The organism is Niallia sp. FSL R7-0271 (genome assembly GCF_038005785.1).
GTDB lineage: Bacteria > Bacillota > Bacilli > Bacillales > Cytobacillaceae > Niallia.
The window spans coordinates 115,343-346,028 of the sequence record NZ_JBBOTZ010000002.1; the positions used below are offsets into that span (position 1 = coordinate 115,343).

The 230,686-nt window shown below is 36.9% G+C and carries 216 protein-coding genes, 8 pseudogenes, 2 riboswitches and 2 other annotated features (2 of these 228 cut by a window edge); of the genes and pseudogenes, 122 read left to right on the forward strand and 102 right to left on the reverse strand.

Annotated elements, in window-relative coordinates:
* The 5 genes from MKX82_RS20610 to MKX82_RS20630 all read right to left on the reverse strand — a co-directional run.
* Positions 1-558, reverse strand: the start of a protein-coding gene (locus tag MKX82_RS20610) for a hypothetical protein (protein ID WP_341079776.1). Its footprint begins 702 nt before the window's first position; the window shows 558 of its 1,260 coding nt (coding positions 1-558); it begins with the start codon at positions 556-558; its stop codon lies off the left edge, out of view.
* A gap of 326 nt (positions 559-884) precedes the next feature.
* Positions 885-3,176 (reverse strand): 5-methyltetrahydropteroyltriglutamate--homocysteine S-methyltransferase, encoded by a 2,292-nt coding sequence (gene metE, locus MKX82_RS20615; RefSeq protein ID WP_341079778.1) that lies wholly within the window; start codon positions 3,174-3,176, stop codon positions 885-887.
* Between the two features lie 88 nt (positions 3,177-3,264).
* Positions 3,265-5,109, reverse strand: coding sequence for a bifunctional homocysteine S-methyltransferase/methylenetetrahydrofolate reductase (locus tag MKX82_RS20620; RefSeq protein ID WP_251648092.1), 1,845 nt, complete (start codon positions 5,107-5,109; stop codon positions 3,265-3,267).
* A 351-nt stretch (positions 5,110-5,460) separates the two neighbouring features.
* Complete coding sequence (locus MKX82_RS20625) at positions 5,461-7,506, reverse strand: methyl-accepting chemotaxis protein (RefSeq protein WP_341079781.1); 2,046 nt, start codon at positions 7,504-7,506, stop codon at positions 5,461-5,463.
* Between the two features lie 200 nt (positions 7,507-7,706).
* Positions 7,707-8,681, reverse strand: a complete 975-nt coding sequence (locus tag MKX82_RS20630; RefSeq protein WP_341079783.1) for an alpha/beta hydrolase — start codon at positions 8,679-8,681, stop codon at positions 7,707-7,709.
* A gap of 170 nt (positions 8,682-8,851) precedes the next feature.
* Here MKX82_RS20630 and MKX82_RS20635 point away from each other — a divergent pair, with 170 nt between their 5' ends.
* Complete coding sequence (locus MKX82_RS20635; RefSeq protein ID WP_233318134.1) at positions 8,852-9,670, forward strand: mechanosensitive ion channel family protein; 819 nt, start codon at positions 8,852-8,854, stop codon at positions 9,668-9,670.
* Positions 9,671-9,708: 38 nt separating this feature from the next.
* Here the strand turns inward: MKX82_RS20635 and MKX82_RS20640 are convergent, their stop codons facing one another.
* Positions 9,709-10,395, reverse strand: a complete 687-nt coding sequence (locus tag MKX82_RS20640; RefSeq protein WP_341079786.1) for a DUF421 domain-containing protein — start codon at positions 10,393-10,395, stop codon at positions 9,709-9,711.
* 308 nt (positions 10,396-10,703) lie between these two features.
* Between MKX82_RS20640 and nhaC the strand changes: the two genes are divergently transcribed.
* Together nhaC and MKX82_RS20650 are read left to right on the forward strand one after the other, a co-directional pair.
* Positions 10,704-12,092 (forward strand): Na+/H+ antiporter NhaC, encoded by a 1,389-nt coding sequence (nhaC, locus tag MKX82_RS20645; RefSeq protein ID WP_233318138.1) that lies wholly within the window; start codon positions 10,704-10,706, stop codon positions 12,090-12,092.
* Between the two features lie 111 nt (positions 12,093-12,203).
* On the forward strand, positions 12,204-12,680 hold the full coding sequence (locus MKX82_RS20650) for a hypothetical protein (protein ID WP_233318140.1): 477 nt from the start codon (positions 12,204-12,206) through the stop codon (positions 12,678-12,680).
* Positions 12,681-12,764: 84 nt separating this feature from the next.
* On the opposite strand, the gene MKX82_RS20655 is transcribed toward MKX82_RS20650, so the two are convergent.
* Positions 12,765-13,787: an ROK family transcriptional regulator gene (locus MKX82_RS20655; protein ID WP_233318142.1), complete on the reverse strand. Its 1,023-nt coding sequence runs from the start codon at positions 13,785-13,787 to the stop codon at positions 12,765-12,767.
* A gap of 269 nt (positions 13,788-14,056) precedes the next feature.
* On the opposite strand from MKX82_RS20655, the gene MKX82_RS20660 reads away from it, so the two are divergent.
* Positions 14,057-14,818 carry a CPBP family intramembrane glutamic endopeptidase gene (locus MKX82_RS20660; protein WP_341079793.1) on the forward strand — a complete coding sequence of 254 codons (762 nt, stop codon included), beginning with the start codon at positions 14,057-14,059 and terminating at the stop codon, positions 14,816-14,818.
* Between the two features lie 18 nt (positions 14,819-14,836).
* Here the strand turns inward: MKX82_RS20660 and MKX82_RS20665 are convergent, their stop codons facing one another.
* From MKX82_RS20665 to garR, 5 genes are all read right to left on the reverse strand, one after another.
* Positions 14,837-15,376, reverse strand: a complete 540-nt coding sequence (locus MKX82_RS20665) for a cysteine hydrolase family protein (protein WP_233318255.1) — start codon at positions 15,374-15,376, stop codon at positions 14,837-14,839.
* Between the two features lie 239 nt (positions 15,377-15,615).
* A complete protein-coding gene (locus MKX82_RS20670; RefSeq protein ID WP_233318145.1) occupies positions 15,616-16,266 on the reverse strand; it encodes an HD-GYP domain-containing protein in 651 nt (216 codons plus the stop codon).
* Positions 16,267-16,476: 210 nt separating this feature from the next.
* Complete coding sequence (locus tag MKX82_RS20675) at positions 16,477-17,799, reverse strand: gluconate:H+ symporter (RefSeq protein WP_233318148.1); 1,323 nt, start codon at positions 17,797-17,799, stop codon at positions 16,477-16,479.
* A gap of 65 nt (positions 17,800-17,864) precedes the next feature.
* Positions 17,865-19,292, reverse strand: coding sequence for a four-carbon acid sugar kinase family protein (locus MKX82_RS20680; protein WP_445738861.1), 1,428 nt, complete (start codon positions 19,290-19,292; stop codon positions 17,865-17,867).
* An 8-nt stretch (positions 19,293-19,300) separates the two neighbouring features.
* Positions 19,301-20,200 (reverse strand): 2-hydroxy-3-oxopropionate reductase, encoded by a 900-nt coding sequence (gene garR, locus MKX82_RS20685; RefSeq protein WP_341079797.1) that lies wholly within the window; start codon positions 20,198-20,200, stop codon positions 19,301-19,303.
* Between the two features lie 231 nt (positions 20,201-20,431).
* On the opposite strand from garR, the gene MKX82_RS20690 reads away from it, so the two are divergent.
* Entirely contained in the window at positions 20,432-21,049 is a 618-nt protein-coding gene (locus MKX82_RS20690) for a GntR family transcriptional regulator (RefSeq protein ID WP_233318154.1), read from the forward strand.
* On the opposite strand, the gene MKX82_RS20695 is transcribed toward MKX82_RS20690, so the two are convergent.
* The 10 genes from MKX82_RS20695 to MKX82_RS20740 form a co-directional block, all read right to left on the reverse strand.
* A complete protein-coding gene (locus MKX82_RS20695) occupies positions 21,034-21,363 on the reverse strand; it encodes a hypothetical protein (RefSeq protein WP_341079799.1) in 330 nt (109 codons plus the stop codon). The genes MKX82_RS20690 and MKX82_RS20695 overlap by 16 nt on opposite strands.
* Positions 21,360-21,512 carry a hypothetical protein gene (locus tag MKX82_RS20700; protein WP_341079801.1) on the reverse strand — a complete coding sequence of 51 codons (153 nt, stop codon included), beginning with the start codon at positions 21,510-21,512 and terminating at the stop codon, positions 21,360-21,362. Before MKX82_RS20700 ends, MKX82_RS20695 begins: the two co-directional genes overlap by 4 nt.
* 803 nt (positions 21,513-22,315) lie before the next feature.
* The gene (locus MKX82_RS20705; protein WP_341079803.1) at positions 22,316-23,746 is read right to left on the reverse strand and encodes a DHA2 family efflux MFS transporter permease subunit; all 1,431 of its coding nucleotides are present in this window, start codon (positions 23,744-23,746) and stop codon (positions 22,316-22,318) included.
* Positions 23,747-23,748: 2 nt separating this feature from the next.
* The gene (locus tag MKX82_RS20710) at positions 23,749-24,309 is read right to left on the reverse strand and encodes a TetR/AcrR family transcriptional regulator (RefSeq protein ID WP_233318161.1); all 561 of its coding nucleotides are present in this window, start codon (positions 24,307-24,309) and stop codon (positions 23,749-23,751) included.
* Positions 24,310-24,557: 248 nt separating this feature from the next.
* The gene (locus MKX82_RS20715; RefSeq protein WP_341079804.1) at positions 24,558-25,181 is read right to left on the reverse strand and encodes a class I SAM-dependent methyltransferase; all 624 of its coding nucleotides are present in this window, start codon (positions 25,179-25,181) and stop codon (positions 24,558-24,560) included.
* A gap of 277 nt (positions 25,182-25,458) precedes the next feature.
* Positions 25,459-27,888 carry an EAL domain-containing protein gene (locus tag MKX82_RS20720; RefSeq protein WP_341079805.1) on the reverse strand — a complete coding sequence of 810 codons (2,430 nt, stop codon included), beginning with the start codon at positions 27,886-27,888 and terminating at the stop codon, positions 25,459-25,461.
* Positions 27,889-28,120: 232 nt separating this feature from the next.
* The gene (locus MKX82_RS20725; RefSeq protein WP_251646541.1) at positions 28,121-28,504 is read right to left on the reverse strand and encodes a VOC family protein; all 384 of its coding nucleotides are present in this window, start codon (positions 28,502-28,504) and stop codon (positions 28,121-28,123) included.
* 99 nt (positions 28,505-28,603) lie between these two features.
* Positions 28,604-29,728, reverse strand: a complete 1,125-nt coding sequence (locus MKX82_RS20730) for a GerAB/ArcD/ProY family transporter (RefSeq protein WP_341079806.1) — start codon at positions 29,726-29,728, stop codon at positions 28,604-28,606.
* 25 nt (positions 29,729-29,753) lie between these two features.
* Positions 29,754-30,938, reverse strand: coding sequence for a Ger(x)C family spore germination protein (locus MKX82_RS20735; protein WP_341079808.1), 1,185 nt, complete (start codon positions 30,936-30,938; stop codon positions 29,754-29,756).
* A 15-nt stretch (positions 30,939-30,953) separates the two neighbouring features.
* Positions 30,954-32,411 carry a spore germination protein gene (locus tag MKX82_RS20740; protein WP_341079809.1) on the reverse strand — a complete coding sequence of 486 codons (1,458 nt, stop codon included), beginning with the start codon at positions 32,409-32,411 and terminating at the stop codon, positions 30,954-30,956.
* 589 nt (positions 32,412-33,000) lie between these two features.
* Here MKX82_RS20740 and MKX82_RS20745 point away from each other — a divergent pair.
* The 5 genes from MKX82_RS20745 (at position 33,001) to MKX82_RS20765 (ending at position 38,249) form a co-directional block, all read left to right on the forward strand.
* Complete coding sequence (locus MKX82_RS20745; protein ID WP_233318172.1) at positions 33,001-33,546, forward strand: TetR/AcrR family transcriptional regulator; 546 nt, start codon at positions 33,001-33,003, stop codon at positions 33,544-33,546.
* Between the two features lie 288 nt (positions 33,547-33,834).
* Complete coding sequence (locus MKX82_RS20750; RefSeq protein WP_237943297.1) at positions 33,835-34,689, forward strand: Cof-type HAD-IIB family hydrolase; 855 nt, start codon at positions 33,835-33,837, stop codon at positions 34,687-34,689.
* Between the two features lie 44 nt (positions 34,690-34,733).
* On the forward strand, positions 34,734-35,960 hold the full coding sequence (locus MKX82_RS20755; protein WP_341079812.1) for a sugar efflux transporter: 1,227 nt from the start codon (positions 34,734-34,736) through the stop codon (positions 35,958-35,960).
* A gap of 114 nt (positions 35,961-36,074) precedes the next feature.
* Complete coding sequence (locus tag MKX82_RS20760) at positions 36,075-37,529, forward strand: ABC transporter permease (protein WP_341079814.1); 1,455 nt, start codon at positions 36,075-36,077, stop codon at positions 37,527-37,529.
* Between the two features lie 24 nt (positions 37,530-37,553).
* Entirely contained in the window at positions 37,554-38,249 is a 696-nt protein-coding gene (locus MKX82_RS20765; protein ID WP_233318179.1) for an ABC transporter ATP-binding protein, read from the forward strand.
* A gap of 56 nt (positions 38,250-38,305) precedes the next feature.
* Here MKX82_RS20765 and MKX82_RS20770 read toward each other — a convergent pair whose 3' ends face one another.
* A complete protein-coding gene (locus MKX82_RS20770) occupies positions 38,306-39,013 on the reverse strand; it encodes a GntR family transcriptional regulator (protein ID WP_341079816.1) in 708 nt (235 codons plus the stop codon).
* A 151-nt stretch (positions 39,014-39,164) separates the two neighbouring features.
* A complete protein-coding gene (locus MKX82_RS20775) occupies positions 39,165-40,574 on the reverse strand; it encodes a GH1 family beta-glucosidase (protein ID WP_251646512.1) in 1,410 nt (469 codons plus the stop codon).
* 283 nt (positions 40,575-40,857) lie between these two features.
* Here MKX82_RS20775 and MKX82_RS20780 point away from each other — a divergent pair, with 283 nt between their 5' ends.
* Positions 40,858-42,246 (forward strand): catalase, encoded by a 1,389-nt coding sequence (locus MKX82_RS20780; protein WP_396953813.1) that lies wholly within the window; start codon positions 40,858-40,860, stop codon positions 42,244-42,246.
* Between the two features lie 39 nt (positions 42,247-42,285).
* Here MKX82_RS20780 and MKX82_RS20785 read toward each other — a convergent pair.
* Positions 42,286-43,514: pseudogene (locus tag MKX82_RS20785) on the reverse strand (MFS transporter).
* A gap of 122 nt (positions 43,515-43,636) precedes the next feature.
* Here MKX82_RS20785 and MKX82_RS20790 point away from each other — a divergent pair.
* A complete protein-coding gene (locus MKX82_RS20790) occupies positions 43,637-44,515 on the forward strand; it encodes a LysR family transcriptional regulator (RefSeq protein ID WP_233318187.1) in 879 nt (292 codons plus the stop codon).
* Positions 44,516-44,720: 205 nt separating this feature from the next.
* Here the strand turns inward: MKX82_RS20790 and MKX82_RS20795 are convergent, their stop codons facing one another.
* The 4 genes from MKX82_RS20795 to MKX82_RS20810 are packed head-to-tail and all read right to left on the reverse strand — an operon-like array spanning position 44,721 to position 48,493.
* Complete coding sequence (locus tag MKX82_RS20795; RefSeq protein WP_341079819.1) at positions 44,721-45,920, reverse strand: M20 family metallopeptidase; 1,200 nt, start codon at positions 45,918-45,920, stop codon at positions 44,721-44,723.
* 11 nt (positions 45,921-45,931) lie between these two features.
* The gene (locus MKX82_RS20800) at positions 45,932-46,789 is read right to left on the reverse strand and encodes a MetQ/NlpA family ABC transporter substrate-binding protein (protein ID WP_341079821.1); all 858 of its coding nucleotides are present in this window, start codon (positions 46,787-46,789) and stop codon (positions 45,932-45,934) included.
* A gap of 25 nt (positions 46,790-46,814) precedes the next feature.
* Positions 46,815-47,477 carry a methionine ABC transporter permease gene (locus MKX82_RS20805; protein ID WP_237943309.1) on the reverse strand — a complete coding sequence of 221 codons (663 nt, stop codon included), beginning with the start codon at positions 47,475-47,477 and terminating at the stop codon, positions 46,815-46,817.
* Positions 47,474-48,493, reverse strand: a complete 1,020-nt coding sequence (locus MKX82_RS20810) for a methionine ABC transporter ATP-binding protein (protein ID WP_233318194.1) — start codon at positions 48,491-48,493, stop codon at positions 47,474-47,476. The genes MKX82_RS20805 and MKX82_RS20810 overlap by 4 nt, the downstream gene beginning before the upstream one ends.
* Positions 48,494-48,586: 93 nt before the next feature.
* Positions 48,587-48,697, reverse strand: a riboswitch (SAM riboswitch).
* Between the two features lie 332 nt (positions 48,698-49,029).
* On the opposite strand from MKX82_RS20810, the gene MKX82_RS20815 reads away from it, so the two are divergent.
* A complete protein-coding gene (locus MKX82_RS20815) occupies positions 49,030-49,221 on the forward strand; it encodes a hypothetical protein (protein ID WP_233318195.1) in 192 nt (63 codons plus the stop codon).
* Positions 49,222-49,277: 56 nt separating this feature from the next.
* Here the strand turns inward: MKX82_RS20815 and MKX82_RS20820 are convergent, their stop codons facing one another.
* From MKX82_RS20820 to MKX82_RS20835, 4 genes are all read right to left on the reverse strand, one after another.
* Positions 49,278-50,705, reverse strand: a complete 1,428-nt coding sequence (locus tag MKX82_RS20820; protein WP_341079829.1) for a sugar porter family MFS transporter — start codon at positions 50,703-50,705, stop codon at positions 49,278-49,280.
* Positions 50,706-50,854: 149 nt separating this feature from the next.
* A complete protein-coding gene (locus MKX82_RS20825; RefSeq protein ID WP_341079831.1) occupies positions 50,855-52,060 on the reverse strand; it encodes a Gfo/Idh/MocA family protein in 1,206 nt (401 codons plus the stop codon).
* A 50-nt stretch (positions 52,061-52,110) separates the two neighbouring features.
* A complete protein-coding gene (locus MKX82_RS20830; protein ID WP_233318200.1) occupies positions 52,111-53,052 on the reverse strand; it encodes a sugar phosphate isomerase/epimerase family protein in 942 nt (313 codons plus the stop codon).
* 200 nt (positions 53,053-53,252) lie between these two features.
* Entirely contained in the window at positions 53,253-54,158 is a 906-nt protein-coding gene (locus MKX82_RS20835; RefSeq protein WP_233318203.1) for an AraC family transcriptional regulator, read from the reverse strand.
* A 296-nt stretch (positions 54,159-54,454) separates the two neighbouring features.
* Here MKX82_RS20835 and MKX82_RS20840 point away from each other — a divergent pair, with 296 nt between their 5' ends.
* Positions 54,455-55,690 carry a cytochrome P450 gene (locus MKX82_RS20840; protein WP_341079833.1) on the forward strand — a complete coding sequence of 412 codons (1,236 nt, stop codon included), beginning with the start codon at positions 54,455-54,457 and terminating at the stop codon, positions 55,688-55,690.
* Between the two features lie 147 nt (positions 55,691-55,837).
* Positions 55,838-56,818, forward strand: a complete 981-nt coding sequence (locus MKX82_RS20845; protein WP_341079834.1) for an aldo/keto reductase — start codon at positions 55,838-55,840, stop codon at positions 56,816-56,818.
* A 60-nt stretch (positions 56,819-56,878) separates the two neighbouring features.
* On the opposite strand, the gene MKX82_RS20850 is transcribed toward MKX82_RS20845, so the two are convergent.
* Together MKX82_RS20850 and MKX82_RS20855 are read right to left on the reverse strand one after the other, a co-directional pair.
* Positions 56,879-58,096: an MFS transporter gene (locus MKX82_RS20850; protein ID WP_233318208.1), complete on the reverse strand. Its 1,218-nt coding sequence runs from the start codon at positions 58,094-58,096 to the stop codon at positions 56,879-56,881.
* Positions 58,097-58,319: 223 nt separating this feature from the next.
* The gene (locus MKX82_RS20855) at positions 58,320-58,898 is read right to left on the reverse strand and encodes a CBO0543 family protein (protein WP_237943313.1); all 579 of its coding nucleotides are present in this window, start codon (positions 58,896-58,898) and stop codon (positions 58,320-58,322) included.
* Positions 58,899-59,110: 212 nt separating this feature from the next.
* Here MKX82_RS20855 and MKX82_RS20860 point away from each other — a divergent pair, with 212 nt between their 5' ends.
* Positions 59,111-59,317, forward strand: coding sequence for a hypothetical protein (locus tag MKX82_RS20860; RefSeq protein WP_233318212.1), 207 nt, complete (start codon positions 59,111-59,113; stop codon positions 59,315-59,317).
* A 216-nt stretch (positions 59,318-59,533) separates the two neighbouring features.
* Here the strand turns inward: MKX82_RS20860 and MKX82_RS20865 are convergent, their stop codons facing one another.
* From MKX82_RS20865 to MKX82_RS20880, 4 genes are all read right to left on the reverse strand, one after another.
* Complete coding sequence (locus MKX82_RS20865; RefSeq protein ID WP_341079839.1) at positions 59,534-60,331, reverse strand: DUF817 domain-containing protein; 798 nt, start codon at positions 60,329-60,331, stop codon at positions 59,534-59,536.
* A 27-nt stretch (positions 60,332-60,358) separates the two neighbouring features.
* Positions 60,359-60,577 carry a helix-turn-helix domain-containing protein gene (locus MKX82_RS20870; RefSeq protein ID WP_233318218.1) on the reverse strand — a complete coding sequence of 73 codons (219 nt, stop codon included), beginning with the start codon at positions 60,575-60,577 and terminating at the stop codon, positions 60,359-60,361.
* A 10-nt stretch (positions 60,578-60,587) separates the two neighbouring features.
* A complete protein-coding gene (locus MKX82_RS20875; RefSeq protein WP_233318220.1) occupies positions 60,588-61,070 on the reverse strand; it encodes a DUF2975 domain-containing protein in 483 nt (160 codons plus the stop codon).
* Between the two features lie 156 nt (positions 61,071-61,226).
* A complete protein-coding gene (locus MKX82_RS20880) occupies positions 61,227-63,452 on the reverse strand; it encodes an RNA degradosome polyphosphate kinase (protein WP_341079843.1) in 2,226 nt (741 codons plus the stop codon).
* Between the two features lie 252 nt (positions 63,453-63,704).
* Between MKX82_RS20880 and MKX82_RS20885 the strand changes: the two genes are divergently transcribed.
* The 5 genes from MKX82_RS20885 to MKX82_RS20905 all read left to right on the forward strand — a co-directional run bounded on the left by MKX82_RS20885 (position 63,705) and on the right by MKX82_RS20905 (position 69,391).
* A complete protein-coding gene (locus MKX82_RS20885) occupies positions 63,705-64,625 on the forward strand; it encodes a Ppx/GppA phosphatase family protein (RefSeq protein ID WP_251646498.1) in 921 nt (306 codons plus the stop codon).
* Positions 64,626-64,866: 241 nt separating this feature from the next.
* Positions 64,867-66,246, forward strand: a complete 1,380-nt coding sequence (locus MKX82_RS20890) for a PepSY-associated TM helix domain-containing protein (RefSeq protein ID WP_341079845.1) — start codon at positions 64,867-64,869, stop codon at positions 66,244-66,246.
* A 187-nt stretch (positions 66,247-66,433) separates the two neighbouring features.
* The gene (locus MKX82_RS20895; RefSeq protein WP_341079847.1) at positions 66,434-67,456 is read left to right on the forward strand and encodes a FecCD family ABC transporter permease; all 1,023 of its coding nucleotides are present in this window, start codon (positions 66,434-66,436) and stop codon (positions 67,454-67,456) included.
* On the forward strand, positions 67,457-68,467 hold the full coding sequence (locus MKX82_RS20900; RefSeq protein WP_341079848.1) for a FecCD family ABC transporter permease: 1,011 nt from the start codon (positions 67,457-67,459) through the stop codon (positions 68,465-68,467).
* Between the two features lie 21 nt (positions 68,468-68,488).
* Positions 68,489-69,391, forward strand: a complete 903-nt coding sequence (locus MKX82_RS20905; protein ID WP_341079851.1) for an ABC transporter substrate-binding protein — start codon at positions 68,489-68,491, stop codon at positions 69,389-69,391.
* A gap of 53 nt (positions 69,392-69,444) precedes the next feature.
* Here MKX82_RS20905 and MKX82_RS20910 read toward each other — a convergent pair whose 3' ends face one another.
* The 7 genes from MKX82_RS20910 to pdxR (MKX82_RS20940) all read right to left on the reverse strand — a co-directional run bounded on the left by MKX82_RS20910 (position 69,445) and on the right by pdxR (MKX82_RS20940) (position 75,759).
* On the reverse strand, positions 69,445-70,743 hold the full coding sequence (locus tag MKX82_RS20910) for a PTS sugar transporter subunit IIC (RefSeq protein WP_237943324.1): 1,299 nt from the start codon (positions 70,741-70,743) through the stop codon (positions 69,445-69,447).
* Positions 70,733-71,479 (reverse strand): MurR/RpiR family transcriptional regulator, encoded by a 747-nt coding sequence (locus tag MKX82_RS20915; RefSeq protein ID WP_233318234.1) that lies wholly within the window; start codon positions 71,477-71,479, stop codon positions 70,733-70,735. The genes MKX82_RS20910 and MKX82_RS20915 overlap by 11 nt, the downstream gene beginning before the upstream one ends.
* Positions 71,480-71,516: 37 nt before the next feature.
* Positions 71,517-72,905 (reverse strand): glycoside hydrolase family 1 protein, encoded by a 1,389-nt coding sequence (locus tag MKX82_RS20920; RefSeq protein WP_233318235.1) that lies wholly within the window; start codon positions 72,903-72,905, stop codon positions 71,517-71,519.
* 288 nt (positions 72,906-73,193) lie between these two features.
* Complete coding sequence (locus MKX82_RS20925) at positions 73,194-73,652, reverse strand: DinB family protein (protein ID WP_341079855.1); 459 nt, start codon at positions 73,650-73,652, stop codon at positions 73,194-73,196.
* A gap of 138 nt (positions 73,653-73,790) precedes the next feature.
* Positions 73,791-74,126, reverse strand: a complete 336-nt coding sequence (locus tag MKX82_RS20930) for a hypothetical protein (protein WP_341079857.1) — start codon at positions 74,124-74,126, stop codon at positions 73,791-73,793.
* A 22-nt stretch (positions 74,127-74,148) separates the two neighbouring features.
* Positions 74,149-74,304 (reverse strand): hypothetical protein, encoded by a 156-nt coding sequence (locus tag MKX82_RS20935; protein WP_251646492.1) that lies wholly within the window; start codon positions 74,302-74,304, stop codon positions 74,149-74,151.
* A gap of 51 nt (positions 74,305-74,355) precedes the next feature.
* On the reverse strand, positions 74,356-75,759 hold the full coding sequence (gene pdxR / locus MKX82_RS20940; RefSeq protein ID WP_341079859.1) for a MocR-like pyridoxine biosynthesis transcription factor PdxR: 1,404 nt from the start codon (positions 75,757-75,759) through the stop codon (positions 74,356-74,358).
* A 108-nt stretch (positions 75,760-75,867) separates the two neighbouring features.
* Between pdxR (MKX82_RS20940) and MKX82_RS20945 the strand changes: the two genes are divergently transcribed.
* Positions 75,868-76,308 (forward strand): GNAT family N-acetyltransferase, encoded by a 441-nt coding sequence (locus MKX82_RS20945; RefSeq protein WP_341079860.1) that lies wholly within the window; start codon positions 75,868-75,870, stop codon positions 76,306-76,308.
* 53 nt (positions 76,309-76,361) lie between these two features.
* Here MKX82_RS20945 and MKX82_RS20950 read toward each other — a convergent pair whose 3' ends face one another.
* Together MKX82_RS20950 and MKX82_RS20955 are read right to left on the reverse strand one after the other, a co-directional pair.
* Entirely contained in the window at positions 76,362-76,490 is a 129-nt protein-coding gene (locus MKX82_RS20950; protein WP_341079864.1) for a hypothetical protein, read from the reverse strand.
* 184 nt (positions 76,491-76,674) lie between these two features.
* Positions 76,675-77,208 (reverse strand): hypothetical protein, encoded by a 534-nt coding sequence (locus tag MKX82_RS20955; protein WP_341079867.1) that lies wholly within the window; start codon positions 77,206-77,208, stop codon positions 76,675-76,677.
* 329 nt (positions 77,209-77,537) lie between these two features.
* Here MKX82_RS20955 and MKX82_RS30430 point away from each other — a divergent pair, with 329 nt between their 5' ends.
* Both MKX82_RS30430 and MKX82_RS20960 read left to right on the forward strand, forming a co-directional pair.
* Positions 77,538-77,834 (forward strand): TIGR04104 family putative zinc finger protein, encoded by a 297-nt coding sequence (locus tag MKX82_RS30430; RefSeq protein ID WP_396953812.1) that lies wholly within the window; start codon positions 77,538-77,540, stop codon positions 77,832-77,834.
* A 130-nt stretch (positions 77,835-77,964) separates the two neighbouring features.
* A complete protein-coding gene (locus tag MKX82_RS20960; RefSeq protein WP_233318249.1) occupies positions 77,965-78,441 on the forward strand; it encodes a GNAT family N-acetyltransferase in 477 nt (158 codons plus the stop codon).
* 171 nt (positions 78,442-78,612) lie between these two features.
* On the opposite strand, the gene MKX82_RS20965 is transcribed toward MKX82_RS20960, so the two are convergent.
* Together MKX82_RS20965 and MKX82_RS20970 are read right to left on the reverse strand one after the other, a co-directional pair.
* Positions 78,613-79,998: an amino acid permease gene (locus MKX82_RS20965; RefSeq protein ID WP_251646486.1), complete on the reverse strand. Its 1,386-nt coding sequence runs from the start codon at positions 79,996-79,998 to the stop codon at positions 78,613-78,615.
* A gap of 477 nt (positions 79,999-80,475) precedes the next feature.
* Complete coding sequence (locus MKX82_RS20970) at positions 80,476-81,330, reverse strand: YitT family protein (RefSeq protein WP_233318253.1); 855 nt, start codon at positions 81,328-81,330, stop codon at positions 80,476-80,478.
* 190 nt (positions 81,331-81,520) lie between these two features.
* Positions 81,521-81,741 (forward strand) — a binding site (T-box leader).
* 73 nt (positions 81,742-81,814) lie between these two features.
* Here MKX82_RS20970 and MKX82_RS20975 point away from each other — a divergent pair.
* Both MKX82_RS20975 and MKX82_RS20980 read left to right on the forward strand, forming a co-directional pair.
* On the forward strand, positions 81,815-83,518 hold the full coding sequence (locus MKX82_RS20975) for a 2-isopropylmalate synthase (protein WP_341079870.1): 1,704 nt from the start codon (positions 81,815-81,817) through the stop codon (positions 83,516-83,518).
* A 142-nt stretch (positions 83,519-83,660) separates the two neighbouring features.
* Positions 83,661-84,314, forward strand: coding sequence for an HAD family hydrolase (locus MKX82_RS20980; RefSeq protein ID WP_233316945.1), 654 nt, complete (start codon positions 83,661-83,663; stop codon positions 84,312-84,314).
* 58 nt (positions 84,315-84,372) lie between these two features.
* On the opposite strand, the gene MKX82_RS20985 is transcribed toward MKX82_RS20980, so the two are convergent.
* Both MKX82_RS20985 and MKX82_RS20990 read right to left on the reverse strand, forming a co-directional pair.
* The gene (locus tag MKX82_RS20985) at positions 84,373-85,287 is read right to left on the reverse strand and encodes an ROK family protein (protein ID WP_233316946.1); all 915 of its coding nucleotides are present in this window, start codon (positions 85,285-85,287) and stop codon (positions 84,373-84,375) included.
* Positions 85,288-85,867: 580 nt separating this feature from the next.
* Positions 85,868-86,059: a hypothetical protein gene (locus tag MKX82_RS20990; protein WP_341079873.1), complete on the reverse strand. Its 192-nt coding sequence runs from the start codon at positions 86,057-86,059 to the stop codon at positions 85,868-85,870.
* A gap of 314 nt (positions 86,060-86,373) precedes the next feature.
* Between MKX82_RS20990 and MKX82_RS20995 the strand changes: the two genes are divergently transcribed.
* Positions 86,374-87,369 carry a hypothetical protein gene (locus tag MKX82_RS20995; RefSeq protein ID WP_341079875.1) on the forward strand — a complete coding sequence of 332 codons (996 nt, stop codon included), beginning with the start codon at positions 86,374-86,376 and terminating at the stop codon, positions 87,367-87,369.
* A gap of 60 nt (positions 87,370-87,429) precedes the next feature.
* On the opposite strand, the gene MKX82_RS21000 is transcribed toward MKX82_RS20995, so the two are convergent.
* From MKX82_RS21000 to MKX82_RS21015, 4 genes are all read right to left on the reverse strand, one after another.
* Positions 87,430-88,299 carry a methyl-accepting chemotaxis protein gene (locus MKX82_RS21000; protein ID WP_233316949.1) on the reverse strand — a complete coding sequence of 290 codons (870 nt, stop codon included), beginning with the start codon at positions 88,297-88,299 and terminating at the stop codon, positions 87,430-87,432.
* A gap of 20 nt (positions 88,300-88,319) precedes the next feature.
* Entirely contained in the window at positions 88,320-89,777 is a 1,458-nt protein-coding gene (locus MKX82_RS21005) for an aldehyde dehydrogenase family protein (protein ID WP_341079876.1), read from the reverse strand.
* A gap of 462 nt (positions 89,778-90,239) precedes the next feature.
* Positions 90,240-91,679, reverse strand: coding sequence for a MocR-like pyridoxine biosynthesis transcription factor PdxR (gene pdxR / locus MKX82_RS21010; protein WP_341079877.1), 1,440 nt, complete (start codon positions 91,677-91,679; stop codon positions 90,240-90,242).
* 241 nt (positions 91,680-91,920) lie between these two features.
* A complete protein-coding gene (locus tag MKX82_RS21015; protein ID WP_341079878.1) occupies positions 91,921-93,507 on the reverse strand; it encodes a catalase in 1,587 nt (528 codons plus the stop codon).
* Positions 93,508-93,755: 248 nt separating this feature from the next.
* Between MKX82_RS21015 and MKX82_RS21020 the strand changes: the two genes are divergently transcribed.
* A complete protein-coding gene (locus MKX82_RS21020) occupies positions 93,756-94,469 on the forward strand; it encodes a CPBP family intramembrane glutamic endopeptidase (protein ID WP_341079881.1) in 714 nt (237 codons plus the stop codon).
* Positions 94,470-94,526: 57 nt separating this feature from the next.
* Here the strand turns inward: MKX82_RS21020 and MKX82_RS21025 are convergent, their stop codons facing one another.
* The 14 genes from MKX82_RS21025 to ssuE form a co-directional block, all read right to left on the reverse strand.
* On the reverse strand, positions 94,527-95,267 hold the full coding sequence (locus tag MKX82_RS21025; RefSeq protein WP_233316954.1) for an amino acid ABC transporter ATP-binding protein: 741 nt from the start codon (positions 95,265-95,267) through the stop codon (positions 94,527-94,529).
* Positions 95,264-95,974 (reverse strand): ABC transporter permease subunit, encoded by a 711-nt coding sequence (locus tag MKX82_RS21030; protein ID WP_233316955.1) that lies wholly within the window; start codon positions 95,972-95,974, stop codon positions 95,264-95,266. The genes MKX82_RS21025 and MKX82_RS21030 overlap by 4 nt, the downstream gene beginning before the upstream one ends.
* A 17-nt stretch (positions 95,975-95,991) precedes the next feature.
* The gene (locus tag MKX82_RS21035; protein ID WP_237943355.1) at positions 95,992-96,825 is read right to left on the reverse strand and encodes a transporter substrate-binding domain-containing protein; all 834 of its coding nucleotides are present in this window, start codon (positions 96,823-96,825) and stop codon (positions 95,992-95,994) included.
* A 25-nt stretch (positions 96,826-96,850) separates the two neighbouring features.
* Positions 96,851-97,618, reverse strand: a complete 768-nt coding sequence (locus MKX82_RS21040; protein ID WP_233316957.1) for an amino acid ABC transporter permease — start codon at positions 97,616-97,618, stop codon at positions 96,851-96,853.
* A gap of 18 nt (positions 97,619-97,636) precedes the next feature.
* Positions 97,637-98,200: a GNAT family N-acetyltransferase gene (locus MKX82_RS21045; protein ID WP_233316958.1), complete on the reverse strand. Its 564-nt coding sequence runs from the start codon at positions 98,198-98,200 to the stop codon at positions 97,637-97,639.
* A 241-nt stretch (positions 98,201-98,441) separates the two neighbouring features.
* Positions 98,442-99,506, reverse strand: coding sequence for an LLM class flavin-dependent oxidoreductase (locus tag MKX82_RS21050; protein WP_233316959.1), 1,065 nt, complete (start codon positions 99,504-99,506; stop codon positions 98,442-98,444).
* A gap of 32 nt (positions 99,507-99,538) precedes the next feature.
* A complete protein-coding gene (locus tag MKX82_RS21055; protein ID WP_341079885.1) occupies positions 99,539-101,173 on the reverse strand; it encodes an ABC transporter substrate-binding protein in 1,635 nt (544 codons plus the stop codon).
* Positions 101,174-101,205: 32 nt separating this feature from the next.
* A complete protein-coding gene (locus MKX82_RS21060) occupies positions 101,206-103,212 on the reverse strand; it encodes an ABC transporter ATP-binding protein (protein ID WP_341079887.1) in 2,007 nt (668 codons plus the stop codon).
* Complete coding sequence (locus MKX82_RS21065; RefSeq protein WP_245400082.1) at positions 103,212-104,105, reverse strand: ABC transporter permease; 894 nt, start codon at positions 104,103-104,105, stop codon at positions 103,212-103,214. Before MKX82_RS21065 ends, MKX82_RS21060 begins: the two co-directional genes overlap by 1 nt.
* Before the next feature lie 14 nt (positions 104,106-104,119).
* A complete protein-coding gene (locus tag MKX82_RS21070; protein ID WP_233316961.1) occupies positions 104,120-105,046 on the reverse strand; it encodes an ABC transporter permease in 927 nt (308 codons plus the stop codon).
* A 14-nt stretch (positions 105,047-105,060) separates the two neighbouring features.
* Complete coding sequence (locus MKX82_RS21075; RefSeq protein ID WP_341079890.1) at positions 105,061-106,392, reverse strand: LLM class flavin-dependent oxidoreductase; 1,332 nt, start codon at positions 106,390-106,392, stop codon at positions 105,061-105,063.
* A gap of 64 nt (positions 106,393-106,456) precedes the next feature.
* Entirely contained in the window at positions 106,457-106,714 is a 258-nt protein-coding gene (locus MKX82_RS21080; RefSeq protein ID WP_233316963.1) for a glutaredoxin family protein, read from the reverse strand.
* Positions 106,714-107,748: an LLM class flavin-dependent oxidoreductase gene (locus tag MKX82_RS21085; RefSeq protein WP_341079892.1), complete on the reverse strand. Its 1,035-nt coding sequence runs from the start codon at positions 107,746-107,748 to the stop codon at positions 106,714-106,716. The genes MKX82_RS21080 and MKX82_RS21085 overlap by 1 nt, the downstream gene beginning before the upstream one ends.
* A 5-nt stretch (positions 107,749-107,753) precedes the next feature.
* A complete protein-coding gene (gene ssuE, locus MKX82_RS21090; RefSeq protein ID WP_341079894.1) occupies positions 107,754-108,284 on the reverse strand; it encodes an NADPH-dependent FMN reductase in 531 nt (176 codons plus the stop codon).
* Between the two features lie 149 nt (positions 108,285-108,433).
* Here ssuE and MKX82_RS21095 point away from each other — a divergent pair, with 149 nt between their 5' ends.
* Entirely contained in the window at positions 108,434-109,336 is a 903-nt protein-coding gene (locus MKX82_RS21095) for a LysR family transcriptional regulator (protein ID WP_341079895.1), read from the forward strand.
* 36 nt (positions 109,337-109,372) lie between these two features.
* Here MKX82_RS21095 and MKX82_RS21100 read toward each other — a convergent pair whose 3' ends face one another.
* The 6 genes from MKX82_RS21100 to MKX82_RS21125 form a co-directional block, all read right to left on the reverse strand.
* Positions 109,373-109,849: a DMT family transporter gene (locus tag MKX82_RS21100; protein WP_341081581.1), complete on the reverse strand. Its 477-nt coding sequence runs from the start codon at positions 109,847-109,849 to the stop codon at positions 109,373-109,375.
* An 8-nt stretch (positions 109,850-109,857) separates the two neighbouring features.
* The gene (locus MKX82_RS21105) at positions 109,858-110,559 is read right to left on the reverse strand and encodes a Crp/Fnr family transcriptional regulator (RefSeq protein WP_341079898.1); all 702 of its coding nucleotides are present in this window, start codon (positions 110,557-110,559) and stop codon (positions 109,858-109,860) included.
* Positions 110,560-110,574: 15 nt separating this feature from the next.
* A complete protein-coding gene (locus MKX82_RS21110) occupies positions 110,575-111,000 on the reverse strand; it encodes a DMT family transporter (protein WP_341079900.1) in 426 nt (141 codons plus the stop codon).
* A gap of 208 nt (positions 111,001-111,208) precedes the next feature.
* Complete coding sequence (locus MKX82_RS21115; RefSeq protein ID WP_233316969.1) at positions 111,209-112,159, reverse strand: hypothetical protein; 951 nt, start codon at positions 112,157-112,159, stop codon at positions 111,209-111,211.
* Positions 112,160-113,301: 1,142 nt separating this feature from the next.
* Positions 113,302-114,738, reverse strand: coding sequence for a cell division protein FtsZ (locus MKX82_RS21120; protein WP_233316970.1), 1,437 nt, complete (start codon positions 114,736-114,738; stop codon positions 113,302-113,304).
* Complete coding sequence (locus MKX82_RS21125) at positions 114,738-115,154, reverse strand: hypothetical protein (RefSeq protein WP_233316971.1); 417 nt, start codon at positions 115,152-115,154, stop codon at positions 114,738-114,740. The genes MKX82_RS21120 and MKX82_RS21125 overlap by 1 nt, the downstream gene beginning before the upstream one ends.
* Before the next feature lie 1,126 nt (positions 115,155-116,280).
* Here MKX82_RS21125 and MKX82_RS21130 point away from each other — a divergent pair.
* A complete protein-coding gene (locus MKX82_RS21130) occupies positions 116,281-116,706 on the forward strand; it encodes a hypothetical protein (protein ID WP_233316972.1) in 426 nt (141 codons plus the stop codon).
* Positions 116,703-117,290 (forward strand): hypothetical protein, encoded by a 588-nt coding sequence (locus tag MKX82_RS21135; RefSeq protein ID WP_341079903.1) that lies wholly within the window; start codon positions 116,703-116,705, stop codon positions 117,288-117,290. The genes MKX82_RS21130 and MKX82_RS21135 overlap by 4 nt, the downstream gene beginning before the upstream one ends.
* Before the next feature lie 278 nt (positions 117,291-117,568).
* On the opposite strand, the gene MKX82_RS21140 is transcribed toward MKX82_RS21135, so the two are convergent.
* The 4 genes from MKX82_RS21140 to MKX82_RS21155 all read right to left on the reverse strand — a co-directional run bounded on the left by MKX82_RS21140 (position 117,569) and on the right by MKX82_RS21155 (position 123,123).
* Positions 117,569-117,877, reverse strand: coding sequence for a hypothetical protein (locus MKX82_RS21140; protein WP_233316974.1), 309 nt, complete (start codon positions 117,875-117,877; stop codon positions 117,569-117,571).
* A 62-nt stretch (positions 117,878-117,939) separates the two neighbouring features.
* The gene (locus MKX82_RS21145) at positions 117,940-118,284 is read right to left on the reverse strand and encodes a hypothetical protein (protein WP_237943371.1); all 345 of its coding nucleotides are present in this window, start codon (positions 118,282-118,284) and stop codon (positions 117,940-117,942) included.
* Positions 118,285-119,034: 750 nt separating this feature from the next.
* A complete protein-coding gene (locus MKX82_RS21150; protein WP_233316976.1) occupies positions 119,035-120,474 on the reverse strand; it encodes a hypothetical protein in 1,440 nt (479 codons plus the stop codon).
* A 1,233-nt stretch (positions 120,475-121,707) separates the two neighbouring features.
* Positions 121,708-123,123, reverse strand: a complete 1,416-nt coding sequence (locus MKX82_RS21155) for a hypothetical protein (RefSeq protein WP_233316977.1) — start codon at positions 123,121-123,123, stop codon at positions 121,708-121,710.
* Between the two features lie 316 nt (positions 123,124-123,439).
* Here MKX82_RS21155 and MKX82_RS21160 point away from each other — a divergent pair, with 316 nt between their 5' ends.
* Positions 123,440-124,204 carry a MerR family transcriptional regulator gene (locus tag MKX82_RS21160; protein WP_233316978.1) on the forward strand — a complete coding sequence of 255 codons (765 nt, stop codon included), beginning with the start codon at positions 123,440-123,442 and terminating at the stop codon, positions 124,202-124,204.
* A gap of 50 nt (positions 124,205-124,254) precedes the next feature.
* Here the strand turns inward: MKX82_RS21160 and MKX82_RS21165 are convergent, their stop codons facing one another.
* On the reverse strand, positions 124,255-124,575 hold the full coding sequence (locus MKX82_RS21165; RefSeq protein ID WP_233316979.1) for a HesB/IscA family protein: 321 nt from the start codon (positions 124,573-124,575) through the stop codon (positions 124,255-124,257).
* A 202-nt stretch (positions 124,576-124,777) separates the two neighbouring features.
* Between MKX82_RS21165 and MKX82_RS21170 the strand changes: the two genes are divergently transcribed.
* Complete coding sequence (locus tag MKX82_RS21170; RefSeq protein WP_233316980.1) at positions 124,778-125,743, forward strand: NAD(P)H-dependent flavin oxidoreductase; 966 nt, start codon at positions 124,778-124,780, stop codon at positions 125,741-125,743.
* Positions 125,744-125,800: 57 nt separating this feature from the next.
* Here the strand turns inward: MKX82_RS21170 and MKX82_RS21175 are convergent, their stop codons facing one another.
* The gene (locus MKX82_RS21175; RefSeq protein ID WP_233316981.1) at positions 125,801-126,571 is read right to left on the reverse strand and encodes an SDR family NAD(P)-dependent oxidoreductase; all 771 of its coding nucleotides are present in this window, start codon (positions 126,569-126,571) and stop codon (positions 125,801-125,803) included.
* 214 nt (positions 126,572-126,785) lie between these two features.
* On the opposite strand from MKX82_RS21175, the gene MKX82_RS21180 reads away from it, so the two are divergent.
* The 4 genes from MKX82_RS21180 to MKX82_RS21195 all read left to right on the forward strand — a co-directional run bounded on the left by MKX82_RS21180 (position 126,786) and on the right by MKX82_RS21195 (position 130,394).
* A complete protein-coding gene (locus MKX82_RS21180; RefSeq protein ID WP_267913446.1) occupies positions 126,786-127,271 on the forward strand; it encodes a MarR family transcriptional regulator in 486 nt (161 codons plus the stop codon).
* A 4-nt stretch (positions 127,272-127,275) separates the two neighbouring features.
* Positions 127,276-127,488: a binding site (T-box leader), on the forward strand.
* Between the two features lie 43 nt (positions 127,489-127,531).
* Positions 127,532-128,782 (forward strand): tyrosine--tRNA ligase, encoded by a 1,251-nt coding sequence (tyrS, locus tag MKX82_RS21185; RefSeq protein WP_341081583.1) that lies wholly within the window; start codon positions 127,532-127,534, stop codon positions 128,780-128,782.
* Between the two features lie 105 nt (positions 128,783-128,887).
* Positions 128,888-129,289 (forward strand): hypothetical protein, encoded by a 402-nt coding sequence (locus MKX82_RS21190; RefSeq protein WP_341079907.1) that lies wholly within the window; start codon positions 128,888-128,890, stop codon positions 129,287-129,289.
* Positions 129,290-129,446: 157 nt separating this feature from the next.
* Positions 129,447-130,394 (forward strand): cation diffusion facilitator family transporter, encoded by a 948-nt coding sequence (locus MKX82_RS21195; protein WP_233316983.1) that lies wholly within the window; start codon positions 129,447-129,449, stop codon positions 130,392-130,394.
* 50 nt (positions 130,395-130,444) lie between these two features.
* Here MKX82_RS21195 and MKX82_RS21200 read toward each other — a convergent pair whose 3' ends face one another.
* Positions 130,445-131,866: an NAD-dependent malic enzyme gene (locus tag MKX82_RS21200; protein ID WP_233316984.1), complete on the reverse strand. Its 1,422-nt coding sequence runs from the start codon at positions 131,864-131,866 to the stop codon at positions 130,445-130,447.
* Positions 131,867-132,305: 439 nt separating this feature from the next.
* Complete coding sequence (locus MKX82_RS21205; protein WP_233316985.1) at positions 132,306-132,797, reverse strand: hypothetical protein; 492 nt, start codon at positions 132,795-132,797, stop codon at positions 132,306-132,308.
* Between the two features lie 363 nt (positions 132,798-133,160).
* On the opposite strand from MKX82_RS21205, the gene MKX82_RS21210 reads away from it, so the two are divergent.
* The 18 genes from MKX82_RS21210 (at position 133,161) to MKX82_RS21295 (ending at position 150,714) form a co-directional block, all read left to right on the forward strand.
* Positions 133,161-133,355, forward strand: coding sequence for a hypothetical protein (locus MKX82_RS21210; protein ID WP_341079910.1), 195 nt, complete (start codon positions 133,161-133,163; stop codon positions 133,353-133,355).
* Positions 133,356-133,427: 72 nt separating this feature from the next.
* A complete protein-coding gene (locus MKX82_RS21215; RefSeq protein ID WP_341079911.1) occupies positions 133,428-134,846 on the forward strand; it encodes a right-handed parallel beta-helix repeat-containing protein in 1,419 nt (472 codons plus the stop codon).
* A gap of 179 nt (positions 134,847-135,025) precedes the next feature.
* Positions 135,026-135,478, forward strand: coding sequence for a helix-turn-helix domain-containing protein (locus MKX82_RS21220; RefSeq protein WP_233316988.1), 453 nt, complete (start codon positions 135,026-135,028; stop codon positions 135,476-135,478).
* Between the two features lie 204 nt (positions 135,479-135,682).
* On the forward strand, positions 135,683-136,054 hold the full coding sequence (locus MKX82_RS21225; protein WP_237943384.1) for a MerR family transcriptional regulator: 372 nt from the start codon (positions 135,683-135,685) through the stop codon (positions 136,052-136,054).
* A gap of 42 nt (positions 136,055-136,096) precedes the next feature.
* Positions 136,097-137,428 carry a hemolysin family protein gene (locus MKX82_RS21230; protein ID WP_233316990.1) on the forward strand — a complete coding sequence of 444 codons (1,332 nt, stop codon included), beginning with the start codon at positions 136,097-136,099 and terminating at the stop codon, positions 137,426-137,428.
* A 44-nt stretch (positions 137,429-137,472) separates the two neighbouring features.
* Entirely contained in the window at positions 137,473-138,525 is a 1,053-nt protein-coding gene (locus MKX82_RS21235) for a hemolysin family protein (protein WP_233316991.1), read from the forward strand.
* Positions 138,526-138,546: 21 nt separating this feature from the next.
* Entirely contained in the window at positions 138,547-139,224 is a 678-nt protein-coding gene (locus tag MKX82_RS21240; RefSeq protein ID WP_233316992.1) for a zinc metallopeptidase, read from the forward strand.
* A 205-nt stretch (positions 139,225-139,429) separates the two neighbouring features.
* Entirely contained in the window at positions 139,430-140,611 is a 1,182-nt protein-coding gene (locus MKX82_RS21245; protein WP_233316993.1) for a pyridoxal phosphate-dependent aminotransferase, read from the forward strand.
* 83 nt (positions 140,612-140,694) lie between these two features.
* The gene (locus tag MKX82_RS21250; RefSeq protein WP_341079915.1) at positions 140,695-141,369 is read left to right on the forward strand and encodes an SOS response-associated peptidase; all 675 of its coding nucleotides are present in this window, start codon (positions 140,695-140,697) and stop codon (positions 141,367-141,369) included.
* A gap of 829 nt (positions 141,370-142,198) precedes the next feature.
* Positions 142,199-142,564 (forward strand): hypothetical protein, encoded by a 366-nt coding sequence (locus MKX82_RS21255; RefSeq protein WP_233316995.1) that lies wholly within the window; start codon positions 142,199-142,201, stop codon positions 142,562-142,564.
* 33 nt (positions 142,565-142,597) lie between these two features.
* Complete coding sequence (locus MKX82_RS21260; RefSeq protein WP_251646459.1) at positions 142,598-144,325, forward strand: ABC transporter ATP-binding protein; 1,728 nt, start codon at positions 142,598-142,600, stop codon at positions 144,323-144,325.
* Positions 144,318-146,144: an ABC transporter ATP-binding protein gene (locus tag MKX82_RS21265; protein ID WP_237943398.1), complete on the forward strand. Its 1,827-nt coding sequence runs from the start codon at positions 144,318-144,320 to the stop codon at positions 146,142-146,144. Before MKX82_RS21260 ends, MKX82_RS21265 begins: the two co-directional genes overlap by 8 nt.
* A gap of 166 nt (positions 146,145-146,310) precedes the next feature.
* Complete coding sequence (locus MKX82_RS21270; RefSeq protein ID WP_233316998.1) at positions 146,311-146,739, forward strand: hypothetical protein; 429 nt, start codon at positions 146,311-146,313, stop codon at positions 146,737-146,739.
* The gene (locus tag MKX82_RS21275; RefSeq protein WP_341079921.1) at positions 146,740-147,408 is read left to right on the forward strand and encodes a PspA/IM30 family protein; all 669 of its coding nucleotides are present in this window, start codon (positions 146,740-146,742) and stop codon (positions 147,406-147,408) included.
* A gap of 80 nt (positions 147,409-147,488) precedes the next feature.
* Complete coding sequence (locus MKX82_RS21280; protein WP_237943404.1) at positions 147,489-148,184, forward strand: M50 family metallopeptidase; 696 nt, start codon at positions 147,489-147,491, stop codon at positions 148,182-148,184.
* Positions 148,185-148,279: 95 nt separating this feature from the next.
* The gene (locus tag MKX82_RS21285) at positions 148,280-148,954 is read left to right on the forward strand and encodes a response regulator transcription factor (protein WP_233317001.1); all 675 of its coding nucleotides are present in this window, start codon (positions 148,280-148,282) and stop codon (positions 148,952-148,954) included.
* Positions 148,944-150,371, forward strand: a complete 1,428-nt coding sequence (locus tag MKX82_RS21290; protein WP_341079924.1) for a sensor histidine kinase — start codon at positions 148,944-148,946, stop codon at positions 150,369-150,371. Before MKX82_RS21285 ends, MKX82_RS21290 begins: the two co-directional genes overlap by 11 nt.
* 126 nt (positions 150,372-150,497) lie before the next feature.
* Positions 150,498-150,579, forward strand: a riboswitch (cyclic di-GMP riboswitch).
* A gap of 15 nt (positions 150,580-150,594) precedes the next feature.
* Positions 150,595-150,714 carry an anti-repressor SinI family protein gene (locus MKX82_RS21295; RefSeq protein WP_233317003.1) on the forward strand — a complete coding sequence of 40 codons (120 nt, stop codon included), beginning with the start codon at positions 150,595-150,597 and terminating at the stop codon, positions 150,712-150,714.
* 70 nt (positions 150,715-150,784) lie between these two features.
* Here the strand turns inward: MKX82_RS21295 and MKX82_RS21300 are convergent, their stop codons facing one another.
* Positions 150,785-152,350 (reverse strand): histidine kinase N-terminal 7TM domain-containing diguanylate cyclase, encoded by a 1,566-nt coding sequence (locus tag MKX82_RS21300; RefSeq protein WP_233317079.1) that lies wholly within the window; start codon positions 152,348-152,350, stop codon positions 150,785-150,787.
* A gap of 245 nt (positions 152,351-152,595) precedes the next feature.
* On the opposite strand from MKX82_RS21300, the gene MKX82_RS21305 reads away from it, so the two are divergent.
* The 4 genes from MKX82_RS21305 (at position 152,596) to ahpF (ending at position 156,808) form a co-directional block, all read left to right on the forward strand.
* Complete coding sequence (locus MKX82_RS21305; protein WP_237943410.1) at positions 152,596-153,786, forward strand: Ger(x)C family spore germination protein; 1,191 nt, start codon at positions 152,596-152,598, stop codon at positions 153,784-153,786.
* 154 nt (positions 153,787-153,940) lie between these two features.
* On the forward strand, positions 153,941-154,243 hold the full coding sequence (locus MKX82_RS21310) for a hypothetical protein (protein WP_341079927.1): 303 nt from the start codon (positions 153,941-153,943) through the stop codon (positions 154,241-154,243).
* A 459-nt stretch (positions 154,244-154,702) separates the two neighbouring features.
* Complete coding sequence (ahpC, locus tag MKX82_RS21315) at positions 154,703-155,266, forward strand: alkyl hydroperoxide reductase subunit C (protein ID WP_233317006.1); 564 nt, start codon at positions 154,703-154,705, stop codon at positions 155,264-155,266.
* Positions 155,267-155,278: 12 nt separating this feature from the next.
* The gene (gene ahpF / locus MKX82_RS21320; RefSeq protein WP_233317007.1) at positions 155,279-156,808 is read left to right on the forward strand and encodes an alkyl hydroperoxide reductase subunit F; all 1,530 of its coding nucleotides are present in this window, start codon (positions 155,279-155,281) and stop codon (positions 156,806-156,808) included.
* A gap of 69 nt (positions 156,809-156,877) precedes the next feature.
* Here ahpF and MKX82_RS21325 read toward each other — a convergent pair whose 3' ends face one another.
* The gene (locus MKX82_RS21325; RefSeq protein ID WP_233317008.1) at positions 156,878-157,354 is read right to left on the reverse strand and encodes a hypothetical protein; all 477 of its coding nucleotides are present in this window, start codon (positions 157,352-157,354) and stop codon (positions 156,878-156,880) included.
* Positions 157,355-157,651: 297 nt separating this feature from the next.
* Positions 157,652-158,623, reverse strand: a complete 972-nt coding sequence (locus MKX82_RS21330) for an AraC family transcriptional regulator (protein WP_233317009.1) — start codon at positions 158,621-158,623, stop codon at positions 157,652-157,654.
* A gap of 141 nt (positions 158,624-158,764) precedes the next feature.
* Between MKX82_RS21330 and MKX82_RS21335 the strand changes: the two genes are divergently transcribed.
* From MKX82_RS21335 to MKX82_RS21370, 7 genes and pseudogenes are all read left to right on the forward strand, one after another.
* A complete protein-coding gene (locus tag MKX82_RS21335) occupies positions 158,765-160,780 on the forward strand; it encodes an alpha-L-rhamnosidase-related protein (protein WP_341079931.1) in 2,016 nt (671 codons plus the stop codon).
* Positions 160,781-160,798: 18 nt separating this feature from the next.
* The gene (locus tag MKX82_RS21340; RefSeq protein WP_341079932.1) at positions 160,799-162,109 is read left to right on the forward strand and encodes an MFS transporter; all 1,311 of its coding nucleotides are present in this window, start codon (positions 160,799-160,801) and stop codon (positions 162,107-162,109) included.
* A 200-nt stretch (positions 162,110-162,309) separates the two neighbouring features.
* The gene (locus tag MKX82_RS21345; RefSeq protein ID WP_341079934.1) at positions 162,310-163,521 is read left to right on the forward strand and encodes a sensor histidine kinase; all 1,212 of its coding nucleotides are present in this window, start codon (positions 162,310-162,312) and stop codon (positions 163,519-163,521) included.
* Positions 163,518-164,159, forward strand: coding sequence for a response regulator (locus tag MKX82_RS21350; RefSeq protein WP_233317013.1), 642 nt, complete (start codon positions 163,518-163,520; stop codon positions 164,157-164,159). Before MKX82_RS21345 ends, MKX82_RS21350 begins: the two co-directional genes overlap by 4 nt.
* Before the next feature lie 122 nt (positions 164,160-164,281).
* Positions 164,282-166,452, forward strand: a pseudogene (locus tag MKX82_RS30435) (MMPL family transporter).
* 80 nt (positions 166,453-166,532) lie between these two features.
* Positions 166,533-167,048: an RNA polymerase sigma factor gene (locus MKX82_RS21365; RefSeq protein WP_341079937.1), complete on the forward strand. Its 516-nt coding sequence runs from the start codon at positions 166,533-166,535 to the stop codon at positions 167,046-167,048.
* A gap of 156 nt (positions 167,049-167,204) precedes the next feature.
* Positions 167,205-167,327 carry a hypothetical protein gene (locus tag MKX82_RS21370; RefSeq protein ID WP_267913447.1) on the forward strand — a complete coding sequence of 41 codons (123 nt, stop codon included), beginning with the start codon at positions 167,205-167,207 and terminating at the stop codon, positions 167,325-167,327.
* A gap of 69 nt (positions 167,328-167,396) precedes the next feature.
* Here the strand turns inward: MKX82_RS21370 and MKX82_RS21375 are convergent, their stop codons facing one another.
* Positions 167,397-167,843 carry an Rrf2 family transcriptional regulator gene (locus tag MKX82_RS21375; RefSeq protein WP_233317016.1) on the reverse strand — a complete coding sequence of 149 codons (447 nt, stop codon included), beginning with the start codon at positions 167,841-167,843 and terminating at the stop codon, positions 167,397-167,399.
* 226 nt (positions 167,844-168,069) lie between these two features.
* Between MKX82_RS21375 and MKX82_RS21380 the strand changes: the two genes are divergently transcribed.
* Entirely contained in the window at positions 168,070-168,639 is a 570-nt protein-coding gene (locus tag MKX82_RS21380) for an NAD(P)H-dependent oxidoreductase (RefSeq protein WP_341079939.1), read from the forward strand.
* Between the two features lie 67 nt (positions 168,640-168,706).
* The gene (locus tag MKX82_RS21385; protein WP_233317018.1) at positions 168,707-169,348 is read left to right on the forward strand and encodes an NAD(P)-dependent oxidoreductase; all 642 of its coding nucleotides are present in this window, start codon (positions 168,707-168,709) and stop codon (positions 169,346-169,348) included.
* A gap of 159 nt (positions 169,349-169,507) precedes the next feature.
* Here the strand turns inward: MKX82_RS21385 and MKX82_RS21390 are convergent, their stop codons facing one another.
* Positions 169,508-170,653, reverse strand: a complete 1,146-nt coding sequence (locus tag MKX82_RS21390) for a cation:proton antiporter (protein WP_341079941.1) — start codon at positions 170,651-170,653, stop codon at positions 169,508-169,510.
* Between the two features lie 400 nt (positions 170,654-171,053).
* Between MKX82_RS21390 and MKX82_RS21395 the strand changes: the two genes are divergently transcribed.
* The 6 genes from MKX82_RS21395 (at position 171,054) to MKX82_RS21420 (ending at position 176,238) form a co-directional block, all read left to right on the forward strand.
* A complete protein-coding gene (locus tag MKX82_RS21395) occupies positions 171,054-171,986 on the forward strand; it encodes a metal ABC transporter solute-binding protein, Zn/Mn family (RefSeq protein WP_341079944.1) in 933 nt (310 codons plus the stop codon).
* Positions 171,987-172,008: 22 nt separating this feature from the next.
* Entirely contained in the window at positions 172,009-172,761 is a 753-nt protein-coding gene (locus tag MKX82_RS21400; RefSeq protein WP_233317021.1) for a metal ABC transporter ATP-binding protein, read from the forward strand.
* 12 nt (positions 172,762-172,773) lie between these two features.
* Positions 172,774-173,700, forward strand: a complete 927-nt coding sequence (locus tag MKX82_RS21405; RefSeq protein WP_341079946.1) for a metal ABC transporter permease — start codon at positions 172,774-172,776, stop codon at positions 173,698-173,700.
* Complete coding sequence (locus tag MKX82_RS21410) at positions 173,697-174,575, forward strand: metal ABC transporter permease (protein ID WP_233317023.1); 879 nt, start codon at positions 173,697-173,699, stop codon at positions 174,573-174,575. The genes MKX82_RS21405 and MKX82_RS21410 overlap by 4 nt, the downstream gene beginning before the upstream one ends.
* Before the next feature lie 107 nt (positions 174,576-174,682).
* The gene (locus MKX82_RS21415; RefSeq protein WP_233317024.1) at positions 174,683-174,973 is read left to right on the forward strand and encodes a hypothetical protein; all 291 of its coding nucleotides are present in this window, start codon (positions 174,683-174,685) and stop codon (positions 174,971-174,973) included.
* 215 nt (positions 174,974-175,188) lie between these two features.
* Positions 175,189-176,238, forward strand: coding sequence for a bifunctional transcriptional activator/DNA repair enzyme AdaA (locus MKX82_RS21420; RefSeq protein ID WP_341079949.1), 1,050 nt, complete (start codon positions 175,189-175,191; stop codon positions 176,236-176,238).
* Between the two features lie 43 nt (positions 176,239-176,281).
* On the opposite strand, the pseudogene MKX82_RS21425 reads toward MKX82_RS21420, so the two are convergent.
* Positions 176,282-176,413: pseudogene (locus tag MKX82_RS21425) on the reverse strand (VOC family protein); the annotation flags it as partial.
* Positions 176,414-176,671: 258 nt separating this feature from the next.
* Here MKX82_RS21425 and MKX82_RS21430 point away from each other — a divergent pair.
* The 4 genes from MKX82_RS21430 (at position 176,672) to MKX82_RS21445 (ending at position 178,248) form a co-directional block, all read left to right on the forward strand.
* On the forward strand, positions 176,672-177,169 hold the full coding sequence (locus MKX82_RS21430; protein WP_341079951.1) for a GNAT family N-acetyltransferase: 498 nt from the start codon (positions 176,672-176,674) through the stop codon (positions 177,167-177,169).
* Positions 177,170-177,252: 83 nt separating this feature from the next.
* Positions 177,253-177,456 (forward strand): zinc ribbon domain-containing protein, encoded by a 204-nt coding sequence (locus MKX82_RS21435; RefSeq protein WP_233317027.1) that lies wholly within the window; start codon positions 177,253-177,255, stop codon positions 177,454-177,456.
* A gap of 103 nt (positions 177,457-177,559) precedes the next feature.
* Positions 177,560-177,928 carry a hypothetical protein gene (locus MKX82_RS21440; protein ID WP_341079953.1) on the forward strand — a complete coding sequence of 123 codons (369 nt, stop codon included), beginning with the start codon at positions 177,560-177,562 and terminating at the stop codon, positions 177,926-177,928.
* Between the two features lie 38 nt (positions 177,929-177,966).
* Positions 177,967-178,248 (forward strand): hypothetical protein, encoded by a 282-nt coding sequence (locus MKX82_RS21445; RefSeq protein ID WP_341079954.1) that lies wholly within the window; start codon positions 177,967-177,969, stop codon positions 178,246-178,248.
* A 110-nt stretch (positions 178,249-178,358) separates the two neighbouring features.
* Here MKX82_RS21445 and MKX82_RS21450 read toward each other — a convergent pair whose 3' ends face one another.
* From MKX82_RS21450 to MKX82_RS21465, 4 genes are all read right to left on the reverse strand, one after another.
* A complete protein-coding gene (locus MKX82_RS21450) occupies positions 178,359-179,252 on the reverse strand; it encodes a glycine betaine ABC transporter substrate-binding protein (RefSeq protein ID WP_233317028.1) in 894 nt (297 codons plus the stop codon).
* Positions 179,253-179,868: 616 nt separating this feature from the next.
* Positions 179,869-180,030, reverse strand: coding sequence for a hypothetical protein (locus MKX82_RS21455; protein ID WP_233317029.1), 162 nt, complete (start codon positions 180,028-180,030; stop codon positions 179,869-179,871).
* Between the two features lie 116 nt (positions 180,031-180,146).
* Positions 180,147-180,395 (reverse strand): hypothetical protein, encoded by a 249-nt coding sequence (locus MKX82_RS21460; RefSeq protein WP_233317030.1) that lies wholly within the window; start codon positions 180,393-180,395, stop codon positions 180,147-180,149.
* A 567-nt stretch (positions 180,396-180,962) separates the two neighbouring features.
* On the reverse strand, positions 180,963-181,610 hold the full coding sequence (locus MKX82_RS21465; RefSeq protein ID WP_341079957.1) for a DUF1232 domain-containing protein: 648 nt from the start codon (positions 181,608-181,610) through the stop codon (positions 180,963-180,965).
* 161 nt (positions 181,611-181,771) lie between these two features.
* Here MKX82_RS21465 and MKX82_RS21470 point away from each other — a divergent pair, with 161 nt between their 5' ends.
* The 11 genes from MKX82_RS21470 (at position 181,772) to MKX82_RS21520 (ending at position 193,410) form a co-directional block, all read left to right on the forward strand.
* Complete coding sequence (locus MKX82_RS21470; RefSeq protein WP_341079959.1) at positions 181,772-182,449, forward strand: zinc metallopeptidase; 678 nt, start codon at positions 181,772-181,774, stop codon at positions 182,447-182,449.
* Between the two features lie 52 nt (positions 182,450-182,501).
* Entirely contained in the window at positions 182,502-183,425 is a 924-nt protein-coding gene (locus MKX82_RS21475) for an LCP family protein (protein WP_233317033.1), read from the forward strand.
* 111 nt (positions 183,426-183,536) lie between these two features.
* Positions 183,537-184,343 carry an undecaprenyl-diphosphate phosphatase gene (locus MKX82_RS21480; RefSeq protein WP_341079962.1) on the forward strand — a complete coding sequence of 269 codons (807 nt, stop codon included), beginning with the start codon at positions 183,537-183,539 and terminating at the stop codon, positions 184,341-184,343.
* Positions 184,344-184,381: 38 nt separating this feature from the next.
* A complete protein-coding gene (locus tag MKX82_RS21485) occupies positions 184,382-185,551 on the forward strand; it encodes an FtsW/RodA/SpoVE family cell cycle protein (protein ID WP_341079964.1) in 1,170 nt (389 codons plus the stop codon).
* A 303-nt stretch (positions 185,552-185,854) separates the two neighbouring features.
* The gene (locus tag MKX82_RS21490; RefSeq protein WP_341079965.1) at positions 185,855-186,292 is read left to right on the forward strand and encodes a hypothetical protein; all 438 of its coding nucleotides are present in this window, start codon (positions 185,855-185,857) and stop codon (positions 186,290-186,292) included.
* Between the two features lie 423 nt (positions 186,293-186,715).
* Positions 186,716-187,048: a metal-sensitive transcriptional regulator gene (locus MKX82_RS21495; RefSeq protein ID WP_233317037.1), complete on the forward strand. Its 333-nt coding sequence runs from the start codon at positions 186,716-186,718 to the stop codon at positions 187,046-187,048.
* Positions 187,049-187,119: 71 nt separating this feature from the next.
* Positions 187,120-187,326: a copper chaperone CopZ gene (gene copZ, locus MKX82_RS21500; protein ID WP_233317038.1), complete on the forward strand. Its 207-nt coding sequence runs from the start codon at positions 187,120-187,122 to the stop codon at positions 187,324-187,326.
* A gap of 73 nt (positions 187,327-187,399) precedes the next feature.
* The gene (locus MKX82_RS21505) at positions 187,400-189,832 is read left to right on the forward strand and encodes a heavy metal translocating P-type ATPase (RefSeq protein WP_341079968.1); all 2,433 of its coding nucleotides are present in this window, start codon (positions 187,400-187,402) and stop codon (positions 189,830-189,832) included.
* Between the two features lie 138 nt (positions 189,833-189,970).
* Positions 189,971-191,359, forward strand: coding sequence for an aminotransferase-like domain-containing protein (locus tag MKX82_RS21510; protein WP_341079969.1), 1,389 nt, complete (start codon positions 189,971-189,973; stop codon positions 191,357-191,359).
* 82 nt (positions 191,360-191,441) lie between these two features.
* Positions 191,442-192,731, forward strand: coding sequence for an MFS transporter (locus MKX82_RS21515; RefSeq protein WP_341079971.1), 1,290 nt, complete (start codon positions 191,442-191,444; stop codon positions 192,729-192,731).
* 76 nt (positions 192,732-192,807) lie between these two features.
* Positions 192,808-193,410 (forward strand): CBO0543 family protein, encoded by a 603-nt coding sequence (locus MKX82_RS21520; RefSeq protein WP_341079973.1) that lies wholly within the window; start codon positions 192,808-192,810, stop codon positions 193,408-193,410.
* A 479-nt stretch (positions 193,411-193,889) separates the two neighbouring features.
* Here MKX82_RS21520 and MKX82_RS21525 read toward each other — a convergent pair whose 3' ends face one another.
* Complete coding sequence (locus tag MKX82_RS21525; RefSeq protein ID WP_341079974.1) at positions 193,890-195,299, reverse strand: phospholipase D-like domain-containing protein; 1,410 nt, start codon at positions 195,297-195,299, stop codon at positions 193,890-193,892.
* A 1,181-nt stretch (positions 195,300-196,480) separates the two neighbouring features.
* Between MKX82_RS21525 and MKX82_RS21530 the strand changes: the two genes are divergently transcribed.
* From MKX82_RS21530 to MKX82_RS21545, 4 genes and pseudogenes are all read left to right on the forward strand, one after another.
* On the forward strand, positions 196,481-197,044 hold the full coding sequence (locus tag MKX82_RS21530; protein ID WP_341079975.1) for a CBO0543 family protein: 564 nt from the start codon (positions 196,481-196,483) through the stop codon (positions 197,042-197,044).
* A gap of 630 nt (positions 197,045-197,674) precedes the next feature.
* Positions 197,675-197,992 (forward strand): annotated as a pseudogene (locus MKX82_RS30440) (methyl-accepting chemotaxis protein); the annotation flags it as partial.
* 329 nt (positions 197,993-198,321) lie between these two features.
* The gene (locus MKX82_RS21540) at positions 198,322-198,543 is read left to right on the forward strand and encodes a hypothetical protein (RefSeq protein WP_233317045.1); all 222 of its coding nucleotides are present in this window, start codon (positions 198,322-198,324) and stop codon (positions 198,541-198,543) included.
* A 238-nt stretch (positions 198,544-198,781) separates the two neighbouring features.
* On the forward strand, positions 198,782-200,227 hold the full coding sequence (locus tag MKX82_RS21545; protein ID WP_341079976.1) for a DEAD/DEAH box helicase: 1,446 nt from the start codon (positions 198,782-198,784) through the stop codon (positions 200,225-200,227).
* Between the two features lie 109 nt (positions 200,228-200,336).
* Here the strand turns inward: MKX82_RS21545 and MKX82_RS21550 are convergent.
* Positions 200,337-200,475, reverse strand: a pseudogene (locus tag MKX82_RS21550) (GNAT family N-acetyltransferase); the annotation flags it as partial.
* A 298-nt stretch (positions 200,476-200,773) separates the two neighbouring features.
* Here MKX82_RS21550 and MKX82_RS21555 point away from each other — a divergent pair.
* The gene (locus MKX82_RS21555) at positions 200,774-202,033 is read left to right on the forward strand and encodes a sensor domain-containing protein (protein WP_341079978.1); all 1,260 of its coding nucleotides are present in this window, start codon (positions 200,774-200,776) and stop codon (positions 202,031-202,033) included.
* Between the two features lie 212 nt (positions 202,034-202,245).
* Here MKX82_RS21555 and MKX82_RS21560 read toward each other — a convergent pair whose 3' ends face one another.
* On the reverse strand, positions 202,246-202,617 hold the full coding sequence (locus tag MKX82_RS21560) for a VOC family protein (RefSeq protein WP_233317047.1): 372 nt from the start codon (positions 202,615-202,617) through the stop codon (positions 202,246-202,248).
* 113 nt (positions 202,618-202,730) lie between these two features.
* Here MKX82_RS21560 and MKX82_RS21565 point away from each other — a divergent pair, with 113 nt between their 5' ends.
* Together MKX82_RS21565 and MKX82_RS21570 are read left to right on the forward strand one after the other, a co-directional pair.
* Positions 202,731-203,318 (forward strand): hypothetical protein, encoded by a 588-nt coding sequence (locus tag MKX82_RS21565; RefSeq protein ID WP_237943458.1) that lies wholly within the window; start codon positions 202,731-202,733, stop codon positions 203,316-203,318.
* A 195-nt stretch (positions 203,319-203,513) separates the two neighbouring features.
* On the forward strand, positions 203,514-203,903 hold the full coding sequence (locus MKX82_RS21570; protein WP_341079980.1) for a hypothetical protein: 390 nt from the start codon (positions 203,514-203,516) through the stop codon (positions 203,901-203,903).
* An 84-nt stretch (positions 203,904-203,987) separates the two neighbouring features.
* Here MKX82_RS21570 and MKX82_RS21575 read toward each other — a convergent pair whose 3' ends face one another.
* Both MKX82_RS21575 and MKX82_RS21580 read right to left on the reverse strand, forming a co-directional pair.
* The gene (locus MKX82_RS21575) at positions 203,988-204,818 is read right to left on the reverse strand and encodes a YitT family protein (protein ID WP_233317050.1); all 831 of its coding nucleotides are present in this window, start codon (positions 204,816-204,818) and stop codon (positions 203,988-203,990) included.
* Between the two features lie 412 nt (positions 204,819-205,230).
* A complete protein-coding gene (locus tag MKX82_RS21580) occupies positions 205,231-205,989 on the reverse strand; it encodes a tautomerase family protein (RefSeq protein WP_341079981.1) in 759 nt (252 codons plus the stop codon).
* 109 nt (positions 205,990-206,098) lie between these two features.
* Here MKX82_RS21580 and MKX82_RS21585 point away from each other — a divergent pair, with 109 nt between their 5' ends.
* The 12 genes and pseudogenes from MKX82_RS21585 to MKX82_RS21640 all read left to right on the forward strand — a co-directional run bounded on the left by MKX82_RS21585 (position 206,099) and on the right by MKX82_RS21640 (position 217,418).
* Positions 206,099-206,992 carry a LysR family transcriptional regulator gene (locus MKX82_RS21585; RefSeq protein WP_341079983.1) on the forward strand — a complete coding sequence of 298 codons (894 nt, stop codon included), beginning with the start codon at positions 206,099-206,101 and terminating at the stop codon, positions 206,990-206,992.
* Between the two features lie 559 nt (positions 206,993-207,551).
* Positions 207,552-208,140 (forward strand): annotated as a pseudogene (locus tag MKX82_RS21590) (TetR/AcrR family transcriptional regulator).
* Positions 208,141-208,332: 192 nt separating this feature from the next.
* Positions 208,333-209,121, forward strand: a pseudogene (locus MKX82_RS21595) (NAD(P)-dependent alcohol dehydrogenase).
* Between the two features lie 358 nt (positions 209,122-209,479).
* Positions 209,480-209,959 (forward strand): hypothetical protein, encoded by a 480-nt coding sequence (locus MKX82_RS21600; protein WP_341079984.1) that lies wholly within the window; start codon positions 209,480-209,482, stop codon positions 209,957-209,959.
* Between the two features lie 468 nt (positions 209,960-210,427).
* Positions 210,428-210,907, forward strand: coding sequence for a hypothetical protein (locus MKX82_RS21605; protein ID WP_341079986.1), 480 nt, complete (start codon positions 210,428-210,430; stop codon positions 210,905-210,907).
* A gap of 251 nt (positions 210,908-211,158) precedes the next feature.
* A complete protein-coding gene (locus MKX82_RS21610; RefSeq protein WP_341081586.1) occupies positions 211,159-211,542 on the forward strand; it encodes a hypothetical protein in 384 nt (127 codons plus the stop codon).
* A 267-nt stretch (positions 211,543-211,809) separates the two neighbouring features.
* Entirely contained in the window at positions 211,810-212,235 is a 426-nt protein-coding gene (locus MKX82_RS21615) for a MarR family winged helix-turn-helix transcriptional regulator (RefSeq protein WP_341079988.1), read from the forward strand.
* Between the two features lie 639 nt (positions 212,236-212,874).
* Positions 212,875-213,843, forward strand: a complete 969-nt coding sequence (locus tag MKX82_RS21620) for an NAD(P)H-dependent flavin oxidoreductase (RefSeq protein ID WP_341079990.1) — start codon at positions 212,875-212,877, stop codon at positions 213,841-213,843.
* 499 nt (positions 213,844-214,342) lie between these two features.
* The gene (locus MKX82_RS21625; protein WP_341079991.1) at positions 214,343-214,648 is read left to right on the forward strand and encodes an ArsR/SmtB family transcription factor; all 306 of its coding nucleotides are present in this window, start codon (positions 214,343-214,345) and stop codon (positions 214,646-214,648) included.
* Positions 214,649-214,846: 198 nt separating this feature from the next.
* Entirely contained in the window at positions 214,847-215,974 is a 1,128-nt protein-coding gene (locus tag MKX82_RS21630; RefSeq protein ID WP_341079992.1) for an NtaA/DmoA family FMN-dependent monooxygenase, read from the forward strand.
* Between the two features lie 58 nt (positions 215,975-216,032).
* Positions 216,033-216,227, forward strand: a complete 195-nt coding sequence (locus MKX82_RS21635; RefSeq protein WP_341079993.1) for a hypothetical protein — start codon at positions 216,033-216,035, stop codon at positions 216,225-216,227.
* A gap of 852 nt (positions 216,228-217,079) precedes the next feature.
* Positions 217,080-217,418 carry a hypothetical protein gene (locus MKX82_RS21640; RefSeq protein ID WP_233317058.1) on the forward strand — a complete coding sequence of 113 codons (339 nt, stop codon included), beginning with the start codon at positions 217,080-217,082 and terminating at the stop codon, positions 217,416-217,418.
* Positions 217,419-217,622: 204 nt separating this feature from the next.
* Here the strand turns inward: MKX82_RS21640 and MKX82_RS21645 are convergent, their stop codons facing one another.
* Both MKX82_RS21645 and MKX82_RS21650 read right to left on the reverse strand, forming a co-directional pair.
* Positions 217,623-217,910, reverse strand: coding sequence for a hypothetical protein (locus MKX82_RS21645; protein WP_341079995.1), 288 nt, complete (start codon positions 217,908-217,910; stop codon positions 217,623-217,625).
* Positions 217,911-217,936: 26 nt separating this feature from the next.
* Entirely contained in the window at positions 217,937-218,128 is a 192-nt protein-coding gene (locus MKX82_RS21650) for a hypothetical protein (RefSeq protein WP_341079996.1), read from the reverse strand.
* Positions 218,129-218,130: 2 nt separating this feature from the next.
* Between MKX82_RS21650 and MKX82_RS21655 the strand changes: the two genes are divergently transcribed.
* The 12 genes from MKX82_RS21655 to alsE all read left to right on the forward strand — a co-directional run bounded on the left by MKX82_RS21655 (position 218,131) and on the right by alsE (position 228,503).
* A complete protein-coding gene (locus MKX82_RS21655; RefSeq protein ID WP_341079998.1) occupies positions 218,131-218,343 on the forward strand; it encodes a hypothetical protein in 213 nt (70 codons plus the stop codon).
* A 343-nt stretch (positions 218,344-218,686) separates the two neighbouring features.
* Positions 218,687-219,178 (forward strand): hypothetical protein, encoded by a 492-nt coding sequence (locus MKX82_RS21660; protein WP_341080000.1) that lies wholly within the window; start codon positions 218,687-218,689, stop codon positions 219,176-219,178.
* 158 nt (positions 219,179-219,336) lie between these two features.
* The gene (locus MKX82_RS21665; RefSeq protein WP_341080002.1) at positions 219,337-220,065 is read left to right on the forward strand and encodes a Ger(x)C family spore germination protein; all 729 of its coding nucleotides are present in this window, start codon (positions 219,337-219,339) and stop codon (positions 220,063-220,065) included.
* The gene (locus MKX82_RS21670; RefSeq protein ID WP_341080003.1) at positions 220,035-220,481 is read left to right on the forward strand and encodes a Ger(x)C family spore germination C-terminal domain-containing protein; all 447 of its coding nucleotides are present in this window, start codon (positions 220,035-220,037) and stop codon (positions 220,479-220,481) included. Before MKX82_RS21665 ends, MKX82_RS21670 begins: the two co-directional genes overlap by 31 nt.
* Before the next feature lie 504 nt (positions 220,482-220,985).
* Complete coding sequence (locus MKX82_RS21675; RefSeq protein ID WP_341080004.1) at positions 220,986-221,156, forward strand: hypothetical protein; 171 nt, start codon at positions 220,986-220,988, stop codon at positions 221,154-221,156.
* Positions 221,150-221,335, forward strand: a complete 186-nt coding sequence (locus MKX82_RS21680) for a hypothetical protein (RefSeq protein ID WP_341080005.1) — start codon at positions 221,150-221,152, stop codon at positions 221,333-221,335. The genes MKX82_RS21675 and MKX82_RS21680 overlap by 7 nt, the downstream gene beginning before the upstream one ends.
* A gap of 2,488 nt (positions 221,336-223,823) precedes the next feature.
* Entirely contained in the window at positions 223,824-225,320 is a 1,497-nt protein-coding gene (locus MKX82_RS21685; protein ID WP_341080007.1) for a BglG family transcription antiterminator, read from the forward strand.
* Positions 225,310-225,747: a PTS sugar transporter subunit IIA gene (locus tag MKX82_RS21690; RefSeq protein ID WP_237943470.1), complete on the forward strand. Its 438-nt coding sequence runs from the start codon at positions 225,310-225,312 to the stop codon at positions 225,745-225,747. Before MKX82_RS21685 ends, MKX82_RS21690 begins: the two co-directional genes overlap by 11 nt.
* Positions 225,748-225,758: 11 nt before the next feature.
* Entirely contained in the window at positions 225,759-226,076 is a 318-nt protein-coding gene (locus tag MKX82_RS21695; protein ID WP_233317068.1) for a PTS fructose transporter subunit IIB, read from the forward strand.
* Entirely contained in the window at positions 226,076-226,546 is a 471-nt protein-coding gene (locus MKX82_RS21700) for a PTS sugar transporter subunit IIA (protein ID WP_341080009.1), read from the forward strand. The genes MKX82_RS21695 and MKX82_RS21700 overlap by 1 nt, the downstream gene beginning before the upstream one ends.
* A 57-nt stretch (positions 226,547-226,603) precedes the next feature.
* Complete coding sequence (locus tag MKX82_RS21705; RefSeq protein ID WP_237943474.1) at positions 226,604-227,695, forward strand: PTS fructose transporter subunit IIC; 1,092 nt, start codon at positions 226,604-226,606, stop codon at positions 227,693-227,695.
* A gap of 118 nt (positions 227,696-227,813) precedes the next feature.
* Positions 227,814-228,503 (forward strand): D-allulose 6-phosphate 3-epimerase, encoded by a 690-nt coding sequence (gene alsE, locus MKX82_RS21710; RefSeq protein WP_233317071.1) that lies wholly within the window; start codon positions 227,814-227,816, stop codon positions 228,501-228,503.
* Between the two features lie 92 nt (positions 228,504-228,595).
* On the opposite strand, the gene MKX82_RS21715 is transcribed toward alsE, so the two are convergent.
* Complete coding sequence (locus MKX82_RS21715) at positions 228,596-229,585, reverse strand: LacI family DNA-binding transcriptional regulator (protein ID WP_341080011.1); 990 nt, start codon at positions 229,583-229,585, stop codon at positions 228,596-228,598.
* A 307-nt stretch (positions 229,586-229,892) separates the two neighbouring features.
* Here MKX82_RS21715 and MKX82_RS21720 point away from each other — a divergent pair.
* Positions 229,893-230,054, forward strand: a pseudogene (locus MKX82_RS21720) (3-oxo-glucose-6-phosphate--glutamate aminotransferase); the annotation flags it as partial.
* Positions 230,026-230,686, forward strand: partial view of an HAD-IIB family hydrolase gene (locus MKX82_RS21725; protein ID WP_237943478.1) — the 5' portion only. 185 nt of this gene lie beyond the right edge of the window; only the first 661 of its 846 coding nucleotides appear in the window; its start codon is at positions 230,026-230,028; its stop codon lies off the right edge, out of view. The pseudogene MKX82_RS21720 and the gene MKX82_RS21725, both read left to right, overlap by 29 nt.

Genomic DNA, 230,686 nt, shown 5'->3' on the forward strand with positions numbered 1-230,686 from the left:
ATAAGCAACATATATCCACCAAGCTAAAACTAAGGTGCCAACGATTGTACTGCCGGCATATAGTTGACCTAAGCCAGGCGATAATAACGACCAGAAAAATCCTACCCAGGGATTTTTCTTATCAAGTATGACAACATCGAAAAAGGTTACAGCAGATGGAGAGATAGGAGCGTCTTCCACTTCTGCAAGTACATGGCTTTTTGCAATTTCTACGGCACAGCGGTAACTGTCCCATATACTATATACATACACTGCCATATAAAGCAGGAACCAATTTTCGTTAATTTCTGCCTTTGCTTCCTCGAATCTTCCTAGCATGGATAAGATAATCCCCATGTTTACATTGGCCTGACTGTTTACAACAAGCTCCCAAATAATCAGCATAAAACCATGGAGGTACTTACCGAGAAACATATGCCCAAACCCTGGAAAGGCAGCAGACCACCAAGCAGCAACCCATGGAGTGCGAGGATATGCAGAATTTACTCCCCATGCTGATATTGTGCCTTTTGCATAACGAGGTCTTATGTTAGCTGACTGGAATTTTTGATGCGGCATATGTTAGTCCCCCTCGACTCTGTTTCTTTATTAATATTACCAGCAATTGCCTGTATCATTCGGAAACTTCTTTTTTACTGTTTCTTTCTTATCACAGGATTACAAACTCATTACTTTATATTTACTTTTAATGGTCCTCTCTAGATTTCCGCCTTTTATCGGATATAATGAAGTTCTGATAAAAAAAGTTTTAGCAAAAAAATACCCAAAAAAACAAAAGGTCTTCTATCTGTTGGTACATAGAAGACCTTTTGTCTATTTAGCAATCATTTTTTAGACTAATAAATATTGTGGAGCAGGACCTGTATGTGCTGCCCCATTTATTGTTATACCGTTTGTTTAACCTGCTCACGCAATTTCTGTGTTGCCGCTACCATGTTTTTAAGGGATTGTACTGTTTCTTCCTCGCGTCGTGTTTTCAAGCCGCAGTCAGGATTCACCCAGAACTGTTCTTTTGCAATAACTTCTAGGCTGTCGTTTAAGATTGTTTCAATTTCTTGAATACTTGGAACACGCGGACTGTGAATATCATACACACCTAATCCAATGCCTAGCTCATATGCGTTTTGCTTAAGTGAATGAATCAGCTCTCCGTGACTTCTCGACGTTTCAATTGAAATGACGTCTGCGTCTAAGGCGCGAATAGTGTCTAAAAAGTCATTGAACTCACAATAGCACATATGTGTATGAATTTGTGTTTCATTCTTTACACTTGATGTGGCAAGCTTAAATGCATTCACTGCCCACTCTAAATATTCCCCCCATTTTTCCTTACGTAACGGCAGGCCTTCACGCAGTGCCGGTTCATCTACTTGAATAATCGCAATGCCCGCTTCCTCTAACACGCTAATTTCCTCTCTCAATGCTAACGCTATTTGATTTGCTACTTGTTCTCGGGATATATCATCACGGACGAAAGACCAGTTTAGAATGGTAATTGGCCCTGTTAACATGCCTTTCACATATTTTTCCGTTAACTCTTGTGCTTCTATGACTTCTTTCACTGTCATCGGAGCGATCCATTCTACATCGCCATATATAATTGGCGGCTTCACACACCGTGAACCATATGAAACGACCCATGCTTGCTTTGTAAAGGCGATTCCTCTAAGCTTTTCACCAAAGTATTCGACCATATCTGTCCGCTCGAATTCTCCAGTTACTAACACATCAAGTCCGATGTCTTCCTGGATTTCTATCCAGCGTGCTGTTTCATTTTTGACAAACTGTGCATATTCAGCATCGGTAATTTCCTTTTTACGCCATGCTGTTCGTGTCCGCTTCACCTGATCAGACTGCGGGAAGCTGCCGATTGTTGTTGTTGGAAAATCCGGTAATTGCAGTTCTTCTTGCTGTAATGCTTGTCGTTCCTTAAAGACAGCAGGTCGTGAAAAATGCTGAGGCTGCACGCTAGAAACTAGCTGACCAACATTGTGATTATTTCTTGCTTCATGCCTTGCCAGTGCATCAATTTTCAGTTTACTCTGTGTAAGGGCAATTTCATTTGTCAACGTTTCGTTTCGTACATAAGACGTTACTTGAATCAACTCTGCTATTTTCTCATCTGCGAACGACAGAGCATCCTGTAAAGCAGCATCTAGTGCTTTTTCAGAAACAGTTGTAACAGGTACATGCTGCAGACTGCAGGATGATTGAATCCAAGCCTCCTTAACACCGCTTAATGCTAAACAAGACTGTGTTGTTGCCGCTTTTTCTACTAAATCTGCCTTCCAAATATCTCGTCCATTTACTAGTCCAATCCCTAATACTTTCTCTTTAGGGAAACCATATTTTTGGATAGAGCGGATATTTCCCTCTCCTCCATGAACAAAATCAAGACCAATCCCAGCAACAGGCAGTTGTGTCAGCTCCTGATATTCGGAAAGTGCCTCAAAGTACGTTTGCAGCATGATTTTTGCGGCTGGCACTTCTATTGATAATTGCTTGTAAATTTCTTTAACAAGCTTAATATCTTCTTCGCTTAGTGTCAGTACTAATGCAGGCTCCTCGACCTGAATCCACTCTGCTCCTGCATCAATAAGCTGTTGAAACACTTGTGTATACAGCGGTAAAAGCTTTAATACAAACGATTCTTTTGCTTTTTTATCATAACCTTTCGCTAGCTGTACGAACGTAAACGGTCCAATAATTGTAGGCTTCGTTAAAAGTCCTAATTCTTCCTTTGCCTCTATAAAATAATCTAAAATATAGTTATTTGTCAGCGACAATTGCTTATTTTCATATTCAGGAACAATATAGTGATAGTTTGTGTTAAACCATTTTGTCATTTCACAAGCTACAGCATCTTTCCCGCCGCGTGCCATTGTGTAGTATGTTGTCAAATCTACTTCTTTTCCAGACCACTCATAACGGCTTGGCACTAAACCGAACATTGCAGCTAAATCAAGCATACGGTCATAAAAAGTAAAGTCTCCGACAGTGAGTAAATCCAGGCCAAATGCTTGCTGGCGTTTCAAGTTATTCAGTCTAATTGCTTTCATATCAGCAATAAATTGCTCTTTTGAAATTTTCTGATTCCAAAAAGATTCGACACAACGCTTCCATTCCCGATTTTCACCAATGTAAGGGTAGCCAATAACAGTACTAATTAATTTCATTATTATATTCCTCCTGCATCTTAATATTAGGTTTTCTTATAGAATTAATTGGTATTAAAACAGTAAAAACATGATCCTATGTCATTACTCAGGTAGCAGTCACTTCAACAAAGCGCTCACTGTCCAGTTCTCTAATATACTTTGTTAGCTCCTCCGTCATTTCAAATCGTAAGAAAGGCGTGATTAAATAAATTCCTTTAAATTTTTCTGCAGCGGCAGCTACTAGTTCCTTAGCAATTGCAATTCCCTCAAGCCGGGCCTTTAATGGGTCATTGCCGCATGAGGCCATCGCCTGCCTGACATCATCGGGCAGCTTTATGCCTGGCACTTCGTTATGGATAAATTCAGCATTTCGAGCGCTTGTTAGCGGCATAATACCAGTAAAAATAGGTGTTTCAAGATGTTTAGTAGCTTCATATACCTCTTCCAACTGGTTTACAGAAAAAATTGGCTGGGTCAAAAAAGATTGAGCGCCGCATGCTATTTTCTTCTCTAGTCGTTGGACTGCTTTATCCAGATGGCGGACATTCGGATTAAAGGCTGCTGCTATTTTGAAATTGGTGCGCTGCCCTAGACTTTGTCCCGAATACGACAACCCTTCGTTAAACTGTTTGACAAGACTAATTAAATCAAATGATGACAAATCATAAACACTTGTTGCCCCTGGAAAATCACCAAGCTTGGAAGGGTCGCCAGTCACAATTAATAGTTCACTTAATCCAAGAGTTTGCAAGCCCATCAGGTGGGACTGCAAGCCGATCATATTTCTGTCACGGCAAGTAATATGAATAAGAGGCTCTGAGCCAATCTCGTTCTTCAGCTTCGTTCCGAGAGCGACATTGCTTATGCGCGGGCTGGCTAAAGAATTATCTGCTAGTGTGATGGAGTCGACACCTGCTTGATGCAGTGTTTTCGCACCTCTCATAAATTCTTTAATCCCAAGTTTTTTGGGCGGGTCCAGTTCAACAAGAATCGTTCGTTCGGACTTCGCTTTTTCATGCAGCCCTTTTTTACTTTCACTTTTAGCAACTTCTATTACTTCGATTTTACGCACTTTAATCTGTTTTTCCGTAATTGGTGTAAGATTTCCAAGTGCTTTTTTTACTGCTGCAATATGTTTTGGTGTTGTTCCGCAACAGCCCCCAATAATCCGTGCTCCTTGTTCACGCAAACTTACGGCACTTGAGCCGAAATAGTCAGGGACCGCTTCGTAAACGAAACGTCCGTCTATATATTCTGGAAGGCTGGCATTCGGATAGACGGAAAGAAAGGCGCTGTTAGGGAGCGGCACTTCTTCGAGAGAGCGAATCATATGATGTGGTCCTAAATGACAATTGATTCCAACAGCGTCTGCGCCTAATGCCTCTAATTGGAGAAAGGCATCATTTAAATGGACACCATCCTGTAAATAGCTGTTTTCATGCAAAGAAACATTAGCAATAATTGGAAGTTCCGTTTCATTGCGAGCAATCTTTAATACTGTCTCTAATTCTTCTAAGTCATAATACGTTTCTAAAAGCAGGCCATCAGGATTCTCCATCAGCTGGCTGTATAATTGCTCACGAAAGCTTCTTTTAATTTCATCCAACTCGAGATCAGACTTACGAAAGCTTCTTGACGCACCGATAGTTCCAAATACAAATGCTTTTCCTTTGGCTGCTTTTCTGGCAATGGATATGCCTTTTCTGTTGATGCTGCTAACATCTTCCTCCAAGCCATATCGTTTTAATTTAAAGTAGTTCGCACCGTATGTATTGGATTGGAGTATATCTGCTCCTGCTTCCAAGTAAGCAGTATGAATAGTTTCAATCCGATCAGGATGGGTAATATTGAGCTCTTCATAGCAATTATCAATTCCGTTTGAATAGAGAAGGGTACCCATGGCTCCATCACCAATCAAAATTCGCTTTTTCAACTCATCCCGAAAATTCATTCTATCCCTCCTCCTTTAGTCAGCCTATTACTTTAGTAAGCAAAATCTAAAACTAATATATAATTGAATATTCAAAACACTCGCAATGCACTTTCGAATTCCTAATTGTTTTTCTAGAAATCGGTAGGGAATGCCACCTCCTTTTCTGTGTCTCTCTAACGTTGTATGTAGCTTATCATGATTAAATGGCTATAGTGTAACGGATAAAAGTAATCAGCTGTTATAATTAAGAGCTATACCCTTTTTTTGTCAAAGTCACTATATAATGAGGGGATGGCAGTCATATTTATTGCCCGTAAAAAGTAAAAAAGGCATGAGTTTCACGCTTGAACTCATGCCTTTAACAATGCTTTATATTTTAAATTGTGAAATTTGTTCCTGTAATTTCTGTGACATGCTTTGTAAATGGCTGCTTGCGTTCTTTAAGTCTGTCATTGTTGCAAGCTGTTCCTCTGTACTAGCAACAACATTTTGGGTATTGTCAGATGCATTCTGTGCAATATCTGACAATTGTTCTACAGAAGCTGTAATTTCCTCAGATGCTGCTGACATCTGTTGAGACGATGAGGAAACTTCCTGGATTAGACTGTCAACGGATTGAATAGATTCTAAGATTGTTAAAAATGCAGCATTAGCCTCATGAACTACGTCCATCCCTGCTTGCACTTCCTTCGTTCCGTTTTCCATCACATCGACTGCAAGCGTTGTATCCTTCTGGATGGTAGAAATAATTTCTACTATTTCCTTACCAGATGCGTCAGATTCTTCTGCTAGCTTACGAACCTCTTCAGCTACTACAGCAAATCCTTTGCCAGCCTCCCCTGCGCGTGCTGCTTCAATTGCGGCATTAAGTGCTAAAAGATTCGTTTGATTAGCTATATCTGATATTACCTTCACTATATCTCCTATTCTTTGCGAATGTTCTCCTAATCTCTTCACAACCTCAGCAGACTGCGACACACTTGCATGAATAGATTGCATTTGTGTCGACGTCTTTTCTAGTGAATGACGGCCATCTTTTGCTTTTTCTATGACGTCAGACGAATTCTCCAACATATCGACTGAAGAAGAGGCAATTCTTTGAATACCTGAACTCATTTCTTCCATTGCTGCAACTATTTGTTGCGAGCTGTCTGTTTGGACCTTGGAACCTTCCGCAACCTCTTGTATTGCTGCAGCAATATGTTCTGTTGCCTTCGTCGTTTCAGATGCCCCTTCGCTTAATTCATAAGAAGTTTTAGAAACTGATTCAGAATTCCCGGCAACTTCTCTAATCATGTTCCGAAGGTTTCCGATCATTTTGTTAAAATTAGCAGCCATTACACCAAATTCGTCAGAGCTGTTAATATGGAGTTCATTCGTTAAGTCACCATTTGACATATCTACAGAAAGATCATTCACTTTCTTAACATTTCGTGACAAATAAGAAGAGTAGAAAATTATACCTGCTGCAATAATAAGGACACCAACAATTCCAATAGCCAGCGAATAATACAATATTGATTGAGATGCTTCTGTTAATTCTGCTTTCGGTATTACCATTCCTAATACCCAATTTGTACCGTTTATGGGAGTGTATTGCACAAAGTACTCTTCCCCGTCTTCCGTGAAGTAGCTTTCCCCTTCTTTACCGGAAAGCATGGAAGCAGACAGTGCTGCTAAATCTTTATTTTGTTCATTTTTAATGTTTAACTTCATAACTTTATCTTCGTCTTTTGCTGCGATATATTCGCCTTCATTATCTAGAAGAAAGGCCCAACCCTGTTCTCCAACTTGTGTTTCAGAAATAAGTGTTTGAATTTCTCCTAAATTAATATCACTAGTTACAATTGCCTGCAATTCATCTTTGCCGTTGTATATTGGCATTGCTGCAGTGATTAGTGTCGCATTCGTACTTTCATCAAACAGCGGTTTTGTATAAGCTATCCCTGCTTCCTTCCCAAGTTCGCTACCAACCTTGTACCAAATCTGATTAGGATAATCATAATCAGGATTATTATAGATTTCCGTCGAGGTTGTCTTGTCCCCTTCTCTGTAGCTGTACGTACTGAAATACTTGGTGCCTTCTTTATATTGGTACGGTTCAAAATAAATTCCCATTCCGTAAACATCTTGATTTCCCGCTAGTTGTCCTTCAAAAATAGCGTGCAGATCTTGAAGCGTGTAGCTAGTTGCATTCTGCTCTAAGACATCAGCAACTCCTTTTGAAAAGGCAGTATGCCTGTCTATCGTTCCTTGAATGTCACCCGTCACAGACTCTAACTGAAAATGTAATTTCTGATCAATTTCATTAGATATATAATCGTGAGAGGTATTGTAAGATACAACAGTCATCACTAACAGTGTTAAAAATACTAATGGCATTAAAAACACCAATGTTTTAGCTTTTATGGACATTCGTTTCACCTGTTTTCCTGCTTCCTATCAAAATTTAATGTTGCGGCCTACAGAATATATCGGTGTATTATTATTAGAATCAATGAGTAAGAACAATTTAGCAGGAACATGGGAAACATTACCTAAGTCTTATTCTGTTTAAAAAAAGACTGCCCTAAAAAAAGGCAATCTTTTATATTTACTATTATTTTCTTAATATATTAATCTTCCTTATTAAAGATCTTTAGAACTTGCTCTTGAATAAAGGAAATAGTATCTTTTGCTATTCTCTTTTTATTTAAGACAATTCCTGAGTGGCCGCAATTATAAACATGTCTTGCCGGTTTGCCCCAGCTTTGCCACAAGTGATCAGCGTCTTCTAGTGAGATATATTGATCGTGTTTTCCTGAAATTAATAAGATGTTCTCTTTCTTTATTTTAGGTAGCGACCCGCTTGGATCAGTAATTCCCCAGTGCTCAATCAGCTCTTTAAAGCCTATTCCATTGTTCAGGAAATCAGCCTTAATGTATTTCCCAGGAATTGTATTCCAGATAGAATGAGATAGTCTATTGGCATAAAAGACGGAAATAACTCCATCAATTTCAGCCTCCAGTGTTGCTGCAAGATTCGCTATCCATCCTCCTAAGCTAACACCAACTAACACAATCGGCCCCTCTTGTGTTTGTTTAATCCAGTGAATCAATGTTCTTAAATCAACAATCGATTGTTTAGTTGCATGCACCGTTCTGTCCAAGTTTGCACTTATCATAAATTCCCCGCTATACAGAGATGGAGGAGGAGTTCTTTCCATGTGATAGGCTAATGGAAAATAGTACAGGTTCCAACCTAAGCTTGACATCTTATCATGGTAAATACTTTTTAATTTATTGTATGAGTTCATTCTCCAGCCATGAATCAAGATTATATTTGGTGTTACTCCCTTATTATTTTGCAAAAACATTTCCCCTTTTATAAAATCATTATTAGGGTATTCTGTGGCAATGAAGGAGGTAAAGCTATATGTATTAGATTGATAATCTGCAGTTACTTCTGTCTGAAAACTAGGATTGTCTGGTTGATAGAAATCCTCTCTGTTTATTTCAGTTGGTAAGACTGGTATGGCAAATTGTGTGGTTGAGCTTTTCTTTTTATGTAATGCAGATAATGCATAATGATCAATAAACTTTGAAAACACGGAACAATCCCCTTCTATTAGCAGCTTTTATCTTCCTATCCCTTTCATTATAATTAACTTAACACCATTAATGAATATCGCTTCTATTTTTTATGAAAACATGCTATCGTTAATTTTTGTTAGGAAAGAATTTTTCTCTCCTTTATTAGTTTAAGCAAAAGGGTGAGTTTATGTTTATCTTAGAACTATTCGAGAAATTTCCAGTTAGACTGACAGCAGTAGCACTGCTCATTATACTTACAGTTTTTTTAATTAGAAAGTTCATAAAAATATTTTTTGACAAAACAAGCTTTTTAGATGAAAAGCGGGAAGAAACTTTGATGCATTTCACCAATCAGGTGACAAAGGTTATAGGACTGGTATTCTTCCTTATTTACTTGCTCAGCCATTTCTTTGAACTGGATAGACTGATAACCGGGTCAGTTGTATTAGCGAGTGCCTTGGCATTGATTCTACAGCATATTATTCGCGATTATATTATGGGACTGACATATTTATTTGAACGTCAGCTGCATCACGGGGACTATGTTATTATCAATGGAGATAAACAAGGGAAAATTGAAGAAATTAGCATTCGCCACCTGAAAATCCGCCAGTATGACGGTTACCTCTATACCGTTTCCTACAGCAACATTACCGAGCTGCAGAATGGAACGAGGGGAAGGCGGAGGGTTAACGAAAGCCTCATCCTCAACTATAGACAAAACCCAGATGCTGCCTTTAAAGTGATGGAGGATTTAGCAAAAACCTGCAATGATAAATATCGTCACTATTTATTGAAGGATGAATTCGGCATTCCTGTCGAACCATTTCAATTCAATGAAATTACGGAGCTGAATGTTGGTTTCATGGGGCATAAATATTCTATATCTGGCCTTGTAAATGAAACAGATTTCGTGGAAGCCAGCAAAAAAATCAGATATGAATTGGCTCTAACTGCCTATCAAAACGATTTAGCGATGGCAGAGAGCCCTAATACAAGCCATTAAACAGTAAAAAGCAAGAGTTCGAATGGAACTCTTGCTTTTTACTGTTTAGAATCCTTATTGCTTAATATATACACCTTCCCATTAGAACCTAATACTGCATAATCAACTTCATTCAAGAGTAGTTTCTGTTTGTCCAGCTCGAGTTGCAGCAAGGAAAGATTGTGTTGCATAAGATTTGCTTCCAACACTGCTCCTCCGACAATTAACTCAACTGGGCGATTTGTCTGCTCTGCTTCAGCAATCTTTATATCCTGTTTTGTAACTTCCCTATATAGAGGCTTTTTTAAGACAGACAATTTTCCACTTGCCTCTACTATTGCATCCTGAACTTCCTCGATATTGAAAATGTCTTTCTCTCGCAGCAGCTGATTTACATAGTCTATTGTAAAATGGAGGTTTATCATGTTCTCTTCTAAAACTTGCCCATCCTTTATAACAGGTGTGGGACACCCGCCAAAAAACTTCCGTGCCTCTTTGCTTCTTGCAGACATTGTAACCCCTGCTAAAGCAATCATAACGATAATAACAAATGCCAGAATAAAATTAGCGACTTTAATAGGAGTATTGAACGTTAAATTTGCTGCAATCGTACCCATGGAGATAGAAGCAATAAAATGGATATTTGTCATTTGTGAAATCAGCTGTTTCCCTAAGATCCTTGTGCCTATATACAATAGAAAAAAACAGCCTATTGTTCTAGCTGTTACCTCCAAATACTCAGACATGTATTCTTCCACCATTCTGCTCTATTTCCAGTTAGTTTTTCCCTTTTTCATGAAATCATTCTACTAATTATTCTGATTTGAGACTGCATTTTATGCATATTGCGTAGAGACTTAGCGTTCGCACTTCTCACACTATCATCCTCAAACAACGAAAAAATTATTTTGACATAGCGACAAATATGGTGTATCGTAATGCATGTTCGCTTTAACGCTTAAAAGCGTTTAAATAAGAAAGTTACTATTTTACTAGATAGCTGACTTTAATAAATCATAAGCAGCAAGTTTTAAAGAGTTTTGGAGGAATAGGTATGGATTTTGAGAAAAACACACTGTTGATCCGTCCGTTGGAGGCAGTGTTTATTACGATATTACTAATGGGGGCCCTTGGTTACCTGATAATTGGGGTAGAGGTTGTCCCACATATTGCTATCATGACAGGTATCGCTTTATTGTTAGTTTATGGAGCGATTAAAAAAGTTAGCTTTCGCGATTTGGAACAGGCAATGGTAGAAGGTGTTAAACCTGGTCTCGGTGCTATTATGATTTTCTTCTTTATAGGAATGCTAATCAGCAGCTGGATGGCAAGCGGAACAATTCCGACATTTATTTTTCTAGCAGTTGAATTAGTTTCAGGTAAATTCTATTTTGCGATTGTTTTCGTTGTTACAGCTATTATCGGTATTTGTATCGGCAGTTCCCTTACTACAGCGGCTACAATTGGAGTAGGCTTTATCGGAGCAAGCACGGCTTTAGATATATCGCCTGCCATCACTGCTGGCGCTGTAATTTCCGGAGCATTTTTCGGTGATAAGATGTCACCTTTATCTGATACAACAACACTTGCAGCAAGCGTTGCAGATACAGACTTATTTGAACATATTAAAGATATGGCATGGACAACAGTTCCTGCATTTATTATTTCGTTCCTTGTATATTTATTGATTTCACCAGGTAAAACTGGAGACAGCATTCAAAAGATAGATGAAATTAAAGATACTTTATTGAATCTAAACCTTGTGCATTGGTACTCACTTATTCCGCTAATTTTACTAGCTATTCTGGCACTCAAAAAAGTATCTGTAATTGCCACATTGTTCGCTGGAACAATTTCTGCGTTAATTATTTCTTTTTGGGTCAATAATGGCTTAGGTTTTCATGCAATACTTGATTTACTATACTCTGGCTACAAGTCAACAAGCGGCATTGCAGAAGTAGATTCTATGCTGTCAAGAGGCGGAATTGAAAGTATGATGTTCAGCATATCCATCATTTTGCTTGCTTTAAGTATGGGCGGATTGTTATTCAGACTTGGAATTGTACCTGCCTTATTATCTGTAGTCCAAAATATGCTGCACCGTGTTTCCTTGCTAGTATGCTCTGCAGCAGGAACAGCAATTGCCGTTAACTTTATTCTTGGAGAGCAATACTTATCTATCCTGCTGCCTGGTAATGCCTTTAAAGAAAACTTCAAAAAAGCCGGCTTGCAGCCTAAGCATCTTTCAAGGGTGCTTGAGGATGCGGGAACAGTCGTTAATCCCCTCGTTCCATGGGGTGTCTGTGGCGTATTTTTGTCTTCTGTACTTGGCGTTTCTGTTGCAGACTATGCTCTATTTGCACTGTTTTGTCTATTATGTCCGCTCATTACGATTTTTTATGGATTCACAGGGATTTCATTATCAAATTCTAAAAAACAATAAAAAAGCAGCACAGTTATCAATTGATAACTGTGCTTTTCCTTTTCCATAAAAATTGTATATTCCTAAAACCATCTGCAGAAAATAAAGGCAAATCTTAAGGGTGGTTACAGCATGCATGAAATTATTGATAATCTAGATTTAAGTTCAAAGGGCTTATGGTTCCCAGTTACTGTAAGCATCGTATTGGTTCTTTCTGTACTTATTATACCTAAGAAGATTTCATGGAGAGATATTTATATTACATTCGGGGTAGTTGGATTTGCTACTTGGCTCAGTGACGGGATTCTCGCAAGGGCATTCGACTTATTTGATATAGGCAATCCTAAAAAAGCAGGTCTCGGTGATATTTTGAGCTATACGTTAATTCCAACCTCCCTTTCGATTCTTTTTTTGAATTTCCTCCATTCGAAAAACAAATGGATGTTAACTTCCTGGTTTACTCTGGCTGCCTTTTTAATTCAATTTGGAATGGTTCAGCTTGGCTATATGACATTTAAAGGCTGGAACGGATATATCTCCATTATTGTCTATGTATTTGCATTCGGTTTTCTATTGCCTTGGCACTTGAAATTTATTACAAACGAATAAGTTTTTGCCCCAACTGAAAGAAGGTGCTGTCTATAAAACCTGCTCCTATTAAAGAGTGAGTTTAATTGACAACACCGTTTATTGTTAGTCTTTCATAAGTTGATCCAATGCAAGACTTTGGAGCCCATATAAATAATCTTTTTTCCAATCACTAACTGTAAGTTCCGGCAGATGTTCGGAAGGAACATATTTTGCGCTGCATGTTGCTATGTGTTCTAAGCTCTCTTTATCCACTTCATCATTATAAAATATAATTGTATGCGGATTAAGAATTGATACAAACGAGGCAATTAGTCTGCTTGTTGCATCGATTTGATGGTCCTCCACTATCATTACCTTGCTTCGAGCTTCACTTTCTATCGCCTGCTGAAAATTCTTATCATTATATTGGGGAACAAACGAAATTTCACCTGAAAAAAAGGTGTTTCCTCTAACTACATCGCCATTTATCATAATACCTGCTCCTGGTCCGTTTTGACCAAAATACAAATATACTAAGGAATGCTTGTCTGTCATCCCCATATTTGCGTGATAACCAAGAACAGCAGCATTCATATCATTTTCCACTACAACAGGAATGTCAAACCGTTCTTCATAATAACCTTTTAAATCAAAGTTTTGAAAGGATTCATAGCCTGGTATATAAAAAATCCGTCCATTATCAACAGAACCTGGCACCCCGACAGCAAGCGATCTTATTTTCGGATGCTTCTCCATCATGCTTTCAATATATATATTTAGAGAGGTGAGTCCATCCTCTTTTAGCACACTTGGAGTAGTTCCATTTTCCTTTATTTCTCCAATACAATTAAAAATCGTGTAATTGGTTTCTGATCCTTCTAGAAAGATCGCCAAGCCTAACATATATTCTGGGTTATACGAATAGCGTTTAGCTCTTCTTCCCCCACTTGAATCATCTAATCCGACTAAGTTTATTTCCCCGTCCTTTTCCATTTGCGCTAGGAATTTACTGATAGTCGGAAAACTGATACCTAATGTATTACTAAGTTCCACTTTCGTTGCACTTCCTGCTTCAAGAAGGGCTTTGCGAATTCCAGTTAGGATCATTTTTTTCATCGATTTTGGAGTTGCTGATAATTCATTCATTCCATTCACCACCATAAACCTTTTTAAAGCAGTTAAAAAAGCATGGTGATACTATAGCATAAATAAATATCTATCACAATACAAGCATCACTCTACATCTTACTTAAAGGTCTTTAATCTTAATTCAATGCTTATCTAAAAAACTGGTCTTAATCAGCACAGTTTGCTGAATTTCAATACTTTAAAATAATACAGCTGTATGAAAAGCAGGAATATCACATTCCTTCTTGAATAAAAATAAAGTGGAAAACAAAAATTAGGAGGTTTACATGGAAATATTCCTTTGGATAATGATTGTTTTTTTGTTTGTGTATGAGCCTATTTTTGGATATTTTGATTTTCAGAAATTCAAGGTAAATGTCACAACCATTGCACATGCCAGAGAGAAGTATTATATTCATACTATTGTTGGCTTGTGGGTCCCTACTCTTTATATTATCCTCTTAGTCCTTTTCACCGAAGTTACCTTTAATCAAATCGGATTTACCTTACCTTCTATTAACACAGATGTTTTTGGTCCTGTTATTACCTATATCGTCTTTGCCTTAACTGGCGTCTATATTATGGCTATTCTCTATTATATGATTGGATACCATGTCAGTAGTAATATTCGGACAAATCTAACCGAAGCAAAAAACAAACAAAAGGAGAAGTCCGAGTTTCTTGCAATAATGCCTGTAAGTAAGAAGGAGAAAAAGCTTTGGAATTACGTTTCTATTACGGCAGGTGTTACCGAAGAGATAATATACCGCGGCTTTTTACTCTTTGCTTTTTCTTACTTATTTCCAAACCTGTCCATTTGGTTTGTTGCCATCTTTGCATCTCTTTTATTCGGACTTGCTCATACGTATCAGGGGCTATTGTCAGGTGTATTGCGGACAGCAATTGTTGGCTTAGTTTTTTCGATCTTATATGCTGGCCTTGGCTCGATTATTCCCCTTATTATCCTCCATTTCTTAATAGATTACATGGCTAAGCTGGGCGAAGATAAGCAAACCATACAGGATTCGCGCATAACAAAAATCCCATAACTATTTATGGGATTTTTGTTAACTATTCCATTCACTCAAAATCTCCTCTGTCGTAAGAATTGTCGCAAATTCGTTCTGGAGCATGGCAAGCTCATAATTATGGATAGAGTCTGCATCATAATAATTACCTTTTTGATCGGTCGTTTCGAATGCTGCTGTGGCATCAGACACTAAGAAAGTTTGATATCCTAAATTTCCACTCATTCGTGTTGTCGTAGAAATACAATGCTGTGTGGACAGTCCAGTGATAACTACAGATTTTATTTGCTGATCTTTAAGATATGTTTCTAAACCTGTACCGATAAAGGCACTGTTTACATTTTTTTGAAAGATAGTTTCCAGTTGCAGTGGCTGTATACTGTCTTTAAACTGTGTTCCCACCTTATTTTTATAATGAAGGGGAGAATCCGGCTGCACAGACATATGCTGCGAATAAATAATATGCCCTTTTCTGTTTCTCCATTCAGTTAGAAGGCGTGCTATATTTTTTTCAGCTTGCTGATTGTTCCGCTTTCCCCAGTACGGGTCGTCAAAGCCTTTCTGTACATCCAATATCATAAGTGCTGGCAGTTCTTCTCTTAAGTTCGCCAATAGTATCCTCCTAATATTTAAAATCATTAGAAGTTATTATTCCAATGAACCCTCTATTTATGTAAAATTGGCTGCAAAAATAAGGCTGGTTCTTTACCAGCCTCTCATTCATGGATTAATATTTATCAGAGTTTTTTTCTGCAGAATAATAATGATGTAAGCTGCGCGTTAAACTGGAGTTTACAGCGGGGAACTTATAGCTACTATTAAATGACTTCCAAAAATACTTCTGTAATGTCTGGATCAAATTGCTTCCCTTTTTGTTCATATATATATTGTAGTGTCTTTTCCTTTGACCAAGCTTTCTTATAGGATCTTTCATTCGTTAATGCATCATAGCTATCTGCAATAGCTACTATCCTAGCCTCCAACGGTATTTCATAACCCTTCAAATTATATGGGTACCCTGTGCCATCCCATCTTTCATGATGATATAGTATGATGTTCTCCGCTACCTTTAATACTAGATTGTCACAATACAGCACTCTAAAGGTCTTTTCTTTAAACATGGCTGCGCCAATTATCGGATGCATATTCATCATATTTCTTTCCGAATGATCTAATTCACCTGTTTTATACAGTATTTCCACCGGAATTCGCGCCTTTCCTATGTCATGTAGGATGCTTGAGTCAGCAATGCTATTATAATAATCCTTATTAAGTACTTCTCTGTTTCTGTTATAAGCCTTTATGAGCATCTTAGTCAATTCCTGCACTCTGCTTAGATGGCCCATAATTTTTTGATCACGAATATCACATGCTGATGCCACATGGCTAATTAATTCTCTGGAAGATTTCCGCCTGTAATGGAAGGTCTCTTCATCATGGTACGTTATAGCAGTATTTCTATTTCCCAATTTAATCATCCCTCCTCTTAGGTATATTAGCCTATCTACCAAGAATTATAATAAGGATTATGGAGGATTTATATAGGAATAGAATCCTAATTAGACAGCTTTTGCTAATAGGACCTGTATTTTGCAACAAAAAGAACTGCAATTTAGAAATTCCTAAATAGCAGCTCTATCAATTTATAAGCTTATCAACTTTTAAATAGTAGAAACACGTTAACTAATAAACATGTTGATAATTAACACACCTGCAAGCCCAACTAAGGATGCAATGGTAACCATAACAGACCATGTACGGATGGTTTTTCCGATTGAAAGGTTGAAATACTCCTTATAAATCCAAAAGCCTGCATCGTTCACATGGGAGAATGTCATACTACCAGCTCCAGTCGCCAGTACCATTAGCTCTGGACTAACATGGGCAGCACCAACTAAAGGTGCGGCAATACCTGCAGCTGTTAGTCCTGCAACTGTTGCTGAACCAAGGACAACACGAAGAATCGCAGCAATCAGCCAAGCTAAAATTAACGGAGACATCGTTGAGCCTTCCATCAGGTTTGCCACATACTGATCGACATGTGTGTCAATCAGCACTTGTTTAAATGCTCCGCCCCCTGCGATTACCAATAGAATCATAGCAATGCTGCTTACTGATTCAGAAATCGAGTTCATGATTTCCGGCATCTTCTTTCCACGGTTTAAGCCAAAAGTAAAGATAGCCACAATAACTGCAATTAATAAGGCAAAACCAGGATCTCCTAAAAACTGGGCGACTGGCAGTAAGGAGGAATTCGGCATAGCAATTTCCACCACTGCTTGGAAAGCAATAAGTATTACTGGAATTAATGCTGTAAACACACTGATACCGAAGCTCGGCAGTTCACTTTCTTTATAATGCTTCGGAGTAAATAATCCTTTTGGGATTTCTACTTCTAAATCTGCTTTCTTAAATGTCTTCACATAAAGTGGACCACTTAAATAAATCGCTGGTATTGCAATTAGCACACCATATAATAATGTCTTTCCGATATTTGCATCATATACTGCTGCAACAGCTGTTGGCCCAGGGTGTGGCGGTACAAAGCCGTGCATCGTAATCAGTGCAGATATGACCGGCATTCCGATATAAAGAATTGGGACACCTGCTTGTGCAGCAATCGTAAACACTAGCGGAATTAACACCACTACACCTGTTTCAAAGAACAGTGCGATACCGACTATACCTGCAGTTAAAACTGCTGCGAGCTGAACCCGCTTTTTCCCAAACGAATTTATCAAGGTTGTGGCAATTCGCTGAGCACCGCCTGAATCAGCCATCAGTTTACCTAGCATACCTCCGAAACAGATAACTAAAACAAGATGCCCTAAGGTGCTTCCAAGACCATTTGTAATAGATTCCATTGCTTCGATTGGCGCCATGCCTTCCATAACCCCTACAAGCAGCGAAACAATCACCAGCGATATGAAAGCGTTTAACTTAAAGACAACCATTAATAAGAGCAAAAGCGCTACCCCTATACATATATATACGATCGGCATATTTCTCCCTCGATTCCCTCTGTAATTTGGAATGCCGTAATCGGCATTCCATGATTATATGTGATTTATGCTTGTGTGCCTAATATTTGGACAACAGTCTTTAGATCATCGACTGTACCGACATTCCCTGGGAATATTACATAAGACATCCCCGGATATTTACTTTCTTCTCCAGTAATCCATACTGGAATTCCCGGTCTGATTTGTCCGGCAACTGTTGCTCTTTTCACCCCGAGACCCTTTGTTCCTACATCACTGGAGGTAATGCCGCCTTTGGCAACAAGGAAATTAGGTCTTACCTTCAGCTTTGTGACAATGGACGTCACTGCATCTGAAATAGACACAGAAAGCTTCAATTCTTCTTCTTTTTTGTTTTCCCCAAGGTCCAGCCTTTTCCTGCTCGTATAAACTGCTACCGTTTTACCTGCAGTAATCAAGCTTTCGACTGTTTCAATCACACGCTCACACTCTGCTTGAAACTTATCTGGCTCAAGCACTAAGTTTGTTTGAAATTCAATAAATTCAATCGATGTTAGCTCTTTTAATTTATCCAATTGCTCTGTCGTTTTCTTTACATGAGAGCCGACTATTATTAAACCGCCATTAGTTGTTTCTTCCTTGACTAGTTCGCCTCTTGTCAAAAGGCCCCTGTCTTGCACACCGCCGATTACTTTAGGCAGAGCAGCTGCACTTCTAAACAGAAAATTCTTTCCTGCCTGAATTGCTTTAACGAGTGCTGCAGTAAATATCTTTACATCTGCTTCGTCAGCTGCATTGACAACTATCTTGTTGAAATCAGTCACAGCAGTTAACTGTTCCGCAATATTATCAACTTCCTGTGCGCGAAGCTGCTCAATGGAAATATATAATGTGTTCTTTGCTGGAAACTCCCCATTTGACTTTTCCTCTACCCATTCTCCAAGATGAGAACTGGAATAGCCAAATGTACGGTCTTTAGCGAATTCCGTTTCACCAGCAGGAATCAGCTCTGTTCCTGTTTGCACATAATGAATATTATTTATCGTAAAGCGTCCGCCTTCTTTAAAATAGGGAAGGATTACTTCTCCGTCTATCTTTAAGCTGGAGCCTGCTTCAAGTGTCTTGCGGATAACAGCTGTTTCAAGGGGATAATGACCGCGTAATGTCGAATCCCCTCTGCTGATAATTATAAATTCCTTATTCAGTTTGGATGCAACCGAAAGGATATTTTCAGCAATTTCACGATGAACTTCTTCTGTTTCTTTTTCTGTCAATCCGCGTGAGTTTGTTAGAATAAAAAACATGGATGAATCTTCTTGAAACCCTGCCTCTATCGCTTCTTTAGACCAATCAGTAAAAACAGAAATATTATTTACTGTTTGGACACCTGTCGGATCATCATCGAGAACAATGATTTTTTTGTTTAGTTCCTTTAATGCCGCTGCTGCTAATTGGTCTGCCGCCTTTTTGTCTACTGCTGGAAGTTGGTTAAGGTATTCTGCATTCAAGCGCAAGCTCTCCATTATTTCTCAACCTTCTTTACTTCAGTATTAGCTAGCTTTTCATAATAGCGGACAATGCTGGCATGGTCATCATTCACTTTTCCGTCTGTTTTTAATGCATGGAATATTTCCAGCAATTGACTAGAAAGAGGCAGTGGCACACCAATTTCATGGGCTGTATCCATAACATTTGTAATATCTTTCATATTGATTGCAATGCTGCCGCCTGGTGCAAAATTCCTTTCAAGAATCATAGGCACCTTAGCATCAAGAACCGTACTTCCTGCAAGTCCTCCGCGAATTGCTTCATACATCTTCTCAATATCAATACCTGCTTTTGCAGCCAGTACTAAAGCCTCGGACATTGCTGCAATGTTAAGGTTTACAATTATTTGATTAGCAAGCTTGGCTGTTACACCACAGCCATTGTCTCCCACTAAGACAATATCCTTTCCCATACCATTCAAGATAGATTTAACGCTTTCAAATACATCTGACTTACCGCCAACCATAATGGACAATGTTCCATCAATCGCCTTTGGCTCACCGCCGCTAACAGGCGCATCCAGCATTTCCACCCCAAGTTTGGCAGCTTCTGCTGCAAGTTCACGTGAGACATTTGGTGTGATAGAGCTCATATCAACGATGACAGAACCGGGTTTTGCACCTTCCAAAATACCATTTTCTCCAAGTATTACTTCTTTTACATGTTTAGACGCAGGAAGCATTGTAATAATAACATCTGACTTTTCAGCAACCTCTTTAGCGGTAGTTGCGGCATATGCACCGGCTGCTTGCAATTGTGCAACAGCATCCTGATTAAGATCAAAAACCGTAAGCGTATGACCTTTCTCTATAAGATTCAACGACATTGGTTTCCCCATTATTCCTAATCCAATAAAACCAACTTTTCGTTCCATATTTATTCCTCCTCTATACTGTAAGCATTTGCATTTTTTATTATGAATGCAGTGTGAATTTTACAACTACTGCAATCGTTTTCAGTTATTCACAACCCCATTGTACACGATTACATAAAAAATGTATACAATTTTTATATTTTTGTATACAAAAATATTATCTAAGTATTAATTTTTTCTATTGTTTGGTAAGATACTTGTAAATAGTAGTTGTTCTTGGAGGGTGAAGCTATGTTTGGAAATAACCGTTCACGGCCTGCTTATCATCAATCATATGAGATACTGCGGGACAAGATATTAAACGGTGAATTATCTGGTGGCACAAAAATTGTGGAAGAAAAGATTGCCGCCGAATTAGGAGTTAGCAGAACACCAATCAGGGAGTCTATCCGTAAATTAGAGCATGAAGGATTAATCGTCAATAAACGTGTCGTGAAGCCGACTGAAAAGGACCTGCGCAACATGTTTCAAGTCCGCATTTTGCTTGAAGGCTATTCTGCCCAGTGTGCTGCATCGTACATAAAAGAAAAAGAGCTGGAAGAATTATTAGAATGTGTCGAGATTGGAAGAAACGGAACAGTGGACGAAATCATGAAAGCAAATGAGCGTTTTCATGAAATCATCGTTCAATCAAGCAATAATCCTGTCATGATTGATATTATCGATCGTATGCAGTCTACCATCTATCTTTTTAGAAAAACGGTTGTGTTTTATAACCGGCCTCATCTCATCGATGAGCATGAACAGATATTTGAAGCAATAAAGCTTAGAGATGGGCAAAAAGCAGAACAACTGATGAAAGATCATTTGCAGGCTGACTTGGAGTTTTGCCTTCACTTGATAGGGTAACAAAAAAAAGCAAGGGTGCACTCATAAGAGTACACCCTTGCTTTTTGCATATATTCTTCTTCTTCTTCTACTTCTGGAACACCAGCAAAGTTCATTGCTAGTTGATCAGCAACAGATAATTCTTCTGTTTCATTGAAATAAGGATAGTATGGCAATTCTACTACTCCATTAATTTCACAAAGTGAAATAGTTACAGGATAATAGAAAGGAGCAGGACCTAAAATCAATTTATCACAGTCTACATTGCCAACTAAACCTATGAAATACCCACCATCTACTATTACTTTAACAAGGCGGCCTCGAAGTCTTTTCAATTCTTCTTTAATACCTTCTGCACATTTGTAGTCACATTTGTGATCATGCTTATGCTTGCATTTACAATCATCATGATGATGATGTTTTTTCTCTCCGTCCTTTTTTTCTTATGCTTTTCAAATAAAACAAAATCTAAATGAAGATGCATAATGTTGTCCCCTTCTGTTACCGCTCATTTACCTATTTATAAGACCTGACAAGAAAATGATGAAAATGCATGAAGGACATTAATACAGCTGTTTGCAAGAATATTTAAAACAAGAAAAAGAGGTGCACTTATAAAATAGTGCACCTTTCAAAGTAAGTGAAAAGGGAGGTTTTAATGGTATGCTAGGGGAATTATACTAAGAATCTCTTAAAGGTTTTTGAGTGCAAATGTTTTGTCAGAAGAATAATTACTTAATAAGAAACGAGCATTAGTCTTTGAAGACACTGCACATTATGAGAGTTTACATCATTTATTTGGGCAGCTTATTTCTCTAAAGCCTGATACTTAACTTAGTAAAACTGTGCAATACCTAAGGAAACAAAAGGTTTATTTCTTTATTTTTTTCATCGTCCTGCTTATAACATACTTAATGAACAACAAAATTCTTTACTTAGCTACATCATCATATGTTTATTTCTATTGAACATTCATATTGCTCTGCCAAAAGACTAATTCCACCATCTATGTTCCCGAATACTTAGTGTATAATGCTTTTTCCTCCCAAGTAATATTGCTTCCAAAAAAAATGCTTGTCCCTCACTTCCTTAAGAAATTTCTTAATACCATATAATATATTAATGCGAGCTGTTGTCAGAAACCGCTTCTCCCCATTGGTCATACCTATTTTTAAGAAAATAAGAAAATAACATAGCAAAGCGTTAAAGGTGATAATTACATAAAATAAACTTCGCAAAAGTAAACTTTTACGAAGTTATTAAATGGACTGGGTTTTTAAAAATTGGTTAGCTTGGCTTTTTCATAAATAGGGACAGTACAAAATTAACGAATGCCAACACTAAACTAATCGTAAAGACAAAGGATGAACCAGATGCTGCTGCCTCTGCAGGAGCATTAGCAACGCCTTCAAGATAGCTTGTCTGATTCGCTGATAATAAGGATACCATCACTGCAATTCCTATGGCGCCAGATACTTGCTGAATCGTTTGCGTCAAAGCAATACCGTCTGGATAGTACTGTTTTGGCAAGGAGTTCAGTGTATTTGTTTGGACAGATGCAAGCACTGCTCCAATTCCAAGCATCATAATAATATGCGTTAAGGCAATCATCCATAGTGCTGTATCAGTGCCAAATTGTGAATAAATAATATACCCGATAGCTACAAGTAAAGTACCTGGTGTTATGACCGCTCTAGGTCCATATTTATCAAACAGCTTGCCAATAATCGGTGCTAACACACAGTTTAGCAAGCTTCCTGGCAGCAAAATAAGTCCTGATGTAAAGGCAGCAAGCATAAGTGCCATCTGCATATACATCGGCAAGATGATAAGCATAGAAAGCATGTTAAAGAAAGTAATAAAGCTCATGAATACGCCAAGAACAAACAGCGGATACGAAAATGCTTTTAAATTCAGCATAGGATGTTCCATCTTCGTTTGCCGGACTGCAAACAGCACAAGTGCGATTAAACCGATGATGATTGATATAATGACAGTCGGACTCGTCCAGCCATCATGCTCACCGCCCACACTTACTCCGTAAACAATCCCACCGAAGCCAATTGTCGACAGGGTGACAGACAGTGCGTCTATTGAAACTTTACGCAGCTCATTGACATTCGGCAAATAAATAAATCCGAAAATCAGGGAGAACAATAAGAACGGTATTGTAACCCAAAATATCCAATTCCATGATAACGTGTCCAAAATCAGACCAGCTATCGTCGGACCAAGCGCTGGTCCTGCAAGCATCACAAGCCCCATAATCCCCATGGCACCACCTCGTTTATTAGGAGGAAAAATCGTAAAGATGACATTTTGTGTTAAAGGCAAATTAATCGCAAGCCCTGCGGCTTGAATAACACGCCCTGCCAGCAAGACTCCAAATACAGGCGCAGAGGCTGCTAAAATCGTTCCAGCCAATGTCAAAAAGATAGATGTTAGAAACATTTGCCTTGTTGTAAACTTTTGCATCATTATCCCTGTAACAGGAACTAATATTCCTAATGTTAGAAAATAACCTGTTGCCAGCCATTGAATCGTTGTCGCATTTGTTTGGAAAAGGCTGCTTAATTCTCCTAAAGCAATATTTAACGCTGTTTCACTAAAAAGCCCGACAAAGCCTGCGACTAAAAGCGCAGCCATTATCGGTCCGGTTTTGATCTGTTGCTCTGCTGCAGAGCCTACATTAGGCCCTGCATTTATTTGTTGATCCATTACTAAGTCTCCTTTAATATATTCGGCAACACACTTGAGATTGTTTTTAGTGGTTCGCTTGCCTTTTCTGTTAGGCAAAGCATCATCCCACCTTCAATTGATGCCGTCATCATTAGTGCAATCGACTTAGCCTTTACGTCTGAAAAGCCATCATCTATCAGCTTGGCTGCGTAAATGCCTTGAATCTTTGTATATAAAGAAGAACAAGCATTGCGGACAGGCTCACTTAATGATGCCATTTCACTGACAATACTGTTGAACGTATAGCCGGCAATCGTGCCCTCTTGATCAAATACAGCAATCAATTTACTAATCATCGCTTGTGTTGCTTCAATTGTTGTTGGATATTGATTAAATATTACTTCAATATCCTCTGTTATCGCCTTGTTCATCGATTGCAGACAAGCAATAAGCAGCTCTTCCTTTCCGCCAGGGAAATGGTGATAAAGACCACCCTTTGTAAGATTGCATTCCTTCAGTATTTCGTTAACTCCTACCCCCTTATAGCCTTTCTGTTGAAAAAGATTAGTCGCGATCTCGATTATCAGCGATTTAGTATCCATTTCCGTAGCACACCTCCACATACCAACCGGTCTGTTTTTAACTATATCAAAAATTTTTTCAGAATTTCAAGCATTTTTTTTATAATTTTTTTGATGAGAATAAACTATTATATAGATTTTTAGTTGATATTCTTCATAGTTTAAAATAGAAATGGGTTATAGTTAGAAGTAGAAAAAAAAGAGAAGCACCAAATTGGTGCCTCCCTCACTTTTTTGACTAGCGAGCTGCAAGAAATACCTACAACACATCATTTTTTCTGACATTTTACCACGAGAAAATTTATAGATGATTTATTTTCACTATGTTTATTTGGTTCATCCACTTCTATCGCCTCTACCAATCCAAAGTTTTTAAAGTCTTCATCTATTGAAGCAGAATCATAAAAAAACATTTTCACATCTTCCATAATTTCGAAATAGTCTTCCGCTAACTGTTTACCCTTACCAAACATTGGGGCTTTTTTGGAAACAGTGGTAAAGACCATGTATCCATTCGGTTTTAACTGGTTGTAGCAATCACTAATAAACTTCTTTCTCTCTTCGCTATTTAACAAGTGAAGCAGAGCATGAGAAAATATACCGTCGTATTGCTTATTATCATAAGGCATGTCACTAACAGATCCATGAAAAATTTTGCAATTAACTCCATTTTGCTTCGCCAAGTCAATGGCTGTTTGGGAAATCTCAATACCTGTAACATTGATTTCATTTTCAAGGAAAACCTTCGCATTCCTACCATAGCCAATCCCTGGTATAAGTACATCCTTTACATTCTTTTCAAGGAAAAAATCCTTTGTTAAAATCGCTGAATCTGTCGGTTCGTATCCCCACATCATTTGTTTTTCAATAAAGCTGGATTCCCAGAATTCCATTATATTTCGCGCTCCTTTTTTCATATACTATGCTCATAATATTAATTAAAGACATAAAGACTCTTTAATAACTATAATAGTTATTAGCATTTTTGTAAAATAAAAAATCTCTACTGTCTAGGGAGTAAAGCATGAGGTTGTTACTTTACATTTTCTAACACCTCTAGAAAATCTCACACCATAGAATAAACTTGCTAAAAACGAGCTAACAATTTCAATATAATGTAAAAACCACACCCTAATATTATGATGAATGTTGGTGTGGTTTTATTTGCTTCTATTTTATTTTGTTTTCATATTTATCCCAATAATCGCTAAATACTCGTGAATGTAATGGTTTACTGTAAAAATACCCTTGAATCTCATCACAATCCCAATCTTGCAAGACTTGTAATTGTTGCTTTGTTTCTACACCTTCTGCTGTTACTTTGATATCAAGATTTTTAGCAACCGACACTAAAGATTGAACAATGGCAGCATGGTTCTTATTGCTGGGAATATCCTTAATAAAGGATTGATCTATCTTAATTCTATCTAAAGGAAATTTAGATAGATAAGTTAATGACGTATATCCAGTACCAAAATCATCCATGGTAATTTTAAAGCCAATGCCTTTTAGTAGATTAATTTTATCTCTCGTTAATTCTGTATTTTCTATCGCTAAGCTCTCCGTAATTTCTAAATCTATTTGTTCTGGAGGCACGGAAAACTCTTCTATACTATCCAATAAGACTGGGATAAAATTCTCAGCAATGAACTGCTTTGGTGAAATATTTATTGATAATTGAAAGTCCATCGGAAACCTTATCCCCCATTCTCTAAATTGCGATAATGCTCTTCTAATAATCCAATTCCCTAGCGGAATAATTAAATTTGTTTCCTCTGCTAACGGAATAAAGTCTCCAGGGCTGACAAAGCCTTGCTGAGGGTGATGCCAGCGTATAAGCGCTTCGACACCTACTATTTTTTCATCTTTAATACTATGTTTAGGTTGGTAATAGAGTTCAAATTGTTGTTCCTCAATAGCATTTTTTAATTCTTCATACATCGTAATTTTAGAAAGCATGTCTTTTTCCAAGCTTGCTTCATATTCGGAATAATTATTACGTCCAGCTTTTTTGGCAGCATACATTGCCATATCCGCATGTTTGATTAATGTATCACAATTATTCCCATCATTTGGATAGTAGGAGATACCGATACTCAACGTAATGTCTTTTTGTCCACCTTCTATTTGAAAAGGCTGCTTCATTTCTGTTTGAATGTCTTTTATTAATCTTTTAACTTCTGCTGAGTTCTTAATTTCAGTTAAGCAGATAAGAAATTCATCTCCACCAAGTCTGCCAATTACCCCTTTCCCTTTGATGGTTTTCTGCAATCTCATTGTAATAAGCTTAAGTAATGAGTCTCCAGCTGCATGACCGAGATGATCATTAATATCCTTGAACATATCCACATCAATTAAAATAGTCGCAAAACTAGTGCCCTGATTAATTTGCTCATCTACTTGTTTATAAATACCGCGCCGATTTAGCAGTCCAGTAAGCTCATCATGATAAGCTAAGAAGTTTACCTTTTCTTGGACTTGATTTTGCTCTGTTATATCCTGGGCAATAACATAAATACCTGTTAAAGAATTATCTATTTTGATTTGAGATGCTGTTATATTCAGATTTACTACTTGCTTATTTTTAGTAAGAATAAAGGTTTCAACACTAATACTGTTCCCTTTAATTACCTCATTAAAAAATGCTTTTAATCTCTCAGTTTCTTCTTTCAACACTAGGTCGGTTATTTTCGACTGAAGAATTTCACTTAATGTGTACCCCGTTAATGGTAAAACGGACGGATTAACTTCTTTAAAATTCCCTTTTAAATCTAATATAAAAATTGCATTTGGATTATATTGAAATAAAGATCTATATTGCTGTTCATTTATTTTAAGTTTCATATTCTGATTCTCTACCATTCCATTCTGGTAGATCAATTGATTTTCAATATAATTAATCGTGATGATAAATAAGATAAGCACGCTGAGAATAGAAATCATAACGATAGAAAAATCTGCAACTTGGAAGAGACTTTGGATAAACATATAAATGATTGAACCAAAGGAAATACTAAATACCGTATAAAAGGTAGTACTCTTCGTATAAGTTATACTTCTGTTAATCATTAATTGGTCAATATGAAGATGCTCAATAATTCTCGCAATATTATAAATAGATGTAGTTAATAGTGCAGCTGTATAAAGAACATTTACATTATTTAAGTACAAAGGAATAGAATAAACTCTTTCTAATAAATAAACTATGTAAATTACGATAAAAGCAGCAACTACAACACTTAATACTAGATAAGGAATGACTCCTTTCTTTTTATTTGTGTTAAATCTAGATGGTTTAATGGCAATTTTTCCGATTAAACTCATGAGCCAAAAACTCACAAAGCAGAATAAAAAGGTATATAAAGTATTTTTCAATGTTAGCTTTAAACTTTCAGGTGATAATTCAATTACGCTTATACTTAACAGACATATGTATGGAATAATAGAAATAATAAAGCCGCATAAAATGGCTAAAAACAAAGTATATATTGCTTCATGCATTTTCTTCCCGGTAACTGTTGTTGTTACATACATATTTAAAGTCAACAAAGTAACACAAATAATACAGCATACGATTAAATACAATATTAAATTAACCATCACCACACTCCTACTATAGTCCTAAAAACATTACTTTAGACTCATTATAAATGGTAACAAAGGAAGATAGAAAGATATTTGTATCTGTTAATGTTTGCCAATTAAATCTCAAAGTCACTGAAACATAATCGGGAGTCTCCCATTTAAGGAAGACTCCCGATTAAATATTTCTATTTATCGATGCTGTTTATTTCACCAACTCCTGTTTAGAACAGGGCTAAGTAAATGGCAGTTACTTCTCTATTATCTGAATAAGGTTACCGCATGTATCATTAAAAACAGCTATTGTGAATTCCCCCATTACTGTTGGTTCCATAGTAAATTCTATGCCACCGCCAAGTAATCGCTGATACTCTTTATGTATATCCGGAACGCCGAACATTGTGGCAGGAATGCCTTCTGCGTATATTTTCTGTTGATACTCTTTTGCCGCTGGATGGTTATTGGGTTCGAGTAACAACTCTGTACCATCTTGGTCTTCAGGTGACACAAGGGTGATCCACCTGAACTCTCCGACCGGCACATCCTCCTTTTTTACAAAACCAAGCTTTTCTGTATAAAACGTTAATGCCTTGTCTTGATCCTGGACAAAGATACTATTTACAATGATTCTCATCATGTATTCCTCCTTGATTAAAGTTTCTGATTTGTTTAGATTCTGCAAAGCCAGTATATTTCCTTCACACTGACGGTAATGTTTTTGAAAAACTTCATCCTAACTGTGAGTCTGCCTCAGTCTTTTTCTCTTTCTCCAAAGTAATTTTATTACTAAAAGGAATAAACATAAAATTGGCATAAACAGCTGAAAAAAAAGATGAATATATAACGGAACAATCTTTAAGCCAATAAAAAGATGAATACTGAAGTTTTTCATAAATACAACACTAATGATATAAACAGTCAGTAAGAATGGAATAATCATCTTCTGGTCTTTTTTTATTTTAAATATCCCTGCAAGCCCCTGTATTCCCGCAAATGAAAAAATACTGATTTTTATAAGGCCGCCGATTGTAAAAATTAACACAGCTAATAATTCCAAATGCCTAATAAAATTCAAAAAATTAATATGCTCTATTGTTTTCATAAAAGGAAAGATAAAGAATTTAGCTAATTCTGCCGTTAAGAAGCCGATATTTAAAATAGATATGACCATAAGAATGAATCCAGAAATAAGGACCGCCAGCCAGCCGTGCTTTTGGAAGGAAGGAAAGGACTTTACATACTGATAATAACAAAGGAAAACGATTACTTCACCAAATGGAAAAGTGATTAAGGTCGGAAATACAGCTTTTATGATTGGGCTATAACCATTTTCTAAGATGGGCCTTAAATTGTTTAAGTCGAATTCTTCAAGGAAAAACATGGAGACGATAACCAACAGTAGAAAAGAAATCATCATTAAAGTTAAAGCTTCCGAAGATCTCCCCAATGTCTCTATTCCTAAATAGCAAACATATGCCACTAACAAAAGGATGGATAATTTAATAACCCAAGCTCTAACACTCCACAAAAGCACTTCATTAATAAAAAAAGCAAAATCAGCTGTCACCCTAGCAGCTAAATATAAAAAATATAGATAGTATAATCCAGCTAAAAAAATGCCCAACGGACGACTAAAAGCTTCCTGTAAAATACTTGTGAAGTTTTTGCTTGCACCGCCTGCTCTATATAAGGCTATATAACAGAAATGGATGGCTATCCCAATAAGCGTGCTTATCCCGATTGCAATCCAGGCATCTTTCCCCGCTTCCATTCCCATGCCTAATACTATAGAACTTCCCAACTGAAACAAAATAATCATGGATGCTAATTCTAATGATCCTATTCTTTTGATCTCCATATCATCCACCTCTTTTGCCCTTTAGTTAATTAGCTATATTAAGATCTCCAAAGTTCCGGACGATTACCTTTGTCTCAATAGCAAATGTTGAAGTGGCATATATTTCACTTTGCCAACTATCTTCAATTTCCTTCCAACTATCCTTATCGTCAATACGAAGTACATCCCCAAAACCGATAAAGTCGGCATTCATGGCTTGTGATTGAACAAGTAAGTCCTTTAAACCTTCTTCTATTTGTTTTTCCATCAGATCTTCCACTTTTTTTATTCCTGCTGGTTTTGAAATGTCCAGATCGCAATTTAATTCGTCTAAATCCCCTGTTACCACTACTTTTATCGTAAATTTCGGTTTTCCCTTCGTTATCTTTCCATGGATAGCTGTTTTGGAGTGAATAATGGTTAACCCAAACTCCTCCTTATTGTCATCATTAGGACAATAAGAGCTGAAATAACTATGTTTTAACCTATCTTTTATTAAGTAATACGCTCTACTTTGGTTATCATTTAACCAGCCAACCTTTTTGTCTTCATTTAAAAGCGTTAATCCTGAAAATTCTAGATATGATTTTGGTGCCGTTGATTCTAAGAGGGCTTTTTCTTCGGCTAAATGTTCCTTCCCATATAAAGAAATGGTAGGAATAACGGCCTCCTTTCCTCTTGAAAGAATGTCTGCCTTTACTTGGGTTGGATATACTCTTTGATGTGAGCCCCAGTTTTCCTCCGTATTTCTAAGAGCTTTTACAATTTCATTTCCAGGGATATCTTCCATAAATGAAACCACTTTCAATACATCATAGGCACTTATGTCTTTTGTAATTAGAATATCTAATATGGAAGTTAATCCAGGCTCACGTAATATATAATTGAGCACATTATTTATACCTTTCGTTTCAGCTAATTCTTCCCCGATTACAATTAACTGGACTTGTGCAGGACTTAACTGTCTGGAAATTTTTTTTGAAACCATTTCAATTGCTTTTCCTATGCTTTTCGCTTTAGCCTCGTATACAATGACCGGCATTTTATCTGTTTGACTAATAGGAGGCTGCGGATTGATTACTTGCAAGGAAACAGCATAATTATCTGATTCCATGTCTATTCCTACTGCATAGACGAGCGCTATTTCATTTAACTCATTACGATTTATGTTGCCAAGAGAAAGTACCGCAAACAACGAAAGGAATGTAATAATACCTAATGTTTTCATCATGCTTCCTGTCCTTTATTAGTCTCTTTTTTTTCTAACAAATTCCTCATGCTGAAATTGATGCTTGTTAGAAAGTTTATCTAATGGAAAACGATAAATAGCGTCCTTCTGATCCTTTAAGTTAAAAGGAAACAGTGGAGCAAAATAAGGTACACCAAATGAACGCAAATGATTTAAATGAAAAGTTAATGCTAAAGTAGCAAGAATGATTCCATATAAACCTAAAAAAGCAGCTATGATGATAAATCCGTACCTTAATGTCCGCACTGCAGTAGCCAATGTAATTATTGGAGCTACAAAACTAAATATATAGGACATGCTGACAACCAGTAATGTAGCTGGCTGTACTAAGCCAGCTTCAACAGCAGATTGACCAATTATTATGGTTCCAACAATTGATACAACCGAAACTAAGCCTTTCGGTAAACGCAATGCTCCTTCAATAATAATTTGAAACAGAAACATGAACAGCAGTAATTCCACCACTAAGGGCAATGGCTTACCTTCCCTTTGAGAAGCTAGACTCAATACTAAATCAAATGGCAGCAGGCCAGGATGATATGTAACAAATGCCAAGTAGTATGCTGGCAGATATATAGCCATTGCCAAGGCGAGTATTCGAAGCAGTCTTGTGACACCACCATTAACAAAATAATAATCATCAGGCGACTGCAGAAATTGCAGAAATAATGCCGGTACTACTAACGCATACGGTGACCCCTCAATCAGAATGCCAATTTTCCCATCGGTAATTTCACCTGTTACTACATCAGGCCGGTCCGTTGTCAACACTAGCGGAAACGGCGTGAGAAACTGGTCCCGTATATATTCTTCTATATAATTCGCATCCAATATCTTACTCGTTTCTATTTTTGCCAATCTATTATTTAATTCGGCCAATATCTCTTTATCGACGATATTGTCTAAATAGATAACACAGATATCAGTATTCGTTTCGCTGCCAAATGTATAATTTTCTAATCGCAGCTGTTCGTTTTTAAGAGCTTTTCTCATGATTGCTATATTTGTTGCTAAGTTTTCATTAAAGCCAATTAAAGGCCCTTTCGCAACACGTTGTCCCTCTGCTTCCGTTAAAGAACGTTCCTTCCAGCTAGAAGTGTTAACAACAAGCACATCCTCTATGTCTTCCAATAAAATCAAAGTCTTTCCATTCAGTAAGTCTTTTAGCGCGTCTTTATATAACTGGATAACCGCTACCGACTTTACCTGAATCATTTCTTTTTCCATAACTGCCATTAAGTTAATTACTTGTGTAGTTGGAGAAACCCGCTGTAAAGGTCTGATAATGAAATTTTCTATATCACTTTCATTTACAATACCTGCAATAAATACAAGAGAACAATTCAGCTTTTTATCGTTTAGATTTAATGTAATGGAGCGTATTATTAAGTCAGCTGGATCTCCTAAAGATTTCTTTATATTATTAACACTTATTTTCTTTAAGGTTTCCGCCATCCAAATATTCCTCCAAATAGTGATATATAAAGTAATTTTTACTAAATTGCTGCTTATTATGTAGAGTGTTTATTTGAAAACACAGACTTCATAGAAAAAGCGAACTTGACTCATGAATGTCAAATTCGCTTTTTCAGTATTTATTCAGGTATAGCTTTTATGTACGTATCCCAGATTTAATGGAAATCGCCTCAGAGGTATTTATATCCTTTATTTCCCACTAGGTTATACCTTTGTTAAAATAGTTGGAATAATTATAGGTGTTGGGAATTGTTCTTCTGAAGAAAAGTTTTGTATTTCTCCTATTATATCTTCAACAGAATCAACATGCGCTGCAGTAATTCTAAACTTCTAGCTATTCCATTTTACTGCAGGAAAGACAAATGACTTTTCCGTTTGTTCCATTATTCCTGTTCTAATGATTATAGTATTTTCATCTTGAGAACAGCGGCTGACTTTGCTCCATAAAAGTAAGACTGAAACAAGTGTATTTAAGGTTATTGACATTTTTAAACCTAAATAGTACTTATCCAACCATTTAATTTATCATATAATCATAGAGAGAATATTTTAGAGTGGTGAGGTAATTTTGGCTAAAATAGATAGAAGAATACTGAAATCACAAGAAGCAATAAAAAAAGCTCTTATAGAGTTAATGTCTGAAAAGAAGTTTGATGATGTTACCATCCAAGATATTTCTGACAGAGCAAATGTAAGCAGGGGGACTATTTATCTTCATTACTTAGATAAATATGATTTGCTGGAAAAGCTTATTGAAGAACATATTAATAATCTTCGGGAATTATGTGAAGCCACGGCAGATTCGGAATACAGTGAAGCTAATCTACCTTGGTTTAAATACCTCGAGAGCCATTATTTGTTTATTTCTACTATGCTTAAAAGCAAAGGTGCTCCTTATTTTCGCAGTCAATTTCATGAATTTCTTATAGAAGAATTTAAGGATGAAGTTGATACAGCTATTGCTAAAAATAAGGAATTAAATGAAGATGTTCTGCTTCAATTTATTGTGACATCGTATGCGGGTTTAGTGGAGTGGTGGGTTATAAATGACATGCCAATTTCACCGGAGGAAATGGCATTGCAAGTGGGGATCTTATTAGATAGAAATCTTTAAGAGCAAAAATGGGTAACCTGGTGGTTACCCATTTTTGCATTACTAGCATGACATGGAAGCTGCATGTAACTTAATAAAACATGTGTAAAATTGTATCAATTGTTAATTTCACTGAATTTGTTTATTATTAAACATTTTGACAGAAATTGTTCAGTAACTCGTATTGACGATTCACGGTAAAAAAATGATAATGAATTACCAAGTCATATTGGTCTATATAAATCAATATTTTAATGATAACGCTTTCTTTATTGCTATTACAATTTCACAACGCAGGGAGAGAATTATATGAAGCTTATTGCACTTGATTTGGACGGTACTACGTTGAACTCAAAAAAAGAAATTAGTAACGAAACGATACAAGCAATCAGAAAAGCACAGGAACAAGGCCATATCGTTATGGCTTTAACAGGCCGATCAGCTACACCGGTTATATCTGAACTTGCTAAATATGATTTAGATTTACATGTTGGTGGAAATAACGGCACGGAAATATATGCTAATGGCCAATTAATAGAACTAACCTCTCTTCCCCTTCTTCAATGTCAAAAAATTATGTTAGAACTAGAAAAAGAATCAATGCCATATAAAGTCTGTACAAATATTCGTACATTTGCCCATAAAGACTGGCTTGATCGATATGAAAAAGTTTTGGCATCTGGTCTTGTCCCAAATGAGTATCTTGATCACAAGGATTACAAAATGTTCACAACACCTCCACATGTTTACGGTCAGTCATTCTTTCATAATCCTGAAGAAATACTAAATAATGAATCCACGGTTATAAAGTTTCTTATCCTAGGACTTGATCCGATTCAAAAAGATCGGTTGAGATCCCAATTAGAGTTAATTGAAGAAATTTATGTAGCCTCTTCTTCGCCATTCAATCTTGAAGTTACACATATTAACGGAAATAAAGGAAATGGCTTAAAAGCAATGGCACGCTTTTTTAATATTCCAATCGAAAATACAGTAGCTATCGGAGATGAAATAAATGATATACCTATGTTTCAGGCAGCTGGGCTGGCGATTGCCATGGGAAATGCCGAAGAAGAAGTAAAAAAGCATAGTGATATTACCACACTATCAAATGATGAAAATGGGGTGGCTTATGCTTTTGAAAAGTATATTTTAAATGATTAAGTGCTGCTAATTTTTCTGTAGTTATGTAAAGGTGGGGAAAAGAAATGCTGATACGTATAAAAAAACTATTCACAATCAAAGGGTATTGTCTTTTCATGGTTTGTATGCTGCTTGTCGGTACAGGAATTTCCATTACGATGCCGTACTTATCTCTGTATTCTACTGAGGAACTAGGAATGAGCGCAGGGGCATTTGGGGTCTTTATGGCTGTAAGCTCGCTGAGTGGTGTATTAATAAACTCTTTCATTGCAAAACGGTCAGATAGCGGGGTCAACCGAAAATTGGTGATAATCATAGCTATGCTTTCATCCGCTTTAGGTTATGTGTCTTACCTACTATTTCATAACTATTTTCTGCTGTTATTAGTGGTTACTGTATTTAACGGATTAGGTGCTGCTGCGATGCCGCAAATCTTTGCTTTCGCACAGGAGTCGGCAAATTCAAGCAAGAGTGATGATAAAACATTTGCACTGTCTACTTTGCGTTCCCTTGTTTCATTAGGTTTTCTTATTGGGCCCCTAGGCGGGACAATTATTTTAGGATTGGCTGGTTATAAAGGGTTATTTCTTGGAACCTCTGTTATCTTTCTAATTATTGCATCTCTAGTATTCTTTTTTCTGAGCAATCAAAGGAACACTGTTTATACGAAAAGACATAATAAATTGCCAGTTCCCGCATCTTCTCTAAAAAACAAACAAATAAGATACCCATTTATCGCCTTCATCCTTCTTTTTGCAGTAAATGCTATAAACGTAATTAACACACCACTGTTCATTGTGAACGAGCTGCACGGAAGTCACGCAGTTGTCGGAATTGTGGTCAGTGTTTGTGCAGGTTTAGAAATTCCTATTATGATTGGCCTCGGTGCTTTAGGAAAAAAAATATCCAATCATTCGTTAATGATTATTAGCTGTTTCATAGCCGGTGTTTACTACATTATTTTAGCAACTGCGTCTCATTCGTGGATTTTAATAGCCGCACAGCTCCTCCAAGCTGTTTTTGTAGCAATTGTTATGGGAAATGGGCTAAGTTATTTCACAGAATTGCTGCCCTCTTCTCCTGGAATATCAGCAACTATTTATTCTAATGGCTCTACCATTGGGAGATTAGTCGGAAATTTAGGTGGAGGATTTATTGCTACTTATATAGGATTTCGCTTTGTTAATCTAGTTTGTCTGCTGTTAGTGTTGCTATCCTTCTTCATCTTATGGAAAGCACGATTCCATAAGCAATCGGAAGTTACATTAGAGGAAAGTAATTCTGTATCATAATCTAGCAAACTTCCCTTCTAAGACAGGTTATCGCCTGTCTTTTTCCTTTTCACCAAGTTTTCACCATTTCTATATATAGTGGTGTTTGTGAAAAACAGATAAAGGAGAGAAAACATGAATTTTTTAAAACGAGCATTTTTAAGTGTTAAAGCTAGAAAGGGGAAAAGCCTGCTGCAGATTTTTGTATTTTCGGTTATTTGTGTACTCGTACTGGCAGGTTTATCTATTCAAACGGCGGCAAAAAAATCAAGTGATCTCGCGAGAAAGCAGCTCGGTGCCGATGTAACTTTACAGGTGGACATGGAGAAATTGCGTGAGCAGATGCAGTCACAATCTTCTGAGGATGGTGAACGAGTTAGATTCCAGTCTACGCCAATTGAAGTCAAAGCAGCAGAAGAACTAACAACATATAACCAAATTAAAGGCTATAATTTCTATTCATCAACTACTGGTTTAGCTTCTAGCTTTGATCCGATTGAAAATAGTACAAGTACTGAAACGGAGGAAGAAGCAGAAACAGGAGAAGGTGTTGTCAGAATGGGCGGCGGTATGCAGGGAGATGTCAGTCTGCAAGGTGTAACCTTTACTGATTCCTATACTGATTTTATGGACAGCACGTCTGAAATTATAGATGGAGAGCATCTTACAGATGAAGATGTCGGCAAAAATGTAGCCGTAATCGAGCAGACTCTTGCGGAAGAAAATGATCTGCAGGTCGGTGATACGCTAACTGTCACAAACCCGCAAGATGATTCCATTTCTATTGAGCTAGAAATCAAAGGTATTTACGCTACCACTTCCACTGGCTCTGACCAAGCAATGGACTTTACTGCCATGATTCCTTATAACAAAATTTATGTTCCATATACAGCTGCATCTGACCTGAAAGGCGCGGATTATGAAGGTACGATTGATAATGCTGTTTATTATATTGATGATCCAGCTGACATGGAAGCATTCGTTGCTCAAGCTAAATCGGAAAGCAGCATTGATTTTGATTCATTCAAACTGGATGCAAACGATGACCTTTATCAACAAATGGTAGGTCCAATTGAAAATGTTGCAAGTTTCTCGAAAAATATTGTTTATCTAGTTTCCATTGCCGGCGCCATCATCTTAGGGTTGATTGTAATGATGTCCATTAGGGAGAGAAAATACGAAATGGGTGTGCTGCTTGCACTAGGTGAACAGCGCTGGAAGCTAGCAGGTCAATTTATCGTCGAAATTCTTTTAGTGGCCGTTCTGTCACTTGGCATTGCAACAGTAAGCGGGAATGCCGTTGCTGGCAAAGTTAGTGATCAACTGCTGAGCCAAGAAATTGCTTCAAGTGAGACAAGTACCACACCAGAATCCTTCAGAGGCGGCGGCGGTTTCGGCAAAGTCATGACATCGACTGCAGCTTCAACAGCTGGCGTTGAAACGATTGATGAGCTGGATGTCAGCGCAACAGGTCAGGACCTAGGATTATTAGCGATGATTGGTGCATTAATTGCCGTTATTTCAGCCTTGCTGCCATCCTTGTCCGTACTGAGGCTGCAGCCTAAAACTATCTTAAGCAAACAGGATTAACATTGATTGATGGGAGATGGAGTAATGAGTTCATTATTAGAATTACAGAATATCAGTTACTGGTATAAACATGAAAACAAGAAAGTCGATATTTTAAAGAATATAAATGTAGCATTTGACAGAGGGATTTTCTATACGATTATTGGCCCTTCAGGCTCAGGAAAGACTACTTTCCTTGCCCTTGCAAGCGCCCTTGATGTGCCTAAGGAAGGTGCAGTTCTGTATGAAGGAAAAGACATAAAAAAAATCGGACTCACCAAGTTTCGCAATAAGTATGTCTCAATTGTTTTCCAATCGTATAATCTTTTGCCTTATATGACAGCCTTGCAAAATGTGACAACAGCTATGGAAATTACAGGATCAAGTCATAAAAACAAAAAAGAATATGCCCTAGAAATGCTTACAAAAATGGGTATTACTGCTGAACAAGCCGGTCAAAAGGTTCTAACATTAAGCGGCGGTCAGCAGCAGCGTGTCTCTATTGCCAGAGCGCTTTGCTGCGATGCAGACCTTATTGTGGCAGACGAGCCTACAGGGAATCTGGATGAAACAACCGCTCAAGAAATTGTTGGAATCCTGAAGGATCTTGCCCATAATGAAGGAAAATGTGTGGTTGTCGTCACACATGATCAGAATATTGCCCAAAAATCAGATGTTGTTGTAAAGCTGTCTAAAGGAAGCTTCACTGTAACTTCTAACAAGGAAGCAGTCCACATTTAACCGTAAAAAAGTACATCCTGTTGTAATGGATGTACTTTTTTGCTATTTAAAGGTATTCACTTAAAACTAACCCTATCCAGGATTTTTGCTTTTTGATAATGAAAGATAGATTTAGACAACTCAAATATACTGCCGTTCGTAAGCGATACGGTATTTTCTATAATTAACCCAGGGTCTCCCGCGTTCAGGTTAAGCAAAAAGGCGGTTTCCTCATCCATTAATTCACAATTGATAACTTTGTCGGCAAACCCGATGTTCAGTCTTAAGTCATCAATTAAATAGGTATAGATAGATTGGATGGCAATATCCTTATTTAAATAAGGAACGATGTCTTTTTTAAAGTAGCTGAGTTCAATCGAGAAAGGTTCTTCATTTACTATTCGGATACGTTTTGTATAATACAATTTTGTGCCAGGTTCGCATTGCATCCTATTTGCAACCTCTTCTTCTGCTTCTATAACACGAAGCTCCAGTATTTTCGTTTCGATTGTTTTCGCTGACAAATCCTTTGTCAGTCCCCGCAGACTGCCTAGATTAATATAATCTGTTTCCGACTTTTTCCTTAAAAACATGCCGCTCCCCTGCACCTGATAAATATATCCCCGATTGACTAGCTGGGTAACAGCTTTCCTGACCGTGCTTCTGCTTACCTCAAATTGTTTTGCCAACTCTTCCTCAGTCGGCAGCTTATTAGATGCATCAAATATGCCTTCTCTAATATCCTTTTCTAAAGAATCTGCTATCTCTCTATATTTGACTGCCATATTATCTCCTTTAAAAAATATGTAATAATTGGTTATGGTTCTATTGTAAACAATAACCTCCTTGATTAAAATGAAAATGTAATAAATTGGAGTTTAAGCATGTAGAAAAAAACCTCCTAACATAATTAGGAGGTTTCGTTCGTCCTATTTCTTACAGCTCTTCTCCCCTCGTTTCAATAATATGCTTGTACCAATGAAACGAGAGCTTTTTCTTTCTGTTCAGATTGTCAGAATGGTCCACATAAATAAAGCCATACTGCTTCTTGAATCCGTTTAGCCAGCTTAATAAATCAATGACTGACCATGCATAATAGCCTTTTAAGTTAATGCCTTCGCTTATTGCAAGTTTGACAACCTTTAAATGCTCTTCGATATATTTTATTCTTGGAACATCCACTATTTCCCCATCAATAATTGGATCCTCATCACCAAGGCCATTTTCTGTGACATACATTTTTATATCGCCATAACGTCCTTTTAACATATGCAGCCCATCAAGAAAGCCTTGCGGCGAGATTTCCCAGCCCCATTTTGTATATGTTTTATCGTCCATTTTCACTGTGCGGTAATATCCGTCAAAGGAAGGATTTCCTGGTGCAAGAGTAGATGATTCCCGTGAATGTTCTACTGTTAGAGAACCTTCGGCGATTTTTTCAACACGAATTGGCTGGTAATAATTTAAGCCGATAAAGTCATTGTTTTCAGCATTACTTTTCAATGTGTTCAGCTCTTCTTCTGTCCAGGTTGGAGTCCAGCCTTTTTCCTCTAGTTGCTTAACGACATACGCAGGATATTCTCCTTTTAAAATCGGATCATAATACCAAAAAGTTTCATATTCATTCGCATGCTGAGCAGCTGCAATATTTTCTGGCTTTTCATCTACACTGTAGGCAGGTAAAAATACGTGAGTAATACCAATTTCGCCATATTGCTTTAAGCTTTTATACACTTCTACTGCTTTTGCATGGGCATAAAACACATAGTGTGTTGCTTGGAAGTATTTCTTTTCATCATTTGTAATGCCTGGCGGATGTGCACCTTTTAAGTAGCCTAATCCGGTAAACATAACTGTTTCGTTGAAGGTAATCCAGTGCTTTACACGATCACCAAATTCACGGAAGCAGATTTCAGCATATTTAACGAATGCATCCGCAGTGCGTCTGTTCGTCCAGCCGCCATCCTCTTCTAAAGTAATTGGCAAATCCCAATGATATAGTGTCACAAATGGTACAATTCCGTGTTTTAAACATTCATCAATTAGATTATTATAGAATTCCAAGCCTTTAGGATTTACCTCTCCGTCCCCGGTAGGCAAGATTCTTGCCCATGATACAGAGAAACGGTATGATTCTAGCCCCATTTCGGCCATTAATTTAATATCTTCTTTGTAGCGGTGATAATGGTCAATAGCGACGTCTCCGTTTGTTCCCTCGAAAGTCTTGCCTGGTATCTTCGAGAATACATCCCAGTTTGTCTTTCCTTTGCCATCTTCATTCCATGCTCCTTCCACCTGGTAAGAAGCAGATGCTGCACCAAATAAAAAATCATGTGGAAACTTCATTGTCGACCTCCATTTTATGCATACCTATTAAATTGTAAGCTATATATTAAATTTGTACACACAAATTTAATATATCTATTATACCATGCTTTCTTCGTTTAGCAATCAGGGAAAAGAAGTCAGCTACTTACCTATTAATTTGGTTCAAGACATGTGCGAATATCCGTTTTTTCAGTTAAGAAGACAATTTATATCAGTCATATAGACGCTTTAAATGGAATAACTTGTATCGATATCATCGATAAACGGGTAATTATCTTCACGAACAACAGGGGGGATTATATTGAAAGATAATAATCATTTGAACAAAAGAAGTACCTCAAACAAAAACGGCCGCAGCCCGGCAGATTGGCAAGGCGATTTACCTGGGGCGCTGCATTCAGAAACAGTCGGAGACAGAGGCCCTGTTCTTGAGCAGGATAATATTCTTCACGAAACTTTGGAAAACTTTATCCATGAAAAAATATTGGAGAGACCTGTACATGTGAAAGGTTACGGGGCTTTCGGCTATTTTCAAACCATCTATTCTATGAGTGAATATACAAAGCTTTGCTTTTTACAGGAGCCGGGGCAGCAGGTCCCTGTTACTGTTCGGTTTTCCCTTGCAGTCAGCACAAAAGGCACACCAGACACATCTCGGAATGTGCGAGGATTTTCGACCAAATTTTATACAGATGAAGGGGTTTTTGATCTAATTTGCAACCATATTCCTGTCTTCTCTGTCCGAGATGCCATCCGGTTCCCTGAATCAATAAAAGCCTTTCTTCCCTCTCCTGTAAATAATTTGATTGATCCGGAACGGTTTTGGAGCTTTGTGGCACGGGCGCCTGAATCCATCCATTTCGTAGTAAGGTTATATTCAGATGCAGGGACAGTTAAAAGTTTGCGCCATATTCCCGGCCACAGTGTAAGTACATATGTGTGGAAAAATGCCCAAGGTGTGCGCCGCTATGTGAAATATCATTGGCTTCCGTCTTCCGGGATAAAGTTTATCGATAACAAAGAGGCAGCACATTGGAACGGTGCAGATCCTGATATTGCCGGTAAGGATTTGTTTTCTGCTATATCAAAAGGTAAGAAGGTAGAATATATCCTTTATGTACAGCTGATGAATACAAACGATGAGCAAAGTCTTCCATATGACCCGCTTGATGATACGAAGGTTTGGGATGAACAGCAGTATCCCCTTATCCCCGTCGGCCGCATGATATTAAACCGCAATCCAGACAACTATATGGAACAAGTGGAGAAAGTGGCTTTTTCTCCTTCAAATTTATTAGAAGGAGCCGAATTGTCTGATGATAAAATGCTGCAGGGCCGTTCCAATATATACTGGGACTCACAGCGGCGCCGGCTCGGTCCAGGATTCCGCGATTTACCGATAAATCAACAAAGTGAATGGGATACTTCCTCTCTTATTACAAGCGGCAAAGGAAGACAGGTAAGCGGCAGGCTTCAACGGAGCGATATCAAAAAGCAAGATGATTTCACACAGGCTGGACACTATTTTCATACCCTTCCACCTATCCAGCAAGACCATCTAGTCCAAAATCTTGCAAATGATCTTGCAGGAGTTTCGGATGAAACTAGAAGCACTGTTCTGCAATATTTATATAATGCCTCATCAACATTAGGTGGAAGGGTGCTAAAGCAAATTGAAAGCAATCAATAAACTGACACGACTAGGGTGCAGCCAGTCTAGCACCCTTTATTAGAAAATATGCACCTGTTTCGACTTGGCTGCAGGTTTCGTGACTCCAGTGATTTTGAGAAGGGCTACTGCGAGCACAATGCCGATAAAAGTAAACGCAATAACCATGATAACGATACCGCTCCAGCCAAGGTGAGACCATAAAACTCCGCCAAGTGTTCCACCCACGCTTGAACCTGTATAGTACAGAAACAAATACAAAGAAGAAGCTTGAGCTTTGTTAGCAGCTGCTCTCTGGCTGACCCAGCCGCTCGCTATCGAATGGCCACCGAAAAAACCAAAAGTAGTCAGTGCTAAGCCCATTATCTTCCAGACCAAAAAGCCCACATGCAGTGTCAACAAAGCTCCTATTATAATTAGAAAGAGATTCGCAATTAAGATATAATGTCGTCCGTAGCGGTCCACAAGCCTGCCAATCCATATCGAACTGAACATGCCAATAATAAATAATAGAAAAATCCAGCTGACTACACCTTGCTGCAAAGAATATGGCTTACTTGTGAGCACATAGGCAATATAGTTAAACAGCGCTACATTGCTTCCAAGCAATAAAAAACCAAGACCATATAAACAAAGCAGTCCTGGATCCTTTAAGTGGTTTTTATTAGAGACCTGCCTAAAACGTTCATGTTAAGCTTACGCGCTTGAAAATTTCGAGAAGGCTGCAGAGTTAAGGCAAAAGAAAGAGTAGCAGCAATGCTTATTACCCCTATGCCGCCGATTGCAGCATGCCAGCTGAAAAATTCACTTAGAATACCTGAAATAATTCTTCCTCCCATTGCACCAACGGCGTTACCGCTAATATACAATCCCATCGCTTTTCCTAGACTTTTGGATTCCATTTCCTCACCAAGATATGCCATCGCCACTGAAGGCACTCCAGCCAAAACAATTCCCGTTAATGCCCGTAAGAAAAGCAAATAGTAATAATTGGCGCTGAACGCAGTCAGCAAACATAAAATGGAGGCAACCAGCATGGAGGAAACCATAACCGGTTTTCGCCCCCATACTTCTGATAATGATCCAAATAGGAGCATGCTTACGGCTAAGCAAATAGTTGCTACAGACAGAGCCAAACTTGCCATAGTAGCAGACAACTTAAATTCTGATGAAAATTCCTGCATTAATGGCTGTACACAATACAGAATGGCAAATGTGTTGAATCCTGCAGCAAAAAACGCAATGCTAGTTTTACGAAATAAAGGTGTTCCATTATTTATGTAAGCCATCTCTTTTGTACAACTCCCTCTATACTTTTTCCTCTTCATGTTAACACCTGCTAATAATGATGTATAATTCATAATAATCATATTTTCGATGCATATATGTAATAAGAGAAGGAGTTGTAATAATGGAATGGCAACAATTTGAATACTTCCGAACCCTCGCCCAAATGGAGCATGTCACAAAAGCTGCTGAAGCACTCTCTATTACACAGCCGGCATTAAGTCGCTCCATCGCACGATTTGAAGAAGAAATAGGGGCACCGCTATTTGAACGGCAAGGCCGTTCCATCAAGCTTAACAAATACGGCAGGCTGTTCTTAAAGCACGTTGACTCCATGATGCTGGAGTTTGAACTCGGAAAAAGAGAGATACACGAATTACTTGAACCTGGCAGAGGAACTGTTTCCTTTGGCTTTCTGCACACATTAAGCACTAATTTAATTCCTGATTTAATCGCTGCTTTTCGCAGTGAGTTTCCTGCTATTAATATAGCTTTAAAGCAAAACCCTTCGCACTCCTTATTAGAAGATATGCAAAAAGGAGAACTAGATTTTTGTCTAATAAGTCCTGTTGAAATACACACTCCTATTGCATGGTCCAAGCTTTTTAGTGAGCAGCTATTCGTTTACGTACCAAAGGCACATAATCTTGCACAGTCTAACAGTATAAGATTAGTTCAGCTAATAAATGAACCATTCATCCTGCTAAAAAAGGGGTACGCTATGCGAATCTTGACAGAGGCAATGTTTAAGGAAGCGGGAATTCAACCATTAATAGCTTTTGAGGGAGATGAACCAGACACGATTGCCGGCTTAGTCGCAGCAGGACTGGGGATATCCATCCTTCCTGATATGAAAGACACCAGCCTGAATCACTTGGTGAAAATACCGATTGATCCTCCTGATTACGAACGAATTATTGCTTTAGCCTGGGTAGATGGGCGATATCTTTCCCCTGCTTCCATCCAATTTAAAAATTTTATTTTCGATTTCTTTTCAACATAATATTTATAAAATATACAAAAAGGGTGCTCCAAAATAGGAGCACCTAAAGAAATAATAATATGATGATGGATCCAAGCGCTATTGAAAGCTTCTTGAAACGAGAATGGACGATATCCTCAATATGATTATATGAATAATAGATTTTTAAGAAACGGCAAATGCCCAGAGCTTTTGTCTTTCCTAACAAGATTACATATTGATGTTATTAATTTTTCGCTTGTTTTGCTGTGTTAAAAGCTTTATTGGCTTGATGAAGCAGCACAGAGTCCTTCAGCAAACGATAACCTGTTGCAGCAAGTGCCTTTGCTCCTTTAGTAATGGCTTCATTGCCAATACTAGAACGAGCCGCTTCTCTGAATTCATTTGTGTGTGCAATCAAATCATCTGGCCCTATTTTAATATGTCCGTGAGCAGTCGGAACTTCATAACTGATGTTTCCAGCATCGGTTGAACCTTTGCCTGTTGATTTTTCCACAGAAACAACTTCGCCAACCGCTTCTAGCTCCGTTTTAAGAATATCATCTAATACAGAATTAATGACAAAATCCTTTACCTCATTTTGGAATCTTTCCACTTTTACAGTCGCACCTGTTGCTAATGCAGCGCCATCTGCAATGGCACGAACTTTCACGGCAACCTCTTCCGTTTTTTTCCACGATTCAGCGCGGATAAAGAAGCGTGCAGATGCATATTCAGGAATAATATTAGGAGCATCGCCGCCATGTGTAATAATTCCATGTATCCGCACATCAGAAGTTAGCTGCTGCCTTAATGCGTTAATGCCAGTGAATAACTGGATGACAGCATCAAGCGCATTAATGCCTTTTTCAGGTGAGCCTGCAGCATGTGCGGCTTTTCCGTAAAAATGAAAATCTAGAGGATCAACAGCAAGTGTTTCACTCGTCAAGGAAGTTTTCCCAGCAGGATGGAGCATTAAGGCAACATCGACATCCTTTAAATAGCCATGTTTCACAAAGCTGCCTTTAGCACTTCCATTTGGACCGCCTTCTTCTGCCGGTGTTCCGAGAACAAGGACACGGCCGCCTGTTTCTGACAGTGTTTCGGCAAGTGCAATTCCTGCGGCAACACTAGTTGTTCCAATAATGTTATGACCGCAAGCATGGCCAAGACCTGGTAGTGCATCATATTCTGCAAGGAAAGCAACTGTCGGACCAGACACCCCACTGTCCTTTACTGCGTAAAAGGAAGTTTCATGGCCAGCCACTCCTGTGTCTACTGCAAAACCCGCCTCTTCCAATAAATTTACTAAGGTTTTACTTGCAAAAAACTCTTGATTGCCGATTTCCGGTCTTGAATGAATCGCTTGACTGGTTTCTACATAAAGATCCTTATTGCTGTCAACAGAATGATTAATCACGTCTAAGCCATTGTACACTTTGCCCATTTTATCTCCTCCTACAATCCTTTAAATTGTTTCACTAAGTCTTCTTTCGGTGTGTCGACTACAATGGAGCCGCCGTTTGTATCTGCTTCGACCGCTTTTATCACGTCTTCTTCATGATAAATCTCGACTATGCGCTGGAATGTTTCATTATCAGCATCTTCTGCACGTGCTGCAAACACATTTACATATGGAAGAACACTTTCGTCATCCGCATTTTCTAAATAAATTGGATCCTTGACCGGATCGAATCCAGCCTGGCCAGCTACACCGTTATTAATTACAGATGCTGCCACATCTGGTAAGACACGTGGAGTCTGTTGTGCCACAACTGGGTAAATATCAAGGTCTTTCGGATTTTCCACAATTTTAGTTGGATCACCAAACAGTCCAAAGTCATCTGAAAGTTTGATTAATCCTGCAGATTCAAGCAGCTTTAATGCACGAGCCTGATTTGATGGATCATCAGGGATCGCAATCTTATCACCTTTTTTTAGTTCACTAACATCTTTAATTTTTTCAGAGTAAATTCCCATTGGAGCGATGACTGTAGCACCAATCGGTACTAAATCAGCATTATTTTCTTTTGCGAACTGGCTTAGGAAAGCAATATGCTGAAATGAGTTGATATCAATTTCCTTGTTAGCAAGCGCCTGGTTCGGAAGCGTATAATCTGAGAACTCAACTAGTTCTATTTCTATCCCTTCCTTTTCCGCCTTTTCTTTAACTAACGGCCATACCTCACCATCTGTGCCTGTTACCCCGATTTTTACTTTTACTGTTTTCGAATCTCCTGAAGCTGACTCATTTCCGCATGCTGCAAGTGCCCACACAGCAAGTAATACAACAACAAGTTTCACTAATTTTTTCATGTTCTTTTCCCCTCTTCTTTTTTATTTATCTGCGCATAATTTTTCTAGATAATGTATTTCCAATCCATTGTGCAACCTGAACGAGCAAAATCAGGATGATAACTGTTACCAGCATGACACTGCCATCAAATCTCTGATAGCCGTACGTCATGGCAACATATCCTAATCCCCCGCCGCCAACAGTTCCTGCCATAGCGGAAAAATCTATTAAACTGATGGTCACAAAGGTTAAACCGAGAATCAGCGGTCCTAACGCTTCTGGTATTAACACAGTGAAGATGATTTGCAGCGGGCTTGCACCCATTGCCTTCGCTGCCTCAATGACACCAGGATCAATGCTGATAAGATTGTTTTCAACTACCCTAGCTATACCGAATGCAGCGGCAATCGTCATCGGGAAAATTGCTGCCCATGTACCGATTGTTGTTCCTACTATTGTCCGAGTGAGCGGGCTTATTGCTACTAGGAAAATAATGAAAGGTATCGGTCTGATAATGTTAATGAGTATATTCAGCAACTGAAATACAAGCTTATTTTCAAGAATATTTCCTTTTCTTGTTACAAATAAAAGTAAACCTATCAAAATACCCAGAATTGAACCAAAAATCAAAGTCATAATGACCATTAGAATGGTTTCGCCTGTCGAATCTACAATTCGTGGCCAAAACGTCGTCCAATCGACCTTCATTCTATAATCACCTCCTCAATTGTGACAGTCTTCTCTAATTCGGAAACGACTGTATGTATAGCTGTTGCTTCCCCTTCGAAGGAAACTAGTAAATTGCCGAAAAACTTCTCTTGCAGTTCTTGAACAGAGCCATAAACAATATTGACATCCACATTGTTCTTACGTGATATTTGTGAAAGCAATGGTGTATTCGCTAGTTCTCCTTTGAAAATAACTCGATAAAGATTATTTCCGCCACTCTGTTTCCATTGCTGAAGCAGCGAATCAGACGGACGATCTTGTTGAACGGATTGGATAAACCGTTTTGTTGTCGGATGCTGTGGATTTGTAAACGTATCAAACACATTGCCAGTTTCGATGACCTCACCGTTTTCCATAACAGCAACCTTGTCACAAATAGTTTGGATGACATTCATCTCATGTGTTATAAGTAAAATGGTGATTCCAAACTCTTTATTTACCTTTTTTAAAAGCCGTAGAATGTCTGCCGTCGTGTCAGGATCCAATGCCGAAGTAGCTTCATCACAGATTAAGATATCCGGCGAATTAGCAAGTGCCCTCGCAATGCCGACCCGCTGCTTCTGTCCACCTGAAAGCTGTTCCGGATAGTCATTCGCTTTATCTGTCAGCCCAACGAATCTTAACAGCTCATCGACTCTTTCCTTTATTTCCGCCTTTGGCTTGCCTGCCAACTTTAAAGGATAAGCAATGTTACCAGCTACTGTTCTAGAGGTAAACAAGTTAAAGTTTTGAAAAATCATGCCGATTCGTCTTCTTAGTTTGCGTATTTCTTTTGCACTGAAGCTTGATAAATCTTCCCCTTGAATTTTAATTGATCCATTAGACGGGCTTTCCAACTGATTTACAAGTCTCAGCAATGTGCTTTTGCCTGCACCGCTAAAACCAATGATTCCGAAAATTTCTCCTTTCTGAATAGTTAAGGAAACATCTTTAACTGCTTCCACTTTCCTTTTGCCTAATACAAATGTTTTCGCCACTTGACTGAATTCAATCAATCTATTCACTCTCCTTTGCATCAATCAACAACAAAAAGCCCTCTTTTTTCCTATATCCAGAAGAAAAAAGAGGGCTTTAATTATAAATCCTCATTCTCATCTTTCAAATGTGTTGTCACACATTTGCAGGAGTTAGCACGGTGTTTATTAAACCCGTTGCCGAAACGTCATAGGGCCTGATCCCTCGGTTTCTCTGGATAAGAAGTGGTATATTCGGTTTTTGTTAGTTAAGATGTGTTTTACTATATTGCTAATTTTAAATAATGTCAACCGGATTTTTATAAAAAGTTAGAGTGAACAGGCAAAACATATGTTGAGTTCTCTCCTAAATATCATTCAATAAATTTGTAAATCATCTATATTTAGCAGGTATCTTCGTCTATTAGACAGTTGTCAGAACTCCCTTGTTACCAAGGTGAAAAAGTTTTCAAAAATATTTTTTTGGGTATATAATTAGCAGCCGAGTCTTAAAAAATACCTCATACTGAAGTCTCTTTATTTGAATTAGTAAGGAGGCATTTGTGGGAGGTGATTTTTTGAGAAAGGCAGTTGGAATACAAAATCTAATTGCTTACCTGCAATCGGTGAGCTATCCCCTTTCTGAGGAAGATGTCAACGGATTAATCAAGGCCAGAACCATTCCCCATCAACGGCTTATAGGGGATACGATGCTATTTAATCTGGACCATATTGATGCTTGGATCAAACAACAAGAAGCAGACAATTAAACTATTTTTCTATATGTAATTGTGAAGAATCCCTGCTTTAGCAGGGATTCTTTATATTAACTAAATTCCTTGCTTTTAAAATTATCTTCAATTTCCTCCAAGGAAAGTCCCCTTGTCTCAGGCACAGCTTTAGCTACAAAAATCACACCTATAATGGCAAACAAGGCAAATAAGAAGAAGGTCGCAGAAAGTCCAATACCTGCAAGCAGTACAGGAAAGAACAATCCTACTAGAAAATTACAAAGCCATAAGAACAGCACTGCCAGCCCCATCCCTATTCCACGGAGCCGCATTGGGAAAATTTCCGCAAGGATAAGCCATACTAATGGGGCAATTGCACCTTGGAAAAACGCTAAATATAAGACTGTCATTGATAAAACGATGTATGGGAGCATTGCTGAACCCTCCAGGAAGTGTGCAGAAGTTCCAATGGAAATGAGAGCAACAGTAACGCCTATTAAGCCCGTAAGCAGCATGGGTCTTCTATTCACTTTGTTCAACAGCGACATGCCAACGATAACCGCAATCACAGCGATCAAGCCATTTGCGACATTGGCGATTAAAGCTGTTTTAGTGCCAAACCCAGCATTTTCAAGAATTTGGGTTCCGTAATACATGATAGAGTTGATGCCGACTAGCTGGGAAACTGATCCAAGCACAATTCCTATCCATACAATTCTTCGAATCCATGGAGTTCCTAAATCACGAAAACCCAGCTTTTTGTGCTTCTGTTCAGCAGAAAGATTTGCTTTTATCTCCTTCATTTCCTGCTCGGCAATGCTTTCTGTCCGAATTCTGTTAAGGATTTTTAGCGCTTCTGCCCATCTGCCCCTTGAAGCCAGCCACCTAGGACTTTCAGGCAGGATGAGCACACCAATCCACAAGGCAACTGCCGGTAATGTCGCAATAACTAGCATATATCGCCATACATGCCCTGTATCTCCAAATATATTTCCAATTAGAGCATTAAATATATATGCTAAAAATTGACCTGTAACGATCATTAATTCATTTTGGGTAACGAGCATTCCGCGTCTGTCAGAGGGAGCCATCTCAGCCAAGTAAGAGGGAATTACAACAGAAGACCCGCCGACTGCTAGCCCGAGCAGAAAACGGAAACCAACCATAACAGCTGTGTTTGGTGCGATAACACAGCCAGCTGCAGAAAAGAAAAACAGCACAGCAAGATATAAGATAACCCTGCGACGGCCCTTCGTATCTGCCAGGCGGCCACCAAAAATGGACCCAAAGGCTGCTCCTAATACTAATGAGCTTGCTACAAGCCCTTCTGTAAAAGGAGATAAATTTAATTGATCCTTGTCTGCCATAAAGGGGAGTGCCCCGTTTATGACCCCTGTATCATATCCAAATAAAAGTCCTCCAAATGTAGACACAATTGTTATGCGCTTCAGAAATTTTTTCGGATCTTTTTGCTTGGGAGGCTTTGCTTGAACGATTTGTTCAGACATCTCTATATTTGTCATACTGATTACTCCTTTATACAATATTGGAATTACGGTTGAGAGGTTTATCTCCAAACTATATAAAGCGCTTACATTTATAACCTGCTGCTGTTGATAGGGATTGTTGGGAAGCAGTCTGATTAACTGCTCCCCCCTGCCTAAGAACCCAATTAATGTGTGGACGAAAGCTTTTGTTGATTTTCATATTCTACCCAAACGGCACCGTTATCTGCAGAACGAACACAATTTTCAATCCAGCGAATGCCTGCAATACCAGCATCAATATCCGGATACACTAGACTATTTAATATTTCTTCATCATTGCGGTTTTTCGCATCTATGGCAATTGCGAACTTCAAGTAAATATTTGCCCAGGATTCTGATAAGCCTTCCTGATGGAGTGCACCTAATCTCTCATCAGCATTGCAAGCGTCATCCAAGTAAGGCATTGCCCGAATTAAAGTCTGAATAGGTTCTCCTTGAACTTCATATCTCAATTCATTTGGTTTGCTGTCCCACCATTCTAAGCTTGCCTTCGTCCCTACTATCCGGATTCTGTGACCATCCATACAGCCGGCATTAATGGAGGATGTCCACAGCCTGCCAACTGCTCCGTTTTCGTACTGCATGAGTACAAAAGCATTATCCTCAAGTGGAGCACGGCTTTCAATAAAGCTTTGACGATCACAAAGCAGCCTTTTTATTTTCATGTCGGGCATAATCAACTGGGACATATAATACGTATGTGTGGATAAATCTCCTAAAACGAAGCTTGGTCCTGCTACCTTAGGATCAATACGCCATTTTTGAGCAGCACTCGTTTTATCTGATTTATCATTTGAATTAAAACCATGTGTATACTGCAAATCAACAACTCGAATATCACCGATTTTTCCTTGTTCAATCATTGCTCGCATCTGCAGCAGCATTTGATTTCCAGAGAAGCCATATGTCACCCCGACAATTTTGCCAGTTTTCTCTGCAAGTCTCTTAATCTCTTCACCCTCTGCTGATGAAAAAAACAACGGCTTTTCACAAATAACATGCAACCCTGCTTCGAGCGCAGCACGGCATATTTCATAATGTGTTCCATTTGGGGTGGCAATGGAAACAGCCTCAATTCCATCCTCTCGCATGGCTTCCTCTTCAAACATAGTTTTATAATCAGGATAGCAGCGATTTCCCGCCACCCCTAAATTTATGCCGAACTCCTTCCCTCTTGCTGGCTCAATATCAAAGGCGCCAGCAACCAATTCAAATGCCGTATTGTCCCTCAATGCACCTATTCTATGCTTATAACCAACCTGTCCAAGTCGGCCTCCTCCTACCATTGCCCAACGTATCGGTCTTGCTATTTTTTTCTCCCCATTTAACATTTTTAACCACTCCTTTATTTTGAATATTCAGATATATATTGGTATGATTATTAAAAACTCAGCGTTTGCTGCAGAGCATCAATTGATGTTTTTATTCCAGCCTCTACGGACATCGTCAAATCTTCCATTTCTAAAGAAACTTCATCGTCATATCCCATCATCTTCACAACAGAGAAAAACTCTTTCCACCACTGCAAGTCTTGCCCGCAGCCGACAGCTACATAATTCCAAGCCCGATTGGCTACATCTGTTATTTCCTTTGTTTCCAAAATGCCATTAACAGCAGATAGATGTCTTTCGATTCGCACATCTTTGCCGTGAACATGATGTATCGCCACTCCTAGTTCTCGGGCAGCTAGAATCGGGTCTGCACCCATCCAGATAAGATGGCTAGGATCAAGATTTAAACCAACAATTGGACCAACTTCATTGCGGAGTTTAAATAATGTTTCAGGATTATAGACTAATTGTGAGCTGAAATTTTCAAGTGCAATTTTTTCAACACCACATGATTCTGCTTTTTTCACAAGTTCCTTCCAATAAGGAATCGCAACTTCATTCCACTGGTAATCTAGTATTTCTTTTAATACCGGCGGCCAGCTGACTGTATAGGTAATCCAATTAGGAACTTTATCTTCCGGACCTCCAGCAGGCAGGCCGCTCATCATAATGACCTTTTTAACTCCTAATAGCTCTGCCAATTCCATCGTTTTATCGGTGATTTCTCGATGCTGCTTTCCTAATTCGCCTGGATCCAAAGGGTTGCCAGAACAATTCAAGGCACATAGTTTTATATTGCGTTTCTCAAGATTATTCAAGAAGTGGTTTCTTTTTTGCTCACTTTCCAATAGTTCATTAAGATTTAAATGTGGTGCAGGAGACCAGCCCCCTGTCGTCATTTCAATAGTATCAATTCCAAGCTCAGCTACTTCATCAAGCATTGCCTCAAAGGATAAATGTGCCATACTGTCCGTTACATAAGATAATTTCATTGAATGCCTTCCTCCCTTTTTAAATTCATCCAAATTGAATACGTTTTCACTATTGTTCGCATTCATACATTAACACTGTGTTTACGTATGTAATTATAGTAAAGATTTAATGAATAGTATTTAAATTTTGAAGACATGTTTTTATACTTTTAAGACATCTTTCCACTCAGAAAAAATAATGACCTCCCTTTTCATGGAGGTCAAGTATCAGAATATGTTGTTGTATGTATATTGATAAACATTGATCTAAACCGCCCTGGTGAGGTTTGCATCATCGAGGTGAAAACTCTCGTAAAATATTGGACATTCATAAATCCTGTCTCTTCAGCAATTTCCTTTAATGATAAATTTGTCTTTTTTAACAGCATGCTCGCTTTCTTAATCCTTTCATCTTGCACATACTTCGAGAAGCTCATACCTAATTCAGAAACAAAAACCCTAGACAAGTGTCTTCCAGATATATGCAGATGCCTTGCTACTTCTGTCAGCTTTAAGCAATTAGATAAATTATCATGAATATACAGGCGTGCCTGTGTAAGAAGATCAGAATGCTGATCTGGCTCTTCTTTCTGACTGCTTTTATTCAAATCAGGAACAAAATCCTGAAGAATCGAAATGATAAGCGAACCGGCAATAGTAACTAGCATCTCTTCAAAGAATTCATGCTTATGCTTTGTAGCCTGAATAAGCAGAGATTTCCACAAATAGCCGGTCTCTGTATCACTATTATGTAAAAGCACCGGTGCGCATTTTTTAGCTGAATTCATTATATTAACCCAGCTTTCTGTCGACTCTGATTCCATTAGTTCAAAGGCTACATACAAGAGTGATAGTCCTTGCTCGCTTTTTATTTGATGTGGCACTTCTGGTCTTGATAAAAAGATGGTGTTACCTTGGAGCGGATAACTGCACTGTTCATCGATATAAAAGCCTTCTCCCTCGACAACAAAGCATACTTCGAAAAAAGAATGCTTATGCAGCTGATTATCATAATGCTTAGGCATAACTCCCCAATAATGAACATGAAAAGCAGCTCCACCCTGGTTTATACGATGAACATAATCATTTAGAGAAATTTTTCCGGATATATACTTATTTAAATCCACTAAATCACTCCTAAAAATAACCAAGTTAGTTTTTTCTAACATCTTTTCCTGATTATAAAAGAACACGCTTACAATAACAAGTTTGCTAGTTTAAGATTTCAGGATTTTTTACCTATTTTTGTTAATTTTCATCGTAATCGCTACTTTTTACTACTCAAATTAGAGTATAGTAGAAATAGGCGCACATGCTTTTCTCGCACAACAACGTGAATGACATGCTGTTAGCAGTTACAGATGCTAAACGGACATGATTATATAAAAACATTTGATCTATTTAAAGGAGGAGAAACTGCAAAATGATAAAAGAAGTAATCCCCATTAAAGAAATCACCAATTTCCAATCACGTACAGACGAATTTTTTCCGATTGCCTGGTACCAAAAAATGCTAAAGGAACATCCTATTTTTTTTCATAAGGAAACCAATACATGGAATGTGTTTCAATATGAGCATGTCAAAGAAGTGTTAAGCAACCATGAGTATTTTTCCAGCGCCGGTACTAGAACAACGATTTTTGTTGGAGCCAAGAACGAAAGTAATTCCGATAAACCATCACCAATAAACATCACCAATCTTGATCCTCCGCAGCATAGAAAAAGCAGGTCGCTGTTAGCCTCTGCTTTTACTCCTCGGAGCTTAAAAGAATGGGAACCTAGAATCAGGCAGATTGCCGCAGAACTGGTTGATGATATAAAAGCGAACGATGTTGTTAATATTGTTGAAGCTCTAGCTGCCCCTTTCCCTAGTCTTGTTATCGCTGATTTATTTGGTGTGCCAGTTAACAATCGTCATCAGTTCAAAAAATGGGTGGATATTCTCTTCCAGCCGTACGACAGACAGCGGCTAGCGGATATTGAACTCGAGAAGCAACAGGCTGCCAAGGAATACTTTCAATTCCTCTATCCGATTGTTGTTCAAAAACGGACAAATTTGACAAATGATATTATCTCCGACCTCATCCGTGCCGAAGTGGATGGAGACAGGTTTACTGATGAAGAAATTGTCCAAGCTACAATGGTGCTGTTAGGTGCAGGCGTTGAAACTACGAGTCATGCCATTGCTAATACCTTCTATTCATTGCTGTATGATGATGAAGCCTTATACGAAGAGCTGCGGAGCAATCTCGAGCTCGTCCCAAATGCAGTCGAGGAAATGCTCCGTTATCGGTTTCACTTGTCAAGAAGAGACAGGACTGTTAAACAGAATAACAATCTATTAGGTGTAGAGCTGAAAAAAGGGGATGTCGTGATTGCCTGGATGAGTGCATGCAATATGGATGAAAATATGTTCGAAAATCCCTTCACGCTAAATATTCACCGGTCAAACAACAAAAAACACCTTACCTTTGGCAATGGACCTCATTTCTGTTTAGGAGCACCGCTTGCCCGCCTGGAAATGAGAATTGTGCTAGAGACTTTTTTGCTTAAGTTTTCCCGCATAGAACCGGTTGAAGGCTTTGACTTAGAAGCAAACTTAACCGCTTCTGCAACAGGTCAATCTTTGACTAATTTGCATATGCGAATTTTAGAATAATGAAAACATGAACAGCAGAAACATTTCTGCTGTTCATTTAGTTTTATGAGAGGATTAGGCAAACACTTGATAGTATTGGGCTAAAGACCTCACCTGCTTTATGCGATAATAATCCTATATCACATAAAGACAGGGAGGAAGAAGCAAATGGAGTATGTAAAGCTTGGTAATACAGGATTAGATGTATCTAGATTATGTCTTGGATGTATGGGGTTTGGTGATGCCAGCAAGTGGCTGCATCAATGGGTCTTAAATGAGGAGAACTCCCGCCCTGTTATTAAGAAGGCCCTTGATTTAGGAATTAATTTTTTTGATACAGCCAATGTATATTCACTTGGTTCCAGTGAAGAAATTCTTGGGCGCGCTTTAAAGGATTATGCTAATCGTGATGAGGTTGTTATCGCGACGAAAGTACACGGTCAAATGCACCAAGGACCTAATGGTTCTGGGTTATCTCGAAAAGCAATTATGAGTGAATTGGATAAAAGTCTGCAAAGATTAGAAACAGATTATGTGGATCTGTATATCATTCATCGTTGGGATTATCATACCCCTATTAAAGAAACGATGGAAGCTTTGCATGATGTTGTAAAGGCAGGAAAAGCAAGATATATTGGCGCGTCTGCCATGTTTGCCTGGCAGTTCCAAAAAGCATTGCATACAGCGGAAAAACATGGCTGGACTAAATTTGTGTCCATGCAAAACCATCTAAATCTTATTTACCGTGAAGAAGAACGAGAAATGCTGCCACTATGCAAGGAAGAAAAAATAGCGATTACTCCATACAGCCCGCTCGCCTCTGGAAGATTAACCCGTGACTTGTCTGTTACAACACATCGCTCAGAGACAGACCAGATTCAGAAGTCTAAATACGATGCTACATCGAGTGCAGACCGCTTAGTTATTGAGCGTGTCGCATCGTTGGCAGAAAAATATAGTGTTCCCCGCACTCACATTGCACTTGCATGGATATTGCAAAAAGAACAAGTGGCAGCACCTATTATCGGTGCTACAAAGCTGTCCCATCTTGAGGATGCTGCTGGTGCCTTGAATGTTAAACTAACACCTGAAGACATCACCTTCCTTGAAGAGCCTTACGTTCCGCATGCAATAGTCGGCCACAGCTGATTTCTTCTCTGAAAAAATAAACAAGCCATTCTCTAATGCGGAGAATGGCTTGTTTCCATTTTAAACTGTTTTTGCTAAAGGTTTAAGTTTACTTTCACTTCCTGCTCTTTTATGCAAGCTAAGCATCGCAATGAAGGAAATGCAGTAAAGCAGGGCCAAATATCCCATTGCCGCTGTTACGTTGGCATGCTGTAGGATATAACCTACTAGTATTGGAGATAATCCCCCTAAAGCTCTTCCGAAATTAAAAATTGTGTTTGTTGCTGTACTGCGTATTTCTACTGGATAATACTTGCTGATTAATGCGCCGTACCCTGCAAACATTCCATTCGAGAAGAAGCCAACAATCGCGCCGCCTACTAATAGACCGATACTGCCTGATGCAAAGGAGTAAAGAAATACCGCAATTGCCGAAGCGAATAAGAAGATTCCGTATGAGAGCTTCATGCCAAGACGATCAATAAATTGTCCAAATGTCAGCATCCCAGCAATCATTCCAGCTGCTGTGCTGATTGTCCAAAGGGCAGAGCTTGAAACAGAAAGTCCTTGAGATTGCTGCAGCATGGATGGCAGCCATATCATCAGACCGTTATATCCGGCAATTTGCACAGTTGCCATCACAGCTAATGCAATGGTTGTTGCAGTAATTCTAGGGCTAGCAAATAATTGCTTTAGTTTCCCTTCCTTTTTCACAGCTTGCTTTTTCTGTTGTGAAGCCAGCCATTCTGGTGATTCATCCAGCTTTTTGCGAACAATAAAGGCAAAGATTACTGGTGCCAAACCAACGAAGAACAACCCTCTCCATCCCCATGCAGGAAGAATCATCGCACTAAGCAAGGCTGCTAAAATAACACCGTACTGGGCACCTACACTTACATAAGAAGAAGCGCGCCCTTGTTTATTCTTTGGCCAAGCTTCCGCCACAAGTGCCATGCCAATACCATATTCTCCGCCTGCACCAAGACCTGCAATAAACCTAAAGATATATACTTGTTCAATATTCTGCGCCAGACCTGTTAATGCTGTCCCGATTGCAAATAGAAGAATAGTGTACGTAAAGACCCTGACTCTCCCGAATTTATCAGCCAATATGCCGAAGATAACTCCTCCAGCAAGCATACCTATGTTAGTAATTGAGGAAATTAGTCCGCCTGCAGCCATATCAATATGAAAATCTGCGATAATCATTGACATTGCAAAGGAAATAAACATAATATCCATGCCCTCTAATGTCAATCCGGCTACTGATGCGACTACTGTTTTTTTGCGATAATCCAATTTTGTCGTTCTCCTTTCAAGCCTCACAGGACTTAATTAAAGTATAGTTATAAAAAATACCCTTTCATCCAAAGGACAAAAGGGTAGTCATAGACATCATGAAAGAATATGTATGAGTTCACTTTTCGCCTTTTTGGACTCTCTGGACCAGATTAAAGGGATTTAATTTCAACTAATAGTATCATGCTCTAAAAATCTTGACAATCATTTTTTATGATTTCTATTATTTAAAGACAGTTACTCCCACATATATACCTGCTAAAAATATCGTTGTGATGAATATAAAATGCAGTAAAATCCAAGCCCATGCACCATATCGCAAGGACTCAGCATTCAATGGTTTTCTTTTTTCTGGCGGTACGATCTTTCCGCCTAATAACTCAAATAACAAATAATTTATCCACCAAAGCGTATAACTGTCCCACAAATCCCATTCCGCTTCAAATTTAAAGATAACAGAGTTTTTTAAGATAACTTCCCCAACTAATCCTAAGTGGATAATTCCCCAATAAAAAGGTATTTTCCAAATCCATAGTTTTGGACTATACCTTATTGCAAATAAAGCAATCAATGGAAAAAGTGTGGAAACGAGCAGCACTGGAGTTATCGAATAATCTTCAAGCAAATAGTTAAAAAAAGTATAAAATCCTATATACGTTAAAGAAAAGCATAACAAGTTCCCTGTAACTGCACTAATTAAATAAATAAGACCGTATCGCTTCCAGTCAAATCGGATAATTGCCAAACACCCTGCAGCGGATAATAAAATAACAGCTAACAATATATATTTCTGGAAATTCATTATGAACACCATCACATTCTGACCAAGACTCTTTATATTTATATAGTGTTATTATTTCCGCTTTACTAAGATTTCATAAAGCGATAATGGAATTTTTCCAAATAATGAAATTTAATTCCACAGCCTTCAACTGATGGTAGTTTATGTATAATATAAAAAGAATGCTGATAAAAGAAGACTGCAATCGCTGCAGTCTAATAGGAGGAAGTTCCATGATAAAAAAATATGGGGAACATACAATAAAACAAAGGGAAAATACAGTTGAAATATATACAGACCCACGAATGGTACTGAGAGTTAAAAAGGCTAATAAAGATTCAAGGCAAATTACCATTGAACTTCATAGCAGTCTTAATGGACGATTAAGTTATGACTTACCGCCAGCATTACTAAAAAAAGTACTTTCTGAAATAGAATAAAATAGACTGCACTTAATCTTGATAATTGTCTTCAGCCTATTAGGCAGTAGATATCTCCTGTCCTGTTACAACAGGATGATTAGTTTTTTGATGCAGTGGTTAATGCGCCGAGCCGCTTTTTCTCTGTTCACGCACAGTCTCCCCCCTACCGCTCCAACCAATCTCATAACTTTAGCGACAAGCTGAAGGCAGCAAAATATGCTGCCTTTTCCACTTTTATTCTGTACTCTTCCCTTTAACCTGCTTGAGTGTTGCAACAATTAAAAAGCTTACTATCACTAATAACAGCCATGAGCTTACCTTGCCAAGATGAACAAGGCTCCATGCTTCTCTTTGATTTGGATATTGCCAAGCTCCAAAGAAAGTGGCAATATTTTCGGCTATCCATATAAAAAAACCAATCAGTACAAAGGACAGTGATAGTGGCATGCGGTAACGAATTCCATCCACCACGTAGACTACCCATGATTTCCAAAAAACAATTAAAACTAATCCAGATAACCACCAACGCAGATCGATCCAATAATGATGGGTGAAAAAATTTAAGTAAATCGCAAATGCGAGTGGAACCACTGCCCAAAATGGCGGCCATTTAATAAGCTCCACCTTAAGCCTTCTCCAGGCCTGACACAGAAAACTCGCTACACTTGCATACATAAAGCCGCTGTATAACGGAACTCCAAAAATCTTAGAATATCCTTCTTCAGGATAAGACCACGAGCCCATATGCACCTTAAACAGTTCAAGGGCAAGACCGATAATATGGAATAAGGTTATAACCTTTAGCTCATCCTTTGTTTCCATTCCAGACCGTACCATCATCCACTGCATAAACAGGCAGATTAACAGCAGCCAGTCATACCTTGGCAGAAAGGGAAGCGAAAAATATTGTGTAACTGCCAAGGAGGCAAAGATAACGACTGGAAACAAGCATGACAGAGCCTGCTCCCAACCAAAAAGTAGCAATTGCTTCAACGCTGATCTTTGTCTCCATTTTTCAATTGTTACATTCATGAGCAGCCTCCTGCTAAAAATTATTATCTACTCTGTATCTTCATCACTTTTGTATTCTAAAATGTCTCCAGGCTGACAATCTAATGCCTTACAAATCCCCTCTAACGTTGACAATCGAATCGCTTTCGCTTTTCCATTTTTCAATATAGACAGGTTAGCCATCGTTATTCCAACCTTCTCTGAAAGTTCGGTAACACTCATTTTCCTTTTTGCTAGCATTACATCAATATTTATAATAATCGCCATTTTTTTCACCTCAGACCGTTAGATCATTCTCTGATTTTATCTCGATAGCTTCTTGAAGAAGCCTTTGCAGAACAGCGGCGAAGACCGCAATGATCAAAGAGGCAAATATAATAACTAAGCCAATAATTATTATTCCTGGTGCGTCGTCAGCATCTGCAACGAAATAAAAGAGCGGCAATCCTAGTACAAATAAGCCACTTATTGTAATGGCACAAAATTTAATTACCTTTAAGGATTTCACTGATATTTTTGAGAAGGCTTTGTTTTTATCAATATAAGTTAATAATTTAAATGCCTCGTATAGAGCGATATAAAAAGGAATTGCCGAAACATAAAAAAAGGCGATAACAAGAAATTTTATAAAGGAAATATCCGGCAGCAGCTCTTCAGCAAATCTCCCGATAGCTGGAACCGCAAAGATACATAAAGCAAGAATTGGAAGTCCAATAAAAATTACAGCTATTTTTAAAAACAGCGTTGACACTTTGTTCACCAAAAAACACCTCACTAATTAATGTGTTTTTAATTTACCACAATATTTATCGTTTTACAATAAAATAATATTGTTTTTTATTTTATTATTATTGATAAACAACCATTTCATTTCAATAAAAAGAGCATTCCTCTTAAATAAGGAATGCTCTGTAGATTATCTCTTTAGTAATGGAACAATTTCTTTAAGACGAAAAAAATAGGAGTTTGTTAAACTTGAAAACTTTGTGCGATTCTTCATAGTTTCCAAGTTTGCTGTTTTAATTTTGGTCCTATATTGAATGGCTTCTTCACAAAAGATCCTCTGGCTGTTTATATGCCTTTCTCCATTGGTTCTTGGCACATATTTATACTTGCCATTGCGATCTTGCTCGCGAGCCTTGCAATTGTCTTGAAGCATAAGAAGCAGGCATTCATGGATTCTCTCTTTTAAATGATTCTCTAAAATTGGGAATAGTATCTCTACTCGGTTTTCCATATTGCGCGTCATCCAATCAGCTGATGACAAATATACCTTTTCATTCCCATTTTGATGGAAATAAAAAATTCTCGTATGTTCGAGAAATTCTCCTACGATACTTCGAACCTTAATATTTTCACTGACTCCTTCAATACCGGGACGCAGGCAGCATACTCCTCTTATGATGAGGTCAATTTTTACACCAGCAATCGATGCTTCATACAATTTCTTAATAATTATTTTATCTGTTAAAGAGTTCATTTTTGCAATAATTCTGCCATTTTGATATTCATTATGATAGGCAATTTCTCTGTCAATCAGCTCAATGAACGTATCCCGAATACCATAAGGTGAAACAGATAAATGATGATAAGATGGCTTTTCCATATATCCGCTTAAATAATTAAAGAAATTGATGGCATCAATGCCTATTTTATCATTGCTTGTCAGAAGCCCCATATCAGTATAAATTCTGGCTGTGGCATCATTATAATTTCCTGTTCCCAAATGAACATAACGTTGAATTTTACCTTTTTCCCTGCGGATAACAAGAGTTATCTTGCTGTGGGTTTTTAAATGCGTCATTCCATATATAACATGACAGCCGGCTTGTTCTAATTCCTTAGCCCACTGAACATTGTTTTCCTCATCAAAACGGGCCTTGAGCTCCACTAGGACAGTTACTTGTTTTCCATTTTCCGCTGCTCGTTTAAGACTTTCAATAATCGGCGAATCTCCACTGACACGGTATAAGGTTTGCTTTATTGCCAATACATTCTTATCATCTGCTGCCTGTGACATAAACTCCACAACTGGTTCGAAAGACTCATAAGGATGATGCAGTAAAACATCATGGTCAGCAATCTTTTCAAACATGTCTCCTTCTCCTTCTAAATCAACAGAAGGCTGAGGAATAAAGGTTCTTGCTGTTAAATGTTCATGAGTGGCTGCGACTTTCTTATAAAATGAAAATAAGAACGTCAAGTCTAAAGGAGCTTGGACAACATAAACATCCTTTGAATGTATCTCAAGCACTTTTCTAAGATAATCTATAACCCCTTGATTGCTTTGAGACATTTGGTATTCTAGACGGACAGCAGCTCCCCGTTTTCGTTTTTTCAGCTCTTCTTCAATTTCCAGTAATAAATCTTCTGCTTCGTCCTCATGTATAGTTAAGTCTGCATTTCGGGTAATTCGAAAGGAAGTGACAGATTCCACTTTATAGCCTGTAAACAATTTATAAATAAAACGGGAAATCACTTCTTCCAAAAGGACAAACTTTCTTTGCTTTCCTTTTTGCGTTATTTCAACTAAGCGGTCCATAACAGCCGGAACTTGCACAATCACTAAGTTGCCGTTCAGCTCCTGCTCCTTCCGCTTTTCCAGCGACTTCTCTTCAATTATTACTGCTAGATTTAGAGATTTATTTAACAGCATTGGAAATGGACGATAAGCGTCAATCGCCATTGGCGTCAGAACAGGGTACACTTGTTCATCAAAAAAATCCTCCAGAATATCCAATTCCTGTGGTGCAGCATGATCAATTGTAATGATGCTCACCTGTTCATTGTCTAAAATTCTTGATAAATCTCGATATACTTCATCTTGTTTTTTTACTAGTAAATGGGCTTTTTGAGAAATAGCACATAGCTGTTCTTTTGGGGTAAGTCCCGCCTTATTTTCGGGTTTGTTAAACCCAGCCTTTACTTGATCGATCAGTCCTGCGACACGCACCATGAAAAACTCATCCAGATTTGAACTAAAAATCGATAAAAATTTATATCTTTCCAATAAAGCATTCTGGTCATCCACAGCTTCTTCCAGCACTCGGCTGTTAAAATCCAGCCAGCTCAACTCTCGATTATTGTAATAGGAAGGTTTATCTAAATTAGTGGTGCTCCATTGCTCATGATGAGTTTGCATTTTTACATCCCCTTAACAATTATTGCTAATATTCTATAATTAGAATACCACGAATATTCAGATGAATATCAGGTTACTTTGTAAAATTTTTGTAAATATTTGTAGATATATGCAAGATTTCCAGAATGTAAGATTATTATCGGATTCTTAGGGGTACAATGGATAGGCGTACTTTACAAAAGCTTAATATTTTTTCTTTACATTTTCTTATAAGATATACATATTAACAATTACAAAGGGAGGATTCGATAATTGAAAGATAACTCAATTGCCATCATTGATCTCGGCTCAAATTCCATTCAATTTGCTATCTATCAAATTGAAAACAACTTAGTAAAAACGGAAGAAGCAAAGCGCGTCAAAGTGGCTGCACGTCTCATCAGCTACGTAAATAGTCAAGGTAACATTACAAGAGAAGGAATAGACTTTACCTTGCAAATTTTAAAAGAGTTTAAGAAACATGGCGAGGAAAGTGGAGTGAACCGAATTATTGGTTTTGCGACTGCTGTCATCCGCAATGCAGCCAACAAAGAGGATGTCTTAGCAGAGATTCAACAGGAAACAGGTATACCTTTTTCGATTCTAAGCGGCTATGAAGAGGCGTATTTTGGATTTCTTGGCATCATTCAAGCAACAGATTTGCAAGATGGCATTACCATTGATATTGGCGGCGGAAGCACCGAAATTACCCTGTTCCGAAACCGCCAAATGGTCGAATACCACAGCTTCCCTTTTGGCGCAGTCAACTTAAACGACCAATTCACAAAAGGTGAAAATGTGACAGCACAGCAAACGGAGCGGCTTCAAGCGTATCTTGTCGAACAGCTTCAAACTCTCCCATGGTTGTCCAAAGCAGGACTTCCTGTTATCGGGATTGGCGGAAGTGCTAAAAATTTATCACGCATACATAAAGCTAAATGCAAGAAAAATTCATTAAATATGTCCATACAGGATATTCATCATGTATATGAAGAGTTATCCTCATTAAGTGTAACAGAGCGTGCCAATATTAAGGGACTATCCAAGAAGAGAAAAGATATAATCATACCAGCAGTGCAGATTATCTCTATCTTAATGGAGATGACACAATCTCCTTATTTCCTATACTGTACGCAATCTGTACGTGACGGATTTATTTATAATCTGCTTGAAAAAACTAATAATGCCTCTTAGAAAAAAAACCACCGGACACTAGCCCGGTGGTTTTCTACTATTGTTTGTTCAATGGAAGGTCGAACAAGACATGCTGAAATTAGGAACTATATTCATTATAAACGGAAAAGACTACTGATTGTTTTAAGATTTTGTAAATTCTTGTAAACACTTCTCCATTAACATAGTTTATCAAACTATAAAAATAGCCGATATAAGCAAGAGATTGACCTTAATAACATTTGTATACTAGGAGGAAAAAGTGGAGTCTGAAACATCTGAACAACAATTGGAAGAAACAAACGGAAAACAAACAAAAGCATCTCTCTATAAAACTGTATGGAGATGGCATTTTTATGCCGGCTTAATCTTTGCTCCCTTTTTAATTATATTGGCAGTAACTGGATCTGTTTACTTATTTAAACCTCAAATTGAACAAATACTGTATCAAGACTTAAATGAGGTAACCATTAAAACGGAGAGAATACCTGCTTCTGAACAGCTAAATATTGTAAAAAACCACTATACCGGAGCAGAGGTTACAAGCTATCGGCCTGGAGAAAAAAAAACGCGTTCCAGTGAAGTCAGCATAACTTATCAAAAAGAATCACTGACCATATTTGTTGATCCGTATACAGGTAAGATACTCGGAGAATTAAACAGTAATGATCGAGTTATGGACTTAATCGAAAAAATTCATGGCGAATTGATGGCTGGAACTCTAGGTGACAGAATTGTCGAACTAGCAGCATGCTGGACTATAGTGTTAATAGTAACTGGAATATACTTATGGTTCCCGCAAAAAAAATTAAGAATTGCTGGCACTTTTATACCTCGATTAACTAAAGGACGAAAGACTTTTAGAAGAGATTTACATGCCGTCCCTGCTGTCTGGATTACAGGCGGACTTGTTTTGTTGATTTTGACTGGATTGCCTTGGTCCGGATTTTGGGGAACTAATTTCCAAGCTTTAGTTACCAATACAGGAGAAGGTTATCCTCCCTCTGTGTGGATTGGCGATGCTCCTGCATCAAATATAAAGACAAAGGACATTGCAGAGGTTCCTTGGGCAGCTGAAAATTTAGAAGTACCAGAGTCAAATATGGAAGGCTTTATTCCCGTATTCATTGATGATATAGTAGCCACTGCAAATCGGGAAGGCATGCATCCAAGTTATTCTGTTATTTTCCCAGCTTCTAAGGAAGGTGTCTATACGCTGTCTGCTTTTCCACCGAAAGCAAAAGACGAAGCAACCATTCATATCGACCAATATTCTGGTGCAGTGTTAGCTGATTACCGCTATGATAACTACGGTCTTCTTGGAAAGATAATAGCTGTTGGTATTACTTTGCACAAAGGAACAGAATTAGGTTTCATTAACCAGCTCATTAGTTTACTTATCTGCCTTGGCACTCTTTTTGTAGCCTTCTCCGGTGTCTATATGTGGTGGAAGCGTAAGCCAAACAAAGGCCTTGGAGCTCCAAAGGCACCAAGTATAAAGAATATGAAAATCCTGCTTATCATTCTTATCGTGTTAGGTATTTTATTTCCATTAGTCGGCCTATCACTTATCGTTGTTGGGCTTATTGACTGGTTGTTGATTCAAAGGATAGCTAGTGTGAAAAGGTTATTAAATGCATAGATAATAATTCTGAAAAAAGAGCTGCACAGCTCTTTTTTCTTTTTACCTATGTTCCAATAACAATACTAACTACCTAATTAATAAACTTAAAAAAGATTGATTTACAGAAATATTGTCCATATAATAGGAAAATACAATTGATAATGATTTTCATTATTACTAATTAAGTAAAGGCTGACTTACTATTATGTTCCTAAAAAATAAGATTACTAGGTTTCATCATTTGTGGAGATTAGTTCTTTTCCTTGCCTTTATAGCTGGGCTGCTCGGCACTTTAATAGCAGCCGTGTCATTCGGAGCAAAAGACATTACCTTCCATACGGTTTGGACAACACTCTTCCACTATGATGCTTCGCTGACTGAGCAGCAAATCATTTATGAACTGCGGCTGCCGAGAGTGATTGGAGCTGCAATTGTCGGTGCAGCCTTTGCTGTTGCCGGAGCACTGATGCAGGGTGTAACCCGCAACCCTCTTGCTGATGCAGGATTACTCGGCATCAATGCTGGAGCGATGTTTATTGTAACTCTATGCTTTGCCTTTTTTCCAACAATCTCTTACTCCTTATTGATGGTTTTTTCCTTTATTGGAGCTGCTCTTTGCACACTGTTAATTTTTATGATGGGTGCGTCTGTGCCTGGCGGCTTGACACCGATGCGATTAACCGTATCTGGAGCGGTAATTGCTGCACTATTGCACTCTTTAAGTGCAGGTATCGCCATTTATTACGACTTAAGCCAGGACCTTGCTTTTTGGTACGCTGGCGGAGTCGCTGGTGTTAAATGGGAGCATTTAAGGGTGCTTGTTCCAGTTATTCTGATTACAATTTTCTGGGCAATAAGCATGGGACGCTCTATTTCGCTTATTGCGATAGGAAAAGAAACAGCTGTGAATCTCGGCATTAAGGTGAATCGGATTAAAGTGTTTTCCATCATTGCTGCCGTCATTTTAGCTGGGGTATCCGTTTCTGCTGTAGGTTCCATCGGATTTATCGGACTTGTTATTCCCCATATTGCCCGCAAGCTTGTAGGCACGGATTATAGATTAATCATTCCTATGTCAGGTATTTTAGGGGCTATCCTGTTAATGCTCGCCGATTTAGGGACACGGACTGTAAATCCTCCCCGTGAATTGGCAATTGGGATTTTAGTAGCTGCAGTAGGTGTTCCTTTCTTTCTTTATACAGCACGTAAAGTTGGGAGGGATTTATAGATGAAAACAGATTTGCGCAGCACAAAAACCATTTCAGTTGCTCTAGTGTTAATCATCATAAATATCATTGTCATCATAATCAGTTTAAACACAGGCTCACTGCGAATTGCGCCAACAGAAGTTCTTCAAACTTTGTTTGGATTTGGGGATTACAAAAATACACTAGTACTGTTTGAATACCGCCTTCCTCGTATCATCATTACAATTCTTGCCGGCATCGGCCTTGGTGTTTCTGGAGCTATTCTGCAGGGTGTTTCAAGAAATCCACTTGCAGATCCCGGCATTTTAGGATTACATGCAGGTGCTTCATTCGGTCTTATTTTGTTTGTTACCTATTTTCATTCTTTAAATGATAAAGCGGCATTGCTCATTCCATTATTCACTTTTTTAGGAGGTTTACTGGCAGCTGTTATTATCATTTTGCTTACATATGACCGCTATAAAGGGATCTTGCCAATTCGTCTTATACTTGTCGGGATTGCTATTTCTGCCTGCTTTAATGCGATCACCTTGTTCCTGTCACTCCGTCTTGATGAAGATACATACACTTTCGCTTCAAGATGGCTAGTGGGTAATGTATGGGGAAGAGACTGGATACATGTTATTGCACTTTTACCATGGATAGTGACATTAACCCCTCTCGGTTGGCTGCAAGCACGAAAGCTAGATGCCTTGTCTTTAGGAGACAATACAGCTGTTGGGCTCGGTGTTTCTGTTTTACGCTCCCGTCTGTACATGCTAGCTATTGCTGTTGCTCTTTCAAGTGCCAGTGTTGCTATGGTTGGAGGAATTGGTTTTATCGGCCTTGTCTCGCCACATCTCGCACGCCGGTTAGTAGGGCCAAGACATCAGCATTTCCTCCCAGTCGCAGGGCTGCTTGGAATGGTCATACTCGTCTTGTCAGATACGGTTGGGCGTTCCATTTTTCAACCTAATCCAATTCCAGCTGGAATTGTCGTCGCAGCGATAGGTGGACCTTATTTTCTTTATTTATTAACAAAAACAAAGTAAAACAAGAAAAAGGAGAACAAGATGAAAAAGAAACTAGCTATGTTATTTACAGCAATGCTTTTATTAATTCTCGCAGCATGTGGACAATCAGCTTCAAATGATAGTAGCGAAAAAAAAGAGACCGAGGAACCGAAAATCGCTTCCCTCTCTATCCATTTAACAAATGATTTGCTCGCATTAGGAATAACTCCAGTCGGCTCTGTTGTCGGCGGTGAGTTAAATGATTTCCTTCCACATGTTAAAAATCAATTGAAGGATACAAAAAAGCTTGGTCCAGCAAAAGACCCTGATATGGAAGCTTTAATTGCTTTAGATTCATCTGTCATCTATATCGATGAAGGAATTTCAGGTGAGGATATTTCGAAATATGAAGACATTGCTCCAACAGTAAGCTTTAACCTTGATGAAGGAACATGGCGCGATCATTTAAAGAAAATTGGTAAACTCGTCGATCGAGAACAGGAAGCAGAAGATTTCATCGCAGACTATGAGAGCCTCACAAATGAAGTTAAAACGTTAGCTTCAGATGAACTTGGCGAAAACAGTAAAGTAATGGCTATCCGAGTAACAGCCAAGGAGCTTCGTGTATTTACGACAAAACGCCCACTTGGCCCAATGCTATTCGAAGATTTAGGATTTAAGCCAGCTGCTGGCATCGAAGAATTAGATTCCACACAGCCATATGAAGTTATATCCCAGGAAGTCTTGCCTGACTTTGATGCAGATGCGATTTTTGTAGTAGTAAACAGTGATGATGAAGCACAAACTGGCTTCAAGCAATTAGAAGAATCTGCAATCTATCAAGGTTTAAAAGCGGTTAAAAACAAACATGTCTATGTTGTTTCAGATCAGCCTTGGCTTGATTACTCCGCCCTTGGCAACAAGCTTGCGATGGAGGAAGCGAAAGAGTTGTTTTCAAAATAAACATTAAAAAGGCTCTCCACGGCGAATATCACACTGGAGAGCCTTTTTTGTATTTACTTATACATTTTCAAATCCACAGAACCTCTCGCCTCTTCCATCTCTCTTTCCAAAAGCTGTTTATCCAGCAATTTAAAGAATGGCATATAAATAAGGAATCCGACAAGAAGCAATACAATCTGCAGGACCATTCCACTAACGCCGGAAACTAAGTATCCGCTGATAAATAATGGTGTAGTCCATGGAATGATAACACCGCTTGTTGCAGATACAAGGCCTGTGCTCATGGCAGTAAATGAAATGACAGCAGAGATTGGAGTCATTATCAGCCAAGGAATAAACATTATTGGGTTTAACACGATCGACAATCCGAAGATGATCGGTTCATTGATATTAAAGATACTAGCAGGCAATGCAAGCAATCCGAGTGTCTTTAAATGCTTTGATTTCGAGAACAATGTCATGCAAAGTGCCAATGCAATCGTAGAACCAGAACCTCCCATTTGCAGATAGATTTCCTTGAACTGCTTTGTAATGATATGAGGCAAATCTTGCCCCTGCTGGAAAGCATTTAAGTTCTCTGCAGATAAGCCGAGCCAAATCGGGTCCATAATAGCGTTTACAATTGCATTGCCATGAAGACCGAAGAACCAAAGAAGCTGACCGATTATCTCAGCTATAATAATGGAAATTAGACTATCACCTAAACCTAACAATGGCATCTGTACAATATGGTAAATAAATTGGTGGATATCCTTATATGGCGTAAAGCTAAAGCCAATTTGAACAGCAAGAACGATTGCTGCAATCAATCCAACAGGAATTAATGAGGAGAATGACCTGATTACTCCAGGCGGCACTCCTTCCGGCATTTTTGGTCCGATACCAAATTCATAAAATTTCTTATATAATCTAGTCGACACTAGCGCAATTAGAATCGACACGAACATCCCTTTCGTTCCAAGCCACTCTAATCCAAAGCTTCCGTCTGTCACAGTTGTTAAAATAATAAATGACATAACAGAGGACATGATTGGGAAAATAGGTTCCATATCCAGCTGTTTTGCATATTGATAAGCAACATTTATAAGTGTAAAAAGGCCAATAATACCAAATGTAGCATCCGTTACTTTCGTTAATGTGGACTGAAACTTTTCGCCGAAAATGCCAATCATCCATTCACTGTATCCTGGAATAGGCAAATAGGCAACCAAGAGAAATAAGGAGCCGATAATTAAAAATGGCATGATTGTGATCATCGAATCCTTTATTGCATTTAAAGGCTTATTGCTGCTTATTCTCGTTGCTAATGGTACTAGTTTACTTTCTAGTTTAGATAGTAAATTATTCATCATAATCCCCCCTCGGTAAGTTTCTCTCCTGCAATGATGACCATAGTCTTTCAACCAGCTCGTGAATAAGAATCATTAATGGCAGCTGGTTTTCTCTATCTACCGTTTTAGATGCAGACTTAATATCAAGATTATGGAATAAACCATAATCAGCAATTCTTGCTAGCGAAGAATTCTTTTTCGTAATCGCAAAGATTGGAACCTTATTAGTGACCTTTAGCAAATGCTGTGTCAGCAGATGATTTTCACCTGTATTGCTTATGGCAATAATGATTGATCTATTAGGAATCGTTTCCGAAACTTGTTTAAATTCATATTCATCTTCCACAATTCTTGTAAAGTAGCCTAAATTAGTCAGCTGCCTCGACAGAAAACTTGCAGCAATTGTACTTGCTTGTGTTGCATACAATATCACTATTTTCGTCTGTTCAAAGATATCAATGTTTCCAGGTGTGAAATCATTGTCAAACTCTTTTAAAAGCTGTTCAACCATCTGCAAGGTAGGATTCAGCTCCTTCATTTTTTCTTGTTTACTCTTAATTAAAAAATGCTTATATTCTACGATTCCAGTAAAACCTAGTTTTTTGCACACCCTAAAAATAGTCGGTTTACTGACAAACATCTCTTTAGCTAACGTATCTGCCGAAAGCTTAATCACCTTGTCAGGATTCTTAAGCATAAATTCATAGGCTTGCTTTTCAATTTCACTAAACTCTGCTAAGTTCACTCTGATAGACAAAGTTAATCATTCCTTTAAGAAGGTCTTTTAAATTTTTTTAAGAGAAATCATTATTTTTAATTGCCTCTTTCATCCAGTAACCAGACTTTTTAATCGTTCTTTCCGTATTTTCCAAATTTAAGGACACAAGGCCATATCGGTTTTTATAAGCATTCGTCCAAGACCAGTTATCAACAAAAGTCCATAAATGATAACCGAAGCAATTAGAGCCTTCGTCGATGGCTTTTGCCAGCCAGCCTAAGTGCTCCTTAATAAAGTCAATTCGGTAATTATCTTCAATGAAGCCATCATCATTTTTAAATCTTTCTTCTCCTTGCACACCCATGCCGTTTTCAGAAACATACCACTTGATATTGCCATACTCATTTTTTACACGCATAGCAATATCGTATAAGGCTTTCGGATATATTTCCCAGCCTCTGTATTCATTCATTCTTCTGTTTGGCATTTCATATGGCTCATAATACCATTCTGGCGTGAAAGGTGAAAATGGGTTCGGCAAACCATCCCTTGCTTTTACGCGCATAGGCTGATAATAATTAATGCCGATAAAATCTACTGTATTTTCCTTTATTGCAACTAAGTCTTCTAAATGATGATGAAACATACAGTCATGTTTCTTTAAGATGTTCAAATAATCAGGATGATACTCTCCTCTTACACATGGATCCATAAAAATTAAGTTAATAAATAAATCGGCCACCCGGCCCGCTTCCACGTCAGCAGGATTTTCACTGCGAGGTATTGGCGGCAGCAGATCAACAACAATCCCAATCTCACCACTATAACCGCCTTCACGGTATGCGCTTACAATTAACGAGTGGGCTAGCAAAATATGATAGTTAGCCTGAACATATGATTGCATGCTCATTTCATTTGGGTAAATAAGATTATGCCAATATGCTCCCTTTGTATAAGCTACAGGCTCATTAAAAGAAATCCAATACTTCACTCGATCACCAAACAGTGCAAATGCAGCTTCTGCGAACTTCACATAAAGATCGACAACATGTCTGCTTTTAAAGCCACCGTATTTCTGTTCAAGCTCATAAGGCATATCAAAATGGAACAGGTTCATCATCGGCTCAATCCCATTTGCAATCATTTCGTCGATATAATGGTTATAAAATTGAACAGCCTCCTGATCAACTTCACCTGTTTCGAAGTCCTTTATCAATCTCGACCATTGGATTGACGTTCGGAAGGAATTCAAGCTCAGCTCCTTCATTATGCTCACATCTTCCGCATATTGTTCATACACATTGGAAGTCGTTTCTGGTCCAATCTTTTCATAAAATCTTTCGGAATCTTTTTTATACCAATAATCCCATATAGAATCATTTGTCTTTTGTTTATATCCTTCACTTTGAGGCCCGCTTGAAGCAGTTCCCCATAAGAAATCTTTCGGAAATTGTATTTTTGTCATGTTGTTGCACCTCCTATCAACACTATATTTTTCTGAAGGGACTTTGTAAATGTTTATAGAGCTGACTGTACTATCGTATTCTTTTTTGTACTCTCCTTAAATAAGGCTCTAATCTTTTTCAAGTAAAGGAAGGTAATGAGGGTTTGTTAGCAGGTGATTTTGCAAAGATTGAAAGAGAGGTGTTAAGTACATCCATTCACAAAGAAAAAAGTTGCCTGTCTTGTATATAGGCAACTGGTTTATTTATGGTTTTTACGTCCAATAACTTTAGACAGGGAAATATAATTATTATAAACACTTTTTAATGTCGTTTATCGCTTGCAAATGAATACCTTCATGAAAGATGGTTCTAATTAACACTTGTTCTATTGTTCGCATTCCCATCTCAGTAGGGGGATATACTTCTTCTAATCGGCTTCCATAGTTCTCCAGCAATTTAACAGGTTGTTCTTTCAGCAATTTTTTCAGTTCTAGATAAGAAGGCGTTTCAGCTGAGAAATGAACCGGTGTTGTTCCATAACCAAACCAATTGCGAAAAACATCAGGAACATCTGTTTTTTCCTTTGTTAGGGTCTCAATCCATAAGTATTGATCCAAGTAAATATGCCCCATATTCCATCTAATATTATTATTAAAATTATGTGGTACTATCTCAGCTGCCTCTGCACTTACACCATTTAAACTATCTAAAACATCTTCTCGGTACGTTTCTAACTGTTTAAAAAGAATCATATGGCGTTCCTCCATTTTTTCTCTCCTTTCTAATAAAGATATATTTATTATTCGGCACCTTTTATTTTTTCCCTTGTTGAATTTTTGGTAACAGCATAACTTCAGCTAACTGCCAAAAGAGCATTAATCTCCCTGGATTAATGCTCCCATTAGTTACATATCTTCATACTTTATGTTTTGAACTTCCCCATTTTCCACTTTAGCCCATTGTTCAATCTTATTTTCTTTATTCAAGTAAAGCATGTATTCCAGATTACTTTCATCGTCCACTGGTTTTACTAAATACGTTCTCGTAGCTGCCCAAAATGCTTCATGTGATTGTCTATCTACCACTGTAATCTCAAAACCCAATTTCGACTCTATTTGTTGGACTTCCTTGTATCTGTCCACAGACTGCCATATGAATAATCCTACTACCACTAGAAGGACTATTCCTATGGCAATAAATAACTTAATGCGCTTTGAATTATCTCTCCTGATTTCCGCCATTACAATCCTCCATATGTAATCATTAAAATCTTTCACTGACTCTTTTTAGTAAACCTTGGTTTACGAATGCTGCAAGCAATAAAAAGAACATGGATAGTAAAATACCAGAGGCCCCTTTATTCAGAGAAGCACATAAAGGAAACGTAATCGCTGCAAGCATGAACATTAATTTCATCATTTTTATCACCTTCATTTTACATACGTTTAATCGCTTAAAAGAGTTCCAAAACTAATCAATCTGCCAAGCCTTTTTTAATAATTGGATGCCAATATCTATCTGTTTTTCCGATAGACCTCCGAAACCTAATAGAACACTAGAATTAACATTACTTCCATTTTCATAGTAAACAGATAAAGGATATACTTTCACACCTTCTTGTAATGCTGTATCTATTAATTCCTTCTCGGTCCAGTTATTATTTACCTGTAGAATAAGATGTAGACCTGAGTTTTCTCCTATAACTCGCACCTGATTATGAAGATGTTTTTTTATGGTTTGCATGAAGAACGAATGTTTTTTTCGATACAGTGTTCTCATCTTATTTAAATGGCTTTGCCAATAACCTTCTTTCATAAATCGATATAAGGTATCTTGATGAAGGCGAGATACCGTTTGTTTATACAGCAATAAATTTTCTTTATATCTTTCTATTAAGATTGGAGGAAGAACCATATAACTAATTCGAATGGAAGGTATTAAAGATTTAGAGAAAGTCCCCATATAGACTACCTTTCCCAGTATATCAAGTCCTTGTAAAGAAGGAATCGGCTTTCCTTCATAACGATATTCACCATCATAATCATCTTCAATAACATAACCATGAATAGATTCGGCCCATTCTAACAATTCCAGCCTGCGTTTTATAGGCATAATTATCCCAACTGGGAACTGGTGCGAGGGTGTTACATAAACTACATTTGCTCCACTATGTTTTAATTGTTCTATGTTAATACCGTCTGTATCTAGAGGAATTGAGGTAGTTGCTCTTCCCAAATCTTGCAGGACTTTTCTCGTACGATGAAATCCAGGATTTTCTAGTGCATATACCATATTGTCTCCAATTAGTATGGAAAGTAATGTCATAAGCACCTGTGTACCAGCTCCAATTACAATTTGCTCGGGAGTACATTTAACACCCCTAGACATATATGTGTATTTTGCTATTTCTTCTCTTAATTGTAATTCTCCTTGAGGGTTACCCATATTAAACAGTTCACCTTGATCTTCATATAAAGATTGAACAGTAGTTTTTTTCCACAAGGAATAAGGGAAATTTTCCACATCAACTTTTCCTGAATTAAAATCAATCTCAACATTTACACTTTTTTCACACCTAGTTAACGGACGCTTCTCGGCTTCAAATAATTTATGAGTCAGTTCGTCTTCTAAGACTTTTATATATAATCCTTTTCGAAGTATACTTTCCACAAACCCTTCTGCAATTAATTGCTCATATGCGGTCTGTATTGTATTGATGCTTAGCCCTAAATGCTCAGCTAATTTTCTTTTAGATGGAAGTTTCTCACCTGGTTTTATCCTTCCAGAACTTATCTCCTCTTTTATATAGTTGGATAATTGAATGTAGAGTGGTGATTTATTTTCGCTTTCTAATAATGGTGTAATTTCAATCATTACTCTTCTCCTCCACACTAACTGGTTCCATTAACTTTCTTGAATCTGATACTTTTGATTATATCAAGATATGTTTTAATATTAGTAAAAATTAAAGGAGAATGAACAATGCCGCAACAATCTTTTGAAATAAGAGAATTAGATAAGGAACACGAATGGTTAGAAGCCTTTTCCGTAATGAAACAATTAAGAACTCACTTAGATGAGAAAAGTTACCTTGAATTAGTAAAGGCGGGAGCGAAAAAAGATAATTATAGAATGGCTGCACTATTTATTAATAAGAATATAATTGCTGTTGCAGGCTTTATGCCTATGATAACTCTTTATAATGGCAGGTTTACTTGGGTTTGTGATTTAATAACGGATAACAACTACCGTTCTAAAGGATATGGAGAAGCCCTTCTAGAGTATATACAAAATTGGTCAAAGAATAATGGTTACAATATTGTCTCACTTTCGTCCGGATTAAAACGCATAGATGCACACCGCTTCTATGAGAAAAAAATGAAGTATAATAAGGTTAGTTATGTATTCTTGAAAGAAGTTTAACAATAATAAATAGGAATAGACTTCTTAATTGAAGTCTTTCTCCTATTTATTACCTAATCACTAAATTCTTTTATTAATATTTCTATTTCCTTAACATCATAAAAGTCTCCATCACTGATGAATTTTTCTATTTCTACAGTACCATCCTCCATAAACTCAACTTCCCAACGTTGACCTGGCACGGCAATTTCAACTAAAACAGCATCATTCCTAATTTTATCCAGTTTTTAAAATATATCATTTTGTTCTAATCTATTAAGGAAACGAATGAATTCCTTAAGCTCCATGAAATCTTCCTCCTTAGGCATAGATTCTCCTTTTTAGAATACTCCCCATGATACTTACAAGTTTATTACCTTACACATATTATTGATTTTTTAATTCCTCGTAGTTTATTTCTTCCATAAACTCTTCACTTCCGTCTTCTTTAACCATCTTAACTTTTACATCCTTAATAGAACTGATTGCATACCAAAACCTTTTATCCTCTTCCACTTGAATGATCTTTGCAGATTGATTGCCTGCATATACTTCAGTGATTGAATTATCACTTATTGCACCAGAATATATATAAGGTGGTTGGTTCATGGAAGACCATTTTACTGGGCTATTCCATTTTGCTCCTCTTGTTCTCTTCCATTCCCATTGCTGTTCTTCCTTCTCTAGATAAGCTATATATATTTGATCTCCTTGATGGTTATTATGCTCTTCGAACACTACAATTCCATCATTTTCGTGAACAGCATTTAACTCTGTATGAACCAGTGAATAGGAAAAATTTTTTTCATCTTTATGCATTTGTTTCATTTTTTGATGAAAGTATTCCTCAAGTGTTTGTTCAATTGAGCACCCAACTAAAGTAACGATGCATAATAATACTCCAGTACATATATTTCTCATCAAGTTGATCCCCCATAATTACTGTCTTTTTGTCATTTTCATAATTAAACACCATAACCTTCAATATAATACAAATTTATCCATTTTATATTCTATATTCTTTGGAATTCTCCTTCATCACAAACTTCCCATATTTATACTTAAAAAAAGTAAAAAAAGCATTATTCCTTAAGGAACAATGCTTTCTTAAAATCCTTGTCTACCAGCCTCAGTAAAAGGATTATCATTTGTACTAACTGCCTGATGTATTGTATCGTAAATTCTATTACAATGAAACCTTCTAACTATTAAAACGTAAATAACACAACAACAATTCGGAGGTAATATATATGCAAAAATGCAGCCATTGCAAGCGCGAATTTAACTGGATTGCTCTATACAACTCCTTTCTATTTAACTATAAGCCTATTACTTGTACATACTGTGAAACCTCTCATAATGTCCGGTTTTTTTCTCGGCTTATAGCTGTAGCTATTTCCGTTGTTCCATTCTTTCTAATTTATTGGTTACTATTAGAATTTCTACACTTTAATTTTGGTTTATCCTTATTATTAGCACTCATCTCTTCTGTTTCCATTTCATTCTCCTATCCTTTTCTTGCTAAATATAAATCCTCCACATCTTGAGGATTTATATTTTTAAAAGTCATTTCCCTTTTGGTTAAATCTATCTGTCACATAAAAAACTAAAAATATTTGTATTTTCAAAAAAATAAGGTAACATTTACTTATCCATACTAATAAAGGGGATTTTAAAATGATTGTTAGAGAGATAGAACAACAAGATAATGAGATAGTAGCATCCATCATCCGTCATTCACTTGAATCTGTCGGTTTGAATATAAAAGGCACTGCTTATTTTGACCCTTCCTTAGACAAACTGTCAGAGTATTACAATTCGCTAGAATCAGCTGCTTATTGGGTTGCAGTGCTTGATGGTGAAGTGGTCGGTGGCATCGGTATCGCTCCCTTTGATGAGGAAAGAGGCATTTGCGAGTTACAGAAGCTGTATTTAAGCCCTAAAGCTCAAGGGAAGGGCTATGCTAACCTTTTGATGGAAACGGCCTTAGACTTTGCTGCAAAGCATTATATAGCGTGCTACTTGGAAACTCGTCAGCAATTAAAGGCTGCATGTGCTCTCTATGAAAAGTTTGGGTTTGAACTGCTTTCTGCACCTTTAGCCGGGTCTGAGCATTCTGCTATGGATGCCTGGTACATAAAGAAGTTTACATAAGCATCATAATCACGGCAGCTGCAACTAGTGCAGCTGTCTTTTACTTTGTTTTTATTCCGAAGAAATCCGAATCAATATCTTCTATTACAAACTCCTAGCATCCTTATTCCCTATAGGTAGTCTTTTGTCCTTGTTAAGTACAAAAAAAGCAGCCAATGGCTGCTTTCGATATTAATTATTCAATTTACTGTTTTTTCTCGAGTATAGGAAATATATGCTCGTTCCAATTGCCAGCCAAATTACAAAGGAAATCCAAGTGATTCCTGGCAGGCTGACTGCCAGTCCTATGCAAAGAAGTGCGCTGATGATTGGCAATACTGGTACGAAAGGTACACGGAAGGAACCTTTTAATTCTGGGAATTTCTTGCGCAATACGATGATTGCAATAGAGATCAGCGTAAATGCTGCCAATGTCCCCATGTTTACTAGATGAGCCAATGTAGACAAATCAACAAAACCAGCGATACATGCTGCAACAATACCTGTCAGCCATGTATTTTTAAATGGTGTTTTTGTTTTACTGTTTACAGACGAAAGCATCTTCGGCAGAAGACCATCACGGCTCATTGCATAGCTTAGACGTACTTGTGCATAAACCAAGGCAAGAATAACAGTAGTAATCCCCATTACTGCCCCGATAGAAATAATCCCTGCAACTGCATTTTGACCAACTGATTCTAACGCAAGAGAAACTGGTGCTCCAACATTCAGCTGTGTGAAAGGAATCATTCCTGTTAAAACAGTGGAAACAGCAATGTATAATGCCGTACAAATAGCTAGAGACCCAATTATACCAATAGGCATTGTTCTGCCTGGGTTTTTTACTTCTTCTGAAGCAGTTGCAATAACATCAAATCCAATATAAGCAAAGAATACAGTAGCTGCACCTGTAATGACCCCATCGAATCCAAATGGCATGAATGGTGTCCAGTTATCCGGCTTCACATACCAAACACCAACAATAATGAACAACAAGATTACGCCAAGTTTAACGAAAACCATGATATTGTTGAATTTAATACTTTCTTTTACACCTTTAGAAACCAAAGCAGTAATACCTAAGATAATAAGCATTGCCGGTAAATCGACAATTCCACCTTTATCTAATCCAGGAGCAGATGAAATACTTGCTGGAAGCACAATATTAAACCCTGCAATTAAAGATTGGAAGTATGCAGACCACCCTGTTGCCACTGCGGCGATTGCTAGAACATATTCCAACATTAAATCCCAGCCGATTAAAAAGGCAAAAAACTCACCTAATGTTGCATATGTGTAAGTATATACACTTCCTGACAGCGGCACTGCAGAAGAAAATTCAGCATAACAAAACGCAGCAAGTGCACAAGCTATTCCAGCAAGAACAAAGGAAAGAAGAATTGCCGGACCTGCACTTTCTGCAGCAACAACACCTGTTATTACAAAAATACCTGTACCAATAACACAGCCGACTCCCAAGAAGATGAGATCCATAACTCCCATCGTCCGATTCAGCATTTTATTTTGAGATTGTGAAATCATAGTATTAACTGATTTCCTGCGAAAAAGTTGACTCAAAGCTGTAATCCTCCCAAATTGAATATTAAATAATGTTAAAATTTTCAAACAATTATATCTAAAAATGGATATAGTCTATTATTTGTTTAAAATTTCACTTCGCTGATTATAAAAGCTAAAAACGCCTACTGTCAATGGCAGATTTTTTGCAATTTTTAAATGTATCTAAATAATGTTTTAACACAATAATATTTTTAATTTATCCTATTATTTAAGTCAGATAACTCTATTTAAAAGAACTATGCTGCTATAAACAATTACCAGTCTTGTGAAACATTTCGCATTCTATTATTAATATACCTATTTTCCTGTTTTTCCTATTAATCAAATCCTTCCGTACAGTTTCAAAAATGTTATTTTTATATAATTAATCCAATGGACTTTTTTATCTTAATGTTTTTCGTAAAAACTTGAAATTTAAGATAGAATTTTAATACAAATAAAAAAAGGTGTACCTATATAGGTACACCAAAACTCCTAATTTCTTGGGAAATCTCTTGGAATTGAAAAGCCTCTGCCGATAATATCAGATGCATTTAAGAAAATAACAAAGGAGTTATTATCACTTCTTTGAATTAATTCTTTTAAGTATACAGCTTCTGATTGTTCGACCACACTGAACAGCAATGCTTTTTTCTGATTGCTGTATCCTCCTTCTGACCAAACCTTCGTGAAGCCTCTGTCGATTTCATTGCGAATTAAATCTGTGATTTTCTGTTCGTTTTCCGTCACTATTAAGACAAGCTTAGAAGTAGATGAACGAAGCTGAACCACGTCAATAGACTTTCCTATAATAAACATGGCAATCATACCATATAGGGCTCTTTCAAAGTCAAAAACGAACATGGCAACAATTACGATACAGCCATCAATTAAAAATTGCGAATAACCGCTTGATAAACGTGTGTATTTCTTAATAAGCTGTCCGAAAATTGTTGTCCCTCCAGTAGACCCTTTACCACGAAATACAAGACCAATTCCGATCCCGCTGAGGATCCCACCGTAAATGGAAGCAAGCAATGGATCTTCCACTGAGAACGGCAAATAAGATGTCAGCCAAATGAATGTAGGCAGCAGAACTGTTCCAATAAAGGTGCGGATGCTGAAATCTTTACCTAGTAGGAAATAGCCTAAAACAAAAGTTGGGATATTTATTGCCCATTGCACAATTGCTGGGCTCCAGCCATTCAATTTGTTTAAAATAATACTAATCCCAGCCACTCCTCCTGCTGTAATGGATGCAGGCAATAGAAATATATTAAATGCTAAACCTACTAAAAATGTTCCAAGAATAATTAAACTATAAGAACGAAATTCTTGCTTACTTTGCATGATGTAAAAATCCTTTCTAATACTGAATATAAGAATTAATAATAACCGAACAATAGATTTCCTACAATAGAGAAAAATAATGTCAGAAAATATAACAAATTACTAGACAATTTAGAAAAGTTTCAAAACGAGAAAAATCCTCTGTTGACTGAATTCAAAATTAATTATAAAATGGAGAAAATTAAGAAAACGAAACGCTAGGATTGGGAGTATTAAGGGATATTTATTGCTTAGAGAGCTGTCGGCTGGTGAAAGACAGACAATAAACTCCCCCAACTCGCCCAGGAGTGGTAAGGCTGAAATGTAAGTCTTAACGGCTGACTCCCGTAATCAAGTCGTAAAGTGGGTCTGTCTTATTTCAGGCAGATCAAAAAGAGTGGTACCACGAAGGCAAAGCCTGTCGTCTCTTATTGAGATGATAGGCTTTTTTTATTTTCTTTCAAAATTTCATGAGTAAATTAATTCAAAAAGGTGGTTGGCAGTGATGAAAAATATCGAAAAATATTCCAGAGGTTATTTCACCCCTCCCGTAACAAGTTTGAAATGGACAGAGAAGGAGTATATTGACAAGGCTCCGACATGGTGCAGCGTGGATCTTCGTGACGGAAACCAGGCGCTTGTTGTGCCGATGAGCTTAGAAGAAAAACTGGAATATTTTCAATTGCTGTTAGAAGTAGGCTTTAAAGAAATAGAAGTAGGCTTTCCCGCAGCATCTGATACAGAATACGCCTTTTTGAGGACACTAATTGAACAAAACCTAATCCCAGAAGATGTCACAATCCAAGTGCTTACACAGTCAAGGGAGCATATCATTAAGAAAACCTTTGAATCATTAGAAGGTGTGAATAAAGCTGTTGTGCATCTGTATAATTCCACTTCCGTTGCACAGCGGGAACAAGTATTCCAAAAAACAGAGGAAGAGATCATTGATATTGCTGTGACAGGCGCTAAGCTTTTAAAAAAATATGCGGCTGAAACAGAAGGCAATTTCAAGTTCCAATACTCACCTGAAAGCTTTACTGGAACAGAAATAGAATTCGCCCTAAAGATTTGTAACAGTGTGCTGGATATTTGGCAGCCAACAGCTGAAAACAAAGTAATCATCAATCTGCCTGCAACGGTTTCTATGTCCATGCCTCATGTATACGCAAGTCAAATTGAGTACATGAGCGAAAATTTAAGCTTTAGGGACAATGTAATCCTGTCTCTTCATCCACATAATGACAGAGGAACAGGCGTTGCAGATGCTGAGCTTGGGATGCTTGCAGGTGCTCAAAGAGTGGAAGGCACATTGTTTGGAAACGGTGAAAGAACAGGTAATGTTGACATTGTTACACTAGCATTGAACATGTATTCCCATGGAATTGATCCACAGCTGAATTTCGATAACATTCCTAGCATTCTAGAAAAGTATGAGAAATTGACTAGAATGACGGTTCATGAAAGACATCCATACGGCGGTGAGCTAGTGTTCACAGCGTTCTCCGGTTCCCATCAGGATGCTATTGCTAAAGGGATGAAATGGCGTGAAGAAAAGGAACCCGACTATTGGACAGTCCCTTATCTTTTAATTGATCCAAAGGATATCGGCAGACAATATGAAGGAGATATTATCCGAATTAACAGCCAATCAGGCAAGGGCGGAATCGGTTATATACTTAAACAGAATTACGGCTTGGATCTGCCTGCAAAAATGCGTGAGAGCTTTGGATATGCTGTCAAAAAAGTTTCAGACAGCCTTCATAAGGAGCTTATGCCAGATGAAATTCATAACATATTTATAGAGGAATATGTCAATATCAGCTCGCCTATTGAGTATATCGAGTATAGATTTTCACAAAATGACAGCTATGACACAACCGTGTCAGTTAAACAGAATGGAGCTGTACAGGAATTCAGCGGTACAGGAAATGGCCGACTTGATGCCATCAGCAATGCCCTTCAATCTTCGTTAGGTATCCAATATAAAGACCTTGTTTATACAGAGCATGCCCTAGAAACAGGCTCTGAATCGAAAGCAGTTTCCTATGTAGGCTTTGCAACCGATAAAGGCGCTATTTATTGGGGATGCGGAATTGATGCTGACATCATGACTTCCTCCATTAAGGCATTATTCAGTGCCGTTAACAAAATGGTTAGCAGTGAACATCCTGCAACAAAGCAAGGATATTCCTTGTCGAACAGCTAAGTGAAATAAAAAACCCTGCCTTTGTGTGGGGTTTTTTTATGTTTATTTAGATTATGTTAATATTATGAAGTGTAAGGGTACGTATTGAACCCCTACATACCCTCATGTTAATGTTAACAAAAGTGTATCTAAGGAGGAACATATGATAAAAGGTATCATCTTCGACTTTGACGGGCTTATTTTTGACACAGAAACACATCAGTATCATTTATTGCAAGAGCTGTTTGCAGAACACAGCTGTGAATTGCCATTAGAATTATGGCAAAAGGAAATAGGCACACACACCGATTTTTCCCCATACGTATACCTGGAAGAGCAAGCTAAGAAAAAACTGGACTTAGCGGTAATAGAAAGTACCTTCAAAGAGAACTTTTTGAAAAAGCTGGCATCAGAACAGGAGCGACCAGGAGTAAGAGATTATCTGGAAACAGCCAAATCAGCAGGCTTAAAAATCGGCCTTGCATCCAGCTCCAATTATGAGTGGGTTTCAAGTCATTTAAAAAGATTAGGTCTATTTGATTACTTTGACTGTATCAAAACCTCTGATGATGTAGAAAAAGTAAAACCAGATCCAGCACTTTACATAGAAGCAGCCCGCTGCCTGGGATTGGAGCCGAAAGAATGTATCGCATTTGAAGATTCAGCACACGGAGCGCAAGCTGCAAAAACAGCAGGCTTGAATATTGTCATATTCCCAAACGAAGTAACAAATGCCATGCAGTTCTGTGAAGTGGATTACCGCTTTGATTCCATGCTGGCAATGCCGCTTAGTGAATTGGTTAGTAAGTATAAGTAATAGAGAGCAAAAGAGGAATGCCCCCATACAGGAGGCTATTCCTCTTTTTCCATACCAGTTAAATTTCTTTAATCACTATTTCCTTTTCTCTATTAACAAAAAAGTGATAAAGTGCACCATAAAGATTAGCATCGTTTTGAAACTTACAGACTGTAATGTTAGGATTTGCCATATGGAGCGGGTTCTGTTTTTTTATTTCCTCTAATGCCCATTTTGTTCTTTCAATAAGTATTGGCTGTGCGCTGATACCGCCGCCAATCGCAAAGATTTCCGGGTCTAATATATATTGCAAGTTTAATATTTGAGAAGCAAGATAAATACAAAATCCATCAAAAATAGCATTCGCTTCTTCATCTTGGTTGATGATGTATTCAAATACCGCTTCACCGTCCGTTGGATCGTCCAAATTCTTTGCTTCACCAATACGGCGCACCATTTGCACTGCCGAACAATCAGAGCCAAAATATTGGGCTTTTCTTGTTTCCATGTTGATTTTATCCATTACAAAGCTCATTTCACCTGCTGAGAGATTAACCCCTCGATGCAGCTTGCCGTCAATAACTATACCTCCGCCTACACCGCTGCCAAGCACTAAGACAACTGCATCCTTAGCACCATTAATGCTGCCAAGCCATAGTTCAGCTAATGCCGCACATTTACCATCATTTTCAATGGTAACATCCTTTCCATATCTATCCCCAATTCTTTTCGCTAGATTCACTTCATGAAGAAACGGGAAAGATCCACCATGATAAATCGTGCCAGTCTCTACATCCACTGTCCCTGGACAGCTGACAGCAATTCCTTTTACTGCAGATAAATCATGATTATCCAAGATACTGAACAACACCTCTTCAAAATCAGCCAAATTCGTACGAGGCATTGGTTTTTTCCCTTTAGAAGAAATATTTCCTGCAGTATCCATCAACGCATATTTAACAAATGTTCCACCGATATCTAGTACGAAATACATGTATAATTCTCCTAGTCTTTTTTAATAATTTTTAGTTTATCAGAATAGTTGAAGTACTATTATATTTCGCCATAGAAATGGATTTTTCCTTTTTTAATGAATAGGCATTTTACTATTACTCATTCCTTCCCTAAAGCTAGGACTCATACTAAAAGTGCGAACACTTATAACCTAATTCCCCTATTCAAAAGCTATATATTTATCATAAAAAACACCTTGTGTTGTGAAAAGATAAGGACTAAGCCAAAGAAAACTTATCCTAAAGTAAAGCAACTTATAATTTATTTTTGTTTTTTGAGGTAATTTTCCTATTCTCCCTTTATATAAAAAATGTTTTTGTCTAAATTAAGAACAAAATATACAAATATCCAAATTTTGATGTAAGTTTTTGATTTTTATAGTAAGTTATTTCGTTAATTCAGGAAATTTGCTCTAAAACCCTTTAAGAAAAACAACCCTTCAACAAATATTCAAACTTGTTCGTCCATATTGTGAACGATTACACAAGTTTATTTTAGACATGTTCAGATTAATATATGATTGTTTTGTAACATCAAAATATTTATAAAAGGAGTGTGGATTAAACAATGTCAAAGTTTGTAATTTCTTCTGCTCTCGCCCTTGGATTATTAGCAAGTTCAGTAAGTGCTAATGATGTATAAAATGAGGATGTTGAAGGACCAGCAATCACCTTAGAGGACGAGTCTAGTATTAGCAACAGTGCTTCAGCAAGAGCTGTTTCTTCAGGTAAGGGAACTTTAACTGGTTCCAATCCATTAGGACTTAAACCTCGTGCTTCTGCTTCAACAACTGTTAATAGCGGTACAGCTTATTTTTTAAAGGCTAAAGTTAATAGTAACAATAATGGTACTTCTACAAGTTCAACCGGATGGCATAGTTTAAATAATACTAGTAAGGTGAGTACTTCAAAACTAGTAGCCTCTACAGAAAAAGCTACTTTCCACGGATATCATGAATTAAAGAAAAAGAAAACATCATCGTTAGAAACAGCTAACACAACTTTAAAATTCTAAAATTAAAAGCTACAGACATTTCTGTAGCTTTATTTAACGGAAGGAGATGTCGTTGATTAATTTTCTATTTAGAAAAAAAACATTTTTTTTAGCTTTATTACTTTTAATTGTAGTGATTTTTTTAATTATACATTTAAATTTGTCTAAAAATTCCGAACGGAGAGAAGAAACAGGCAATATAAAGATTTCTAATGTACCTCAAGATAGCTTAGACCTAGGCGCAGGTTATTCACTAGAATTAAACAGTCTAGTCATAGAACAAGAAAGCCAAGTATATGGAACCATTGTAATGGATAGCCCGCAAGATAAATTAGAAGTTCACTTTGACAATCGAGGAAATACTGGTAACTATATTTTAAAAGTATTATATGATTACGAAGAAGTCGATTTTAAAATTGATAATAAAAATTATCAGAGCTCATACCCCTTTCATTTGGAGACAGGTAAATCAATTAGGTTTCCAATTGAGCTAGCCTCAAATATAACTGCAGATAAGCATTCACATAAGCTATTAGTGGCTGTCTATGCATCTCCTGAAAAAAATGCAAGTACAATTGAAGCCATGACAAATGAATATGGAATGACCCTAGACTATGAGATTACTTTTAATAAAAGCAATCAATCGTTTAACTCTAATAAGGAGTATACTTCTCCTGAAAAAAAGATAAAAGCTGAATATCAAGGATTAATGGTAAATGAAAATTTTAATAATTTTAAAGAAATATTATATCCGCCATACAACCTAAAAGCCAAAAAGGGTGAAAAAATTAAACTAGCTTATAACGCTGGAAAATATCCAGAGGCAAAGGATTATTTAATTATCAGTATGCTGGATTGGAGACAAACAGAGATGAATGGTGCACCTTATTTATTTATAAAAAATGATCCTAATTCTATTGATTATGGCACATTTTTTATAAAAGCTCCGGAAAAAGAGGGCTTATATGAATATTCTGCAGTTATTGTGCCAGATCCCTATAAACATAAAAATGAGGTAATTTTTTCTACGATAGACACCGGTTATCGTTTTACGATAGAAGTTGAATAGTGTGAACATCCGTGATTTTAAAAAAGAATTCACCCAAATAAGTGAATTCTTCTTTAACATCTAGTTATTTGTCTGTATCGATTTCTCAGCTAATTCTGCCAGCTCTTGAGCGGTTTTGCTCATTTCTTGCATGGTTGCAGAGAATTCTTGAATGGAACCAGCCTGCGTATCTGTTAATTTATTAATATTATTAAACGCATTTCCCAGGTCTTTAATTAAGTTCTGAATGGTTTTTGTAATATCGTTAATTTGACCAACATTATCTTTAGAATTAGTGGCCAGTTTCCTAATTTCATTTGCTACAACTGAGAAGCCTTTACCAGAGTCTCCGGCTCTGGCTGCTTCAATTGCAGCATTTAGGCCTAACAGGTTGCTCTGGTCTGATATTCCTTTTACTACAGTCGATATGTTTCCAATTTCCTCAGCACTGTTGCTTACTTGGCTTATTTGAGAGGAAACTTCTGTTACTTGTTCAGAAAGCTGGGAGACAGATGTACTGATTTCCTCGATGGATGCTGCTGTCTCTTCCACAATAGCCGAAAAACTTTCAGCCATTTCATAAAGCTGGTTTGCCTTCTCTAGACTTGTCCCTAAACCGACTCCCCCTATTACTCTTCCATTCTCGTCATGTAAAGGGATGGCTCTTGCTATCAATGGAAAACCAAATAATTCTTTCGGTACCATCGCCGCTTTGGCTTCATTACGTCTCACTGCCTCTGTAATGATGTCACCTTCCGCTAATGGATCGCCAGGAGTTACATTCAAAGAAAAACTCTTACCAGGCACATTCATTAATAATTTTTCCGTATCATAAATTCCGATAGTGATATCGTCTTGGACTAAATTATTTAAATAAGGTGCTACTTTAATAAAAGCCTCCAGCAATTCAGAAGTTACAGCACCTTTATTTTCCTCTTTTACATCTATCATTTCTCCACCTCTTTCTATCATTAATAAGGGAATAACCTTTGTCCGTAATTAACGGAAATCCATTTTAATGTCGTAAACTCCTCTAAACTCCACTCACCGTTTAAGCGGCCAAGCCCTGATTGTTTTTCACCGCCAAAGGCTACGATTGGTTCATCGTTAATCGTTACGTCATTTACATGAATCATACCAGTATGGATTTTCTTGGAAATTTCTACTCCTCTTTCCACATTAGCTGTGTGAATAGCACCGCTCAATCCGAAAGGTGTATTGTTAGCAATAGTGATGGCTTCTTCATCCGTGCTGAAAGGTATGACACAAACTAACGGGCCAAACAATTCTTCTTGGGTTAGTTTAGTTTCTGGATCTTTTACTTCAAGTATAGTAGGCTCTACTAATCTCCCTTTAATTTTTCCCCTTAACAATGGATTTGCACCTTCTTTTATCGCAGTTTCAATAATGTCTGCTAATACTTGTGCCTGTCTGTCATTGATTACAGGGCCAATTACTGTCTCTGGGTCTCTAGGATCCCCTGTTTTCAATGACGCTGCCTTTTGAACATATTTGTCAATAAATGTGGAATAAATGGATTCATGCACTAGAATACGATTTGCAGACATGCAAATTTGTCCTTGATGGGTAAATCGACTAAAAGTTGCAGCATTAACTGCATATTCTAAATCAGCATCTTCCATCACAATAAACGCGCTATTGCCGCCAAGTTCAAGTAATGGCTTTTTAAAGTTTTTCACAGCTAATTGGCCAATATAGCTTCCGACTTTAGTTGAACCAGTAAATGAAATGATCCGAGGAATTGGGTGTTCTACAAATGTATCTCCAATTTCTTTAATATCTGTGACTACTACATTTAATAGCCCTTTCGGAACTCCTGCTTCTTCAAAAATTTTGCCAATAAGTGTTCCGCCTGTTACTGGCGAATGTTCATGTGGCTTTAAGACAACACCATTTCCCACTCCTAAAGCAGGTGCTACTGATTTAACTGATAAGAAGAAAGGAAAATTAAATGGACTAATTACCCCTACTACACCTGCTGGAATTCTATATAATCTGTTTTCTTTCCCATCCTCTACAGAAGGCAAGATTTTACCTTCCATACGCAATGGGAAAGTTGCAGCTTCCTTTATCATATTTTTTACTAAACCAATTTCAAACGCTGCTTTAAGTTTTGTGCCACCAAGTTCGTCGATGATTAGGTCTGTAATTTCTTCTTCATGTGCTTCTATGTAAGATACTGCTTTCTCGAGGATATCCCGCTTCTTATAAGGATTTACTTTATCCCATTCTTCCTTTGCCTTCTCTGCTGCACGGTATGCCAGATCCACATCGGATTTGTCTGCGATAATAAAGCTTGTTAAAATCTCATCATTATAAGGATTAATGTTTTCCATCGCTTTGCCGCTATTACCATCTCGCCACTCACCGTTTATAAACTGCTTTCCTAATGATTCAAAACTTAACATATTGAATATCCTCCTTTAATTGTGTAAAAGATTTGCTTGCAGATAAATGCTCCTGCATTCCTCTAATAAAAAAACTAAGCACTAACTTTATTTATCAATCGATAAGCAAAATGTATAAGCAGTGCTAATTTGTTTCAAGAAGATACTGCATAAAAGAAAGTGCTACCATAATACTAGAAAATCGGTAAAAGCTTTTTCTAGCATACTGTTGTTATTGTATCCTCCTAAGCTATAATTTCTCGTAAAAGCTGTAAAACACATTTACCATAATTACTAAATAACAACATTGTTGGTATATTATTCTTTAATAATTATTTCGTCATAAATAAATCGATCTTAATAGTTCTAAATACCTAATCGATAATGGTAATCATACTCATTAATACTGTTTTCCACACAAATAAGCCGATTAATGGATGATTAATCGGCTAAAATTTTATTTTTCATATATTAATTCTATGTTTAGGTGCTGGTTATTTTTCTTAATGCCTTAGCAAGCCTGTTTATACCGACCGGGATTTCTTGATCGTCTACTTTACCGTATGTTAACCGCATATAGCCAGATTTCGTGCCTAAGATAGAGCCGGGTGTGAATATAACCCCCTCTTCAATCGATTGTTCTAACAAGCGAATTTCGTCCATTGCGCCAGTTAATCTGCACCATAAATGGATACCTCCGTGGGGAAAATAGTAGTCAACTTGCTCTCCCAGAATTTCTGCGATACTATCTATCATAATATCCCGTTTTTGCTCCAATTTGCTTTTTAAAGCCTCAATATGCTCTGTAAAGTAATCAGAACGTAAGAATTCAGTGCCAATCCATTGGGAGAAGACAGAATGCCCGAAATCAAACTGCTGTTTTGCATCTGCAAGCCTCTCTATAACGGGAGTTGGTCCGATTACCCAGCCAATTCTGAAACCAGAAGCAGCAATTTTAGTTAAGGAGCTTATATACAGGACATTCCCATTTTCATCTAATGACTTTAATGTATTTGTATCTTCCTCTGTATAGTTAAGGAGACTATATGGATCATCCTCGACAATGGGGATGCCGAATTCTGAGGAAATATCTAATATTCTTTTCCGTTTAGCAGCAGGCAAAATCATCCCTGTAGGATTCTGGAAGATAGGATTCAAAAATATCATTTTTATTTGATGCTTTTTGTGCAAATCAATAAGCTCCTCTGGATTAATACCTTTTTTGCTTACATCCAAATGAAATACCTTTAGCCCTGCTGATTTAAAAATCGGTAAACTGTAGTGATAAGACGGATTTTCAATAACTACAGCATCCCCTGGTTTCAAAAGACATTCAATAATTAGATGAATAGCCTGTTGGGCTCCTGAAGTAACTAGAATGGAATCGGGAGTAGTTTCTATCCCCTTATCGCGTTTTACATGATCACTGATCGTTTTACGAAGCTCAATATTCCCTTGTGGATGATCGTATCCTAAGTGGCCAGTAAAACTTTGGGAATTGATTATTTTTTTGACATAATCCTCCGGCATAAGTTCATTTGAAAGCTCACCGCTGGCAAAATTCACAAGACTAGACTCCTCAGATATATGTCTTATCCGCTGAGCAACAGGCATATTAGCCTGAAAAGAACCTCTTTCTATATATTTATTCCAGCTTGGGATTCGCCTTTTTGTCAGCCCCCATATATCCTTGCTGACAATCGTCCCGCTCCCTCGCTTTCTTTCGACTAGACCATTTGCTTCCAGCTCTGAATAGGCTGCAACAATTGTACTGCGGTTGACCTTATAAGCCTCCGCAAGCCTACGTTCGGATGGCAATGGTTTATCAATCGGAAACAATCCATTCTGTATCCCTTGTTCTATATGCTCTGCAATCTGCTTATAAACGGCTTTTCCTTTACTTTTATCTGGTTTCCAATCCATTTTTTTGAATCTCCAGTAATTAATTATTTTTCATTCACTATCATGTATTCTTCTCTTAATTTGCCTAGAATTAATATTATATACTATCCGTTTACTCCTTTTAAATATCACTTTTATAACTTTGGCATGTTATCATGGTTAATCACAAATAAAAAACCCTTCAGGGAGAAATGCAGCATCTCTCGTTAATGAGAGTTTATGCTGCTCTCTACCTAAAAGGTGTTCTTTACGTGTATATCAATTAATAAGGATCTGCATCATGCCCCTTCTCAACCGCTTGCTCTGGTGCTTTATCACTTTCCTTGTTTCCTAATGGATGACTGCTAGGCTTATCGCTTGCAGCATTAGCCAATCCTTCTCGCAAACGGTGCCCGTATTCTTCGTCTGCCTCTTCAGCAAGTGCAATCATTGCATCTTGAATTCTTTGATCACATTGAGACAAGTCTCCGACAAGATTGGAGATTAATTCATCCTTTTCCCATTGTTCAAATTCCCTGTACGTTTGACCTGCTTGTTTTGTATTGTCGTTTCGGTCAATAGATTCGCGGACAAGATTACCCTCAACTCTTGGACTATAAACCTTGCCAGAAGGCTCTGCTTCCTTCAAGCCGCCGAGAATAGAAGGTTCATAGTTAATATGCTTGTCCTTTCGGTCCACATGATACTGCATTTGACCGCCGCTTTGATTAGTAGCAACTCTCTTCTTCGGTGCATTGATTGGGAGCTGAAGATAATTTGCTCCTACACGGTGGCGCTGTGTATCAGAATAAGAGAATGTTCGTCCTTGAAGCATTTTATCATCTGAGAACTCTAAGCCGTCCACAAGGACACCTGTACCAAATGCTGCCTGCTCTACTTCTGCAAAATAGTCTTCTGGATTTTTGTTAAGAACCATCTTACCTACTGGAATCCAAGGGAACTCATCTTTCGGCCACAGCTTCGTATCATCAAGCGGGTCAAAGTCTAGCTCAGGATGTTCTTCATCGCTCATAAATTGAACAAACAGCTCCCACTCTGGGTAATCCCCTTGTTCGATGGCATTGTATAAGTCTTGAGTGGCATGATTGAAATTAGTAGCCTGAATTTCATTGGCTTCCTTTTGAGTAAGATTCTTAATTCCTTGCTTTGGTTCCCAATGGTATTTCACCAGAACCGATTCTCCTTCGCCGTTCACCCATTTATATGTATTGACACCTGATCCCTGCATCATGCGGTAGTTTGCGGGAATTCCCCAAGGAGAATAAACGAAAGTCACCATATGGAATGTTTCCGGTGAGCTTGCACAAAAATCGAAGAACCGCTCTGGACTTTGAATATTCGTGACTGGGTCTGGCTTAAAGGCATGTATCATATCAGGAAACTTCATTGCATCACGAATAAAGAATATCTTCAAGTTATTTCCGACAAGATCCCAGTTTCCGTCTTCTGTATAGAATTTCACAGCAAACCCTCTTGGATCACGAAGCGTTTCCGGTGAATGCCCTCCATGTATGACAGATGAAAAACGAACAAAGACAGGAGTACGCTTGCCTTTTTCTTGGAAAAGCTTAGCACGTGTATATTTGGAGATATGCTCATCCCCAGCTGTGCCATATGCCTCGAAATAACCGTGAGCACCTGCACCACGGGCATGTACAACACGCTCTGGAACACGCTCCCTGTCAAAATGACTAATTTTTTCAATGAAATTATAATTCTCTAACGTTGCGGGACCTCTGTTGCCGACAGTCCGAATATTCTGGTTATTCGTTACAGGATGTCCCTGTCTATTCGTTAATGTATCTTCGTTTTCTCGTTTATTTTCATTCTTTGACTGTTCGTTTCTCAACCTTCTTCATCCCTTTCTCATTACTATTTGGACAATATTGTCCAATTTTATCCTATGAAACTATTACCCCGTTTTTATTAAAATAATCCTTATTTAAGAATAAATATAAAAAAGCCTCAGGTATTTTCCTTTAACCTTAACATTTCTTACATTAGCTTGATTACATTCACCAATAACCACCCTTTTGCTATGAACTGGAAAATAAATCTAGTATAATTGTTTTATTATTGTTTTAAGGAGACATGCTTTTGAAAACACTCATCAAAAATAAATACATATGGATTTTTATTACATACTTATTGATGATGACAATTTTTCCGATAGGGATTAAATTACTTTTTTACTTAGTTGGAGTAGGAACAATGAAGGAAGTAGCTTTTGGGGATTATCAAATCAGCAGTCCAATGCTGAGCGTTGTTCTTAACCTTCTCATTCTATTTTTCATATTAGGATTTATCGTTTTTCTCTATGTAAAAACGTCATTATTCCAGTGGAAAAAACCAATTGTAAAAGGTAAAGATCTGTTATATGCTGTTTATGTTTTTTTCGGAGGAAAAATAGCAACTGCGATTGTAGTTGTCATTATCTCTTTGTTGTTCGGTCTGAATATGGAGGAAGCTCCGCAAAACCAGCAAGCGGTAGAGCAAATGATTCGTACAAGCTTCATTACTGTTATTCAAGTAACGATACTTGCGCCAATTATTGAGGAATTTTTCTTCCGCAAAGTTATCATTGGACATATTTTCACCAAGCATAAATATTTAGGATTATTGTTTAGCTCCATATTATTTGGCGGTATGCATATGCTTGCCGGCTTCTCTTTGCCTGGGATGATATTGTACAGCGGGTTAGGATTTTTCTTAGGCTTAGTCTATATAAAGACAAATCGTTTAGAAACTTCCATCATTGCGCATGGTTTTAATAACTTTATATCCTACTTATTAGTACTTATTGTTCGATAGCAATAAATAAAAAACATCCCAATTGATTAGCTGCTTACACAATTGGGATGTTTACTGTTATCTTTCATAGGAAAACCTAGCAAGGAATTGTTTTGTTCGTTCTTCCTTTGTTTGTTCAAAAACTTCCTTTGGGGTGCCTTGCTCAACAATGACACCATCTTCCATAAAAACGATTCTGTCGGCAATGTCATATGCAAAGCTCATTTCATGTGTGACAATAACCATTGTGACACCACTTTCGGCAACCTTTTTTATGACATCTAGTGTTTCTCCGACTAATTCTGGATCAAGGGCGGAGGTAGGTTCATCGAATAGAATGACCTCTGGATTCAAAGCAAGTGCCCTCGCAATACCGACACGCTGCTGCTGACCGCCTGACAGCTGGTGGGGATAAAAATCCTCCTTATCCTTTAAGCCGACCTTTTCCAGCAGTTCTAATCCAGTTTGATACGCTTTATCCTTTGACACCTTCCTAGCTATCACTAGTCCTTCCATAATGTTTTCTATCGCTGTTTTATGGAGGAATAAGTCATATTGCTGAAAGACCATCGCTGTCTTTCGTCTGAGCTCCAATATATCTTTAGAACTTGCCTTCTTGAAATGGACCCTTTTATCACTTATTGTCAGCTCGCCGGAATCTGCCCTTTCCAGAAAATTCAGGCATCTCAAGAAAGTTGTTTTACCTGAACCACTCGGGCCTAGTATGACGACAACCTCACCCTTTTTTATTTGCAGATCAATTCCTTTAAGAATTTCATTTTTCCCGAACTTTTTGGAGATTTTTTTAATTTCTATCATGCGAAGCCTCTCCTTTTGCTGCGGCTGAAATAACGTTCATAGCCGGATGATATTCCCTCTAGTGCGGCACAAACGGGCCAGTAAATTAAGGATGCAGCCACATAAGCTTCTAGGAAGCGATAATTGACGTTTGCCTCAATTAGCGCACCATTCAATATATCAACAACTGAAACCATCGATACTAAAGAGGATGCCTTGATCAAGGAAATTAGCGTACTGTTTATCATAGGAAAGGCAATCGGAAATACTTGCGGAATTACTACTCTCCTAATTACTTGTGTCCCAGATAGCCCTATTGAATATGCAGCATCAAACTGTCCTTTTGGGATGGCAGACAGTGATCCTCTAAAGATTTCAGACAAACCGCTAGTGGCGTATAATGTTAAAGCAAAAATTGCTACCCATCTTCTGTCAATATTTTTGAAGCTGATATCCCATGACCAAGACTTTGCCAGCTGATCCAACATATCGGAACTGATAATATAAGTAACTAATAAAATAAGAATGACAGGAATCGCTTTAAAGATGGTCACAAACCACTTAAAGAAAGTGGAAAGGACCGAGATTTCATAAAATCGTACAAGCGCAATGACAAGACCAAACACTGAACCTAATATCAAAGGCAAAAATCCTAGCAGCAAGGTTGTTGGCAAATATTGCAGTGCCGCAGCCAAAGCCTTAAACATAAATGGGAAATCAAAATCCATATCATTTCCCTCCTTTCTTACTTAGTAAAATCTCCTCCTAAAACTTCTTGTGAAATCTCAGAAAGTTTGCCTTCATCAATTAACTCTTGCAGAGCTCCATCTATATCTTCTTGCAGCTTTGTATCATCTTTGCTGTATAGATAATATGTTTTGGAAACATAGGCAGGCTCTCCTGATGTTTTTAAATCGGCTTTAAATTGCTCATTTAATTTGTTTACATCAAACTTAGTCAGCAATGTTGCGTCAATTGTTCCAGTTTGTAGATCCTTTACAAGCACCTCATTAGCACCGCTGCCATATACTATATCTATTTTGTTGTCATGCTCTTCATTGTACTGCTCCAAAATATACGCGTGGTTGCTTCCTGTTGATGTATAAACTTTCTTACCTGCCAAATCATCTAATGTATTAAAATTGCTACCTGAATTAGCATCTACTACGATATAGCTTGTGTAATCCGTGTAACCTACTTTTCCATATAAGTATTTTGCTTGTCTTTCCTCATTCACTTCGTACTGATGTGCTGCCAAATCTACTTTATTTGCATCAAGTGCAGGCAGAATATTTTTAAATTCAAATGACTCGTATTTAAATTTATACTGCGTCAGTTTTTCATCGACTGCATCGAGCACTGCTTTTTCATATCCTGTCAGCTTCCCGTTCTCATCCAAATAAACAAATGGCTGATACGCATTGCCAGTTCCGACGATTATCTCTTTCGCATCAGAATCATTGTTGTCTGCGCTGGCACTTTCTGCATTATCTCCATTTCCGCACCCTGCCAGCACCAATCCTAATGCAGCTGTAATACCAATAACCTTCCACGATTTAAATTTCGGTAGTATTCTCATGACTTTTCCCACTTTCCCTTAATATTTAGTTCACTTTGTTTTTTCCATTCGGCATCAAAAGCAGCTTTTTGCCATTAGTCAAAATAGGTGTTCTGATGCTTTTTTTGCTTCGTTTCGGGTAACGATATTTCTTCTCGAGAACACCAAATAATTGCTCTAATCCAATGCTCAATACGACAAAAATAACGGCAGCAATGAAATAACCTTCCATAACTCGGTAGTATAAAGCTCCTAAAGTCTGCACCTTGCCCATTACATCTAATATCCCTAAAGAAAAGGCAAGAGAAGTGTCCTGCAAAAGATTAATGATGGAGGCACCGAGACTTGGCATTGCAATCTTGCTCGCCTGCGGTATAAGAACTCTTCGATATGTCTGTCCTTTCGTCAATCCAATCGAGGCAGCTGCTTCATATTGTGATGCAGGCACACTCAATATGGCAGAACGGAAAATTTCAGAAAAGAATGCTGCCGTATTTAATCCGTAAGTTATATAAATAAAATAGATTTTATCCCATTGAGAAAGATCAATTCCCATGGCCCCAAGCAAGCTTGGTAGACCATAGAAAACGATAAACATTTGCACTAATATCGGTGTTCCTCTTACGAAGGAAATATATAGGATACAAAGTTGATTGAGTACAGGCACCTTTTCTATACGCAGATACGCAATTAGTAAGCCTACAGCAGCTCCAATCAGTGTGGCAATCAATACAATCAATAAGGTTGTCGGAAGAGCACTTAACACTTTAGGGAAGAGGGAAACTACGTATTCCCATTTAAAAAACTCTCCCATAGGTTGCCTCCTTTCTTGTTATACAGAAGTCTTTTCAGCTTTAGCGTCCACAAACGGCGGAGTTCCGAGAATACTCTTATCAAAGCGTTCTGGTATTAACACTTTATACATCAGTACTCCGATGTCTCCATCGTTTTCATGCTGGAAATATTCCTTGTAGCCTTTCCGTTTGTACATTTCCAATAGCCAAGGATGCTTTTTGCCGGATGTACCAAGGGTAAAGGCAGGAGCCTTAAATGTGTCACGCAGCAGAGTGTTTTCTACATAGTCCAATAATTTATTGCCTATTCCTTGTCCGCTTAAATCGGGTGCTGTCGCAAACCACCAAACAAACGGGTAGCCTGATACAGGAGTTTTACTTTCCCAAGGAAAGCGGATTGTAATTGTTGAGATAAGTCTGCCGTCCCGTTCCATGACGACAGCTGTGGAATTAACGATATTTTCCGTAACCATTTCAAGCGTGGCTCTTGTGGAAGGCCAGTTGATGCCTAATTCTCCAACCGACTTGAATGCACTGGACAATAATTCTAGAAATGCTGGGGCATCTTCTTTTGTTGCAATTCGAAAGATATCTTCACTCATACAAATTCTCCATTCTGTATATTTTTTCAATAAAGATGTTGATACTTTTTTCTAGTTATTGAAAGTCAAGTTGCATTTACCTACCTAAGCTCTCCGCTCCTTCCTTACTTGCTTTTATATCCACGTAATCTGATTGGATATGTATACTATAATATTTTTTTCACTCTTTGACTAATTAGTATTAGTAAAGCATCAATTCAATAAAACTAATAATTAATATAATCCCATAAGAATACTAGGTTTAAAGGTAGTTAGAAGCTGTTTTTTTCGGCTGATTCCAAATAAAATCGGGAATTTCCTTGCGCAAAACAGGCAGAATTTCTTCAGAAAATCGTTGAATTTGTTCTTTTTGTTCTGTTTCGCTAAGTCCATCCACACTTAACCCCTGCACTTGATGACCGAAAGCTTTGTGGTAAAGTAAAATCTTTTCAATGATAGATTCTGCTGATCCGACTAAAGACGGACCATTTTCAATATAATCCTCTAAATCATTAAAAGGTGAATTATTGTGCTTGGAAGCATCTGTATTCATAAAAGCATCATAATAAGGACGATATTTCTTTATAGCCTTCTCCTTCGTGTTGGCAATATATAAGCTGCCTGCTCCAGATCCGATTACTGCCTTATTAGAATCATGCCCGTAGAACTCCAGTCTTTCCTTATAATGATCAATCAGCTGCTTATATTTTTTCAGTGGATGAAAAACATTAGATGAGAAAATAGGATCACCATTTTTCGCTGCTAATTCAGTAGAAGCCGTGCTGGATGCACTTCCATGCCAGATGGGAATTCGCTTTTGGTATGGCCTTGGCTCAATTGTGACATTTTCTAAAGGCGCACGGTACTTTCCGTTCCATGTAACAGACTCCTCCGCCCATAGTCTTTTTAATAAATCATACCTTTCTGACAGTGATTCCCACTGTTCTTCCTCTGTTATTCCAAACAAAGGATAATGCCGCGGGTCATTGCCTTTTCCAATAATTAAATCAAGCCGTCCTTTTGATAATTGATCCAATGTAGCGAAATCCTCTGCAACCCGGACAGGGTCCAACACACTTAAAACCGTTACAGTAGTCAATAACCGTATTTTTGTAGTTTTTGCCGCAATCGTCGACAGTACAACTGCTGGAGAGGAGGAAAGGAATGGCGGACCATGCCTTTCCCCCACTCCAAAACCATCAAATCCTTGCTCTTCTGCCAGAACAGCTTGATTTATAACATTTTCCAGTTTCTGATAATCGGTAAATGTTTCACCGCTCACAGGATTCACGTGATTGCTGATAAGTGAAAATAAAATGAATTTCATGGCGATCCCTCATCTTTATAATTTTCTCTTTATTACTTATTAATGAAAACATCGTTGAACTGCGGATAGCCTTGTGAATCAAAGGTTAAACCTTTAACTTCATTAGATGTTGCTACAGTATATGGGAAGACATAAATAGGAATAAAGTATCCTTGCCCAATCAATTTTTGCTGCACCTTTTTGTATAAGTCGGCCCTTTTAGCTGCATCTGTCTCCAACTCACCACTCTCCAGCCATTGATCAATTTCACTGTCATGAAGTCGAGCGAGGCTTGAACCGCCATTTTCAGGCAGATTATCAGAATGGAAGAATAGCCGGAGCACATCAGGATCACCAGCTACCCTGCTGTTGCCAATTACATCATAATCCTTGCCATTTTTAGTGATATTATAATAGTCTGCTGATGTAGTAAACTCAAGCTTTACCCCTATTTCCTTTAATTGCTGCTGAATGATTGTAGCAATATCGTGGCGCTTCTCTCTGTTAACATTGCTGTCTATTAAACGAAGCACCAGTTGATTACCGTTCTTTTCTCTTATCCCTTCACTATTCTTCGTCCAGCCAAGGCTTTCTAATCGTTCATTAGCTTTCTCTATATCAATTTTCGCTGTATTTTCGAGGGCCTTGTCATATCCAAGAATTGTTGGTGTTATGACAGACCATGCGCGCTTATATGTTCCTAGATAAAGCGTGTTAACAATATTATCTACGTCTATCGTTTCCTTCAGTGCTAATCGTGCTTCTAATTCATTCCATGGCTCATTTTCCGGATTTACAAACAGACCATATGGCATCCCTGCTGTTTGTGTTTCATAAATTTGCAAGTTTCCATTTGCTTTAATTGACTTAAGATCTTGTGGCGGCACTGTTTCAACCGCATTTAATTGATTGCTTTGGACACTGCCTATTCTCGTTGCCTCTTCAGGAATAATTTTGTACGTAAGCTTATTTAAATAAGCTTTTCCTTCATGGTCAGCATAGGGAGCTTTCCGATTATAATCATCGAGTCTTTCCAAGACAATTTCATTGTTCTCATCAAGATTCACAAACTTAAATGGCCCAGAGCCGACTGGATTTGTTGCTAGAGACAAGCCATATTTTTCAGCAGCTTCTTTTGAAACAATTGCCAATTTAGGCTGACTTAAATTACTTAAGAAGGTTGCAGCAGGCTCTGAGAAATGAATGGTTATGGTATATTCGTCTATCACTTCGGAAGACTCATAATTCTCAATCAAAGCATATGCACTAGCAGCTTTCGTTTCAGGATTTACGATGCGGTCAAAGTTATACTTAACTACTTCTGCATTGAATTTGCTGCCATCATGAAAGGTAACATCGTCTCTTAATTTGAATGTAAAAGACTTTTGGTCGTCCGATACCTCCCAGCTTGTTGCAAGCCACGGTTTTATCTCATTATTTTCTGTTTGATAAACGAGCTTTTCATATATGCTGTTATTCACCCTCGTGGATACAGCCATCCCGCTCGTATGAGGGTCAAGACTGTCCGGCGCTGTTGCCAGGCCATAAACCAGTTCACCTCCTTCTTTGGGCTCTGCATCTTCACTTGCAGAAGTATTTTCGTTAGCATTACCGCAAGCAGTCAGCACCAGCAAAACTGCCATTATATAAAATAGGACAGGCTTTCGCAATCCAATTAATTGCAACATCTTTGTCTCCCCCTAATCTCTTTTTATCTACTTTAAATAATCGCTAAAGGATAATGGCATGCTGTAAATCTATCTTTCTGTATTTCCGTTAACACCGGCTCTTCCATGGCACATTTCCTATTCGCAAACGGACATCTCGTACGGAACCGGCATCCTGACGGCGGATTTGCCGGCGAGGGAATCTCTCCTTTTGCTTCAAGCTTTTTCTTGCCCTTCCTATTTGGAATAGAGTCAATCAATGTCCTTGTATAAGGGTGGGCTGGCTTTTCGAAAATCTCCTTACTTGGTGCAATCTCCACAAGCTTTCCTAAATACATAACACCAATTCTGTCAGAAATATGCTGGACAACACCTAAATCATGGCCAATAAACAAATACGTCAAGCCCATTTTCTTCTGAAGATCTTGGAGTAAATTAATAATTTGAGCCTGTACGGAAACATCTAAAGCAGAAAGTGCTTCATCTGCGAGAATAAAGGATGGATTTAAGGCAATCGCTCTAGCAATTCCAATTCTTTGCCTCTGTCCGCCTGAAAACTCATGAGGATATCTTGCAGTCCATTCGCGCTTTAATCCGACCTTTTCCAGCAGCTCTTCTACTGTTTCTTGTATTTCCTCCTTGGAAAGCTTTAAATGCCACTTTAATGGCTCTGCAATAATCTCTCCTATTTTTAGACGAGAATTGACAGAACTATTGGGGTCTTGGAAAATCATCTGCATTTCTTTCCGATATTTGCCCATTTTTCGGCTGTTAAGTCCTGATAATGGATTACCATTATAGAGCACTTCCCCGCCAGACAGTTTTTCTAGCTGCAAAATGGCCCTTCCTAACGTCGATTTCCCGCTTCCAGATTCTCCAACAAGTCCAAAAGTCTCGCCTTTTTTAATGGAGAATGACACGTCATCTACTGCCTTGACTTGTTTTTTTGTAAATTTCAAACCACTTCCAAGCGGATAGTGCTTGCTGATTTGCTTAATATCCAACAAGATTTCCGGGTTATCGTTAGCCTTTTCCATAATGATGTCTTCTGCGAGCTTTTCCTCTTGTAGTTGATCACTTAAGCTCCATTCAGATTTTGTCACTAACTCCTCTGCATAGAAACAAGCAGAGTAACGGTCATTTACTATTTCAAGATTCGGTCTTACTCTTTTACATTTTTCCGTCGCAAATGGACAGCGGGGATGAAAAAGGCAGCCTTCTGGCAGGTCATTTAAACTCGGTATGCTACCTTCAATGGAATACAGCTTGCCAATACTTGCTGATATGCTCGGCATAGATTTCAGCAGCCCTCTAGTATAAGGATGATGCGGTGTTTGAAATAGCTGCGAAACAGTTGCATTCTCGACTATTTCTCCTGCATACATCACAACAATTCTGTCTGCGAGCTCGGCAGCAATCCCTAAATCATGAGTGATCAGCAGTAACCCCATATTAAATTCATCTTTTAATGATTTTAATAACTCGATAATTTGCTGTTGGATAGTGACATCCAATGCTGTAGTAGGCTCATCCGCTATAAGCAAATCAGGCTCACAAGATATCGCCATTGCAATCATAGCCCGCTGCAACATACCGCCTGAGAACTCATTCGGATACTGCTTCATTCGATACTCTGGCTCTGATATTCCCACTTTTTTCAGCAGTTCTATTCCTTTTTGCCAAGCTGCCTTCTGTGAAGTTTTTTGATGCTTTCTGATCATTTCCGTTATCTGATGGCCAATTGTGAAAACTGGATCAAAAGCAGACAAAGGTTCTTGAAAAATCATCGCGATTTTTTTCCCTCTAATAGACGTGAGCATCTTTTCATCACTGGTAGTAAGCTTGGTACCTTGAAAGGTTATATCTCCTTGTGAGATGATGCCATTCTCATACTCAATCAATCTCATAATGGCCTTTGATGTTATTGTTTTTCCGCTTCCTGATTCACCGACTAAACAGACAGACTCACCAGCCTTAATAGACAGGTTCAATTCAGACACAGCAGTAAGGAGCCCTGTTTTTGTTTTAAATTCTATATTTATCTTATTTACATCGAGCATTAGGCGTTTTCTCCTTTCTGCTGTTTCTTTGGATCAAGGAAATCACGGAGACTATCACCAATAATATTTGCTGACAATACAAAAGAAGTGATTGCAATACCAGGAAATGTAGCAATCCACCAAGCGGCTGCTAAGTAGCCTCTGCCTTGTGACAGCAGTGTTCCCCAGTCGGGAACCTCTTGGACGATTCCTAATCCTAAAAAGCTTAGCCCTGCTCCCAAAAGAATGGAGGACCCTAGCCCATTAGTCGCCATAACTAACAGCGGGGAGTAAGCATTAGGCAAAATGTGGCGAAAAAAAATGACAAGATCGCTTACCCCGATTGATTTTGAAGCAATGACAAAATTCCTCCTTTTTAATGTGAGAATTTGTCCCCGCATCAATCTTGCATAGCCAGGCACTGCCGAGATCGATATGGCGAGAATAATATTCATCAAACTCGGTCCCAATGCTGCGGCAAAGGCAAGAGAAAGCAGCATTCCTGGAATTGTCATTAAAATATCAATAATTCTCATGAAAATAAGGTCGATCATCCCTCCAGCATATCCAGCTACAGACCCGATGAGCATTCCGATAGTAGCTGCCACAATAACGGACAAAATACCGATAATGAGAGATGTCCTGCTTCCAAAGACAATCAAGCTGAAAACATCCCGGCCAAAGTAGTCTGTACCGAGAATATGAGTGGCCGAAGGTGCTTGCATAATTGCATCTGTAAACATTTTTGTGGGGGCATAAGGTGCTACCCACTGTGGAAATACTGCACAAACCAATAAGAAAAAAATAATACTTCCGGCCACATAGATAAAAACATGCTCGGGGTGGAAAATTCGTTTTTTCTTTTTAACTACAGTCGTTTTTTTGATTTGCCCAGCTAATACCGTTTCTTTCAAGTGAGTCACACCTCCTAAAATGATTTTCGGACACGAGGATCAATAACTGAATATAAGATGTCCACAATAAAATTTATTAATATATAAACAATCGCAGAAAAAAACACTACCCCTTGGACAACTGGCAAATCCTTTGCCGTAATGGCATCTGCCACAAGCCTTCCGATGCCTTGACGGGAAAATACCGTTTCAATCACTACCGCCCCGCCCAGCATATCACCGATCATCATTCCTATAATTGTAATCGATGGAATTAGAGCATTCCTTAAAGCGTGTTTATACATAACCACCTTTTCTGATAACCCCTTCGACCTTAATGTCAGGATGTATTGCTCAGTCATCACCTCAAGCATACTGTTCCTTACCATACGGACGATTGCACCAGAACCTACAAGTCCAAGTGCGATAGAAGGAAGTACTAATGTAATCCAACCGTCAGATCCTATGGAAGGAAACCAGCCTAAGGTCACGGAGAATATGAGAATTAGTAAGATGCCTGACCAGAAGGTTGGCATAGAAATGCCAAAAAGTCCGATTAATCTTGCAACATAATCAATCACGGTGTTATGGTGGATTGCTGAAAAAACACCTAAAGTAATGCCGAACACGATAGATAGAATCGCACTAACAACAGTTAAAGCAATGGTTGCGGGAAACTGTGTAATAATTTTGGATAACACGGGTGAATGATTAACAATGGAGTTCCCGAAATCTCCTCGCAAAATATTATTTAAATATTCAAAAAACTGAGTGTGGAAAGGTAAATCCAGACCTAGCTCTTTCCGTAAATTAGCTGCCATCTCAGGAGTGGCACCTGTCCCCTCAAGCATTTGATCGACTGCATCTCCTGGGAGGGAATAATTAATGATAAATACTAAAAACAAAGATCCTAACAAGACAAAAACAGCAGCAATCATTCTGTTAACGATAAATTTCCCCATAAACGCTACCTGTTTTACACTTCTAAAGCTTTATTGCTTTTTAGACTGTGCTGATTAATCGGCTTTTTTAGGCCTAAATGATCTCTTAATGTGCTGCCTGAATATTCTTCCTCATAAATGCCTCTTGCTTGAAGAATTGGCACAACTTTTTCTACAAACACTTTAAATTGGCTTGGAATCTCAGAGTTGATGATAAAGCCGTCTGCACCGCCGCTTTCAAACCAGCTCTGAATCTTATCTGCCACAATTTCAGGAGTGCCGATAAAGGTGCTTCTTGGAACGGCAACCTGCTGAGCCACTTGGCGTAGTGTCAGCTTATTTTCCTTTGCCATTCTTTTTATTTTGTCTGTTGTGCTCTGAAAAGCTTCCTTGCCTATATCCCCTATATCCGGAAATGGTTCATCCAGCGGAAAAACACTGAAGTCAAATTGGTCAAAAAACCTTCCAAGATACGTAATCGCATTATCAATCGGCACTAAGCTGATAAAATCCTCATATATCTTATTTGCTTCCTCTACTGTGTCAGCTACAATAGGACTGATTCCAGGGAATATTAAAATATCATCATGACTGCGACCATTTTCAGCAGCCTTCGTTTTTACATCATGATAAAACGCAATAGCTTCTTCTAACGTTTCGTGACCTGTGAAAATCGCATCTGCTGACTCCGCCGCAAATTTTTTGCCCCTTTCAGATGATCCAGCCTGAAATATAACAGGATATCCTTGCGGTGATCTTTCCAAATTCAAAGGTCCTTTAACGGAAAAGAACTCTCCTTCATGATTTAACGCATGCATTTTTTCTTTATCAAAAAATTCTCCAGTGTCCTTATTTCTGACAAATGCACCGTCTTCCCAAGAATCCCATAGTCCTTTAACTACAGTGAGATGTTCAGATGCTTTTTTATAGCGCTCCTCATGGGAAGGAAGCTCTGTCTCATTGAAATTTTGAGCTGCTCCAGCTGATGGAGATGTTACAACATTCCAGCCTGCTCTTCCTGCACTTATATGGTCTAATGATAGAAACTGTCTGGCGACATTAAAAGGCTGGCTATAGGAAGTGGAAAGTGTCCCGACAATCCCTATCCTTTCTGTAGCACCTGCTATTGCAGTCAGTAAAGTAATCGGCTCAAACCTGTTTAAGAAATGAGGCAGTGACTTTTCATTGATAGACAGTCCGTCAGCCACAAAAATGAAGCTGAAATTTGCTTTTTCTGCAAGCCTTGCTCGTTCTTTATAGAACGGTAAACTAACACTTGCATCTGCAGGAACAGATGGGTGACGCCATCCATCTGTTGTCCCGCCAATTCCATGAATCATTGCACCAAACTTTATTTTCTTCACCATGTTTTAGCCACCTTCCACAAATTTTTATTATTCCAATGAAAATAGTCAACTTTAAATTAAAAAATTAAGCTAATGCTTCTTTTAATGCTTCCAGGTCTACTTTAAAAACGGCTTTATATTCTGCAGAATCCCCGTCACTTACCTCTACTACCGGTACATAGCGAATACCATATTTAACTTCAAGCACATCTCTTAAAGAATCATTTTCTGTCACATCAATTGTTGAATACTCAAAATTATTATCTGATAAGTAAGATTTGACTTGTTCACAATAACTACATCCAACTTTGCTCCACACTACCACTTTTTTATTTTGACTCATTATATTCCCACTCCTTCATTTTCTTTTTCTATGTGAATACTCTCTTCTGCAAATGCCTCACTTAATAGCTTATAAGAACTTAACCTGTCATTAATGTCCACAATTGGTGATAAGGAAATGATTTCATCGATTTCATGCTCTTTAGCCAGACTGCTAAGAGCATCCCTGACACTTTCCTTCGAACCTGCAACATAACCCGCTTTTTGAACGATAAGCTGATAATCTGTTTCTTCATACTGGCTGATTACCTTTTCCGCCTGCTCCAAAGAACCTACATTTAACTTCTTCCCATCTGCCAGTATTACCTTGACAGACTCTCTTTGCTTAATAAAGGAATCAGCTTTTTCATCAGTTTCAGCAACAGCTACTGTCAATGCCACTATAAATTGCCCACCACCAGCACCAGCCGGTGAAAACTGCTTAAACCGTTCTCTTGCTTCTTTTAGAACATTTTGCTCTCCATTTATAAAGTAAGCAAACACAAAGGATATTCCAAGTTTTGCAGCCAGTTCTGCACTTTCTGCACTTCCTCCAAGAAGTATAAGATCTGGTCTCACCCTTGGAGTAGGAGCAGCCACTAAATCTAAGTCACGCTCCTTATGGTAAATATATTGCTTTAAATCAGCCAGTTTTTCTTCAAAAGACTTTTGGGCTTCTACTTTGTCTTCCTGCAGTGCTTTTGTAGATAAGTTTAAGCCACCTGGTGCTTTGCCCACACCAAGATCGACTCTTCCTGGAGCGAGCGATGAGAGCACATGAAACACTTCGGCAACTTTATATGGGCTGTAATGCTGTAGCATTATGCCCCCAGAACCGACTCTAATATTTTTAGTAGTTGCCAGCAGAAAGCCGATTAAGCTTTCTGGTGCAGACCCAGCTAATTGACCGTTATTATGATGCTCTGAAACCCAAAAACGATGATAGCCCAACTGATCAGCTGCCTGTGCTAACCTCACCGTATTTTGGAGCCCCTGTTCTGCTGTTTCTCCTTCACCAACAGGACTCTGATCAAGAATGCTTAATTTAAATGCCATATTTTTCACCTCACGATTGATTTAACAAATTGGGATAATGATTCATTTAATCTTGATATTGTTTCATCTGCCAGCGTATAAGTATTATCATCCTGCTTTGTCACTTGTGTATCCTGTATATAGACACCGCCATTTATATTTGTTGTTCCTAAGTTGATCAGCACCGGTTTAAGCACATAATCGATCACTAATAGATGACCGTATGTACCTCCTAAAGCTAGTGGGAGCACTGCCTTGTCTTTTAAAGCCTTCTGTGGCAGAAGGTCAATATATGTTTTCAAAATACCAGAGTATGCTGCCTTATACACTGGGGTTAGAAAGATCACACCATCACTCTTTTCAATTAATTGATTTACCTCTTGAATTTTCTCATTTTTGAAATCGGCCTTGATTAATGCTTCACTTGGAAGCTGATGAACTTGAATAATTTCAACATCAATACTGTTGCTTTTCAAAAATTCCTCTGCATAATTCAATATGCCTGTTAAACGAGAGTGAATAGAATTCCCACCAGCTACGATTGTAATTGTCGGCATTTTACTTCCCCTTTCGAAATTCCCTCTAAACCACTTGGATTAGTTGATAATATAGATTATAATAAAGCAAATAATTCAGAAAGTATAATCAGTAAAATTAATGCTGGGATTCAGAATTACTAAATTTATAACTTAAAGAGGTGTTTAACATGGAGATTCGTGCAATCTGCACATTCACGACAATTGTAAAATATGGAAACTTTTTAAAGGCAGCAGAAGCATTAAATTATTCGCAGCCAACAATTACACTTCATATTAAACATCTGGAGGAAGAAGTCGGCGAAAAACTGCTAGAGCGAGGCAAAACATTAAAAATGACAGAAGCTGGCCGGCTGTTTTATGAACGCGCCAATGCTTTATTAAGAGAGTATGATCGTCTTGATAAAACATTGCAGGACTTGGAAGGCGGTTTGGCAGGTTTAATTCGCATTGGTGTTTCAGAGCCTACAGCAAGTCTTGAACTCCCAGCCATTATCGCTGATTTTGTTGAAAAGTTTCCAAAAGTAGAAATTTCTCTTCATGTTGCTGATGCCAATACATTAAGTACAATGCTTTATCAAGACGAGATTGATTTTGCCATTTGCGGAGCACCGGAAGTTTCGATGGAGAATGTATTTAAACCGTTATATTATGATGACATTGTTTTGCTAGTTTCTGAGTCGCATCCGCTTACTGAAAAGGGAATAGCAGAAGTGGAGGATTTACTGGAGGAGACCATTCTATTTACACCTCATAATTGCCCGATAAGAATAAAAATTGAACAAACAATTTTAGAGAAAATCGGTACAAATTATAAAAAGCTTGAGATTTCGAGCAGTATGGCACACAAGCATTATGTTCAGGCTGGCCTAGGGATATCTCTTTTTACCCGTACAGCTCATTCCTTCCCCTTTCCTGGCACAAAAGTATTAGAGATTAATGGGATAGACGCTGCACCTGTAATCGGGCTATTACGAAGAACAAACAATTTAAACGGCAAAGCCTCCACACATTTATTATCATTAATTGAAGAAGCCTTCTTGAAGAAGAATATATTGCAAAAAAATGTTTAAACTTATTACAAAATAAAAAAGGGCTATCAAGCCCTTTTAACCTGCTTTCTTTAACACTCCAGAAACGTTACCTTTCTTGCTGTCGCCTAACTTAAACATTAAAATACCGCCAATAATAATCAATACCCCTAGCTGCTGTTTAAAGGTGAATGGAATAGGCTCTGTACCGAACCAGCCAAAAGTATCAGATAATACAGCAAAACCGAGTTGTGCAAACATCACTATTGCAATAGCGTATGTTGGCCCAAGCAGCTTTACTCCTTTCGTTACACAATAAACGACACCGACACCAATAAAGCCGCTAAATAAATACCATAGCTCCATATTAGAAAAGTCAAAAAGGCTTTTCCCTTCCACAGCTAAACCAATGAAGAACGATGCAGCAAATCCCATTCCAAGAACTAATGTCGTAGTTGTCCATGAGCCAGCTTTCACCATCACTTTGTTATTAAAAATATTTTGCACTCCAACAAGCGCTCCTGCCATAATAGCCAGTATCATTCCCAGCATAATATTCCTCCTTATTGTTCGTAAATATTATCCTTTGCCATCTTCATAAGTCCAGCACTGTCTTTAATCGTAATAACACCTTTCTTTTTCTCTATTAACCCGTCCAAACAGAATTGTTTTATTACCCGATTCACATGCCGATAGCTTGTGCCGATGAAGTTAGCTACATCCTTTAAATCAAGCCAATCCAGTTTTTCAGCTACTGTATGTTCTTTCGTTGTTGAAACAGAAAGTAAATAGCTAGCCAGTCTGACTTCAACTGGGTACATTAAATTAAAACTCATCGTCGTGGACTTTCTGTAAAATTTATGAGATATAATATTGAGCAGAAACTGAAGAAATTCAGCATCGTTATAACCATATCTTTTAAGCCATTCAAAACTGATTCCAACCATCATTACACTATCCGACACAGCCTCTACAGTATTGAGTAGTTCTGCTCCATTTACGAACTCTACATCACCTATAATCTCTAGCGGCTGCTTGAAGGACAAAATAAGTATTTTACCATCCAAGGAAGTTGTATATACTTTAATCTTGCCGCTAACTAGCACGTAAAGGAAATGTGCTGATTCTCCTTGTGTACAAATTGTTTCCCCTTGCTCAAATTCACATAACAGAGCATGCTTTATTAAATGCTCATTAAAAACGGCTGTTAATCCATATTGCTCCAAAAAAGAATTTAGCTTTACATCATCTTTCCATTCCTTCATTCATACTCCCGCCAGTCACAGTTTTAATAACAATACTCCACCTATCATCATCGCAATTCCTATAAAATCAGCAGCTCTTAATTTACGCTTCTCTATTCCAAACCAGCCATTTATGTCTATTATAAATGTTAGCAAAAGCTGGGATATGAGAACAAATGATACAGTAAATGTAACACCAATATGCTTTATTGCTTCCATATTACTAAACAGGATTATCGCTGCAAATGCTCCCCCAAACCAATAGATAGGCTTAACATTTCCAACACTTTTCCAATTTATATCTTTAGAAAAATAAAGAATTATTAAAGCCAGCACAAATCCAGAGAACTGAGTTAAACTGGCTGTTTGCCAAATACCAATATCCTCCCGTATATGGGCATTTGCTATATTCTGAATTGTAATAAAAACACCGCCAAGTAACGCAAAAAGAATACCCTTCATCTTATCCTTCCACCCTTCTTCCTCTATTAAATAGAAAAACAAGTAAGTTAGAAAGGACATATGTCCCTTTTTAAAATATACGTTCGACTGCAGTCATATACAGTTATATCCACCCATATATATTTCAAAAGAACATAAAAAAACCCAGCATCGCATCAGGAGAGATATCCCTCTCTCCAAGCACAATGTCTGGGTAACTAATTTAACATTATTCAACCGTTTCAAGATCGGCAGCAGCCTCTATCATTCTGCCACTGTTGCTGTCAGAAAGCATATATTTTTGCTGTTCTGTAAGAACTAACAGTTTCTTTTCATCTTCAGTCAACTTCGTAACTAAAGATTCCCTTTTTTCACTGTATGCTTGTATATCTGATTTCAGCTGCGCTATTTGGTCTTTTATAGCATCCATCCGTTTTTCCTTTAGCTGCTTATCTACTTCATCTGTGATTAAGGGCTCATCATCACTTTCCTTTTTAAACAAGGAAAATATCGAGGTCTTTTGTTTTTTCCTTAATGAGGCAACCATAATATGATTCTGCCGATCTAGTAAATAATCCTGATAGGCAGATGATTCTAATTGCTTAATTTCCTGATTACTTTCACTCATTTCTCTTTCAAGCTGGGTAATTTCATATTTCAGCTGATTTACGGAACGATCCATCGAAAGGATTTCAAGCAGCAAGTTTTGATAGTTCATATTACTGTTATATAAATAATTTACTGCCTCTTTAAAGTTAGAAATTTGTTCAAGCAAAGCATCGTTTGAACTCTTTCTATTGGATTCAAATGTAGGCTCGGCACCTAATTCCACCAACAGCTGGTTTGTTGTCATCCCTACTTTTTCCATTAATAATGAAATAAGGTGAATCCTAAATATAGTTATGTAATTCAGGCGATAGTACCTACCGTGCTTTTGCGGTTTAATGTATATGTCAGAAAGTTCACTCCGTAAATAATGCCTAATAGTGGCATCATCTCTGCCTATAAATTCGCTAGCCTTAATCGCTACATAATGAGTATCTGGATTAATGGATAAGATTGAATCTGTCCAAATATCCTCTTCAGAAGTATGGGATAATGCTAGATTATAAATTTGGTCAAATTGAAATTCTTCTAGTAATAATTCCTTTAATTCCTCACGTTGATGTTTATCTTCCACTTTGCTCACCTCCAGTTGCTCAAAAAAAACCACTTTATTTGATTTTACACTTAGTTTCTAAAAAAATCAAAGCTTGTAAACGGTATTTTTACGGTTCGTTTACGAATTTTCTCTTTATAAATCTATATAATTGCAACGTTGTATTTACGTTGAAGAGAAGTTGTTTATCGAACTGGAAAACATAAACACCTCAATTCATTTCGTAAATAAACATAATATTTACGACATTGACCAACTATAAAAATCAAAACACGTCGTAAACCCTTGCTTTACGAACCACTTACGAAAATAACTTAGTTATCAACGTATATTATTTACGTAATTCGTACGTAAAGTAGTTCATTCAACGATACTTCAATCTCATCAACCACTATTCAATTTACGTAAATATAACTTAGTTTTTACATAAAGATTCTTTTTACGAGATGTTTACGAATTATAAAATGACTTACACTTCGTCAATTTACGTTAGCTGTACGATGGTATGCTTTTATATTTACATACTAGTTACGTAATTAAATTTTGGATTTATTATCATTTACGTAAACAAATACATTGGATTTACATAAAATACACTCTTACGAATCATCTACGATTTAAGTTATTGTAAATACATACGGTATTTATAGAATAATTACGTAAACGCAATATAGTTTCCAAATAAAGCTATATAAATATAATATTATTTTTACGTAGTTTTACATATATAGTTTTCTGCTTTTTATGTAAATTATAGATTTACCTATCATTTACGATGGATTTTATATATAAAGATCGTTAAAATCACATAAATATGAAGTTTTCTAATAGACAATTAAGCGAAGTTTTACGTATATGCACGAATGAAAAAACGGTATTTAAGCAGTCATTTATATAAAAATATATACATTTACATAAATGGATTCATTTATGAATCGTTTACATTACAAAAAATACACCTACTAATACTCAATTAGGGGCAATATTGGTGGAAAAACAGCGAAAAGGGGCCTTACCAAGAAGTTTTAATAGGATAAACCTAATTAAATTCCTGTAAAACAAAAAAACTTCAGGCTTTATACCTGAAGTTTTCTTAGAAAAGCCCAAATCCCAGTCTAAATGTACGATAGGAAAGGGGAATTCAATAGCTTTTACCTTTAAAATTAGTCATCTAGCAGACTTAAATCGATATCATCTAAATCTATATCACTGTCAGTATCGTTTTTATCAGCCGGTTTTTCATTACTCATAAATTCTGCTAAGCCTAATTCTTCAAAATCAAGATCAAAATCTTCATCATCATTGGCAGCAGCGATTGAGCTGATTACTGACTGCTGGTAGCTTACTTCCTGCTGTCTTGCTTTAAAATCTTCATATTCCTTTACTAAACCTTTAGCTAAGCGTTCTGGAAGGGCATCAGCTTTAAAGAACGTATAAACACTCGTTGAAAAGTTGTTTTTTTCCTCCAAATATCCACTAAAAACTGTACCGTTTAACGGAAGTTTTTCAATAATTTCTTCTCTGGCATCATCAATAAAAGAACTGCCAATATCATTGGATTTATCGAGGATTGCAAGCAGTCCAATATGATGAATTCTTGCTGATGTATTCGTTTCTTTATCAAACAGCTGTATAGGCTGATGTAAATTACTGCTCTCGATCGCTTCTTTAAACATTGCAGTAACATCATGACCATTTCTCACCGAATTGCTCGGCTTAGAAAATCTGCTGATAACAAGTGATCCTGTATGCTCCAGTACAACCCGTCTAAAGTCAGCACTATCAAAAGTGACCGCTGTTCCGCCGCCAGTAGTAGCAGTGTTCAATTCATGGAAAATCTCTGCGATTTCATTGTTTGCATAGTCTCTGTAGTTATCAATACCATTTCTGCTGTTTTCAGGCAGCTGTTTAAACTCATCATAAAAATGCTGATTGTCTGCAAAAACTACAAAAGCAACGCCTTTATTAGGGTTTTTTGCGATATCCCAAATCTGTTGAGCAAAATTATTTACTTGTCGAAGGGCATCGGGACCATCCGCACGTGTAGGTATTGTCACAACAACACCAATCTTAATGAATTTTCTTCTTGCTCTAATAGAAGCTTCTTTTAAGTATTTCTTGGCATTTGCCTTTACTTCAGCATCACCGATTTCCTGACGAATTAGATTAAATTCTTCTATGATTTTCGGTTTGTTGTTGTAATCATAAAACTCCTCAATTGCTTTAACGATAGTAGAAGTGCCTGTTCCGCCGCCAAGACCAGCGAAGAACATAACTAGATCATCCTGCGGTCTGATTCTTTCTTGTATAAAGGACTTCAGCTTTTCCTTCGCTTTTTCATTTTTCTCTAATATATGTACAGCTTCTTCTGGGTTTTTGCCTAATCCGCCAAGCTCCAGGCTTACTCTGTTATTTGTAGATATGTTTTTTAAACCGGCTAAATCACCATCATTGCTGTTTAAAGCGATGCAATTGTAAACAGATGTATTATCCTCTCTTTTAAAAGCAGCAAAACGGTCTGCCATCCTTGTTCCGGCTTGTCCAAATCCCACCATAGTGATATTTATTGCCGGCTGGTTCTTAGTGAATGTTTTTGCCATTATTTACGCAGCTCCTTGTCCTTCGATTTATTCTCGACTAGTTTGGCTATAAGCTGTTTTCCTCGATTTGTAAGAAACAGAAACTTATAGGGCTTAATTGCTTCATGATATATAAGCGACATAAACATAAGCTTATCTACCATTTTTTCAACATTTTTACGTTCAATGTTCGTAAATACTTCCTCATATACGTACTTGTTTTTGCCAACAGTTTTCCTGACAAGACGTTCAACTTTTACATTTTCAATTATATGACTTATAGACACACCTCGTTCTTTATTTCTTTGCTCCTCAATAGCTATGTACTGGAACACTTTAAGTAAGCTGGGGTCTTGGCCAATAATATCAATGAACATTGCCAGTACCTCATCACTAAACTTAACATGCTTATGTAACTCATGAAGGTTATGATCCAAGAATCTTCCTCCTAACATATTACTTATAAACTCTATAATAACTAATTATAGTCTCTAATACAAGTGTCTATATAGCATATTTATAGGTGTATTTTTAACTATATATCTATAAAAGTCCTATAATATAGGCGTTTGTTTATAGTGTCTATATAAAGACACCATATAGTGATATTCGTTATTTTTATAGCTTTTTCGAATAGAAAAAACACCATAAATCTCTAAAATACCGATAATCATGCAAAAACAATTGATTTTTCATGTTTTTTTAATTGTTTTTTAGTTGTATTTTTTCATATTTAGTTATAATAGTCTCTTTATATAGTGACCATAATTAAATCCTTATATAGCAAATGATTAGATGTAATTATTTTTTTATAAATTAGTATAGACACTATATAAGCCCACTTTATATAGTGGGCTTATATAGTGTCTATAAATTCAAATTTATAGGAATATTTTTAGTTAAGTTCTTAGTCAAAACGTTCCCAGCTATTTAAAAACCAAGTTTTTTATTTACAAGGATCATTCGTTCAAATCCCCTTTTCTACGTAAAAACAAGATTGTTTTGACAAGACTACTTCATTACTGAAGATAGTATGTACGTAAATAGCATGTTATTAACTTCGTTTTTTACGTAAAACCAACTTTTACATTCTATTTACGACGATATTTTCAAGGTGTTTATATTAGGCTATGAAGGTTTGAATGATTATATTCCACCTTATTTGCTTCTTCTAATTGTTGGTATTTTTTAAGCTATTTAGTTATCGTAATGACGTAAATTGTACGCTGATTTATAGTAGTCATTACATCTATGTATTACCTTTGAACATAAATACTAAATTTATTTTACGATTCCTTTTTTTACTGTTTTAGATTTTTTTGCTAACTCAGCTAACTTTCTCAATTTATCATTTTCAATTCCTGTATTTTTTCCTTTTCCAGAAGCCATATTATTTACCTCCTAATCGATAGTAATATCGTATGATCATAGTTTGTCCAAAAAACTTAAAGTTTATACGTTCTATATTCATAGACCTCTTCATAGTCTAGAACTATAACATTCTGACAATTTGACACTAAGATAAATGAAATAAAAGACAAAAGGGAGGAAGAGAGGGAGAAGATGGAACCAATCAATCCGATATTTACGAATAAAACAAGCAGATCTATATTAGAAACAAAAAAAGAAATAGTTCGGAAAAAACCGATTACGAAGATGGAAGGAAGAAAAGAGAGAAGCGATAAAAAAAAGGATGTGAAAATCCCTTTTAATCCACAAGAACGGAGACTACTGAAAATATTAGCCAAAAAAATGGGACTTGATCCGACTCCTTATTGTTCCATATTAGTAAAGAAGGGACTCCAGGAATTTAAAGATTTCCCTATACGTCCTTATGATCCAAAAGGACAACCATATCCAGCTAAGTTAGAAAAGGTTTATCATGATCAACTTTTTGAAATGAAGGTAAGATGGGACTGCAGCTTGAAAGAGGCAGCATATCGAATACTTGCATTTATGCTCGAAGAAGAGGTGAAAAGGAACAGGTGAAAAAAAGCAGATTTCCTATTTACGATGATGAAATACGGGAGCTTTCCTATAGTCCCTATAATTTATTTGATAAATGGTTCATGAAAGCTACGAGAAAGTTAACGACACCAACATTGTTGTCTTATACTTTTTACGTACCTGTTTCCGAATATTTACGTGGAGAGCTCTTCTGTGATGATGTTTCTGAAGCTGCCAATGAGAAATTCACTCATATTGATTTAGTAACATTACTGTTGGATGATTTTTTATACCAAGCAAAAAAGAGAAGCAATCCTGTCGAGCTTTATCATGAACTGACAGCGCGCTCTCAAAATGCCATAAAGGTTAACTCCTATCAAGAGGAAGAAAGTGAAATATTGATTCCTGTAAATTCCCCAAAAAAGAAAATGATAAAATGCTTAATCAATCGAAAACAAGCTTTGAGGCTAGAGGTAATGCTAAGTGATATTGCAGAGTTGAATATGGAGTATAGCTTTGAGGTGAAAGATGTGCTTAGAATGTTATACAGTGATTTCATACTACAGTATAAAAACGGAAATTTATCCAATGTTGTAGACAATATTATTTTAAGACTGTCCCAATAATAGAAATGGCTATATGGCTTTTGAGGAGGCAGCCATATAGCCATTTTATCTATTAAGAAGTAAATGCTACTTGAACAGTTTCAGCAATACATTTTGTAATTTCCGCTCCATATCCGAACCCCAATTTCTTATATGTACTTCACAAGGCTTGTGACGGCACTACAAGCCTTGTTAGTTAATATGCTAAGTTAGACTCTCATTTGAGGTTTTTTAGTGATTAGAATAGAAACAGAAGGGACTTCATTTAAGAGAGACCTTAAGAGTTAGATAATTTCTTTCTAATTATCCTTCAAAGGACCAAAAAATCGTAATCCAGGAATATGCTTTTTTTGTTTCTTTGTTAATTTTTCTAAGTTTTTTATCGCTTCTTCAAATTCGAAACGGGTAATTTGCTTTGTGGCCAGTAATGAGGACAACAGTGCATAAGCAATAGGTTTTGTATCTATCTCAATATTTACATATACATCGACATCTGAATTGCCGCTTTGGCCGATTTGTGCGTTGTTCGTATCAAGTTCAGCATTCCCGTTATTACGAAACTGATAGATATTGTTTTCCTTATCTATTTGTCTGCGATGGGGAGACATGAACAACTCTCCTTACATAAAAATGGGCGAGACATGGTTATACCGTGCTCGCCTTCGTTGTATTATTCTTGGTCTTGGTCATTATCTTGGTTGTTGTCTTGATCTTGTTCTGTGTCTGCATTTGCTCTGGAACGAGAGCGTACACGAGCATTTGAATCTGAATCTACGTCGATTTTCAAATCAATCTTCGCATTACCAGAGTCTTTTACCTTTGCAATATTAGTATTTTTATCAACATTCTTTAAATCATTGCGGTTATCAACATCAGTATCATTTCTTAAGTCATTATCAGATTCAAAATCTACATTAGCATCGGAGCGGCTATCACTGTCACCTGAACGTGAATTTGATTTATTTCTTTGATTATTATCACCATTTCTTCCACCTGGAAACCAAACATTACTCATTAAAATTCCTCCTTAACCTTATTTAATTTTATTTTATGCATAAATTAAAAAGTGTAATAGATTAATATAATAGGGAAAGAATGGATTTTTTAGATTTATTAGTATTCATAAAGTATATCCATGTATGTTGGAAACTTTTTTGTTTGAAATAGGAATAATTGAATGCTAGACGAATATACTATAAGTAGACGTTTTGCTATAGTTAAATGCCAATTACTAAGAAATAGCGATTTTCATAATATATAGCAAAAAATGGGTGGTAAGCTTTATTTCCTTATTTTAGATAACTATTTAGAATAATATTTAGGACATTAATTAGAACAATAACTTAGAACCATTAACAAAAATCCTCAACAAACCTTCCTATTATCCAATTTTCTAAAACCAAAAAAAGCAGTAAAATGCCAGTCACAAGTAAAGTTTTTAGATAAACAGACAAAAAATCCTCGCTAACAGAAAAAATTATCTTTCCACAAGTTAACAATAACCAATAACAAATTAAATAAATTAAATCACATTGTAATAAAGCAAATAACAATAAATAAAAAACTAATAACAAATATTAAATTACAATTCACAGCCTTAAAAAAGGGCAAAAAAAATAGAGTTTTTACAATATATGGTTTTTTTAGTAGTTGAAAAGTTTAATGAAGGGGAATAAATGTTGGAATAAAAAGGATGATGATAAATTAGTATTTTTGTGGGCAGCACAAGATCCACTCGCCTAATAGCCAGTGTTTGCCTGTGTCGTTATAGTGGTTTTAAAATTTTTTCGGTATGTATCGCAAAAAAGGAAGCTAAAGAATCTTTAGCAGTTGTTATGGATTTAATGCGTTCATCCTTTTCAATAGCTTTGTTTCCATATGTTATACATTGGTTTATTAGCTTGTTAATTTGCTCGTAAGACTGCTCCTTTAATGTTTGGATATGATTCTTCGCCGCTTCTGCATCACTCCAGCCTCGTTTTTGCTTTATTTCCTGCTTTTTATCTTCATCTTTTGAAGATATCAGTACTTGTGAATCCTCTATAATTGATTTTGTACGGGCAATAACCCAGTTCTCAGACCAACTTTTTAGAACATCAAAGATATGATTTGCCTTTTCAAAGCGCTGTTTAATTGGTTTAATTTGATCTTCAATCCCAACATGCATAATATCTCTGCCGGTTTCTTTTTCTACAATTGTTTTATGTAAATAATGATTGTCTAGAAGGGATTTAATGCTCTCTGCCTGATGACCGTATTTACCCATCTCATTAATAAGCACATTGTATATAATCGTGCTGAAATAAGCTGAAGCCTGTTTTGGATCAGTCAAAAAATGAGTATTCGAAGGAAGAGCTGTTGCCAGCTGCTCAATTGCTGTATCGTAGATAAATCGAGCTAATGAAAGTATCTCATCTTTAGCATCAGTAATAACCCTCTGTTTAGCGATTATTTTTTCATTGCTAAATAGAGAGTTATATAAATATTTGCCTACACTTTCGATTTCCATGCAAAAACTGTCATTAAGGTAGCCATGATAGCCTGCTTGGAACATTTTTTTGCGCAAAAGCGTTCTTTCTGTGTAATTGCTGGCAAATTCATTTAAAGTTCCTTGTACAAATTCAAACGATACAGCAAGCTTTCGTGTGTAAATATTACCCACTAATTGAACTTTAACTGTATCGGCAATTTTAGAGTTGTTGATTTCACTAATCGCTTCGTAAAGACGGCCCTTTGTAAAGTAAGGATGACCATATGTATACTTAGAAGGCACAATATCATGATAATCGAACATCACGGATTCAGCTTTTTGCACAGACATGCGAAAAGCTGCCATCAAAAGCAATCTTTTAGAATTGATTGATAGATTCTGGAAGGACTCTTCATAAAAGAAGGAATATTTTTTACAATAACGATCAGTTTTGCTGTTAAATCCTAGATTCCTTGAAAGGCCGCGCTTAAATTTATATTTCACTCCTTCTGATGTTTCCACAGGAATATAAATATTGCCCCGTTTAAAGGAAGTGAATTTTTTAATAATCTGCTTTAAGTATTTCTTTTTTGTACCGGCTTTAGCTGCAATAACAGAAGCTGGTGCCTGGATTATTCCGTCCCAATCCGTATGAAGAAGGGAATATAGACAGACGTCAAATTCCTTTGATGAAACATTATGTAATAAATATTGATACGTTTCCTCGTATATCACTGGTTCTAACCTCCTTTCTGAAACGATAGAAAAAAATAAATCATTAAAAGACCGAAAATAGCCTAAGGCCTTTCGATTTTTGGTTTGCGCTGTTAGCCATAAAAAAAGTCTATAAACTAATATCTATATTTATCTATGTTTTATTATATACACCGAAAAAAAGGGGTGTAAATGGCACGAAAAAATGGTGAAAAAACGTGTAGAAGGCTATATTACAACAAATATTGAAGCACGAAGAAATGGTGAAAATTTATTGAGAAACGTATAATAGCAAGGTTTAGGGGAGGTTTTTTCTGTGTAAAAAAATTTTTGCACGAAAAAATGGTGAAAAGATTGCGCATTCTCTCCAATAAAGAGCAATAAAGTAAATTAGCACGAGAAATTTGTGAAAAAAAGTTGTAGACTACTATAGCGTTTGTCGAAATTTGTCGAAAAAAATCTTAAGAAGTCCACTATTATGCACGAAAAATAGGTGAAAATTTTATCCATTAAACAAGACTTAGAAAAAAGCACGATGAAATGATGAAAAAAACTTAAAAGCACGAAGAATTAGTGAAAAAAAGATGAGATTGATATAGAAAAAGAAGAACCAATAAGTACTTTCGTATTTAAACATTCCAGTAAAGAAAAAAGCACGATAAAACGGTGAAAAAAAACTCTGCTTTTTCCTATTTCTATGTAAAAACAACGAAAAGCACGAAGATTTGGTGCAAAAATATCGATTTATATAAAAAGCACGACAAAATGGTGAAAAAAAATTAAGGTTTCATTATATTACTTCAGTTAGCATTTATGAATTGCCAATAAAAAGGGTGTTTAAAGGGTGCAGTATTAAGCAAACTAAAGTAGAAACCGAGCTTATTGCCATCCTTAACGTGAGAATGTATATAAAAAGCACGAAGAAATGGTGAAAAAAATATAAGTTATATAAAAAGCACGATAAAATGGTGAAAAAAATTAATGGATTTAATTAATAGAAGCTTTTTGAAAAAAAAGCACGACAAAATGGTGAAAAAAAATTGCTGTTTTGTTTGAGAAAGCTCGTTGCCCAAAAAAGCACGAAGAAATGGTGAAAAAAATTAGGGATATTAGCTTTAAGAAAAAAAGCACGATAAAATGGTGAAAAAAATTGGGGCTATTTTGTATCTGCTCCAAATTAAAAATGCTTTTTCATGATAAATGGTACTATTATAAAGCAAAAACACCCCAATTATTCACTAATTGGGGTGTTCATTATGTTTCAAGGAATAAAACTTTCTGATGTTTAGCGTCAATTAAATCCTCTGCTTCATGTTCGGTGATAGGCAGGAATTCAATGTGAAATACATCGTTAACACGGCGAAAGCTTCTTATCGTCACTTGGTTGTCCACAAGCTCATGCAGAGAGTTTTCAACTTTAGCTAAAGCGTCTTTTTTTCTCGTCGGTAATCTAAGCCGTCTAGTAAAAAACGCGAGGGGATAAGCAACTGATTTTTTCCCGTCGATCGAGTCATCAGAAAGGGAGCTCTTTGCAAATCGCTCTTTCTGTAATATGAAGACAATATTCTCTGAGATTTCCAGCTGGAAATTTTGGATTTTATCACTATAGATTTTCGTCACTTGATTATCTATATAGCGCTGATGCATAAATTCATTTATCTTTATCTCTGCTTTCGTTTCCGCTTCATCTAAATAAGTAATATGATCAAAGAGGTCAAAGATGTATTTTTTTCCATCATCTGCTTTAATATCGAAGCTTAGATGCTTTAGCTTTTCCAGTCTTTCTCTAATACGTTTATATTCTTTGACACCCCTAGAGGAGTACATATTTTTTACAATGTCTCCGATATCGACATATATTTTTTGTTTTTCCACAAATTCATAGTCTCGTTTGGAAAGAATAAAATTGAATATTTCATAATCCATCGGAGTTAATGCAATTGAATTTTTTTCTTCTGTTAAAGTTTTGCCGAGCAGTGTTCGGATGGACAGATTGCCATCTTCATATATTTCGGCTGTTACACTATTTTCGACTGCTGGATCTTCATGAAAGTCCATAAATTTTGTTCTGCTTGTTTTTCCTGGTAAAGGAAGCTCACTGAACAAGTCGTTAACCTCTTTGACAATTCGGTTAAAGTCACCGCCGAACTCTTCAATAACAAGGCTTGTTACAGTAATAATAGAATCAATTTTTAACGTGTTTTTTATTTGGTTTTTCGTTTTGTCTTTAATATATTTGTAATCTGATAAGAGCTTTGTATCATCATTGACCCATTTATCAACTTCACTTAAGCGGTCTGCAATCAAGTCTTTTATATCGGTGACATGATAGTTATTCACTAAGTCAATAAATCCTTTTTCAATACCTTCATGGATGAATTTAACTTCAGCCATCAATTCCTTAGGGTTCTTGCTTTTTTTATTAATGCTTTTAATAAGAGCAGAATACCAGTTTTTCTTCGTCCTTTTGAACTTATCTCGATAATAATGAGAACGTAGTTCTTTTAAGTTCCTTTGTCTGCCGGTTTCAGGCTCAATCAGTTCCTCGAAGAAGATGACTGCCAAAAATTCTCTAACATCATCGCCGATTTTGCTGTTATATAAATCCAAAAAGGATGTTCCCAACCGTTCAAGTGTTGCGTCTACTAGATAGTTTTTTGGTAAGGCCAATAATACCAACTCCTTTGTTGCTCCCATATCTATATTATAAACTGCTTTGTTTGCTCACCTCAATTTAATTTAAAGAGAAAGTCCGATTCTCATATGTGATGATTATGTAAAAAAGAAGAGCAAATAATTGTATGGAGGCAGCTGCCCTGCAAAAAAAGCAGGCCAGACATAGTCTAGCCCACTTTATTATACACACTAACTCCTGTCTCACTCAAGAGTAGATATTTTAAGACAATATTTAATTTATTTTTTCTCTTGAACCTCCAGTAACGTTAGGAATTATAATAAAAATATACTTTTTATGGGAGGTATGTAAATGACAGGGAAAGAACAATTTACGATTGGGGAATTTTCAGCTAAAACTGGCATATCAGTGCGCACCTTGCATTATTATGATGAAATAGGCTTATTAAAGCCAGAAAAGCATGCGATATCTGGTCATCGTATTTACAAAATACAGGATATTATAACCCTACAAAAAATAATAAGCTTAAAATTTTTAGGGTACAGTCTTGAGAAAGCAGCAAGTTTATTAGATGAATCCAGCTTTACGGTGAGCTTGAATGAAACTTTGCAGTTACATCTTCAAGCATTGGAAGAAGAAAAAGAAAAACTTGAATTGTCTATTAAAGCAATAAAAAGGATTGCTGCTCTGCTTAAACAAGAGGATGAGGTTGACAGCAGCTTATTATTTACTCTAATTCAAGCAATCCAAATAGAGAACCGCCAAAAAAAATGGATGGAAAAGAACCAGTTAGCTGAAATAGGCGAAAGCCTGTTTCAAAAATCAGAGAAAGAAACAGCAGACTTAGATAAAAGCTTTATCCAAATGGCAAAAGATTTAAAGGAACTTTATGGAAGACCTGTAGATGATCCTCAAGTGCAACAAATGGTTGCCGCTTATTTACAATCATCTTTTGCTTTTATTGGGGAGGATGTCATAGAAAAGCTAGCTGAAGTTGACCTTGAAAGCATCAATATTGATGAGTTGGAGGAGATGGCGCCTTCCCCTTTTACCGAAGCAGAAGAGAAGTGGCTGCACGAAGCGATAATATATAGTATGGCAGGTGGTAACAGTTAAAGAGGAATTCTCCTTAGCGAAAAACAGTGGGGTTTTAATTCCACTGTTTTTTAGGCTTGCACTTTATTCTTTACATCTAATCTAAAAGTATAAATTTGGCTGGCACCTACTAAGCGAAAACCTTGACCTTCTACATAATCAACCTTTAAATCCTCATTGATATGACTTATCGTCATCTTATCTAAATAAAGAACAACGCCATTATCCTCAAATTTTGTATCTTCGTCTTTCTCATGATCAATCGCAAGATCATAATTGTATGTGTAGCTGCAACCTCCGCTAAAAATGCTTGTTAATTTAAATGCTGCACCTTCTGGCTGGTCATACGCGCGCAATTTTGCTGCAGCATTATCTGTAATGGTAACCTTCATAGAAATCGCTCCTTCATAGAGAAACAAGTAATTGTATACAGTGTTAATTATAGTATGAAAGGATTGCTTAATAAAATATTCTGCCTTTAGCTGCTCTTTTTAATCTTCCCCATACAAAGATACTAAAACATGGAGATATAGGTGACCGGTAAAACTATGATATGCTTAACTCAATGTAATTTATGATGGAAAGGAATACAATATGAAAACAACAGTCACTGATTTATTAAATATTAAATATCCGATTATTCAAGGCGGTTTGGCATACTTAGGAAATGCAGAGCTTGCTGCAGCAGTATCAAATGCTGGCGGTCTTGGTCAAATAACGGCCATGACTTTATTTACGCCAGAGAGATTGCAGGAGGAAATTCAAAAGGTACGAAGCATGACGGATAAACCCTTTGGAGTCAATTTTGCAATTGGATCCTATAATGGAGCATATATGGAGCTTCTTGAGACAGCAATTAAGGAAAAAGTAGAGATTATTTCTATCACCGGAGGCAATCCACAGCCTATTTTAGACCGCATTAAAGGGGAAAATATTCAGTCGCTAGTACTAGTATCGACTGTCAGACAAGCAAAGAAAGCAGAGCAGCTTGGTGCCTCTGCTGTCATAGCAGTTGGTCAGGAAGGTGGAGGGCATATAGGCAAGGATGATATTGGCACAATGGTTCTCATACCGCGGGTTGCTGAATCTGTGTCTATTCCTGTCATCGCAAGCGGAGGAATAGGAGACGGCCGAGGATTCTTAGCTGCTTTAGCATTGGGAGCACAAGGAATTGAGATGGGTACGCGTTTTATTGCGACTGCAGAATGTGTTGATGCAGTGAAATCTTATAAGGATGCCCTTGTGGCAGGAACGGAAATGGATACCGTTGTTATAAAACGAACCTTTGGGACTCCTGGAAGGGTGCTGAAATCTGACTATACACAGAATATCATAGAAAGGGAAAAGCAAGGGGCTGCTTATGAAGAGTTAAAGGATACTATCAGCGGGAAAGCTAATTTGAAGTTTATATATGAGAGCGATCCAGTAAATGGATTTGCCTGGGCTGGCCAAGTAATCGGCTTGATTCATCATGTGCCGACAGTCAAGGAATTGATTCATACAATGGTGGAAGACGCAACAGCAGGAACAGAACGTTTGCAAAGTTTATTTAAGCAGTAAAGGAATCGTAGCAAAAAGATAAGGAGATGCCGGTGTGGCATCCCTTCTTTACTTTAATTAAGCTGAAGTAGCACCTTGTCCACCATCTATTCGGTAATAAGTACCGGAAATAAAGGATGCTTCTTCAGAAGCCAGGAATGCCATTAAGTTAGCAATTTCTTCTGCTGTTGCATAGCGGTTCATTGGAACAGAAGCTTCAAATTGCTCTTTAGCATTCCCCTCATTGCCAGGCATTGCATTAGTTTCAATAGAGCGCATCATTTGGGTATCAACTCCAGAAGGAGCTACTGCATTTACGCGCACATTATATGGAGCACCCTCAAGCGCTGCTGTTTTTGTTAAGCCAATTACCCCGTGTTTAGACGCAACGTACAGACCCATACCTGGAGCTCCAAGAAGCCCGCCGTTTGAAGCTGTATTTACGATAGCTCCGCTTTTTTGTTCATTCATCACTTTTAGCACATATTTAAGGCCATAAAACACACCTTTTAAATTAACATTAATAACAGCATCGAAGTTCTCTGCTGTTTGATCCACCAAGTTAGCAAACTTGCCATTGATACCAGCATTATTAATGAAAACATCAATTCGTCCGAAATGATCTTTCGTCGCTTCAACAAAGTTTTTCACATCTTCTTCAATCGCAACATTACCTTCTAAAAGCAGGATATCTTCGCTACTAATCTCTGCAGCTACATTTGCAAGGCTTTCTTTTTTTAGGTCAACTAATGCAAGTTTTGCTCCTTCAGCGGCAAACTTCTTAGCTGCAGCAATACCGATTCCGCCAGCAGCCCCTGTTATTAAAACTACTTTTTCAGAAAAATTCATCCCAATTCCCTCCTGTATTAAAAAAAGGTTATTTTTAATAACCTATATTTCATTATAAAGCTTTTCGGGTTACTAATCATTAATTTTGCCTGAAACATAAAAATATATTGCATTCAATTTATATATTTGATAATATCGTTTCAAAGCTAATGATTTTGAAAATTTATAAGAGAAGAGGTGGTTCGGTATATACTCATTTGATGATAAAGGGGAATTGCTTCCTGAAGAAGTGGACACCATCAATCGAATCACTAAAATTCCGATTGAGTCTTTAAATCTTGATGCAATTGCTGTTGTTACTAATATTTACCGAGTTGCACAAGGATTAAAAAATAAGATGGAGCAGCAAGTTCTGTCTGAATATGGTCTGTCTTGGACAGCGTTTTCCATGCTTTATGATTTATGGGTATGGGAGTCCATTGAGACAAAGAAACTAGCTGAATCAAACGGCGTTTCGAAAGCCACAATCAGCAATATTACAAAAACATTGGAAAAAAAAGAGTATTGTTATAGGAAAAATGACATCAGAGATAGAAGAATTACTTATGTGGCAATCACAGACAAGGGAAAGCAAGTAATGGAGGAGCTTTATCCACGCTTTCATGTTGGTGAAGTAGACATTGTTGCACATATGTCAGTAGAAGAGCAAAAAAACATGTCAAGTTTACTTCGTAACGTAATCCGTAAAAATAATTTTTAATATGGAAAAAGCAATGAAAGGAAACCTAGTAGTAGTTATCTCCCTGTTTAAAGAGAGTCGGTGGCTGGTGCGAATCGACACATAGATAACACGAATTACATTCCTGGAGCTGTCTTTGTGAAAGCAAAGAACGGGCGATCCGTTAATCGTTTAAGTGGAAGGACGAAGAAGTTCTTCAATAAGGGTGGTACCGCGTGCAAGAAACCACGTCCCTTTTTTGGGATGTGGTTTTTTTATATTTTCATTTAGGAGGAATCATGATGAAAAAGTTGATAGAGCAACTGACAGAAGGACAACGAAATGAAGTGAAGCGGCAAATGGCAATATACAGCCAAGGGGTGCAAGAGATAATCCCAACAGAAGAGCTGGAAAGTAAGATAGCAAGGTCAATCATGGAAAATAGACCGCTGAAAATAAAATTAGGATTGGACCCATCTGCTCCTGATGTACATTTAGGACATACAGTCGTCCTTAATAAAATGAGACAATTTCAGGAAAATGGTCATACCATCCAGCTAATTATTGGTGACTTTACTGGTAAGATCGGTGATCCTACAGGGAAGTCGATTGCTAGAAAACAACTGACTGATGAAGAGGTCAAGCATAATGCCAAAACATACTTTGAGCAATTTGCTAAGGTTATTGATATGGATAAGGTTGAATTGCATTACAACTCAGCATGGCTTTCTAAGCTGAACTTTGAAGATGTAATACAATTAGCAGGAAAAATTACGGTGGCAAGATTGCTGGAAAGAGATGATTTTGAAGAAAGAATGGCATTTAATAAACCTATCTCCTTGCATGAGTTCTTCTACCCGTTAATGCAAGGCTATGATTCTGTTATGTTGGAATGTGATATTGAGCTGGGCGGAACAGATCAGCATTTCAATATTTTAATGGGAAGGCATTTTCAAGAGAAGTTTGGGAAGGAAAAGCAAGTGGCGTTACTGATGCCATTATTAGAGGGGCTCGATGGTGTTGAAAAGATGTCCAAATCAAAGAAAAACTACATTGGCATTGACGAAAGCCCGACGGAAATGTACGGTAAAGCGATGTCCATCCCAGATGGATTAATGAGTAAATACTTTGAATTGATAACAGATTTCAAACCCAAAGAAATGAAAGAAATAAAAGGTCAGTTAGAGTCAGGCAGCCTTCACCCGAGAGATGCGAAAATGCTCCTAGCTAAAACAATTGTCAGGATGTACCATGGTGCTAACACAGCTGAAAAAGCAGAGCAGCACTTCATATCCGTCTTCCAGCAGGGCGCTATGCCGGAAGATATCCCAACTATTACATGGGATGGAGAATCTAAAGTTCCACTGATTGACCTGCTCGTGAAACTTCAATTATTAAGCTCTAAAAGCGAAGCACGAAGAATGATTGAAAATAGAGGAGTCAAGCTGAACAATATTAAGGCAGAAGATACAAAACTTGAAGTAACCGTCAGCGCTGGTTTAATCGTTCAAGTCGGCAAACGCAAATTTGTGAAAATAATTACTGGTGAGTAACAGAAAAAGGTGCGATTTCAAATCGCGCCTTTTAATATTTTTCCATATGTAACAATTAATGGTTTCTGTAAGTCTAATGTAATAGAAAGAAATGGAGGGCTTATTATGAGAAAGATATGGTTTTTGTTATTAGTATTCGTAATTGTCTCACTAACAGGGTGTCAAAAAGAAACGGATGGATTAGCTATTCAATGGGATAATAGTGACTTAACCATTACAATTTCAGAGCTTGCTGATAGCAAAAACTTACTTCTTATCAAGGACCAAGATTCCTTGCAAGACTTTCAAGCTATCTTTTCTCACGCCATTAAAAAGGACGGCATTGTTAATTTAACATCAGCAGAATACCGCATTAATATAAAAGCAAATGATCAAACTGCAAATGTTTATGTTTGGGTTGGTGAAAAAGGGCAACAAAGCACATTAATGAAGGAAGGAGACTCCCATACGATTTATATTGTCTCAGAAAAATGGACAAACTTATTGTCCCAGCTAATAATGTTTTAAATGAGACTAAAGGGGGAAAACATAGAAAATACCTTTGACTTACGGTATATATAAATGTATTCTATATATGAATATATGTTCATATAAACAATATTAAAATAAAATGCTTATGTAAAAACAATTTAGCGGCATAATGTAGCTTAAGGGGGAATGAAAAATGGGACATAACCATAGTCATGGACACGCTCACAATTCGAATAAAAAAGTGTTGTTAATATCTTTTATCATTATTACGAGTTACATGATTATTGAAGCAGTCGGCGGCTTTCTTACAAACAGTCTTGCCTTGTTATCAGATGCTGGACATATGTTAAGTGATTCAGTTTCATTAGTAATTGCGCTTCTTGCTTTTCAATTAGGAGAGAAAACAGCAAGCTACAGCAACACATATGGGTTTAGGCGGTTTGAAATAATTGCGGCCATGATAAATGGTGCTACCTTGATGCTTATTTCCCTTTATATTATATACGAGGCTATCATTCGTTTTGCTAATCCACCGGAAGTTGCAACAACTGGAATGCTCCTTATCAGCATTATTGGATTGCTGGTCAATCTGGTCGTAGCTTGGATCATGTTTCGCGGCGGAGATACCGAACATAACTTAAATATGAGAGGAGCTTTCCTGCATGTGATAAGTGACATGCTGGGCAGTGTCGGGGCGATAATAGCAGCCATTTTAATGATGGTGTTTGGATGGGGCTGGGCTGATCCCCTTGCAAGTGTCATCGTAGCAGTCTTGATTCTAAGAAGCGGTTACTTTGTGTTGAAGGATGCCCTTCATGTATTAATGGAGGGGACACCAAAGTCGGTAAATGTTGAGGAACTTATTAAAGATATAGAAAAAACAGAAGGTATTCAAGGCATTCATGACTTGCATATATGGTCGATTACCAGTGAAATGCATGCGTTGTCCTGTCATGCTGTTGTAGACAGTCAGCTTACGGTAGCGGAAAGTGAAGCGATTTTACGCAATATTGAACATGAACTGGAACATAAGGGGATTTCTCATGTGACAATCCAATTAGAAACTGCGTCTCACCGTCATGATAATGCTATCCTTTGTCAGGCTAAAAATAAGCCGCTTCATGTTCATCACCATCATTGAGTTATGCTAAAAAGCAGTAAAACTCACCATTTGGTGAGTTTTACTTGTAACTATTTACTAATCTTAGGGATTTTTCTTGCAACGCCTGTATCGACAGCAGCCTTAACGACAGCGTCACGTATTTTATCGACAACAGTATTATTAAAAACAGAAGGAATAATGTAAGATTCATTTAATTCTTCATCTGAAACCGTTGAAGCAATTGCTTCAGCAGCTGCTAATTTCATCGCTTCATTTATTTCACTTGCCCGGCAATCCAATGCTCCGCGGAAAATACCAGGGAAGCATAATACATTATTAATTTGGTTTGGATAATCCGAGCGGCCTGTCGCCATCACTCTTACATAAGGAGCTGCTATATCAGGATCAATTTCAGGGATTGGGTTGGCCATTGCGAAAACGATGGCATCATTGGCCATTTTTTGGACATCTTCGGCTTTTAAAGCCCTAGGTGCAGAAACTCCGATAAAAACATCTGCACCTCCGATAACATCTGACAGGCTGCCTTGAAGGTTGTCAGGATTAGTCATTTCCGCATATGCTTGCCAATGGGAGTTTGTATAGCCTTCACCGCGGTAAATCGCACCATTGCGATCAACACCAATGATATTTTGCACACCTGCAGCTAGAAGAATTTTTGTACAAGCTATTCCTGCTGCACCGATGCCATTGATGACAACTTTAATATCCTTTACATTTTTTTGCACAATTTTCAAGGCATTAAGTAAACCTGCATAGATAGCTACAGCTGTGCCATGCTGATCATCGTGGAAGACAGGAATATTAAGCTCTTTCTTTAAGCGTTGCTCTATTTCAAAGCAGCGAGGAGAAGCGATGTCTTCAAGATTTATCCCTCCAAATGTTGGGGAAAGAGCTTTGACAATCTGGATAATTTCTTCTGTGTCTTTCGTATCCAAGCAAATCGGAAATGCATCGACATTTGCCAGCTGCTTGAATAACATTGCTTTACCTTCCATTACCGGCATTGCCGCTTCTGGTCCTATATCACCGAGACCAAGGACGGCTGTACCGTCTGTCACGATAGCGACCGTATTGCTTTTCATGGTGAGAGAATAAACCTTGCTGGGGTCAGCATGTATTGCTTCACTGACGGCAGCTACACCAGGTGTATAAACCCTTGACAAATCATCACGGTTTTTAATCCGCACTTTCGTTTTCATTTCAATTTTGCCACCTAAATGCAAAAGGAAGGTGCTGTCAGAGACGTTGACAATATGAACTCCAGCCAATTCGGAAATCTTACTGACTACCTTTTGCCCGTGATCATTATTATGTACTCGCACTGTAATATCGCGAACTGTATTTGTTTTACTGGAAGAGATGACGTCAAGACCGATAATATCTCCATCAGCATCTCCGATTACATTAACAATTTCTCCCAAAGAAATGATGCTAGTCTCTAACTGTATCCGAATAATAATGTTCATGCTTGCCCCGCTCGGTATAGACATTTCATCCACTCCCATTAACAATTATTAAGTATCTACATCATAAATAAATGGTAATAAACATGGTTGTTATGATCAAAATGTTGGATACTGTATATCCAAACCTTAGATGAGGCAGGAAACCTCAGTAAAAGGCCTTAAGTTATATAATCATCTCCCTTCCTATTCATTGTCCATTCTATGAAACAAGGCCTTCTTAGGAAGTGTTATAAAATGTCAGTGGGAAGGCAAAGAAGGGACGAGATTAACTGCTTTTCTTTTCATTAAAATAATAATGTAAGCGCTTATAAAAAGCAATTGATATCCTAAAAAAGGAAGTATTTAAATGCTGCATTTAGGTATATGCTGCTTTTTGGCGCAATATCCTGATTCCTTTTCCTTAAAAGTAAAAACCAGCCTGTTCAACTTAACTAAACAGGCTGGTTGCTATGAAATCAATAGATTAGCACCAAACAATGATTTTATAAGGAGTTGTTAAGGCTGGAATGCTTTTAGTGGAAGCTCCATAAAGGACAATGAGGTTTCGGTTCATAAGCGTCCCTGTAAAAGGCTGATCATTTTTTAAGCGTAGTTGGGTGCTTGAAGCAATATTTAATTTCAAGGTTCCATCACTGCTGACTAATTGGCTGTTAAAATAGTCTGCTTTCACATTTTGATATGGTAATTCCTTTGCTATAGCAATGGCCTCATAACGGGGGGGATAAATAAGGGGGACAGGAGCATTACCATCATAAAATCCAGTTACCCGATCACCAGGCTGCACGATTAAATGGTCAATAAAATAAGTGGATGGGGCGATGACGAAGTGAACGATGGACCCTGTATGATCTTCAACGGTAAAAATTTTATGACAACCGTTCCCCTCATTATTTTGGCTGGTTGGAAAATCAGATATATTGGTGACAATGCCTTGAAAAAAATAAAATTTAACCATTTTTATTCCCTCCAATTAATAAAAAAAAAAGACTTTCTGTTGCTTGTTAACAAAGCATAGAGTTCATTTTTTTTACAAACCGTAATAATTACTATTTACAACTAAGCATAATTAAAATATGATAGAGAACATAAAACGAAATGGTTCTTATTTATTTAAAAAGCAAGAGTAAGTGATTATTAACGTGAAATGGATGGTGTTAAATAAAAATATTTTTATGCTCATGGCGGTCATTTTAGTACTGCTTTTAGCAGCATTTTCAAATACATAACAGCATTCGTTTTAGGAATAATTCTTCTAGCAAGTACGGACCAGTTGGACTGGGCTGTTAGAGTTTTTACGGGAGCTACTGAAGTTGGTTATGTGAAAAATTCGATGATAGGCGCCGTTCTGCTCTTTTTCCTGATTCTGTTACCTGCAGCACATGCTTGGGGAAAACACGGATTGTGGCTTGCCTTTATCCTTTTTAGTTTATCAAGATCCGTTCTTCTGCTGTTATATTTGCCGAAATTAACAAAATGGTTTACCAGTATCTTGAGCGAGGATGGACCTATATGACTTCCCTTGCCAAGCAGCTGCATTTCCCTCAATATAAGAGGGAAAGTATATATAAAAGAAAAGGGCGTTATCATGAAAAAGTTATTAGTAATACTTGCAATTATCGGCATTGCTGTATGTCTTTTTGTTTACCTTCAAAGAGATGATGCAGAAGAACAAGAGATCAAGATAGCAGCAACTAAACAGTCATTTTTTATAGCAGAAGATGGGGATGACGCGAATGACGGTAGCATAGAAGAACCCTTTCAAACATTGGAAAAGGCAAGTGAAGCAGCAATTCCCGGCACAACTGTATATATCCGCGGAGGGACTTATTACGAGTCTTTACAGGTGAACCACAGCGGAACAAAAACAGAGCCGATTGTTTTTCAGGCCTATGACGGCGAAGAAGTTATTATAAGCGGAGAAAAAATGGATGATGCAGAGGAGGACACAGCCCTCGCTTCCATTAATGATAAAAGCTATATTACAATAAAAGGCCTGACGTTTACTAATCTCTCCACAGAGCTGGCAGATGAAACGGTTATAGGTATATACGTTACTGGCAACAGCAGTCATATTTCGATTGAGAATAACACTGTCCGAAATATTGAGACATTCCATGATGAGGGCAATGGCCATGGAATTGCTGTTTATGCAACAGAGGCAATGAAGGACATAACAATAAAAGATAATCTCGTGGAAAATTTGAAGCTTGGTGCAAGTGAAGCACTAGTTCTTAATGGAAATATTGATGGATTTCAAATATCTCATAACACTGTAAGAGATAATGACAACATCGGTATTGATATGATTGGTTATGAAGGCACTAGCGAGGAAAATGATTACGTTAGAAACGGAGCTGTTGAAAGCAATATTGTTTATAATAATAGTTCCTACGGCAACCCTGCATATGGGGAAGATTACAGTGCTGGCGGAATTTATATTGATGGCGGCCGTAACATTACTGTTGATCATAACATTGTGCATCATAATGACCTTGGAATCGAAGCAACCTCTGAGCATCATAAAAAATATGCCGTCCATATTGATATTACAAGTAATACTGTATATGAAAATAATTATACAGGCATCTCTATCGGCGGTTATGATACAGAAAGAGGAGGTACAAAAAACTCTACGATAGCCAAAAATATTTTGTATAAAAATGATACAAAAGGTTTGGATGGCGGTCAGCTGATGCTGCAGCATGATACGAGCAGTAATAAAATCGAGAAGAATGTTTTCTCTTCAAGTGAAAATGGACTATTTATCATTAATTATTTTACCGCGAACAGCAGCAATATCCTTTCAAGCAATGTATATCATCTAGAAGAGGATAAGGAGACAATCTGGGTTTGGAAGGATGAGGAATATACTAGCCTCGCTTCCTTCGAAACAGCAGCAGATAGTGACAGTAATTCAAGCATACTTGATCTTGGTTTTGCGGATCCAGAAAATGGTGATTTTACATTAACGTCTGACTCGCCAGTTAAGAATATAATAGAATAGATGATGTTAAGGTTAATGTGTAGAACTACTATGCATTAACCTTTTTTCGCTGTATAGGAGAATTTTCACCATAAATAACAAGGAGCAACCATTAGTTGCGCCTTGGTGCGCATAGAAGTATCTTTACTTTATGACTTATCGCATTAATATAAAAAATGTAAAGGCAGGCGAACAATAAGATGATTTTTAGTGAGCGACTAAAAAAGGAAAGGGAGAAAAAGGGATGGTCTCAACATGATTTAGCAGAAAGAATTCATGTAAGTCGTCAGTCTGTTTCAAAGTGGGAAACAGGCAAGAATTATCCCAGTATTGAAATGATCATTCATCTTAGTGATTTATTTGGCGTTACAATTGATGAATTGTTAAGGAGCGATAAAGAATTGAAGGATAAAGTTATTAAAGACAGCAAGCAGCTTGCCCACCCGAAATGGAAGGTTTTTTTTGAAAGTATATTTTCTATTGGTGTCCTGTTGCTGGTTGCAAAATTAATTATCTTACTGTTAAATCATTTCGGTGGGACAGCTATAAGTTTAGAAGGAATACCAACAGGAATCGTATCGTTTTTACCATTAGTTTTGATGCTTGTCGGCGGAATTGGGGCAGATCAGCTGAAGAATAAATATGTAGAGTAAGCAATACAAAATACAGCTAAAGCCTGCAGGCTTAATTTAATTAATCTTAAAGCATATGCCAGAAAAGTTTAGTATAGAAGCTGTTTGGGAAAACTTAAACCATAACGTTATACTGTACAGTTTCTGGTTGGTATGATATATTATATATAAATAATGAACGGAAAGGGTGAGTAATTTGGGAAGGCGTTGCTGCGTATCGGAAAAGTGGCTGAATTAAGTGGATTGTCAACACGGACAATAGATTATTATTCTCAAATTGGTTTACTGGAGGTACAACGGTCTTCTTCTAATTACCGCTTATATCCAGAGAACGTCCTTGAAACATTGGAAAGAATTAAGCTATTGAAGCAGCAAAGGATGTCGATGGAGGAAATAAAGGAAGCCTTGAAGTCAGATGTTTCTGGAGACATCGAACCGATTATTTGCGATGTTCAAGATGAAATAAACTGCTTGCAAAGGAAACTTTCCCTTTTGGAAGAAAAACTAAAAAATGTGCCTCCAGAAGAAAGAATGAAGGTTTATAAAAGAATTGAACCAAAAATGACAGCAATTATGACGCTGTTAACATTGTTATAACTATTCATACGGAGGTGAATCCCTCAACCTTGAGGGAATTGATTGGACATAATTACTCTTACAAATCTGTTCATACTTGCAATATTGATCGTGCTTACGGCATTCTTTGTCGGCTCAGAGTTCGCGGTCGTTAAAATCCGTCTGTCACGAATTGATCAACTGATTGCAGAGGGGAACAAAAAAGCAGTAATGGCTAAAAAAGTGGCGAGCAATCTCGATTATTATCTTTCCGCCTGCCAGCTTGGTATTACCGTTACGGCACTAGGTCTTGGTGCCCTTGGAAAGCCGGCTGTAGAGCGAATTCTTTATCCTATTTTTGATTTGTTGAATGTGCCAGGGTCGGTATCCTCGATTGCTTCTTATGCAATCGCATTTATTCTTGTAACCTTCCTCCATGTCGTTGTTGGTGAAATGGCACCGAAAACATTAGCTATTGAATTTCCAGAAAAGCTGACATTAATGCTGTCAGGTCCATTGTATTGGTTTGGTAAAGTAATGTACCCGTTTATTTGGGCACTAAATGGAGCATCTGGCAGAATATTGCGCGTATTCGGAGTAAAACCAGCCGGACACGAGCATGCCTACTCAGAGGAAGAGCTGAAGATTGTTATGGCGCAAAGCTATCAGGGCGGTGAATTGAACGAGACAGAGCTTGAATATATGGAGAATGTCTTCTCGTTTGATGAACGTGTTGCTAAAGATATCATGGTGCCGAGAACATCCTTAATTACATTGGACCAAAATATGGACCGGGAAGAAATCATAAAAGTTCTTGATGAATTTAACTATACTCGTTATCCAATAACATTAGACGGAGACAAAGACAATATAGTCGGTATGGTAAACATAAAAAAAATGTTAGCCAATATGGCTACAGGAAGAAACCGTCAGCTAAATGAATTTATCCGTGAACTGCCAGTTGTGCTGGAAGTTACTCGCATACAGGACATTTTGTATAAAATGCAAAAGGAAAGAATTCATATGGTATTGGTTATTGATGAGTATGGAGGAACATCTGGAATACTGACAATGGAAGATATCCTTGAGGAATTAGTCGGCGAAATAAGAGATGAATTTGATGCTGATGAAGTGGAAGATATTCAAAGCATTGGAGAACACCGTTATTTAGTCAACGGCCGTGTGTTGCTGGAAGATTTGGAAGATCAATTCGGCATCCGCTTTGAAGAAAAAGAAACAATTGACACAATCGGTGGCTGGATGCAATACCAATTAGTTGATAATGTTCAATTAGACGACCAAGTTGAATATGGAAAGTATGTATGGACTGTCACTGAGATGGACAATTATCAAATAAAACAGGTTACACTTGCTAAAACGGAATCAACTGATGATGTCGAAATGGTCCTCAACTGATCAGTTACTAAGCATGAAAACTTTTAAAAATAGGAGCGCATGAATTGGACGGATTAATAGTTTTGAATTTGTTTCTTGTGGCCGTATTTATCGGATTGACTGCATTTTTTGTTGGTGCGGAGTTTGCGATATTAAAGGTAAGGATGTCACGAATCGATCAATTGATTGCAGAGGGTAATAAAAAGGCTCATATCGCGAAAAAAGTTGCACAGAATCTTGACTTTTACTTGTCAGCCTGTCAGCTGGGTATTACGATTACTGCCCTAGTACTGGGTGCATTAGGAGAGCCTACAGTGGAGAAGATGCTTCATCCTTTATTTGAAAGGTTTAATGTTCCAGAAGCATTAGCCACTGTCCTGTCTTATGCTATTGCCCTGTCAATTGTTACATTTCTCCATGTAGTATTAGGAGAGCTTGCACCTAAAACATTGGCAATTCAATATGCTGAAAAAATGACACTTATGCTTGCACCGCCTCTTTACTGGTTTGGTAAAGTGACAAAGCCAATTATCTCCGCATTGAACGGATCTTCCCGCATTCTCCTGCGTATGTTTGGGGTTAAACCAGCTGGGCATGAGACGGTCCATTCAGAGGAAGAATTGAAGCTCATTGTTACACAAAGTTATGAGAGCGGAGAAATTAATAGAACAGAGCTTGAATACCTGGAAAATATCTTTGCCTTTGATGAGCGGATTTTGAAGGATATTATGATACCGAAAGAGAGAATTATTTCAGTTGAAAAAGGCATGCCTTTTGATCAAATAATAACTGTTTTAGATCAGTATGAATATACGAGATATCCGGTTACAGATAAAGGGGAATATATCGGATTTATTAACACAAAAGAAATGCTTACAAGTGTTGTGGCAGGCAGGAAACTGACAATGGATTCTGTTGTCCATTCACTGCCTAGCTTTAAAGAGACAGCACCAATTAAAGATGCATTATTAAAAATGCAGCAAAGCAGTACACATTTAGCGATTGTAAAAGATAAGAACGGCAAAACAGCAGGTATTGTTTCGATGGAAGACATATTAGAAGAAATCGTCGGAGAAATCGGCGATGACTTAATCGAAGCAGCCGTTCCAGCTAAATAATTTTAGGAAGGGAGAAGCAGTATGTTTATCATATATTTTTTGATTATCCTAATTGTCCCTATATGGGCACAATTCAGAGTAAGAAGCGCTTATAAAAAGTATTCTAATGTAACAGCGTCATCCCAAATGTCCGGGAGAGAGGTAGCCAGAAGAATTCTTGATTCCAACGGCTTGTATGACGTTTCTATTGAGGAAACAAGGGGAGTATTATCTGACCATTATGATCCGCGCTCTAAGGTTGTCCGCTTATCTTCTGACAACTATCATGGCCATTCAGTGGCAGCAGCGGCGATTGCAGCCCATGAGGTCGGCCATGCGATTCAAGACCAGCAAAGCTACGCGTTTTTAAGATTCCGTCACGCTCTTGTCCCTGTAGCGAATATCGGCAGTAACTTTTCCTGGATCTTGATTCTAATCGGAATGATCGCAGGCATGAGCAATTTATTACTTCTTGGAATTGTATTCATGGCAGCAGCGGTATTATTTCAGTTTGTGACATTGCCTGTAGAGTTTAATGCCTCTAACAGAGCGATGGATGAGGTCGTTTCCCTTGGTATTATTCGCAATGACGAAGAAAGAGAAACGAAGAAAGTGCTAAACGCAGCAGCATTGACATATGTTGCAGCTGCAGCAGTTGCTGTTCTGGAGCTGATTCGTTTGATTTTAATCTATACTGGAATGCAGCGAGATGAAGACTGATTAATCAGGAGGCACCTATCTAATAGGTGCCTCTTTTTTATGCCCTATTAAGCGGCCAAACTCATGACTTAAAAAAGGTATGTATTTCTTCGTTTCAAAAATAAATATTAATTATTAATTATGAATATGGTAGAATTTAATAAATTGAATATTTGGAAAATAAAGAATATACATAGAATGCTTCTATTCGGAAAGGAAAAAAAGTATGAAGGAGTTATCAACCAAGGTTCAAGGAATTAAAGCAGCAAAAGTAAGACAAATGTATGAGCTGTCACAAGGGCTAGAGGATGTGGTCAGTTTTGTTATTGGAGAGCCAGAGTTCGATACCCCGAAAAACATAATAGATGCTGCTAAATCAGCAATGGATAATGGCGAAACCCACTATACTCCTAACTCTGGGTTACTTCCTTTGCGTGAAGCAGTTAGCAAACACTTTGAGAATTTCGATAAAGTCAGCTATGATCCTGCTAATGAAATTTTTATTACTGTTGGCGGTATGCAAGGATTGTCTTTATCTTTGTTTATTTTAACCAATCCAGGTGATGAGGTGATTGTAAGCGACCCATGCTATACGAACTATTTTGGCATGATTGAGATGAATAATGCTGTGCCTGTTACAGTGCCTGTTTATGAGGAAGAAGGTTTTAACTTTACAGAAGAGCGTCTGAGAGAAGCGATATCAGCTAAGACAAAAGCAATAATTCTGAACTCCCCGTCTAATCCGACAGGTGCTGTCGCAGGCAAGGAAACAATGGAAATGATTGCTCGGGTGGCGATTGAGCATGATTTATATGTTATTTTTGATGAGGTATACAAATATTTGACGTATGACGAGCCTTTTTTTAATATAGCGAGAATCTCGGGCATGAGAGAAAGAACCATCATCATTGACTCTGTTTCTAAATCCTATGCTATGACAGGCTGGCGCGTCGGCTATTGTCTCGCACCGAAGCCAATAATTGCTCAAATGCAGAAAATCCAGGAATTTATGCTGTCATGTGTAAATACACCAGCTCAATTTGCAGCAATCGAAGCGTTGACAGGTCCGACTGAAGCTTATGCTTATATGAATGAGCAATATAAGGAGCGCAGAAGCATCATGGTGGGGCGTATTAACAAAATAGATAAGATATCCTGTGTAATGCCTAAAGGGGCTTTCTACGTCTTTATGAACATAAAAGAAACAGGCTTAACTTCCGATGAGTTTGCTATAAGGCTGCTTAACGAACAGCGCGTAGTTGTGTCACCTGGCGATTGCTTTGGCAGTATGGGAGAAGGTTACGTTAGGCTGTCATATGCGTCATCTGTTGAAAATATTCATAAAGGATTTGACCGGATTGACAGGTTTGTTCAAGATCTGTTTACAGAAGAAAGAAAGACAAATTAGTAAGGCGTGGGGGCATGGAGATTTCATGTCTCTATTCTGTTATTTAGGCTAAACTATAAAAAAAGCAAAAGAGGTGGAGCCTGATGTGCGGTCGATATTCATTAGTAAGTGAGCTGTCCCAATTACAAGCAGAATTTGATTTTGAGTTTTCTGCTGAGCTTACGCCCAGATATAATATTGCTCCAGGGCAGGATGTCCTTGCAATAGGATATAACAATGGAAGACGGATAGGGAGCTACTTAAGATGGGGACTAGTCCCTTTTTGGGCGAAGGAAGAAAAAATAGGCTATAAACTAATCAATGCCCGTATGGAAAGCCTGGAAGAAAAGCCTTCATTCAAACATGCCTTTCAAAAAAGAAGATGTTTAATCATTTGCGACGGTTACTATGAATGGAAAAAGACAAAGAGTGAAAAGCAGCCTTTTCGGTTTGTCATGAAAGATAGGCGGCCATTTGCGATGGCTGGCTTATTTGAGGTTTGGAAAAAAGCAGATGGAACGAAGCCTCTTGCTACTTGTACCATTATAACAACAGAAGCAAATGCTAGTACAGAAGATATTCATGATAGAATGCCGGTTATTTTGAAGCAGGAAGATTATGATTATTGGATGAACCCGAAGAACAGTAACATAAACGAATTAAAGCAGCTACTTGTACCATATAGTGCAGAAGCAATGGTTAAATATGAGGTTTCAACTCTTGTCAATTCACCAAAAAATGAAGGGGAAGAATTGGCCATCCCGTTTAATAGTCAGTGACAAATTAATGACATGAATAAAATTAATGAAAAAATACTACAGGCATTCAAAGTGAAAGTCCCATAAAATTTGACAATAATCGCAACAAATGCGAGTAAGTATATAAATATTTATGAGGAATTGTTAAGGTGAATTTGTCAGGGGAAATGGAATGCACATTGATGAATTAAAAAAAGCGTGGAAGGATAGAGGATCCACAGATTTATTTGTATATGTTATTTCCTGTTTGAAAGTGCACTTTCGTTAAATAATCAGAGTGCTTGCTGCTTATCAAATTAGGTAGTTTCCATACTTATTACAATCACCTTCATATTTACAGCATTACAAACAGGGAATGAGCCGAATAGTCTATACTCAACCATTCCTATAGTAGGCTTTTCGGCTTCCGAGCATGTCCATGATTAGAGGGGCTTTACAGGCAAATAAACAGAGCGGTAATAAAGGTTCTAGCATCTCCTTAATTTCTAGGATTAGGTTTAGATTATTTTACGGCAGTAGCAAAAAAAGGTACGGTAAGTCATTAACATACTTTTCAATGAAAAAGTTAGGTTGTTTAAGTCTGCTGTTGTACTAAGACCCTCTTGATGACATAGCACAGTATACAATTAATCGATTGCACACTTATTTTAATTTTATCAGTTTTTCCCCTTACAGCTTTGGTGAATGCTAATTCTTTTTTATATGGTACTCCTCCTTTTTACAGTGTCCTAAATAGGATACTGTTTTTTTGTTCTTCAAACGAGTTAGAGAATATTGACATTTTGTATACGAATGTATACATTGAATATAGAAACAAAATGTATACATATGTATACAAGGAGGGTGAACAATGAGAAACGAGCATTTTATGAAAGATAGCTATCATCATGGTGAACATCATAAGCGGAAGAATAAAGGACATAAAGGCGCGAAAACATTCCGCCGCGGCCGAGCTATTGCCTTTCTGGAGATGATGAAATTAAAACGCTCTACCATAAAGCAGCAGCTTGAAGCTCCTGAATTTCAGTCTATTCAACCGATCCTAGTCGGAGAATTGAAAGCGATTGATATGGTTATTAATGAGTTTACTGAGCTTTTTGAAATTCAAGAAAATGAAGTGAATGACACTAGCGATGCAAAGATACAGACAGAAGAAGCCAATCCGCATAAAGGGGAGGAATCTTTAAATGAGGAAGATAGGAGTGGATTGGAATAATCCAGTCCGTTTCCTGTTTAAAGGGGAGGTACTATGAAGGAATTAATGGGTTTTCTGAAGCCATACTGGAAAATAACCATACTGGCACCACTGTTTATGGTGCTGGAGGTGTCGATGGATTTGCTTCAGCCATTTTTAATGGCGCAAATCGTCAATGAGGGTGTGATGAAAGGGGATTTAGAGACAATTCAGCGCACTGGCGGGCTGATGATTCTTGTCGCATTTATCGGTTTGATTGGCGGTGCAGGCTGTACGGTGTTTTCCAGTACGGCATCGATGAATTTTGCCACCGATTTGCGAAAAGTAGTTTTTGATAAAGTGCAAAGCTTTTCTTTTCAAAACTTGGATAAGTTTAAAGGAGGCAGTTTAATTACGAGGCTGACGGCCGATATAGTCCAGTTGCAAATGTTTGTGATGATGGTTTTGCGCAGCATTCGCTCACCGCTTTTGACGATTGGAAGTGTTATTATGGCATTTACTATCAGCTTTAAGCTTGCGTTAATATTTGCCGCAACTATTCCTGTTTTATTTATTATTCTTTATCTGCTTATTCGAAAAGCCTTTCCTACCTATAATATAGTTCAGCAAAAGCTGGATAAGGTTAATACTGTCCTCCAGGAAAATTTGATGGGTATTCGAGTAGTTAAAGCGTTTGTACGCTCTGATTTTGAAAATAACCGGTTTGGGCAAGCAAACGAGGATTATACAAATAATGCAGTCAGGGCAGCTCGCATTGTATCCTTCAATATGCCTGTGTTAATGCTCATTCTTAATTTCAGCCTAGTTATTATCCTTTGGTTTGGAGCACATCAGACGTGGAGCGGATCTTTACAGGTGGGCGATCTTATTGCCTTTATTAACTATGTGACACAGGTGTTGTTTGCTGTGATGATGATTGGCATGATGATGATTACGATTTCCCGCTCAAAGGTGTCAGCAGACCGCATTCAAGAAGTTCTCCATACAGACCTGGATTTAGTGGATCATCAGCACGCAGACCAGCAAGCAATCGTGAAGGGGGAAGTAACTTTTGACCGCGTATCTTTCAGCTATGATGGACAATCTGAAGTGTTAAAGGACATCAGTTTAGTTGCAAGGGCCGGCCAAACTGTTGCCATTCTAGGGGCGACTGGTTCTGGAAAGTCTACAATGGTGCAATTAATTCCGAGATTATATGATGCGACAAGCGGCACGGTTATGATTGACGGCACAGATGTTCGTCATATTAAACTGGAACATTTGCGGACATCTGTAGGTGTAGTTTTACAGCAGTCCATCCTGTTCAGCGGCACAATCCGGGATAATATTCGTTATGGAAAACCGGCTGCAACACAAGCTGAAGTTGAATTAGCGGCGAAAGCAGCATGTGCCCATGAATTTATAATGACTATGCCAGATGGATATGATACTGTACTTGGCCAGAGAGGCATGAATTTGTCTGGAGGGCAAAAACAGCGGATTTCGATCGCCAGAGCGCTGTTAGTCCGCCCCGTAATCTTGATTCTAGATGATAGTACAAGTGCAGTTGATTTGGGAACTGAATCCCGCATACAAAAAGCACTAGGGGAATTGCTGGAACATAGCACTGCCTTCATCATTGCTCAGCGTATTTCTTCTGTAATGGAGGCAGATAAAATTGTCGTCCTGGAGGATGGAAGGATTTCCGCAGAAGGCACGCATGAACAGTTAATGAAAACTAGTGAAGTGTATCAGGAAATATACCGCTCCCAGCTGGGAAAGGAGGAAGTAGTTTATGAATGATCGCAAAACAAACATGCCTCCTCAACAGATGGGGTTAGGAGGGCCGAAGCATTTCCGCGGAAACTTGCCAGTTCAGAGGGCAAACAATATGAAGGAAACATTGGTAAGAATATGGCGCTATATTGGTCATCAACGGAAAGGATTAGTGCTGGTTGTATTCTTGACAATGACAACAGCAGTTTTAAACCTGCTAGGTCCTTACTTAATTGGTGTTTCAATCGATAAATATATCATCACTCGCGACGTAAACGGCCTTGTTTGGTTTTGTGCCGGCTTGCTTGGTGTTTATATATGCAGCTCTATTGCTACCTGGCTTCAATCTTATTTCATGGCAGCTGTTTCTCAATATACAGTACTTGCAATGCGCAAAGATATGTTCGCCAGGCTTCAAAAGCTGCCTTTGCATTTTTTTGATAGACAGTCACATGGAGAATTGATGAGCAGAACGACAAATGATATGGAAAATGTATCAAATACGCTGAATCAAAGCTTTACAACATTAATATCCAGCATTATGACACTGATCGGTGCATTATGCTTTATGCTTAGCCTTAATATTGGATTGACATTGTTAAGCTTTGTAACAATTCCAATTGTCATGTTCCTGACATCAAAAATTGCTAAATTTACGAGAAAATACTTCACTAGCCAACAGCAGCATTTAGGAGAGCTAAATGGGTATATAGAAGAAACTATTTCTGGACAGAAGGCAGTTAAAGTCTTTCATCGGGAGGAAAAGGTGAAGGAAGAGTTTCAGGACATTAATGTAAAGCTTCGCGAGGCATCTATCCGCGCACAAATCTATTCAGGGTTTATGGGCCCTGTCATGAATGTAATGAAAAACGCTAGCTTTGCAATCATTGCCGCAGCAGGCGGCTGGATGGCCCTTGAAGGCATGGTTACAATTGGGGTGGTTGTTAGTTTTCTTTCGTATTCAAGGCAGTTTAACGATCCAATCAATCAAGTAGCAAACCAATTCAATATGCTTCAATCAGCAGTGGCAGGAGCGGAGCGTGTTTTTGAAATAATTGATACTCCAACAGAATATGCCAAAAAGCAACCTGTCAAAGTTGTAGAGGATTTGACAGGAGAAGTCATTTTTGAGGACGTTTCTTTTGGTTATAAAGAGGGACACTCCATATTAAAGAATATCACTTTAACTGCAAAGCCTGGTGATACGATTGCCTTAGTTGGGCCGACAGGTGCAGGAAAAACAACCATTGTTAACTTATTAACGAGATTTTACGAGATAAGCAATGGCAGAATCTTAATAGATGGAACAGAGCTTCAAACAATCAGCAAAGACAGTCTGCGCCGCAAATTAGGGATAGTATTGCAGGATGCGTACGTATTCTCTGATTCTATTAGGGAAAATATCCGCTATGGCCGCCTGAATGCTACAGATGAAGAGGTGGAACAAGCGGCACAGCTTGCCAATGCAGATGGATTTATCCGTAAACTGCCAATGGGCTATGACACAGTTCTGACAGCAGAAGGAGGAAACTTAAGTCAAGGTCAACGACAGCTGTTGACAATTGCCCGGGCCATACTAGCAGATCCTGCTGTGTTAATTCTGGATGAAGCAACAAGCAGTATAGACACACGAACTGAAATGCAGATCCAATCAGCTATGAGCGAGCTTATGAAAGGACGGACCAGCTTTGTTATTGCCCACAGGCTTAGTACAATTCGGGAGGCAGACAAGATTCTTGTACTAAAAGACGGCGAAATAATCGAGCGTGGCACCCATGATGAGCTAGTAGAACAAAAAGGCTTCTATTATGATTTGTATACTAGCCAATTTAAAAAGGTAATTTAATAGAATGAGTAAGGAAGACAGCACATGATGAGTGCTGTCTTTTTTGCTGTTCGGCTTTTAGAATAAACAAATTCAATAAAAGATAGAATAGCTCTATCTTTTCACCATCTTTTCACTAAAGGCTACTAAACTATCAATATGAACAAAGAAAGGAGGAAACAAAACAGTGAATGCTAGATTGAAAAAAGGTATTTTCTGGGGAGCAATTGTTGCTTCTATGACGCTTGCGATAAGCTTTATCTTTAATCTGATTGGGGGGACAACAACACTTGCTGCAGGCTTTCACGATCATGGAGGCCCAGGAGAAACGGTGCTGCTGCATCATCACGATGTAGTTGTGCGTGAACGAGTTTTAGTCGGCTATCATAATGAACCAGCATTTCCGTGGATTTGGACCCTCATTATTATTATCATCCTGATAGCAGTGACTGTCCTTGCCGTTAAAAGCTTCAGGAAAAAATCGCAAGCTTCATCGATGCAGCAATTTATTGATACTTCCATCATGAGTACACCAAAACCGTCTGTGAATTATACGAATGCAACGATTTTAGATGAATGGGAAAAGAATAACGCAGAAAAAAAGGAGAGAATGTAAATGGGTATTTTTAAAAGAATAAAGACAATTGCTAGAGCGGATATTAATAGTTTATTAGACAGCATGGAGAATCCAATTGCGATGCTGAATGAATACACTAGAGAAATGGAACAGGAGCTTAGCAAGGCACAGTCCGCTTTATCTAGACAAATCTTTGTGGAAAAAAAGCAAGCGGCACTTATTTCACAAACAAAGGAATTAGTGGAAAAGCGAGTCCGCCAAGCGAAACTGGCTCTTGAGAAGGGTGATGAAGGGATTGCTAAATTGGCAGTGCAAGAAAAAAACAATTTAGAGACTCAGCTTAATCTTTATGAACAGCAGCTAATCACACTTAAGGAACAAACGAATATTTTGAAGGGAAAATTCAATGAGCTCCAAGTAACTTATAATGAGCTTCAGCATAAGAAAATTTTACTTGCATCCCGTGCAAATGCAGCAAAATCAATCAAGCAGATTCAAAAGGTTACTATTGATTTTAATGGCGAAACAATCACAAAAGGTATAACAAGAGCAGAGGAAAGAATCCTCTTTATGGAAGCAGAAGTGCAAGCAGGCAGCTATACTTCCAACCCGCTAAACAGCTATAACAAAATAAGCTTTTCCAATGTGAGCGATGAGGAAATCGCCAAAGAACTAGACAAGCTTAAAGCTGATAAAGAAGCAATATGAGTGGTTGACAAGAAGGGGAAGTGCCTGAAGTAAAAATAGGTGCTTCTCCTTCTTTAATAAACGTGAAAGGAGCTAAAAAAATGAGAGAAACAATTCAAGACTTACTTCAAATCAATCCTATATCTTATCTAAGTTATGACAAGGCACTGCCAATTTTTATTTATCTAGCAATAGCATTAATTGTGTCTGTCATTCCGATTGTTAAAGCTTGCTTTTCCATTTGGAACACTTTGCTGTTGAATATTATCAGCGATATAGCTGCTGGCAGAAAAATCAGGGGCATTAAGAAGAAGAAACAGCTGCTTGAGGGTGAAGCAGACGGGAAAACATTAAAAGCTGCTTTTCATATGTATTTAGGACACACAGGCGCTTTAATAGCAGCTACTGGTTTATTTTACTTAGTTTCAAAGCAGCAGTACGAATTTATTTTCTATATATTAATCGGGCTTCTTGGGTTATCGTTGTTGTTCTGGATTCGCAGCTTTGTCGGGTTTGTCTGGGCCATTCTTTCTATTGCCATGCTAACAGCACCGTTGTATTACGGCGATGAAACGATCATTATGCATGGCGCGATATTTCTAGCAGCGATTATCCTTGTTCAATCTGTCCTCGGGTCCTTTGTTCAGCTGAAAAGCAGCGTTTCTAATAGAAAGTTAATGAAAGGAAAAGGAATCTTCGGAAGGCTTAAGTGGGTCCCAGCAATGATGTTTGGAGTAGTGCTGATTGGCCAATCTCTTTATGCAGGCTTTTTCATTGTTACTACTTTCTTAAGTTAATTTTAAGAATATGTTGCTAGGATTGGCAGAAAGTGAGTAAGACTTCAGACTTATAATAGATACAAGAAATAATAAAAAAGGAGGAGGAGTTTTACATGAACATACTCTTAGCGGAAGATGATTTCCAGCTTGGTGAGCTAGTTGAATATATGTTAAAGAAGAAGGGCAGCTATAAGGTCGATTGGGTTACAGACGGGGAAGACGCATACGATTACGCGAAAGCCTCACACTATGATATATTGATATTGGATTGGATGATGCCTAATGAGGATGGTGTGTCTGTTTGCAGACGGTTAAGATCCAGCGGCTATTCTGGAGCAATCTTAATGCTGACTGCTAAAGATGCTGTAGAGGATCGAATCATCGGATTGGACGCGGGAGCAGATGACTATCTTGTAAAGCCCTTTGAAATTGAAGAGCTCCTTGCCCGCTTGCGTGCTCTGTCCCGACGCAATTATGCACCTATTCTTGAAGAGCAGCTGTCCATTCATGAAATGCAATTAAACAGGCTCAGCCAGACAATCTCCAATGGAGCAGACGAAGTACAGTTAAGTCCTCGTGAGTTCCAGATGCTCGACTTGCTCGTGCAAAACCGTGGACAAGTGCTGCCAAGGGAAGTGATTCTTGACAGGATTTGGGGTTTGGATGCAGATGTATCCATGAAGATAATTGATGCAACAGTGAAGCTGCTCCGCAAGAAGTTGGACATGATTGGTCAAAATGGGCTGCTCCAAAGTATAAGGGGGGTAGGTTATAAATTTGAAAGCTAAAATAGCGTCACTTGTTTCTTTCTGGAAAGGACGAAACAACCAGGATATCTTTAAAAGCACTCAATATCGGCTGACTGCACTTTACAGCGGCTTGCTAATGCTGTTTTTGCTCCTGTTCATTATTGTTGTTTATTTGCTATTATATTTTACTATTTTTAAGGAGCAAGAACGCGAGCTGAAGGTGACTGCAGAACAGGAAGCAACCAGTATTGAAGCCTATTTGACACAGACAAATCAAACTAACCTTCTTGAATTTCAAAACCAGAAATCACTGGAGAAGGATGTAGATCAGTTTTTCTTTTATGTTGTTAATACTTCTGGTTCACTTGTTCTGGGAGATGAAACGGTGTCTGATTCCCGGTCTGAAATTTTAAACAAGCTGGATGGCTGGGATCCTTCTGAAAACGAAATTCGCAGTGAAACGATAAAAGTAGACAATATAACAGCCGAAAGAAGATTTAAAACGAGAGGCAGAGTAGAAGAGTTCGAGTCAGATCAAAAGCAAGAAACCGTGCGGCTCCTTGTAGCAGCACAGCCTATATACCATCATGGCCAAGAAATCGGCTTGCTTTACATAGGTAAGGAAATCTCGTTTGCGTACCAGCTTTTTAAAATGCTTCCCTTTATCCTGCTAGGGATAGCCGTTCTTTTTATGGGAGTCGCTATTTATATCAGCTACTATATGTCCAAAAAAGCGATGATTCCGATTTCAAGAACGTTTGCGAGACAGAAGGAGTTTGTTGCAGACGCGTCTCATGAATTGCGGACACCGTTGAGTGTGATGTTATCTTCTATAAATGCAATGGAAATGACAGCAGAGTTTAAAGAAGAGGATTATTCACACAAGCTTCTTTTAAATATGAAAAATGAAGTGAAAAGAATGACCGGTTTAGTCGGAGATTTATTAACAATTGCCCGATCAGACATGGAGAAAATAGAGTTGGCAAATGAAACCTTCGATTTTTGCCCATTAGCAAAAAAAACCATCCAATCTTTAAAAATGCTTGCTGATTCGAAACAAATTAAATTATACTTACATGCCCCTGAAGCACTGATTGTGCATGGAGATTCACAGCGTTTTACACAGCTGTTGTATATTCTAGTAGATAATGCAATTAAGTATACTCCGAACGGCGGAGAAGTCTTGCTGTCATTGGCTGCTGATGGGAGAGAACTAGTGGTGGAAGTTAAGGATACTGGTATCGGAATCGACCCGAAAGATCAGCAGCGAATCTTTGACCGTTTTTATCGCACAGATAAATCAAGAACAAGACAAGTCGGGGGTCATGGCCTTGGGCTTTCTATTGCAAAATGGATTGTCGACAGCTATGCAGGGACGATTCACGTAAGCAGTGAAATAGGCAAAGGAAGTGTGTTTTCCATTAGAATTCCTATACAAAAAGAAAATGATAAATAATCTGTTTGATGACAGGGAAAGAGCCTAATCTTTAGGAGAGGTTAGGCTCTTTTTGCGTTAGTCGAAAATTGTCGATAAAAAACAGTTTTGTATTTATAGAATTTTTTGTAAAATTAAAATATAAGAATAAGTAAAGGGCAAACTGCTTGAAAGAGTAGGGCGCAAAGCAACAGATCTAAGGGATTTCTATGATGGCTGTGCTGCCTAAAAACCAGGAGGGCGTATGGCTGACACAAGTGCTGAATTAAAATTGGATATGGAATGGATTCAATTAATAGTAGAAGCAAAAGAACTTGGATTAACGATTGAACAAATTAAAGAATTTATTAACCAGCAGAGCTAAGCGTTTTTAACATACATATATGGATAGACAAAAGGTCAAATCTATAGATTTGACCTTTTTTATTACCAGCTTATTGTTTGATAAATTCGGGCAAAAACATTTGAGCATTATTTCGTCCGCTCCGTTTGGCAGTATAAAGTGCGGCATCTGCTTCTCGCATTAAAGTTTGAATAGTTTCGGCAGCATCATTTGTAATAAAGGCTGTATGGGAAACACCTAAGCTTAAAGTAGTATATATATTTATTTCGTGAACGGTGGCGAAGCTTTCTGAAACTTTCAGGCGGATAACATTGGCTAAACGGTATGCTTCATTTAAGGACGTTTCTGGAAGGAGGATGATAAATTCTTCTCCTCCGTATCTACCAATTATATCTTCGTCACGAATGGTTTTCTTTGCTACTTTAGCTACATGAGATAAAACGATATCTCCAGCTTCATGTCCGTATTGATCATTAATTTTTTTGAAAAAATCTATATCAAACATAATGAGAGAGACATTTGCTTGAATTGTTGAAGCTGAAAGCATTTCTTCTGCTTTTTTTAAAAAATAGGTACGGTTGTATACTTGTGTAAGGCCATCAATAGATGCAAGCTGCTTGAGCATTTTTTGCATTTCTATCTTTTCTGTAATATTAACAAACGAGACTATTTTCCCTATTTTACCTAACCTATTATCCTCGACAAGAGAGAAATGTACTTGATGATAAATGCTTCTATTCCCTTGATTCCATTCATAGTCACAATCTACACCTTTATCAATAATCTTCAAAAGCTTTAGGTTGCCTATAAGAAGGCTGCTTAAAGGTTTTCCAATTACAGAAGCATTTAGACTTGGAATGATAGGAAGTATAGCATCATTATAATCAAGGATTACACCATTTTGATTTAATACAATAACCCCTTCTTTCATTCTCTCAAATACAGTATCCCTAAATATTGGCATTACATTGAACATCTTGAAGGTCAGAAGAGCAATAGAATGAAATATAAAGGATAAGCTCATGGATACTGGTCCAAGATCAATTCCATAAGGGCTTAGATTGTTTAAGTAAAAATAATTTGCAATAATTGGGAAAATTAAGCCTGCTGACATAGTAACTATTTGTATTCGAAACATAAAGGAAGCATTTTTCAGTTGTTGTAGCAATGTAATAATACTAACAGTTAAACAGAAGAACATATAAAAAGCATGAACATAAAATAATGGTCCATATTCCAACTTTAAAATAGGAAACGGTACATCGCTTCTTAGCGCAACAGAAGAGTAGTACAGATGGTGAAGGTCATTGGTTGCTTGCATGAAAATTGTAAAGCATGGAATTAGAAATAGGATGTAATAGTTCCACTGCTTTAGCTTTTGGCCAACGTATTCCAAACACATTAAAAAGAGAAAGGCCGGAATAAAAGGCATAACAAGATACTCCATAGTTACCCAAAGTTTTATTGTCTTAAGAGAGGTGCTTGATAACTCAAAGACATAAAAAAAGGAAAATATAGAGGAAAATAAAGTTGCATATTGATAAAATCTGGCACCTGGTGCACCTTTCAGCTTAAAGTAGGAAAATATGTACAGAAATAAGCTTAAAGAACCTGCAACAATAACCAATAGTATATAAAAAATCAATTCGTTATACATCAAATTGTAGTACTCCAATAATTTTAAATGGATCTAACAAAAACTTGGCTGATTATATTAGTATGTCATTCTTCAATTATACTTTAAGATACTGCATTAGGTAAGCTATTTTAGAAACTATTGAATAGTGATGGAGTACCTTCGTACACCATGTTCATGCATAAAAGGCATCAGTAATACAAAAAATAATAAATAACATCCTACATAGGAAACTTTTAACAGCCTTATACAGGCGAGGGATACTTATGAAATTATTTAAATTAACAGTCATAATAAGCTTTTCACTGCTATTTTTAACAGGCTGCTGGGATAGAGCGGAGCTATCAGAGGTGTCTATCGTAACAGGTGTGGCAATCGATAAAGGAAAAACGAAAAAATACAGGTTAACCATTGAGACCACGGAAGCGAGAGAAATGAATTACCAAACTGCAACAGGCATGGCCCCATCATTTGTTTATTCATTAGAGGGGGATGCAGTAGGAGAAATTGCTCATAAATTTAATATATCTAATGCATCTCGTCTAGTTTACTCTCATATGAGACTGCTTGCAATTAGTCAGGAAGTGGCGGAAACCGGCACGATGGACTTCATGGATTTTTTTGACCGCAACAGAGAAATGCGTGATGACTTTAGTATAGTGATCGTTAGAGGACAAGATGCAGGAAGTTTGTTGGAAGTTACAAATATGTACAAAAAAAGCCCGTCCTTAAAAATCTTTACACAATTGAATACGATGCAGAAAGAGTGGGGCGGGGCACCTGATATTAAGTTAAATGATTTTGTGCGTTTATATAATGCACAAGGCCAGTCTCCTGTCCTTGCAGCAGCCCGATTAATTGGTGATCCAAAAAAAGGCGGAAATGTTGAGAACTTAAAGAGTGAAGTCCCTGAGAGTTCAGTAGTTATTGACTCAATTGGCGTAATCAAAAACGGTAAACTCGTTGGTTTTGCAACATTAAAGGAAGTTAGAGATATGCTCTTTATTCAGGGAAGAATAAAGAATACAGAATTGACGGTTAAATGTATTAAGGGAGATAAGAAGTTTGGCTATCGTATTACTAGCACAAAAACAAAGGTAACAGCGAAAGAGAAAAATGGCCTTCCAACCTTCCATGTTAAAATTAAGGCAGAAGGCTATTTAGAAAGTACAGGTTGTACAAATGAATTTAAAAAGGAGTCTGCTTTTGAAGGGCAGGAAAAAGCTATTAACAAAATGATGGAAGACGAGATAATGCGATTTATTAATAAATCTAGAGAAGAGTATAATGCGGATATATTTGGTTTTGGAGAGTTTTTACGAGAACAAGATTATAAGCACTTTAAGAAATACGGAGTTCAATGGGATCAAGGCTTTGCCAAAGCAGATATAAATATTACTTTCGCTGCAGAAGTAAAAAGAACTGGTTTGAGAAGCAATCCATATATGATGAAATAAATAATTGATATTCACGTGAACCTCGACCAATATGTCGAGGTTTTAAACTTTCTTTTAAAATAATTTACTTTAATGGTAGCTTACGTTATTATACGTAGAAATACTGTGTACATAAATATTCTATGTACTTCACTTTTGAATGGAGTTTAGAGAAATGAAAATATCTTTTTTTGGTTTATTATTACAAATAGTATTCGTTCTGTTGATAACCATGTTTAATCATGTGCGCGTTTTTGTTATGGAGCAATACTCTATCTATCATGTAGCTTTATTTGAGTTGTTTATAGGTTTGGGTAGCTTTATTTGCGGAATTATCGGGCTGGTAAAAAAAGAAAATATAATGCTTTCCTTTTTTGTTATGGGGTTTGGGCTGCTGATTTGCATCTATTTTGTTTTTATATATCTATTAGGAGAAGCGGGGAATCCACCACCTATTCGGTGGCTTTATTTTATCTAAAAATGTTGTTGTTCCACATGAATTTATAAAAAAGTAGCCATTGGTAACAATAGATATTAGAGGAACAGCTTATTTTCAAAGCTTATCTTTCTTAGAAACGAAGAAAAAAATCATTATAAATCAAAAAGACTTTAAATTATTGTTTATAATTTTTAATTGAAAAAATTCCTACTTAAAAAATGCCGATTTCTGTTGTTCAATTGAGAATAACTGCTGATGAATAGTAATGAAATTCGGCAATAAATGAATTAAACTACAGCGTTCTTATGAGAAAAAATGTTGATTTTATCGATTTTTTGATAGCCTTTTCATTTTATCTAGATTAAAATAATTACATTTTTTATTTGATTATAAATAATGATTGTTTTATAATACTAATTATTAATTTAATATTATTAAGTTATAAAATTTATTGTTAATTTAATAATACATCAAATCACTTTTAGGAGGAAATTTTTTATGTCATTAATCGGTAAAGAAGTAGCAGAATTCTCAGCTAAAGCATTTCACAACGGTGAGTTCATCGATGTTTCTGAACAAAATTTAAAAGGTCAATGGAGTGTAGTTTGTTTCTATCCAGCAGATTTCACATTCGTATGCCCTACTGAATTAGAAGACCTTCAAAACCAATATGGTGCTTTGAAAGATCTTGGAGTAGAAGTTTATTCTGTATCTACTGACACTCACTTCACACATAAAGCATGGCACGATCATTCTGATGCTATCGGAAAAATTGAATACATAATGATCGGTGACCCTTCTCAAAAAATCTCTCGTATCTTTGATGTGTTGAATGAAGAAGAAGGCCTTGCTGATCGCGGCACATTCATCATCGATCCAGACGGAGTTATCCAAACAGTTGAAATCAATGCAGACGGAATTGGCCGTGATGCAAGCACGCTTGTAAATAAAATTAAAGCTGCACAATATGTTCGCAACAATCCAGGTGAAGTTTGCCCGGCTAAATGGCAAGAAGGTTCTGAAACACTTAAGCCAAGCCTTGATCTTGTAGGAAAGATCTAAGGAGTGTCATCAATGATATTAGATGGAGACATTAAAGCACAATTAGAACAATATCTTCAGCTGATGGAAGGCGACGTTTTATTAAAGGTTAGTGCAGGTACTGATAAAGTATCTACTGATATGCTTGCTTTAGTAGATGAACTGGCAACTATGTCGCCAAGAATTAAAGTAGAAAAGACTACTTTACAAAGAACACCAAGCTTCAGTGTTAACCGTATCGGAGAAGACACTGGTGTCATCTTTGCAGGAATTCCATTAGGCCATGAATTTACTTCATTAGTTTTGGCACTGCTTCAGGTTAGCGGAAGAGCTCCTAAAGTAGACCAAAGCTTGCTAGACCAAATTAAGAACATCAAAGGCGAATACCATTTCGAATCGTATATCAGCTTAACTTGCCATAACTGCCCAGATGTTGTTCAAGCATTGAATGTGATGAGCATTTTTAATCCGCAAATATCACATACAATGATTGACGGCGGAGCATTTAAAGAGGAAGTGGAAAGCAAAGATATCATGGCAGTGCCAACTGTTTTCGTAAATGGTGAGCCATTTGGCAGCGGCCGTATGACTTTAGAAGAAATTCTTAATAAAATCGGCAGCGGTCCAGATGCTTCTGAACTTTCTAGTAAAGACCCTTACGACGTACTAGTTGTCGGCGGCGGTCCAGCAGGTGCTAGTGCAGCTATTTATGCAGCACGTAAAGGGATTCGCACAGGGCTTGTTGCTGAACGCTTTGGCGGTCAAGTAATGGATACATTAGGTATTGAGAACTTCATTAGTGTGAAGCATACTGAAGGTCCTAAGCTTGTTGCCAGCCTTGAGGAGCATGTGAAGGAATACGGCATTGATGTAATGAACTTACAGCGTGCTAAGCGTTTAGAAAAGAAAGATTTAATTGAATTAGAGCTGGAGAATGGTGCAGTTCTTCAAAGTAAATCTGTCATTCTTTCTACAGGAGCTCGTTGGAGAAATGTAGGCGTGCCTGGTGAAGCTGAGTTTAAAAACAAAGGTGTTGCGTACTGCCCTCACTGTGACGGACCATTGTTTGAAGGAAAAGACGTAGCTGTTATCGGCGGCGGTAACTCTGGTATTGAGGCTGCAATTGATTTAGCTGGTATTGTAAAGCATGTTACAGTGCTTGAATTCATGCCTGAACTAAAAGCAGATAAAGTACTGCAAGATCGTCTATACAGCCTTCCAAACGTTACAGTATTAAAGAACGTACAAACAAAAGAAATTACCGGTACAGATAAAGTAAACGGTATTTCTTATATCGATCGCGATACAGAAGAGGTTCATCATGTTGAACTTCAAGGTGTGTTTGTTCAGATTGGTCTTGTGCCAAATACTGACTGGTTAGGTGACACAATCGAACGTACTCGCTTCGGTGAAATCGTTGTAGACAGACACGGTGCTACAAACATTCCTGGAGTTTTTGCTGCAGGAGATTGTACAAACAGTGCTTATAAACAGATTATTATTTCCATGGGATCAGGGGCAACGGCGGCTCTAGGCGCATTTGATTATCTGATTCGCAACTAAATATAATATAAAAGGCTTTCGGTAACTACTTTGCCGAAAGCTTTTTTTTACCTTCTATTTGTTCCCCTATCATAGCTTCCGTAACCTGTCACTGCTCCGTTCAACAAGGAATTGTAATAAATACAATAAAGGAGCTTTCATAAAGAAATAAATAAAAAACTGCACATTGTTAAAGCGAACTAATGTATAGTATTTAAGTTTCTTTGCAGCAAAAGTATAAGGAAATGCGAAAAAAGCATGTATTAATGCATTGATTATCATAAACTTTTTGAAATTCCCATAGGCTATCTTTAATGTCCACATGGAAATGAAAATAAATGGACCAGTATTAAAAGGCAATTCATCGACCCAATAGGTGTTTGGCTTATTATAAAAAACCCACCACTTACGGTCTTTGCCAACTTTTGCATGCAAAATTTCAATAATGCCAATTATTAAGGTAGCAGGAAGAAATCTTTTTATATTTTTAACACCGATAAAATATAGCGACAACCATGAAATCGTAACCATACAAATATTAAGTAGCGATTGAATTTTAAATGACATATTGAACCCTCACACTTTTTTTATTAGGATTCTTTTTTTAGTATTTATTATTCATAAAAAGTGTTTTCCGTACACTGCTGTAGTACTGAAAAGTCTGTTTGATATTGGAGGGCATACAGCTTGAATAAGAGCAATGAAAGGAGAAAATTTTCATACGCCAAGCATGCTAGATGGAGAAACCACAACCTCTGCTAGCGCGCCATTTTCAGAAAAATGATTTTTTAACTCTTATAAGAAGATAAATCCCCTTCTAAATTAATGTTAGAAGGGGATTTTTAAAACAGCAGTATGCTCTCCTTATCGTGTTTTCCGATAGTGCAAAGGAGTTTCTCCGTATTTCTGCTTAAACATTTTGTAAAAATAACTGGGATCATTATAGCCGATTTCATAAGTGATATCTGCAATTGGCATATTCGTTTCCCGCAGCAGTTTTTTTGCTACGCTTAATCGTTTATCGTTCAATAATTCAAAAAAACCTTTCCCTAAATTTTGTTTAATTTTAGAAGACAGGTAGTTTTTATTAAATTTAAATGTTTTTGCAAGGGAAGCAAGTGATACATCCTGATAATGACAGTCTATGTAGCGGATGATTTCAATCATTTTACTGTCCATCGTGTTCTGCTTCTCGCCCCAAGCCCGATTTTCCAGTATACGACTCAGTTCATAACTTAATATGGAAAAGTAATGTTTCATAACCTCCTGTTTGAAATGCTTTTGATTAAAATATTCAACCATCATATTCCGTAGTACGGATAAAATCGTCTCTTTTCCTGACACATCAATCAGTAAAAAAGTGCTGTGAGCGGATTTTTCGCGAATAGCATTAAGCAGAAATTCGCTGAAAATCGAATGTGATTGGAAAGAGTCAAACAAAATATCCATCGAGAAAAAATTCTCATGTACTAAAATATTGATTAAAATATCATTTTCTCCAATATTATCAACTTTTTGGACCACATCTTTATCCATTACGATAATGTGGTCCTTTTTTAGTTCAATTTTTTCATCATTAATATACTGCGTACAGTTTCCAGAATACATATAGTTTATTTCAACAAAGTCGTGGGTGTGTGCTGGAGTGTATGAAAATCTTTGCTGTTTATTGATAAAAATATTTCCCTCAAGAAAAAATGCCTCTTTTGGGATTTTCGGGACTTTTTGAAGGGCATAAGGAAGGTTTAACTCGTTAATATTTTGTTTTTCTTTTCGTTGAATCTTTTCAACTTCTGTATGGCTGAAAAGGTACTCATCTAATGTCGATAATTCCATGTGCTTAATATCCTTTCCGAATATTTTACTAAACCTGAACAAAGACCATATTTTCAAGAATAAATGACATTTTATCTAGATTTTATTTAGATTATACTTCGTATGTAAGCGTTTCACAAGTAGTGAGAAAGGATGAAAATAGTGAATTATTGGATTTGGTTTCCAGGAGATTTTGAAATTTACCATATTATGAAACAAAATTTTAGTCGAGAAGAACGTGGCTTTGATTGGCCTGCCTATTGGTTTACAGCTGGTTGGAACCATAATGTTAAGTTTAAACAAACGTATCATCTCAAAGAAAAGACAACTTTTACGGTACATGCTAAGGGGAAGGGGCATGTAGCTGTTACAAGACAGGAGGAGGCTGGTAGTGAACAAGTCGATAAATACCCATTTGAACAAACTATTACTTGTAATCCAGGTAAAATAACGGTTGAAGTGATTGTTTGTCATTTGGAAGGATTGCCTAGTATCTTTGTGTGCGGGCAAACTATATTTTCTGATGAGACATGGATTGCTTCAAACTATATCGAATCAGATCAGGCTGTAGGTGTAAGCGCTCTTTTTGTGGATAAAGAGCAAGATCCGATGGAATTTCCTTACACATATGAACAAAAGACACCCTCGAAGATTGAATATGTAAATGGAGGTACATTGCTAGATTTCGGTCATACCATTACAGCAAAAACAAAAGTAATTTTCTCCGAAAGATTTCAACCTATTACGTGTTGTTACGGTGAGAGCAGGACAGAAGCACTTGATGTTAAGGACTGTTACCTCAAACAAGTGATAAACACTCGTGATGATAAAGACTTTGAACTATTGGAAGAAAACACTTTTGTTACCCGACTGCGAGCGTTTCGCTATATCTTTTTACCCAATGTAATGGATGATTCAGTAATGATTACTGCTATCCGGCAATATGTTGAGTTCGGCGGAGTAAGTCAGTTCCACTCATCAGATCAGCAGCTCAACCAAATTTGGGAGGTTGCCGATCGCACTTTCCGTACTTGCAGTGATATCTTCTTTTTAGATGGAGTTAAACGGGATAAATGGGTATGGTCGGGAGATGCCTATCAAAGCTATTTCATTAATCGCTATAGTTTTTTCAACAAAGAAATTGTTGAGCGGACAATTCTTGGACTCCGCGGTACCAATCTTATGCAACAACATCTTAATACAATTATCGATTATTCCCTTTATTGGCTGATAAGCATTGAAGAGTATTATCAAACATTTAGTGATCGCAGATTTATTGAGGGAATTTATCCGAAAATGGTATCCCTGCTGCAATATTGTGAATCCCAAACGAATGAACACGGTTTTATTTACGGTAAACCAGGTGATTGGGTGTATATTGATTGGGCAGAGTTTGATATTTCAGGCCCGCTCTGTGCAGAACAAATGCTGCTGGCCCGTGCTTATCAAAGCATGATGAGCGTTGAGAAAGCATTGGGAATGTCAAATGGAGACTTACAAGCAAAATCAGAAAAGCTAATAGCCAATATCCACAAATATTATTGGGACGAAGAGAAGGGCGGCTTTATAGACAGTTATGAATCTGGTAAACGGAACATAACAAAACATGCTAACATCTTTGCCATACTGTTTAATATAGTTGATGGAAAAAAAGCAGCGATTATTAAAAAGAATGTTTTATTAAATCCAGCAATTAATGATATTCATACACCGTATTTTAAGTTTTGGGAGCTTGAAGTAATGGCACAAATTGGTGAATATTCGTATGTCCTTGAGCAAGTTAAATCCTACTGGGGCGGGATGTTAGCTGAAGGTGCGACGACCTTCTGGGAATATTACGACCCTAACGAAACAGGTGCTGAAAAATATGCAATGTATGGTGATAAATATGGGAAAAGTCTCTGTCACGCATGGGGGGCCAGTCCTATTTATTTAGTCGGGCGTTACCTGTTAGGCGTTCAGCCCACAGCACCAGGGTACAAAAGCTTTGAAGTGGCTCCACAAGTAGGCCTTTTTAAAGATTTCTCCTGTGTATTGCCAGTCGGAGCAGGGCAAGTAAAAGTTGAATGGAGCAAGCAACAACTTACTGTTACAGCAAACGTATCTGGAGGAGTTCTTCGTCTAGCTAATCGAATTATTCCTATCGAAAGAGAGCAGGAATTAATTATTAACTTATAAAAAAGGGAGTAAATGAATATGGAGAAATTACAAGATAAGCTTTCAGGTAAAGACTGGTTTTTAGCAAGTGTTGCAGGTGTCGCTTCCTACCTGGATGCCGCATTGCTTGTTAGCGCCGGCATTGCTCTAGCAATTTGGTCTGACCATTTCGGCATTAATCCATGGTGGACAGGAGTTATCAGCACAGCGCTAACCCTTTCTGTTGCGATCGGGGCATTGTTTGGCGGCCGTTTATCTGATAAATTTGGCCGGGTCCGTGTCTTTAACATCGATATTCTGCTTGTAGCAATCGGCAGTATTATCATCGCCTTTTCTAATAGTATGCCAATGCTACTCATTGGGTTAATTATCGCAGGACTTGCATCAGGGGCAGATCTGCCAACATCGCTTGCTGTCATTACGGAGCGTGTTTCACCGAAACATCATGGTAAAGTTATCACTATTACGGAGATGTTTTGGATTCTCGGGATTCTCCTTTCACAAGCACTTGGTTTCTTAACTTCTACCATGGAAATGACAGGGACACGGGTGTTGTTCATTTGGATTGCCGCAATAGCCCTGATTAATTGGGGCATTAGGGTGTTTTCCAAAAAGTTTCGTCAAGTTGAACATGAACTTTACGAACAAAATGCACATGAAAATAATCGCGCTCAACCAGCACAAAAAGTTTCCATCAAAGCGATTTTTGCTTCCAAAAAGTATATGGTGCCGCTCATCTCGATTACTGGTTTTTATCTGTTTTGGAATATCCCAGCAAATACTTGGGGCTCGTTCGTCAATTATTTCCTTGTTACCATTAACGGACGGACCCAATCATATTCAACTGCACTAGGCTTCTTTGCCAACCTTGCTGCAATTGCCGTTCTCTTTTTCATTTATATGAAATTAGCTGATACTAAATATCGATACACAATGATGCATACCGGAATTTTTCTTTGTGTTCTGTCTTTCGTGATTTCTGGAATTTTTGGCGGAACATCATGGATTATTTTCTCTGCCGCTTACTTTATTTACTCTGCTTGTAATAACTTACATGGAGAATCAATTTATAAAATTTGGACCCAATCATTCTATCCGCCAGATTTGCGGGCAAGCGTCACAGGCTTTTCAATTGCTGTTGTCCGTATTTTAACAGCGGCGTGCTCTGTATTTACACCAGTCATTATGAACTACTCACCAGACCTTCTAATGTGGCTGCTAGTTGCCTCACTAGTCATCTGCTGGGCATTCGCAGCTGCAACAATAAAATTAGTAAAAAAATATAATATTCACGATCCAGGAATAAGAGAATCTGTAACAAATAAGGATACTGGTCTATCGCAAAGATGACTTATGACATAAGCAGTCCCATGTTTACTAAAAGTGAACATGGGACTGCTTTTTTAAGGAGGCTTTGTTATAAACTTATGTACTAAAGTACATAGTGATTGTACTTTAGTACATTTAATTTTTCGAGAGTTTTCTCTAAAATAAAAAAAGAGATAATTCCTTATAATAAAAGTATTTAACGTATAGAAAGCGGTGTATACATGTCTGTATATAAGCATAATAAATTTTATTCTTTTGCTGATTTTACTCATTTTTTGTTGCTGAATAAAATACCTTTTCTCTTATGGATTTTAATTGTCTTTATTTCAGCAGTAACATTTCAGCATATTCATTCACCATTGCTGTTAAATAGTATAATTGTTGGTGCATTTATGATTGTTCATGTATTACTTTACTGGTATTCAGATGTACTGATTGCTAAAAAAAGGTTAGTGTATTTTATTGGGCAAACAATGATTATTTTTGCGGCGGCCTTTATATTACCTATTGGTTCTATTTCTTTGTTGGTTGGTCTTTTGCCATTGTTAATTGCACAAAGTATCATTATTTTTAAAAAGAAAATCCAAGTAGTTATCGTATTTTCTTTGTTGTATTCTCAATATTGTATAGTTATTCTCCTGAATTACGGCAGAGGGGAACTGCTTGAATTTATCTTGATTTTTATTTTCATCCTTATTATTGTTGTATTTTATTACTCCATCTATCACGGTCAAGTAAATGCACGTATTCGGACCCAATATTATTTGACTGAATTAGAGGCAGCACACATTAAATTAGAGGAACTAACTTTGGCTAATGAAAGACAACGAATGGCAAGGGACTTGCACGATACGTTAGCACAAGGTTTAGCTGGATTGATTATGCAACTTGATGCAGCCGATTCTTATTTAGAAAACGGAAATGCTGAAAAATCACAGGAAATTATTCGAAAGTCGATGGATCAAGCTCGTAAAACATTACGGGAGGCGAGAATAGTCATTGATAATTTACGTGAGAACTCGTTAGCTGATATGAACTTTGAGAAGGCTGTAACAGAAGAAATAGAGCGCTTCAAAGAAAACACATTGATTGCAGTAGAGTCTCTCATTAATGTTAAAGTAAATCTTAGTAATTTAATAAAAGAACACAGCCTTTATATTATAAGTGAAGGACTAACCAATATCGCTAAACATTCACATGCAACAAAAGCTGCTGTTACTGTAATAGGTGAAAAAGGCGAAATACAAATAAAAATTGAAGATAATGGGATTGGTTTTGACAATGTTACAAAAGTACAGCGTGGAAGTTACGGCTTGTTAGGCTTGAAGGAGCGAGTGAAGATTATTGGCGGTGAGCTCAGTATAGAAAGTGAATTAGGAAAAGGTACGAAAATAACAGTAAGATGCAATTTAAACAAAGGAGTAATGAGATGAAGTATAAAGTTCTAATTGTGGATGATCACACTGTTGTTCGTGAAGGGCTTAAAATGATCCTTGAAACGAATGAATCATTTATAGTAGCAGCTGAGGCTGGTAATGGAGAAGAAGCAATCCGGTTAATTGATAAAACCTCCTTTGACGTCATTTTGATGGACTTAAATATGCCGATAATGAGTGGATTAGATACTATCAAAGCGCTTAACGAAAAAGACATAAAGATTCCCATTATTATTTTGACAACATACAATGAGGATGACTTAATGGTACAAGGTCTTGAATTAGGAGCAAAAGGATACTTATTAAAAGATACTGGAAGAGAGGACTTGTTTCGAACAATTGAATCTGCAGCCAGAGGAGAAACACTATTGCAGCCAGAAATAATGCAGAGGCTCTTGAAGTCCCAACATAAACAAAAGAAATCTTCTGATGATAAAAACCGACTAACAGAAAAAGAACTGCTTATCCTGCAGGCAGCTGCTAAAGGGTTTCGAAATAAAGATATAGCTTATGACCTTGGAATAGCAGAAAGAACGGTTAAAGCGCATTTTACTAATATTTTTAATAAGCTTAATGTCACCAACAGGGTGGAAGCTATAAGAGCAGCTATTGATTCTCAGTTAATAAAATTATAATATTGCCCTTTCGTACATAGTGCTTCTGCCCCAATGTACGATTTTTTTTTGCTATTTTTCCTTTAATATAAAGCATGTAAAAGGTGAGCTTTTAAAAAAAGGGAATAGTGAGAGGAGAAAAAATGGCAAAGTTTTTATATAAATTAGGAAATTGGGCAGGTTCCAACAGCAAAAAAGTCATCTTAATGACTATCATCATTTTAATTGCCTTAGGATTTGCAGCTGTCGGTATTGGAATGTCATTTAAAGATGATCTTGCAATACCTGGAACAGAATCAGAAAAAGCAATGAAGGTGTTGGAGAAGGAGTTTCAGAGTAGTGATAACAGCGGGCAAGTTTATCTTGTTATGAAAGCCCCTAAGAATGAAACACTAGATTCTGAAGAAAACAATAAAGTAATCAAGGAAGTTCTTGAAGAAATAAAAAAAGACAAGACAGTCACAGCGGTGGCAACACCTGCAGAACTAAAAAATATTAATGCTGACAAGCAGATTGGCTATGCCGTAGTAACTTATGATAGACCTGCAGGAAAGGTATCAGACAAGTCGAAAGAACATGTGGAAGATAGTTTGCATATCACAAGGGATGCAGGTATACAAACAGAGCTCGAAGGAACAGTAGAGTTCGATGTAACGAAAGGCGGCGGTTCAGAAACTATTGGAATTATAGCTGCTTATGTAGTATTAGCACTTACCTTTACTTCTTTATTAGTAGCTGGAATGCCTATACTTACTGCCTTGTTTGGTTTAGGTATCGGAATTTTACTAGTTCTTATCGGTACGAATTATTTTAATATCCCTTCTATATCGATGACATTAGTTGCATGTTAGGTTTAGCAGTCGGAATTGATTACGCTCTGTTTATCATTTCCCGTTTTAGACAAGAGATGAAAAAAGGCTATTCAGTGAAAGAATCCATTGCTATTGCAAATGGAACAGCAGGAAGCGCAGTAGTATTTGCAGGCGTTACAGTTATTATTGGACTAGTTGGCCTGCTTGTAGTAGGCATCCCATTTATAGGTGTAATGGGGGTAACTTCTGCTGTTGTTGTACTATTTTCAGTTATTATTTCCATCATTGTAGTTCCAGCTCTTTTAGGGATGTTAGGTAAAAAAGCAGGACCATATAGAAAAAATAGACTGCTGCAACTGTTAACAAGAGCTGATAAGAAAAAGGACGTTTCTAATAATAAATGGGGCAGATTTGTTACGAAAAAACCATTAATTACATCCCTCATTGGTATTGCTATTTTAGTATTTATGACGCTACCATTCTTCCATATGGAGCTAGGTTTACCAACTAAGGGAGATAAAACCCTCGATAAAACAGAGCGAAAAGGGTATGATCTCCTTTCAGAAGCATACGGAGAAGGATTCCATGCCTCGTTAGTCGTTATTGCCGAACCACAAGGAGATGCCAAGGAGTTTCAGAATAAGCTTTCTGAAGTAGCCGAAGACATAACAGCATTAAATAATATAGAAAAGGTTTCACTTCCAGTTCCAAACAAATCCGGTAATGTATATTTGATAAGTGTTTCTCCAAAAACAGGACCAAATGACTCAGATACAAAAAAAGTGGTGCATGATATAAGAGATCTTTCCAAACAGGAAGAAGTAAAGTTAATGGTAACAGGCTCAACAGCTATTAACATTGATATCTCTGAGAAAATAATGAATGCCTTACCGCAATTTGCCGTTTTCATCATTGTTTTCGCTTATTTGCTGCTAATGGTAGTGTTCCGCTCATTACTAATTCCGTTAAAAGCAGTGCTAGGTTTTATTCTTTCTATTGGTGCAGCCTTCGGATTTACCGTATTTGTTGTTCAAGACGGTAATTTGCAAGATTTATTTGGGTTGCCAGGACCAGCAGCTATCCTGTTTTTATTGCCGATCTTAAGCATTGGAATATTATTCGGTTTAGCAATGGATTATGAAGTGTTCTTAGTGAGCAAAATGCGCGAGGTATATACTCATACGGGAGATGCTAAAAAAGCTGTGCTTGCTGGGATGAGAGAAAATGGAGCAGTTGTAACAGCAGCAGGATTAATCATGACATTTGTCTTTTCAGGTTTTATCTTAGCGGAAGATCCAATAATTAAACAAATGGGATTAACTTTAGCATTTGGAGTATTATTTGATGCATTTATAGTTAGGATGACAATTGTTCCAGCTGTGATGACATTAATGGGCAAAGCTTCCTGGTATTTACCGAAATGGTTGGACAAAATTCTTCCTAATATTGATATTGAAGGGGAGACAATATTCAAGGCGGAAGACAAAAAGAAAAAACATTAAAAAGCAGAATCTAAAGCATATAATCCGCTTAATCTAGTAGATTGAGCGGTTTTTCTATATAGTAGGCAGGAGGAGTTAAAGTGTCTCATTTAAAAAACTTTGAAGATTGGTATCTAGATTATAAGCATGACGTATACAAGTATATACTTTCATTTGTAAAGAATCGCCATTCAGCAGAAGACTTAATGCAAGAGACTTTTATAAAAGCTTACGTAAAAGCAGACACATTTAAAGGAGCATCTAACGTAAGGACATGGTTGTTTAGCATTGCTTACCATGTAACAATGGATTACTTTAAAAAGCAGATGTCTATTAATCAGATGGTGTTTAAATATAAATCAGTGATGATGTCGCAAGAAACCTCATCGGATATTAAAAAAAGGGAAAATAAAAAGGAATTATTAGCTTCCATAAGAAAACTAAAGAATTCTTATAGACAGGTGCTTATATTCCGAAAGCTTCAAGGCTATTCTGTTAAAGAAACTGCTAAAGTATTACATTGGTCGGAAAGTAAAGTGAAGGTGACTTTAAGCAGGGCATTACGGAGCTTAAGAAAACAATTAATAATCGATGGGAACTATATGGAAATGCTTTAACATTAATCTTTAAATTTACTCCATTATTTTAGTGTTTTTGCCCTAGTGTACGTGTAAATTTGCCTGATTGTACGATTTTTTTGGTTTTGATTTCTTTTATAATAAATGTATAGAGGAGGATAACGAACGAGTGGAATAAAATAAGGAGCTGACAAAATGAAAAATAAACTAGTGTACGGGATTGTATTCAGTGTCTCACTTCTGGCAGGGTTTATTTTATTCTTTGCGGAAAAGAGGTACAGCAAGGAATATAAGAATAACAACAATACGAGTTTATAGTTATCCAACAGTTGGAGCGTACAGAAAGAGAAGTCTGCATTTAACAGACTTCTTTTCATTTTTATAGCACTATTTAATGCTTTCATGATTCTTTTCTTTTTCGATAATATCTTTTACAACATCGTCAATGGTAACATGACTTAAAGCTTTCTCCATTGCTGATTGAGCAATGGTAAAGAGGGGAAGTACTGCGTCTTGTATATTTCTTCCTACAGGACAATCAGGATTTGGATTGTCGTGTATACTAAACAGCTCTTTTTCTTGGACGACATTTACAGCTTTATAAACATCAAGCAAAGTTATCTCAGCTAACTTTTTTGCTGCTTGAGCTCCGGCAATTCCTGGACGGACGTTAATTAAGCCGGCATTTTTAAGCATGCCCATTATCTTTCTGATCACGGCGGGATTTGTATTTACACTGCTTGCTAAAAACTCAGAGGAGTTAACACTTGTTTTATTTATTTCAATAAGAGTCAGTATATGAATACCAACAGCAAAACGACTGCTGATCGACATGTAAAACACCTTCCTAACGATAAGTTCCATATTCATGTAATTATTCTGGTTACAAGTATATTATACCTAAAGATCTTAAAAAGTCTCGGGAAAAACAATTTTATATACCTGTTGACAAGTTAGATACATGTAACTTATATTATTACATGTAACAATTATTGTTACAACTGATTATCTGTGAACGAAGTTATTAATGATAAACATAGAAAAAAGTGGAGGAATGGTAATGAATCATTTAGTTATTTATGCACATCCAAACGAAGAAAGCTTTAACCATGCTATTCTCGGTACGGTCGTCGAGTCTTTACAAGAGAAAGGTCATGAAGTTATGGTTAGGGATTTATATGCAATTGGGATAGACCCGGTTTTAAAGTTTGATGGTAAGGGTGAAGTAGATCCAGAAATTAAAAAAGAACAAGAATACATCAGCAAAGCGGATGTTATTACACTCATTTATCCAATCTGGTGGACAGGAATGCCGGCTATTTTAAAAGGATATATTGACAGAGTTTACTCCTACGGATTTGCTTATCAGTACAATACTGATGGTGGTATAGATAAGCTGCTGGCAGGGAAGAAAGGTCTTATTATCAATACTCACGGAACACCGAAGGATATTTATGATTCCATTGGAATGACAGAAGCACTAAAGAAAACCTCTACAACAGGAATATTCGAATTTTGCGGTATCGAAAGTGTTGGTCATTTAACTTTTGGCAGCATTCCTTCAGTGGATGATTCAACAAGAAAAGGAATGCTTGAAGAAATTAAAAACAAAGTAAACTCATTGTTTTAACTAAGCAAGCAGCCTTTAGGTGGAAGAGTTGTAACTATTAAAATTATAATTAAAGGAGGAGCTTATAATGAAAATTGCAATTATAGGTGCAAGTGGTAAAGCAGGAAATTTAATTTTAAAAGAAGCAGTAGAACGGGGACATGAGGTTACAGCAATTGTAAGAGACGCTGCAAAAATACAAAATCAACAGGTAGCTGTCGTTGAGAATAATGTTTTCAACTTGAAAACAGAAGATATTCAAAAATATGATGTGGTAGTAAATGCTTTTAATTCTGCTCCAGGCCAAGAAATCCAGCATATTGAGGCAGGTCAGGTGCTGATAGAAGCATTAAAAGCTTCCCCAAACACTCGACTAGTTGTAGTAGGTGGAGCAGGAAGCTTATTTGTAGATGAAGCGAAAACGATGCGCGTTCTGGAAACACCTGAATTCCCTAAAGCGTATTATCCAACAGCTTTTAATATGGGAGAAAACTTAAAAGAACTGCAAAATACTAATGATATTAACTGGACATATATTAGTCCTGGAGGCTTCTTTAATCCAGAAGGCAAGCGTACAGGATTCTATCAAAAGGGCGGAGATGTTCTTTTTCTGAACTCTAAAGGTGACAGCTATATCAGCTATGCCGACTATGCAATCGCCGTATTAGATGAAATTGAAAATCCACAACATAAAAACCAACGATTCGCTGTTGTTGGGGAAGCTGAATAAATTTAGATTTGGCCAAAAACCGACCTATATATGGTCGGTTTTTCATTTTAATAAATAAGTTGGAGCAGGACTGCCGCATGTAAATGAAAGAGTTATCTTTCATGTATTTAGCTATCAGAAAGTGGCTACACAAAAATTATATATACTGCTGCTAATTAATTAGGATTTTTTATCCTGATTAATTAGAAACTTCAGTAATGGAGGAGCGAACAAGGTTGTTAATATTATCACAACTACCGTTGACGTGAAATATTCAGGCAGTAACAGGGATTCTTGCAAACCAGTGGCCGCGATTATCAAGGCTACTTCTCCACGTGAAACCATTCCGGCCCCGATTATTAGGGCGGAGTGGTTATTAAAGCCTGTCAGCTTTGCTCCTATAGCTCCTCCTACTAGTTTTGTTAGAACGGCAATGACAGATAGTACTGCAATAAACCCAATCTGACTTCCAATTCCGTTAAATGAGACATTTAACCCGATACTGACAAAGAAAACAGGAACAAAGACAGCGTATGCTACAGGTTCCATTTTTCTTTCAACAGTGTGTTTATAATCTGTTTGAGAAATGGCAATACCTGCAGCGAAAGCGCCAATTATTCCTGCCATTCCAAGTAAATCTGCAAAATACACAAAGGCAAAACAAACAACTAATGCCATAGATATCACAGGTTCTGTAACTTTAAGTTTAGAAAGTATTTGGAGGAATTTAGGTACAATAAAAGCCCCTGCAACTAGTACTCCGATAAAGAAGAGAACCTTTTTGCCTATGAGCAGTCCGATTGAAACTTCTTCTCCAGTCCCAAGAAGGCTAGTCATTGCTGCTAAAAGTATAACAACGAGCACATCATCAACAACCGCAGCCCCTAGTATAGTGCTCCCTTCAGGCGAATTTAGACTGTTCATATCTTTTAGAACCTGGACAGTAATGCTAACGGATGTTGCACAAAGCAGCACACCGATAAATAGAGAGTATGTTGTATCCAAGTTAAACAGTTCTCCTATCGAGTACCCTCCGATAAAAGGAAATATAATCCCAACTATAGCAACTGCAAAAGCAGCTTTCCAATTTTTTTTGAGTTGATCTAAGTCAGTCTCTAAACCGGCCAAAAACATAAGCAATAAAACGCCGATTTCAGAGAAGTAATGAATAAATTCATTGTTGTCAATCCAGCCAAGCACTGCAGGTCCTAAAATAATTCCGATAATCAATTTACCAAGCACTGATGGCTGTCCTAGTCTTACTGAAATATCTCCTGCAACTTTTGTTGAAAATAAAATTAATAGCAAATATAGAATAAATTCCATTCTTGTAAACGACCTCCCTTTTAACACCTGGAATACAGTGTAATGCTCTGAAAACAAGCTGTCAATACGTGGTTTTAAGAGGTTTTCAGGGTGTTTTGTGATGTGTAAAAAACACAAAAATATAGCTACTCTTATTTTTAATAAAGTGGCAAAATAGGCGATTATGTAGTTTTGAGAAGGTGGTGTATTTTAGCTGGGATTTCACTTGAGAGAAAATATTCGAATAAGGAAATCCGGATACATGTTCAGGTATTTGTCGAAAAATTAAGTGTATTTTCAGTTGACACCATTTGTGCTTTTGGTTTAGCATAAAGTTGCATTAAGGCAAAATAATTTAATTGATTTAACTTTTGTGGTACAAGGTAAAATTATTGCGAACAAGCTAAAGAGGAGGTATATTATGGTTAAAAAAATGTGGGGAAGTATGGCTGTCTTATTTGTTGTGGTTCTTTCGTTAGTAGGTTGCTCAAACGCTGAGCAATCAAAAAGTGCAGATGGGAAAATCCACGTCACTGCAACTACTGGAATGATTAATGACATTGTTAAAAATGTTGGCGGGGACAATGTAGAAACGAATGCATTAATGAAGTCTGGAGTTGATCCTCATCTTTATAAAGCATCACAAGGAGATATAAGTAAGCTGGAGGACGCGGATATGATTTTTTATAATGGCTTGCATCTTGAAGGGAAGATGATTGATATTTTCGAGAAGATGAGCAAAACAAAGCCAACAATAGCTGTCACAGAAAATATCGGAGAGGAGGAGCTGCTGACGCCAGATGACGAATCAGAAGGAAATGACCCTCACGTCTGGTTTGATGTTTCCCTTTGGATTCAAGCTGCAGAAGCAGTTGAGGAGGAACTAATTGCCTTTGATCCTGACAATGAGAGAGCATACAAAAAGAATGCAGAAGCATATATAGGTGAATTAAAGGAATTGGACGATTATGTGAAAGTACAAATTGCATCCATTCCTGAACAATCTCGGGTTTTAGTAACTGCACATGACGCTTTTGGCTATTTTGGAAAAGCGTACAACATGGAGGTAAAGGGTCTGCAAGGAATCAGTACGGCATCTGAATATGGATCAAAGGATGTAAGTGAGCTGAGAGATTATCTTGTTGAAAATAAAATCAAGGCAGTATTTATAGAATCAAGTGTACCGAAAAAAGCGATTGAGGCTGTTATGGAAGGCGCTAAAGAAAAAGGACATGAAATGGAGATAGGTGGAGAACTGTTCTCAGATGCAATGGGGCAGGAAGGTACGGAGGAAGGAACATATATTGGCATGGTCAGGCATAATGTGGACACGATTGTGAAGGCACTGAAATAGATAAGGGAAAGGGAGAATTCAAATGACATCACCACTAACTGTTCATAAATTAGCAGTAGCTTATCAAAAAAAGCCGGTGCTTGAGGATATTTCGTTTACTATCCCAGAAGGAAAGCTGATTGGAATTATTGGACCAAACGGTGCAGGAAAGTCTACCCTAATAAAAGCGATATTAGAATTAATTCCGTCTCTTTCAGGTGAAGTAGAAATATTCGGTGGAACATATAAGCAGAATCGGAAGAAGGTCGGATATGTTCCCCAAAGAGAATCAGTAGACTGGGATTTTCCGACAAACGCCCTTGATGTCGTTACAATGGGCAGATATGGTCATTTAGGCTGGTTTAAGCGCCCTGGTAAAAAGGATAAACAGTTTGCACTAGAGTGCCTTGATAAAGTGGGCATGTTGCAATATGCTGACAGACAGATCAGCCAGCTTTCAGGAGGTCAGCAGCAACGCGTTTTTTTGGCAAGAGCACTCGCACAAGATGCAAATCTATACTTAATGGATGAACCTTTTGTCGGTGTAGATGCGGCGACAGAAAAGGCAATCATTTCATTATTGATGAACTTGAAAAAACAAGGGAAAACAGTGCTGGTTGTCCATCACGATTTAAATACAGTTAAGGAGTATTTTGATTGGATAATGCTTTTAAATGTGAAATTAATTGGAATTGGTCCAACTGAGCAGCTGTTTACAAAGGAATATTTGCAAAATACATATGGAGGGAGCCTTGCCTTGCTTGAAGGGAATGCCGCTCCCTTCATTATCGGTTAAGGAGGTGTGAGCATGGAATGGCTGGAGATTTTTTCAGACCCAAATACGCAATGGATCCTGATGGGGTCTATGCTGCTCGGGCTCAGCAGTGGAGTCATCGGCAGTTTTGCTTATCTTCGCAAGCAGGCATTAATGGGGGATGCCCTGGCACATGCGGCGCTTCCAGGTGTATGCATCGCATTTATGCTGACTGGAACTAAATCAATCTTTTTCTTTTTGATTGGTGCGATTATTGCCGGCATTGCTGCAACTTTGTCTATCGGCTTTATAACGAGAAATTCCAGATTAAAGCAGGATGCGGCACTCGGCATCATTCTCTCTGCCTTCTTTGGAATTGGGATTGTCCTTTTGACCCAAATTCAGCATAGCGACAGTGGCAACCAAAGTGGTTTAGATAAATTTTTATTTGGTCATGCAGCTTCCATTATTAAATCAGATGTATATACGATTGCAGGCATAGCTTTGTTCCTAGTATTGGTTTCTATCGTGTTCTTCAAAGAATTCAAGCTGATCTCCTTTGATCCAGGATTTGCGAAAGGCATTGGTCTGCCGATTGTTGCGCTCGACCAATTTATCATGCTGCTGCTTGTCACGGCTGTTGTAATTGGAATTCAGGCGGTAGGCGTCGTTCTTATGGCAGCCTTGTTAATTACGCCAGCAGTTTCGGCAAGATACTGGACAGAAAAACTGCATGTGATGGTGATTTATTCAGGCGTTTTTGGCGCAGTTAGCGGAATTGCTGGAACAATCATTAGTACGATGGCAAACAATTTACCGACTGGTCCATTAATTGTTTTAGCTGCAACCTTTTTATTTATCATCTCTATCTTGTTTGCACCGCGAAGAGGGACGGTAGCTAAATGGAGAATGCGCAGCCAGGCAAAAAAGGATTACAGATATAAAATAGTTAACCAAGAAGTAAAGGAGAAATCCTTATGAATCATTTTTGGATTATTTTAATTGGGGCACTTGTCGGCGGCTCCTGCAGTATACTAGGCTGCTTTCTTGTGTTGAGAAAGATGTCGATGATTGGGGATGCTATCAGTCATTCTGTGCTGCCGGGTATTGTTATTGCTTTTTTGATAAGCGGCACTAGAGACTCTCTTTTCATGATGCTGGGAGCTGCCGCAGTCGGGCTTATCACAGTATTCCTCATACAAATGTTTCAAAATAACGGAGTACAATCTGATGCCTCCATCGGTGTAGTATTCACAGCTCTATTTGCGATTGGTGTGGTGCTCGTTAGCCTGTTCACAAGACAGGTGGATATAGATTTAGATTGTGTTTTATATGGAGAAATAGCTTATGCTCCTTGGGACACACTGCAGATTGGCGAACATAGCCTTGGTCCGAGAGCCGTCTGGGGGATAGGAGCGAGCTTCCTAATTAATGTGCTGGCAGTCAGTTTGTTTTATAAACAGTTTAAGCTGAGCGCATTTGACCCTGCGATGGCAGCAGCACTCGGAATCCCAGTCATGTTCTTCCACTATTTATTGATGGGACTTGTATCTGTCTCGACAGTCGCTTCTTTTGAAAGTGTTGGCGCAATTTTAGTAGTCGGCATGATTATTATTCCAGCAGCGGCCGCCTATTTACTGACAGATAAACTTAGTGCCATGATTATATGGAGTGTCATGATAAGTATTCTTAGTTCAGTTATAGGATACTATTTTGCTTATCTTACAGATACTTCCATAAGTGGTATGATGGTTTCTGTAGCTGGCGTTATTTTTGCATTAGCTTTGCTGTTTTCACCAACACATGGAGTTGTCATGAAGAAGTGGAAAAGAGAGAGAATGATAAGCCGAATATGATGGTATGAACATAGTAAGGGAGTATTTTTATATTCAATAATACTTATAAATCTTGCCTAACAGGGGTAAATTAACCAAGTTCATTCTATACAAAAGGAGAGTTAATATTGACTAACATCTATAATCTATACAGCTCAGACGAAGATCACTTAGGCATTAGCAAATCCTTTCATATTCAATGCGATTTACCTCCGCATAAATTCCGCCAAATTATGATGGAGTATCGCCGCAATAACACAGTAGGAGATGACATTCATTCATTTGTCCATTATTTAAAGGAATCATTTCCTGACTCGTTAACTACCTTTGACTATGATGATGTCATCCAGTTTGATGCAGACCAAGAGAATAGTGCGATTCTTGCTAACTTAACAGATCAGATGAATAACTCAATTTAATTTAAATGAACAGCTCTCCCTTCACTTGAAGGGGAGCTGTTTTCTATTAAAAGAAAGCTGAAAAAATTACTTGTTCATTTTTCGGAAGTATTTCTTCTTGCAGGTCTCTATAATAAATAATATAACGGATCTAAGCTAACAGATTTCCTTTGAACCTAAGTGTATAGAACTTACAGAAGAAAATAAATGAACGCTAAATTGAGGTGACTTAAGCAGTGGTTATTTCTGAAAAAAAGAAAGAAGAATTGTATCGAGCATTAGTGGACAAAAATCCACACTATGATGGTATTTTTTTTGCTGGTATTAAAACAACTGGAATCTTCTGTCATGCAACTTGTACTGCCAGAAAGCCAAAGTATGAAAACTGCGAATTTTTTCTAACAGCAGAAGAGGCGCTGTTAGCCGGGTATCGCCCTTGCAAACGTTGTAACCCTTTGTATTATCCTCATAGCATCCCAGAAGAGGTGGAAATATTAGTTGCTGAAATTGAAAGAAACCCTGAAAAGAGGTGGAAAGAAGCAGACTTTCTAGAGTTAGGCATCCATTCGGCTACTGCCAGAAGAAAGTTCAAAGAAATATATGGAATGACATTTGTCCAATACGCCCGCTCCCGCCGTATGGGAATGGCTTTTAAAAAGATTATCTCAGGCAAAAAGGTAATTGACCAACAAGTTTCCTTAGGCTATGAGTCATCTAGCGGGTTTAATGACGCATTTACAAGGATAATGGGCAACCCTCCGAAGAAAACAGCTATTTCGATTATCAATGCTCACATATTCTCCACACCTCTTGGCAATATGATCAGTTTGACTGACGCAAAATATCTATATTTGTTAGAGTTTTTGGATAGGAGAGGACTAGAAAGAGAAATTGAGAAGCTGCGTATAAAGCATAATGCTAGAATTTTACCTGGAAATACAGACATTAATAAAAGTTTAGTTGAACAGTTAAATTTATATTTCTCAGGGAGGTTAAGGCAATTTACAGTTCCTTTTTATAAAAGCGGAACACCTTTTCAAATGAAAGTATGGGATATCCTTACCACCATCCCGCCAGGTCAAACAATCTCCTATCAAGATATTGCTAGCAGATTAGGAAATATAAATCTGGTGAGAGCTGTTGGTAATGCAAACGGGGCCAATCAGATTTCGATCATCATTCCTTGTCATAGAGTCATAAGCGCAAATGGAGACATAGGAGGCTATGGCGGTGGAATACAGCGGAAAAAATATTTACTTAATATAGAAAATTTATATAGTGAATAAAAAGACGGTTTGCTTATGAAAGCAAACCGTCTTTATTTTAAACTTAATTCCTGCCTAATCGCTCATCAAACATTAATTGGACTTGTATACCATATGGATCTGCAATTATTCCGTATGCTTTACTAAATAAGTTAGCGGACAAGGGGACTATTACTTTTACTCTATCGTCTGAAATGAAGTCAAAGAAAATTATCCTTCTATGACCATTCCTACTAAAAACAAAACCGTTATTAAAGGCTGCTATAACAAAGGTGAAGAGCAATTTATAGCCGATTACTTTATCAGATATGGTTGTGATTTGAAATCGGTTAAGCCTGAATCAGCTTCAGAATCACGATGACAATATATGGAATTACTCTTCTCCGAAAGGAAATTAAATAGTATAATTTATTTAGTGAAGCTAATTATTAGTGGATATGAGTGGGAGGTAAATATGGATATTAGAGTGCTTGAAAAAAGGGATGCGAAGGCATATAAAAAGTTGAGATTGGAAGCTTTACAAACAAATCCAGCAGCATTTGCATCTAGTTATGAAGAGGAAAAAGACTTCACACTTGAGAATTTTGAAAACAGGTTAACGAATTCATCTGCCTATACTTTTGGAGCATTTGAAGAAGGAGAACTTAATGGTGTTGTTACACTGCAATTAGAGCAAAAGGTTAAATTAAAACATCGAACAAATTTAGTTGCCATGTATGTCACAACTGAAAAACGGGGCAAAGGAATAGCGAAAAAATTAATACAAGAAGCTATAAAAAGAGCGGAAAAGTTAGAAGACATTGAACAAATTTACTTATCAGTTAGTGCAAATAACACGCCTGCTAAAAGTCTCTATAACTCTTTAGGGTTTACTACCTATGGAATAGACCGAAGAGCGCTAAAAATAGACAATACATATCTTGATGAAGAGCTGATGGTTTTATTTTTATAATGTTTGATGCTGGCAACTGAAACCTTTTCTTAGTCTCTCCCGTATTAATGGATAATTACATGAAATAGTTGGAGGGAATAAAGTTGACGGAAAAAGGGTGTCTAAAATGTGGCAGCAAGGATGCAGGGAAAAAAGAAGTGGCGATGACAGGAACAGGTTTATCAAAAATGTTTGATCTTCAACATAACACATTTATTGTCGTGTATTGCAAAAAATGCGGTTATTCAGAGTTTTATAATAAGCAAACTTCTGCAGGATCTAATATTCTTGATTTATTTTTTGGTTAAAAATACTAGGGGCATTACTGAAAAAGTGGTGCTGCCTTTTTTTGTGCGTTGGTTGCATCAGGCTGAAGAAATAATGTAAATTGGAAGAGGATGATGGTACTTTTTGAGCTGGAAAGATATTAAAATCGAAAAAATAAATATGATTGAAAAATTAGTTGCTGAGTTTGATATAACTGCGTTAGAACTGTTGGGAGATGTGTTTGTAGATGATTTTATACCTTATGGCGGATTCAAAGTAAGGATATATGAAAGCCAAGATAAAGAAGCTATTAGATTGACTGGATTCACAAATCTTAAAATATTGGATAGTACAGGTCATTATGAGGGTGCAGTAGGTTTTAGCAATACAATGGAAGGTGCTTTAGAGGAGACTATAAACTACTTTATAGAAAAAGTTAATGACCGTTTGGCAGAGAAGGGTGCCTTGTTAACAGCAGATGACTTTAAAATCGTCAGTTATGATGAATTTTAAATGTATTTTAAGTTAATATCATTAGTAGGTGGTAGAGCATGATTTTCAAAAGAAAGAGGTTTTATATTTGTTCTGTTTGTGGTTTTGATAAATTACCAGGACCATTGTATAGCGAAACAGGAATACCAGATGTAAGCCTGATATGTCGCTGCTGCGGATTTCAATCAGGATTTGATGATGCTGAATTAGGTTATTCATTTGAAAGTTACCGCAATGAATGGATACAAAATGGAGCCGAGTGGTTTAGGGAAGCTGAGAAGCCAGTGAATTGGGATTTAGTAAAACAATTGAGCAATATTAATATAAGGGCGTTTATTTAAGCTGCAGCATTCCTGGAGCAAGTTACTAATACTTAATCGGTAAAGTTTAACAATATCTGAAAAACATGAACCAACCATATTACTGGTCGATTCATGTTTTTCAGGTATTCCTAAAGATCCTGTAAGTCTTCTATCGAATTTATATCCATATAAGCAGGAACTACGAGTCCATTCTTTAAACCCGTGAAGTTTGGACCTAGGTCTACGAAGTCACCTTCAAACTTTTCATAATAAGCAGCATGTGTTGTTGGTAAGGCTGCACCTATCATGGCATCGACACTGCCGTCTGCAACACCTGCCCACATTGCACCAGGCTCCACTTGGATTAAGTTGACGGAATAGTCTAATTTATTTTCTAACACGTATTTAACGACATTATTGCTTGCGATGGCGTCAGCCCAAGCTGCATATGTCATTTTTATTTCTTCCCCATTACCAGGCTCTACACCTTCAATCCAGGTATCAACTAAATCAGCATTATCAGCGACCCATTCTTCAGCTGCTTCCTGTTCGGTTTTTCCACTTTGGATTCTTACCATTACATCCTGCATTTCTTCAGGTCCCCATTCGAATTGATCAAGGAACTTATAGGCTTCAGGCAAATCCTCTTTAAACCCATGCCGTACTAGAGTATGTATGTATTCTTCGTCTCCGTAAAGTCCTTTAGGATCTTCAAGCATTTTCAAATCAAATTCATTAAATATCCAGTGTGGAATCCAACCTGTCACAATAATTGGCTCTTCCTTTTTAATTGCTTTTGTTAATTCCGCTGTCATTGCAGTATCGGAGCCTTCTATAACTTCCCATTTTTCATCAAGACCGTAACCTGGCATTACTTTATTTTGTGTAGCATTCATTAGACCAGATCCTGGATCTATCCCAACAATTGTATAATCCAATTCTTCGGCGATAGACCCATTGCTACCTGTTTCTTCACTTCCACATGCGGTTAAACCGACTGATAGAGCTAATGCTGATGTTACTCCGAGAAGTTTTTTTAGCACTAATAAAATCCCCCTTTAATTTGTTTTTAATGTTTCGTAAAGTGTAACGTTAATCTAAATGGAACTCAAAGCGCAGAATATCTCTTAATCTCCTGTAAGCAATGTAGAGATGTAACTATATAACTAACCTGCACTGTATACGCCCTTTTCCTCTATTTTCCTAGCTTATCCTACATGGTGGGTGTATTTTTTCATCTATAGTGTAATGGGTAGGAGGGGAAGCCAGAAAGTAGAAAGGTAGCTTGAAATAAGGCATAAAAAAAACGAATGATGTGCATTTTCATTCGTTTTTCGTCGTATATCTGTACTTTTTTCTGGCTTGGCATGATGGTGATTTCGAGCTTTCCGTCAACCATTTATAGCACAGTTTGATTATCTTTAAGATCATTTGAAACCGATGGCTTTCTTTTACTTCGGGAAACTTATCTTCTGTCAGTTTTTCCGAAATTGAGATGTTATTTAAAGGTGGTATTCAGTTTATGAATGGTGCTTCATTTAATTTCATTGAAGTTGAGGTTTTCAATTGTCGAAGGGTTAGTTCCTGAATATGGTTATAAATGCGAATATAAACGAGCGGAAAATAAAACTAGTAGATTGAGATACTCTAACTTAAGATTCAAGTAATTTTTGTTTTTATTTGTGATAACGGTACTAACTTTACTTTGAAAAAATTAATTATATCTTTTTTTTCTTTCAGTTCAGCATAACCACTGGAGTATATGTAGAGAACTTCATACTCTTTGAATTGAAATATAACAACATCACCTTTTTTTAACATCAACTTCCTCCCTTGTTTCCCACAATTTATTAAAAAAATAAGCAGCCCACAGTAAAAAATATAAAGTAATAAACTGTCTTTTTTACTGTGTGCTGCTTGGATAAACAAAAGCAATATTAAGAAAGCTCGTGGTTTTTCATTACCTTTTCTTCATAGAACAATTTACTCCAAATCTTCCATTTCATTATTTCTAAAGCAAGGTGTATGACTGCAAGATAGGAGATATATAATAAAATTTGGTGGAATAGTGTCATCTCTTTAAAGAACGAGTTGTATTCTCCCCGATACCAGTTGAGGACTAGTGCAAGCACTATTAGTCTGAATAACAATTTCCATGTTATATATTTAAGTGTTAGTTGTTTCATTCGGATTCCCTCTTCAATTCTGTCATTATTGTTTATTCGTGCTGGTTATTATACAAAAAGCTTGTTATGACCGTTTTTTTCCACGGCGAATACACTTGTCTGTGTAATAATCATATTTATGCTTGTTCTGAATGAAACATATTATAGCGTTTAAGAACAAAATAATATACCCCCTATAACAAACTTTTATTTTTGATTTTATCCAAAATAATGAGCCAATCCTTGTTTTATTAACTTGATCCAACCGAAAAAAGATATCCAAAGAATCACGCCTGCTAACAGGACGTAGTTAAAGAAATATTTCTTCATTTTAAAACTCCTATATTGAAAGTATTAATTTTGGAGAGAATCCTATTAGTGAGAAAGAAAACTTGCATCATCAAAACATATAACTGTTATGCTAATCCTAATCAGATTCCTTATCGAAAACCTGAGAGAGGAGTTCGATAAGGAAGAGGAATCTAACAACATGCTATTTCGGAGATGGTAGAAGAAAGAAGCTTGAAAAATTAATTGATTGGGACAAATTAGCTGCATATATAGCTTTAATCGTTCTGAAAGGTAGCTCTATAATTTTGATATACGATCGAGAATTATATTAATGGCGATAACATCATCCAAATAACCGATTGGCAGTATGTAATCTGGAATAACATCTAATGTGCTGACAAAGTAAAAAAGTCCGCTTGCCATTAACAGAAGTTGAGCTGGGCTTCCCTTTTTATATCTAAATTTATAATATAATTCCTCCAGCTGTTGAATAAACGGCCCTTCACTTCCTAATTTCTTCACTTTTTTCTTGAATTGAGTGATTAAATTCTTCTGTTCTTCTGAGGAATGTACATCGTTTGAATAAGCATTTATTTGCTGTTCAACTTCTTCAATTTTAAAGGTGTCACTATACATCCCTGATGAGTTAATCATGTTTTGGATAGCATCTATTTTGGCATGCAGTTCAAAATGATTGTCTGCTTCTGTGGATTTCTCTGTATATCCTGCAGCAGTAAATAACTCATAAACGGGAATGTGAAGAGACTCGGAAATAGCCTGCAGGTGCTTTGGGGTGGCCTTTCTTTTTCCACTGATAATTCTTGAAATAGTCGCTTTATCAATATTTGTTTCTAAACTGAGTTTACTCATAGAGATTTTCTGATTTTCTAGGGTGGTTTTTAACAGATGCCCGAGTTTATTTTCATTGATTTCATTACTCGTCATTACATTCAGCCTCCATACTTTTAACAATTGAAATATACTATCTTGTTGACAAAATGTCAACGAATATACTAAGCTGTTACTAAATTTACTAACAGAGACAATAATAAACGTAATAATTTCGCTTTAACTCTATTAGAGTAAGTTAATTAGGAGGTTAAAACATGTTTTTAGTTTATTTTATCATCATTTTGATTATACCAGTTTGGGCACAGCTAAGAGTCAAAGGTGCTTACAAAAAGTATTCAAAAATCGAGTCTTCTTCCTTCCTTTCTGGTAGAGAAGTAGCTAGAAAAATACTTGATTCAAACGGTTTATATGATGTTTCAGTGGAAGAAACAGGAGGGGTGCTTTCTGACCATTATGATCCGCGGTCAAAAGTTGTCCGTCTGTCAACGAATAACTATCACGGTTATTCTTTAGCTGCAGCAGCAATTGCGGCTCACGAGGTTGGTCATGCTATTCAAGATCAGCAGGATTATTCTTTTTTAAGAATTAGGCATGCATTAGTACCTGTAGCTAATATTGGGAGTAATTTTTCATGGATACTCATCTTAATTGGCATGATTGCCGGTTTAAGTAATTTCGTGTTGTTAGGCATCATTGCTATGGCAGCAGCGGTATTGTTTCAATTTGTCACATTGCCAGTTGAGTTTAATGCATCTACACGGGCAATGGATGAAGTAGTGTCTTTAGGAATTATCAGTAATGCAGAAGAAAGAGATACCAAAAAGGTGTTAAATGCAGCAGCGTTAACATATGTGGCAGCGGCAGCGGTTGCGGTGTTAGAACTTATCCGTTTAATCCTAATTTATACAGGTATGCAAAGAAACGAAAACTAAAGTTTACTTACCAGTTGTTCATGAAGAGAACTAAATTTAGAAGGTGAAGATTTTGAGAAGCAGAGGAGAAATAAAAAAGAAACGAAAATGGATAAGGAATATACTGTCCATCGTCATCTTGCTGATAGTTATTTGCACGATGTTTATTATTTATCAGTATAAAAGCGGGGTAATCGAATCTACCAAAGATGTGAATAACAAAGGGAAGGATTATGATTTTCTGCCTGCTGAACCACAGTTAGGAGAAATGAATATCCTATTGCTTGGCAGTGACTCTAGAGGAGAGGAGCATTCCCGTTCGGATACATTAATGATAGCTCACTATAATTCGAATAATAATAGCATAAAACTTGCATCCATCATGAGAGATACATATGTTGATATTCCCGGACATGGTCTCCAGAAAATAAACGCAGCATTTGCATTTGGCGGGCCTGAACTGGTTAGACAAACAATAAAAAACAACTTTGATATAGATGTAAATTACTATGCGATTGCTGATTTTAAAGGGTTTTCTAAATTAGTAGATATCATTGCACCTGACGGGATACAGGTTGATATTCCTTATGAAATGTCTTATGGAATTGGTACGGTTTTAAAACCAGGCAGTCAAATTTTGCACGGGAAAGATTTACTTGGTTATGTTCGTTTTCGTCATGACAGATTAAGTGATTTCGGGCGGGTGGAGCGCCAACAGGAAGTAATGTCTAAGCTGAAAGAGCAGGCAATTAGTGCTCATACTATATATAATCTGCCAAAAATTATTGGCCTTGCAACTCCTTATATTGATACAAATTTAGATACCCAATCCATATTGTCCTTAAGCAAAGGGCTGCTTTTAAACAGCACAGACGGATTGGAAAGCTTAAGAATACCCATTCAAGATTCTTACGAGAATGATGTAGTAAATGTAGGGGCTGTTCTAAAGGCAGATTTAGATACAAACAAGGAAGCGTTGAGCTCCTTTTTCAACTAATTTCAACGACAAGTTTAACACTTCCTAAAAACAGTTGTCGTATGGTAACTGTTTTTTATGTGTTTACTCAAAAGGGTTGAAAATAACTATAATTCTCAAGGAGATTTAACAATGGATATTGTCTTAATTATAAAAATGATTATTATCGGTTTAGTTCAGGGCTTTACTGAGCCGATTCCTGTTTCGTCGAGCGGACATGTTATGATAGCCAGTCAGCTTCTTGGGCTGGGAGATCAAGGCTTTACGTTTGCTATTCTCACCAATACGGCCTCTTTGCTTGCTATTCTATTTATCTATAGAAAGGACATTATTAGAATAGCTGTTCATTCGATTAATTACTTAAGAACGAAAGATAGTAAGTATGAGAGTGATTTTCGTTTTGTATGTTATATCGTTATCGGTACAATTCCTGCCGGTGTACTGGGAGTGTTCTTGAATGAGTATATTGCTGACAATGTCAGCATGACTACAATTGCTGTCATGCTGTTTATAACAGGTCTTGCTTTATGGTTTATTCGAAATTTGAAAGGTAGAAAAGGTGAATCTGATATTACAGTTAAGGACGCACTTTTTGTTGGTCTTGGTCAGGCTGTTGCTTTAGCCCCGGGAATTAGTCGAAGTGGTGCCACTATCATTTCTGCAATAGCAGTTGGCATTAAACAGGAAACCGCCCTGCGATTCTCCTTTTTATTGTATATTCCAGTAAGTGTTGGCGGGCTTATTCTCGGGTTTTCCGACTTTTTAGGCGAACCAAATAAAGCAGAATTAGCTGTCCCTTATTTATCTGCCTTTATCGCAACCCTTATAATGAGTTATTTGGCGATGAAATGGTTTATGGGCATTATGAAAAAAGGCAAGTTAGTCTATTTTACATATTATTGTTTTATCGTAGGAATATTGCTTTTAATATTTTACTAATTTGCCATACAGATATAACTAATGGTTAGGAGATTAGGATGGGTAAGACATTTTTAAGGAGATTGGATAAGCCGATATTATGTATCATTATAATATTTAGTATCCTCAGCATCCTATTTATTCACAGCAGCGAAGGGATAGGCCAGTATGGTGTTCAAAATTTTGCGCTTAAGCAGGGAATTAGTTATTTACTAGGTTTTGTATTGTTGCTGGTAGTTGCGTATTTGGATGCAGACCAGTTTGAGAGAATTGCTTGGCCCTTTTATTTACTAGGACTTGCCGCAATTATGTTATTGCCTCTTATGCCGTCAAGTATTGCTCCATCCATCTTAGGAGCAAAACGGTGGTACAGTTTTCCGCTATTAGGGTCAATACAGCCTTCGGAGTTTTTTAAAATCGCTTTGCTGCTAGCTGTGTCCCGGTTAGCTTATAAACATAATCTTGTATACTTGGATCGTACAGTTTGGACAGACTTCCTGCTGATTGGTAAAATCCTGATTGTTACCATAATTCCATCCTTGTTTGTTTACCAGCAGCCTGATACAGGAATGGTTGTGCTGTATTTGGCAGGAAGTGCAACAGTGTTATTTATATCCGGGATAAATAAAAAAATTCTCGTGGCAGCTGTGATTATCCCTGCTACGGCTGTTACTTTTTTAATGTATATATATTTCCAACATTCTTCTATTCTCTTCGATCAATTAATACCGATGTTAAAACCTCATCAGCAGGAGCGGATTTTAGGCTGGCTTGCACCAGAAGAATATACAGATAATGCCTATCAGACGAAAAAGGCTATACTAGCCGTTGGAAGCGGAGAGCTTAAGGGGAACGGAATAGGCAATAATAAAGTGTATATTCCAGAGAAGCATACAGATTTCATCTTTGCCACAATTGCGGAAGAAGGAGGCTTTATTGCAGCTTCTGTAATCATTGTATTGTTTTTTCTCTTAATGTCTCAAATGGCTATAATTGGCCACAGAGCAGAGACATCATTTGAACTTTATGTATGCTTTGGTTTAATGGCAATGTATTGCCTGCAAATCTTTCAAAATATCGGAATGACTGTTGGCATGATGCCAGTTAAAGGAATATCTCTCCCATTACTATCATATGGAGGAAGCTCCTTGCTTTCCAATATGATTTTTCTAGGAATCATATTATCCATTCGCAAGCCATACAGAAAGTATATGTTTGAGATAAAATAAGTACTGAAACTTTTATTTCTTTAAAACGTATATATTAGTAACAAATAGGATTGGTGATGTTGGTTTTATGCATACGAAGAACGAAGCTGCTAAGTTAATCGCTAAACTAGGTTGTAGTTGGCGTTTTATTTAACTTAGACTGAAATCCGTTGTTTAGTGGATTTGCAGTGCTTATTTTCATTTTAAAAGCTGCATTAGAATATAAAGAAGTTCAATCGTGCAAGATTAATAAGGAGTCTTAAATGAGAATCCTTGAAAGCTAGATTAATCAGCTCATCTTAGAAGGATATTGGAGGATTATTCATGGGAAAAGCAAGTTGGGCACCATATGTGAAGAAGCTGCTTTGGGTAATAGGCTTAATTATTTTAGCAAGTATATGCTTCCATTTTGACAATCAAATTCAACAAAAAGCAAATGAGCAATTTAATTATATTCCTGTGATTTGGACAAAATTATTCATTTCACTTATGTTTGGACTTTATCTTTCCTTAATTTTGGTGAAAAGATGGTCGGTAAGTATAAATTCATCTTTATTATGGTGTGTTGCGGTCCCGTGTCTATTACTTTCCATAAGCTTTCCAGTATTGGTAACACTTGCAGCTGCTGGTCATTTACCTGATGTGATATCTAGCTCTCCAGTTATTATGGAACTGCAAAAAATCTTTTCTACTAATATATTAGGTGTAACAGCAGGCTTGACATTGATTATAAGTTTCTTTGGCAATCAAAAAAATTTGTGATGATAATATATAGTAAGAAGAGATGAGATGTCGACAATTTGTCGGCATTTTTTGATAAAAGATATAATCAATGGGTTAATAGAGACTACAATAAGAAATATTAGTAATATGGTCATTGACAATAAATAACAGTGTTATCTGAACCTGTTTTGCAAGAGAAAAGGTCGAAGGTAGATAATTATATTCTTGAGTTGAGCGATAACTAATCTTTTTTGACTTACTTATTAAGAAGTCACTTATTATCAGATAAAATTGCCAAAACAAATGGTCCTCTACTACGAATAGTTGGACGTGTTAAGGCAATTACTAAGAAGTACAAAAGTAAAAAATAATATATAGGCCATGGAAAATAAATCGAAACATGGTTCTTTACATACCTCTATAGGGTATGTTAAAATAGCCTCAAGTAAGGGGGGGAGTGTAATGGATAACTCAGTAAAAGGAGAAGCTTGTCATACAGTTGATGGCACCTCTTCTCGTAAAAGTCATCATCCTGAACGGGTAAAAAAGGATTTAACAACAAGATTAAATCGTATAGAAGGCCAAATCCGTGGAATTAAAGGGATGATAGACAAGGATGTATACTGTGATGACGTTATTACCCAGATATCTGCGACACAATCAGCATTAAATAGTGTTGCCAAAATCCTCTTGGAAGGTCATTTAAAAGGGTGTGTTGTAGACCGGCTTTCAGAAGGTGATGAAGAGGTTTTAGACGAGTTAGTCGTAACTATCCAAAAATTAATGAAAAAATAAATTTTTTTCGTTCAAATATACCCTTACGTGGTATGAGTATAAATTATAAATGATAAAAGGAGAGACTTAAAATGCAATCTGTAACTTTAAATGTACAAGGAATGTCATGCGGACATTGTGTAAAGGCTGTAGAAGAGAGTGTTGGGGAATTAGAAGGTATTAACCAAGTAAGTGTAAAATTAGATAAAGCATTGGTTGAAGTATCTTTTAATGAAACTCAAGTATCTCTTGATAAAATTAAAGAAACAATCGAAGACCAAGGATATGACGTAGAATAAGAGTGCTGCAACAGCACTCTCTCATTTTATTGAAAATATACCCCGTATAGGTATAAGAGAGGTGAATCTTAACATGAGTACAGCAGCAAAAAGTGCAGCTTCTAAAGAAACGAATATTGGAATAACTGGAATGACTTGTGCAGCGTGCGCAACCCGAATTGAAAAAGGGTTAAACAAATTAGAAGGTGTTGAACAAGCAACAGTCAACCTAGCTCTAGAAAAATCAATAATAAAATATGATGCGTCAAAACTAAGTGAAGCAGATTTTGAAAAGAAGATAGAAGCACTTGGCTACGGTGTTGTTAAGCAAAAGGCAGAATTTAATATTACCGGCATGACTTGTGCAGCATGTGCGACGCGTATCGAAAAAGGAATTAATAAAATCCAAGGGGTTGCAAATGCGAGTGTCAATTTAGCACTTGAAAAGGCAATGATTGAATTTAATCCTGCAGAAGTATCAGTTGGAGACATTCTTACGAAAGTAGAAAAGCTAGGTTACGGTGCACACCAACAGCAAGACGAAACAGAACAGGCTGATTACCGTGAAAAGCATATTAAAGATCAACAGCGTAAATTCATTATTTCAGCTTTAATATCGTTGCCATTGTTATGGACAATGGTCGCACATTTTTCGTTTACCTCGTTTCTATATGTACCAGACCTTTTAATGAATCCGTGGATTCAATTGATATTGGCAACGCCGGTTCAATTTATTATTGGCAAGCAGTTCTATGTTGGAGCTTATAAAGCGATTCGTAATGGGAGTGCAAATATGGATGTACTTGTTGTCATGGGTACATCAGCAGCGTATTTTTACAGTTTATATCAAGCAATTGTAACTGCTGGAACACACCACGGACCCCATTTATATTTTGAAACAAGTGCAGTATTAATAACACTTATCCTTTTAGGTAAATTATTTGAAGCAAAAGCAAAGGGCCGTTCATCCGAAGCAATTAAAAAATTAATGGGACTTCAAGCTAAAACAGCAATTGTTATACGAGATGGCTCTGAAAAAGAGATACCCGTAGAAGAAGTAGTGATTGGTGACATTGTCTTAGTGAAACCTGGTGAAAAAATCCCCGTTGATGGAGAGGTATTAGACGGGACAACGGCGGTCGATGAATCTATGTTAACAGGTGAAAGTCTGCCAGTGGATAAAAAAGCTGGAGATATGTTGTACGGTTCGACCATTAACAAAAATGGTTTCATTAAAATGACAGCAACAAAAGTTGGCCGTAACACGGCACTAGCCCAAATCATTAAAGTCGTCGAAAATGCACAAGGTTCAAAAGCGCCGATTCAACGTTTGGCTGATCAAATTTCAGGTATTTTCGTACCAATCGTAGTCGGAATTGCAATCATCACTTTCTTAGTCTGGTTTATTTGGGTACACCCAGGTGAGTTTACACCTGCACTAGAGGTATTAATTGCCGTACTTGTCATAGCTTGTCCATGTGCACTTGGCTTAGCTACACCAACTTCCATTATGGCAGGGTCAGGTCGAGCAGCAGAGCTTGGTATCTTATTCAAGGGTGGCGAGCATTTAGAACAAACACAAGGCATTGACACCGTTGTACTCGATAAAACAGGTACAGTTACTCATGGTAAACCAGTATTAACAGATGTTCTAATAGCAGACGGACAAGATGAAGATGAAATTTTAAGACTGATTGGTGCTGCTGAAAAGCAGTCAGAGCATTCATTAGCAGAAGCTATCGTACAAGGAATCAAGGATAAAGGCATAGCCCTTGGTAAGGTTCAATCATTCGAAGCTATACCAGGTTTTGGGGTTCAAGCAACTGTATCTGGTCAAGGTGTTGTCATAGGCACACGGAAACTCATGCAGCAATATGGGATTGATATACAATCCGTTCTACCAGCAATGGAGAAACTAGAGAAGAACGGTAAAACAGCGATGCTTGTTGGAATTAATGGGCAATATGCAGGCTTAGTTGCTGTGGCCGATACAATTAAAGATACATCCAGAGAGGCTGTTCAACGCTTAAAGCAAATAGGCATTACAGTCATTATGATGACAGGAGACAACGAGCGTACAGCACAAGCAATTGGTAAGGAGGTCGGTGTTGACGCTGTTATTGCCGAAGTACTTCCAGAAGGTAAAGCTGAGGAAGTGAAAAAACTACAAAAACAAGGCAAGAAGGTTGCAATGGTCGGAGACGGAATTAATGACGCGCCAGCATTAGCCACTGCTGATATAGGGATGGCTATTGGTACAGGTACTGATGTTGCCATGGAAGCAGCAGATATTACCCTTATTCGTGGTGACCTCAACAGCATTGCGGATGCAATAGTAATGAGTAAAAAAACGATGCGTAATATTAAACAAAACTTATTCTGGGCTTTTGCGTATAACACTATTGGAATTCCCATTGCTGCTGTTGGATTACTGGCACCTTGGGTTGCAGGTGCTGCGATGGCGTTTAGCTCTGTGAGTGTGGTTTTGAATGCATTGCGGTTACAACGAGTTAAGTTGGATAAATAAAAAAGTTGTGATTCTTCTTTATGATATACAGCAGTTTAGGGGTTACGTTCTTTAGAGCGGAATATCAATATGAATGAAGATATTCCGTTGTCTTTATAAACCTTATAATCATATAATTGTGTAAAAAGGATGCGTACCATGCCTATAAATTCTTTCGAAAACTACCCGATGAGCTGGAAACCATCAATCGATAAGAGAGACAAGCCTATCTACCAAACACTGGCAAGACAATTAGAACAGGACGTATTGGACGGAGTGTTACTTCCTGGAACGAAACTGCCTCCACAGCGGGAACTGGCCGATTATTTAGATTTAAACTTAAGTACTATTTCCAAAGCTTTTAAAGTATGTGAGCTTAAAGGACTGGTAAGTGCGTCTGTGGGAAGCGGCACATTTGTATCATATGATGCGTTATCCAATGCCTATTTATTAGAAGATACAAAGCCGAAGCATTTAATTGAAATGGGAGCAACCTTGCCAGATGATGCTTCTTACGAGCCGCTGATGCTCCAGCTTAAGACGATGCTGCAAGAATCTGACTATGAAAGATGGTTCGGTTATGGAAGAGCAGGCGAAAGCTTATGGCAGAAGGATGCTGCTGTAAAGCTGATGAGAAGAGGTGGGTTTGAAACAACGGTAGATCATATCTTATTTGCCAATGGCGGTCAAAATGCGATAGCTGCTGCATTGGCAAGTTTGTGCAAGCCTGGTGACCGGATTGGTGTGGATCACCATACATATCCGGGCTTAAAAACAGTTGCAGCAATGCTTAGTGTGCAAATAGTGCCAATTAGATCGGAGTACTATCAACTAAGCCCAGAATCGTTTGAACATGCGTGTAAAAATGAAAATATTAAAGGGATTTATATCATTCCTGATTATCATAATCCGACTGCTTCTTTTATGTCTGTTGAAAACCGGGAAAAGATTGCAGCAATAGCCAAAAAGTACAACCAGTTTGTAATAGAAGATGCATCTTACCATCTGCTCAGCAACAACCCGCTGCCTGCTGTAGCATCTTTTGCTCCAGATCAGGTCATCTACATTTCTAGTCTATCTAAATCATTTGCTCCAGGACTTCGATTGGCTTATGTTGCAGTGCCAAAGCAGTTCAAAGAGCCATTATCTAAGGCGCTTTATAATTTAAATATAACGGTGTCACCGCTGTTAGCAGAATTGACGGCAAGAATGATAGTATCTAATCAATTTGAAACTTTGGTTGAGAGCCACCGCGAGCAAAACATTCGCAGGAACAAACTCGCAGATGAATATTTGTCTGACTATACTTGTGTTGGTGACGAAACAGGCATCTTTCGTTGGCTGCTGTTACCAGGGAAGCTAACTGGAACTGAATTCGAAGCATTAGCCGCACAGAATGGAGTACAAGTATATGCGGCTGAACGCTTTGTTGTTGGCAATAGTTGCCCTGACAGAGCAGTAAGAATTTCAGTCTGTGCCCCTGAATCAATGGAAGAGCTAAAATTAGGCTTGGTTATTTTGAAGCGGTTGTTAGAAACTCCTATATAAATATTGTTCGCCATACAATTATGTTATTGTATGGCTTTTTTAGGGCGTGTTATGATGACTTAAAATCAAGGTATGAATTCATTTGAAAGGCAGGTTAGTTCATGTGACGGATGTTCAATCAGACAAGCTGCAAAGTTACATAACTTCATCAGAAAACTTAAAGTCATTATACAAACGCACTTTAATTATTGTAAGCATTTCGCAAATTTTTGGCGGTGCAGGACTGGCTGCAGGTGTTACGGTAGGAGCACTTCTTGCTCAGCAAATGCTTGGTACAGACGCCTTTGCTGGATTGCCAACGGCTTTATTTACGTTAGGATCCGCAGGAGCAGCATTATTTGTCGGGAGACTATCTCAACGTTTTGGGCGCCGAACCGGTCTTACAGCGGGCTTTATTATTGGCGGGCTTGGAGCAATCGGGGTTATTATTTCAGCTATATTAAATAGCATTATTTTATTATTCCTCTCTCTGCTTATATATGGTGCAGGAACAGCAACGAATTTGCAAGCCAGATATGCAGGAACCGATTTAGCAAATAGTAAACAGCGCGCAAAAGCGGTTAGTATTACCATGGTATTTACAACATTTGGTGCAGTTGCGGGGCCCAATTTAGTAAACGTGATGGGAGATTTCGCCTTATCTAATGGTATTCCGTCACTTGCTGGTCCTTTCATTTTAGCAGCCGTCGCATATATTTTAGCAGGACTAGTTCTGTTAATAATGCTCCGTCCTGATCCATTGCTAACAGCAAGAACAATAGATGCTACTAACCAAATATCTAAAGATAATGTCCAACTAGCAGCAGAAAATACAGAGAATAAACGAGGAATTATTGTTGGTGCTACAATTATGGTACTTACGCAAATTGTTATGATTGCGATTATGACGATGACACCAGTTCATATGAAGCATAATGGTCATGGGCTTGGTTCTGTAGGTTTAGTTATCGGTTTTCATATTGGGGCCATGTATCTGCCCTCCCTGATTACAGGTGTCCTTGTTGATAAATTAGGCCGACCTGTAATGGCGATGGCTTCTGGTATTACGCTGCTTTTGGCAGGTTTAATTTCAGCATTTGCACCAGGAGATTCTATGGTTTTAGTAGTTATTGCTCTTTGCTTACTTGGGTTAGGATGGAATTTTGGATTAATAAGCGGGACAGCTTTGATTATTGACTCGACTAAAACTTCCACAAGAGCAAAAACGCAAGGTGCAGTTGATGTTTTGATTGCCTTGTCAGGAGCTGCTGGCGGAGCAATGTCTGGAATGATTGTAGCTGGTTCCAATTATGCAACATTATCATTTGCAGGAGGAATTTTATCCCTAGTTTTAATTCCAGTAGTAATCTGGGCTCTTAAAGAGAAAAAATAAACTTGCATGAGATAGGTGTATAAGACAATGAATAATCCTCCCTTTATTATCAATAATAAAAAAGGGAGGGAATAGTGTGAAGGAAGAACAAAGACTGTTGTTGGAAGAAATTAGAAAAGCAGAAATTGCCCAAAGTGACCGATGGTTAAGCTATTGGCAACAGTACTCTAATATGGATACATGGCAATTTTGGGTGGTATTAATGATGTTTTTACTGCCACTTCTCGTATTAATTCTTTTTATAGACCGAAAAAAGGTTTTTCAACTTGGCTTTTACGGATACGGTATTCATTTATTTTTTGCAATTATTGATTCTTTTGGAGTGATAAAAGGATTATGGATATATCCTTATAAGTTACTTCCTGGGTTGCCAGCAAGTATTGCCCTTGATTCCTCCTTTGTACCTGTAACGTATATACTTCTATATCAATATATCCTTAATAATAAGAAGAATTATTATATTTGGATGTTAATGCTGTGCTTAGTTTTTGCCTTTTTTCTAAAACCATTAATGGTGGGGCTAGGTTTGTTCCGCTTCGGTGGCAGAGAGAACTTCTTAATGCTTTTTTGGGGATATGCGGCTGTAGCACTAATACCTAAATGGATTACTGATTTTTTTATGTACTTACTAAACAATAATCGCTTTAGTTTACACAATAAATTGCGGAACTTAAAATAGAGCTGCTTATTTGCGGCTTGTTTTTTGTTGGATTAAAAGTAGGGCACAGACATCACAGCAAGTTAATTTTGGTCACCTAGGCTGGGACATAGGTATGTAAATCTGTATAAAAACCGAACTATTAATCATCTATTGATTAATAGTTCGGTTTTCGTGCTTTTAGTTTTAATACAATAATTAAAAAACTTAGAGGAATGGAGCGAAAGGACACTCGACTCCTGCGGGAAATAGAGGATGCTTTAGACCCCGCAGGCGAAGAGACGAGGAGGCTCAAGCTTTGCCCGCTGGAAAGCGTGTGGACGAGAGCGCAATGAAACGAACTAATTTTAAAGCCATATTCTATTTAGTCACAAACTTCATTTTTCAAATTTAGATGTAATTTTATTAGTCGTGTATAGATAGTTATCTTTTGTTTTGTCCAACCTCTTTATAGTTGTCTTTAAATGGTCAAATCAGTAAGAGCAGTAACCAGCTCAAGCTTATAATAAATGCTGGAATAAACCGGTCACATAAGATAGCCCTTTTACACCGAAAGATTTAAACCAATTAACTTTACCTGGTTTTAAATCGGGATTTTTTATATAAGATTCGTCCTGCGCAACCTTTAAGCTCTTTTTAACATACTGATTCATTTCCTTCTCCAGATTGCTGGTGAACTCAACGCTATCAATAACTACCATCGATTCAGTATTTAAGAAGGCCGACCTTGAGTCCATATTGAATGCACCAATGGCACTTAATTGATCGTCAAATATAAATGTTTTAGCATGGATAGAGTCAGGCCCCTGATATTCATATATATTTACGCCTCTTTTTACCATTCCGTTAATATGCTTAATATGCCCTGAATAGGCTACTACATTGGCTGTCGAAGCTAATGAATTCGTTAATATGGTAGTCTTTTCTGCGGGAATATCTATCTTCTCCATATAAGGAAGCATAGGCTTTGTCGGAATAACATACGGGCTTTGAATAACTAAGGACTTTTTAGAATTTTTCATGAGATTCGTTAAGTCATACCAAACCCAAGGTTCTTTATTAAATCTTTGGATAGGGTTATGGATAAAAGTTACTTTTTTAGTAGCTACCGACATTTCTAACCAATCATAATAGTTATTGAATAATTTTTTATCTGTATTACGCAAATCGTCTAGTTTTTTCTTTAGCTGCTGATCGGCTTCTTTAGCTTTTTTTTGTTGACGGGAAGAAAGCTTATGATAAGGATATTTTGTGATAGGATGGTCCCAGACCTCATTAAAATATCCTTCCATCGAGTTCAGAACACTGCCCTCTTTTGTCTCCGTATTTGTATTAATAATCAGAACATCGCGGTCATTTGTTGGGGCCTTTTCACCTTCCTGAACGAAATAACGATTGCCTATATTTCTGCCGCCAATAACGGCATATTTATTATCGATAATAAGTAGTTTATCATGTAAGCGATTATTCCATGTCCAAGGGAGAAAAGGCTTGAATGGTTCATAAAATTTAACTTCAATATTAGGGTGATTAACTAAGGCAAATAAATCATCTTTTAGACTGAATCTAAGACCATGGGAAATCCCATCTAAAAGAATCCTTACCTTGACACCCCGATCTGCAGCATCTAAAATCATTCCTAATATTAAATCGGTAATATATCCTTTATGAATCGCATAATAAGCGACATCTATTGTTTCTTTTGCATTTTCCATTAAGTTAACACGAGCGTAGCCTGAAAACGTCTTTTCTTCCAACAAAATCACACGATCCTGTGACGTCTCCGTTCCATAAAATCTTTCCACTTTATTTTGTTCCTTATAGGAGTTATTTACTTGCGGAGGTTTTTCTTTAAAGATGACAATGCCGAATACGATAATATAAAGCAAATAAAAAATAAGAATAATCATTACGCCACTCCTAATCTTTTTTATGGAATTTCTCTCCTTTCAAGGCCGTAACTAATGATTATAGTTTGTGCAACATTTTTTAGAATATGAAATAACAAATAGAAAAACATTGAAGGACATGTGCTTTCTAATGCAAGTGTCAATAAGGGGCTGAAGAATGAACGGTTCGTGTTGGTTGGAATTAAAGCCATAAAAAAATACCGCCAGCGACGGTATTATTTTATTCGATTAATTATGTTATCGTATTTTGTCAAAATTACAGCTTTCGTTTTTGGATCTTGAATTTCTAACAAACCGTTTTCATAGTCAAAAAAAACAAAATGGATTTTACCCTGATAGATTACCTTTTGACCGAATTCTATATGACATCATCCTCAATATTATTCAAAAAAACAATATTTGATTAATACAGAAAGAGATGCGTAACTGTAAGAAATAATATCATTTTAAAGTAGTTTCAGAATAGCACAGTTCGAATTAGTATGTATATTTAAGTGCTTTAAACAATGCTGGAAAGTTTTGGGTGATTTTTTCAGGGAATAAATAGGTATCTTTGTTTCAATTTGATAAAAGAGGGTAGAAGGTTAAGTAAATCTGCAAAAAAAAGGGGAGTTACTATGAATAAAAGCTATATACTCCTTGATATCGAAAAATTAAATAAAGAGCTATGTAATAATAGGTCAAGATCGTTAAAAATAATAAAAAGACTCCAGAAAGATCCAACTAATTTAATGTTAAAAAGAAGGTTGAAGCGTCTAAAATTAGATAATGAAAATGTATACCAGAAACAGAAGGATTTATGGGCTCTTTATAAGCGGACATAATTCTTCACATATTTCCGCAAATAATTTTATTTTTACATAGTAGGAAGTATATCCATAAAAATTTGAAGTTTTTTTGCAGGTAAATAGTAGTATCTAATGAACAAATAATTTGTTTTCTAAGTAAAGGGCGATGAGTCAGTACTGACTTCATCGCCCTTTAAATTTGTCCTTGAAGTAGGTTAAGCTAGGTTCTTATTTTTATCCCACTGCAAAAATAAAAGGAGTACAATACATAATTTCACTAAATGGCCAAATCCATTGGAATGATAAGGAGTGGTTGTCTAAAAAAATAGAATAAACAATTTTTAGGAGGTGAAAATAAGAAGACCCTAGAATTGAAGAAAGGACGTTCTCTGTATGGTTTTTAATCCTCCAGATAAAATAAAAAAAATAATTGACGCAAAATATATAGTATTAGAGCATGCCCATGATGATTTAAGAGAAATTTGGATAGATCATATTTTATTTTCCTTCGGTTGGTGGACTTCATTATTGATGACAATCATTCCATGGATAGTATGGTTTGTCTTTAGAAAAAAGGAAAGCAGCACTAGGTTACTGTTAGGAGGACTTTGGGCTATGTTCATTTCTACATGGTTAGACTATGTGGGGGTAACAATGGGTTTGTGGAGATACTATAATAAGTTAGTCCCTTTAATGCCTGATTTTATACCATGGGATTTTGGATTAATGCCGATTACAGTCATGTTTTTTCTCCAAATTAAGCCTAAAGTCCATGCACTCATTAAAGCTTCCATTTATGCTGGCATGACAGCATTCTTAGCAGAACCTTTATTTATAAAATTAGGGTATACAAAATATCCAGGGTGGAGTCCGGTCCTTTCCTTTCCTATTTTTATCATTATCTATTTAGTAGCTCATTTTTTGGTTCATAGTAAGGCTACTAAACCACTTAGATGAAGTGGAATTATTTTACCTGCATGAAAGCAGGTGTCTTTACCTTCTTCGCCAAAACTACTTAAAAGAACTTTATTATGTCCGATATAGTTAGTAGTCATTACTAGAAAGGGGCATATAATGCATAACACACTACAATCTTTGGTTTATTTAGGACCAATAATGAAAGAAACAATTGGTCATACTACTGCGATTATGATCACTGATTTACAAAATATCATCTATTTTTCACCTTCAACTAGTCTTCCATTAAATATAAAAGTCGGGGACCCTGCTTTTGTTCCAGGAAATGAGCTTTTAATGCGTGCATTAAAGGAAGGGAAAGTAGAACAATACGTCCCAAAAGAAGCATATGGTATTCCATTTTTCTCCACTGTAACACCAATAAAGGATCCAGAAACAGGGGAAGTTATCGGGTTGTTCTCTATATCTAAGACATTAGAAATCGAGGAAAAGCTGGATCGAGAGTTAAGTGAGTTAAATGCTATCATTAGCAGACTTCATGAAAAAGTCCAAATAGTTGCTGCTCAATCAGAAGAATTATCAGCTACAAGTAATGAAATTACATCACAAGCAGTTAAAGCCAATGATAATACACAGCAAATCGGAAAATTAGTGACTATCATTGAAGGAATTTCTACACAAACAAACCTGTTAGGACTAAACGCGGCAATTGAAGCAGCTAGATCTGGAGAGGCAGGCAAAGGCTTTGGAGTAGTTGCAACAGAAATAAGAAAACTTTCTGAACACACAAAACAAGCAGTTGGAACAATTGGCGGATCTTTATCAGAGATAAAAAGTAGTATAGAGAATTTAAAAGTAAGCATCGAGGAAGTAAGTGCCTCATCTGAAGAGCAGTCCACTGTAATGGTAGATTTCTTAGAGGAAATGCAAAAATTAGATAAACAAAGCAACGATGTGTTTGCATATATGAAAGAATTAGTTAAATAGTCAGTTTACCTTAAAAGCGAAACGAAACTAATCAATATCTTTATTTCAAAATATTACAATTTAGTGGATTATCTTTAATGTTGGACACTAGTTAAATTTTGCGGTAATTGAAATAAAAAGGACATTTTTCCAAGCAGGATTAATGTCCTTTTTTTATGAGTGATATTTATGGATAGTCTCTAGGATAGATTTGGTTAGCAGGTATATAACCTGCTTTACTTAACTGGTTATCCCATGTTATGGTAAATATAATAAAAATTATATTATTTGGGGTCCTACCAGACTTTTATTAGTCACCTTCCCTTTATAATGGGAAAGGGGGACACTAAATGTCTTTAGACCATACAAAAGAGATGCTGAATACATTAAGGCAGTATCATACATCTGAGATTAACATGATTTTCAATGGCAATGATGGCGCGCCAATACTTGTGATAAGTTATATAGATGGTTGTTATGAACTAAAAAGTTTAAATACCTCCGTTATAGAAATTTGTGACGATATAGAATCGGCAATTCGTTCCATTAATAAATTAGTGAATGTCATATAATAAAACTAAATGATATGCTCCCCTAGCGGTAAAATCTGTTTGCGTTAGGTGGAGTTTTTTTGTGCAATTGTTTTTAAAAAACACCTTATAAAGAAACAAATAGACATTAAAAATGAAGGGTTGCCCATTATGATGTTATTTCAAGTATAATAAAAGGATATGCATGTTTCGCATATACTATCTCTTCGGAGAGAATCCTATACATAAATCAAATAATACAAAAAATGAGGTTATTTTTATGAGTGAAAAAGGTTTTGACCACTTTAATTTAAGTGATGAAATAACGAGAGCATTATCTGTTTTAAAATACGAAACACCCACAGAAGTTCAGACGAAAGTAATCCCGTTAGCGTTGGAGGATCTTGATCTTGTCGTAAAATCGCAAACAGGTAGCGGCAAGACAGCATCCTTTGGTATACCAATTTGTGAAATGGTTAAATGGGAGGAAAAACTGCCTCAGGCGTTAATTCTTACACCGACTCGGGAGCTTGCTGCTCAAGTGCGTGAGGATATCACGAATATAGGCAGATTTAAACGAATTAAAGCAACGGCCGTTTACGGAAAAGAACCTTTTTCTAAGCAAAAAGAGGAACTAAAGCAAAAAACGCATGTAGTGGTTGGGACACCTGGACGTGTCATGGATCATATTGAAAGAGGAACGCTAGTACTAGATCAGGTAAAATATCTGATTATTGATGAAACAGATGAAATGCTAAATATGGGTTTTATTGACGATGTAGAAACGATTATAAACAAGCTACCTTTAGATAGAGTTACAATGGTATTCTCGGCCACATTGCCTAAAGATGTGGAAAGTCTTTGTCATAAATATATGAAAAACCCTGTTAATATTGAAATTGCTTCTCAAGGGGTTACAACAAGTACGATTGAACACCATGTAATGGAAGTCAAGGAAGCTGATAAGCTTTCCATGCTAAAAGCAGTAACCGTTATAGAAAATCCAGATAGCTGTATTATTTTCTGCAATACGAAAGAACATGTAGATGCTGTGTTTGCTGAGTTAGAAGAATCCAATTATTCGTGTGAAAAAATCCATGGAGGATTAGATCAAGAAGATCGTTTTGCTGTAATGGATGGTTTTAAGATGGGGAATTTTCGTTATCTTGTAGCTACTGACGTTGCTGCAAGAGGAATTGATGTGGATAATGTAACGCTAGTCATTAATTATGACGTTCCAATGGAAAAAGAGAGCTATGTTCACCGAACAGGAAGAACTGGTCGTGCCGGCAATAAAGGCAAAGCAATTACATTCACATCATCTTACGGGAGCAAATACTTAAAAGCAATTGAAAGATATATTGGCTTTGAGTTGCTTGAAATGGAAGCTCCAACAACACAGGAAGTGGCTAAAGGCCAGGCTGCCTTTGAAGAAAAAATCAGCGGACGCCGTGTCGTTAGAAATAATAAAACAGCCAGAATAAATCAAGGCATCACTAAACTTCATTTCAACGGAGGTAAAAAGAAAAAGATTCGTCCAGTAGATTTTGTTGGTACAATCGCCAAAATTCCAGGTGTAACAGCAGATGATATTGGAATTATCACTATCCATGATAGTATGTCATATGTTGACATTCTTAACGGTAAGGGGGCACTGGTCCTACAAGCAATGGAGAATGCAACTATTAAAGGTAAAAAGCTGAGGGTCAGCAAAGCAATTAAATAACATTCCGTATTAATAAGCATAAGAAATAGACGTTAAATAGAAGTTAGAAAAAAAGCAAGCAACAATAAATGAAGAAGCCTATACTCCTCTGAGTATAGGCTTCTTCATTTATTGTTGCTAATCTAGAATACAGATTTTTAATCAATAAATGTCTCTTTTGATTTTTCGGATTTTCTTAATGTACCTTCAAATTGAAAATTCAACTTTTCTAAAAGTCTAATTGAATTAGCATTTGCAGGTTCCACTTTTTAAATAAACTAGGTGAGTCTGAGACACTCACTTTTTTAATAGTAATCTGTCTGTTCGTAGCTCTGTAATCAATATTTTTACCGCCATATGTTAGTAATGCAGGGGAAGATATTGATATCTGCGCATAGTTCAGTTCCTTCAACTAATATCTTAATATACAATTAATGGGATTTTATCATATTAGTTCAATCTAGGCGAGAAACAAGAACCAAATACAGGGATAAATTTACAGAAGACCAAGATTCCTCATTTTGGTATAATAATTCCATTAATTCAAATAATTTTGGATGGTGAACAATGGAAGATCGGTTGGGAAAGAAAGATGACTATGTGACAGACGAAGAAAGATTTCGTGTGTTAGTAGAGCATGTAAGTGATTGGATATGGGAAGTAAATGAAAATGGTATTTATACGTATGCTAGTCCGCAGATTAAGGATATATTAGGATATTCGCCTTCAGAGGTAATCGGCAAAACGCCCTTTGATTTAATGGAGCCAATGGAAGCGAAGCGTATTGCACCCGTTTTTGAATACCATCTAGCCAATACTTTGCCTATTAAAAGCTTAGAAAACATTAATCTTCATCGTGATGGACATGAAGTAATATTAGAAACTAGTGGTTCTCCCATAATAAATTTAGAAGGAAAATGTATCGGTTATAGAGGAATAGACAGAGATATTACGTTAAGAAAACAGGCTGAGCGCAGGCAGCAGCAGCTATTAGATATTATTGAAGCTTCTCCGGACTTTATTGCAACCTTAGACAAGAATGGCAATAGTCTGTATTATAATCCTGCTGCCCGAAGAATGCTTGGAGACAATAGCGGAAGTGGGGAAGCAAATCAAAGCTGGTTGACGGATGTTATTAAGCTAGAGGGGATACCTACTGCGATAGAAAAGGGCCATTGGAAAGGAGAAACAACAATCCTTCAAGAGGATGGAGAAGCAATACCTGTTTCTCAAATAATTGTGGCACATAAATCTGAACACGGTGAGGTTGAGTTCTTATCTACCATTGCCCACGATATTACGGAAAGAAAGGAACTTGAAAAAGTAGTATATCACCAAGCTCATTATGATTCCTTAACTAATTTGCCAAATAGGAGATTACTCCACTATAAATTATCACAATTAATTGAAAACCCAGCAGATCATCAAAGATTTGCGGTGTTGTTTATGGATTTAGATAATTTTAAGGAAATTAATGATAATCTCGGTCATGAAATAGGAGATCAATTACTTATAATGATGGCAGCTCTCCTAAAAAACTGTGTGGAGGAAACGGACTTTGTTTGCCGATATGGCGGAGATGAGTTTATCATCATGCTGGAAAATATCCGCACCGAAGAGGAAGCGAAAGTAAAAGCAGGGCGGATCTTAGAAGCATTAGCAGAACCTTTTCAACTAGACGGATATTCATTAAATGTGACTGGAAGCATTGGTATTAGTATGTATCCGAATGATGGTTCAGATTTTGCGGCATTGATTAAAAAAGCAGACAATGCGATGTACCGGATAAAACGAACCGGAAAGAACAATTTTTTAAGAGACAATTAAAAAAGCCATTAGCAGTTGAGCAAGCTTTATGTTAATGGAAATATCATAAATTAAACGTCAAAGCCATAGTGCTGCACTCCAAAAGTTAGAGTTAAAATCTAACTTTTGGGGTGTCTTTTTATGGCTAAATATAGTGGGAATTTCATATATATTTACTAGAAAAGAGCACAATTTAACTTCACAAGGCTTTTTTTATGTATGTTTTAGTTATTTCATCGATGCTGGTCTACAAGGATTTGATTTCCGTCTGGATCTTCAATGAAAAAATGTGCTGGTCCATTCGTTGCTTCATCTGCTTCATTCTGAAAGTTTATTCCTTCCGCCTTAAGCTGTTTTTGAATGTCCCGAATATCTGTAAACGCTTCAAGGTTTTCAGCATTTTCATTCCAGCCTGGATTAAAGGTTAGGATGTTTTTATCAAACATTCCTTGAAATAACCCAATAATGCAGTTTCCATTTTTCAAAACCAGCCAATTTTGAGTTATGTCACCACCAAATGATTGAAACCCTAGTTTTTCATAGAAGGACTTAGATACAGCAATGTCTTTTACGTTTAAGCTTACAGAAAATGCACCTAGTTTCATTTGTTCTTCTCCTCTTTTTAAAAAATTTGGAAAAAACTTTATCTTATTTTACTATAAAACAGTGCTTGAAAACCAGCGACTATCGAAGTTATCAGATGTAGGAGGAATGATTAATGGAGTCGTCTCAATGGCTGCAAGGAGGTCCTTTCCTTGAAGTCAGTTTCTTGTTGGAAATTAAAAAAGAAAAGAAGCAAACGATACAAGATATAATAAATGAATTATCTAAGCTGTCAGTTAAGGTGGACATTGTAGATCAAAATATAGATGAAATAATTAATGCTTTTGAAAGTGGGTATGCCTTTAATGAAGAAGACCCACAATTGGTAAAATTACACTCATTAAGATTAAATTTATATGTGTATTTATCAAGGAAACGAAAGTCAATATTACAAATAGACCAGGTTTCATCAAATGCGCTTTTGGTTAATTTTTGGTTTTATGGAGCTGAATATGATGCACCAGAATGGGATCAAATAGGTATTAAAAAAGAGGAGTATCCATGCTTTACAGAATTCCTTCAAAGTTTGTATTTACAATATGATTTTAAAATGGGGGGCATTGCATTTGAACAAGATGTACTTGAGTTATTTAGGGTTGACGAAGCATACCCTAACGAATGCTATCGTTATGAGAACTTGTCTCCTTATAATTTTCCTAAAGAGCCATCTGGTTTTATCAAGATAATTTGGAATGTTAAATGAGAAAAAAGGCTGATAAGAGATGGAACAGAAGCAGTCAGCCTGGGCCTGAATTGAGCGGCTAACGGACTGTCCAGCAACATCTTTATCTTGAAAATTAACTTAACGATTATTAGGGAATATCTAGCTTATTCTGAAACTAAAACCCTTGTTGAACGTATTTATTAATACCAAAATTGCTTTATAAGGGGGAACATAATGATTCGGATAATGCCTGCTTTATCGTTAGTTTTTTTACTGATTATATCCGGCTGCAGCAGTAGTTCCGATGCTTTTACTTTCACTGGCGAGTCAGACAATTGGACTGCAGAATTAAAGGTTACGCAAACAACCGATGATAATGAAAAACAGCATATGACCCTCCAGTATAAGGGAGAGAATGCAAAAAATATGGAGGAATTTTCGTATACAGTAGAAACAAACGCAGGTGGATTTAGTGCTGGTGATGTAGTACTGGGGGAAAATGGTGTTTATGAAGATACTGCTGAAGCTAATACGACAAACGCCAAAGTTAATAAAAATTCCGAGGTAAAAGTGATTGTTGAATGGGATAATCACACGGAAAACATGATTTTAAAGAAAGAATAGTCTTTTAGATAACATTTTGTTAGGATACAAGCTGAACAACAGCTTGTATCCTTTTGGTGTAATCATATCAACATTTTGTTATCCTTATATCGCACTAAATCCTTCGCCAAAGACATCTCTGACATCATGAATCGTAATAAAAGCTTCGTTATCTATTTGTTTAATAATCTTCTTTAATTTAATAATCTCTTGATTGCTAATCACTATATACAGAACTTCTTTATTTTCTTTCGTGTAATATCCATGTCCAGAAATGACGGTGATCCCGCGCTCCATTCTAGTGCTAACCTCATAAGCTATAGCATTAGAATGAGCAGAAATGATAGTAACCGCTTTTTGCCGGTTAGCTCCTTCAATAATGAATTCCATCGTTTTCGTTCCCACATAAAGCATGACAACCGTCAGCATAACCCCTTCGATACCAATAATAAAATAGGAGAAGAACACGACTATTAAATCTAAAATTAATAAGCTATAGCTTACACTCCAGCCTAAATATTTGTTGATGATTTTCGCTAGTATAGTAGTACCAGCAGTAGTGCCTCCCACTCTGATGATTAAGCCAAGACCCACACCAGTAAGCACACCACCAAACAGAGCATGGACCATAATTTCCCCAGTTGGAATAGACCATGATTCAGTCATATGTAAAAACAATGAATTAAAACAAACAGCAATAATAGTATAAATAGCAGTCTGTTTACTGAAGAATTTCAGTCCAACTGCGATTATGACAGCATTTAACAAGAAACTTACAATACTGGGTGACCAATTAAATAAATAATAACTAATAATCGTAAGCCCAGTTACCCCACCTTCTCCTAAATCATTTGGGATGACAAATACATTTACTGCGATAGCAAAAAGAAGTGCTCCTAGTGCAAGGAAAAGGATATCTATTAAGTATTTCTTCATGACGTTTCTCCTTATCTATATAGTTAAAATTATATTGTAAGAGTAAATTATACCAGACGAAGAGGAGGAATCTAATCATTATAGGAAAAAATAATCCAGGTATAAAGAGTTTGGTTATAAAACTATTTGACAATGAGGATGAAAAATAAAAACTATGTTATTGATCTAAATGCTGATGAATACTTTATGAGTATAAGAAGGAGCTTCACTGAGTTTTTTTATCTTGCTTGCTTCAGTTTATTGGAATTGGGGGGCTAGACTCGTGGGACAAAATGATAAAATCGATGACTAGAAAACTTTTGCTAGGGGGCATTCATCCAAGAAGAACTAATGCCCCTTTTTGGCTTTGAAAATAACTTGCCAGATTAGATTTTATAGTTAAAGCGTATTGAGTATAAGCACCACACTCTAATCATTTAGATTGTGGTGAAAATACATTTTTGGTTTTGTTCAGAGCCGAGGCTGCCTTTGGCCAGCCTGTATAAAATGCAAGATGAGTAATTAACCCGATTATTTCATTTTCAGAGATGTTGTTTTCCTTTGCTAAATTGATATGAAATGGTAGTTGCTCTATATTACCTGCTGTAACTAAAGAAGAAAGTGTAATCAGACTTCTATCTCGCAAAGATAAGTCATTCCTCATCCATAAATCACCGAAAAGCACATTTTCAGTAAAATCTACAAAGGCAGGAGCTAAATCTCCTAACTCACTGCTAATATTAGATTTTATTTGGTTATTATTTAAGTGATTTTCATTTGTTATTGTAGTAGGAGAACACTGATTCATAACCATTTGTGCCTCGCCCATGCCAAAAGACCAATTTTCCAATGGAGTCTCATTAAGAATAATAAAAACATTTCCTTTAGTGACAATATTGTTTTGAAAAAGACTTTCAGTCATTGTATTGTATAAATTCTTTTTTTGTTCAATAGTTCTGCCTATTCCACAAGTGATTTGTATATACAAAAGTTTTTTTGTTCTTTTTTCATTGATTAAATAGTCGGTATTGAAATGGAACTGTTCATTTTTGTGTGAATGAAATACTTGAAAAAAATCATCAGGTGGTACATTAAATTCTTTTATTAGAGAGTTCTTGATTTGTGTACTTATAAATTGTAAATCTGTTTCACTATATTGCTCTTCGTGATAGCTAATATTAATAAATGGCATGTAATTCCCTCCTTCAAGTTTCTACTATCATTGTAATTTATCTTTCTTCATCTATATAATTGAATTAATTGATTAAACTAGTTCAATATTATCGATGAAGGAGAAAAAAATGGATTTAAAAGAACTCATCACCTTTCAAACTATACTAAGAGAAGGGACCTTTTCTAAAGCTGCAGAATCGCTCCACTATGCCCAATCAACCATTACGAATCAAATTAAAAGATTAGAAAAGGAATTAGGAATTGTTCTTTTTCATAGAGGGTGGGAAGCAGAATTAACACCTGCTGGAAAAATATTTGCTGAGGAAGTGGATGATTTAATCAACCATTGGAAATTTGTTGTTGAACAGGCAAAAGCAATACAAAAAGAAGAAGTTGGAACTATTAATATAGGAATAATCGAGTCCATAACAAATATAGTACCCCATATACTAGCACTATTTAGTAAGGAAAAGCCTAATATTGCATGCAATTTTATTGTAGGTAATACCAATTCTTTAGCAACTGCTCTGGAAAAAAACGAAGTAGACTTTGCTATATGCGCAGAAATACCTGGACAATTTCCATATATGTTTGAACCTTTATATGAGGAGCAGCTAGCCTTTATCGTTTCAAAGGAACACCTTTTAGCTAAAAACAGTAGAAAACATAGTTTAAAAGAGCTCTGTGATTATCCAATAGTAACTGGAGGAAAGAACTGTATTTATCAATTAAAGTTAGAAAAAGAACTTCTAAGCATTTCTAATAAGCCCTTTTGTTATACAGTAAGTCAGTTATCGGCAATCCCGACGTTTGTTACATTAATAGATAGAGCAATAGGTGTAATTGTCTCCTCCATCCCTATTCCAGACAATTGTATTAAATTAGATGTAGAGATAAGCAATTCAGATATTACCATAGGTATCATGAGAAATATGAGAAATATGAGAAATATGAGAAATGATACTATTACTTCTGCGAAACAATTGCTTTTAAAATATTTAAGAAATGGTCTAAAAAAATAATACGGTGTATAAGCTTTGAAGTGCATTTTTAGATAACATGAGAAGGTTGCTTAATCAAACGAGGGCATTGATTAATGCTTCTTTTTCAGTCACTAACTTGGCAGATTAGCTATAAGAAATTTAAAAGGAACTAAACTGTGAGTAATACGTATAAGTAGTAAAAGGAATATTCGTTGTTTCCTTTTTTATCGATTGTTGGGAATTATAGTAAAGGAGTTGAAATTATCTGATGGAGTTTTTAATTAAAGGACTTTATGGTATTGGAGAAGCTATTGCAATTTTTGCTATGTCAGCTTGGAATAAGGTCAACAAAGTAGAAAATAATTAATTATTCATGTGGAAAATAACTGAAAAGCCAAAAGACTCTCTAATATGGAGAGTCTTTTGGTTTTATAGCAATTATGGAAAGAAAGTTCTTTGGTAACAAATTGATGAAGGATAGCTGAATGATAAAAAACAAATCGCAATTAGTAGGAGTTCACCAAATGGAGTAAGCGATTTTTAATTGTACAAAATATATATACTGTGTTTAATATTACTTTTTATGTAAGGAGACAACATGAGTAAAAGTGGAAGACCTCGTGAATTTAATAAGCCTGAGGTACTTGATGCAGCAATGAATGTTTTTTGGTTAAAAGGGTATGCAGCATGTTCCACGGAGGATTTATACAGCAGTACAGGGCTTGGTCGAGGAAGCTTATATAATAACGTTTGGAAGTAAGCATGAATTGTATTAGCAAACGCTCCAACGTTATCATGAGCACTGGATTCAGGTGCAGACAGCTATCCTGGAACGTCCTGTCCCTGTAAAAGAAAGATTGCGCGGTTTGTTGGAATGGGCCGTGGAAAAAGACTTTGAGGATTCAAGTAAAGGTTGTTTTTTAATTAATGCCACGATGGAGCGTGGTCGAACAGACTCCATTGTAGAAATTTGGTCAAATCGTCATGTAGAACGTTTGGAAAGTGTTCTACATTCTGTGATTGAGGAAGGAATACAGTCCGAAGAGATTACATCTGGTAGATCAGCATTAGAGTTATCAAGAACATTTATATGCAGTTACTATGGTCTCCGAACTCTCAATGTCACTACACGAAATCGTGATATGGCGGAACAAATCGTTGAGGGTACTATGGCAAGCATCTATTAATTGAGTTTGCCACTTTTTTTTGTCATATTTTTGTACTGATTGTTCAAAAATTAAGTGAAACTGCAAAAAATTCCAGAATTAATATCGAGCAACCATCCTTTAAGGAACAAGACAGGGTGTTAATTCGTGTACACAGTGCATCTGTCAACACTTTAGACTATTTGTAATCGAAAGGGTTATTTACTAACAAGGTTGGATAATGGACTAACAAAACCCAAAAATCCCATACTCGGCATAGATGTTGCGGGGACTATTGAGGCTGTCGGTGAAAATGTTCGCAAATTTAAGGTGGGTGATCATGTTTTTGGAAGTTGCTTCGGGTCTCATTCTGAATATGTCACTCCCCGTGAGAATTTCCTAAGTCATATGCCTAAAAATATAACATTTGAAGAAGCTGCTGCCATTCCCTGTGCTGCTCAAACTGCGTTACAGGCATTGAGAGACGTAGCAAAAATAAAGACAGGGCAAAGAATTCTCATTTACGGAGCTTCAGGAGGTGTAGGGCACTTTGCTGTTCAACTCGCAAAATATTATGGAGCTGAAGTTACTGCAGTTTGTAGTACCTCCAATTTAAACTGGGTTAAGCACCTTGGGGCCAATTATGTCCTTGATTATACTAAGGAAGATTTCACTAATCATAGAAATAAATACGATGTTATTCTGGATGCTGTTGGTAAGCGAACATTTTTCAGTTGCTTACGTTCTTTAACAGAGAAAGGTTTATATATTACTGAACATCTATTTTCCCCTAAATCCCAACCATTTCAAGTATGATAGGTTCGTTTTTAGGTAACAAAAAAGCAAAGACCCATTTTACAAAACCCAATGATGGAGATTTGGATTTTTTAAGCAACATTGTGGAACAAGAAAAATATAAAACCTGTTATTGAAAAATCTTATCCTTTAGAACAGATTGTAGAGGCTCACCGGCACATTGAAAGTGGGCATACAAAGGGAAAGATTGTACTTAGAGTCAGATAGAGTATATATACATATTCGACAGTGAATTTATGTAGTGATCTCCATTTACACAAACAAGTTTAATTGTTAATTGAAGAATCTACTTAAATTAATTGGTGTGTTGATCCTAGAAGGATTAACCCTTTTCTTATTAAATAATTAGTTCTTTATTGAACAAACGGGGAAGCATCCTGTATAAAAATAGATTGTTAAGCGAATAGTTTGTGACGAAATTCACTTAAACAATAGGAGGCATTAATCCAAGAAGGATTAATGCCCCTTTTTGGACTTTGGCACTAACAGGGCAGGCTTGCAGAAGAAGTGAAAAACTTAAGAATATAATATGGTAAAATATAGGGAGTCGGTAAAGTAGGGGGGAATGAATATTTTAACTCGAAAAATAATATCAGCATCAACTTCAGGTACTATCTTTGCAATTTTATTAGGATTTATTATTCCCGATCCTTTTGGTGACATCAATATCAATACAATCCAAACATATTTACTTTCAACGATTTCTATTATTCCAGCTTATTTTATGTATAGTTTTCCAGTAATTTTAATTTATGGTGTAGTTACATCAATTATTAGTGATAAGGTTGGAGAATCACTTGCAAACAAAACGAAAGATGATAGGACAGAGTTTATAATTTCAGGAGCTTTACATATTGTTTTTGGATTAATCTTATTTTTAATTAGTCTTGGAGCAGCAGTAATATTTTTTACTACAGATCGAATAATTAGAAAACGTAGGAAGACGTACAACTGGTTGGATGCAATTAAAAGTTTAGCAATTCCTGTTATCGCCTTTCTTTTATTTTTAGGAATGGTATGGATTAATGATATATTCTTAACCTAATGGGTATAAATCGTCATATGATTTCTTTTGTTGCTAAATGTAAAAAAGTATCATTTTACTACTCCTTCTGTCTATGAAGTATCAAGTCATTGGTGAATAGAAATTAGTGAATATATGAACCAGAAAACTTGTGCACAATCAAAAAAGAAGCTAATAAGATTATGTGAAATTATGGATAATCATATAAAGAATGGTGATTTTTTTGAATTGTATAGTTGTTGGGTAGGAGAAAAAGCTGATAACCGTGAGAGTGAAATAACTCTCCAAATCAATAATTTTGTATTAACCAAATTAATATACCTGAAAAAACGCTAGTTAGATTTGAAAAATAAATATTTCTTGTTAAATTAACAGACTTTCCTTAGTTAACTAGGAAAGTCCTTTTCATATGTAACAGTCAGAGCAGGATAGTGAAAGAAGGAATTTGAAACAGTTTAGCGAATAACAAAGGAATCAAAAGCAAAAAGGATGAATCAATTGGTACAGCATATTTCTCTAAATATTGATTTAGATTCATTAGAAATTAATCGAAGTAAAAATATTACTGGAACGATATATTTTAGTATTGATTATCATCGATATTTTCCTGATGAAGGATGGGATGATTTTTTGGTAATCATCTTATCATGGTGGATTAAATCTATTAGAGGTGTAGATATCTCTAAAATAGGAACAACTTATAAATTGGATTTTATGGATGGCCCACCAGAAGTTCTTGTAAAAAAAATAGATGATGAATATGTAGAAATGAATTTTAGATATGAAGATGAGTTTAATGACAGTTTTAAAGGAACATTCTTATTTAAAGAACTCAAAGATTCGTTATTATCCGTTTCAAAGAAAGTAATACGCGAAATGGATAGAAATCAGTGGGCAACAAAAGATATTGATGAATTTAAGAATTTAGTTTTATCTTTAGAACGCTACCCATTTAAAAATCATACCTAGTTATATATAAAGGCTATCATAAAGATAGCTTTTTTGTTGTATAACGTATTCCTGAACTCAAAAGAATCTAAATAAGGGCTGCATTCCTGTAAAAATGAAGAGAACTTATCTTATGTTACATAAGTGGCAGCATTCATATAAGAAATGAAAAAAGATTATGGAAGAAAATTCCGGGTTAGTGGAAGAATTTTATATATCTAAACAAAAACAATAAATTCAATTTTAAATAAAGGGTGATCCTCTTGAGTAAAGTGGAATTTTCATATTTCTATGGTCAAAAACTTATTGATATTGATACAGAAAAAATGAGTTTCCTTCGATTAATTTTTAACAACTCCCAGTTATCAGTTGAATGTCCTTGGAGATTAAGAAGTAAAAAGGAAATATTTATCGGTGAATCGGATTGTATCTCAGCTCCTGATAAATTTTCTAGATTAAGCTTGAAAAAGATAATTAAAGATAAGAAAATTGTGGAAATTACATATTATGAACACTTATTTTTGCTTACGATTGAATTGGAGAATGGCCTATACTTTGACTTGTTTCATAGTAGTAGTTATTTTGAAGGATGGGTTCTGCATGGGGATAACGGCGTAGATATTTTTACTATGCCTGGGGGAGAAATTTCAGATTAACAATTTTAACGTATTATTCAAAGGACTCTTTTTATTCAATACGTATTACATAAAGCAAAAAAGGAAGAACAGGCATAAATTTATATATTGTGTTAATGGAGGCTATGATCCTATAAGGATTATTGCCCTTTTGTTTTAATTTCATATGGCACTATAAGGGCAGTTTAGTTAAAGAAGAGCAATCAATGCAGAAAAATTGACAACTAAAAAACAGCCGTGATATATTTAGCTTGCTAAGTATTTTTCAGCTAGAGGAGGTACTCATCTATGAAGGTTAATGTTGACTGTGATATTCGTATGTCCCTGGATAAGGTTTCTTCCCAAATGCGGCGGAATTATAGTGAGAGTCTTAGAGAACTTAATCTTTATGTAGGCCAAGATAATTTACTCTCGCGTTTGTGGTTGGGTGATGGAATAACACAAATGCAGCTATGTGAACATTTAAAATGCGAACCGCCTACGGTGACAAATATGGTTAAATCGCTAGAGCAGAATGGTTTCATATACCGTAAACGTGATGAAGAAGATGCAAGGGTTATGCGAATTTATCTAACGGACAAAGGTAAAAAATTAGAAAAACCGGTTGAATATAAATGGAGACTGCAGCAAGAAAAATTACTGCATTCAATATCACCGGAAGAACGATTAATATTAAGGGATTTAATAAAGCGTATGGAGAAAAACTTATCCTAAGCTTTCTTTATAAAAATACTTAGCACCCTAAATATTTATTTAGCACACTAAACACTTATTTATCACCCTAAATAAATGTTTATAAGCCTTGATGATACTCTAGCCAAAATATTGCACTAGTAAGTTAGCCAAGCCGAAAAATACTTAGCACCCTAAATATTTACTTAGCACACTAAACACTTATTTAGCACCCTAAATAAATGTTTAAAAGCCTTGATGATACTCTGGCCAAAATATTGCACTAGTAAGTTAGCCAAGCCGAAAAATACTTAGCACCCTAAATATTTACTTAGCACCCTAAACATTTATTTAGCACCCTAAATAAATGTTTAAAAGCCTTGATGATACTCTGGCCAAAGTATTGCACTAGTAAGTTAGCCAAGCTGAAATGAGAAACAGCTCATGTGGAAGAGTTCTATCTCATTGTTAAATCCATAAAAAACTTTTATCCTCCGTTCTAGACAAATTCAGCCAAGTAACGAAGAATTTGATACCTGAAATTTAACATAGGTTTAGTTAGCATGCTAAATTGTTTTAGTGTTGGAGGAGTATCTATGAAAGATAAGGTTGATTGCAGTCGTTAGATAAAATTTTATTTCAAATGCGTCAAAACTATAGTGAAAGTAGTGGATGAAAATTATGGAAAATCGTGTCACAAAAATTCTTGAAATTGAAAAACCAATTATACAAGGACCTATGAGCTGGATTACGAATGCTGAATTTGTTGCAGCCGTGAGTAATGCGGGCGGTTTAGGGATTCTTGGGCCTAATGCCGGACAAACGACAGTTACAGTCTCTCCGGAGAAAACTGCTGAACGTATGCGTCGTGAGATTCGTAAGACAAAGGAATTAACGGATAAACCATTTGGTACAACTTTGCTAGTTGGTGGGGATTTGACGTACACTTGGCCAATTTTGGAAATTGTTATAGAAGAAGGTGTGAAAGTTGTTCTTCTTAATGGTGTTGAAGGATCACTAAATGAAAAGATTATCAACCCATTGAAGGAAGCTGGCATTAAGATTGTTTACCGTCCGTTGGATCCAACGATTGAAGATGCAAAGGCTGCCCAAGCTATGGGTGTTGATGTTTATGTTGTAACTGGATTTGATGAGGGTGGAACATTGCCATCAAGTATCATTGGTACTTTTACAATTACCCCAATGCTAGTTGATGTACTTGATATTCCGGTTATTGCTGCTGGTGGAATTGGTGATGCTCGCGGTGTTGCAAGTGCCTTTGAATTGGGGGCAGAAGGTGTCTTTTTAGGAAGTCGTTTTATTCCTACTGTTGAAAATCCAGCAGCACTATCGGTAAAGCAAAAAATTGTTGATTCATCTGCAGCAGATTTGTTGTTGTACCGTACTCTGCCAGCTTACTACCGTTCATTGCCTACACCATTTGCTGAAAAACTGGTGGCTATGGACAAACAAGGCGCATCCCGTGAAGAGATTGCTAAGTTTGCGAACGGTGCTAGTGCAATCCGTATCGGAATGCTTGAAGGTAACGGTGAAGCCGGTATTATCACTGTCGGTACTGGAATTACGCCGATCAAGAGGATCCAAACGGTACAAGAAGTAGTTGATGAGTTAGCAACTGGTATTAAATAATTGGTAAACCAAGGTGGGAAGTCCGAGATAAGTACAAAATTGGCTCAATTCATTGTTTTCGAATACAGAGTCTGATTCTCAATAGGTTGTATTTTTATAAAGTTATTTTTGGCTCCATAAAATGTCTGTTTATTGAACCTTATTTATCAACTAAAAAAACAAATAAAATTTTGTGAAGGGACTCCCTTAAACAATCGGGGGCGTTAATCCAGTAGGGATTAATGCTTCTTTATTGCTCTGGTACTAACGGGGCAGGTAAAAAAATCACAAAATCAGATTGTTTTACTCTACTGGTTATAATGGATAACTTAAACTTAAACTGATTCAGATTCCCGGACACCCGGACTCATGTGTTGTGAGTGCCGAGAGTGATTTAACTAATCCGACAGCTTCGTTAGTGAGAAGATTTAAAGATAACCTCGATGTGGATTTAGTTAAACCTCCTTATAACTAATTAACATTTTGACATATTGCAAATATATAATGTATAATGCTATTCATGAACAATCCACTAGATATTTTTAAAGCATTAGCTAATGAGTCACGTATTCAAATACTAGAATGGTTAAAAGATCCAGAAGCTCACTTTACACCCCAAGAAGGGATTGATCTTGTTGAGGTAGGGGTATGTGTGAGTCAAATAACTAGTAAAATGAATATGAATCAATCCACTGCCTCTCAATATCTCTCAATACTACATCGAGTTGGTTTAATTAATGCCAAACGTATTGGTAAATGGACATATTATAAGAGAAACGAAGATGTAATTAATCAAATTGGTCTATATCTTCAGAAAGGTGAATGATACTGAATTAACAATCGTTCAGTATCATTCACCTGATTTTTACAATAACATATTGTTAATTTACAATATGTAAATATGTTATTCTAAATAATTCTTAAGGGGAGATGGGGTGGTGGTGGAATCATACACAAGCTGTTCCAGAATGCACCAATCCTTATATAAGGATAAATTAAATGTAGTTAGAAAGAAGGCTTATCAATGAATAATAGAAAAAAATTAAAACTGGGCGCTGCTATTGAAGGAGTTGGGTTCAACTATATGGGGTGGCGACATCCAGATATGCCTAGCAATGCAAGTGAAAATATTGATTACTATGTAAAACAAGCAAAAATTGCAGAAGCAGGAAAGTTTGACACAATATTTTTATTCGATGTCAGTCATGTTGGACCAGGGAATATTCCACATCACTTGAGTATGTTTGAGGGTATCAGTATTTTGTCGGCACTTAGTATGGCAACGACAAATATAGGTCTTACAGCAACAATCGCTACGTCGTATGCTGATCCATTTACCGCTGCGAGACAGATCCTTTCACTTGATAAAATTAGTAAGGGACGAGCAGGTTTAAATGCCATTACATCAAATCCAGGAGGTATGGTGAATTATAGCAGGTCCCATTTTTCAAAAGCAGATCAATATCCTATGCAAAAAGAATTTATAGAAATTTTATTAGGTCTATGGGATTCATATGAAGATGATGCATTTATACGTGATAAAGCGAATGGTATTTACCTCGATCCGCAAAAAATGCACGCTTTAAGATATAGAGGGAAGTATTTCTCAGTGGATGGTCCGTTGAATCTTAGCCGTTCGATTCAAGGTAGACCGGTACTCTTCACGGCTGGTAGTTCTTCTAATTTTTTAGAAAACTCTGCGAAATATACAGATAGTGGCTTTATATTTGGTCCTTCACTTGAATATTCTAAAGGAATTGCAGCAGAGCTCAGAAAGCAAGTAGTTTTGGAAGGAAGATCAACAGAAGATTTTATTGTTGCAACTTCGCAAACGCCGATTGTCGGTAGTACTGAAGCAGAAGCAGAAGAAAAATTCCAAGAAATGCAAAGTTTAATGCCAGCTTATAGAATACCAAGACCTTTGTTTTTTGGTTCAGCCGAGAAAGTAGCTGATCAAATTCAGGAATGGTATGAAGCTGGTGCGATGGATATGTTATTGATACAACAGGAATATCCAACAGGTTTAAAGGATTTCGTTGATTTAGTTGTTCCGATTTTACAGGATAGAGGCATTTTCCGTAAAGAATATGAATCAAATACGTTACGTGGGAATTTAGGTTTACCATATCCAGAAAATAGATATTCTATCTGATTAAGAAGAGCCTGAAACTGAAGTGAACTAGTTAAACAGATGAGGAGAGGTGTGACCAATGAAATTGGAGGATATTATCCTCACTTGTATAAAAGAACAACCTGGAATAAACGCAAAGAAGGTTGTTTCATATTTGGATTCTAAAATAAACAATTTAATAGTAACGGAAGAAACCAATCCTCAAGCATCTATTTTTAAACAATTAAGGACCCTGAAGAAAAAAGGTATTCTTCATAACATAGGTGATCGCTGATACTTTTTGAATCGCAATATAGGATAATGGGCATATGCTATTTTTGAATGTCAATGTTGAATATGAACGAAAAAAAACAACCCTTATTGTATAGTACAATCATATTCAATACAACAGGTTGATTGCAAAGGTATATTAAATAAAATCTGGATAAATCTGTGAAACAACTCATGTGGAAGAGCTCTATCTTATTGTTAGATCCATAACTTTTATCCTCCGTTCTAAATAATTTCAGCCCAGAAAAGGAGAAATTGACACCTGAATTTTAACATTGTTTAGTTAGCTTGCTAAATTATTTTAGTGTTGAAGGAATATCTATGAACGACAAGAGTTATTGTGATAGTCTTCAGTCGTTAGATAAAATTTCATTCCGTATGCGTGGAATGGAGCCCCAAACGTCTAAACAGGTACAGCTATTGCTGGAATCAATAGTGGTCATGTTAAACAATATCCAAGAACCTTACATGAATTTTTAACTATAGAACAAATTATACAATTAGGAGCTTTCCGTTAAAAAAGGAGAGCTCCTGTTTTAATGTTAATATCGGGACAACATCAAAGCTAAAACGAATAATCTTTGCTACAAAGTACAAATGGATAGGGTCATAATTAGTTATGTCATATTCCAAACTATTGAACACTCTTAAACCACCGAAGCAGCATTCCTATAATAAATGATAGTTAGTTTGAAGTTTGTGAAAAGATACTTAAACAATAGGGGGCGTTTGTCCCATAAGAGAACTTTTTAAGAATGCTGTCCTGTTAAAGAAATAAGATAGATTACTAAATTAGGAGTAATAAATGATACTAAGGGAATAGTAAACTTATAAAATATTTTACGAGGTGATTATATTGGGAGAAAGAATTAATCTAACAGCAGAACAAGAAGGACTTAAACAGCGTTTGCAAGAAAGCTTTAACATAGTTAAAAAGGGTAACAGTGCTGGAGGTTATGGAGAAGCTTATAATGAATCGTTTAACGAAATGAGCGAACTTGCTTTTCAATTAGCTACATCGTTAAATTCACCACCAGTATTTACACAGGAGGTACTAAATGGAGCAAATGATTTAACACCAGCAGACAGAGCATTTTATAACCACCAGCATGTTGTTGAAGATTTACTAAATTATTTAGAGGATGATGAAGCAAACAATCCAGGTTTTGATGTCACTCTAAATGAAAACTTTTGAGTTTAGAGTTCACACGAATAGATGGGGGCATGGTGTGATCCGTCTTACACGTAATAAAGAAGCAAGCCGTATACACCTTAAATTATTAAGCCAAGAATGATTCTTGGCTTTTAATTATTCTACTAGTTAATATGCAAATAGAGAGAGTTTACTTTGACTACTATTATATAAATGAAGAATACCACCTTTCAAACATGGTGGGTATTATTCAATATTTGTTCTCGTTATTTTCTGCTGCTTTATATTTAATTGAAGTTTTTCATAAATTGCATCATTTTTTAATTCGAACAAATGAATTTCTCCACCTTTGCGAACACATCGCTCCGCTTGCTGGGATATTATAAAAGTTCTGCTAATGATTGTACGGTGCATTTTACATAATTCAGCTGAGTTTAGCTCTGCGATTGAGCTGAGTAACATGATCACTGCTGTATTGAACACAACATCAATGCCACCAAATTTTTCTTCAACTACATCGAACGCTTCTTGCATAACCTTCTCATCTGCAACATATCCACCTATGCTAATTGCTTTACCGTTTGCTTTATAACCTCTTCTACAATAGTGTCTGCTTTCACCTTATTGCCAGAGTAATGTACAGCAACAGTAAATCCAATAGCAGTTAACTTTTTAACTATGGCATGTCCAATACCGCCAGATCCTTCCGTAACAAGTGCTACTCGCAAATTATGTGTTTTAACACCAAGCATTAATGATACACAGGTATCATCAAGGACCTTATGATGAAATCATACAGACAAATCATACGCTACTCACTTATTTAGAACAGGAGCAGTTGGTGTTAGATGGTGATATTTATGAGGAATATTTACTGCACTCGATTTCAGCAAAAGAGGAAAAATATTATATTACAAAAAATAGTGTGAAAGTAAAATCACGTAAGGCGAGTTACCAACCTCTTTAAAGCTTAGCATGTGTTACGCTATCTTGCTAGATAGGCTTTTTTATTTTTTAAAATCTCTCTCAACAACTAGCCTGATAATTAGGTACATAATTAAAATGATAGCATTAAGGGGCAATTCAACAGGTCTATAATATTCAACAATCGGGGGCGTTTGTTAAAGGGATCAAACATATTATATCTGTCTAATATGTTTGCCCCCTTATTTTATCTATAATATTTTAAATTTAGTCTTGATAAGTTAATATCAGGAAACGTCTTATATCAATTGTACTCTGGTGGTTTTATTTGTTATTATTTTTTATCTTTGGAAATATATTATATATTTATTTAAGGAGGTGTTAGAATGCAGCTAAAATTAGTCGATATTTACTTTGATAAAGCTGGTTCACAAGTTAAAGGGTTTATTTTTAAAACCCCAAACAAAAGAAATCTGGGCTTTAACAAGGTGTATTTGTCTCAACACAGACTATATAGCCATATTATTCATAAGCATCCTGAGATTACCGAAGAAAAAATAATGAAATTAGTTGAAGATCCAGACTATGTTCTATCTATTAAAGAGAAAGATAGGAGTAAAAAATACTATCATTTCAGAAGAAAATTCAATGATATAGAATATACTGCCGTTGTTCTAAAAGGCTATTTAGGGCAAATGTCTCAAACAAAAGCTTATTTACTCTCAGCATACATACTTAAAGAAGAAAAGAAGGTCGCTTTGTTAAATAATGATTTCAAAGTTGCCTATGAAAAAGGCAAACAAAATAATTATGAATTCCATGAAGATAGACATTTTGATGATCCAAGTATGTTTGACTTTGACTTCGTAGAAGAGTGATGTCATTCTTCTATTTTTTTGGTTCCTGTAAAAAAACTTGCTTATAAAAGTAACGAGGCAGCATTCCTGTAATAAGTGAAAAAAAGAGCTGTGATTTATTACACTTAAACTATCGGGATGAGGGATATTATTTCTAATTACTTCAAAAAATATAAGGAGTGAATTATTTAGCCTTAAGGAGTATTGTTATGAGGTGCTTAAAATGTATTTTTATTATTTGTTTAATATTCCTTTTAACGGGATGTTGGGATAGAAGAGAGTTAGGAGATGTTTCTATTGTTACAGGGATGGCTGTAGATAAAGGAGAGTCGTTTAAATATAAGTTAACTATTGAGACTACAGAAGCAAGAGAAATGAGTTACCAAACAGCAGCCGGTTTAGCCCCATCAACTGTTTCTTCGTTAGAAGGGAATAATATCGGGGAGCTGACTTCTAAATTTAATATTGTTAATGCCACTCATCCTGTTTATTCCCATACAAGAGTGTTAGTTATTAGTGAGGAAATAGTAGAGGATGGATTGTTAGAGTTCATGGATTTTTTCGATCGAAACAGAGAAATAAGAGATGATTTTGCTATTGTAGTTGCAAGAGGTTCCAATGCTGGTGATATCCTGAAAGTGAACAATATGTACAAAAAAAGCCCTTCACTAAAACTCTTCACTCAATTAAATACGATGCAAAAAGAGTGGGGAGGAGCTCCAGATGTTAAGTTAAATGATTATACTCGTATTACTAACTCATATGGACAAGCACCAGTACTTCCTGCTGTAAAATTAGTGGGTGATCCCAAAAAAGGTGGAAATGTGGAAAACTTGCAGGATATGCATCGTTTTTTGAAATTCGCGATATGCTTTTTGTGCAAAATAAAATTAAAAGCACAACAATAGCATCCAATTGCACCAATGGAAAATTTGGATACAATATTACTTATTCTAAAACAAAGGTTACTGCCAAAGAGGTAAATGGAATTCCTCATTTTTATATTAATATTAAAACAATAGGTAATTTAGATGGAACGGACTGCATTCAAAATTTCAAGGACCCTTACGCCTTTGAGGGATTAGAAAAATCTATTAATAAAAAGATGGAAAAAGAAATAAAAGAATTTGTTCAAAAAACAAAAGAGGAATTTAATGCGGATGTTTTTGGTTTAGGAGAATTTCTGAGAGAACAGGATTATAAGCATTTTAAGAAATACAAAGATACCTGGGATGATGGTTATGCTAAAGCGAAAATACATATTAACTTTAATGCGGAAATAAAAAGAACTGGATTAAGAAAAGATCGGTATATTATAAAATAAATCACAAATAGTACTATCCAGGTTTTTTTAAATTCTACTCCGAGAAATAAAGAAAACGAACAAAAGGACAAGCGCCTTGGTGAATTGATGATGCTAATAATATAAATTTAGGTTAACGCAACTGTATGTAGAGCCTCCTCAAAGGTGTTCAACGTCCACGTACACCTTTTTTATTTCTATATAACTATATTTTAAGGTTTCTTTATGGAATATTGCTTATCCGATATAATGCAAAAAGTGGAAACTTCGCAGATTAGTCTCCATCTTTGACACAATGAATATTTGTGTAAAAAATTCACCTAGACTATATGGAGCATTAATCCATTATTTATTGCTTCGGCACTAACGTGGCAGCATTCTTGTAATACATGAAAACTTAGCTTATGGAAGAAATGTGGCAGTATAGTGTTATTCCTTTGAACGGAATAATAAAAACCAGCTCATCTACTATGAACGCGACTTTAAAGCGTTTCGTGAATTAAAGAAATGTTAGCAAATAATGTAGTGTTAGAAGACGCGTTAAAAGCTGTTGTATCAATGGATTTAGATAGTAAAAACGCCATTCAAACGCTTAGCGTTCACAAGGATGAAATACGCATTTCTAAAAGTGAATTAGAGGATCTGATACATAAGACTGTTAAGCAAGCAGTTGAGGAAGAACGGAAGCTATGCTAAAGGCATTTGAACATAAAATTAATGATGTGGTTGAGCAGAGAGATCGGGTTTTAACTACTCAATTACAAAATGCTTTAGAGGAAAGGCGGTTAGAAATAGCTGCTGCTACTGAAGAAAAAAAGATGGTGGAAATTTTGGAAATGAACGCATTTAAACGGCGTTCATTTTTAACGTTATAAACATTTTAAAAAAATTTAAGCAATAAACGCTTAAAATCTTATTAAATAAACGTTTTTTTACTTATCGTTATCTAATTGAACACTTAGCGTTCACATGTATTTAAGCGTTTATCTTAGTGTTTTCTTAGTTGTTTCTCTTTGGAAGATACCGATTTTGCAGAAAATCGGTATCTTTTTGTTTTCTCTTAATTTTCCTTTGGATTTTTTGGCTAATTCGCACAGGCATGTCCTTTGAAATTACATAATATAGCATAGAAAGTAAAACTTGCTTCAACTTTAATTAGTGAAGCACAAAAAATGAGGTAAAGAATAGGAAGGGTGAATTTATGACAATTTTTGGTGTTAAACTAAACGTTATGGTGCTAAATATTCCAATCAACATTAAGTATAATGTCAGCGTAGGAAATAAGCATCATCATCATGACAAAGACAAAGACTAAGGTTTCTCATGAGCAGTTATAATACTAAGAATGCCTCAGGCGGATGCCTGGGGCATTCTTAGTATTTATCCCATTCCTATAACTATAATGTGGATGGGGAGGAACTTCCCGAAAAAAACAGCAAAATTAATAAAAAGGCATTGCTGGTTTCTATATCAGTGGCGCTTATTGATAATACAATAAACAATCTAATTTAGTGACTATTAGTGTATCACCAGATTTTAACTTTTTTAGTAGTTCATTAAAGGCTGGCCTATCTAAACTTTCCCACTTAAAGTAGGACTTCTACGCTTGCGATACTCTGCATCACATTAGAAAAGCTTACGACAACGAAATTAAGGAATAAATGCTATTTTTTAATAAACGTACTGGATAAAACAAAATACCTTTTATAAAATGCCGTTACACATTAGAAATGATTACATAAACTGATATAGGGAAGGATTTTTTAGCCATGAAATCAACCCATTCAATTGTATTCAAGAAACAGAGATGTACCATTTTTCGGTACATCTCTGTTTTGTTATTAGACGATATATATAAACCACTGCCTTTGTAGTGGTTTTACATAATGTAATTGGCAGGTTGTCAATTTTATATTTACATAAAAAATTTAATCAAGTTAGGTAAATACCTGAACCAGAAAAATAATCAAAACATAGTATATAGTACCCTAACATCAAGATAAACCCAACGGAGACTTGTTTTTGTCCTTTTCTTTGTCTCCGTCCCATACATACTAACTAATTTAAAATAATAAATGACATGTTCAAGCTAATTAGATTTCTTAATTTATTAGATAGGGATAAACGATGAATTTTTTAGCACTCGTTACAAAACCAATTAAGATTACATCAATTGTTATAGGAAGGATCTTTACCTATGAATTCAACCCATTCTATTGTATTCAGCAAAAACCACTAGGAGTGGTTTTATATGATGTATGTGTTAAATGAAAACAAAGAAATAGCATTTCATTGGTTCCTTTTTCACAGGATATCTTATGCAGGATCATTAGAATTGTTCCATCTTCTTTTTTTTTTTAGTATTTTAATCTTTCGCCGAAAAGTAGATAAAACGAACAAAAGGACAAGCGCCGTGGCCGAATCGGAAAAGGGTAATAATATATAGAATTAGGTTAACGTAACTGAATGAGGTAGACCCTCCTCCTCGAAGGTGTACAACGTCCACGTACACCTTTCTTTATGTCTGTATAACTATTTTAAGTCTTTTTAAATAAATGCTTGTCCCTATAATTCATAAAATGAGTTTACCTAGAAATAGGTCATAAATGTTCTAGTAAAAATGCATATAAAATTTTTATATAACGCCGTTACACATTAGAATATGGTTACATAAATTGATATAGGGAAGGATTTTTCTAGCCACAAAAATCAACCTCCTTTTATATGAAAAAACAAGGTGTACCTTTTTGGGGGCACCTTGTTTTTTCATATAAAGAAGATAAGTATACAAAAACCAATGCCCTTAGGTAGTGGTTTTACATGGTGTATGTTTATTTTATAAAGAAACACTATCCAATTTATTGAAGGTTGTGCTTTTTATGTGTCTAAGTATATCATTATTGAAGTGATGTATGAAAAGGAGACTAGTTTGTGAAAAGGTGTACTTAAACTAACGGGAGCGATAGTGCAATATGGAGGTATTAAAAGTAATCTAATCTTACTACGCGTAACAGGGGGAAGTAGGTGTTGAATCGACTCAGTCTTTAATTGGCACGTTATCAAAAAAAACTCAATACCTCTCTATTGGAGACACTTAAAAGTTCACTGAACTCATTAAGCGTCTCTTTTTTACTTTTGCTACATCGAGATATACATTCATAGGGAATACTTCTTAATAGGACTTAATTTAAGCAATAGAAAATCCATTAAATTTAAGCTGCTAGAGCAATAAAATACAATACCATTGACGCACTAAAGATAAACCCTATAAAATGTATGGAAAAAAGTGACCGTTGCAACGGTCATTTTCCAGCGAATTGTTTATTAAATTGTGTGTTAATATCAAATCAAGGAGGCAAGGAGATGAGTTCTAAAAGCAACTATGAACAAGAACTGTTACTGTTTCTTTCCAAAAATCAAGGATATGTTACATCGAAGGAACTCCTTGAAGTACTAAATGTATCTCAAAAAACGGTATATCGTTTAATAAATAAAATTAATAATGAGTACGAGGATGGCCCTTTAATCATATCTGAAAGAGGGAGAGGATATAAACTAGATTACGAAAAATTTATTAGTTCTCAAAAAAGTAATGATAATGATAAAGATAAAGAAAAGCAATTTACGCCTAGTGAGAGACGTAAACGAATTATGGAAGAATTATTGTTGTCTTCGCCCAAACCTATAAATGTTTATCATTTATTTAGTCACTATTATGTAGGAGATTCTGTGACTTTTAATGACGAGCAAATAATGAGTGAAGAGCTTAAAAAATATAATTTGGTTCTAGAGAGAAAAAATCGAACATTAGCCATACTTGGGGAAGAAGTTAATATTCGAAAAGCGATTAAAGATATTATTGAAATCTTTAATATTATCGATATTGATGATTTAAAGAGGAATCCAAAACTTAACTTCAATCAGTATGATGTGTTATTTATATTAGATCAATTAAGAAAGATTGAAGAAGATTTAAATATAACCATTCCTTACCCGTATAATGTAAACATTTTCTCACATTTATATATACTACTTAGCCGAACAAGAATAGTTCCGACTAGAATGTTCGCGGATGAGATTTCTAAAGAAGAAATGGAAAACATGGAGCGGGATATTTTGTATCCGGTTGCTAAAGTGATTGTCCATAATATCGAGAAATATTTGAACAGTCCTTTGCCTGATATTGAGGTCTATTTTCTTTATCAGTATTTAGTGTCATCGAGAATGCAGGGATCTCATGCTATTACTTCCACTTTTTCATCAGAAGTGATTCAAGTAACGAAAGAGTATATGGAAGGAATGAGTATTAACTTAGGAATGGATATAGACAGTCAATCTATATTTATCGATTTAGCCAACCATATTAAACCGATGCTTAACCGGTTAGAGCATAAGATTCGGGTTAAGAACAGTTTGTTAAGTCAGATTAAGGTAACGTATGAAGAAGTATTTATGGGTGTAAAGAAGGTTTCGGAATTACTGAGTGAGAAATTCAACCTACCAGCCATAAACGAAGATGAGATTGGGTTTATCACCCTTTATTTTGCAAAGGCAATTGAAACGGGTCAACATCAACGTCCGATAAAAACACTCATTATGTGTACAACAGGAATAGGAACTTCCGAGCTTTTAAAAGCAAAGGTTTCTAAGAAATTTCCAGAGATAGAAATTGTTGATGTGGTAGCATCACGAAATACTCAAATGCTAAAAGAGAAATATGCTGATGCTGAGTTGATACTGAGTACAGTTCATATTAAGGAAGATGTACCAATTCCTTATCTCTTAGTGAGTGCGATGTTTACAATTGATGATCAGAAGAGACTTCAGGGAAAGATAGAGGAAGTTTATCATGGAAATTAATTCACTCTATCAAATTCATTTTAATTGTGAGTTACAAACAAAAGAAGAAGTACACGCTTTTATTGCTGAAATAGTAGGTCAAGATAATCCTATGTCAAGGGATGAAGTCATCCATCATTTAAATGAAAGAGAAAAAGTGGGCAGTACATTAATTGCTGAGCATATTATGTTGCCCCATATCGAAAGCGACCAATTAGAGAAAAGTCAAATTTTATTTATCCGTTTAGCAAATCCAATTGAAGCTTGGGATTGCCAAACAAAAAATATTTGTCTAGTGATTGTAATTTTACTAAAGAAAAATGAAAGCGTTAATATGAAGAAGAGAATAGCCTTATTTACTAGATCTCTTGCAGATGAGGAATATCTAGACCGATTATTAAACAGTCATGAAAAAGAAGAATTTATAAATAAAATTATAAAATATTAGGAGGAATTATCATGAAAATAGTAGGAGTTGCAGCTTGCACAGTAGGAATTGCACACACATATATCGCACAGGAGAAATTAGAGAATGCTGGTAAGAAGGCTGGCCATGAAATCCATATTGAAACACAAGGAACGATCGGGACAGAGAATGAATTGAGCCAACAACAAATTGCGGAAGCAGACATCGTTATTTTAGCAACAGATGTTAAGATTGCGGGAAGAGAACGATTCGACGGGAAAAGAATTATCCAAGTTACAACAGAAATAGCGGTTAAATCACCAAATAAATTAATTGAAAAAGCAGCAGAGGTTGTCAACCAACAGAAATAATGAAAAAAGGAGAGATAATCATGGAAGTGAAAAATATTGTAGATTTAAATACAATCAAAACGAACATGAGTGTTAAGAGTAAGGAAGAAGCTATTCAGGAATTAGCTCAGGTCTTGCTTGAAAACGGATACATCAAAGATATTGAAGAGTTTACAAAGGATATCTATGCTAGGGAAGCGATAGGACAAACTGGAATCGGAAATTATATTGCTATTCCTCATGGAAAAAGTGATTCTGTAGAAAAGATAGGAGTAGCGATTGGGATTACTCAAGAAGAAATTGCTTGGGAAACTCTCGATGGTAAGGGCGTAAAGGGAATAATTCTGTTTGCGGTTGGAAATGATGATGGAGCACAAAATCATCTGAAATTACTATCATTATTTGCTAGAAAGCTAGGAAATGACGAAGTAATCGAGAAGATGCTACAGTCTAAAAACGCTGAAGATGTAAAAGAAGCTTTATGTAGCTAAGTAATCTTATAGAAACAGATTTATTGAAGAGGTCTTTAGTTGAAAGGAGAGTTAGTAATGAGTGGATTAAAAAAATTAAATCTTAAAGGCCATTTATTGACAGCAATCTCATACTTGATTCCAATTGTTTGTGGAGCAGGTTTCTTAATCGCAATTGGTATGGCTTTTGGAGGAACTAGTCAAGGTTCTTTAGTACAAGGAGAGTTTTCCTTATGGGATGCTTTAGCAACAATGGGTGGAGCAGGCTTAGGTTTATTACCTGTCGTTATCTCAACTGGTATTTCTTATTCTATTGCTGGTAAACCAGGAATTGCGCCAGGTTTCATTATTGGATTAAGTGCTAATGCAATTGGTGCTGGCTTTATTGGTGGTATCTTAGGAGGGTTTTTATCTGGTTATCTTGCAGTAGCTATTATTAAGCATTTTAAAGTTCCTAGTTGGGCTAAAGGATTAATGCCGACGTTAATTGTTCCATTTTTCACCTCTATTATTGGTGGACTAATCATGGTTTACATTATTGGAATTCCAGTTGCTGCTCTTACATCATTATTAACAGATGGATTAAACAGCTTAGGAACTTCATCCCTACTAGTATTTGGTGGAATTGTTGGTCTATTGAGTGGAGTTGACTTTGGCGGACCAATTAACAAAACAGTATTTGCCTTCGTTCTGACTATGCAAGCAGAAGGCATTAATGGACCTATCACAGCTTTACAATTAGTAAATACAGCAACGCCAATCGGATTTGGATTAGCTTACTTTATTGCAAAAATCTTCAAGAAAAACATTTATACACGATCAGAAGTGGAAACATTGAAATCAGCAGTGCCAATGGGTGTTGTTAACATTGTGGAAGGTGTAATTCCAATTGTTATGAATGATATTGTTCGTACTGTAACCGCTGTAGCCATAGGTGGAGCAGCTGGTGGAGCAGTAACGATGGTGTTAGGAGCTGATGCAACGGTACCATTCGGTGGCGTATTTATGCTACCAACGATGTCCAATCCATGGGCTGGTGTTGCAGCTATCTTAGTAAACGTTGTTGTAACAGGAGTTGCGTTGGCTTTAATTAAGAAAAAGGTTAACGAAGATGAGGAAATAGAAGTAGAGGAAGAAGATATCGATTTAGATGATATTCAAATTCTATAAAAAAATGTAAGCGTGTTAAATAAAGGCTAATACAAAAATTTAGGAATAATAATTTGGTCCATTCAAACTCAATTATTATTCCTAAAGAAACTAGAGATCTACGGAGGATTAATAGAGTATGAAAAAAGTAGAATTTTCACCATCACTAATGACTATGGATTTAGATAAGTTTAAAGAGCAGATCACGTTTTTAAACGATCATGTAGATTCTTATCATATTGATATTATGGATGGGCATTATGTTCCTAATATTACATTATCTCCATGGTTTGTCCAAGAAGTGCGAAAAATAAGTGATTTACCGATGTCTGCCCATCTAATGGTAACGAATCCAAGCTTCTGGGTTCAACAATTAGTGGATCTAAAATGTGAATGGATTTGTATGCATGCAGAAGTACTAGATGGTCTTGCTTTCCGATTGATTGATCAAATACATGATGCTGGACTAAAAGCAGGGGTAGTATTAAATCCAGAAACTCCTATTGAAACAATTTTCCCTTATATTGATTTAGTAGATAAAATTACTATTATGACAGTAGACCCAGGATTCGCTGGACAACGCTTTATTGAAAGCACTCTAGATAAAATTGTAGCTTTAAGAGAATTACGTGATGAAAAAGGCTATCAATATGTTATTGAAATGGATGGATCATCTAGTCGAAAAACATTTAAAAGAATTGATGCAGCCGATCCTGATATTTATATCATAGGTCGTAGCGGTCTATTTGGATTAGATGAAGATATTAAAAAGTCATGGGAAATAATGTGTAAAGATTATGAGGATATGACTGGCAAAGTAGTAGAATAAAAGTTTACAGAGGCTGGGAGAGAATCCCCGCCTCTTTTTTTATTTCATTTCTTTATTCATCAATTAGTCTAAAGTCATAATTCCTGCATTTATTATGTTGACTCTCGAATGATAAGATTAGTAGGTAGTCTAATAACTTCCCTCTCTAAATTAACATTTCCTAATAAGCAATCGAGCAATTTTAACAATGCTTTTTGACCTAATTCAATGATTGGGGTATCAATTGTTGTTATAGTTGGAGTCACTACTTGGCAAATCATTTGATTATCAAAGCCTATAACGGCTAAGTCCTTGGGAATATTAAACCCTGATATAGTTGCTTTTTTGATAAGTCCAGCTGCAACTTGATCATTACCTGTAAAGATAGCAGTTGGACTATCTTTTAAGTTATGAATCTGTTTAAAGAGATGGAAACCATCCTCTATATTAAATACACCGCCAAATACCCAATCGTGTTTTTGAGGTAGATTGTAATCAGCTAAGGCTTTTAAGTATCCATCTTTTCTTTGGCATTGAGCTTCGCTATATGGTGTGTCATAGCAAAACCCAATCTTTTCATGCCCCATTTCAATTAAATGTACTACAGCTTTATAAGTTGCTTCATATTCATCATATCCAATTATGGGTATGTCAGCACAATGGTGATACTCATTACATAACAAAATAGGTCCGTATTTTAAAAATGGTTCTATTTTACACCAATCGTTTTCTAACGCTCCTAGAATAATCCCGTCTATTTCTTTATGCTTCAATAATTCTAGCAATTCTAGTTCAGATGTTTGGTTATAAAATGTTTGAAAAACAACTGCTTTATAATTATTAGTTAATGCCTGCAGGGAAACACCTTTAATTAATTGTGCAAAAAAGGGATGGTCAATACTCGGTACGGATAATGCAATTGTTCGAGTTTCGTTTTTCCTGAATTGCCGAGCTATTGAATTAGGAATATAGTCCATTTCGTTGATAACTTTTAAAATCATGTCTCTTTTCTCTTTAGAAACATAGGGGTGATTATTCAAAACACGAGATACAGTGGTTTTTGATACATTACATAACCTAGCTATTTCATCAATTGTAGGCATATACTACCATCCTTTGAAAAAATGTTGACATGTTATCGATTTCAGAAATTAGGATAAAATTGTAATGGATTTCCACATAACCAATTTGGGGGAGGTACTGCTTGCGAAAAAAAGCTTACAATTTCAGGTAAAGGTAAGAAAGCATGATACGGTTTATTATTTTAAGGTAACGTACATGAATTTTTTATAGAAGACCGCATTGTGAATGAGCAGTGAAACAATTATATAAATAACAATGAAGTACAAAATTGCAGAATATTTATCTATATATTTACAGAAAAGGGATGTGAATGCAACTAAAAGCAAATTATCACACATGCGAAACACCCCATTGGTCAAGGACAAACACATCACAGGACTCGCTCATAGCCAGATTTTAAATTTGCCGTTGTATCCAACATCTACTATAGAAGAAAGACATGTTATGGAGGGATTGTTTAGTGTTATTAAAAAAGACGTTGGAGTATAAAACTCTTTCACCTGTTGAACAACCAAAATATATTATATTTTGTGATTTTGATGAAACTTACTTTCCTCATAAGATTGATAAAGAGAAGCAGCAGGATATTTATGAGCTAGAAGATTATTTAGAACAAAAAAGTAAAAGCGGAGACATACAAATCGGCTGGGTTACTGGGAGTAGTATAGAATCTATTCTCGATAAGATGAAAAGAGGTAAATTTAGATACTTTCCTCATTTTATAGCAAGTGATCTTGGGACAGAAATAACGTATTTCTCTGAACATAATTTTGGTGAGCAAGATATTAACTGGAATAGCCGAATAAATCAAGATTTTAGCAAAGAGAAGATGGAAAGAATGGTTAAACATCTACGAGAGAATCATAATATCTTTTTAAATCCACAAACTCAATTAGGTATTTCTCGTTATAAGCATAATTATTATTACCAAGAGCAAGATGAAATAAATGATAAAAATAACTTGTTAGCTATTGAATTAATTTGTAAGGAACATGGGGTTTCTGTAAATATAAATCGTTGCAATCCTCTAGCTGGTGATCCCGAGGATAGCTATGATGTAGATTTTATTCCTATAGGTACAGGTAAAGATGAAATCGTGCGATTTATGTTAGAAAAATACA

Bases quoted from the DNA above. Each gene is read 5' to 3' on its own strand.
- MKX82_RS21190 (WP_341079907.1), top strand. From the start codon at position 128,888: ATGAGAAAGATATGGTTTTTGTTATTAGTATTCGTAATTGTCTCACTA.
- MKX82_RS21705 (WP_237943474.1), top strand. From the start codon at position 226,604: ATGAGTGGATTAAAAAAATTAAATCTTAAAGGCCATTTATTGACAGCA.
- MKX82_RS21000 (WP_233316949.1), bottom strand. From the start codon at position 88,299: ATGATAGATGTAAAAGAGGAAAATAAAGGTGCTGTAACTTCTGAATTG.
- MKX82_RS20870 (WP_233318218.1), bottom strand. From the start codon at position 60,577: ATGGCGATTATTATAAATATTGATGTAATGCTAGCAAAAAGGAAAATG.
- MKX82_RS21080 (WP_233316963.1), bottom strand. From the start codon at position 106,714: ATGAGTCAAAATAAAAAAGTGGTAGTGTGGAGCAAAGTTGGATGTAGT.
- MKX82_RS20750 (WP_237943297.1), top strand. From the start codon at position 33,835: ATGAAGCTTATTGCACTTGATTTGGACGGTACTACGTTGAACTCAAAA.
- MKX82_RS21485 (WP_341079964.1), top strand. From the start codon at position 184,382: ATGGGTAAGACATTTTTAAGGAGATTGGATAAGCCGATATTATGTATC.
- MKX82_RS20625 (WP_341079781.1), bottom strand. From the start codon at position 7,506: ATGTCCATAAAAGCTAAAACATTGGTGTTTTTAATGCCATTAGTATTT.
- MKX82_RS21510 (WP_341079969.1), top strand. From the start codon at position 189,971: ATGCCTATAAATTCTTTCGAAAACTACCCGATGAGCTGGAAACCATCA.
- ahpC (WP_233317006.1), top strand. From the start codon at position 154,703: ATGTCATTAATCGGTAAAGAAGTAGCAGAATTCTCAGCTAAAGCATTT.
- MKX82_RS21045 (WP_233316958.1), bottom strand. From the start codon at position 98,200: ATGAGTGAAGATATCTTTCGAATTGCAACAAAAGAAGATGCCCCAGCA.
- MKX82_RS20765 (WP_233318179.1), top strand. From the start codon at position 37,554: ATGAGTTCATTATTAGAATTACAGAATATCAGTTACTGGTATAAACAT.
- MKX82_RS20825 (WP_341079831.1), bottom strand. From the start codon at position 52,060: ATGTTAAATGGGGAGAAAAAAATAGCAAGACCGATACGTTGGGCAATG.
- MKX82_RS21480 (WP_341079962.1), top strand. From the start codon at position 183,537: ATGGATATTGTCTTAATTATAAAAATGATTATTATCGGTTTAGTTCAG.
- MKX82_RS20655 (WP_233318142.1), bottom strand. From the start codon at position 13,787: ATGAATGAATTATCAGCAACTCCAAAATCGATGAAAAAAATGATCCTA.
- MKX82_RS21265 (WP_237943398.1), top strand. From the start codon at position 144,318: ATGAATGATCGCAAAACAAACATGCCTCCTCAACAGATGGGGTTAGGA.
- MKX82_RS21570 (WP_341079980.1), top strand. From the start codon at position 203,514: ATGATTCGGATAATGCCTGCTTTATCGTTAGTTTTTTTACTGATTATA.
- MKX82_RS21460 (WP_233317030.1), bottom strand. From the start codon at position 180,395: ATGAAACAACTAACACTTAAATATATAACATGGAAATTGTTATTCAGA.
- MKX82_RS20665 (WP_233318255.1), bottom strand. From the start codon at position 15,376: ATGATATTGGATGTACAGAAAGGCTTTGACGACCCGTACTGGGGAAAG.
- MKX82_RS21655 (WP_341079998.1), top strand. From the start codon at position 218,131: ATGATACACAGGTATCATCAAGGACCTTATGATGAAATCATACAGACA.
- MKX82_RS21560 (WP_233317047.1), bottom strand. From the start codon at position 202,617: ATGAAACTAGGTGCATTTTCTGTAAGCTTAAACGTAAAAGACATTGCT.
- MKX82_RS21470 (WP_341079959.1), top strand. From the start codon at position 181,772: ATGTTTTTAGTTTATTTTATCATCATTTTGATTATACCAGTTTGGGCA.
- MKX82_RS21340 (WP_341079932.1), top strand. From the start codon at position 160,799: ATGGAGAAATTACAAGATAAGCTTTCAGGTAAAGACTGGTTTTTAGCA.
- MKX82_RS21685 (WP_341080007.1), top strand. From the start codon at position 223,824: ATGAGTTCTAAAAGCAACTATGAACAAGAACTGTTACTGTTTCTTTCC.
- MKX82_RS20975 (WP_341079870.1), top strand. From the start codon at position 81,815: ATGAAAAATATCGAAAAATATTCCAGAGGTTATTTCACCCCTCCCGTA.
- MKX82_RS20845 (WP_341079834.1), top strand. From the start codon at position 55,838: ATGGAGTATGTAAAGCTTGGTAATACAGGATTAGATGTATCTAGATTA.
- MKX82_RS20755 (WP_341079812.1), top strand. From the start codon at position 34,734: ATGCTGATACGTATAAAAAAACTATTCACAATCAAAGGGTATTGTCTT.
- MKX82_RS20840 (WP_341079833.1), top strand. From the start codon at position 54,455: ATGATAAAAGAAGTAATCCCCATTAAAGAAATCACCAATTTCCAATCA.
- MKX82_RS21680 (WP_341080005.1), top strand. From the start codon at position 221,150: ATGCTAAAGGCATTTGAACATAAAATTAATGATGTGGTTGAGCAGAGA.
- MKX82_RS21370 (WP_267913447.1), top strand. From the start codon at position 167,205: ATGAAAAATAAACTAGTGTACGGGATTGTATTCAGTGTCTCACTTCTG.
- MKX82_RS21075 (WP_341079890.1), bottom strand. From the start codon at position 106,392: ATGGTGAAGAAAATAAAGTTTGGTGCAATGATTCATGGAATTGGCGGG.
- MKX82_RS21505 (WP_341079968.1), top strand. From the start codon at position 187,400: ATGAGTACAGCAGCAAAAAGTGCAGCTTCTAAAGAAACGAATATTGGA.
- MKX82_RS20705 (WP_341079803.1), bottom strand. From the start codon at position 23,746: ATGGATCAACAAATAAATGCAGGGCCTAATGTAGGCTCTGCAGCAGAG.
- MKX82_RS21195 (WP_233316983.1), top strand. From the start codon at position 129,447: ATGGGACATAACCATAGTCATGGACACGCTCACAATTCGAATAAAAAA.
- ssuE (WP_341079894.1), bottom strand. From the start codon at position 108,284: ATGCCGACAATTACAATCGTAGCTGGTGGGAATTCTATTCACTCTCGT.
- MKX82_RS21070 (WP_233316961.1), bottom strand. From the start codon at position 105,046: ATGGGGAAATTTATCGTTAACAGAATGATTGCTGCTGTTTTTGTCTTG.
- MKX82_RS20945 (WP_341079860.1), top strand. From the start codon at position 75,868: ATGCCGCAACAATCTTTTGAAATAAGAGAATTAGATAAGGAACACGAA.
- MKX82_RS20775 (WP_251646512.1), bottom strand. From the start codon at position 40,574: ATGAAGTTTCCACATGATTTTTTATTTGGTGCAGCATCTGCTTCTTAC.
- MKX82_RS20650 (WP_233318140.1), top strand. From the start codon at position 12,204: ATGCATGAAATTATTGATAATCTAGATTTAAGTTCAAAGGGCTTATGG.
- MKX82_RS21345 (WP_341079934.1), top strand. From the start codon at position 162,310: ATGTCTGTATATAAGCATAATAAATTTTATTCTTTTGCTGATTTTACT.
- MKX82_RS21695 (WP_233317068.1), top strand. From the start codon at position 225,759: ATGAAAATAGTAGGAGTTGCAGCTTGCACAGTAGGAATTGCACACACA.
- MKX82_RS20715 (WP_341079804.1), bottom strand. From the start codon at position 25,181: ATGGAATTCTGGGAATCCAGCTTTATTGAAAAACAAATGATGTGGGGA.
- MKX82_RS21260 (WP_251646459.1), top strand. From the start codon at position 142,598: ATGAAGGAATTAATGGGTTTTCTGAAGCCATACTGGAAAATAACCATA.
- MKX82_RS21280 (WP_237943404.1), top strand. From the start codon at position 147,489: ATGAGAGAAACAATTCAAGACTTACTTCAAATCAATCCTATATCTTAT.
- MKX82_RS21430 (WP_341079951.1), top strand. From the start codon at position 176,672: ATGGATATTAGAGTGCTTGAAAAAAGGGATGCGAAGGCATATAAAAAG.
- MKX82_RS20800 (WP_341079821.1), bottom strand. From the start codon at position 46,789: ATGAAAAAATTAGTGAAACTTGTTGTTGTATTACTTGCTGTGTGGGCA.
- MKX82_RS21575 (WP_233317050.1), bottom strand. From the start codon at position 204,818: ATGAAGAAATACTTAATAGATATCCTTTTCCTTGCACTAGGAGCACTT.
- MKX82_RS21700 (WP_341080009.1), top strand. From the start codon at position 226,076: ATGAAAAAAGGAGAGATAATCATGGAAGTGAAAAATATTGTAGATTTA.
- metE (WP_341079778.1), bottom strand. From the start codon at position 3,176: ATGAAATTAATTAGTACTGTTATTGGCTACCCTTACATTGGTGAAAAT.
- MKX82_RS20910 (WP_237943324.1), bottom strand. From the start codon at position 70,743: ATGATGAATAATTTACTATCTAAACTAGAAAGTAAACTAGTACCATTA.
- MKX82_RS21110 (WP_341079900.1), bottom strand. From the start codon at position 111,000: ATGAAGGGTATTCTTTTTGCGTTACTTGGCGGTGTTTTTATTACAATT.
- MKX82_RS21175 (WP_233316981.1), bottom strand. From the start codon at position 126,571: ATGAATTTTTCTGAAAAAGTAGTTTTAATAACAGGGGCTGCTGGCGGA.
- MKX82_RS21495 (WP_233317037.1), top strand. From the start codon at position 186,716: ATGGATAACTCAGTAAAAGGAGAAGCTTGTCATACAGTTGATGGCACC.
- MKX82_RS21130 (WP_233316972.1), top strand. From the start codon at position 116,281: ATGGAACCAATCAATCCGATATTTACGAATAAAACAAGCAGATCTATA.
- MKX82_RS20700 (WP_341079801.1), bottom strand. From the start codon at position 21,512: ATGCATCTTCATTTAGATTTTGTTTTATTTGAAAAGCATAAGAAAAAA.
- pdxR (WP_341079859.1), bottom strand. From the start codon at position 75,759: ATGATTGAAATTACACCATTATTAGAAAGCGAAAATAAATCACCACTC.
- MKX82_RS21055 (WP_341079885.1), bottom strand. From the start codon at position 101,173: ATGTTGCAATTAATTGGATTGCGAAAGCCTGTCCTATTTTATATAATG.
- MKX82_RS21465 (WP_341079957.1), bottom strand. From the start codon at position 181,610: ATGACGAGTAATGAAATCAATGAAAATAAACTCGGGCATCTGTTAAAA.
- MKX82_RS21380 (WP_341079939.1), top strand. From the start codon at position 168,070: ATGAATCATTTAGTTATTTATGCACATCCAAACGAAGAAAGCTTTAAC.
- MKX82_RS20855 (WP_237943313.1), bottom strand. From the start codon at position 58,898: ATGAATTTCCAGAAATATATATTGTTAGCTGTTATTTTATTATCCGCT.
- MKX82_RS21580 (WP_341079981.1), bottom strand. From the start codon at position 205,989: ATGCCATTTATTAATATTAGCTATCACGAAGAGCAATATAGTGAAACA.
- MKX82_RS21390 (WP_341079941.1), bottom strand. From the start codon at position 170,653: ATGGAATTTATTCTATATTTGCTATTAATTTTATTTTCAACAAAAGTT.
- copZ (WP_233317038.1), top strand. From the start codon at position 187,120: ATGCAATCTGTAACTTTAAATGTACAAGGAATGTCATGCGGACATTGT.
- MKX82_RS20795 (WP_341079819.1), bottom strand. From the start codon at position 45,920: ATGGGCAAAGTGTACAATGGCTTAGACGTGATTAATCATTCTGTTGAC.
- MKX82_RS21140 (WP_233316974.1), bottom strand. From the start codon at position 117,877: ATGTCTCCCCATCGCAGACAAATAGATAAGGAAAACAATATCTATCAG.
- MKX82_RS21215 (WP_341079911.1), top strand. From the start codon at position 133,428: ATGAAAAAGTTATTAGTAATACTTGCAATTATCGGCATTGCTGTATGT.
- MKX82_RS21455 (WP_233317029.1), bottom strand. From the start codon at position 180,030: ATGTTAAAAAAAGGTGATGTTGTTATATTTCAATTCAAAGAGTATGAA.
- MKX82_RS21525 (WP_341079974.1), bottom strand. From the start codon at position 195,299: ATGATTATTCTTATTTTTTATTTGCTTTATATTATCGTATTCGGCATT.
- MKX82_RS21625 (WP_341079991.1), top strand. From the start codon at position 214,343: ATGAACAATCCACTAGATATTTTTAAAGCATTAGCTAATGAGTCACGT.
- MKX82_RS21060 (WP_341079887.1), bottom strand. From the start codon at position 103,212: ATGCTCGATGTAAATAAGATAAATATAGAATTTAAAACAAAAACAGGG.
- MKX82_RS20790 (WP_233318187.1), top strand. From the start codon at position 43,637: ATGGAATGGCAACAATTTGAATACTTCCGAACCCTCGCCCAAATGGAG.
- MKX82_RS20740 (WP_341079809.1), bottom strand. From the start codon at position 32,411: ATGGCGGAAACCTTAAAGAAAATAAGTGTTAATAATATAAAGAAATCT.
- MKX82_RS20930 (WP_341079857.1), bottom strand. From the start codon at position 74,126: ATGGCGGAAATCAGGAGAGATAATTCAAAGCGCATTAAGTTATTTATT.
- MKX82_RS20905 (WP_341079851.1), top strand. From the start codon at position 68,489: ATGAAAAAGAAACTAGCTATGTTATTTACAGCAATGCTTTTATTAATT.
- MKX82_RS21300 (WP_233317079.1), bottom strand. From the start codon at position 152,350: ATGTATAACGAATTGATTTTTTATATACTATTGGTTATTGTTGCAGGT.
- ahpF (WP_233317007.1), top strand. From the start codon at position 155,279: ATGATATTAGATGGAGACATTAAAGCACAATTAGAACAATATCTTCAG.
- MKX82_RS21600 (WP_341079984.1), top strand. From the start codon at position 209,480: ATGAATATTTTAACTCGAAAAATAATATCAGCATCAACTTCAGGTACT.
- MKX82_RS21040 (WP_233316957.1), bottom strand. From the start codon at position 97,618: ATGGGAGAGTTTTTTAAATGGGAATACGTAGTTTCCCTCTTCCCTAAA.
- MKX82_RS20935 (WP_251646492.1), bottom strand. From the start codon at position 74,304: ATGATGAAATTAATGTTCATGCTTGCAGCGATTACGTTTCCTTTATGT.
- MKX82_RS21715 (WP_341080011.1), bottom strand. From the start codon at position 229,585: ATGCCTACAATTGATGAAATAGCTAGGTTATGTAATGTATCAAAAACC.
- MKX82_RS21165 (WP_233316979.1), bottom strand. From the start codon at position 124,575: ATGAAGGTTACCATTACAGATAATGCTGCAGCAAAATTGCGCGCGTAT.
- MKX82_RS21395 (WP_341079944.1), top strand. From the start codon at position 171,054: ATGGTTAAAAAAATGTGGGGAAGTATGGCTGTCTTATTTGTTGTGGTT.
- MKX82_RS21605 (WP_341079986.1), top strand. From the start codon at position 210,428: ATGAATCAATTGGTACAGCATATTTCTCTAAATATTGATTTAGATTCA.
- MKX82_RS20710 (WP_233318161.1), bottom strand. From the start codon at position 24,309: ATGGATACTAAATCGCTGATAATCGAGATCGCGACTAATCTTTTTCAA.
- MKX82_RS20920 (WP_233318235.1), bottom strand. From the start codon at position 72,905: ATGACAAAAATACAATTTCCGAAAGATTTCTTATGGGGAACTGCTTCA.
- MKX82_RS20880 (WP_341079843.1), bottom strand. From the start codon at position 63,452: ATGCAAACTCATCATGAGCAATGGAGCACCACTAATTTAGATAAACCT.
- MKX82_RS20675 (WP_233318148.1), bottom strand. From the start codon at position 17,799: ATGCCGATCGTATATATATGTATAGGGGTAGCGCTTTTGCTCTTATTA.
- MKX82_RS20720 (WP_341079805.1), bottom strand. From the start codon at position 27,888: ATGGTTAATTTAATATTGTATTTAATCGTATGCTGTATTATTTGTGTT.
- MKX82_RS20955 (WP_341079867.1), bottom strand. From the start codon at position 77,208: ATGAGAAATATATGTACTGGAGTATTATTATGCATCGTTACTTTAGTT.
- MKX82_RS21085 (WP_341079892.1), bottom strand. From the start codon at position 107,748: ATGGCATTTAAATTAAGCATTCTTGATCAGAGTCCTGTTGGTGAAGGA.
- MKX82_RS21375 (WP_233317016.1), bottom strand. From the start codon at position 167,843: ATGTCGATCAGCAGTCGTTTTGCTGTTGGTATTCATATACTGACTCTT.
- MKX82_RS21565 (WP_237943458.1), top strand. From the start codon at position 202,731: ATGGAGTCGTCTCAATGGCTGCAAGGAGGTCCTTTCCTTGAAGTCAGT.
- MKX82_RS21650 (WP_341079996.1), bottom strand. From the start codon at position 218,128: ATGCTTGGTGTTAAAACACATAATTTGCGAGTAGCACTTGTTACGGAA.
- MKX82_RS21250 (WP_341079915.1), top strand. From the start codon at position 140,695: ATGTGCGGTCGATATTCATTAGTAAGTGAGCTGTCCCAATTACAAGCA.
- MKX82_RS21160 (WP_233316978.1), top strand. From the start codon at position 123,440: ATGACAGGGAAAGAACAATTTACGATTGGGGAATTTTCAGCTAAAACT.
- MKX82_RS21030 (WP_233316955.1), bottom strand. From the start codon at position 95,974: ATGGATTTTGATTTCCCATTTATGTTTAAGGCTTTGGCTGCGGCACTG.
- MKX82_RS21285 (WP_233317001.1), top strand. From the start codon at position 148,280: ATGAACATACTCTTAGCGGAAGATGATTTCCAGCTTGGTGAGCTAGTT.
- MKX82_RS20690 (WP_233318154.1), top strand. From the start codon at position 20,432: ATGTTTGGAAATAACCGTTCACGGCCTGCTTATCATCAATCATATGAG.
- MKX82_RS21585 (WP_341079983.1), top strand. From the start codon at position 206,099: ATGGATTTAAAAGAACTCATCACCTTTCAAACTATACTAAGAGAAGGG.
- pdxR (WP_341079877.1), bottom strand. From the start codon at position 91,679: ATGGATTGGAAACCAGATAAAAGTAAAGGAAAAGCCGTTTATAAGCAG.
- MKX82_RS21385 (WP_233317018.1), top strand. From the start codon at position 168,707: ATGAAAATTGCAATTATAGGTGCAAGTGGTAAAGCAGGAAATTTAATT.
- MKX82_RS20640 (WP_341079786.1), bottom strand. From the start codon at position 10,395: ATGTCTGAGTATTTGGAGGTAACAGCTAGAACAATAGGCTGTTTTTTT.
- MKX82_RS20865 (WP_341079839.1), bottom strand. From the start codon at position 60,331: ATGAATGTAACAATTGAAAAATGGAGACAAAGATCAGCGTTGAAGCAA.
- MKX82_RS21310 (WP_341079927.1), top strand. From the start codon at position 153,941: ATGAAAATATCTTTTTTTGGTTTATTATTACAAATAGTATTCGTTCTG.
- MKX82_RS21545 (WP_341079976.1), top strand. From the start codon at position 198,782: ATGAGTGAAAAAGGTTTTGACCACTTTAATTTAAGTGATGAAATAACG.
- MKX82_RS21255 (WP_233316995.1), top strand. From the start codon at position 142,199: ATGAGAAACGAGCATTTTATGAAAGATAGCTATCATCATGGTGAACAT.
- MKX82_RS20760 (WP_341079814.1), top strand. From the start codon at position 36,075: ATGAATTTTTTAAAACGAGCATTTTTAAGTGTTAAAGCTAGAAAGGGG.
- MKX82_RS21050 (WP_233316959.1), bottom strand. From the start codon at position 99,506: ATGAAATTCATTTTATTTTCACTTATCAGCAATCACGTGAATCCTGTG.
- MKX82_RS20960 (WP_233318249.1), top strand. From the start codon at position 77,965: ATGATTGTTAGAGAGATAGAACAACAAGATAATGAGATAGTAGCATCC.
- MKX82_RS20725 (WP_251646541.1), bottom strand. From the start codon at position 28,504: ATGAGAATCATTGTAAATAGTATCTTTGTCCAGGATCAAGACAAGGCA.
- MKX82_RS20895 (WP_341079847.1), top strand. From the start codon at position 66,434: ATGTTCCTAAAAAATAAGATTACTAGGTTTCATCATTTGTGGAGATTA.
- MKX82_RS21630 (WP_341079992.1), top strand. From the start codon at position 214,847: ATGAATAATAGAAAAAAATTAAAACTGGGCGCTGCTATTGAAGGAGTT.
- MKX82_RS20805 (WP_237943309.1), bottom strand. From the start codon at position 47,477: ATGAAGGTCGATTGGACGACGTTTTGGCCACGAATTGTAGATTCGACA.
- MKX82_RS20925 (WP_341079855.1), bottom strand. From the start codon at position 73,652: ATGGAGGAACGCCATATGATTCTTTTTAAACAGTTAGAAACGTACCGA.
- MKX82_RS21330 (WP_233317009.1), bottom strand. From the start codon at position 158,623: ATGGAATTATCGACATTAGATGAGTACCTTTTCAGCCATACAGAAGTT.
- MKX82_RS20620 (WP_251648092.1), bottom strand. From the start codon at position 5,109: ATGAATTTTCGGGATGAGTTGAAAAAGCGAATTTTGATTGGTGATGGA.
- MKX82_RS21305 (WP_237943410.1), top strand. From the start codon at position 152,596: ATGAAATTATTTAAATTAACAGTCATAATAAGCTTTTCACTGCTATTT.
- MKX82_RS20770 (WP_341079816.1), bottom strand. From the start codon at position 39,013: ATGGCAGTCAAATATAGAGAGATAGCAGATTCTTTAGAAAAGGATATT.
- MKX82_RS21325 (WP_233317008.1), bottom strand. From the start codon at position 157,354: ATGTCATTTAAAATTCAATCGCTACTTAATATTTGTATGGTTACGATT.
- MKX82_RS20985 (WP_233316946.1), bottom strand. From the start codon at position 85,287: ATGTATTTCGTACTAGATATCGGTGGAACATTTGTTAAATATGCGTTG.
- MKX82_RS21445 (WP_341079954.1), top strand. From the start codon at position 177,967: ATGATTTTCAAAAGAAAGAGGTTTTATATTTGTTCTGTTTGTGGTTTT.
- MKX82_RS20980 (WP_233316945.1), top strand. From the start codon at position 83,661: ATGATAAAAGGTATCATCTTCGACTTTGACGGGCTTATTTTTGACACA.
- MKX82_RS21245 (WP_233316993.1), top strand. From the start codon at position 139,430: ATGAAGGAGTTATCAACCAAGGTTCAAGGAATTAAAGCAGCAAAAGTA.
- MKX82_RS21240 (WP_233316992.1), top strand. From the start codon at position 138,547: ATGTTTATCATATATTTTTTGATTATCCTAATTGTCCCTATATGGGCA.
- MKX82_RS21105 (WP_341079898.1), bottom strand. From the start codon at position 110,559: ATGAAGGAATGGAAAGATGATGTAAAGCTAAATTCTTTTTTGGAGCAA.
- MKX82_RS21690 (WP_237943470.1), top strand. From the start codon at position 225,310: ATGGAAATTAATTCACTCTATCAAATTCATTTTAATTGTGAGTTACAA.
- MKX82_RS21635 (WP_341079993.1), top strand. From the start codon at position 216,033: ATGAAATTGGAGGATATTATCCTCACTTGTATAAAAGAACAACCTGGA.
- MKX82_RS20900 (WP_341079848.1), top strand. From the start codon at position 67,457: ATGAAAACAGATTTGCGCAGCACAAAAACCATTTCAGTTGCTCTAGTG.
- MKX82_RS21205 (WP_233316985.1), bottom strand. From the start codon at position 132,797: ATGGTTAAATTTTATTTTTTTCAAGGCATTGTCACCAATATATCTGAT.
- MKX82_RS21095 (WP_341079895.1), top strand. From the start codon at position 108,434: ATGGAGATTCGTGCAATCTGCACATTCACGACAATTGTAAAATATGGA.
- MKX82_RS21620 (WP_341079990.1), top strand. From the start codon at position 212,875: ATGGAAAATCGTGTCACAAAAATTCTTGAAATTGAAAAACCAATTATA.
- MKX82_RS20660 (WP_341079793.1), top strand. From the start codon at position 14,057: ATGGAAATATTCCTTTGGATAATGATTGTTTTTTTGTTTGTGTATGAG.
- MKX82_RS21035 (WP_237943355.1), bottom strand. From the start codon at position 96,825: ATGAGAATACTACCGAAATTTAAATCGTGGAAGGTTATTGGTATTACA.
- MKX82_RS20970 (WP_233318253.1), bottom strand. From the start codon at position 81,330: ATGCAAAGTAAGCAAGAATTTCGTTCTTATAGTTTAATTATTCTTGGA.
- MKX82_RS21145 (WP_237943371.1), bottom strand. From the start codon at position 118,284: ATGAGTAATGTTTGGTTTCCAGGTGGAAGAAATGGTGATAATAATCAA.
- alsE (WP_233317071.1), top strand. From the start codon at position 227,814: ATGAAAAAAGTAGAATTTTCACCATCACTAATGACTATGGATTTAGAT.
- MKX82_RS20730 (WP_341079806.1), bottom strand. From the start codon at position 29,728: ATGGAGATCAAAAGAATAGGATCATTAGAATTAGCATCCATGATTATT.
- MKX82_RS21120 (WP_233316970.1), bottom strand. From the start codon at position 114,738: ATGGCAAAAACATTCACTAAGAACCAGCCGGCAATAAATATCACTATG.
- MKX82_RS21295 (WP_233317003.1), top strand. From the start codon at position 150,595: ATGGCTGACACAAGTGCTGAATTAAAATTGGATATGGAATGGATTCAA.
- MKX82_RS21275 (WP_341079921.1), top strand. From the start codon at position 146,740: ATGGGTATTTTTAAAAGAATAAAGACAATTGCTAGAGCGGATATTAAT.
- MKX82_RS21555 (WP_341079978.1), top strand. From the start codon at position 200,774: ATGGAAGATCGGTTGGGAAAGAAAGATGACTATGTGACAGACGAAGAA.
- MKX82_RS20635 (WP_233318134.1), top strand. From the start codon at position 8,852: ATGTTTATCTTAGAACTATTCGAGAAATTTCCAGTTAGACTGACAGCA.
- MKX82_RS21410 (WP_233317023.1), top strand. From the start codon at position 173,697: ATGAATCATTTTTGGATTATTTTAATTGGGGCACTTGTCGGCGGCTCC.
- MKX82_RS30430 (WP_396953812.1), top strand. From the start codon at position 77,538: ATGCAAAAATGCAGCCATTGCAAGCGCGAATTTAACTGGATTGCTCTA.
- MKX82_RS21615 (WP_341079988.1), top strand. From the start codon at position 211,810: ATGAAGGTTAATGTTGACTGTGATATTCGTATGTCCCTGGATAAGGTT.
- nhaC (WP_233318138.1), top strand. From the start codon at position 10,704: ATGGATTTTGAGAAAAACACACTGTTGATCCGTCCGTTGGAGGCAGTG.
- MKX82_RS21350 (WP_233317013.1), top strand. From the start codon at position 163,518: ATGAAGTATAAAGTTCTAATTGTGGATGATCACACTGTTGTTCGTGAA.
- garR (WP_341079797.1), bottom strand. From the start codon at position 20,200: ATGGAACGAAAAGTTGGTTTTATTGGATTAGGAATAATGGGGAAACCA.
- MKX82_RS21200 (WP_233316984.1), bottom strand. From the start codon at position 131,866: ATGTCTATACCGAGCGGGGCAAGCATGAACATTATTATTCGGATACAG.
- MKX82_RS21025 (WP_233316954.1), bottom strand. From the start codon at position 95,267: ATGATAGAAATTAAAAAAATCTCCAAAAAGTTCGGGAAAAATGAAATT.
- MKX82_RS21645 (WP_341079995.1), bottom strand. From the start codon at position 217,910: ATGCAAGAAGCGTTCGATGTAGTTGAAGAAAAATTTGGTGGCATTGAT.
- MKX82_RS20820 (WP_341079829.1), bottom strand. From the start codon at position 50,705: ATGACAAATATAGAGATGTCTGAACAAATCGTTCAAGCAAAGCCTCCC.
- MKX82_RS21530 (WP_341079975.1), top strand. From the start codon at position 196,481: ATGGTTTTTAATCCTCCAGATAAAATAAAAAAAATAATTGACGCAAAA.
- MKX82_RS21405 (WP_341079946.1), top strand. From the start codon at position 172,774: ATGGAATGGCTGGAGATTTTTTCAGACCCAAATACGCAATGGATCCTG.
- MKX82_RS21490 (WP_341079965.1), top strand. From the start codon at position 185,855: ATGGGAAAAGCAAGTTGGGCACCATATGTGAAGAAGCTGCTTTGGGTA.
- MKX82_RS20735 (WP_341079808.1), bottom strand. From the start codon at position 30,938: ATGATGAAAACATTAGGTATTATTACATTCCTTTCGTTGTTTGCGGTA.
- MKX82_RS21005 (WP_341079876.1), bottom strand. From the start codon at position 89,777: ATGTTAAGTTTTGAATCATTAGGAAAGCAGTTTATAAACGGTGAGTGG.
- MKX82_RS21170 (WP_233316980.1), top strand. From the start codon at position 124,778: ATGAAAACAACAGTCACTGATTTATTAAATATTAAATATCCGATTATT.
- MKX82_RS20830 (WP_233318200.1), bottom strand. From the start codon at position 53,052: ATGAAATTATCTTATGTAACGGACAGTATGGCACATTTATCCTTTGAG.
- MKX82_RS21220 (WP_233316988.1), top strand. From the start codon at position 135,026: ATGATTTTTAGTGAGCGACTAAAAAAGGAAAGGGAGAAAAAGGGATGG.
- MKX82_RS21660 (WP_341080000.1), top strand. From the start codon at position 218,687: ATGCAGCTAAAATTAGTCGATATTTACTTTGATAAAGCTGGTTCACAA.
- tyrS (WP_341081583.1), top strand. From the start codon at position 127,532: ATGAAAAAGTTGATAGAGCAACTGACAGAAGGACAACGAAATGAAGTG.
- MKX82_RS21540 (WP_233317045.1), top strand. From the start codon at position 198,322: ATGTCTTTAGACCATACAAAAGAGATGCTGAATACATTAAGGCAGTAT.
- MKX82_RS21400 (WP_233317021.1), top strand. From the start codon at position 172,009: ATGACATCACCACTAACTGTTCATAAATTAGCAGTAGCTTATCAAAAA.
- MKX82_RS20860 (WP_233318212.1), top strand. From the start codon at position 59,111: ATGATAAAAAAATATGGGGAACATACAATAAAACAAAGGGAAAATACA.